This window comes from Ruegeria sp. AM1 (assembly GCF_056540745.1).
In genome coordinates this window covers 1-209,342 of the sequence record NZ_JBQFXH010000004.1, presented here as the reverse complement: position 1 = coordinate 209,342, position 209,342 = coordinate 1, and the positions used below count along the sequence as shown (strand labels likewise).

At 56.9% G+C, this 209,342-nt stretch carries 167 protein-coding genes, 1 tRNA gene and 1 pseudogene; 87 read left to right on the top strand and 82 right to left on the bottom strand.

The window, feature by feature from the left end; genetic code table 11:
• Positions 1-95: 95 nt before the first annotated feature.
• From ACR0I7_RS12540 to ACR0I7_RS12530, 3 genes are all read right to left on the bottom strand, one after another.
• Positions 96-671: a hypothetical protein gene (locus tag ACR0I7_RS12540; RefSeq protein ID WP_480511494.1), complete on the bottom strand. Its 576-nt coding sequence runs from the start codon at positions 669-671 to the stop codon at positions 96-98.
• Positions 668-1,339 carry a DNA methyltransferase gene (locus tag ACR0I7_RS12535; protein ID WP_480511492.1) on the bottom strand — a complete coding sequence of 224 codons (672 nt, stop codon included), beginning with the start codon at positions 1,337-1,339 and terminating at the stop codon, positions 668-670. The genes ACR0I7_RS12540 and ACR0I7_RS12535 overlap by 4 nt, the downstream gene beginning before the upstream one ends.
• Before the next feature lie 384 nt (positions 1,340-1,723).
• A complete protein-coding gene (locus tag ACR0I7_RS12530; protein WP_480511490.1) occupies positions 1,724-1,990 on the bottom strand; it encodes a hypothetical protein in 267 nt (88 codons plus the stop codon).
• A gap of 300 nt (positions 1,991-2,290) precedes the next feature.
• Between ACR0I7_RS12530 and ACR0I7_RS12525 the strand changes: the two genes are divergently transcribed.
• On the top strand, positions 2,291-2,719 hold the full coding sequence (locus tag ACR0I7_RS12525) for a hypothetical protein (RefSeq protein ID WP_480511488.1): 429 nt from the start codon (positions 2,291-2,293) through the stop codon (positions 2,717-2,719).
• 15 nt (positions 2,720-2,734) lie between these two features.
• On the opposite strand, the gene ACR0I7_RS12520 is transcribed toward ACR0I7_RS12525, so the two are convergent.
• The 3 genes from ACR0I7_RS12520 to ACR0I7_RS12510 form a co-directional block, all read right to left on the bottom strand.
• Positions 2,735-3,703 (bottom strand): DNA cytosine methyltransferase, encoded by a 969-nt coding sequence (locus tag ACR0I7_RS12520; RefSeq protein WP_480511486.1) that lies wholly within the window; start codon positions 3,701-3,703, stop codon positions 2,735-2,737.
• A gap of 1 nt (position 3,704) precedes the next feature.
• Positions 3,705-6,260: an RAD55 family ATPase gene (locus tag ACR0I7_RS12515; protein WP_480511484.1), complete on the bottom strand. Its 2,556-nt coding sequence runs from the start codon at positions 6,258-6,260 to the stop codon at positions 3,705-3,707.
• Positions 6,261-6,536: 276 nt separating this feature from the next.
• Positions 6,537-7,817, bottom strand: coding sequence for a hypothetical protein (locus ACR0I7_RS12510; RefSeq protein WP_480511483.1), 1,281 nt, complete (start codon positions 7,815-7,817; stop codon positions 6,537-6,539).
• A 228-nt stretch (positions 7,818-8,045) separates the two neighbouring features.
• Between ACR0I7_RS12510 and ACR0I7_RS12505 the strand changes: the two genes are divergently transcribed.
• The gene (locus tag ACR0I7_RS12505; protein WP_480511481.1) at positions 8,046-8,774 is read left to right on the top strand and encodes a hypothetical protein; all 729 of its coding nucleotides are present in this window, start codon (positions 8,046-8,048) and stop codon (positions 8,772-8,774) included.
• Between the two features lie 3 nt (positions 8,775-8,777).
• Here ACR0I7_RS12505 and ACR0I7_RS12500 read toward each other — a convergent pair whose 3' ends face one another.
• Positions 8,778-9,089: a hypothetical protein gene (locus tag ACR0I7_RS12500; protein WP_480511480.1), complete on the bottom strand. Its 312-nt coding sequence runs from the start codon at positions 9,087-9,089 to the stop codon at positions 8,778-8,780.
• Positions 9,090-9,124: 35 nt separating this feature from the next.
• Between ACR0I7_RS12500 and ACR0I7_RS12495 the strand changes: the two genes are divergently transcribed.
• Positions 9,125-9,874: a recombinase family protein gene (locus ACR0I7_RS12495; protein WP_480511478.1), complete on the top strand. Its 750-nt coding sequence runs from the start codon at positions 9,125-9,127 to the stop codon at positions 9,872-9,874.
• Between the two features lie 25 nt (positions 9,875-9,899).
• Positions 9,900-10,271 carry a thermonuclease family protein gene (locus ACR0I7_RS12490; protein WP_480511476.1) on the top strand — a complete coding sequence of 124 codons (372 nt, stop codon included), beginning with the start codon at positions 9,900-9,902 and terminating at the stop codon, positions 10,269-10,271.
• 314 nt (positions 10,272-10,585) lie between these two features.
• On the opposite strand, the gene ACR0I7_RS12485 is transcribed toward ACR0I7_RS12490, so the two are convergent.
• From ACR0I7_RS12485 to ACR0I7_RS12470, 4 genes are all read right to left on the bottom strand, one after another.
• Positions 10,586-19,714: an Ig-like domain-containing protein gene (locus ACR0I7_RS12485; RefSeq protein ID WP_480511474.1), complete on the bottom strand. Its 9,129-nt coding sequence runs from the start codon at positions 19,712-19,714 to the stop codon at positions 10,586-10,588.
• A gap of 28 nt (positions 19,715-19,742) precedes the next feature.
• Positions 19,743-20,996, bottom strand: a complete 1,254-nt coding sequence (locus tag ACR0I7_RS12480) for a hypothetical protein (protein WP_480511472.1) — start codon at positions 20,994-20,996, stop codon at positions 19,743-19,745.
• A 333-nt stretch (positions 20,997-21,329) separates the two neighbouring features.
• The gene (locus ACR0I7_RS12475) at positions 21,330-24,455 is read right to left on the bottom strand and encodes a tetratricopeptide repeat protein (RefSeq protein WP_480511471.1); all 3,126 of its coding nucleotides are present in this window, start codon (positions 24,453-24,455) and stop codon (positions 21,330-21,332) included.
• A 55-nt stretch (positions 24,456-24,510) separates the two neighbouring features.
• The gene (locus ACR0I7_RS12470) at positions 24,511-24,789 is read right to left on the bottom strand and encodes a hypothetical protein (RefSeq protein WP_480511470.1); all 279 of its coding nucleotides are present in this window, start codon (positions 24,787-24,789) and stop codon (positions 24,511-24,513) included.
• 77 nt (positions 24,790-24,866) lie between these two features.
• Between ACR0I7_RS12470 and ACR0I7_RS12465 the strand changes: the two genes are divergently transcribed.
• The 9 genes from ACR0I7_RS12465 to ACR0I7_RS12425 all read left to right on the top strand — a co-directional run bounded on the left by ACR0I7_RS12465 (position 24,867) and on the right by ACR0I7_RS12425 (position 32,581).
• A complete protein-coding gene (locus ACR0I7_RS12465) occupies positions 24,867-25,307 on the top strand; it encodes a hypothetical protein (protein WP_480511468.1) in 441 nt (146 codons plus the stop codon).
• 170 nt (positions 25,308-25,477) lie between these two features.
• Complete coding sequence (locus ACR0I7_RS12460; RefSeq protein WP_480511466.1) at positions 25,478-26,827, top strand: hypothetical protein; 1,350 nt, start codon at positions 25,478-25,480, stop codon at positions 26,825-26,827.
• Positions 26,820-27,929, top strand: a complete 1,110-nt coding sequence (locus ACR0I7_RS12455; protein WP_480511464.1) for a trypsin-like serine peptidase — start codon at positions 26,820-26,822, stop codon at positions 27,927-27,929. Before ACR0I7_RS12460 ends, ACR0I7_RS12455 begins: the two co-directional genes overlap by 8 nt.
• Entirely contained in the window at positions 27,926-28,249 is a 324-nt protein-coding gene (locus tag ACR0I7_RS12450; protein ID WP_480511462.1) for a hypothetical protein, read from the top strand. The genes ACR0I7_RS12455 and ACR0I7_RS12450 overlap by 4 nt, the downstream gene beginning before the upstream one ends.
• Positions 28,249-29,862 carry a type IV secretory system conjugative DNA transfer family protein gene (locus ACR0I7_RS12445; protein ID WP_480511460.1) on the top strand — a complete coding sequence of 538 codons (1,614 nt, stop codon included), beginning with the start codon at positions 28,249-28,251 and terminating at the stop codon, positions 29,860-29,862. The genes ACR0I7_RS12450 and ACR0I7_RS12445 overlap by 1 nt, the downstream gene beginning before the upstream one ends.
• A 3-nt stretch (positions 29,863-29,865) precedes the next feature.
• The gene (locus ACR0I7_RS12440; RefSeq protein ID WP_480511458.1) at positions 29,866-30,504 is read left to right on the top strand and encodes a hypothetical protein; all 639 of its coding nucleotides are present in this window, start codon (positions 29,866-29,868) and stop codon (positions 30,502-30,504) included.
• Positions 30,505-30,639: 135 nt separating this feature from the next.
• Positions 30,640-30,918 (top strand): hypothetical protein, encoded by a 279-nt coding sequence (locus ACR0I7_RS12435; protein WP_480511456.1) that lies wholly within the window; start codon positions 30,640-30,642, stop codon positions 30,916-30,918.
• Complete coding sequence (locus tag ACR0I7_RS12430) at positions 30,915-31,043, top strand: hypothetical protein (RefSeq protein WP_480511454.1); 129 nt, start codon at positions 30,915-30,917, stop codon at positions 31,041-31,043. The genes ACR0I7_RS12435 and ACR0I7_RS12430 overlap by 4 nt, the downstream gene beginning before the upstream one ends.
• On the top strand, positions 31,040-32,581 hold the full coding sequence (locus ACR0I7_RS12425) for a recombinase family protein (protein WP_480511452.1): 1,542 nt from the start codon (positions 31,040-31,042) through the stop codon (positions 32,579-32,581). The genes ACR0I7_RS12430 and ACR0I7_RS12425 overlap by 4 nt, the downstream gene beginning before the upstream one ends.
• Here the strand turns inward: ACR0I7_RS12425 and ACR0I7_RS12420 are convergent.
• Positions 32,560-32,644, bottom strand: a tRNA-Leu gene (locus ACR0I7_RS12420). The genes ACR0I7_RS12425 and ACR0I7_RS12420 overlap by 22 nt on opposite strands.
• Positions 32,645-33,283: 639 nt before the next feature.
• Between ACR0I7_RS12420 and ACR0I7_RS12415 the strand changes: the two genes are divergently transcribed.
• From ACR0I7_RS12415 to ACR0I7_RS12360, 12 genes are all read left to right on the top strand, one after another.
• Positions 33,284-33,712, top strand: a complete 429-nt coding sequence (locus tag ACR0I7_RS12415; protein ID WP_480511450.1) for a hypothetical protein — start codon at positions 33,284-33,286, stop codon at positions 33,710-33,712.
• A 3-nt stretch (positions 33,713-33,715) separates the two neighbouring features.
• On the top strand, positions 33,716-35,728 hold the full coding sequence (locus ACR0I7_RS12410) for a dynamin family protein (protein WP_480511448.1): 2,013 nt from the start codon (positions 33,716-33,718) through the stop codon (positions 35,726-35,728).
• Positions 35,729-35,826: 98 nt separating this feature from the next.
• Complete coding sequence (locus tag ACR0I7_RS12405) at positions 35,827-37,572, top strand: dynamin family protein (RefSeq protein WP_480511446.1); 1,746 nt, start codon at positions 35,827-35,829, stop codon at positions 37,570-37,572.
• A gap of 126 nt (positions 37,573-37,698) precedes the next feature.
• Positions 37,699-38,088, top strand: coding sequence for a hypothetical protein (locus ACR0I7_RS12400; RefSeq protein ID WP_480511444.1), 390 nt, complete (start codon positions 37,699-37,701; stop codon positions 38,086-38,088).
• A gap of 26 nt (positions 38,089-38,114) precedes the next feature.
• Positions 38,115-38,981, top strand: coding sequence for a hypothetical protein (locus tag ACR0I7_RS12395; protein ID WP_480511442.1), 867 nt, complete (start codon positions 38,115-38,117; stop codon positions 38,979-38,981).
• Between the two features lie 63 nt (positions 38,982-39,044).
• On the top strand, positions 39,045-41,087 hold the full coding sequence (locus tag ACR0I7_RS12390; RefSeq protein ID WP_480511440.1) for a dynamin family protein: 2,043 nt from the start codon (positions 39,045-39,047) through the stop codon (positions 41,085-41,087).
• Entirely contained in the window at positions 41,084-42,367 is a 1,284-nt protein-coding gene (locus tag ACR0I7_RS12385) for a dynamin family protein (protein ID WP_480511438.1), read from the top strand. The genes ACR0I7_RS12390 and ACR0I7_RS12385 overlap by 4 nt, the downstream gene beginning before the upstream one ends.
• A gap of 338 nt (positions 42,368-42,705) precedes the next feature.
• Positions 42,706-44,874 (top strand): serine/threonine-protein kinase, encoded by a 2,169-nt coding sequence (locus tag ACR0I7_RS12380; RefSeq protein ID WP_480511436.1) that lies wholly within the window; start codon positions 42,706-42,708, stop codon positions 44,872-44,874.
• Between the two features lie 92 nt (positions 44,875-44,966).
• Positions 44,967-46,082, top strand: a complete 1,116-nt coding sequence (locus ACR0I7_RS12375) for an FHA domain-containing protein (RefSeq protein ID WP_480511434.1) — start codon at positions 44,967-44,969, stop codon at positions 46,080-46,082.
• 3 nt (positions 46,083-46,085) lie between these two features.
• Positions 46,086-46,871 carry a PP2C family protein-serine/threonine phosphatase gene (locus tag ACR0I7_RS12370; protein ID WP_480511432.1) on the top strand — a complete coding sequence of 262 codons (786 nt, stop codon included), beginning with the start codon at positions 46,086-46,088 and terminating at the stop codon, positions 46,869-46,871.
• Positions 46,872-46,893: 22 nt separating this feature from the next.
• Positions 46,894-48,156 (top strand): substrate-binding periplasmic protein, encoded by a 1,263-nt coding sequence (locus ACR0I7_RS12365; protein WP_480511431.1) that lies wholly within the window; start codon positions 46,894-46,896, stop codon positions 48,154-48,156.
• A gap of 43 nt (positions 48,157-48,199) precedes the next feature.
• Entirely contained in the window at positions 48,200-49,306 is a 1,107-nt protein-coding gene (locus ACR0I7_RS12360) for a peptidoglycan-binding protein LysM (protein ID WP_480511429.1), read from the top strand.
• 61 nt (positions 49,307-49,367) lie between these two features.
• On the opposite strand, the gene ACR0I7_RS12355 is transcribed toward ACR0I7_RS12360, so the two are convergent.
• Positions 49,368-50,225: a polysaccharide deacetylase family protein gene (locus tag ACR0I7_RS12355; RefSeq protein ID WP_480511427.1), complete on the bottom strand. Its 858-nt coding sequence runs from the start codon at positions 50,223-50,225 to the stop codon at positions 49,368-49,370.
• Positions 50,222-52,000 (bottom strand): carbamoyltransferase family protein, encoded by a 1,779-nt coding sequence (locus ACR0I7_RS12350; protein WP_480511425.1) that lies wholly within the window; start codon positions 51,998-52,000, stop codon positions 50,222-50,224. The genes ACR0I7_RS12355 and ACR0I7_RS12350 overlap by 4 nt, the downstream gene beginning before the upstream one ends.
• 490 nt (positions 52,001-52,490) lie before the next feature.
• Between ACR0I7_RS12350 and ACR0I7_RS12345 the strand changes: the two genes are divergently transcribed.
• On the top strand, positions 52,491-54,062 hold the full coding sequence (locus ACR0I7_RS12345; RefSeq protein WP_480511424.1) for a carbamoyltransferase C-terminal domain-containing protein: 1,572 nt from the start codon (positions 52,491-52,493) through the stop codon (positions 54,060-54,062).
• A 35-nt stretch (positions 54,063-54,097) separates the two neighbouring features.
• On the opposite strand, the gene ACR0I7_RS12340 is transcribed toward ACR0I7_RS12345, so the two are convergent.
• The gene (locus ACR0I7_RS12340) at positions 54,098-55,258 is read right to left on the bottom strand and encodes a glycosyltransferase family 4 protein (RefSeq protein WP_480511422.1); all 1,161 of its coding nucleotides are present in this window, start codon (positions 55,256-55,258) and stop codon (positions 54,098-54,100) included.
• Positions 55,259-55,315: 57 nt separating this feature from the next.
• The gene (locus ACR0I7_RS12335; protein WP_480511420.1) at positions 55,316-56,584 is read right to left on the bottom strand and encodes a lipopolysaccharide biosynthesis protein; all 1,269 of its coding nucleotides are present in this window, start codon (positions 56,582-56,584) and stop codon (positions 55,316-55,318) included.
• Positions 56,585-56,976: 392 nt separating this feature from the next.
• Between ACR0I7_RS12335 and ACR0I7_RS12330 the strand changes: the two genes are divergently transcribed.
• The gene (locus ACR0I7_RS12330; RefSeq protein ID WP_480511418.1) at positions 56,977-57,918 is read left to right on the top strand and encodes a sulfotransferase; all 942 of its coding nucleotides are present in this window, start codon (positions 56,977-56,979) and stop codon (positions 57,916-57,918) included.
• 269 nt (positions 57,919-58,187) lie between these two features.
• Here ACR0I7_RS12330 and ACR0I7_RS12325 read toward each other — a convergent pair whose 3' ends face one another.
• The 12 genes from ACR0I7_RS12325 to ACR0I7_RS12270 form a co-directional block, all read right to left on the bottom strand.
• Positions 58,188-59,342 (bottom strand): glycosyltransferase family 4 protein, encoded by a 1,155-nt coding sequence (locus ACR0I7_RS12325; RefSeq protein WP_480511416.1) that lies wholly within the window; start codon positions 59,340-59,342, stop codon positions 58,188-58,190.
• A 90-nt stretch (positions 59,343-59,432) separates the two neighbouring features.
• Complete coding sequence (locus ACR0I7_RS12320; RefSeq protein ID WP_480511414.1) at positions 59,433-60,527, bottom strand: glycosyltransferase; 1,095 nt, start codon at positions 60,525-60,527, stop codon at positions 59,433-59,435.
• A gap of 5 nt (positions 60,528-60,532) precedes the next feature.
• On the bottom strand, positions 60,533-61,540 hold the full coding sequence (locus ACR0I7_RS12315; RefSeq protein ID WP_480511412.1) for a glycosyltransferase family 2 protein: 1,008 nt from the start codon (positions 61,538-61,540) through the stop codon (positions 60,533-60,535).
• Positions 61,537-62,499, bottom strand: coding sequence for an NAD-dependent epimerase/dehydratase family protein (locus ACR0I7_RS12310; protein WP_480511410.1), 963 nt, complete (start codon positions 62,497-62,499; stop codon positions 61,537-61,539). Before ACR0I7_RS12310 ends, ACR0I7_RS12315 begins: the two co-directional genes overlap by 4 nt.
• 216 nt (positions 62,500-62,715) lie before the next feature.
• On the bottom strand, positions 62,716-63,930 hold the full coding sequence (locus ACR0I7_RS12305; RefSeq protein WP_480511408.1) for a DegT/DnrJ/EryC1/StrS family aminotransferase: 1,215 nt from the start codon (positions 63,928-63,930) through the stop codon (positions 62,716-62,718).
• 24 nt (positions 63,931-63,954) lie between these two features.
• Positions 63,955-65,082: a CDP-glucose 4,6-dehydratase gene (rfbG, locus tag ACR0I7_RS12300; protein WP_480511406.1), complete on the bottom strand. Its 1,128-nt coding sequence runs from the start codon at positions 65,080-65,082 to the stop codon at positions 63,955-63,957.
• Positions 65,083-65,089: 7 nt separating this feature from the next.
• Positions 65,090-65,899: a glucose-1-phosphate cytidylyltransferase gene (gene rfbF / locus ACR0I7_RS12295; protein ID WP_480511405.1), complete on the bottom strand. Its 810-nt coding sequence runs from the start codon at positions 65,897-65,899 to the stop codon at positions 65,090-65,092.
• A gap of 106 nt (positions 65,900-66,005) precedes the next feature.
• The gene (locus tag ACR0I7_RS12290; RefSeq protein ID WP_480511403.1) at positions 66,006-67,637 is read right to left on the bottom strand and encodes a hypothetical protein; all 1,632 of its coding nucleotides are present in this window, start codon (positions 67,635-67,637) and stop codon (positions 66,006-66,008) included.
• The gene (locus ACR0I7_RS12285) at positions 67,637-68,056 is read right to left on the bottom strand and encodes a GtrA family protein (RefSeq protein WP_480511401.1); all 420 of its coding nucleotides are present in this window, start codon (positions 68,054-68,056) and stop codon (positions 67,637-67,639) included. Before ACR0I7_RS12285 ends, ACR0I7_RS12290 begins: the two co-directional genes overlap by 1 nt.
• 89 nt (positions 68,057-68,145) lie before the next feature.
• Positions 68,146-70,260 carry a polysaccharide biosynthesis protein gene (locus tag ACR0I7_RS12280; protein WP_480511399.1) on the bottom strand — a complete coding sequence of 705 codons (2,115 nt, stop codon included), beginning with the start codon at positions 70,258-70,260 and terminating at the stop codon, positions 68,146-68,148.
• A gap of 481 nt (positions 70,261-70,741) precedes the next feature.
• Positions 70,742-71,602, bottom strand: coding sequence for a sulfotransferase family protein (locus tag ACR0I7_RS12275; RefSeq protein WP_480511397.1), 861 nt, complete (start codon positions 71,600-71,602; stop codon positions 70,742-70,744).
• A gap of 68 nt (positions 71,603-71,670) precedes the next feature.
• Positions 71,671-72,879, bottom strand: a complete 1,209-nt coding sequence (locus tag ACR0I7_RS12270) for a polysaccharide biosynthesis/export family protein (protein WP_480511395.1) — start codon at positions 72,877-72,879, stop codon at positions 71,671-71,673.
• Positions 72,880-73,548: 669 nt separating this feature from the next.
• Here ACR0I7_RS12270 and ACR0I7_RS12265 point away from each other — a divergent pair.
• The 7 genes from ACR0I7_RS12265 (at position 73,549) to ACR0I7_RS12235 (ending at position 81,309) form a co-directional block, all read left to right on the top strand.
• Positions 73,549-74,175 (top strand): sugar transferase, encoded by a 627-nt coding sequence (locus ACR0I7_RS12265; RefSeq protein WP_480511393.1) that lies wholly within the window; start codon positions 73,549-73,551, stop codon positions 74,173-74,175.
• Positions 74,172-75,086 carry a methionyl-tRNA formyltransferase gene (locus tag ACR0I7_RS12260; RefSeq protein ID WP_480511391.1) on the top strand — a complete coding sequence of 305 codons (915 nt, stop codon included), beginning with the start codon at positions 74,172-74,174 and terminating at the stop codon, positions 75,084-75,086. The genes ACR0I7_RS12265 and ACR0I7_RS12260 overlap by 4 nt, the downstream gene beginning before the upstream one ends.
• Positions 75,083-75,778, top strand: coding sequence for a PIG-L deacetylase family protein (locus tag ACR0I7_RS12255; protein WP_480511389.1), 696 nt, complete (start codon positions 75,083-75,085; stop codon positions 75,776-75,778). The genes ACR0I7_RS12260 and ACR0I7_RS12255 overlap by 4 nt, the downstream gene beginning before the upstream one ends.
• A 13-nt stretch (positions 75,779-75,791) precedes the next feature.
• Complete coding sequence (locus ACR0I7_RS12250) at positions 75,792-76,973, top strand: DegT/DnrJ/EryC1/StrS family aminotransferase (RefSeq protein WP_480511387.1); 1,182 nt, start codon at positions 75,792-75,794, stop codon at positions 76,971-76,973.
• A 12-nt stretch (positions 76,974-76,985) separates the two neighbouring features.
• Positions 76,986-78,107: a glycosyltransferase gene (locus ACR0I7_RS12245; protein ID WP_480511385.1), complete on the top strand. Its 1,122-nt coding sequence runs from the start codon at positions 76,986-76,988 to the stop codon at positions 78,105-78,107.
• 12 nt (positions 78,108-78,119) lie between these two features.
• Complete coding sequence (gene asnB, locus ACR0I7_RS12240) at positions 78,120-80,069, top strand: asparagine synthase (glutamine-hydrolyzing) (protein ID WP_480511383.1); 1,950 nt, start codon at positions 78,120-78,122, stop codon at positions 80,067-80,069.
• Between the two features lie 178 nt (positions 80,070-80,247).
• Entirely contained in the window at positions 80,248-81,309 is a 1,062-nt protein-coding gene (locus tag ACR0I7_RS12235; RefSeq protein WP_480511381.1) for an SGNH/GDSL hydrolase family protein, read from the top strand.
• 11 nt (positions 81,310-81,320) lie between these two features.
• On the opposite strand, the gene ACR0I7_RS12230 is transcribed toward ACR0I7_RS12235, so the two are convergent.
• The 6 genes from ACR0I7_RS12230 to ACR0I7_RS12205 form a co-directional block, all read right to left on the bottom strand.
• Entirely contained in the window at positions 81,321-82,202 is an 882-nt protein-coding gene (locus tag ACR0I7_RS12230; RefSeq protein ID WP_480511379.1) for an NAD-dependent epimerase/dehydratase family protein, read from the bottom strand.
• Complete coding sequence (locus tag ACR0I7_RS12225; protein ID WP_480511377.1) at positions 82,199-83,233, bottom strand: ATP-grasp domain-containing protein; 1,035 nt, start codon at positions 83,231-83,233, stop codon at positions 82,199-82,201. Before ACR0I7_RS12225 ends, ACR0I7_RS12230 begins: the two co-directional genes overlap by 4 nt.
• Position 83,234: 1 nt before the next feature.
• The gene (locus tag ACR0I7_RS12220) at positions 83,235-84,020 is read right to left on the bottom strand and encodes a metallophosphoesterase family protein (RefSeq protein WP_480511375.1); all 786 of its coding nucleotides are present in this window, start codon (positions 84,018-84,020) and stop codon (positions 83,235-83,237) included.
• A 246-nt stretch (positions 84,021-84,266) separates the two neighbouring features.
• Positions 84,267-86,480, bottom strand: a complete 2,214-nt coding sequence (locus tag ACR0I7_RS12215) for an NADP-dependent isocitrate dehydrogenase (RefSeq protein ID WP_480511373.1) — start codon at positions 86,478-86,480, stop codon at positions 84,267-84,269.
• 208 nt (positions 86,481-86,688) lie between these two features.
• Complete coding sequence (locus tag ACR0I7_RS12210; protein ID WP_480511371.1) at positions 86,689-87,654, bottom strand: tetratricopeptide repeat protein; 966 nt, start codon at positions 87,652-87,654, stop codon at positions 86,689-86,691.
• 224 nt (positions 87,655-87,878) lie between these two features.
• Positions 87,879-89,195 carry a tetratricopeptide repeat protein gene (locus ACR0I7_RS12205; RefSeq protein ID WP_480511369.1) on the bottom strand — a complete coding sequence of 439 codons (1,317 nt, stop codon included), beginning with the start codon at positions 89,193-89,195 and terminating at the stop codon, positions 87,879-87,881.
• Between the two features lie 80 nt (positions 89,196-89,275).
• On the opposite strand from ACR0I7_RS12205, the gene ACR0I7_RS12200 reads away from it, so the two are divergent.
• The 9 genes from ACR0I7_RS12200 (at position 89,276) to ACR0I7_RS12160 (ending at position 99,567) form a co-directional block, all read left to right on the top strand.
• The gene (locus ACR0I7_RS12200; protein WP_480511367.1) at positions 89,276-89,983 is read left to right on the top strand and encodes a DUF4129 domain-containing protein; all 708 of its coding nucleotides are present in this window, start codon (positions 89,276-89,278) and stop codon (positions 89,981-89,983) included.
• Positions 89,980-91,299, top strand: coding sequence for a hypothetical protein (locus tag ACR0I7_RS12195; RefSeq protein ID WP_480511365.1), 1,320 nt, complete (start codon positions 89,980-89,982; stop codon positions 91,297-91,299). The genes ACR0I7_RS12200 and ACR0I7_RS12195 overlap by 4 nt, the downstream gene beginning before the upstream one ends.
• Positions 91,289-92,245: an AAA family ATPase gene (locus ACR0I7_RS12190; RefSeq protein ID WP_480511363.1), complete on the top strand. Its 957-nt coding sequence runs from the start codon at positions 91,289-91,291 to the stop codon at positions 92,243-92,245. Before ACR0I7_RS12195 ends, ACR0I7_RS12190 begins: the two co-directional genes overlap by 11 nt.
• Before the next feature lie 62 nt (positions 92,246-92,307).
• The gene (locus ACR0I7_RS12185; RefSeq protein WP_480511361.1) at positions 92,308-93,525 is read left to right on the top strand and encodes a DUF58 domain-containing protein; all 1,218 of its coding nucleotides are present in this window, start codon (positions 92,308-92,310) and stop codon (positions 93,523-93,525) included.
• Positions 93,525-94,520, top strand: coding sequence for a stage II sporulation protein M (locus ACR0I7_RS12180; RefSeq protein WP_480511360.1), 996 nt, complete (start codon positions 93,525-93,527; stop codon positions 94,518-94,520). The genes ACR0I7_RS12185 and ACR0I7_RS12180 overlap by 1 nt, the downstream gene beginning before the upstream one ends.
• Complete coding sequence (locus ACR0I7_RS12175) at positions 94,517-95,410, top strand: RDD family protein (RefSeq protein ID WP_480511358.1); 894 nt, start codon at positions 94,517-94,519, stop codon at positions 95,408-95,410. Before ACR0I7_RS12180 ends, ACR0I7_RS12175 begins: the two co-directional genes overlap by 4 nt.
• A 123-nt stretch (positions 95,411-95,533) precedes the next feature.
• Positions 95,534-96,322, top strand: a complete 789-nt coding sequence (locus ACR0I7_RS12170) for a hypothetical protein (protein ID WP_480511356.1) — start codon at positions 95,534-95,536, stop codon at positions 96,320-96,322.
• Positions 96,323-96,562: 240 nt separating this feature from the next.
• The gene (locus ACR0I7_RS12165; protein ID WP_480511501.1) at positions 96,563-98,263 is read left to right on the top strand and encodes a type I secretion system permease/ATPase; all 1,701 of its coding nucleotides are present in this window, start codon (positions 96,563-96,565) and stop codon (positions 98,261-98,263) included.
• Positions 98,260-99,567 carry an HlyD family type I secretion periplasmic adaptor subunit gene (locus ACR0I7_RS12160; protein ID WP_480511354.1) on the top strand — a complete coding sequence of 436 codons (1,308 nt, stop codon included), beginning with the start codon at positions 98,260-98,262 and terminating at the stop codon, positions 99,565-99,567. Before ACR0I7_RS12165 ends, ACR0I7_RS12160 begins: the two co-directional genes overlap by 4 nt.
• A gap of 9 nt (positions 99,568-99,576) precedes the next feature.
• Here ACR0I7_RS12160 and ACR0I7_RS12155 read toward each other — a convergent pair whose 3' ends face one another.
• Positions 99,577-101,625: a dockerin type I domain-containing protein gene (locus ACR0I7_RS12155; RefSeq protein ID WP_480511353.1), complete on the bottom strand. Its 2,049-nt coding sequence runs from the start codon at positions 101,623-101,625 to the stop codon at positions 99,577-99,579.
• Positions 101,626-101,850: 225 nt separating this feature from the next.
• On the opposite strand from ACR0I7_RS12155, the gene ACR0I7_RS12150 reads away from it, so the two are divergent.
• From ACR0I7_RS12150 to ACR0I7_RS12125, 6 genes are all read left to right on the top strand, one after another.
• Positions 101,851-105,690, top strand: a complete 3,840-nt coding sequence (locus ACR0I7_RS12150) for a beta strand repeat-containing protein (protein ID WP_480511351.1) — start codon at positions 101,851-101,853, stop codon at positions 105,688-105,690.
• Positions 105,691-105,758: 68 nt separating this feature from the next.
• A complete protein-coding gene (locus ACR0I7_RS12145) occupies positions 105,759-106,571 on the top strand; it encodes a SapC family protein (protein WP_480511349.1) in 813 nt (270 codons plus the stop codon).
• Positions 106,558-107,901: a TolC family protein gene (locus tag ACR0I7_RS12140; RefSeq protein ID WP_480511347.1), complete on the top strand. Its 1,344-nt coding sequence runs from the start codon at positions 106,558-106,560 to the stop codon at positions 107,899-107,901. The genes ACR0I7_RS12145 and ACR0I7_RS12140 overlap by 14 nt, the downstream gene beginning before the upstream one ends.
• Positions 107,898-110,018, top strand: a complete 2,121-nt coding sequence (locus tag ACR0I7_RS12135) for a type I secretion system permease/ATPase (protein WP_480511345.1) — start codon at positions 107,898-107,900, stop codon at positions 110,016-110,018. The genes ACR0I7_RS12140 and ACR0I7_RS12135 overlap by 4 nt, the downstream gene beginning before the upstream one ends.
• Positions 110,002-111,312, top strand: a complete 1,311-nt coding sequence (locus ACR0I7_RS12130; protein ID WP_480511343.1) for an HlyD family type I secretion periplasmic adaptor subunit — start codon at positions 110,002-110,004, stop codon at positions 111,310-111,312. Before ACR0I7_RS12135 ends, ACR0I7_RS12130 begins: the two co-directional genes overlap by 17 nt.
• A 225-nt stretch (positions 111,313-111,537) precedes the next feature.
• Positions 111,538-112,086: a DUF2087 domain-containing protein gene (locus ACR0I7_RS12125; RefSeq protein ID WP_480511341.1), complete on the top strand. Its 549-nt coding sequence runs from the start codon at positions 111,538-111,540 to the stop codon at positions 112,084-112,086.
• Positions 112,087-112,119: 33 nt separating this feature from the next.
• Here the strand turns inward: ACR0I7_RS12125 and ACR0I7_RS12120 are convergent, their stop codons facing one another.
• The 14 genes from ACR0I7_RS12120 to ACR0I7_RS12055 all read right to left on the bottom strand — a co-directional run bounded on the left by ACR0I7_RS12120 (position 112,120) and on the right by ACR0I7_RS12055 (position 128,280).
• The gene (locus ACR0I7_RS12120) at positions 112,120-113,889 is read right to left on the bottom strand and encodes an ABC transporter ATP-binding protein (RefSeq protein WP_480511339.1); all 1,770 of its coding nucleotides are present in this window, start codon (positions 113,887-113,889) and stop codon (positions 112,120-112,122) included.
• Between the two features lie 209 nt (positions 113,890-114,098).
• Entirely contained in the window at positions 114,099-114,800 is a 702-nt protein-coding gene (locus ACR0I7_RS12115) for a response regulator transcription factor (RefSeq protein WP_480511337.1), read from the bottom strand.
• Positions 114,800-116,665, bottom strand: coding sequence for a hybrid sensor histidine kinase/response regulator (locus ACR0I7_RS12110; RefSeq protein WP_480511335.1), 1,866 nt, complete (start codon positions 116,663-116,665; stop codon positions 114,800-114,802). Before ACR0I7_RS12110 ends, ACR0I7_RS12115 begins: the two co-directional genes overlap by 1 nt.
• Positions 116,666-116,770: 105 nt before the next feature.
• On the bottom strand, positions 116,771-117,529 hold the full coding sequence (locus ACR0I7_RS12105) for a methyltransferase domain-containing protein (protein WP_480511333.1): 759 nt from the start codon (positions 117,527-117,529) through the stop codon (positions 116,771-116,773).
• Positions 117,530-117,534: 5 nt separating this feature from the next.
• On the bottom strand, positions 117,535-118,155 hold the full coding sequence (locus ACR0I7_RS12100; protein WP_480511331.1) for a pimeloyl-ACP methyl esterase BioG family protein: 621 nt from the start codon (positions 118,153-118,155) through the stop codon (positions 117,535-117,537).
• The gene (gene bioA / locus ACR0I7_RS12095) at positions 118,152-119,438 is read right to left on the bottom strand and encodes an adenosylmethionine--8-amino-7-oxononanoate transaminase (protein ID WP_480511329.1); all 1,287 of its coding nucleotides are present in this window, start codon (positions 119,436-119,438) and stop codon (positions 118,152-118,154) included. Before bioA ends, ACR0I7_RS12100 begins: the two co-directional genes overlap by 4 nt.
• Complete coding sequence (bioD, locus tag ACR0I7_RS12090) at positions 119,435-120,055, bottom strand: dethiobiotin synthase (protein ID WP_480511327.1); 621 nt, start codon at positions 120,053-120,055, stop codon at positions 119,435-119,437. The genes bioA and bioD overlap by 4 nt, the downstream gene beginning before the upstream one ends.
• Positions 120,052-121,182: an 8-amino-7-oxononanoate synthase gene (locus ACR0I7_RS12085; RefSeq protein WP_480511325.1), complete on the bottom strand. Its 1,131-nt coding sequence runs from the start codon at positions 121,180-121,182 to the stop codon at positions 120,052-120,054. The genes bioD and ACR0I7_RS12085 overlap by 4 nt, the downstream gene beginning before the upstream one ends.
• A complete protein-coding gene (bioB, locus tag ACR0I7_RS12080; protein ID WP_480511323.1) occupies positions 121,179-122,159 on the bottom strand; it encodes a biotin synthase BioB in 981 nt (326 codons plus the stop codon). Before bioB ends, ACR0I7_RS12085 begins: the two co-directional genes overlap by 4 nt.
• A 113-nt stretch (positions 122,160-122,272) precedes the next feature.
• Positions 122,273-123,889, bottom strand: a complete 1,617-nt coding sequence (locus tag ACR0I7_RS12075; protein ID WP_480511322.1) for a bifunctional aspartate transaminase/aspartate 4-decarboxylase — start codon at positions 123,887-123,889, stop codon at positions 122,273-122,275.
• Positions 123,890-123,907: 18 nt separating this feature from the next.
• Positions 123,908-125,593, bottom strand: a complete 1,686-nt coding sequence (aspT, locus tag ACR0I7_RS12070; RefSeq protein ID WP_480511320.1) for an aspartate-alanine antiporter — start codon at positions 125,591-125,593, stop codon at positions 123,908-123,910.
• 274 nt (positions 125,594-125,867) lie between these two features.
• Positions 125,868-127,703, bottom strand: a complete 1,836-nt coding sequence (locus tag ACR0I7_RS12065) for a carbamoyltransferase family protein (protein ID WP_480511318.1) — start codon at positions 127,701-127,703, stop codon at positions 125,868-125,870.
• Between the two features lie 4 nt (positions 127,704-127,707).
• The gene (locus tag ACR0I7_RS12060) at positions 127,708-127,857 is read right to left on the bottom strand and encodes a DUF5989 family protein (protein ID WP_480511316.1); all 150 of its coding nucleotides are present in this window, start codon (positions 127,855-127,857) and stop codon (positions 127,708-127,710) included.
• Positions 127,858-127,875: 18 nt separating this feature from the next.
• Positions 127,876-128,280, bottom strand: coding sequence for an SxtJ family membrane protein (locus ACR0I7_RS12055; RefSeq protein ID WP_480511314.1), 405 nt, complete (start codon positions 128,278-128,280; stop codon positions 127,876-127,878).
• A gap of 216 nt (positions 128,281-128,496) precedes the next feature.
• On the opposite strand from ACR0I7_RS12055, the gene ACR0I7_RS12050 reads away from it, so the two are divergent.
• Genes ACR0I7_RS12050 through ACR0I7_RS12035 form a run of 4 tightly spaced genes read left to right on the top strand, consistent with a single transcriptional unit; the run spans position 128,497 to position 132,414 of the window.
• A complete protein-coding gene (locus ACR0I7_RS12050) occupies positions 128,497-129,621 on the top strand; it encodes an MlaE family lipid ABC transporter permease subunit (RefSeq protein ID WP_480511312.1) in 1,125 nt (374 codons plus the stop codon).
• Between the two features lies 1 nt (position 129,622).
• Positions 129,623-130,429 (top strand): ABC transporter ATP-binding protein, encoded by an 807-nt coding sequence (locus ACR0I7_RS12045; protein ID WP_480511310.1) that lies wholly within the window; start codon positions 129,623-129,625, stop codon positions 130,427-130,429.
• Between the two features lie 15 nt (positions 130,430-130,444).
• The gene (locus tag ACR0I7_RS12040; RefSeq protein ID WP_480511308.1) at positions 130,445-131,761 is read left to right on the top strand and encodes an MlaD family protein; all 1,317 of its coding nucleotides are present in this window, start codon (positions 130,445-130,447) and stop codon (positions 131,759-131,761) included.
• Positions 131,758-132,414 carry an ABC-type transport auxiliary lipoprotein family protein gene (locus ACR0I7_RS12035; protein ID WP_480511306.1) on the top strand — a complete coding sequence of 219 codons (657 nt, stop codon included), beginning with the start codon at positions 131,758-131,760 and terminating at the stop codon, positions 132,412-132,414. Before ACR0I7_RS12040 ends, ACR0I7_RS12035 begins: the two co-directional genes overlap by 4 nt.
• Positions 132,415-132,451: 37 nt before the next feature.
• On the opposite strand, the gene ACR0I7_RS12030 is transcribed toward ACR0I7_RS12035, so the two are convergent.
• From ACR0I7_RS12030 to ACR0I7_RS12020, 3 genes are all read right to left on the bottom strand, one after another.
• On the bottom strand, positions 132,452-134,359 hold the full coding sequence (locus ACR0I7_RS12030; protein WP_480511499.1) for a vWA domain-containing protein: 1,908 nt from the start codon (positions 134,357-134,359) through the stop codon (positions 132,452-132,454).
• A gap of 29 nt (positions 134,360-134,388) precedes the next feature.
• Positions 134,389-134,928, bottom strand: a complete 540-nt coding sequence (locus ACR0I7_RS12025; protein WP_480511497.1) for an RNA polymerase sigma factor — start codon at positions 134,926-134,928, stop codon at positions 134,389-134,391.
• A gap of 69 nt (positions 134,929-134,997) precedes the next feature.
• A complete protein-coding gene (locus ACR0I7_RS12020) occupies positions 134,998-136,578 on the bottom strand; it encodes an FMN-binding glutamate synthase family protein (protein ID WP_480511304.1) in 1,581 nt (526 codons plus the stop codon).
• Between the two features lie 282 nt (positions 136,579-136,860).
• Between ACR0I7_RS12020 and ACR0I7_RS12015 the strand changes: the two genes are divergently transcribed.
• Both ACR0I7_RS12015 and ACR0I7_RS12010 read left to right on the top strand, forming a co-directional pair.
• Positions 136,861-137,229: a fluoride efflux transporter FluC gene (locus ACR0I7_RS12015; protein WP_480511302.1), complete on the top strand. Its 369-nt coding sequence runs from the start codon at positions 136,861-136,863 to the stop codon at positions 137,227-137,229.
• Positions 137,226-137,594, top strand: coding sequence for a fluoride efflux transporter FluC (locus ACR0I7_RS12010; RefSeq protein WP_480511300.1), 369 nt, complete (start codon positions 137,226-137,228; stop codon positions 137,592-137,594). Before ACR0I7_RS12015 ends, ACR0I7_RS12010 begins: the two co-directional genes overlap by 4 nt.
• Before the next feature lie 31 nt (positions 137,595-137,625).
• On the opposite strand, the gene ACR0I7_RS12005 is transcribed toward ACR0I7_RS12010, so the two are convergent.
• Genes ACR0I7_RS12005 through ACR0I7_RS11990 form a run of 4 tightly spaced genes read right to left on the bottom strand, consistent with a single transcriptional unit; the run spans position 137,626 to position 141,623 of the window.
• Positions 137,626-137,952 (bottom strand): cytochrome o ubiquinol oxidase subunit IV, encoded by a 327-nt coding sequence (locus ACR0I7_RS12005; protein WP_480511298.1) that lies wholly within the window; start codon positions 137,950-137,952, stop codon positions 137,626-137,628.
• A complete protein-coding gene (locus ACR0I7_RS12000) occupies positions 137,945-138,577 on the bottom strand; it encodes a cytochrome c oxidase subunit 3 (RefSeq protein WP_480511296.1) in 633 nt (210 codons plus the stop codon). The genes ACR0I7_RS12005 and ACR0I7_RS12000 overlap by 8 nt, the downstream gene beginning before the upstream one ends.
• The gene (locus tag ACR0I7_RS11995) at positions 138,574-140,664 is read right to left on the bottom strand and encodes a cbb3-type cytochrome c oxidase subunit I (RefSeq protein ID WP_480511294.1); all 2,091 of its coding nucleotides are present in this window, start codon (positions 140,662-140,664) and stop codon (positions 138,574-138,576) included. Before ACR0I7_RS11995 ends, ACR0I7_RS12000 begins: the two co-directional genes overlap by 4 nt.
• Positions 140,661-141,623: a cytochrome ubiquinol oxidase subunit II gene (locus tag ACR0I7_RS11990; RefSeq protein WP_480511292.1), complete on the bottom strand. Its 963-nt coding sequence runs from the start codon at positions 141,621-141,623 to the stop codon at positions 140,661-140,663. The genes ACR0I7_RS11995 and ACR0I7_RS11990 overlap by 4 nt, the downstream gene beginning before the upstream one ends.
• Positions 141,624-141,806: 183 nt before the next feature.
• Here ACR0I7_RS11990 and ACR0I7_RS11985 point away from each other — a divergent pair, with 183 nt between their 5' ends.
• From ACR0I7_RS11985 to ACR0I7_RS11950, 8 genes are all read left to right on the top strand, one after another.
• Entirely contained in the window at positions 141,807-143,042 is a 1,236-nt protein-coding gene (locus ACR0I7_RS11985) for a lytic murein transglycosylase (protein ID WP_480511290.1), read from the top strand.
• Between the two features lie 370 nt (positions 143,043-143,412).
• Entirely contained in the window at positions 143,413-145,041 is a 1,629-nt protein-coding gene (locus tag ACR0I7_RS11980; protein WP_480511288.1) for a peptide ABC transporter substrate-binding protein, read from the top strand.
• Positions 145,042-145,107: 66 nt separating this feature from the next.
• A complete protein-coding gene (gene oppB, locus ACR0I7_RS11975) occupies positions 145,108-146,031 on the top strand; it encodes an oligopeptide ABC transporter permease OppB (protein WP_480511286.1) in 924 nt (307 codons plus the stop codon).
• Between the two features lie 10 nt (positions 146,032-146,041).
• Entirely contained in the window at positions 146,042-146,971 is a 930-nt protein-coding gene (locus tag ACR0I7_RS11970) for an ABC transporter permease subunit (RefSeq protein ID WP_480511284.1), read from the top strand.
• A 1-nt stretch (position 146,972) separates the two neighbouring features.
• Positions 146,973-148,778, top strand: coding sequence for an ABC transporter ATP-binding protein (locus ACR0I7_RS11965; protein WP_480511282.1), 1,806 nt, complete (start codon positions 146,973-146,975; stop codon positions 148,776-148,778).
• Between the two features lie 309 nt (positions 148,779-149,087).
• Entirely contained in the window at positions 149,088-149,981 is an 894-nt protein-coding gene (galU, locus tag ACR0I7_RS11960) for a UTP--glucose-1-phosphate uridylyltransferase GalU (protein WP_480511280.1), read from the top strand.
• Between the two features lie 71 nt (positions 149,982-150,052).
• On the top strand, positions 150,053-151,489 hold the full coding sequence (locus tag ACR0I7_RS11955) for a mannose-1-phosphate guanylyltransferase/mannose-6-phosphate isomerase (RefSeq protein WP_480511278.1): 1,437 nt from the start codon (positions 150,053-150,055) through the stop codon (positions 151,487-151,489).
• A 252-nt stretch (positions 151,490-151,741) separates the two neighbouring features.
• The gene (locus tag ACR0I7_RS11950) at positions 151,742-152,818 is read left to right on the top strand and encodes a DUF2793 domain-containing protein (protein WP_480511277.1); all 1,077 of its coding nucleotides are present in this window, start codon (positions 151,742-151,744) and stop codon (positions 152,816-152,818) included.
• A gap of 15 nt (positions 152,819-152,833) precedes the next feature.
• On the opposite strand, the gene fcl is transcribed toward ACR0I7_RS11950, so the two are convergent.
• Positions 152,834-153,811, bottom strand: a complete 978-nt coding sequence (gene fcl / locus ACR0I7_RS11945; protein ID WP_480511275.1) for a GDP-L-fucose synthase — start codon at positions 153,809-153,811, stop codon at positions 152,834-152,836.
• A gap of 10 nt (positions 153,812-153,821) precedes the next feature.
• Positions 153,822-154,946, bottom strand: coding sequence for a GDP-mannose 4,6-dehydratase (gene gmd / locus ACR0I7_RS11940; protein WP_480511273.1), 1,125 nt, complete (start codon positions 154,944-154,946; stop codon positions 153,822-153,824).
• Between the two features lie 161 nt (positions 154,947-155,107).
• On the opposite strand from gmd, the gene ACR0I7_RS11935 reads away from it, so the two are divergent.
• Entirely contained in the window at positions 155,108-156,412 is a 1,305-nt protein-coding gene (locus tag ACR0I7_RS11935) for a UDP-glucose dehydrogenase family protein (protein WP_480511271.1), read from the top strand.
• A gap of 15 nt (positions 156,413-156,427) precedes the next feature.
• Here ACR0I7_RS11935 and ACR0I7_RS11930 read toward each other — a convergent pair whose 3' ends face one another.
• The 3 genes from ACR0I7_RS11930 to ACR0I7_RS11920 are packed head-to-tail and all read right to left on the bottom strand — an operon-like array spanning position 156,428 to position 158,814.
• Positions 156,428-157,507 carry a helix-turn-helix domain-containing protein gene (locus ACR0I7_RS11930; RefSeq protein ID WP_480511269.1) on the bottom strand — a complete coding sequence of 360 codons (1,080 nt, stop codon included), beginning with the start codon at positions 157,505-157,507 and terminating at the stop codon, positions 156,428-156,430.
• Positions 157,508-157,567: 60 nt separating this feature from the next.
• Positions 157,568-158,311 carry a hypothetical protein gene (locus ACR0I7_RS11925; RefSeq protein WP_480511268.1) on the bottom strand — a complete coding sequence of 248 codons (744 nt, stop codon included), beginning with the start codon at positions 158,309-158,311 and terminating at the stop codon, positions 157,568-157,570.
• On the bottom strand, positions 158,308-158,814 hold the full coding sequence (locus ACR0I7_RS11920) for an RNA polymerase sigma factor (protein ID WP_480511266.1): 507 nt from the start codon (positions 158,812-158,814) through the stop codon (positions 158,308-158,310). The genes ACR0I7_RS11925 and ACR0I7_RS11920 overlap by 4 nt, the downstream gene beginning before the upstream one ends.
• Before the next feature lie 114 nt (positions 158,815-158,928).
• On the opposite strand from ACR0I7_RS11920, the gene ACR0I7_RS11915 reads away from it, so the two are divergent.
• The gene (locus ACR0I7_RS11915; RefSeq protein WP_480511265.1) at positions 158,929-159,870 is read left to right on the top strand and encodes a c-type cytochrome; all 942 of its coding nucleotides are present in this window, start codon (positions 158,929-158,931) and stop codon (positions 159,868-159,870) included.
• Positions 159,871-159,897: 27 nt separating this feature from the next.
• Here ACR0I7_RS11915 and ACR0I7_RS11910 read toward each other — a convergent pair whose 3' ends face one another.
• Positions 159,898-160,557, bottom strand: a complete 660-nt coding sequence (locus tag ACR0I7_RS11910) for a GntR family transcriptional regulator (RefSeq protein WP_480511263.1) — start codon at positions 160,555-160,557, stop codon at positions 159,898-159,900.
• Between the two features lie 135 nt (positions 160,558-160,692).
• Between ACR0I7_RS11910 and ACR0I7_RS11905 the strand changes: the two genes are divergently transcribed.
• Positions 160,693-161,709, top strand: a complete 1,017-nt coding sequence (locus tag ACR0I7_RS11905) for an Ldh family oxidoreductase (protein ID WP_480511261.1) — start codon at positions 160,693-160,695, stop codon at positions 161,707-161,709.
• 5 nt (positions 161,710-161,714) lie between these two features.
• Here ACR0I7_RS11905 and ACR0I7_RS11900 read toward each other — a convergent pair whose 3' ends face one another.
• From ACR0I7_RS11900 to ACR0I7_RS11890, 3 genes are read right to left on the bottom strand one after another with little or no spacing between them, the layout of a single operon-like run.
• On the bottom strand, positions 161,715-162,956 hold the full coding sequence (locus ACR0I7_RS11900) for an NAD(P)/FAD-dependent oxidoreductase (protein ID WP_480511259.1): 1,242 nt from the start codon (positions 162,954-162,956) through the stop codon (positions 161,715-161,717).
• Positions 162,953-163,885 carry a 4-hydroxyproline epimerase gene (locus ACR0I7_RS11895; RefSeq protein ID WP_480511257.1) on the bottom strand — a complete coding sequence of 311 codons (933 nt, stop codon included), beginning with the start codon at positions 163,883-163,885 and terminating at the stop codon, positions 162,953-162,955. Before ACR0I7_RS11895 ends, ACR0I7_RS11900 begins: the two co-directional genes overlap by 4 nt.
• Positions 163,876-164,835, bottom strand: a complete 960-nt coding sequence (locus tag ACR0I7_RS11890) for a dihydrodipicolinate synthase family protein (protein ID WP_480511255.1) — start codon at positions 164,833-164,835, stop codon at positions 163,876-163,878. Before ACR0I7_RS11890 ends, ACR0I7_RS11895 begins: the two co-directional genes overlap by 10 nt.
• 129 nt (positions 164,836-164,964) lie before the next feature.
• Between ACR0I7_RS11890 and ACR0I7_RS11885 the strand changes: the two genes are divergently transcribed.
• On the top strand, positions 164,965-165,486 hold the full coding sequence (locus tag ACR0I7_RS11885; RefSeq protein ID WP_480511253.1) for an N-acetyltransferase family protein: 522 nt from the start codon (positions 164,965-164,967) through the stop codon (positions 165,484-165,486).
• Here the strand turns inward: ACR0I7_RS11885 and ACR0I7_RS11880 are convergent.
• Together ACR0I7_RS11880 and ACR0I7_RS11875 are read right to left on the bottom strand one after the other, a co-directional pair.
• Positions 165,483-166,541, bottom strand: coding sequence for an ABC transporter ATP-binding protein (locus tag ACR0I7_RS11880; RefSeq protein WP_480511251.1), 1,059 nt, complete (start codon positions 166,539-166,541; stop codon positions 165,483-165,485). The two genes, ACR0I7_RS11885 and ACR0I7_RS11880, sit on opposite strands and share 4 nt — an antisense overlap.
• Positions 166,538-167,332 (bottom strand): IclR family transcriptional regulator, encoded by a 795-nt coding sequence (locus tag ACR0I7_RS11875; RefSeq protein WP_480511250.1) that lies wholly within the window; start codon positions 167,330-167,332, stop codon positions 166,538-166,540. Before ACR0I7_RS11875 ends, ACR0I7_RS11880 begins: the two co-directional genes overlap by 4 nt.
• Positions 167,333-167,478: 146 nt before the next feature.
• Here ACR0I7_RS11875 and ACR0I7_RS11870 point away from each other — a divergent pair, with 146 nt between their 5' ends.
• The 10 genes from ACR0I7_RS11870 (at position 167,479) to ACR0I7_RS11825 (ending at position 178,759) form a co-directional block, all read left to right on the top strand.
• The gene (locus tag ACR0I7_RS11870; RefSeq protein WP_480511248.1) at positions 167,479-168,738 is read left to right on the top strand and encodes an ABC transporter substrate-binding protein; all 1,260 of its coding nucleotides are present in this window, start codon (positions 167,479-167,481) and stop codon (positions 168,736-168,738) included.
• A gap of 95 nt (positions 168,739-168,833) precedes the next feature.
• Positions 168,834-169,760 carry a carbohydrate ABC transporter permease gene (locus ACR0I7_RS11865; protein ID WP_480511246.1) on the top strand — a complete coding sequence of 309 codons (927 nt, stop codon included), beginning with the start codon at positions 168,834-168,836 and terminating at the stop codon, positions 169,758-169,760.
• 1 nt (position 169,761) lies between these two features.
• Positions 169,762-170,610: a carbohydrate ABC transporter permease gene (locus tag ACR0I7_RS11860; protein WP_480511244.1), complete on the top strand. Its 849-nt coding sequence runs from the start codon at positions 169,762-169,764 to the stop codon at positions 170,608-170,610.
• A gap of 40 nt (positions 170,611-170,650) precedes the next feature.
• Positions 170,651-171,991 carry an alpha-galactosidase gene (gene melA / locus ACR0I7_RS11855; RefSeq protein WP_480511242.1) on the top strand — a complete coding sequence of 447 codons (1,341 nt, stop codon included), beginning with the start codon at positions 170,651-170,653 and terminating at the stop codon, positions 171,989-171,991.
• Between the two features lie 21 nt (positions 171,992-172,012).
• Positions 172,013-173,722: an IlvD/Edd family dehydratase gene (locus ACR0I7_RS11850; RefSeq protein WP_480511240.1), complete on the top strand. Its 1,710-nt coding sequence runs from the start codon at positions 172,013-172,015 to the stop codon at positions 173,720-173,722.
• The gene (locus ACR0I7_RS11845; RefSeq protein WP_480511238.1) at positions 173,722-174,489 is read left to right on the top strand and encodes an SDR family NAD(P)-dependent oxidoreductase; all 768 of its coding nucleotides are present in this window, start codon (positions 173,722-173,724) and stop codon (positions 174,487-174,489) included. Before ACR0I7_RS11850 ends, ACR0I7_RS11845 begins: the two co-directional genes overlap by 1 nt.
• Before the next feature lie 4 nt (positions 174,490-174,493).
• Complete coding sequence (locus tag ACR0I7_RS11840; RefSeq protein WP_480511236.1) at positions 174,494-175,387, top strand: 2-dehydro-3-deoxygalactonokinase; 894 nt, start codon at positions 174,494-174,496, stop codon at positions 175,385-175,387.
• Complete coding sequence (locus tag ACR0I7_RS11835; RefSeq protein ID WP_480511234.1) at positions 175,384-175,989, top strand: 2-dehydro-3-deoxy-6-phosphogalactonate aldolase; 606 nt, start codon at positions 175,384-175,386, stop codon at positions 175,987-175,989. Before ACR0I7_RS11840 ends, ACR0I7_RS11835 begins: the two co-directional genes overlap by 4 nt.
• On the top strand, positions 175,986-176,846 hold the full coding sequence (locus ACR0I7_RS11830; protein WP_480511232.1) for an SMP-30/gluconolactonase/LRE family protein: 861 nt from the start codon (positions 175,986-175,988) through the stop codon (positions 176,844-176,846). Before ACR0I7_RS11835 ends, ACR0I7_RS11830 begins: the two co-directional genes overlap by 4 nt.
• The gene (locus tag ACR0I7_RS11825) at positions 176,843-178,759 is read left to right on the top strand and encodes a beta-galactosidase (protein WP_480511230.1); all 1,917 of its coding nucleotides are present in this window, start codon (positions 176,843-176,845) and stop codon (positions 178,757-178,759) included. The genes ACR0I7_RS11830 and ACR0I7_RS11825 overlap by 4 nt, the downstream gene beginning before the upstream one ends.
• 12 nt (positions 178,760-178,771) lie before the next feature.
• On the opposite strand, the gene ACR0I7_RS11820 is transcribed toward ACR0I7_RS11825, so the two are convergent.
• The 5 genes from ACR0I7_RS11820 to ACR0I7_RS11800 are packed head-to-tail and all read right to left on the bottom strand — an operon-like array spanning position 178,772 to position 185,086.
• Positions 178,772-179,857 (bottom strand): ABC transporter ATP-binding protein, encoded by a 1,086-nt coding sequence (locus ACR0I7_RS11820; RefSeq protein ID WP_480511229.1) that lies wholly within the window; start codon positions 179,855-179,857, stop codon positions 178,772-178,774.
• A gap of 3 nt (positions 179,858-179,860) precedes the next feature.
• A complete protein-coding gene (locus ACR0I7_RS11815; RefSeq protein ID WP_480511227.1) occupies positions 179,861-181,507 on the bottom strand; it encodes an alpha-amylase family glycosyl hydrolase in 1,647 nt (548 codons plus the stop codon).
• Positions 181,508-181,516: 9 nt separating this feature from the next.
• Positions 181,517-182,665: a carbohydrate ABC transporter permease gene (locus ACR0I7_RS11810; RefSeq protein ID WP_480511225.1), complete on the bottom strand. Its 1,149-nt coding sequence runs from the start codon at positions 182,663-182,665 to the stop codon at positions 181,517-181,519.
• A 3-nt stretch (positions 182,666-182,668) separates the two neighbouring features.
• On the bottom strand, positions 182,669-183,676 hold the full coding sequence (locus tag ACR0I7_RS11805; protein ID WP_480511223.1) for a carbohydrate ABC transporter permease: 1,008 nt from the start codon (positions 183,674-183,676) through the stop codon (positions 182,669-182,671).
• Positions 183,677-183,727: 51 nt separating this feature from the next.
• Positions 183,728-185,086, bottom strand: coding sequence for an ABC transporter substrate-binding protein (locus ACR0I7_RS11800; RefSeq protein ID WP_480511221.1), 1,359 nt, complete (start codon positions 185,084-185,086; stop codon positions 183,728-183,730).
• Between the two features lie 215 nt (positions 185,087-185,301).
• Here ACR0I7_RS11800 and ACR0I7_RS11795 point away from each other — a divergent pair, with 215 nt between their 5' ends.
• The 4 genes and pseudogenes from ACR0I7_RS11795 (at position 185,302) to ACR0I7_RS11780 (ending at position 189,630) form a co-directional block, all read left to right on the top strand.
• Positions 185,302-186,333 carry a LacI family DNA-binding transcriptional regulator gene (locus ACR0I7_RS11795; protein WP_480511219.1) on the top strand — a complete coding sequence of 344 codons (1,032 nt, stop codon included), beginning with the start codon at positions 185,302-185,304 and terminating at the stop codon, positions 186,331-186,333.
• Between the two features lie 2 nt (positions 186,334-186,335).
• Positions 186,336-187,637: pseudogene (locus ACR0I7_RS11790) on the top strand (GH1 family beta-glucosidase); the annotation flags it as partial.
• Positions 187,638-187,682: 45 nt separating this feature from the next.
• Entirely contained in the window at positions 187,683-188,663 is a 981-nt protein-coding gene (locus ACR0I7_RS11785; RefSeq protein ID WP_480511496.1) for a glucokinase, read from the top strand.
• Positions 188,664-188,703: 40 nt separating this feature from the next.
• A complete protein-coding gene (locus ACR0I7_RS11780) occupies positions 188,704-189,630 on the top strand; it encodes a carbohydrate kinase family protein (RefSeq protein WP_480511217.1) in 927 nt (308 codons plus the stop codon).
• 163 nt (positions 189,631-189,793) lie between these two features.
• Here ACR0I7_RS11780 and ACR0I7_RS11775 read toward each other — a convergent pair whose 3' ends face one another.
• The gene (locus tag ACR0I7_RS11775) at positions 189,794-190,861 is read right to left on the bottom strand and encodes a ParB/RepB/Spo0J family partition protein (protein ID WP_480511215.1); all 1,068 of its coding nucleotides are present in this window, start codon (positions 190,859-190,861) and stop codon (positions 189,794-189,796) included.
• Positions 190,854-192,239 (bottom strand): AAA family ATPase, encoded by a 1,386-nt coding sequence (locus ACR0I7_RS11770; protein WP_480511213.1) that lies wholly within the window; start codon positions 192,237-192,239, stop codon positions 190,854-190,856. The genes ACR0I7_RS11775 and ACR0I7_RS11770 overlap by 8 nt, the downstream gene beginning before the upstream one ends.
• A gap of 580 nt (positions 192,240-192,819) precedes the next feature.
• On the opposite strand from ACR0I7_RS11770, the gene ACR0I7_RS11765 reads away from it, so the two are divergent.
• Complete coding sequence (locus ACR0I7_RS11765; RefSeq protein WP_480511211.1) at positions 192,820-194,094, top strand: replication initiation protein; 1,275 nt, start codon at positions 192,820-192,822, stop codon at positions 194,092-194,094.
• 34 nt (positions 194,095-194,128) lie between these two features.
• Here the strand turns inward: ACR0I7_RS11765 and ACR0I7_RS11760 are convergent, their stop codons facing one another.
• Entirely contained in the window at positions 194,129-196,435 is a 2,307-nt protein-coding gene (locus ACR0I7_RS11760) for a Tex family protein (protein WP_480511209.1), read from the bottom strand.
• A 175-nt stretch (positions 196,436-196,610) separates the two neighbouring features.
• Here ACR0I7_RS11760 and ACR0I7_RS11755 point away from each other — a divergent pair, with 175 nt between their 5' ends.
• The 3 genes from ACR0I7_RS11755 to ACR0I7_RS11745 are packed head-to-tail and all read left to right on the top strand — an operon-like array spanning position 196,611 to position 199,694.
• A complete protein-coding gene (locus ACR0I7_RS11755; protein WP_480511207.1) occupies positions 196,611-198,086 on the top strand; it encodes a DUF4153 domain-containing protein in 1,476 nt (491 codons plus the stop codon).
• Positions 198,064-198,741: a response regulator transcription factor gene (locus tag ACR0I7_RS11750; protein ID WP_480511205.1), complete on the top strand. Its 678-nt coding sequence runs from the start codon at positions 198,064-198,066 to the stop codon at positions 198,739-198,741. Before ACR0I7_RS11755 ends, ACR0I7_RS11750 begins: the two co-directional genes overlap by 23 nt.
• Positions 198,729-199,694 (top strand): sensor histidine kinase, encoded by a 966-nt coding sequence (locus ACR0I7_RS11745; RefSeq protein WP_480511203.1) that lies wholly within the window; start codon positions 198,729-198,731, stop codon positions 199,692-199,694. Before ACR0I7_RS11750 ends, ACR0I7_RS11745 begins: the two co-directional genes overlap by 13 nt.
• An 18-nt stretch (positions 199,695-199,712) precedes the next feature.
• On the opposite strand, the gene tolA is transcribed toward ACR0I7_RS11745, so the two are convergent.
• The 7 genes from tolA to ACR0I7_RS11710 form a co-directional block, all read right to left on the bottom strand.
• On the bottom strand, positions 199,713-200,813 hold the full coding sequence (tolA, locus tag ACR0I7_RS11740) for a cell envelope integrity protein TolA (protein ID WP_480511201.1): 1,101 nt from the start codon (positions 200,811-200,813) through the stop codon (positions 199,713-199,715).
• Positions 200,810-201,187, bottom strand: a complete 378-nt coding sequence (locus tag ACR0I7_RS11735) for an ExbD/TolR family protein (protein ID WP_480511199.1) — start codon at positions 201,185-201,187, stop codon at positions 200,810-200,812. The genes tolA and ACR0I7_RS11735 overlap by 4 nt, the downstream gene beginning before the upstream one ends.
• A gap of 3 nt (positions 201,188-201,190) precedes the next feature.
• Positions 201,191-201,517 (bottom strand): biopolymer transporter ExbD, encoded by a 327-nt coding sequence (locus tag ACR0I7_RS11730; RefSeq protein WP_480511196.1) that lies wholly within the window; start codon positions 201,515-201,517, stop codon positions 201,191-201,193.
• A gap of 31 nt (positions 201,518-201,548) precedes the next feature.
• Positions 201,549-202,205 (bottom strand): MotA/TolQ/ExbB proton channel family protein, encoded by a 657-nt coding sequence (locus tag ACR0I7_RS11725; protein WP_480511194.1) that lies wholly within the window; start codon positions 202,203-202,205, stop codon positions 201,549-201,551.
• The gene (locus ACR0I7_RS11720; protein ID WP_480511192.1) at positions 202,202-202,633 is read right to left on the bottom strand and encodes a hypothetical protein; all 432 of its coding nucleotides are present in this window, start codon (positions 202,631-202,633) and stop codon (positions 202,202-202,204) included. The genes ACR0I7_RS11725 and ACR0I7_RS11720 overlap by 4 nt, the downstream gene beginning before the upstream one ends.
• A gap of 156 nt (positions 202,634-202,789) precedes the next feature.
• Positions 202,790-204,481 (bottom strand): glycosyltransferase, encoded by a 1,692-nt coding sequence (locus ACR0I7_RS11715; RefSeq protein WP_480511190.1) that lies wholly within the window; start codon positions 204,479-204,481, stop codon positions 202,790-202,792.
• 164 nt (positions 204,482-204,645) lie between these two features.
• Entirely contained in the window at positions 204,646-205,458 is an 813-nt protein-coding gene (locus tag ACR0I7_RS11710) for a class I SAM-dependent methyltransferase (RefSeq protein ID WP_480511188.1), read from the bottom strand.
• Positions 205,459-205,749: 291 nt separating this feature from the next.
• Between ACR0I7_RS11710 and ACR0I7_RS11705 the strand changes: the two genes are divergently transcribed.
• Complete coding sequence (locus ACR0I7_RS11705; protein ID WP_480511186.1) at positions 205,750-206,904, top strand: hypothetical protein; 1,155 nt, start codon at positions 205,750-205,752, stop codon at positions 206,902-206,904.
• Positions 206,905-207,011: 107 nt separating this feature from the next.
• Positions 207,012-209,342 (top strand): matrixin family metalloprotease (locus ACR0I7_RS11700; protein ID WP_480511184.1); only part of this gene is annotated, 2,331 nt, incomplete at its 3' end.

Here is a 209,342-nt window from a genome sequence, read left to right as displayed (position 1 = left end):
TCCTTGATCATTCCAATGATCTGTTCGTCGCTAAATCTGCGTTTCATAGTCCATCCTTTGCTTGGACGGATTACTAACACCTCAATGGCCTGATTTCAGGGGGCTGGGTCAGCTTCAATGACACGTTGTACAAACCTGTCTGGTGTCATGCCAATCTCCGGCAGAACGGATACGCCCAGAAAGCTGCGGTAGCCGGTTGCGCTCAGAAACGGCTTTTGGGTGTCCACGGCACGTACCGAAAATCCGAGATACGGCATCGCGGTTGCGCCAATGCCGAACATGCCACCCATCTCGACCAGTGCGGTCAGACCAGCAGCAGTGACTTCGAAAGTACCGCTCTGCCCCCACAATGGTATACCTCCGTCTGCGGCACGCGCTTGGACATCCAATTTACATCCCGGCGCATCGTCACTGGCGAGAATACCCACTTTGCCGCCATTGAGTTTCCGGGCAAGCAAGTATGCATCTTTGCGGATTGCCATTGCCGCGTCAAAGTCATTGCTCAACAAGGCGGTGTGATGGTCGGCAATCTGCCGATGATGGCAAGCCAGCGCCGCGCCCCAGTCGCTTGGGAGATGCGCGGTTTCACGGTTAAAAACACGCGCTGCGTTGTCCCTGTCGGCGTCAAGCAAGAGCGCATCAAACCCGAGTTGGTAGGTATCGTTGGTCATGCCGCTGCCCTCCCATCTGCTTGGGCTTGGAACCGGGCGACACCTGCCAGCCGCGCTTTTGCGGTTGCGATGTGCTGCGCGTCAATGTCGATGCCGAGATAGGCGCGCCCGTTCAAAGCCGCCGCAACCGAGGTGCTGCCGGAACCACTGAACGGATCGCAGACCAAATCGCCGGGCTTTGAAAAACACCTGATCAATGGCGCGATGATTTCAACAGCTTTTTCCGTGGGGTGTCGCCGATTGCCGGAATAAACCCAATCCATAACACTCGGCAGCGGACGTGCTGGTTTGGCTGGGTTGCCCTTCGCCAGAACAAACGCGCTTTCGTGGCGGTATTCTGTGAAGCTTTTCCGGGACGCATAGCGCTTTTGCCAGATGATCTGGCTGACGATCCTTAGACCTGCCGCCTCCCAAGCCGCTGTAAATTGCGGTAAGGCTGACCAGCCCGCGAAACATACGGCATAACTGTTTTGCTTCATCGCCCGCGCCATCGGGGCAAAGACGGGTATAACGCCATCTGCGTTGTTGTCATTCCTGAGGCTCCGCCCGTCACGGTCGCGGTAGTTCACGAGATACGGGGGATCGGTCACGACAAGATCAAGCGAGCCTGCGGGAACATCTTTCAAAACTCGGGCTGAATCTCCTTCAATAATCTGGTTTCTAAACATCTTTCTTTCCTTCCTTGGATCAGGGGTTGCGCATGCAACCCTTGGCTTTCGCCGAGAAGCAGGTGTGCAAGTGGAAGGAAAAATCGACGAAAGGGTCTCTTCGTTGTTGGAGGGGCCACCTGAGCGCATTCCGAAAAGCCGGGAGCGGTTTTCGGAATGCGCGTCATGGAAGGAGGAGGAACCGACAACGAAAGAGCCTCTTCGGTCTGTTTTTTCTGCAACGCGCCGAGGGCGGCAGCCCTAAGCCGCGCCAGGGATCAAAGCCGAAGGGCCAAGACCGTTCGCGGGCTTGGTTCACGCGAGCCCGCCCGGCACAGCCGGGGCGCAAAAAGAAAAGGCGACCCAACCGGATCGCCCTTTCCCTACGCAGTAAACCTGTTTCATCTATTCTGGTGTCTTCTCGAACAACTCACCGGTCTGATCATCACCACTGTCCCGGATCGTCCGCAGAACAATTCGACCGTCTACCGGATGCGCATCCATGCGCACCTCGTAGCCCTGGCCATCCTTGTGCGCCCAGGCCGCGCCGATCTTGCTCCAAACGGAGTTCCTGCCATCATCAATCGGCTTGACCGTGTAGGCCAACATAAACGGGCGCTTCAGGCCCGGCACTGGCGTACTAATACTTGTCTTTCTTTTGTCGGCATTCATAAAATCTCCTTTGCCATTATGGGTTAATAAACAAGAACATAACATGAACATGCGGAGTAGCTGAAAGCAACCCACTCATACGAGCGTATGACCTAATCCCAACCCTTCGTAAGTTACCACTAGTGGTCGATCGAAACCCGAAACTCAAAAAGGTACTCCTGAAAACCAGTTGGCGGCGTGTGCGTATCAAGGGCTGATCCAGCCACCTTGACTGAACGCCACTTTCGAGAAAGAATCTAAAACTAGAACTAAATTTAAGGGGCCTACACTAAGAGGCGGCAGCGTTTTGGGGAAAAACCATTGAATTTAAATTCCTTACAGATAGGAAGGCCGCTGAAGAACACAGCCGAATTCTTAAGCTGGGCAACAGCCACACTTGCCCCCAATACAGTTTTTCAGAACCCGCACGCGACGATTGCTTATTCTCGTGCCAAGGTTGATTGGGAGCAGGATGTATTCCAGCCTCACAATGATGAACTGGTAGTGTCGGAAGGAGAAAGGGGGATAAAGGTTTTGGACGGCAATGTTCTTGTCTTGACGTTCCAAAGCTCGGTGCTGCAAGAGCGATGGGCCGAGCTGGTGCATAGCGGTGCATCATGGGATTTCTCAGGATATCTGCCTCATGTGACAATGGGAAAACTACCAGCGGGCTTTGACTTTGAGCGTACCGGTCTTTTTATGGGTGAACTGATTTTCGGACCTGAATATCGGAAAGTTGCAAAAGCCTAGCCTGTTCTTGCGTGTCTACAGAACTTGCTCCAAGATTTTTGCGACCATCCTACTTGGAAATGCGTTACCTATCATTTGGGCCTTTTTCCCCAGAGAAACACCTCCTCCAAGTGTTACGGAATCAGGAAGAGTTTGTAGCCGTGCCGCCTCTCTTAGTGTAATCGCCCTATCTTCCTGCGGGTGAAGAAATCGCCCTTTTGAAGGGTTGGTACATCCACTAGTTATTGTTGGCGAAGGTTTCTCCCAAGACATCCTCCCATAGATGTCTCGATATCCGCTCGTGTTTTTGTGACACTCAAGCACGAGGTGTGGAGGTAGTGAACTTCTCGAACCTCCATCCTTCGGAATACTTGCAATGCGCTCTTGAACCACCTTTGAGTGACGGCTGCGACTATAGTGAAGTTCATCAGAAGTGTTCAATCGAGGTAAACCTTCGAAAGCATCTCGCACACATGCAACACCAGAGACTGCAGCGATTTTATTGGACTTCTTGGACGCTAAAATTACAGATCGTTTGCGACGCTGAGGAACTCCAAAGCTAACAGCATCGTAAACGCCAGCACAAACATAAAGGCCCTTTCTTAATAGCGCGTCAATTATTGCTGTTCCTTGCCCGCTCTCCAGGAATGTGGGTACATTCTCGATCAAAATGGTGTCAAAGTCGGAATTCTCAATCGCTCGACAAATAACCGACGCGTATTTCTTATCGTCATCAGCGACAATAGCCGTCGAGTTTTTTGTTTTTAACCTTGAGTAACTCTGGCATGGCGGACTGCAAAGAAGGACCTGAGCTTCTTGCATCACTTGTAGAATGTCGTCACTTAGCTCTCTCAAGTCAGACCGAACGAAGTGTTCAGCAAGATCTCGGTGCAGGCTCGCGATAACATCTGGATCGTAGTCCACCAGCAATACAGGCTCAAGGCCTAGAGAAGTGGCACCATAGCTAGCCCCTCCAAGACCGCAAAACAAATCTATGAACTTCAACCTAGATGTCCTCAGTGGTCTTGAGTGTCTTCGCTTCTTTATCCCAAATTAAGAATTCTTCACCGGATACCTGTTGACCATGTGCGATAAAACACGACAGTTCAAATGATCCGGGTGTATATATGAAGGCACCCTGTTCACCCTTACGCTTCTTCCTTTCGCGTTCCGCCAGATATCGGGGAACCAAATTGTATCCGTAGTCTAGAGTTTGGGTCAGCGAGACCATCAAGGGTGTAGCTCGTTCACTGCTGAATGCACCAGAATCCAGCATAGCCGCCGGAGAAATATCAAAGTCAGAATACGTCACCACAAAATCAACAGAACACCTACGAAACATGCCAGTCAATGCCGTCCAAAGTTCCGGCTTTCCCATTAGTCGCGGAAATTGAACGTACACGTTGTGTACGCCGTCGAGCAGAATTCCATCAAAGGAGTTCAACGTGGTTTCACTATTGTCGATACGAGATGAAATAGCGAAATAAACCTCTTCAGCGGAAATCATTCCGGGTGAGAAGTACAAGCAATCTACTTGCAAATCCCAGCCTTCGAATCCATGGTCAGTTAAGTACTTCACGTGCCGCTTCGCACACGCATCATAGTATTTGCTAGACGAAAGAAAGCTTACAACCAACAGCTTTCGAGACTTAGGCTTTCCAACCACAGTCGGGTTTGCCAACATTCGCAATGCCAAGTCGGTCTTACTGGCGCTGCCGACGCCATAAAGCAAAGTAGAACAATTTTTGTAATGGCGCAGGTTCTGCAAGCTGTTTATAGAGGGCTTCTTAGTAAAATACCTATCAGCATTAACATCCCGGAAAGGATACGAGAAATCGCTATTGTCGGGCTCTGAAAGTGATCGCCGAGCCTGAGATTTCAGCAGTTCCGAAAAGTTTGGTTGGAAGCGCAGATCACCTTCATCACCAATTGTCATCCTATGCTTACCTACCATACTCCCTTGATGACGGGTTTTGACGACCTCGAATTTTCGTTCAGAAAATGGAACCGGTTCCTCTGAAATCTTGGATTCAACTAAGAAGTAGTTATCAACTAGATACTCAAAGCCTTCGTCTAGCATCCAGTCTTTAGACGAGGTCAACAAAACCTGCACGCCTGTTTCACGGCATTTTTCTACAAACCGCTTCAGAATATCGTAGTCATCCTTCGACTGATCGTCACGTAGGAAGTTGTGTACGCCATCAAATACAACAAAGAGCTTGGAAAACACCGATGCCGCGTTGGGCCAATCCTCAGTTTCAGAAATCCCATCTATTATTCCGTCCAAAACTTCAAAAAGCGGATTCTGATCTTTAGTTTGGTCTTCAAAATTATTTTCGGCTGGTTCTTGCAACTTCCCCGAAGGAGCACGCAACAACTTATGTATCTTGGGACCACTTAGGAATTGCGAGTGAGATTTCTGCGATAAACTTAGAACGCTTTCCCTACGTGCCTCAATCGCTGACAAAGTCTCCTCGCTTGTAACGAAGACTGAAGGTATGCCGAGCGCCTCGACGGCTCTTTGAACTGATATCGCCAGTGAAGTCTTTCCTGTACCAGCACCACCCCGAATAAGTGACACAGTACCTTCTCCTGCGCCCTGCTTTAGCCCACCTCGGAGCAAGTCAGTAAAACCAGATAGAGCTATTGGTATTCCAAAGACGCGATTGGAAAGTTCGGCTAGAGTCGGGAGAGCCTCGTAAGATTTACTTTTAGTGTACTCCACCTCATCTGAAAGTCGCTTACGAAAGGCAGGAAAATCATCAGTGATAAAAAACTCGTCCATACTATGAGCGTTTTCTCGCACCATTTCGACTTCAGTGGATTTCACTTTTAACGCTCCAATCGGCAATCGGAGAGTTAAAAAACCCAAAGATGCCGAATAACTTAGCAAGAACTTTGTTTTATTGTCCGTAACCTTGGAATATGGATCGCGCCCCGCTACGAAGCGTTGGAGTGTCTTGTAGAAATTGTCTAGGTCAGAAAATTTGATTTTTCGATCTTCGGCTTTGCTCTCACTCGATCGTCCCACAGCCTGTTGTAGGTCTACTTCTACACCATAGTCAGCGAGGAGCTTGAGTTTGCCAAAAAACCTTGAAATCTCTTCAGTTTCGATTGCAATCGGATCTGTCAAGATCCTTTGCGCGACAGCTAGTGGCGAGGCAAAATGAGCAACAGAACTAACCAAGCTGAAGTCTCCTCCAGCCTCATTCTCGCCTTTGTCGTTGTTTGCACCTGACGATGCTTGACGTTTAGACGAAATTAAAGGTGCTGACAATTTGAGATAAGAAGATATTATCTGAGAAATTCTTGTTTCGCGGTCAGTCACGTTAGGCCCACTACCAGCGATGAGACCGTGATATTTTCCGGTAGACGCTCTTGTTAAAAACCCATTTACGGAATCAGCCCGGTTTTTCGATAAGAATTTAAATGCGCTATTGATCTCATAGTGGTCGTCGGCAGCGAGATAGTCAGGAGAGTCAGGCTTTAACCATGAACGATACAGACATTCCTCGACCGCGCCTAAAATATCACCATGAAGCTTCGAAAAAGACTTGGTCATAGTTAGTCCCAATCGAGGGTCATAATGTAATTTTTGGTTTCGGTATAAAGGCGGTTAGGTTTCGAGACCCTGCCAGAGCTATGGTGCCTAGTTCCAATTTTTTTAATGCGAGGTTTCTTCAATGGGATCTTTGTGGTCTCGGAGATTTTTTGAGTTATCGCCTTTAGATCTAATTCAGATATTTCGGGCCTTCCATGTATGATGTTGTTGGCGCTTAGGTAATCTAGGCCATGCCTGTTTCTCAATTCACGGATAGCTTCTTGGCGTGTGAGTACTTTAGGCTTCTTCATCGAATACTCCTTCCAGATCAACGGAACTTGGAAAGCACATTAGATCCATTTCGGTCACGAGGCCGAGCAGAGATGCCGAAATTTCCCTGATGTCAAAAATATTGGGATCGTCCGAACTATCATCCAAGTCATTCAAAATTTTCGAAATAGCTTTTTTCGCGCTTTTTGCGTTGCTAGAAGTCGATGAGTTGCTGATCATACCAGTCAATGTAGTAAGCAACTGACTAGCCACATACCGTTTCCCAACATCAGAGTTTGCAACGACTGCAAAAGACTCAGAATCCAAACTCAATACTGAGCAGAGGTTTATAGCGCGTTTGGCAGCCTTTACGGCATCAAAGTTTAATCTATCGTCTACTGCTGCCTTAGTGTCTGGGTGCTGTTTCGCGTAGGCTAGCTGATTTCCGACACTCTCAATGAAGTCCCTCAAGAAGTAACAGTATTTGCCAAAATTCTTCAGCGAACCCGCATTTTCAAGAGGTTCGCGGTCTACAGTTATCTCCTGGAATGTGTGAGTCGGGAAGCCATCGTTGGCATTTCGACTGCTAGACTTATAAATGATGTTTGTGACCTCACCCCATAAGGGACCGAATTCACCCACCATATCAATTTTGCAGAAATTGAAGTTATCGAGGTATTTTGCTGCATACCTTCTCATTTTATTGTGATGTATTTTACTTGAGTTGGAAGTGACCGGAAAATCGTCAGGCCAACTCTCATTCGTTGTCGCTATTTTAGTCTTTAAGCACACCACATTCTCTTCGCGATACTTAGGCTCCTTCTGTTGTAAAGCAGATTCAACCGTTTCCGGCTCTACATATTCGAACAAATCCAGATCGCCAATTGTGCTTACAACTCCGCCTAAAGGTGCGCTACCAGACAAACAGATTAGACTGTTCTCGTACATTCGATAGCTTTGCGCAGCCTCTGCTAAGTCCTTCAAAACTTCCGCTGGTGGAGGATGCATGGCAAGAGTAAAGGGGTAGTAAAGGGAGCGTTCCCCAACAGTAATTCTAACCCAGCCATTATCTAAGTCGAACTCTGGATCGGAGTATCCTAGACGATGTAGCTGAATGTTTACATCGCCCTTCAACTCCTCCCAAACAGGAACGAGCAGGCGAGAAGAGTAAAGGTCTGCGCATTCCTCCTCTGAAAGTGCCGCACCTCTAAATTGCTTCTTGGAGCAGTGCACGTACTTTCTCAGAGCGTTCGAAATTAGATTTCTTAAATTATTCGGGTCGTCCGCAACAGGGGCTGCTTGTCCCATCAGCAGTCCCCACACCTAAAATTCATTCTGGTCCTCCAAACCTTTACTGTTGTCGTGCTCAAAGACTAACCGCATAAATTCTAGCGGAGTCGGACGCCAATGCAAGTAAAACGCATTTTGTTTGACGGAGGTTCATCGCCACAGCTTAGATCCTCGTTCGAAGCCGGTCCTACGGCACAGATGCGCTGAAATTTGCCCTCAGACCGGACTTTCTGGTACAATATTCATGTGGAAATAACACGTGATCAGAAAGAGTTACTAGGCGTTCAGCGTCGAGAGTTTGACGACCTTCAGAATGAGATTGCAGGCCGCGAAACAGGGCGCCGAGCGCGCTTTTTGAGGGATGGACCGGGCTCAGACGCCGCCAAGAAGAGAGAACGGGATGCAGAGCGGGCTTTGACCCGACTGGCGCAAGTGCTGAATGACCCGATTTACCGCGCCAAATACGATAGTGTGTTGCATGCGCTATCAGATGCGGAGCGTGCAACCGAGGCTGCTATCGATCAATTGAACAGTAAAATCATCGCCGCTCAGGCCGAATTGGACAACATAATGGACAGGGCGGCACGCCTTCCGGATGGAACTCGGGTGTTCCGCGATGCGAATGGTGTTGTCAGACGCGAGGATGGATCAGTCGTGGAAGATCACCTCGTCGCTACGATTATTTGGACAGGGAATGAACCCAGCTTTGAGGATGTTCAGGCTGCGAAGCAACGCCTAGAAGACCTGCGGACAACATTGGACGATGTAACCCGCTATCAGAACGATGTCCTCGGACCTTCGCGCGACCGGATCACCGATCCCGATGATCCGCCCTCGCTCGAAGGTTTGGACAGTATTGAAGACGATATTCAATCAAAGATGCCTCAGATCGTGCAGGATCAAATGCCTGAGATGACCGCCTCCGCACCAGATACCCCGTCACAGAGCATTGGCCTTCCGAAACTCGGTGGCTGATCTTCAGTTCAGCGTGCCGCATGCCTCCTGCAGTACTGCCAAAATGGTTCCGCTGGGATGGTAGCTGCCATATTGCGCGATAGTCTCCCGGATTTGCGCATTGCGGGCTGCCTTTTGTCCATCTCCCAGATACCAATCATCAATGCAGCCGGACTTCTCTGGTGCAATCTGTGTCAGAACCACGCCCGCCATGGTTACCGAGGTCTGGATATAGCTGTTCTGTGCGCTTTCATCCCATTGAGCGAAATCCGTTCCGGTGAACCCGTTCGCCCGGATTTCTTGTGGATGAAGTGCCGTAAGCGCTCCTACTGCCATTGCAGTACACCATGTTACTATGCTGTTCATAATCCATGGTTTTTGGACATGGGCGCGCTTTACTGAAAGACCCTACAGGCGTAAAGGTTAATCAAAGAAAATCGGTGTCTTGCAGGCCGGACTATCCACTCGCGACACCAGATCAACCGCTGCTCGGAAAGGATCCTTTTCGCGCAGACCCACGCCGGATCGGTTACATCCGCGTCTCGACGGCGTCCCAGTTGACCGACCGGCAGCAAATGCATCTCGATGACGAATGTGATGAGGTTCGGATCGAATACGTGTCGGCTGTTGCAGCGGAACGGCCTGTCTTTGATGCCCTCATGCGAGATCTGCGCCCACGAGACACATTGGTGGTGCTGGATCTGGATCGGGCGTTTCGCTCGTCTATCGATGCGATGCTGACGGCGGACGATCTTCGGGACCGACAGGTCTTCTTCCGCATTCTATCTCTGCCCATCGACACTACGACAGCCGAAGGTGAACTGTTCTATACGCTTGTGGCAGCTTTTGCGAATTTCGAACGACGGATCATATCCCGCCGAACCAAGGAAGGCATGCAGGCTGCCCGTCAGCGCGGTGTCCGATTGGGGCGACCTGCCCAGTTGGATGAAGATACTATCCGGGAAGCCTATTGTTGGATGGGTGAAACCGGATATCCATGCGCCTATGTCGCCGCCTTGTTGTGTGTCTCGCGGCAGACTTTGCAACGCGGTTTCCATCGCTTAGGTCTCTGTTATCCGATACGCGCCATCGAGACACAAAGAGGAAACGGGCGTGCTTAGACTGAGACCATCACTCCTATCGCTGATGACCATATTGCTTCTGGCTTGCACGCCACCAGAAGATGTCCAAGTGCGTGTCATTGACGGTGACACGGTTGACGCGGGGCTCGAAAGCAACGTCCGGCTCACCCTGGATGATGGCAGCGGGTTTGACACCCCGGAGACCTATCGCCCTGGCTGCGCCCGAGAGGCACAACTCGGAAAGGCGGCAAGCGAACGCCTCCGCGACATCCTAAGAATGGCCGACAACATCGACCTGCAGCTCAGTGGAAAATCGTGCGGGTACGGACGTTACTGTGGCGTTTTACAGGCGGATGGCGTCAATGTCGGCGATCAATTGATCAGAGAGGGATTGGCCAAACGGTCCAAGAATTTCGACTGGTGTGGTTCGGCCTGACCCTTAATGCGTTGATGTTGGCCTGATCCAACAACACCATTCTTCAGCGGGATGAAACGGGTTGCAGACCCTTTCCAAGTTGGTGCGCGTATTACGCAGCACACAGCTTGCCTCACGTGCCTTCAGCGCACAACTCACCTTACATGGCTATGTAGTTGACCTCAATAGATTTATGCCCCTAGTCTCTGACCGAATTCGAACGCTCGAACGCCATTCATCCGAAAGGTACACCGGGCTCATAGGGTTGTACTCGATCCCACCGAAGCGCGAGATCGAGAAAGGGCTTGAGACAGTAGAGCCTTACGTACCAATTGTCAGATCAAAAAGTCATCTGTGTTCAGCAGCGTACTATCAAAATCTTCCAGCGTGATCTTACCATGCCCGGCAATGTCGATCTCCGCATCCGTTCCACTCTGAGTGATGACAAGATCATCAAATCCAACGCCCGGGATGCCTACCCGGATCATATCGGCTCCATCGGAAAAATCCGTGATGATGTCGTTACCGAAGTTCGAATTGAACACGAACTCATCCGATCCTGACCCACCGGTCAGGGTATCATTCCCTGCACCACCGTTAAGTGTGTCATCTGATGAGAAGCCGATGATCGTGTCATCGCCAGTGCCGCCCGTCAAAGTTTTATCCCGGATCGCCTGTGCATCCAGAACAGTGCCATCGGCGAATTCGATCAGTTCGAGATCGTACTTGCTGCTGTAGAAATGATCCCTGATGGTCACTGCCTCGCCATTGCTAAGCGTGATGATCAGATCGTCACCGGAATTCTGCGAGAAGGTCACATCGCCTGCATTCACATCCGTGAACTTCAGCTTATCCAATGCACTACCACTGCTAACATCAGAGATCGTATAAGAACCATCTCCCAGCGCATGGCTGTAGTTTTCAGTATAGTACGACCCCTTTACTGTGCCGGACGCTTTCTGGTCAGCCACCGATTTATCCCGGATCGCCTGTGCATCCAGAACAGTGCCATCGGCGAATTCGATCAGTTCGAGGTCGTATTTGCTGCTGTAGAAATGATCCCTGATGGTCACCGTCTCGCCGTTGCTTAGCGTGATGATCAGATCGTCACCGGAATTCTGCGAGAAGGTCACATCGCCTGCATTCACATCCGTGAACTTCAGCTTATCCAATGCACTACCACTGCTAACATCAGAGATCGTATAAGAACCATCTCCCAGCGCATGGCTGTAGTTTTCGGTATAATAAGATCCCGTCACTGTGCCGGACGCTTTCTGATCGGCCACCGATTTATCCCGGATCGCCTGAGCGTCCAGAACGGTGCCATCCGCAAACTCAATCAGCTCCAGATCATATTTGCTGCTGTAGAAATGGTCTTTGATGGTCACCGTCTCACCATTGCTGAGCGTGATGATCAGATCATCGCTCGAGTTTTGCGAGAAGGTCACGTCGCCGGCATTCACATCCGTGAAGATCAGCTTGTCCAATGCGCTGCCACTGCTGACATCAGTTATAGTGTACGAGCCGTCTCCAAGGGCATGAGTGTAGATATCCGCACCTGTCGTACCCACCTGATCGACGCCAGGTGTTTGAGCCGGGCTGACCGTAATCGTCACGGTTGCTGTATCGGTTCCACCTTTTCCGTCATCAACGGTATAGGTCAAAGTTTCAGCACCTGAAAATCCGGCATTTGGCGTGTAGCGGATCTGTCCGTTTTCAATGATTGCCGTTCCGTTCGATGCACCGGATACCGCGCTGATTGTCAGCGTGTCCCCATTGGGATCACTATCATTGGCCAGAACGTCAACCAAAACGGTGTCATTTTCATTGACGGTGGCCGTGTCATCCGTGGGAGTCGGTGCGGCGTTTGCTGCGGTGACGGTAATACTCACGGTTGCCGTAGCGGTCCCGCCATTTCCGTCATCAATCGTGTAGGTCAAGGTCTCACTACCTGAAAAACCTGCATTTGGCGTGTAACGAATCTGCCCGTTTTCGATGGTCGCCGTACCGCTTGATGCACCGGTGACATTTACTATCGTTAATGCATCTCCGTCCGGATCACTGTCGTTGGCCAGAACGTCAATCAGAGCAGTGCCGTTTTCGACGAGGCTCACTGTATCATCTGTAGCGGTTGGCGTTACGTTCCCAGTCGCAACAAGCATTACGATCGCTTGCGCGTCCAGCACAGTCCCATCGGCAAACTCGAACAGTTCCATATCCCACTCGCTATTCAGGAAGTGGTTCTGGACCGTAATGCTCTCGCCGTTGCTGAGTGTGATCACCAGATCATTTCCGGCATTTTGCGAGAAGGTGACATCGCCAACGTTCACATCCGCGAACTGCAGCTTGTCATTGATGCTGCTATAGCCACTTTCATCCGAGATCACATAGGAGCCGTCGCCCAGTGTATGAACATAGTTCTCCTGCAGCGTGGATCCTACTACCAAACCGCTGGGCTTGGCATCTGCAACAGTCTTGTCCCGGATATCCTGAACTTCCAGAACGGTGCCATCAGCGAACTCGACCTGTTCCATATCCCACTGGCTATTCAGGAAGTGATCCTTGATGGTAATGGCTTCGCCATTACTGAGAGTAATCACCAGATCATTGTCGGCATTCTGCGAGAAGGTGACATCATCCGCATTCACATCCGCGAACGTCAGTTTGTCTTTCACACCGCTGTATCCACTCTCGTCCGAGATCGTGTAAGAGCCATCACCCAAAGCATGGACATAGTTCTCCTGAAGCACGGAACCTGTAACCAAGCTACTGGCTTTGGCGTCTGCAACGGTCTTATCCCGGATATCCTGAACTTCCAGAACGGTGCCATCAGCGAACTCGACCTGTTCCATATCCCACTGGCTATTCAGGAAGTGGTCTTTGATGGTGATCGTCTCGCCATTGTTGAGCGTTATCACCAAATCATCGCCGGTATTCTGCGAGAAGGTGACGTCTCCAACGTTTACATCCGTGAACTTCAGCTTGTCTTTTACATTCGCGAAACCGCTCTCGTCCGAGATCGTATAGGATCCATTCCCCATAGTATGGAAATAGACATCGGCACCCGATGTACCCACCTGATCGCCGATAGGCCCTGGAGTAGCGCTGACTGAAATCGTCACAGTTGCTGTATCTGTTCCACCATTCCCGTCATCAACGGTATAGGTGAGCGTCTCATCACCCGTGAAACCTGCATTGGGCGTGTAACGTATTTGGCCCGCTTCGATGGTGGCTGTCCCGTTTGTCGCTCCGGTGACATCTGTAATGGCCAACGTGTCTCCATCCGGATCACTGTCATTGGCTAGGACGTCAATCAGAACGGTGCCGTCTTCACTGACAGCGGCCGTGTCATCCGTGGAGTTGGGCGCAGTATTTGGGATCGTTGTCGCGCCTTGCCAAGCCACAAGGTCGACGCCGGTCAGTGTCAGCGTGTCACCACTGCCGTACGAGATCGACGTATCTGCGCCAGCCTGAACGATTGTGATATCTACCGGAACACTGTTTGGATTAATGAGAACTCCATTAATCTCGATTTGATCATTGTTAACGTCGAAGTCGGTTATAGTATCAATGCCATCACCGGCCTCGATCCGCACCGTGTCCTGACCTGCACCTGTCGTAATGCTGTCGTTACCCGCTCCACCATCAATAATATTAGCCTCGCCTGAGCCGGTGATCACGTTGTCGCCAGAACCGGCGACCACGTTCTCGATATTGATCATGGTTTCGACATCGCCATTCTCAAACGTCGCGATGCCTCCAGTAAGGTCGAGGGCTACGTCGTTAGACGTGTAGGTGAAATCAATTGTGTCAATCCCGGCGCCGCCATCAAATGTATCCGCACCAATGTTGGCAATCAGCAGATCATCTCCATCACCGCCATAATGATCATCATCTCCGTCACCGCCGTTCAGAACGTCGTTCCCCGCATCGCCATGCAGACGGTCGTTGCCCCCGCCTCCAGAGAGAGTGTCATCACCCTCCAGGCCATTCATCACTTCACTCAGGCCAGTGCCGACATAGCTGTCATTTCCAGAGGTGCCTGGATATTGCATGCTCGAATAGAGCTCACCCAGATCAATCTCGGTTCCATCAGCAAATTCAAGGATTTCTATCGCTTGATTGTAGGTGGAGTTGGCAAAGAAGACATCTTCAAGAGTAACCGTTTGAGTAGTCCCGGCAATGGACAAAACGATATTGTCGTAACCATCGCCATCTTCATCGGATACTGACAAGCTGATCATATTTGACGTGATGCCTGGTCCGAAAAGAATACGGTCACCAAAACTGTCGCCGAACCCCTCTTTTATCCAGTCATTTCCGTCGCCGAGGTTGATTACATAGGTATCGTCACCACCTTGACCTTCCAGCCGATCATCCCCGACTCCGCCGTTCAGGACTTGACTGAGCGCATTTCCGCGCAACTCGTCATCACCGGCCTCACCAAGGAGTTCAGAACCATTGCCACCGCTTCTTAGAACGTCGTTGCCGCTACCGCCCGAAACCAGCTGATTATCACCTGCGCCAGCGTCAAGATAGTTGTCCTGATCGTCTCCAATAATGGTATCGGACCCATCCGTACCAATGATATTTTCAACATTGGTCAGAGTTTCCAAACCGCCCTGGTTGTTCTTCCACTCGATGATACCGGCGTTCAGATCGACATAAGCGCCCTGTTCTCCGGCAGAGCTATCGTAGTCACTGTAGAGATTGACCATATCAATCCCGTCGCCGCCATCATAAGTGTCCTGGCCAAGACCCCCTTGTAGCTCATCGTCACCATCTCCGCCGTTAAGAATATCGTCTCCATCACCACCGCGAAGCGCGTCCTCACCGGTTCCTCCGAGAAGTTCATCGTTCCCATCGTTCCCGTAGAGGTAGTCATCTCCGGCGCCACCAAGCAGATAGTCATCCCCTTTGAGGCCACTCAGACTGTCGTTACCCGCGTCGCCAACGAGCACATCATCTTGATCGGTCGCATTGAGCGTCAGGTTCGCCGCAGCGAACTTCCAGGCATCAAACGATATGTCTTCAAGTACGATTGCATCGTCGCCTCCAAACAAGACATAGGTATCGCCACTGATTTCTTCGATGGTTACGCCTGCCGGTGGATTGTTTGGGTCCACATAGACTTCATCAATCACGATTACCGACGACGCGATGTTGAAGTTCGAGATATTGGTTTTCGAGGCCTTGTCCGGATCGGGGCTGGTCACAATCGCATTTCGCTCCAGATGAACCGCATCCGGATTGCTCTCTACCCCGTCGACAACCAGCGTAACCGAGCCCGTCTTCGGGACGCCCGAGGAGTCTGTAGCTGTATAGGTCACGGTCTCAGTCGCGGTCTGGCCGGGCTCCAACCAGGCGTAAGCGCCGCCCTGGTCGAACTCCAGCGTTCCATCTGACAGCATTGTCAGCGTAGCCCCGGAATCCAGCCGGATCATCGTTCCAACTGTCATTGTCGTGCCGAGCACGGACAGAACGGAAATCGGATCTCCATTCAACTCAAGATCATTGTCTGTCAGATCAACAACGGATGAGCCACCTTCATCAACACGGAAATAGTCGTCGATAACTTCAAACTCGGTTTGAAGAGGTCCAGCGATCTCCGAGTAAGTGAGGGTCGCGTCGTTGAACTCGATAAACTCCACGTCGTCGTAGACAACGAAAGTACCTGAATCCATTGGCCATACGTAATCCGGATGTGCGGTATCAATGGTGATACGTATTCCGCCATCCACAACATCATAAGTCGCAGTCGTGCTCGCCCCATTGATCTTGGCGGTATCTATACCTGTTCCACCAAACAGACGATCGTTGCCGCTGCCACCAAGAAGCGTGTCGTTCCCGTCTCCACCATAAACGACGTCGTCGCCTTCGCCCGCATTCAGGACGTTGTCGACATCATTGCCATAGATGATGTCATTTCCTCTGTACGCATTGACGTTTTCGATTGAAATGAGTTTGACGCTGTCACCGGACTCCGCCCAAATCGCTTGCCCAGCCTCCAGATCGATAACCGCATCCATGCTGGACTGCGTCTCAAACGTATCTATGCCCGCGCCACCGTCGTAAATACCGTTTCCAGATTCGTAAGTGCTGACGGTTCCCTGACCAGGTATGACCTGCAGCCAGACATAGCCCTTGTTGATCAGAAGATCGTCACCTTCTCCTCCAAGCAGGTGGTCATATCCCGTCCAGGCTTCGAGCGTGTCATCTCCAGTTCCCCCGTCCAGGAGGTTGTTACCGAAGCTGGTGCGCAGCTCGTCATTTCCTTCTTCGCCATAGAGTTCATTGCTGCTTTCACCCATAGCGCTAAGGGAATCGTTACCCAGACCACCGCGCAGGACATTGTCTTGATCATCGCCACCTAGGACATCGTCAAAATCAGAACCTGTCAGGTTCTCTACAGACGCGAATGTGTCCCCTGCAGCATCTCCGGTCTGAGTAGAGAAAGAGCCACTGGAAAGCCCAACTTGAACTCCTGATGTCGCATTTGCGTACGAGGCCGTATCAATTCCGGAACCTCCATCCATATGATCGGCACCGACGCCTCCAATCAGAATATCTGCGGCACCGCCTCCGAAGAGACTGTCATCCAGATTACCACCAACAATCTGTTCGGCCTCAATGGATCCATAGATCTCGTTGCTGACCATCTGATCGCCTTCGATGGTCTCGGTTGGAACGGAGCGTTCTTCATCCATCGCGCCACGCGCCGCAAAGGCGGTGTCGCTCAACTCGCTGTCTTTGAATGTCAGATTGCCGGTGCTGGCATCTGCAACAGCATTTGGCCAGTCCATAAAGCCATCTTCGAATTCCACCGCAAAAGGCACAATGATAGCAGGTGCAATAGTAATGCTCCCGCCATTGTCTCCCTTTGTGTGATAGCCCACCACGTGTTCGATGGTCAGGCTGGACGTCTCATTTACGATAATTTCGATCGTGCCGACGGTGACATAGTGATCAAGGGTTTGAGGGTTCGCACCAAAGGCCCACCAGTCCAGGAAATGCGGATCGAAATCAAAGATATCGCTGCCGATAAAGGTCTCTTCAAAGTCATAGTTGATGGTGACATCCGCAAGGTTCACACCCTGAAACTGAACTTTATCAATCCATTGGCCATCGCCAAGGATCAGGTCGTGGCCAAAATCAGTCCCTTCATCGCCAAGAACAATGGTCGCCTTGTCGTTTTCTGCAGTGCTGATGGCGGCACGTTCCGTCGCCATATAAGTGTCGTTGCCATTGCCACCGTAGTATGTGTCTGTACCGCCGGAATAAACCAGCACATCAGAGCCGTCGCCGGCACGGATTTCATCGTTACCCTCACCATCATAGGCGAGAAGACGGTTGACGTACTGGTCTAAAGACTCTCCTTCTCGGATGTCGTCATCGGCGCCGCGATCATAAATAAAGTCAGCGCCAGAACCCCCGGTGATGATGTCATCACCCAAGCCGCCATGGATTTCGTCGTGGCCAGACCCTGTTCTTAGTATGTCATCACCGTCCAGACCTTTGATCGTCATGGGCATATGCTCAGGCGTTTCGGCGTTTACATCTCCGTGTACGATGACCTCATCATTTCCGTTTGTCAGCGTGAACTGCTCGACGTCAAAAATCAAAGCGGACTTAGATGGGTTACTGGCTTCTCCTAAATAAGCTTTCCAGCCATTTAGATCGAAGTCTTGTGTGGACTGGGTAGGCTGATATTCCAGTGTAACTCCCGCGTCTCCACTGGATATATCGACACCACTAAAACTGGCATGGTCCCCGTTCGGGAATTCACCATCCCAATTGCCCCACACATAACTGTGACCAGCTAAAGTGAGGTTAAACGTATCGGAGCCTTCACCTCCGAAAAAGACAAAGTTATGCTCTCCGCCTGGAGCCTGATCTACAAGTTGGGTCTCTTCGAAAACAGTATCTTGCCCATCGTTGGCTTCCGCCATAACGCCGGAAACGATAACCCCATCGTCAATGTTCTCAGATGAGAAGTATTGCAGAGCTGCAAGGTCGTTCCCATCAAACGCCAAATACCCAAACAACTCTTTTACTTGGGTTGAGCCATAAACACTTCTGTTTTCCTTTTCGCTCTGTGGTGGGGTAAAAAGATCAAATCGAGTGGCGACTACACCTGTAGCAGCGACGTCGCCCCAAAAATGCTCGTCGGCGGAGAACTCTACTCCTCCCTCGTAATAGGTAGAGGAGCCCCTGGCAAATTCGCGTATGCCCTGCAAACCAATATTGTAGAAGAGTGCATCTACGGTTGTTCCCACTTCATGCGCAACATCGTAAATCTCATTTGAAGTGTCATAGACGTCTGATGTGCTCTGAAGCAGAAAATTCCAATCGGCGCCATTGTTTGAAACAAAACCGCCGGAGTCGGCGACTGTTGTCATAACTAGGATGAATTCATCAAAAAGATCAGGTTCTACTGAAAGAATAGAAAACAGGACATCATAACTGTAATCTGACTTTAAACCATCATCATTTATGTCAACGGCACCAAGAAGGCCTGTAATATCTCCATTTTCTAAGAGATTCAGAAGATTAGGGACTTTCTCCTCCAACATTAGGAGCTTGTCTCTTCGCTCATCACTTGCAACTAAAACATGTAAATGTTGAGAGTGCAGGAAAACATCTGTGGCCCCACCCGCATTAGTGAATTCAATACCTGAGGGTCTACCTGAAGGTGGGATTGTCAAATACCAAGGATTCGAGGTTACACTATCCTCTATGTAGTGATAGCTAATGAGATTTGAGTATATCAAAAAGTCTTCAGCTAGATCCGCTTGTTGTTGATAGAACTGGCGCTCTAGAACATCGGCATCCACTTCATTATTAAAATCTGGAACATTGGAAAGATCAAAGCCCATAGCAGATAAGGCCAAAAGGTACTCGCTGCCGAACGGCGCGGGATCAATCAACGTAGCGGATAGCGAAATACCCTGCGTAAGATAAAAATATGTTGATACGAATGCGGATAGCACCCCACCCAACGAGTGCCCTGTTAGCGTGATCTGAACACCAGGGTTTTCATCAATAATGGATTGTACGAGTTCAATTGCATCTAATGCTTGATCCGCAATCGAGACAGACAGGTCTTCATCGCCTACAGGAATCTGCGCGATGAATTTTGGGGCCGTGGACCAGTCGGAAAGCGTGCTCTTATCCTTTAGCCCGTCAGGGTTTCTAAAATCACTTGACGAATTCCCACGTGATGTCTCTGTCCCGCGGAATGCAACAACGATTTCGTTTCCACTTTCCCAAACATCAGCCTGCATGCCGCTGTTGCGGGTTCCCGAAAATGTTGCTCCGTTTGAGTCATCATCTAGGTTGCGATACTTGTTCCACCCCAAGTCATTAAGAACTTCTACATATGGCCCAACGTTGTCATCGTTTAGTGATCTGCGCTCATCGTACGCCGAAGCAGACATCATGGCATAAATTTCTTTAGTCAACATTGGTAATCTCCAATTACTTTAAAATTGACTAGCTTCTGACCCACAAATCTCGTGTTTCCAGGTCAAAAATCAGCCAACCCTTGAGGACTTCGTAAGGTCCGTTAATGAAGGGTTTTCCTAAGAATTCGAACGAACGGTCAGTATCGCGATACCAATCACCATACCCTCGGTAGTGATAGACAAGGCCGGGGGTATCGGTACGAAGGATCATTGCTCCGTCCCGGTACTCCAATGGAATCCGGTCATCATAAAACGGAATTCGCTCCCTCTGGACTTGCGCGCGCTCCCAGGAACGTTGGCTCAGATACATCCCCCACCGCGGCTCATCTCGCTGAGGGATGCCGTGGTAACCGATAGCATTTGCCCTGCCTGTTCTACCCGTTGTGAGATCATTGATCGAAAAGCTAATCGCTTCGTTGTTCTTGCCGTTGATCTCCTCTCCGAGGAACATCAGCCCTTGTCCATGCGGTAGTGCATCCAGTTTTTCCCTTAGACCGTCCGGGTCAGCGGGACGCTTTGGGTTTCGCAAATAGTTCGGTGGCTTCGCCCATTCTTCTCTTGGTATTCGAATATATGAGGGAAGAGGATTAATGCTTAGAGCACGATCTGTTGGATGTTTTTCTGCACCCAACCACAAATCGCGATCAATAGCCTGTTCTTCCGCTTCTCTGGCCAAAGCATCCGTTTGTTCCGGAACTGACACCCTGAATCCTTCAACGATTTTCAATCGCCCCCTGGGATTTTTAAGTGCAGTCTCACTCCAGTAGCGTTCGCCAGAGGTTGCTTTTTTCGGGTCGCGATCATCAAACCACCCGATGATAGGAGTCCATGCTTCTGGCACGATGAGACCCTTGTCGATCCCTGCCCAAACTTCTGAATAAGCGCTACACAGATTTGTCTGGATGTCGATTTTGATTACGCCGCCATCACTCGTTCCGTATGCCAGCTCCTGCCGGGATATGTTGAACGGTAGCTGGACAGCTCTTGATGCTGGACCCGTATAATCAGATCGGCAGTCAACTAGATCGTCTACCTCTATGCGCTCACCGTCAAACTCGAGCACGGCAGTTATGTGCATCACGTGTTCGTATGGTGAGCGATCGAGCCTTCTGGCGTTCACCTGTCCTTCAGCTAATACACTTCGCTCGGCAAGCCAGACACTGCATACCAGAACGCAAATAGTAGCCGCAGAAATTATCCTATTTATATACATTCCGTGAACCTCATGAGCATGACGCAACTCAGCGTCACGACCTTGTTTCAATCTAAAGAGGAGTGTCAATGCTGGATTTCATGCCTTTTCGAAAGGCTGCCGTCGGCAAGAGTACTGATCGAATTTTAGCTACTGACAATCAACACTCCTTTTTATCAGTGATAAAACTGGTCACGACGTGCATTGGTGTTTGAGCTGCCTAGCACGATCCTGGCTTTCTCTTGTGCTGAATGCTCCATCGTGACGACACGGCGCGCATTCACACTAGCCTTCTCGCCGTGGTTTCGAGTTGGTGCCGATGGCAGCAAACCAGTTTTTGGCTGTGATATTTGACTACGTCAAAGCTGAGCGGACTCAAAACCGATTCGAACCGTGCTCAACAATTGATGGGTTGTCTTTCGGTCAATCACTTAGATACGGATATAAAACGTCTAGCGGCGATGTACGGAACTCAGCGGGCTTTATTGGTGACAACGGTACAAATTCCAAACCTGAGCCTGCATCCAAATGGGCGAGTCTAATCTCCTTGCAGCGTGGGTCTATTCGGTAGTTTTCCAATGCCACCCAATTTGCAACATCCGATGCCCGAGCCCTGAGTTCTAGAGTGAAGGTTTGCAATTCACCAGAAAGGCCGCGTGAATTTATTTCAGCCTGGCCCAACAGGTGGAGCGCCTCATAGACTTTTTCGCGCGTTGCGTAGTCTTCGATAGAGGAAGCTAGAGCTATTGCGGTTTCGTAGTCGGGATCGCTATGACAACCTTCAACAAGCAAGCGGGACAAGCGAATTCGGGCATCGTCAATCGTTCTCGCAGCAAGGCTGTACCAATGTTCCGCTGACTTCAAGTCGCGCTTAACGCCATCAGCACCATGCTCAAAAATCAAGCCGATCAAAAACTGACGTTCGGCATTTTCATCTACCTTAGTTTTGTGGACCAATCGATCAAACCACCCGTACGCCGGTTCAACATCGAACTCATTCGGTTCTAGATGGCGCACCGCCTCGGAAGCCCCATTGCTTGCGGCCTCTCTCAACCAATGGATATTGTCATTGGCGGAAACCCGAAAGGCTTCGCTGGGGTCATCGTTGCCGGACTCCCAAGAGAAGGCATCCTTTCCAAGCTGTAGCATTGCTTCCACTGAACCACCTTGCGCAGCACGCACCAGTAGCTCGAAGTATTGTTTTCTTGTTAGAGCGGGATTGTTTGGCGGTGCTAGATCGGAAGACTGGAGCTCGGCAAAGTACCAAACTGCTTGCGCATTTCCTGCGTCAACATATCGTTCAAGAATCTTTTCCAGTTCATCGAAACTCTTACCCCATGTTTTTAGCCGATCAAAATCAGAAAAAAGAAGCAATACACAGTTCGAATTCAAGTCGTCGGTGCCAGCCTTAAGGAAACGGTTGTACGACCGCAGTTCTGAATCAGGGTTCAATCTCAGTTGACGTCGAACATAGTTGCAAGCTGCCCAATCGCTTCCACCCCGTTCAAACGCTTTCTTGTACCAAGCCGATGCCTCAAAGTCGTCCTGTTCGACGATTTGCCCGTTAGCAAAAGCAACTCCCACCATGTTGGTCACCCAACCATCACCACGCTCGCCTGCGTTGCGCAGCATCTCAATGCCGTCTGCGCGATTGGTTGGTTCGACTTCTTCATCCAGCAGAATTGTCGCCAGCTTCCACTGTGCATAAGGATCACCGCGACTTACTGAACGTTCTAGTAAATCAATCGCATCTTGACGTGGTCTTTCTGGTAAACGCCCATCTAGTATCATTCCAGAAAGTCGATAGGCTGCCCGACCATCCCCGAGATCGGAAGCGCGTTGGTATAAGTTCTCGGCAATCTTTGCCCGCGCTATAAGGTCTGGATCGTGTTCGGCCCTGTAACCAAGCAAGCGGAGTGTCACTGATCCACCGTGCGTCCCAGCATACTCGAGTAAACCGGGAATTCTCTCCCTTTCGCTATCTGGTCCAACATCCTCAATGAACTCTGCCAGTTGAAATGCCGCGAAAGGCCTCCCTCTTGCGGCTGCGTCTTCAAAGAGGGCGCGTGCTCGTTCTAAGTCGCGTGGAATGTGCTTCCCAGACCAAAGCTGCCTGGCAAAGTAGGTCATGGCCGAAGTGTTTTTGCTGCGGGATTCAACGTCAAGCAACTCAATCGCTTTGTTTATCTCACCATTTTGAATGTACAACCACGCTAGTGCGCTTGCCGCAGCTTCCACTCCTTTTTCGAGAGCTTCGGCAAACGCTCGCTTCGCGCCATCCGTATCCTGATCTATATGTCCCGGAACCCCATCACGAAGCAATTTACCTATGTTATATGTCGCAAATGGTTCTCCAAGTGCTTCCGCTTTTCTATACAATTCCAACGCCAACAGTGGATTGTAAGGTTTGATTATACCGTATTGGTAAAACTGTCCCAAAGAGTTGACTGATTGTGCCACATCTCTCCCTGAGAGCTCTTCATAAATTGCGAGAGCTTCTTGCGGATCGTAGGTCGCGCCTAATCCATTGTCCAAGGAATAGGCATAGCTGTGAGAGGCCCGATCATAGCCAGCATCGTGGCCCTTCTTGAATAATGAGACAGCGGTATCAACGTCCTTTTCCGTGTTGATGCCAAGCAACTTCGCCATGCCTAGCTGGTGGGTTGCTCGTGAGGATCCTCTACGGTCCTCGTGCATGAGAATGAGAAACCCCAAGGACGTTAGCAGGTCTCCAAAGAAGCCCTTTTGCTCGCGGTCAAATTGAGTGTGATGAGTTACATTCTGTGCTTGCACTGTGCCTGATAGGTGTTCCGCCAATACAACCCGAGCATCGGAAAATACTGGCAAGGCGCAAAAAAGCACGGCTGCAATGGCTGTCACGCAGCAAGCGATAAACGAGGCTATTTTGCGCCTTGGTTTCGCAGTTCCGCCTACTGAAACTGCGCCTCGAACACTATTATCAGTGTCGGGTTCCGGTGCGCGCGGCGTCTGCCTATCTTTAGTGTGTTCTTGCCCTTGGTGGTCAGCAAGGCCTGTTGGTGTTTTCGTTTCATCATTGGGTAATTGACCAACCGATCTGGTCTGGCTCTTGATGCCATCGCGGATCGCAGGTCGAGAAGAATTTTGGTCCGCATCGGATTTATCGATATCCTTGTTGCCTTTGCTCGGAATCGGCATCCCAGTTTCAGTGGTAAGCCCAAGAAGCAAGAGAAATTCTCTTGCCATGTCCGGCACAATTTCTTCTGCCGCGCAACCAACATCCTGGTATTTTTCAAGGTATCGAAAAGACTCTTTGAATTCCTCAATGATCTGGTTTTTTTCAACCAGCGGCTCAACATGACCAAAAATAAACTCTGCAACGGTATCAAGATTTGTGGGCGTCACACGATGCTTACCTGTAAGCCATCGATTGAACAACGACTTCGAAACGCCGAACTCCATGGCCAAAGCGAGCTGGTCTGACCTACCAGTCTTATTGAACACATGATAGAATAGAAACTTGCCGTGAAGTGACCAGTTTTCACTGAATTTTTCCAACAGATATTCCATACGGCAAACAAACAAATTGGAGATATCGGAACGGTCTCAACTTGGCGAACGTATGTCAACTTTCTCCGAAGTCGAGCCTTGGCTTTGTCTCCGGCTCCGCAACAGGTTCGTGACCTGCTAAGAGGTCTTGTTTGCTGCGTTGATAGCCGTGTTCAAAGTCTTCCTTGAAACCCGCCAAATCACCGACCGCAAAGTTGCGGTATGCCTCAGAAATCACCCGAATCTTTTCCATGACCAACATGTCGTCGGGATCTTCCGTCATATCATGTTCAAATAATGCAAGGTGCGTCCCAAGCACTTCTCCGATGCTGTCTCTTCGTTCAAATTGTGTCATATACCTCCATCTCATTCGTGCATCGTTATTCTCTCATAAATCACTGAAAACAGTCAAATTTCACCCGCTGAAACTGCGTGAAACGCCTTTTGAAATTTCATGAAATTTCAGAGGTGGGACGGGAAGACCATCACTGGGCAATGCTGACTTCATCACCAACGATGGAGGCCAAAATGAATCAACCCAAACGCCGCATCCTGCTGGATACCACAGCCCAGGTCTCGAAGCCTGCCTGCCACGCTCGTCTGCAGATCGCGGTTCGCAACTCAGGCATCAGCGACCGGGAGTGGCCAACTGAGATACAGAACTTTCTTCTACGTCTTTATCTCGACGGCACGGAAATCTGGACCCAGCCAGAGCATGTACCAACGCCGCTGATCGACGACATCTGGAAGTCGGAGCGCTATGTCAGGGAATTCCTGGCCGGTGAATCCTGCGAGCACCCAGAGCGTGACAAGTGGCTTTTGCTCTACTTCAAGGTCATGAAACCGCGCATCTATCGCCACCTGATCCGGTGATGTCTCTGCGCCGCCGCCTGAACTGGCGGCGGCGCAGCTATCCCACATCGCGGATCAAAGCGCGCTAGGCTGACCATCAGGCGCTGAGTGTCAACACACCCGAACCGCCTGACGCGCGCCTTACCCAATCATTCTTTTTCCCACCACGCGGCATTGCCGCGCCCAACAGCATGGGAGACCAAACTATGCAGTCCGACATCTCGAAACTTTGGAAGAGCCCCTGGCTCTACCAGATCGCATTGTGGTTCGACTCGATTGCCTTGCCCGGTCTGACCGGATTGGCGATCATCTCATCCGGCACAGCCGTCATTGGCTTCGCCAGCCAGTTCGATGCGCCGGACCTCGGCATATATCTGCGCTGCGGTGCAATTGGTCTGGCCTTGTTCATCATATCCAGGACGTTCTGGGCGGGTGCCTGGGTCTTACCTTCCCTAGAGACAAAACAACCTTTGCTGATCTATGCCGTCGTCGCAGTCGTCGGCTTTACCATGTTCGCCATCGTCTCCGTTCTGGGCAGCCTCAGCGCCACCGGCGGCGACATCAGCCGGGGCCTGACGCAGAAACAAGACATCGATCAGCTGGAAAACACCGGGCAGACCTTCGTTTTCTACGTCAGTGAGATGGGTGTTGTTCAGGCGAGCATTGAGGACCGGTCCAAACAGGCTTTCGATTTTGAGCGGGCGGAGATCACCGGACAAGGGCCAACAGGCGTTCCCGGCGTTGGATCAGTGTCGAACTCATTCGGTGCATCAGGGCGCGCTTACAGTCAGGCCGCTGACTTGCTCGGCACCACGTTGGTCAAGGCACAAGGCCATGTCGATACGCTGAACAGCATTATTGCGGAGCTGCGCGCGGCACAGATTGACGCGGCACTTTCGCCTTCGCAGCGAGACGTGCGTCTTAAAACTCTGTCCGGTCAGGCAATCTCGGAGATGCAGGCCTTGCTCAGCCTTGATCCAGCGCGGTCGATTCAGGCTGCGGCAGCCAAAATTGCCGGAGGTGTACCAACCCAAAGCCGGGCAAATGCGCAGTCGCGGGCGCGGATTGATGAGATCAGCACGTCGATGCGCGATTTTGCGGTCGGTCTGAGCGTAGAAGCGGATCGAATTGCCGCACTGGCCCCCGATCTTCCTCAGCAGGTATCTCTAAGCCCGGCGGAACGTCTGATCCAGACCATGTGGCGGATGCCGGGGCTGACCATGGCTGCCATGCTACTCGACGCATGTGGCTGGATCGCAATTGGCTTCAGGATTGCCGTCTACCGCGCCCTGAAGATCAAGATCGCTGAAGAAAACGACCGGCAGGTTCCGAGTCTTGTCACTTTGGAAGACTTCTGGCGCGTCGAAGAATTCGTGGCACGAGCGGAAGAAGCGAAGAGACGTATTGAGGCCGCCAAGGGCGCACCAAAGCGTGGCCGACCACGCGCCGCCAACTCCACCAGCAAGCCGAAACCCCGCGTGGCATTAGCCGTCAAAAAATCGCGCAATCCCAAAGCGTCTGGAGGTGCTGGCAATGCATAAGCTGATCTCCTTCCTCAACATCTGGCCAGTCCCCGTGGCGGCTCTTTTGAGTGGGGCCATGATCTTCGGCACGGCTGCCGATCAGATCGCCTATCCTGACTGGCTGAGGGACTGGCGGTCTCCCAGCCCCGAACTGCCGGAGCAACCGCCAAAGGCTCCTGAGGTGAAGCTGGCGGTCCCCTATGCGCCCGCACCCAGTCGGGATGATCGGACACCGGTTGCGTTTCTTCCGCATGTCTTTGGTCTCGACGATGGTGGGTTGCCCAAAAAGCTCACCGGGATCGGGCCGGTTTTCTGGGATCATGCCGGACACGGTACGGGTGCGTTGATTGCGCCCGATATAGTCCTGACGACTGCCCATCTCTTTACCGAGCGCGGTAAATGGGATGGACCCTACGGGCCGACAGACAAGCCCCCGGCACCGTCAGATGGGCGCATCTATCTGGAAGCCTGCGGACAGGCCTATGACCTGAAAGCTATCCATCTTGGCAGTTTGGCCCCTCGTGCAAGGTTGGGCGTAGACTACGCCATTGCTGAGCTCGCGACACCGGCCTGCGAAGCGGCGACCGTTCTTCCGGTCGCGTTTACGCCGGACGACCTTACCGACGTCGAAGACCAGATTCTTCTGAATATGGGGGCCTATCGCTTCGCCGATCTGGATCGCTACGCGCGTCATCCGCTCTTTGCGGATCGTGATGTGGGCACCAACAAGTTCGAGCGCTTTGCGGTGTTTGGTGTGCGCTGCCGGGCCACGGGCCGGGAGGACACCGGGGACGTTCCCGACGGCTCAACGGCGGTGATCATCACCGAGGGCTGCGATGGTGTACCTGGCGGGTCCGGTGGTCCGCTTCTGGTCTCGCGAGACGGTGGGGCGACCTACAGCATCACTGGTGTCGCCAACAGCTACCGCCCGGATACCGAATACAACAACTACACCCGGATCGAAGGCGCATTTGCGAAACACCTCGCGCAGTTTGTTGATCTCATTGAACTGCCTGCAGCTTCGGCGGTCGCTGCAACCCGCCCATCCCACATCACGACCGACGATCCGCTAGGGCCTTGGGATGAGATGAGACACCAAACCAAGGAGGATCAACAATGAACTGGCTTATGGGATTGGGCGGCGGTGGTGGCGGAAAAGCCCCAAACCCGCTGATTGCAGGCAGCGGTAAATGGCTGGCCACCTGTGTCGGGATCTATGCCGCGATCTTCTGGACAACGGACGCTTGGGTGGCGTGGGAGAATACCATCCTGCGCGCCATTCACGCGAGATACGACGGCGGAACCGCCGCCTTCGTTTACTGGCTACTGAAACTCGGAGCCTATCCGCTGGTGTTTTTTGCCGTGCGCATGGGGCTCGGCATCGCCTTCGTGACCCTTGTCATGTGGATCATCAACCGCTTTTTCGGAGGGCAACGCTGATGCGCGGGAATAACTCTGCCAACCGTTTCGGCTCAAGTGACTGGGCAAAGACCGAGGATCTGGAGGGCGCAGGCCTCTTCAATCAGACGCCGATGTCGATCTTTCTTGGCTTCTTTGACGGGCGTCCGGTCTATTTCCACGGTCCCGCAGGACTGACGATCACAGCAGGGGCGCGTGCCGGAAAGTTCCGGGATGTGCTGTGCCGCAACCTGCTGTCCGGCACATGCCTGCAATCGCTGATCATGCTCGATCTCAAAGGCGAAGGTGCTTACGTCAGTCAGGATCAGACGAAGGATGGAAAGTTCCTTGCTTATTGGAACCCGGCCAACCTCCACGATCTGCCGCAGGACAAGATCAATTTCCTCGGCCATATGCGCATGGACAGCCCGACGCTTGTCTCGGATGTCAAAGTCTTCTGCGAGAACATGATCGCCAGAGGCCGTTCGAATGATTCTGAATACTTCATCGGGCGCGGTCGGGAATATCTGGAAGCCATGTGTCTGGCGGTGATCGAACTGACCGGCGAACTGACTTTCCCGGCACTCTATGAGGCGATCAATCTGATCCCGACCAGGGGTGATCAATGGCTTGATCTCGCTTTCCACATGTCTCGGTCGCGCTTCCCGCTGGTCCGCAGCGTCGAGGCCGAAATCGCCAATTCCAGGGACGATTCCACAAACAGCTTTCGCGGCATCCTTGGTGAAGTGTTGCGCTCGGTTGCCTGCCTGTCTGATCCGATCCTCATGGACTCCGTCTCGCCGCCATTTACCATGAAGATGGAGGATTTGATCTCAGGAGAGCAGGCATGGCAGCTCTATCTGATGCCGCCTGCAGAGTTTGTTGGGGCCTGGGCGCCCGTGATCAAATCGGCCTTTGTCTCGGCGATGCTTCTGAAATCCCGTGCACCGTCTGCCCGGCGCATCACGTTCTTTCTCGATGAATGCGGGCAGCTGGGCGGTGAGACCGGCTTTCCGCTTGTTCCGCGCCTCTATACCTACGGCGCGGGCATAGGCTGCCAACCGGTCTCGGTATTCCAATCCAACGGCCAGATGAAAGGTCTCGGCCCCGGTGCCAAAGAGCTCATTCTTTCCAGCAGCGCCGCAACCTTGATGTTTGCCTTGCGGGGTGACTGGGAAAGCTGTCTCGATTGCTCGCGTCGGCTTGGTACCCAGACGCTGGCCTATGATGACACATTGGCGCAGCAGCGTGCGGTGCATGCGCGCAACCAGGCGCTCCACTCTCTGATTGGAGGTGGCGACCCTATGCAGGCCGCGTTTTCCGTTTCTCAGCACAACTTCGAACAGACCCACCAGACCAAGCAGCGGCGCGATCTTCAGACACCCGATGAGATCATGAATATGCGCAATGATCGCGCCTACCTGTTCCACGAAGATGTGTCGTATCCGATTGAGATTGAGCGCCGCCCGTATTGGCTTTCGCGCGAGCTAGCCGGTTTATACCATCCGAATCCATATTTTCCGCCGCTCGATTGTGTGACCGTACAAACCCGCTGGGGCCAGCGCACCCGCCGTGTCATCAAGGAACCGGTTCCGGAGCGATTTGCCCATCTGCCGCAATACCGTCACGGAATGTGGTCTCGGGTGGAGATGTGATCCATGAACAAGCGACAGCCCATCACATATGCGGATAGCGTCCCTGATCTACCCGTCAGCGATTTTTCCACGCGCCTGCAGGAGGTGCGGATCGCGCGCGAGTTCGCTCAGAAAAGTGAGGCAAACGACAATCTGGACCACGCCTTCACGCAGCTGGTCACCCACATGGTCGAAAAGACGATGGTAGAAAAAGCTCGGCCCCATCCCGCGCCGCGCCCTTCACCAGATATGGCCGCCGAAGTTGACGCCGCCGACTTCGATGCGCGCTGGGAGGCCGAACGTCAGCGGCACACACAGTCGTATTCCCCTCAATCTCAAACAGGAGACACCGCCATGTCAGACGACACCCAAGCACGCCGCCCGGAAGAAACCCTGCGCGAAGGCCCTCTGAAAGCCGCCATCTGGCGCAACGATGGAGAGAACGGCGCGTATCATTCCGTCACTGTCTCGCGCACCTACAAGGATCGGGATGGCAAATTGCAGGACACACAGAGCTTCCGCCCGAAGGACATGCTGGGGCTCTCAGAGCTCGCGCGCCGCGCGCATCACGACGCCCATGAACTGGATCGCGCGGCCTTCAAAGAACATCGTCAGAACCAGCAGGATCAGGCGCAATCGCGCGGAAAGGGGCATTCACGGTAGTCACTCTCTGAGCGCGCGAGAACTCAACCTGATGGAAAGATAGGAAAATATTCCTTGCTCTAAAGCAAATTCAGGCATAAGTTGTTCCGCTTTTGTTCTCAACATGGAGGAGCAACGCACAACGAAAGGACGCCTATGAAAGACACCACCGAACCGCCCACAAACAAACGTCCCAGCATTCGCCTGAACCTCGACGACTGGCTGCCGTATCTTGAAGACAGCGATGCCACGGAGGCAGAGAAAATCGAGTTGATCGAAACCCTGTGGAACATCGCCATGGCTTTTGTCGATCTGGGTTGGAACCTCGATTCTGGCGAAGAAACCAGTGGACAAAGTCTCGATCTCACCGCTGTCCTCCGCGCTGCTGTGTTAAACTCAAATGACAACACAGACCCGGAAAAGGAGGAACTATGACCCCAGAAATTGAGCGAGATCCAATCACAACAATCACCGAGGCAGATATACCCGAAGACCGCCTGATAAATCGCATTTTGAGTACTGTGGCAGCATGGGCGGCGGAGAAACAGGAGGACGCATGAGCAAACCTCAAGCACTGATTTATTGTCGCGTCTCTTCCAAAGGGCAGGAAACGGAAGGCCATGGCCTCGAGTCTCAGGAGACCCGCTGTCGCCAATATGCAGAAGCGAAGGGATACGAGGTTGCCGCAGTCTTCCCTGATACGATGACGGGCGGTGGCGACTTTATGAAGCGCCCCGGTCTCGTGGCGCTGTTGTCCTTCATGGATGCGCAGCCGGATGAAAACTTCATCGTAATTTTCGACGATTTAAAGCGTTTTGCCCGCGACAGAGATTTCCATTTCCGCCTGCGCGAGGCATTCCGTGCCCGCAATGCCACTCTGGAATGCCTGAACTATCGCTTCGACGATTCCCCTGAGGGTGAGTTCATGGAGACTATCTTCGCCGCCCAAGGTCAGCTTGAACGCAAACAGAACGCAAGGCAGGTCGCCCAGAAGATGCGTGCCCGCATGGAGGCAGGCTTCTGGATCCATAATCCTCCCATTGGCTATCGCTATGAAACCCAGAAAGGGCGTGGGAAAGTCCTTGTGCCGAATCCGCCCTTTGACGATCTCATTCGGGAAGCGTTCGAGGGCTTTGCATCAGGACGCTTCCAGACTCAGGCCGAAGTGAAGCGCTTCTTCCAAAGCATACCCGACTTCCCACGTAACAAACACGGCGAGGTCAAGCCGCAGCGCGTGACCGACATACTGACCCAGCCGGTCTATACCGGACACATCTGTTCTGAAAACTACGGAATCAATTGGCTCAAAGCCCAGCATGAACCGCTGATCTCGCTGGAAACCTTTGACAAGGTGCAGGAGCGCCGCGCTGGCAAGGCCAAAGCGCCGAAGCGTAAGAACATCGGCGACGCCTTTGCTCTGCGGGGAATCGCAGTCTGCGCTTGCTGTGAGGTGCCGCTGCGGTCATCCATCACAAAGGGCAATGGTGGGCATTATGCATATTACCTCTGCCAGACTAAAAAATGTGAAAATTACGGTAAATCTATCAAGCGCGATCAGCTTGAGGGCGATGTCGGCGACATCATCAAAACGCTGCAGCCTGATCCAACATCCGTTCGGCTGCTGACAGATATGTTCCGCCGCATCTGGGACGCGCGACGTAACCAAGCAGCAGGCATCCTTCGCGCAGGCAAACGCCAGATCGCCAGCGTGGATAAGGAGATTGAGAAGCTTCTTGACCTGATCATGGCCACCAACAACACGACCGTGATCAAGAAATACGAGGAAAAAATCGAACAGCACGAACACGATAAGGCGCGCTTGGCCGAAAAACTGGCGAAACAAGCCGAACCGAAAGGTACCTTTGAGGAAAAACTAGAACCTGCCATCACCTTCCTCACAAACCCTTGGAAACTTTGGGAAACACCGGGAAACATGCAGATCCATATGCGCAGATTGATCCTGAAACTGGCCTTCAAAACCCGCATCAAATACTACCGGAATCAGGGAGCTAGAACCCCGGAAATAGCGTTACCATTCAAAGCGTTAGGGGGGATTACAGATCCGAAAGTCTGTTTTGGTGCGGGTGGAGGGACTTGAACCCCCACGCCTTGCGGCGCCAGAACCTAAATCTGGTGCGTCTACCAATTTCGCCACACCCGCAACTCGCTACCCTGAGGCATCGAATGATGCGCTGCATAGCAAAGCTTGCTGGAGAGCGCGAGAGTTAAATTTGCACCCGGACGACTTTAATTGGATGTCCGGGAACTCCCCGAAATGATCCTTGGATGGGGTAGATTCGTGACGATCTCAGACTACGCAGAGGGTAGGGTGACGCAGCATTCGAGTGTTGCCGACTTTGTCGAACTGGTCGCGGATACGTTGAGCAGAACGTACTCCGTTGTATCCGCATGGGATCAAGCCGCATACGGCTCTGGCATCTGCATATCCGCGCCGCTCCGGCAGTTGCCTTAAGGTGTTGGAAAACAAACCGTTACGGGTGGAGAAGGAGCGACCGCCTCGACCATCGTCAACGGCGCCGGGCTGGCGGCTTGGTCTGTCGTCTTACAGTTCGGGATTTCGCTTGCCTGTGGGTGCTGAAATAGCCCACTCTCGCAAGGGTTGAGGCATTCTTATGGGGTTGCGACCATATTTACGCCACAATTCAAACGCCAAAAAATCTTATTCACGTCAAACTAAGACCGCCTTGAGGGTAATTCTTTCTGTCAACGAGTTAATGAGTCTTTTCTGCCCTCTGGCGCCATATGAGTTTTCGCTCAACACCAACAAAGGGATCTCATCGTGACCGAACAGATCAACGCCGCTGCCGCCGAGCAAGACGCTGCCTCATTTGCGCGCGAGAGCTTCATTGGCGAGCTGAAGACGCTGAACAAGCAGTTTCCGGGTACCGGCTTCGGTATCGCGCTCAAAACACATGATGGAGAAGAGTATTTGCTGGCCAACACTAGAATGCCCTTGCCATCCGTGAAATCCGAAGGCTTCCCGACCGGTCGTCGCGTCGCTTGCCTCGAGAATGGTGACCACTTCAGCTCAATCGAGGTGCTGGCCGATTCGCTTGCATATGAAATGATGTCGCCGAGAACCGAGGCCGAAATTCTTGGCAATGCTCTGGACCTTATCGCGCGTATCGACACGCTTAGCGGCGTACCGGTTGGGGCGTTGCCCGCCGCCGCCGAGGCGCACATTCCTGCAACTGGCACCGGAGGCTGACCTATGGCGCGTAACGATCATCTTCTGTCTGTGGGAAACGAAGCGCTTGCGCCGATGACATCGGCGATAACTTCGCTGACGACGCAGATTGATCAGTTGACAGAGGTGGCCGATGCGCGCTCCTCGGCCCGTCTTGCAACGCTCAAGACGCGCATGGAAAATTTTTCGGCCAGCGTGACCATGGTTGGTCAGGTCAAGGCTGGTAAATCCTCAATCGTGAACATTCTGGCAGGCCGCCCCGGCCTTTTGCCGTCGGATGTGAACCCGTGGACCTCGGTCGTAACTACGCTCAACATCAACACGCGCACACCAGCAGACACCAAGTCGAAGTTCACATTCTTTGAACAAGAAGAGTGGGACAATCTGATGGTTGGCGGCGGTCGTTTGGGCGAGTTGGCCAATCGTGCGGGCGCGGATGATGAGATGGACGACATCCGCCGTCAGATCGCCGAAATGAAAGCGAAATCCGAAGAGCGGCTTGGCAAGCACTTTGATCTGGTTCTGGGGCAAAGCCATCAGTATGACTATTTCGATGAAGAGTTGATCCAGCGCTACGTTTGCCTTGGGGATGAAGACGACCCCGATATCGATCCCAAAACGGGACGTTTTGCTGATGTGACCAAATCAGCCGAGCTGTATATGGATATCCCCCAATATCCGATTTCGCTCAAACTGTGCGACACACCAGGCGTCAACGATACCTTCATGGTGCGCGAACAGATCACCCTACGCAGCCTGCGCGGGTCCGAGGTTTGTATCGTGGTGCTTGCCGCCAGCCAGGCGCTGACCACCATGGATATGGCGCTGATGCGGATTATTGCGCAGTTCGAAAACCGTCAGATCATCCTGTTCGTGAACCGGATCGACGAGCTGTCCGATCCTGTGAATCAGGTGCCTGAGATTCGGGACCGGATTCAGGACACGCTGAAACAAAACAACATCGACACCAACACCAGCATCGTCTTTGGCAGCGCCTTATGGGCCGAAGCCGCGCTGACGGGCAACCCTGATATTCTCACCGAAGAATCCCGTGAGGCGCTGAACACGTTTTACCTAGCCGCAGGTTTTGGCAATCAGGCCGCATCATTGGACAAGATTTGGGCGCTGTCCGGCTTGCCTGATTTGCTTTTGGCGATGAACGAGAGAATCGCTGATGGCGCAGGGACCCGGTTGCTGGACCGTGTTCGCCACCGCGCGCGCAACATCGCTAGCCAGATTCGCGCAACCGCCGTTGCCAAGAACCTGTCGGAAGGTGACGGGGTAGTCCGTGATCTGGACGGCGTTTCGCCTGAGGATGCTATCTCGACCGTCTCAGGCGAGTACGAAAAGAAAGTTGCGGAGCTGACAACCGCGTTGCGGGGCAAGGTTCTTGAGCGGTTGGCCTCGGCCGAAGCGAATTTTGTCAAGCGTGCCACCGATTCGCTGATTGCGCATCTTGAACAGAATGGTGAGCAGGGCACATGGCAGTATGACCCTGCAGGTCTGCGGACACTTCAGAAAGCGGCCTATTTCAGCTTTGCCCGGTCCATGCGTAAGGATGCTGGCGCGTTGTATAGCGCCGCCGCGGCTGACGTGGAGGCCTTGTATCACAAACTGTTGGGCAACCATCTGGGCGAGTTCAACATCGAAGCACCCATTGTGCCACGCGTCCCGCCGCCACTGGGCATCGGACGCACAATCGCACTGGATTTGCAAAGCACCTGGTGGCGACGCTGGTGGCAAAAGCGCAAAGGATTTGAGGCTTACGCCGCAGATTACACACGCCTGATCGCATCCGAGGCGAATTCAATCACCAAAGACATTGAGGAAAACCAGATCGCAGCCGTGCTGGAAAATGTACGTGCAACGCTGGCCGACTTCATGCGCGAGCAGAAAGAAACTCTGCTGAACATCTCGCAGTCGGCCGACAAAGATCCGGCGCGCAATGCCGAACTGATGGCTGGTATGCAGCCCAAAAAATCTCGTGACGAGATCCTGGGTGACATCCTCAAAGATCTTAGCAACGAAGCAGCATAAGAAGAGTTATGGTAAATAAATCTAAAACCCGCTTCGTCTCTCCCCGGGCATGGGAACGCATCGAGCAGTGCTCCCGCCGCAAACCTGTTTTTGCGCTTATGGGAGAATTTAGCGCCGGCAAGTCCACGCTGATTAACTTTCTTCTGCGCACCCACACGCTGCCGACGCAGGTCACGGCGACCCAGTTGCCGCCGGTTTGGTTCAGTTGGGGCAATCGGTCCGCCTATGTTCATCGCCATGACGGCAGCAAACAGGATATCGAGCTGGATCAACTGGATGAGATCGGTGTCAACGACGCTCAGTTCATTCGCATCTATCTGGAAGCGGATATTCTGGAGGCTGTCGATCTGATCGATACGCCCGGCATTTCTGATCCGAAGATTTCCACCGATGTCTGGCGCCGTGCGGTGGGCCAAGCCAACGGCGTGCTGTGGTGTACACATTCGACGCAGGCCTGGCGCGAAACCGAGCGCGCGACCTGGGTTTCGCTGCCCGAACGTCTACAGCACAACTCGTTGCTGTTGGTCACACGGGCAGATGCGCTGGGGGCGAAAGACCGCCAGAAGGTACTGCGCCGGGTCAACCGCGAGGCTGGCCATCTGTTCAACAGGTCCATTTTGTTTTCGGCCCGCGACGCGGTTACAGCGCGCGACAAGACCGGCGATGCCGAGCTCTGGGCGCGCAGCGGCGGCGGCAAGATGATCGATAGTTTCCTGGAGATTACGGAACAGATTATGGACAACCGCGCCGACATGCTGGCCCGGTACCAAATTGACAAAACCCTGTCGACCGGTGCCAAGGTACACCCGTTGCGTCCCTCCAGACCTGCGCCTGATGCTTTGACCACCCCATCCCCTGCCGAACCGGGTGCGGTGCCATTGCAATTGCTGAACCCGGTTGCCGACCAGGCGCCGGCCGAGGGTGAAACGGTCGAAAACGACGTTGTTGCGGCCTTCCCCGTTCGTCCTGCGCGGGTCGAGCGGCGCACAGAAGAAACCGAGCGCCCGCGTATAGATGCCGATGAAGCCATACGTTTGCGCGCCGAGATGACGCCCGAGCCCGAGTTGGAAGAGGAACCCGCAGATGCGGAAACGGGCGATGAACTACGGGCGTTTTTCCGGGACGCGCCCAGTGATCCGCTGGATATCCCGACCCTGTCGCAGGCACCTACCGATGTGAACGATCTGGACCTTGAAGAGGTCGATGACTTTGAAGATGAGCCCGAGGATGACTCTGACGCGGTGATCATCTTTGCTGATGATGATCAGCTTGACACGCAGGACGAGGATGAGGCCATAGCAGAGCCAGACGCTGCTGACGAAATGCTGGCGTCTTTGTCCAGCAAGTTGGACGAGCAATCGGCAGAAGATACAGCCGCGGTAGATGTGCCGCCGGTGCAGGAGACTTCAGAAATCGAGGTCTCGGTATCCTCGATCACGGCGCTGCTGTCCAAGCAGGCCGAAGACGTCGACGATTACGAACCCGAACCTGAATCGAATGCACTTGTGGCAGCACAAGTTGTGTCGATGCCCGACACCCCCTCAGAGGCTGCAGTCAAGACCCCCGCTGCGCATGCCGAAACCACGGGTACGGACACAGCACTTGAGGACTTGCTGAACGTTCCGGCAGGATCCCCGCTGAGCGCCGCCGCCATGTGGCGCGAGATTGCAGCGAGCGAAGATCTACCCGACGACTCTCAGGGTCTGCAAGCGGTCTTCAGGGCGTTCCTGGAAGAATACGACCAGATCGCGTTGGAACACAGCGCCAAGCAAGCCAGGAAAGAGGAAATGAGCACCCTCCCGAGCGCCAATGAAAGCAGTGGAGCGGAATGGCATGTCCTCTGATCGGCCACCTCCACGGCTTGCGGCTGACGGAATGTCGTATGCCGCGATCAAAAACGATGTTAGCCAATGGCGCAGCGATTCCGGATCGCTGCGCCTGAAGGCTTTCTAGGGATAACAGGTTGTTAAATGACAATTGAAGCGGCAATGACCTCTGCGATGGAAACCATACCCGACTGTATTGCAGCCGGGTATATCGACATGGAAACCGGTATGTTGCTGGGATCCAGCGTCGCAGAGAGCCAAGACAGCGATGTTCTGGATACGCTGGCGCTGGCGGTGGCCAATTTGTTTCAGGGACAGGGTGTCAGAGCCTTTGAAAAACTGCTGGCAGCGGCGGGTGACGCTGCGGGCTTCGGGGAAATCGCTGTGTTTTCGGATGATCGGTTGCACATCTTTCTGCGAACCAAGGAGTATCCCGAACACGTGGTCTGCTATATCTGCCGCGACAGCGCGAATATCGGTTTGGCACTTACGAAATCACATCTCAGCCTGGGGCCGGTGGCGGCCGCAGTTTAGACGGGACCAGAGGGGGTCACGGCACTATGGACACAGGTATACTTGAGATGCTCGAAGACATCGGGCGATCTGCGACACCCCGGTTGTCGCCTAGCATTCCGTTGTCGGGCGAAACCGCAGAGGCGCGCCGCGCCGAGATTCTGCGCACAATTCGCGGCACCATCCTGCCGCGCAGATTGGAATACACGTCACCAGACGGCCACAGCCTTGCGATTGAGGTGAACAGTTCGCGTGTGACCGACGTATTTGGCTCTAGCACCGGGGAGGTGCCGGATTTTGAAACCGAAGCACGTGAAGTTCTGACCAAAAAGCTGGCTCAGCTGGTGTCTGACATGGCGTCGGCTCCCGGCCCGCTTCAGATGACTTCGCTGCGCCCCGACAGCGCGCTTGAGGCTGATGATGTTGGTATCACGTTCTCAGAAATCGATGCCGCCTGCGCCGACATCGCGCTGGTCGGTGAGTCGCAGGTGTCAGTTGTGCCCGAACGCGCTTCGGAACCGGAAGAAGCTGTGGCAGAGACCCGGCCAACCTCGTCGGACAAGGTGGCGGCGCAAGGCTTTTTTGACGCAGCGGAACGCTTTGCCACTGGGCGTATCCTGATGCAGAGCGCGGAGAAAACTGTTCAATGTGATGGCGTCTGTGCAGCCAGAGAAGCCATCCACCCGGATCAGGACCTGTTGAAGAATTTCGCGCAAGACTTGGCGGGATGGGATGCCGACAGCGCAACAACACTTTCGCACCCTCAATTGATCGTCATGCGGCCTTCAGGTGGTCAGGGCGCCGGTTTGGCTGTTTTCCGCGACGGTCAGAATACCGCTGCGGTGGTCCACGAAACGCGCCGATTGGGGGCTGTTGTGAATTTGTGGAAATCTGTCCGGGAGGCGGCGCAATGACCGTTTCCCGGGATCGGTTTCAGGTGTTGGGTTGGTGTCTGAAGTCAAGTTGGTAGGTGTGTTATGAGTGAAACTAATCGTCGTGAGTTGATCCGCATCGCGGGGGAAATGAATGAATCCAGCAATGACGAGACTCGTCAGTTCATTTCCCGAATCGTCGAAGATCTGACGCACCTGAAACCTTCGATCGCCTTTGTTGGGCAAATTAAGGCCGGAAAATCGCGCCTTATTAATGGGTTTACCGGGCAGGCCGAGTTCCTGCCTTCAGACGTCAACCCGTGGACTACGGTGATCACGGACATGCATTTCGGGCACCCCACAGGGCGCACTTCGGGGGCTGAATTTCATTTCTTTGACAATCAGCAATGGCAGGCGCTGATCGCCGAAGGCGAAGAACTGCGCAACATGTTCCCGGATGATGAGGACAGCTATAAGCGCGAGATGATCGAAGAGCAGGTCGAGGCGATGAAAACGCGCGCGCGCCTGCGGCTGGGTGACAGCTACGAACACCTGCTGGGCCAGCAGCACGATCTGGAAGAGCTGACCTCGGATGATCTGGCGCGCTATGTATGTGCTGGTGATGACCCAACGGATGAAGAAGAGCATGACCCGGGCTCGGATCGCGGGCTTTATAGCGATATCACACGCAAGGCTGAGGTTTATTTTGACATAGGTCACTTCCCGTATCCGTTGACCGTGACCGATACGCCGGGCGTCAACGACCCGCTGTTGATCCGCGAAGAAATCTCACGTCAGTATCTGAAGGAATCGGACTTTTTTGTCGTGGTGCTGTCTGCACATCAGGCGCTGTCGCGTGCCGATCTCAAATTGTTCCGACTAATGCAGGCGCTGGAGCTGGGGCAGATCGTTGTGTTCATCAACCGAGTGGACGAACTGGGCGGTGGGGCTGAAGACGCGACCAAAGTACGCGCGGATGTTCTGGATGGGCTCGAGAAAGCGCTGAGCAATCCCAATGTGGATGTGCTTATGGGCAGTGCCCAATGGGCACATTATGCGCTGACCGGGGATGAAACCGGTGTTGACCATGATGCGGTTCTGGCTTGGTTGCGTGCGCACCCGGAACAGATGCGTCAATATCTGGACGGCGTTGAAGACATCAAGCAGGGTCCCGGTCCGATCAGCCGCGAAGCCGTGCTGCGCTTTGCAGCAATGATTGCTTCGGGTCTGCCGGATCTGCGGCGGCATGTGACGACCGCGCTGACCGAAGGCCCGCGCAATGAGCATCTGCAGATGGCTTGGCAGCATCTCAACAGTTTCGCCAAAGGCGAACTTGAACGCAGCACCGCTCGCCTGCGCGTATTGGAGAGCGAAGACACCACCACCGCTCCGGACGCCGATGAGAAAAATAAAACGCTGGCCTCGTTGCGCAGTCTTGTCACAGAGAAGATCAGCGAAATCACCAATGATATGGATGACGTTCTGGCGAATCTGCGCGGTGTTATGGATGACACGGTGGCCGAGGCCGTCTCGACCGTTGTGCGCGGACCCGATGGCAACTCGCCGCTGCTGGCCAAGGGCGGTGCGACCGAGTTGAACTTTACGCCGCTGCGCGAACGTATGCGCGAGCTGGTTCAGGGCGCGACACAAGTTGTTCGGCAGCGGATGCTTAGCGAGCTTTACGCGATTGACATGCAAAGCAACGCAGCGTTGCGCGCCCTGCCCGGCTGGCAGGAGCCGGCCGACAACCGCATGAACACCAGCGCCGTCAGATGGTTCCGTCCGGACACAACGGCCCTGACCCGCGGCATCACCGTCGAGCTGCGCGTTAACTGGCTGTCGCGTCTGATTTCTCGCAACAGCGTTGTGACGCGAGCTGAGAGCATGATCATCCAGGAATTCGAGCTGATTGGCGACGATCTGGTTGATACGGCGCGCGGGGATTTGCTGGAACGGCTGAACACGGTTCTCGACCATTTCGTGGCCTTGCTCGCCGGTCATCTTGAAAATCGTGTGGGTTCGGGTGCAACATGCGAACGAACAGATGCACAAGCCGATTTCGACCGTGCGCGGCGCATCGTGGATGAGCTGGAAACAGCATTTGCATCGGAACACGCGGATACTATGCAAGCGGAGGCTGCCGAGTGATCGAATTTCCCGGAACCGAGCAGGAAGTGCGCCAGCTGGAGCGTTTTCTGACCGCTACCGAACAACTCCCCTCAACGCCCGATCTGGACGATATGCGCGCCCGCGCCCTTGGCCATGCCGAGCGTCTGTCCAATGCCGTATCGATCGGTTTCGCTGGCGAGTTTGGGGCGGGCAAGTCGAGCCTTGCCAACATGCTGGCCGGCGCAGATATCCTGCCGACCGGTCCGCAGCACCTCAAGCTGCCGCTCGTTATTGTGGCCTATGCCGATACGCCTGAAACCACCGTCGGGTGGTGGAACAAAGAGCCGAAAACCTATTCCGGAATCGCGCTGGAAAAGGCGGCTGCTGATGAGCCCGATTTTATCTCGGTGGGGATAAATACCCCTGCACTGCGCGAAATCTCATTGTTCGATCTTCCGGGATCGGGGGCGCTGGACGACACCTATAAACAGACGCTGGAGCTGCTGAAATTCGTCGATTGTGCAATTTGGTGTACAAACGGTACCAATGCCTGGCGCGAGACCGAGCGCCATCTTTGGGCGCAGGTCCCCAAGGAATTGCGCACCAACAGCCTGCTGGCGGTCACTCATACCGACCTTCCGCCCGTTCGCGATGCGCTGGATCGGGTTCTGTCGCGGCTTGAGAAAGAAAAATCCGGCATGTTCCGGTCGATTGTTCCAATTGGCACTCCGGTGGCCGTGCGTGCAATGGCGCAGGAGCCTGAACCTGACTTCACGCTTTGGGAAACCTGTGGGGGCCAGAATCTGGCCGAGCAGGTATTGGAAGCTGCATCTAATCGCCGCCAAAACGATCTTGAGGCGGCCCGCACCGACTTGTCGAAGGATTTCCTGCCGTATCTCAATGAGATTGTTGGTGCCGAGGAAGCGGTCGAGCCGGACACCCGGTCAATTCAAACAAGCCTCGAGGCAGCCCTGCCGCCGCTAAACAATCCGATTCTGGAGGATTGGCTTGCCGCTATTGCGAGCATCTATGAGGATCTGCGCGATTCTTCGGATATCGAACCGGCGGCCTTCCTGCAAAGCTGTCAGGAAATCGTCGAAGATTTTGCCGAGCGGCTGGAGGGTGGCGCGGAAATCGATCCCGAGGCGGACTGGATTCCGGGCGAATTCGAGAAGGCGACTGACCTGCTTTTGCTGCTGCAGTTTGAAAGCGGAGATGCCCCTTTGAAAGATGCAATTGGTATTCTCGCGCAGCTGAGCGACAACCTCGCCTGGGCGGGCAGCACGGTAGACACGGTGCAAACCAGGACCGGTACCTGAGCTTTTCCCGCTTAAATTGAGCCGCAGCGCAGCGATTCGAATCTGCGGGAATCGCGGCTCCATTGTTTCGATTTTGTAGACCAAATGAAGCAAATGGGGGCGACTGCCCCCATTTTTTTACCCCTGCATATCAACATATGGTATGCGAGCTCGTCGTAGATACCATATATTTCCTTCACGAAAAAACGATCCTTAGTGAAGCCATGAGGCGGCCCAAATAAAGTCAAATTTGAACCGTCTAACCGTCCCAAGTGTCCTGCGGTTGTATTGGTTAATGAGTTCGCGGGCTATGAGCCTCGTTACAACGAGCCGCAAAACGAGTAGAATGGGCGGGAATTATGAGCCAACATCAGGCGGTCGGTGCATCGCACGACGAACCACATATACAAGGTCTCCAACCGGGCGCAAAGCTTTTGCGCGGTCAGTATGAGATACTCAGCTTTCTGAGCAATGGTGGTTTTGGGATCACATATCTCGCACGCGACAGCCTTGAGCGCGATGTCGTTATCAAAGAATGCTATCCGGGGGCTTTGTGTCGTCGTGAGGGCGATCTGGTTGAGCCGGCTCAACCGGAATACAAAGAAGACCTGAACGCCATTGTTGACCTCTTCATTCAGGAAGCGCGCAACCATGCGCGTCTGGTGCATCCGAACATCGTGGATGTGCATCAGGTTTTTGAGGACAACAACACCGCATATATCGCAATGGATTTGATCCGTGGATCCGATCTGCTGGATTACATGGACGATGAGAAAAATGAAACCGGTCCGGATTTCATTGTCCGGGTGACCGAAAAGATGCTGTCGGCGGTGTCATTCATTCACCAAAGCGGCATGCTGCATCGTGATATCTCGCCTGATAACATCCTGATCGATGAAAACGGTGAGCCGATCCTGATTGATTTTGGTGCCGCGCGTGAACAGGCTGCGCATCAGACTGCCGCATTGCTGACGCTGCGCGTGATCAAAGACGGCTATTCCCCGCATGAGTTCTATGTGCGCGGTGCCGATCAGGGGCCCAGCAGCGACCTGTATGTTCTGGCTGCTACCCTTTACCACGCGATCAGCGGCGAACGTCCCGTTGACGGCCAAAGCCGCCTGACAGCGTTCAACAACGGATTGCAGGATCCGTATATGCCGCTGACCGGGCGGCTTGAGGGGTATCCCAAGGGGTTTCTGGAAGCGATCGACAAGGCGATGGAGGTTCACACGACTGATCGCCTGCAGACCGCGCTGGATTGGCTGCGCATGTTCCGCGGTCCCGGTGTGAAGTTTGAAACCTTCGCCTATCGCCCCGTATCCGCGATCGTCGGGATTGATCGCAAAGATGAAGAAGCTGAAAAAGCACGTGTCAAAGCCGAAAGCGAGAATGCCGAAGCGGTCGTGACAGCTCTGCTGGCCGGAAACTCTGATCTTGCCTTGGGCAATGAAGAGAAGAAAGACGACGAGCTTGCGAGCTTTACAGCAGCCGATGAGCCAGCCACCGCAGTTGATACCGTTGTGCAGAGCAGCGGGTCCGGTGGCAATGGCAAGATGATCGCTGCCGCCGCAGTGGGGGCCGTTTGTTTGGCCGCGGTTGGGTTCTTTGTTCTGTCTGGTGGCGAGGGCGAGCCTGAAAGCATAGCAAACAACACTCAGGTCGCGCAATCTGCCGAGACTGAAACAGCGCAGGTGGCCGAACCGGCCCCGGCCGCAGAGGCATCGGCGCAAGCCCCATCTGCCGCGAATGACCCAACCGATGCGGAAGTTGCCGCAGTGGCTCAGGAAGAACCGGTTGCACAGGAGGAGCCTGTCGAGCAGGCACAAAGCACCGTTGCTGAAACAAAGTCAGAAGAACTGACATCAGCCGAGCCTGCCGCAGAAGAAGCAATACCAGCGCTGGTTTCGGCAACCGCTGACAATCTGGCGGCGAACCAGGTTGCGTTTGGGCATTGGGACGTTGAAATCCCGTTCACTATATCCCGTCGTCGCGCCTCCACCGGCAACACGATAGCGATAACCGGTGTTGACGCAGGTCAGGATATGTCGGTCATCGGCGACTGGGTTCAGCGTGGTGCAGCAATCTATACCCTCAACGGCGAGCCTATTCGAGGTGATGTAACGTTTGCCGCTCAGATTCTGACGGATTTCAATGTCGATCCGGATGGCTATATTCGGACGGCAGCGCGGTATCGCACCCTGGGTGAGACACGGGCAAAGAACGGGCTGCTCGCCCTGCCTGCGTTCCGCATGTTCGGGCTTGAGAACGGATACTCCATGACAGCGCGGAACGCCGGCGGCGAAGGCTGGCAGACCGTTGTTGCAAGCGTTCCCTCTGACAATGTCGGTGGTCTCCAGCAAGGCGATATCCTGCTGAGCGAGATCCACACCGGCGTCACCATTAGCGGTCCGGAAGGCCTGGATGAAGCTCTGGCCAAACTTGTTTCCGAAAATCAGCCCGAGGCGCGTCTGACTGTGCTGCGCAGCGGTGCCGAGACCACCGCAACCATGCCGCTGGCACAGGAGTAAATCAGCGGCACCATGTGCCGCATACAACCGCGGGCTTGTCCGGGATGGAACCAAGATTCATCCCACACACGTAAGGCCGGCCCGCTCTACAGATGAAGAGTGTTCGGATTGATCCGACCGTAAGAACCGCCGCGCATTTCGATATGCAGCGGACAACAGAAGCCTCGCGGGACCACTGCCCCGTGATTAGAATTCAGAAGGGTGTCGACACCATGTTCAAATACAAAAGCCCACTCAGCCGGCTTCTTGAAGGTGCCGGGAAAGCCAAAGAAACCGAAGCGGAGGACGTCAAGGCGGAACCGGCGGAGCAGGCGGCGGAGCCCATCGCGGATTTTAACGCCCTGCGTGAGGCACTGGCTGGCGGCAACTTGCCATCTGACTCTTACGAGGAAACAGATGAGCTGATCCCTGAAGAAAAAATGCCCGACTTTGCCGAGCAGGACGAGGCCGAGGAAAACGAAACGCTGACCGCAATTGCCGAAGCGGCAGCTGAAACCGAGGCCGAAGAGCACGACGAGGAGCAAGTTGTGAACTTGCACGCCGCGCCCGCAGAGTTTCAGGACGAGGTCGAGCCAAGCGCCGAGCCGCTGGTGTTGGAGGACAGCATCGAACCTGCGCCCGCACCCGAAAGCCCTGTTGCAGAAGCAAGCCCCGTGCCTGTTGCCGCAGAACCGGTCGTCGAAGAGCCCGCGCAGCCGGTGGCCGAAACGCCGGCCCCTGTTGTAGCACCGCAGCCTGCGCCTGCGGAAGATCGCCGTTCGCGCGTCAAAACAACCTTTCTGGGCTTTGATCGTGCCGATACGCATGTTCAGGATCTGATGGAAACCAGCGAACCTGTTGCAAAAACAGAGACGGCCGAGAAAACGTTCCCGGTTGGCTGGCTGGTTGTCACCGGCGGTCCTGGACGGGGTGCCTGCATTACGCTCACTGAAGGATTGATGCAGATTGGTCGCAATGACGACCAGGCCATTCAGCTGGATTTCGGTGACACCGGCATCTCGCGCAGCAGCCATGCGGTGATCGCGTATGATCCTGAAGACCGTAAATGTTATCTGGGCCATGGTGGTAAAGCCAATCTGGTGCGGCTGAACGGCAAACCTGTGCTCAGCACGGTTGCCCTGTCCAACGGCGACCTGATCCGCATCAGCGAAACATCCGTCCGGTTCACAGCTTTCTGTGATGATGGCTTTGACTGGCGGGATGCGTGATTGATGCTTGCGCAACCTGCATATGATATTGCCCTGATCCTGGACAAGGGCCAGCGCGACTCGCAGGAAGATGCCGCTGCTGCGCGTGTCTTTGACGCGACCAGCTCTGGCTATGTTGTGGTCGCCGACGGAATGGGCGGTCACGAAGCCGGTGAGGTTGCGTCAGAGCTTGTGCTTTCCGCGTGGCGCGACGTCGTGGACGCGCAAATGGAAGATGTAGATGCTGCCGAGCGCGCGCTTGTCGATGCGCTGCCCATGGCCGCCATGCAGGCCAATGCAGCGATTGCCAGCCACAGCGAAGAGCAGGCAAACGGCTTCAGTATGGGTTCGACCCTGTTGGGCATGCTTATGCTGGATCGCCGGATGTTCTGGATTTCGATCGGCGACAGCCCGATGTATTTGTATCGCGCCGGCACGCTGCGTCAGATCAACGAAGATCATTCGATGGCGCCCGAGATCGACGCGCAAGTTACCCAGGGTCTTTTGTCTGCGGCCGAGGCCCGCTCACATCCCGACCGCAATCAGCTGACGTCGGTGATCATGGGCGCGTCCATTCCCAAGGTGGATTGCCCTGAAGATCCCTTGGTTCTGGAGGCCGATGACATCGTGCTGCTGGGCAGCGACGGCCTTCAATACCTCAGCAACCCGGAGATCGAGGCCATTCTGCAAAACAACGCGCAGTTTTTGTCTCAGGACATCGCCGATACCCTTCTGCAGGCTTTGCAGGCCAAGGGCGACCCGGATCAGGACAATATATCAATCGCCGTCGTCAAGCCGGCACGGCAGTAACTTAGGCAAAGCAACAGGACCCATGAGAAACCAACTGATCATATCCACCCTGGCACTTGCTGCCGCAACCGGGGCAGCATCTGCCCAAGAGGCTTGCTCCACCTATGAAATCCAAAGTGGAGACAGCCTGCGGGAGCTGGCGCTGGACGTGTATTCCACCGAAGACTACCGCGTTATCTTTGACGCAAACCGTGATGTCATCGGGGCGAACCCGCACCTTATCCGCGTTGGCGATGTTCTGACCCTGCCTTGCCTGGACGAGATTGGACGCACGGCACCTGGCGCTGACACCGAAGAAGGCCGTATCGCTGCGGCCATGGCCTCGGAACTGGTCAAAGCCGCCGAGGAGCGTGCTGAAAAAGCTATTGCCGAAGCTGAGGCTCGGGTTGCGGCTGCTGAGGCAGAAGCCAAGAAAGCCAGCGAAGATGCCGTGGTCGAGGCCAGAGCAGCAGCCAAAAAGGAAATCGAGGCAGCCCGCGTCGAAGGCGCTGCTCTGATCCGTAACGCAGGTGATGGCGAACGCCCCGAAATTCGTGATCGTCAGCTGCTGTTGATCACCGGCGGCAACTATGCCCCCTTTACCGATGAAGCGCTGCCGCACCGGGGGCTCTATACCAATCTGGTAGAAACCGCACTTTTGCGGGCAGCCCCTGAGCAGGCCTATAAGATTCAGTTCGTGAACGATTGGTCGTCGCATCTGGATCTGTTGATGCCAACGCTGGCCTTTGACGGAACCTTCCCGTGGTCTCGCCCCAATTGCGAGGCAGCCGAGGCACTGTCTGAAACCGACCGTAATCTTTGTGAGACCTACAATTTCTCGAACCCATTCTACGAAGTTGTGGACTCTTTTTTCTCGCGCGAAGGCACTGCGTACGTTGAGACGCTGACATATGCCGATTTCGCGGGCACGACGATCTGCCGCCCCGAGGGTTGGTCTCTGTCGCATATGGATGCGGTTGGTCTCTATGAGCCGGCGATCAAGCTGATGCGTCCGGTCGATCCAGATGACTGTTTTCACGCCGTTATGGACGGAACCGCAGACATCGTCGCGATCGAAGCCCATCTGGCCGTCGAGGCCATCCGGCGCCTTGGCTACGAGCACCAAATTCTCGAAAACCCCAACCTGGCGGCGATCAATTCGCTTAACGTCATGACCCACAAGGCTAATTCAGATGGGGAGGCGATCCTTGAGACGCTGAATCAGGGTCTGGCAATCATGCAGCAATCGGGCGAATGGCGAGACATCGTCGCAACCGCCCTGCGTTATCAAATGGAAAATGGCTGAGGCCCCAAGAGGCCTGACAAAACTAAGTCTGGAGGAAGTGGACATGTATACAATTAGCCTGAAGAAGACCGTAATGGTGGCAACCGCCATTACTGCTCTGAGCGCCGGTGCCGCCGCTGCTCAGGAAGCTTGCACCAACTATACCGTTGCGGATGGTGACACGATGGCGACTATCGCGATTGCCGCCTATGGTACATCGAACTATCAGCCGATCTTTAACGCGAACCGCAGCGTCATCACCAACCCCAACGCGCTGGCGCCGGGTCTGGTTCTGGCTCTGCCCTGTGAAGACGGTAGCCTGCCCAACGGTCAGTCCGCGCAGGAAATCATTGCGGCGGAAGAACAGCGTGCCGCAAGCGTCAAGCGTTCAAACGTGTATCAGCCGCCGATCAAGCTGGTGACTGGCAACGGCTGGGCACCTTTTGCCGATGAAACGCTGAATGGCGGCGGTTTCATTACGCGCCTTGGTACAACAGCGCTGCAGCGTGGCGGTAACGCGAGCGATTATTCTGTTAGCTTCGTTGATGATTGGAACGCGCACCTGCATACCCTGCTGCCGCTAGGTGCATTTGATATCAGCATGGCCTGGGTTGTGCCGGACTGCACCAACCGGACGTATGAATGGTCGGAAGAAACTGAAGTTCGCTGCACACAGTTCAACTCGTCCGTGCCCGTATACGATACTGTGTTTGGTGTATATGCACGGCCCGAGAGCCCCTATGCCACCGCAACCACCTATGAAGAACTGAAAGGTGCAACCATCTGCCGTATGATCGGTTGGGGTCTGGCGGATCTGGAAACCAATGGCCTGCAAGAGCCTGACATCACGCTGATGCAGCCTGTTACGGCGAACGAATGTCTCGACGCTGTTCTGACTGGTGCCGCCGATGTCGCCAGCTTCGAGGTTCAGTTGGTTGCAGACACCATGGGTGAGATGGGTCTGACTCAGAACGACCTGGTCGAAAACCCCTACGTTTCGGCTGTTCAATCGCTGCGCTTCCTGGCGCACCGTAGCAACCCGTTTGGCCGTCAGTACCTGTCGATGCTGAACAAAGGTCTGAACGAGATGCGTGAATCCGGTGAGTGGTACGCGATCGTTTCGGATACGCTGAATGAACACAACCAGCGTATCCTAGCTGCGTCGAACTGATCCCTCGGTTTCACCGTAGCATTTGGGCCGGTCTTAGGACCGGCCTTTTTTTGTCCAAAGGTTACAGCAGTTGATCCAACCGGCCCGCCAGCCCATGCGGCGGGATCAGCTTGCGTACTTTCCCAAGCAAGCGCGCGCCGCCGAAACGCAGCCATTGCTGCTGCCTGAGCGCCCAATAGCGCGACTTAGCAGCTCCCAGCGATGAAAGCTCGGCGCGTGGAACCATAAAGCTTAGCCCGTCGGCGAATTCATACGGGTGCAGATATATCTGCGCCGCGATCCCCTTCTGCTGAGTTTCGTCAACAAGCGTCCTGGCCAGAGATAGAGGCGCAAACTTGAGATAACTTCCACCCAGCCGGACATTCGGCCCGCGTCCGACAAGCGGCCTGCTGTAGAGAGGGATCAGCTTCAGATCCGTCAGCTGCATCTCAGCCACGAAACGGCTGCAATCCTCGGCGCTTGGGAAGAAAGATGAACTGTCATAGCCGAAATGGCGTTCGATCAGCTTGTACTGTGCCGGCGTTTTGCGATTCAGATGGAACCTGGGGGCGCGAAACCCCCGAACGGGCACATTCGCCGCAATTTGCAAGGCATCCTTTGCCCGTGCCAGCATCGTATCCACAATATCGGCAGACTGCGTGCCCATACTGTCGTGATAGTGATAATGGCAGGCAATCTCATGCCCCTCCGCCGCAATATGCGCGATCAGGTCGGGGACATGGTCGGCCAGTATCCCTGTGCAGAAGAAAGTTGCGGTTCTGCCATTCACACCGCCATGCGCTTTTAGGAACGCATCGATGGCCTCAAAGCTTGCCCACAAGGCATCGTCCCGCAACGGGCCGGTGTCCCAGACACCAAGCACCCGTTTCAGGTCGTGCGAAAAATCTTCGAAATCGACACTCAGATACACCGCGGTCACGCCACGGCTTGCGCCTTGCCCTGACTTTCCTCGCGCAAAGCTTCCCGCAGAACTATGAAGTTCCCGATCACAAGAGCATCCACTCCTGACGCGGCGAATGTCGCGCAGGCATGAGAGGGCGTGTAGACGATCGGCTCCTGAATATTGAACGAAGTGTTGAGCAGGACAGGCACGCCGGTCTTCTCACCGAATTTCGTCAGCAGGGCATGATAAAGCGGGTTGGCCGATTGCGATACAGTATGCACGCGCGCGGTCTGATCAGTATGAGTGATCGCTGGAATATCCGCCGCACGATCATCGCGAACACGGGCAACGATGTTCATATAGGGGCTGGTCTGGTCGATCTCAAAGAACTTCTGTGCGGCTTCCTCGGCCACACTTGGCGCAAAGGGGCGGAAATGCTCGCGTTTTTTGATCTTTGCGTTTAGATCATCGCGGATGCTGTCTTTGCGGGGGTCGGCTAGGAACGAACGTGTCCCCAAGGCACGCGGCCCAAATTCCGCCCTGCCCTGAAACCAGGCAATGATCCGGCCTTCGGCCAGCAGATCAGACACTTTGTCAATCAGCTCGTCCTGTTCCAGCGCCGTTTGGGGCTGGCTGCAATAGGCATTCAACGCACCGGCAATCTGGGTGTTGTCCCAACCGGCGCCCTGATAGGGGCTGCGGACTGACGCCAGATCAATCTGGTCCGAGGGGATGCAGGCAAGCGCCGCACCCACCGCACAGCCCGCATCATGCGGCGCGGGGGGAATGATCACCTCATCAAAGGTATCATCGGAAATCAGAGTTCCGTTTGCTGTCACGTTCAAGGCACAACCGCCTGAGATCACCAGCTTGCGCAGGTCTGGATTGGCTTCGCGCACGGGGCCGAGGATGTGATGCAGCGCATTTTCGAACGCGGCCTGCACCGAAGCCGCCAGATCGATATGCCGTTCAATCGGCGCGGTGCCGGGTTCGCGCGCTTCGCCAAACAGCTCTTCCATACGGGGGTGGAATTCACCGCGCAGGGCTGAGTGATAGTCACAGACTGCGGTATTCACACGATAGCCGCCGTTGCTTTCCAATGTGAGGATTTCACGCAGGATCGCATCGCGGTAGATAGGTTTGCCGTAGGGCGCCAGACCCATCATTTTGTATTCGCCTTCCAGCATCTTAAAGCCCAGGAAGCCGGTGAAGGTGGAATAGAAATGACCCAGCGAATTTGGCCAGCGATGATCGGCGATGCTCTCGCGTTTGCCATCGCGCACAACGGTCACGATGGTCGAGCTTTCCTCGCCCCCGCCATCATAAGACAGAGAGACGAAACTGTCCCAATCCCGCATCGCCTCGGCATAGAGCTGATGGGTCAGGTGATGATTGATAAAGCTGAGCTTGAAATCGGCCGCACCGTGTTCGGCGGTCAGTATCTTGCGGATGCGGAAGAGATCCATCCAGCCGCTTTCCGGTGAGGCATCCGGATCGTTATCCGGCACAAACAATGCGCCAATACGCGACGTCACGCTTTTGGCGGCAGACGGACGCTGCAAAATCTTGCGAACGGTTCCCATACCACGTCCGGCCATGCGCCACGGCAGCCAATAGACGGCAACCTCATCGATATCGGAAAACTCAAGCCCGCCAATACGCAGAACTTCGGTGATCGCGTGATGCGGAAATGCCCCGTCATTTTTGACCCGCGTAAGTCTTTCTTCTTCAACGGCGGCAACCAATTTGCCGTCTTTGAACAGCGCGGCTGCACTGTTGCTCATCGTTGCTAAACCCAGAACCACTGACATAACTCAAAACACCCTTGGCTAAAATAACTGCCCGTAACCCGCGCAGATTAACGGGCATATGCGGGGTCACGCAAGGCGATTGATCGTAGTTGTGACCGGGAATTCACGGGTATTTGGTAATTACATAAGCTATGTGCACTAAAATCATTGGGATTGCCCAGATATCACCGGGCCGTGCGTGTTGGGCTTGCCCTGATCGTGCTGCGATTCTGGTAAACAATATCCCGGAAATTGCCTCTCCGTTTACGAAATAGCCCCAAGGCTTCGGCGCCCGTCCGATGAAATCACGAACCGTCTGCACAGCACCGCAGTCGTCTAATCACATAGACAGGATCTGTCTGAGCAAATGGGGGCGAAAATCACTCTTGGTTTGTGTGTATATCTGCTATTCCTGAATTGATTAGTGTTCGAGCCCCGCGTCCTTTGAGGGCGGCTGGGTTCGAGCGTGGTTTTGGTATTGAGAAGTGACTTGTTTAATGAGGTTCGGGACATGAAGATTCTGTCGTTTAAATCAGGCCATGACGGCACGGTTGCAGGCGTCGACAGCACGGATGGAAGTCTGCTGTTTTCGTATGAGGCCGAAAAGAACAGCTTTCCAAGATATACCCCAGTTACCCCCGACACGTTCATCGACGCGGGTCTCTGGTTCAAGGATTTGCCGGATGTGTTGGCACTTAGCGGCTGGTCTAGCAGTGGGTTTGATCACGTCACGACCTCTGGTGCCGGGTACTTTGGTGTGGGTCCCGGGTCGGAAAACATCGGCAAGCGCATGTTTTTTGGCAAGACCGTCGACTATTACTCCTCAACGCATGAACGGGCGCATATCTGGTGCAGCTATGCCCTGTCTCCGTTCAAGCAGGGTGAGCCATGTTACGTGTTGCTGTGGGAAGGCGCCCTTGGCGATTTTTATGAGATCGACGCAAATCTTGAGATCCGCCATTTGGGGCAAGTGATGACCGCTCCGGGTACACGTTTTGCGTTTCTTTATGCGCTGGCCGACCCCGAGTTTCCAATTTCCGGTGGTGAGCTGCGCCCCGAAGATCCCGGCCGCCTGATGGCCGCGTGCGCATTTGGCGAAAACGGTCCTGCCGACGAGGATGAGCAGGAGCTGATCGACCAGCTTTTGTCGACCAACATGGCCACCGATCCCTTGCGCAAAAGTTCCTTTGTCAATTCGCCGTTTTTCAATATCGGGACCGACAGTCAGAAGCTGAAGAATATGGCGATCAAGCTTTCTGACGCGATTTTTGACCGGTTCCATCAATTTGCTGAACAGAATCTGAATCAGAGCTATCCGCTGCTGATCGCGGGTGGTTGTGGCCTGAACGGGCACTGGAACACCAGTTGGAAGCAAAGTGGCCTTTTCCGCGAGGTTTTTGTTCCCCCCACCACGGGTGATTCCGGTTGCGCGATTGGTACCGCCGTTGATGCGATGCGGCATTTTACAGGGCGGGCCAAACTGGATTGGTCGGTCTATTCCGGTCAGTCCTTTATCGACGACAAAATGGATGTCGACGGGCTGACCATCACCGAGCTGAACCTCAAAGAGGTTGCGCAGGCGTTGTCAGAGGGCAAAGTTATCGGCTGGACGCGTGGCAATTGTGAGATTGGCCCGCGTGCATTGGGCAATCGCTCTGTTCTGGCCGCCCCGTTTTCGGCCGAGACGCGTGAGCGGTTGAACCGGATCAAGGGTCGGGCCCTCAAAAGCCCGGTGGCCCCCTCGGTTCTGGAAGAGGATGCGCAAAACCACTTTGAGATGGCTGGGCCATCGCCCTACATGCTTGATTTCTACCGTGTCAAAGATGCCAGCCTTGCCGCGGTGACCCATGTGGATGGCTCGGCACGGGTGCAAACCGTTTCCCGCGACCAGAACCTGTACTTCTATGAACTGCTGAAAGAGTTCAAAGGGGTGACCGGAGTTGGCGTGCTATGCAACACGTCGCTGAATTTCAAGAACTCGGGCTTCATCAACAAGACCAGCGATCTAGCCCACTATGCGCGTCAGGTTGGTCTGGACGGGTTTGTTGCGGGCAACACGTTCTATAAAATCGACGCGCTGTGATGGCGGGGTCCAATGATGGACCCCGCATAACGGGCCTAAGACAGCAGTTGATCGTAGATCGCACAAACGCCTTTTACATGGATCGAGAGGCCGAAATTTTCGCTAGCGTGGCGCTGTGAGATTTCCGAAATACGCGCGCGCAGGTCTTTGTCTGAGTGCAATTGCCGGATCGGGTCGACAAAGGCGGCAGGATCGGACGCGTCGACCAGAAAACCGTTTTTGCCTTGGGTGATCGCTTCGATATTGCCACCATGATGCGTGGCAACAACCGGGGTGCCCATATACATGGCCTCGATCAGCGTGCGGCCGAAGGGTTCATCCAAAGCGGTGACCAGATTGGCGTCCATGGCGGCCATATACCCGTCAATAGGCTGCCGGAAACCCATCATATGAATCCGCTCGCTTATACCTGCCTCTGACGCGATCTTCAGGCAGGTTTGCTTTAGCGGTTCATCCCGTTCCGCGACGCTTCCGAACAGAAACCCATGTACCGGCACGTCAGGCATAGCGGCCTGAACGGCCGCAATGACTTTGACAAAGTGATCGGGGCGCTTTCGGGTGACGAAGTTGCCAAAATACCCCAGCAGCAGCGCATCGTCGGGCAGGTTCATTTCCGCGAGAACCGATTTTCTGCTGGCCGCTCGGTCGGGTGGTGTCTTGTCGAAATCAAACGGGCTGCGCACAACTGTGAACCTGCGGTCGACCGACCGCACAGGTTTGCTGGGCTTGGCAAATTCCGACACGCTGATGATGTGGTCCGAAAACAGCGGCGCCAGCTTGTTGATTCCAAAGGCCGTTGGGTCCTGCCGATGATGCCAGATGTGTTTCTTACCCGCCAGCTTGGCGGGCAGTACCCAGTTGGCATGCATCCGCCCCTCATTCGTATGTACGATATCGGGATTGATGCGACGCAGGGTCGAGATCAGGCCGCGCACACTGGACATCAAATAAGCCCCGGCACTGCAATCCCGCGGATAGTTGAGGCCGCCGGGGGACATCAGGCTGGGGGTCTCCAAAACCTCATACTCAAGGCCGAGCGAACGTGCATAATCTGCGGCGGGTCCAGCCTGGTAGTGAACAAGGATGTGTGGCTCATATTTTGACCGGTCCAGCGCTGCGGCCAGCTTCATTGCCGACACATGGCTGCCGCCGATTACGGTGTCACCTTCGAAGGGGAAAAGGATACGTTTGGGCATTTTGATCTCGGGTTATTGGGTAAATGAGTTACTCGGGAAACAGGTTACAAGGGTGGGTCAGGTTGATCGGCCTTTCGCCACATGGGTTCGGATTGCAGTGATGCATCCGAAAGTCCAGATCAGATTGAACAAGACATGCGTCAACGCAATCCCCTCGATCCCCAGCCAGTAGAGCAGCGGCAGGAAGGAGACGGCAAACACGACGGTCGAGACCATCGTTGTTCTGACCAGTGCCCTGTCCAGCCCCATGCTCAGCAAGGCGGGGTTCAGCACCAGTGCCCCAAGATAAAGCACCGCAGCAAACATCAGGATCGTCATGACCGGCGCGGCACCAAGGAATTCAGGCCCAAACAGCACCACGGCGATCACGGGCATTTCCCATGCCAAAGGAATCGCCAGCAAAAGCGAGAACCCGAACATTCCAAAAGAGGTCAGCCGTACCAGCCGCCAGAACTTGTCGTATTTTGCGCCGGCCCACAGCCGCGTCATCTCGGGGTATAGAACCTGCCGGATTGGGCCGCCGATGCGCACCACATTTGTCATGATACGTTTACCAATCTGATAGAATCCGACCGAGGTGACATCCAGCAGCGCGCCCACGACGACGACGTCCAACCTTTGGGTTGCTTGCCTAAGAACCACGTTGAAATTCGAGTTCCAGAGAAAACGTAGAAACCCCGGGTTTTGCGACAGCGCCTTGGTCAGTTTCAGGCCCATAAAGACCTGCAGGCCACGCCTGCGCAGTTCGTTCAGCGCAAGGAAAAAGGCAACAAGACCTGTCAGAATCTGATGCATAAGCATCAGGCCCAAAAACGCCCAGATGCCAAGATCAAGCGCATAGGCGATCAGCGTTCCGACCAGACGCAGACCCGCGATGGCCATGTCAGACATTGCGAGCACGTCGAAACGATCAAAAACACGAAGCACCGCAATCCCAGTTGGCCGTAACGAAAAGAACAAACCAACGGCAACAAGAGAGATGTAAGAGGCCCCGATCCCCTCGGGCAAACCGATCAGCGGGGCGAGCTTTGGTGCCAGCAGAATTGCAACAGCACCGGCAACAATACCCCCCACGAGATCGATGACGACAGACAGCTTTATAAGATGTCTGAACCGTGATGTATCATCCTGTGTCAGAGCTTCGGTTCCGTATTTAATAACCGCCTGCCAAGGCTCAAGCCTGCACAGCCGATCCAGGATCTGAACGTAGGCGTCGACGAGAGCCAGAATGCCAACCGCAGCCGGACCCAACGCCCGAGCAGTTACAATGAGGCTCGCCAACCCAAAAAAGGCGACAAGTATCTGCGACGAGAACAGCCATGACATGTTCTTGGCAAGACGTTTTAACAGAGAGTTGGATTTGGAACCGGACATACTTTTTAACTGAAACCTGCCTGAACGCCTGACATGACATCCTAAGCCCTGACGCTAATGCCGCCAAAGCACTTAGTGCAGTTTGAACCTTTCTTTTTTAATCGTAGTTTTAATGTTTGTGGTTGTGTCTAATTCTAGCATTCTGTTTTCTACAGCAGTGCCGCTGACGAAAGCGCAGAACGGGGACGGAATCCAGTGTTGTTTGAAGGAATAACTTAACTTGCTTGCAGGCTTCTCACTCGTTTATGCACTGCATGAGTTGCGCGGTGTAAAGCCGTATCAATTTCGGCCCCTTCGCCCGCGTCCCGCGCAGTCCAGATGATTTGATCGAAGTTTAACACATTATGAACCGCGCACCCGTACTTTTACACATTGGTTACCATAAAACGGCTACGTCCACGTTGCAGCAGCAGTTATTCGCAGTGCCGGATGCCCCGTTCTGTGTTCCCGACAACGAGCCGAAATACATCTTTTCAAACAAGGTTGTCCTGCCACAGCCTATGACATTTGATGCCGCTGCTACACGGGCTGAATACGAAGATTTCGTAAGAAAAACTCAGGATTTAGGCAAAGTCCCCGTCTTCTCGCATGAGCGGTTTTCGGGTTATCCAGCGTCCGGCGGGTTCGACAGCACGCTGATCGCAGATCGTTTGCATCAGATGTTCCCCGAAGCCTATGTTTTTGTTGTTTTTCGCGAACAGCTCTCGAGCATTTTGTCGATGTACAGTCAGTACATCACCGATGGCGGCCACAAGTCGCTGAAACGGTATCTGACCCAGGTCGAGCCGAGCCTGCGCCGTGTGCCGTCGTTTTCACCAGAGTTCTATCGCTATCATCGGTTGTTCCGATATTATCAGAATCTTTTTGGCAAAGAACGTGTGCTGGGTCTGACTTTTGAACAGCTGTTGGAAGACCCAAAACCTTTCCTGAACCAGCTTTGCAGTTTTGCTGGTGTGACCGATCAAGAGCGTAGAATCAGCCGTGCGAACGCAAAAAGATCAGAGAGTTTTCAGATTCTGCAACGAATCGTCAATCGTACACTATGCAACAATCAGCTTAGTGGTGGTGCATTGTTGCCCATTCCGAATGCGACTCGGAAGTTTGGCAAGCTGAGCGGCCCGGTGAGTTGCCTGGTGCCGCGCGCCTTGGATCAGGCCCTAAAACGGCGATTGGTCAACACCATCAAGGAGCGTTTTGACGGCGCCTTTGCAGAGTCGAATGCGATCCTTCAGGAACTCAGCGGGCTCGATCTGAAACACCACGGATACCAGTTACCGGAAACATAGTGCCCCTCAACGCACCTGCCCGACGGTCGGAAACGAAAATGGCCAGCACCCCATATGCTGGCCATTCTCTGAGTGAGTAGTCAGGCGAAGCGCCTCTACCGGTCGTTAATATGCTTATTCTTTGTGTAATCAATTCAGCAGTATCAGTGTATTAGGGGTTTCCCGTAGATGCTATGATTTTGTAGAGTTTTTTTCACCATGATGTCATCTGGACCGGGAAAGTGTCAGTATCCGCATGTGGTTCCGGACCGAATTCAGCTCAGGAATGCTCAGGCTGTTTCGCCATCTGCCAGCAACCCCATCTTCCGCAACAGAATGGTATTGATGAGGCTGACGTCGAACTCGGCTTCAGCCCGTTGCCGTGCCGCGTGTCCCATGCGCGCGATCAGTTCGGGTTTTTCGACGAACTGAGCCATCGCCTGGCTCAGCGCCTGCGGGTTTCGAATGGGTACAACATAACCGGTCTCTTGGTCGAGAACGGGATCAGCACATCCCGGTGCGTCTGATGTGATCACTGCGCGTCCAGTCGACATCGCCTCAAGTATGGTTCTTGGTATCCCCTCACGATAGGCCGATGGCAGAACAAAGACCGAGCAGTTGGTCAGGTACGGTCTGACATCTTCGGTTTTTCCCAAATATTCGATCACGCCTTCCCGAGACCAGTCGTCGATATCCTGCTGGGTAACGGAATCCGGGTTTGCATCCATCGGCCCCAAAAGCTGGCACCGGATCTCGGGATGCCGCTGCTTCAGCTGACGCGCGGCTTCCACGTAATCAAACACGCCCTTTTCTTTCAGCAGACGTGAAATCATCAGAAAAACCGGCGGACCGTCTGGGGGCTTCGAAAACGCATAGGAGTCGAGGTTTACACCCGATCCGGGGACAATACTCAGCGGTGTATCCGATGTAATCAGCCTTCGGTCCCGGAACTCCTGTTCGTCCGCTTTGTTGTACACCAGAACCTCGTCGACGCCGCGCAGGGCCAGCTTATACAGACTGGATGAGATCGTCCTTACGATATGCCGTTTCAAATTCAGGTTGTGGCTGGAATAGACGTATCCCAGCCCGGTATTCATGGCATATTTGCGTTCAACCCCGGCAAATCTAGCCGCAAGGCAACCATAGATTATGGGCTTCATTGTGTAGGGGAAAACGATATCCGGTTTGAACTCTTTGAATATGCGCGTCAATGTGCGCAGCGTCCGCAGATCATCCATTGGATTCATGCCCGCCCGCGCCAAAGGGAACTGGACGAACCGGACGCCAATTTGCTGCAAGGCGCGTTCGGTGGCTTCGTGCCGCTCTGGCCCGCAGGCGATCACCTCGGCCCGTTTGGACATATCTCTGAGCAGATCGTATCGGAAATTGAGCAGTGACGACGTCAGATTGGCGACCACGGCAATTTTTGGCCTGCGGATCTGCACGGCAGTCTGTGATTCTAGCGCTTGCAGCAAGACCCACCCCTCATATGTTGTCTGGCGGCCCCCGGTGCGCGCAGGTCTTCGTGGTGTCGATCAAAAGGCATGGCTGAGCCGCCCCGTGCAGGTATCATCGATCATGCCATCCCATTGCGTCAGAATGCTGTCAGGTGTCAGCCAGCTTTGGTTCTGCGCATAGGCCCTCCGCATCTTGGTCAGCAATTCTGGCTGCGCACAAAGGCGCGCAACAGCATCGCCAAGCTGCCCCGTATCTTCGGGAGGCACCAGCAGACCATTCTCTTCATGCTGGATCAATTCCTTTGGCCCATAGGGACAATCGAACGAGACAACCGGCAAGCCGGTCACGGTTGCTTCGGCCACCACATTGGGAAACCCTTCGAACCGGGATGGAAAGATCAGCATATCGGCGCCAGACATCCACCCACCCGGAGATGTGCTGGCCCCCGGTAGCGACACGGCATCACCCAGATTGAGCTGCTCTCGCTGCGCTTCAAGCGCGGCCCTTTCCGGGCCCTCGCCATAGATCGTGAGTTTTGCGGCCGGGTTACTCTGCACTATCTGAGGCATGGCATCAAGCAGCAGATCGAAGCCCTTCTGGCGGTCCAGCCTGCCAACCGCAACCAGTTGATCCGTCCCTCTTCCCAATTGCGCGCGAACACCATCCAGCGGGGCACATGGGTTTGGGATAACGCAGGCCTTTCGATGCAGGGAACGCGGTAAGTCCTGACTGGCCCGTTCGGTCTGCATCACGATAGCTTTGGCACGATGCGCCAGCAGGTTCTGCGCATGGCGCCAGATAGGATGTGCGTTCTGCGCTCTGGGGTTGTTGCGCTCGGAAATAATGACCGGCACCCGGCTGTCCAGAGCCGCAGCAAGGGTCAGAACGTTGATTTTGGTCAGGAACGCAATAACCAGATCAGGTTTCACCCTCTTCATGACCTGACGGATGTGTTTCAGACGCGCCCATTGTCCGCTGCCCCCTGCCCCGTCGCGATCTGCGACCAGCAGTTCAACATCGTCAGGGAATGCAAAATAGGACCCGCCTTCCGGCATTGTCATGCCGGCAACCGATACCTTGTCACCCAGCTTTGCCCGGTGCGCGGCCAGGACCGACACGATCTTTTCGGCACCGCCCGCCCCGAAGCCGCCTTGCACGATCAGGATCTTCACTTTGCCTACCTCGAAATCTTCTCGGTCTGCCGCACAGGCGCAGCCGCTGCAGTCTGCAAGGCAGGGGCGTCACTGGGCCGGGCCGGTTGGTTCAACTCGGACTCAACGACGGGGCGGTTCAAATCCTTGGACTGCAGGAATATTCGGCCCACATATTCACCCAGAATGCCAAGGAACATTGCGTTCAGGGTCATCGACAGCAGCAACAGAATGGTTGTGGTTGCGAAACCAGCTGGCCATTCCTGTCCAAAAACCAGCTTGCCGATCAAATAGCCGACCATCAGCAGGAACATACTGAATCCTACCGTGAGGCTGATCATCGACGCTAGGCGCAGGGGCAGCAGCGAATGGTTGATTAATCCGTCGACTGCAAGCGACAGCATCGCCCGCACAGGAAACTTGGATTCCCCGGCCGTGCGCGCCGCGCGGTCATATTCAAAGCCGACTTGCGAAAACCCCATCCCACTGATCAGACCCCGGACATAGGGCGAGCGGTCATCGACACGCCGGAGTTCGTCCAGAATTCGACGGTCGGTCAGGCGGAACTCACCCGCGTTTCGCGGCAGGTGGTCGTTGCTGATCATGTCAATCAATGCGTAAAACGACCGCCGCGCAGCCGCAATCACTGGCCCGTCCGGCAGACTGCGCCGGATACCGTAGACAACGTGATGCCCCTGCCGCCACAAATCAAGCATTTGCGGGATCAGCTCGGGCGGATCCTGCATGTCGCAATCCATCTGAACCGCGCAGGCCCCCGTTGCCTCACGATATGCGGTCAGAACCGAGGCCTGATACCCCATGTTTCTGGCAAACCGGATGACCCTGACGCGCGGATCCGAAGCCGCGATTTCAGACAGGATTTCAAAGGTTTGATCCTCTGAATGATTGTCGGTGAAAATGATCTCGGGCTCATAGCCATCCAACCCGTCGAATACCGCCAGCACCCGGTCATAAGCGGTTCTGACATTGGCCTCTTCGTTGTAGGCGGGGATAAGGATCGATACGACGGTCATGCGTTCTGTCCTGTCAAAGTTTGTGCCGTTATGGCATTGCAAGCCCATTCTACAGTGTCCTTTAGTCCCTCGGACAAAGCGATTTCCGGCACCCAGGGGTAATGGGACTTTATCAAAGTTGGGTCGTTCACCAGATCCATCGCGGGGCCGGTTGGCGCCCCCATCTGCGCCAGATCGGGTGAAGCCCGCGTCAGCTCGATCAGCGCTGCCACAACATCTCTGACTTTGGTTGCGATTCCGGTGCTGATGTTGATCACCGGCCCGGCGGGCTGCGGGTTTTCGGCCAGCAGAAAAAGCGCCCGCACGACATCGCAGACATGAATGAAATCGCGCGCGTCATCCGGTCTGCCGATCTGCACCGGCTGACCCGTCAGCAAACCCTCGACAAGATACGGCACCAGCTGCGCACCACCCTGCCCCGGACCATACGTGAGTGATAGACGCGCCGTCACAGCAGCGAAAGGCAAACGTGGCCGCAACATTTCGAGGTATTTGGTGCCCGCCAGCATCGACGTGCCATAGCTGTCGCGCGGACGTTCGCGCTGCGTCTCCACATAGGGTACAGAGTTGTCCCCATATTCAGCGATCGTCCCCAGACGGATCAGCGTCTTGGGCGGCGCTGCGCTGGTCGCTGCGGCCTTTAACAACCCCAAAAGAGAATGCAGGTTTTCATCGATGCTGAGGGATGGGTCGTCGAATTCATCTGTCGCCGCAATCCGGGTGCGGGCAGCAGCATGAAACACCAGTTCCGGCTGACAACGGTCAAACACCGACCGCAGCCGAGCCACATCCGTCAGCTGGGCACGGATCACCTCGGCATTTGAACCGATACCGGGCAACATATCTGTTGATGAAGAGGGTCGAACCACGGCGGTTACCTGATCACCGCGGCTCAGGCAGGCGCGCACAAGATGCGAGCCAATGAAGCCGGATGCCCCCGTGATCAACACCCGGGTCATGATTCCCTCCCTACGGCGCAACAGAACGGGCCCTGCGCTCCGAGTGTTGCGTTCGGCATGATGCAATTGTCTGAACGTGACGCCATCTCTATCAATTCCAGCCTTAGCCGTTCCAGCTTATCACTTTGTTATGCAAACCGAATGCAAAATGCGGCTTGGGGGGCTGGGCGTAGAACGCCCGCCAGCCCACCCAAAAAAGGAATTACCCCAGTAATATCAGGAGGCCGCGCGCGATAGTCCCGACACATGCGGGCGCAGGAACTCGGTCACTTTCTCGTGCATATAGTCGATTTGCGCCTGATCCAGCCCGTGATGGCACGCCAACAGAATACCACCCCGCATCACGGCATCGGACACCGGATACCCTGCCGGATCGGTGCGGCATTCAACATCTCTCATCGCCGGCTGGCGCAGGATGTTGCCGGTAAAAACCGGACGGGTCTGAATATCGGCTTTCTCAAGGAAAATCTGCATCTCGCGCCGGGTGAAAGGCGCGCCTTCACGCAAGGTCAGCGGAAAGGCTAGCCAGCCCGTGCGCGAATTGGGCAATTGTTCGGGAAGAACAAACCACTCTTCGTATTGAGCAAAGAAAGTGCGATGCGCTGCAAAGGCGTCCTCGCGGACTTTGATGTTGTTGTCGAGCTTGCCCAGCTGCACCAGACCAAAGGCGGCGCTGATTTCGGACGGCTCCAGGTTATAGCCCAATGCCTCGAACAGGAATTTGGCATCATATTCGATGCCGTCCAGCTGGACATTAAAACGGTTTTCGATGGCCTCCGACTCGACAAACAGCGATGAGCTGCGGCCCCAGGATCTCATAAGTAATGCCTTGCGCGCCAATTCGTCGTCGTTGACGCAGAGCATGCCGCCATTGCCAGCGCCGTTGATGACATGGCTGCCATAAAAGCTGGTGGTCGACACGTCCGAGTACTTGCCAGTGCTGACGCCGTCCATGGTCGCCCCCAGCGTGTCGGCGCTGTCTTCGATGACTTTAAGACCGTAGCGGTCTGCCAGCTCTCTGATTTTGCGCCAGTCCGGAAGGTTGCCAATCAGAGACGGGATCATCAGCGCCGATGTATTGGTGGTGATCATCCGTTCGATCAGATCAACATCAATGTTGTACGTGCCTTCGGCCGCGTCCACAAACGCAGGGATCAGGCCCTGTCGGACCAGCGGCGCAACGGTGGTCGCAAAGGTCAGAGCCGGGGTGATCACTTCGCTGCCTTTGGGCAGATCCAGAATTTCAACCGCTAGATAGTTTGCAGATGACCCGGAATTGGTCATGATCCCGTGCGATTTCGCAAACAGGGTCGAAACCTTTTCCTGCATCTCGCGCACTTTTGGACCCATCTGCGTCGAGGTTTTAAGGACTTCGACGACGGCGTCGATCTCTTCCTGACCGTGTACCGTTTGACCGTAATTCACCCGCATAAAATCATCTCCTAAAATACTGTTCTATTGAGCCGCAACCGAGCGGTTGCTGAACCCGTTTGACGACATCAGATTTTCATAGCCGCCGATCTGCGTAATCGTCGTACGCAGCATATCTGCGGAGGCGGCATAGGCCTTGTGCCAGTCCGCCGTAAGATCAATGGCCGACTGCAAATCCAGGCGCGGGCGCCAGCCCAATTGCGTCTGTGCCTTGGTGCTGTCCAGCCGAAGCACGCCGGCCTCGTGCGGGGCGTCTGCCTGACTTTCTGGAAAGCTGAAAACCGGGGCAGCGGCCCCCCAGGCACGCTGGATCATATCCGCCAGCTGGCGCACATCGACCGTACTCGAGATATCAGGACCAAAATTCCAGGCCCCGGCAAATTCAGGCCCCTGGTTCAACATCTTTTCCGCCACTTGCAGATATCCGGAAATCGGCTCCAGGACGTGCTGCCAGGGCCGAATGCTGGCCGGATTGCGAATAACAACCGGTTCGTTCTGTTCCCAAGCTCGAATAATGTCGGGTACAAGGCGATCCTCGCTCCAGTCACCGCCCCCAAAGACGTTGCCTGCGCGCACCGTTGCCAGCTGCGGGCCGTTTGGATCTGCAAAGAATGAATGCGCATAGGATTGCGCCACCAGCTCAGTCGCGCCTTTCGAGGCGCTATAGGGGTCCTTGCCCCCCATCGGATCGTTTTCGCGATATCCCCACAACCATTCGCGATTGTCGTAGCATTTGTCGCTGGTGATCACGACCACAGCCTTGAGCGACGGCATATGCCGGGCCGCCTCCAGAACGTGAACGGTGCCCTGAACATTGGTTGCAAAAGTCTCTGCCGGTTTGCGATAGGATTTTCGCACCAGAGGCTGCGCGGCCATGTGGAAAATGACCTCGGCATCCACGCCCTGCAAGGTTTCCATCAGCGCCGCCTGATCCCTGATGTCGGCAAAACGGCTGTCGGTCACCTGATCCAGGCGACAGGCCGCATAGAGCGATGCACCCGGCTCCGGTGGCAGCGACAGGCCGGTAACCTGCGCACCAAGCTGGTGCAGCCAAACCGACATCCAGCCGCCCTTAAAGCCGCTATGCCCCGTCACAAGGACGCGGCGGCCATGGAAACAGCCGCCGAACATCTGATCCGAATGATCAGTCATATGCGCCTCAGATCGCTATGGCCGGATACTCGGCAGACGGTTTGTCGCCGAACTGCAGCCAGGGTGGCGTACCCTCCTCGCACAGCGCGTTCAGAGCGTTGCGATCCCGGATCGTATCCATTGGATGCCAGAACCCATCGTGGCGAAACGCCATAAGCTCTCCGTCCCGCGCCATCTGGCTCAGCGGAGATTGTTCCAAAGGCTCCATATCGTCGACCATATAGTCCATGACGCCCGGCTCAAAAACAAAGAAACCGCCATTGATCCAGGTTTCACGCCGGCGCACCTTTTCGGTGAACGCGTCAACACGGTCGCCTTTGAGCTCGATATTGCCGAATCGCGCCGGTGGCTGAACCGCCGTAACGGTCGCAAGCTTGCCGTGAGACTTGTGAAAATCGATCAGGGCGTTGATGTCGATATTGCCGACCCCGTCCGAGTAGGTACACATAAATGTCTCACCCGGATTCAGCCATTCCTTCAACCGACGGATACGGCCGCTGGTCATTGTATGAGCCCCCGTATCGACAACCGACACGTTCCAGCCGCCGGGCGCAGACGGCACCAGTTTCAGCTCACCCGTATCCAGCGAAACAGAAATATTGTTCGCAATCAGGTGGTAGTTTGCAAAAAATTGCTTCAACAACAGTGCTTTATATCCCGCGGCAACAACAAAATCGCGATGGCCAAAGTGGCTATAGATATCCATGACCCGCGCGATAATCGGTCGACCGCCTACCTCGACCATGGGTTTCGGGATCGAGACCGTTTCTTCGGCCAACCGTGATCCCAGGCCTCCAGCCAATAGTACCGTTTTCATTCGTGCCACTCCCTCAAAAAAACCTAATAATCAAATCTGCACGTGTGCGCTGGTGAAACTCATGTCCGTTCTATGTGAGCGAACAAGTGAAGGCGACCGGACATGATCAATCTGCCTCACCTGCTGTCTTCAAGTATATCACACCCTTGCCGTAACGGTTATCTAACCCTGTTTTTGTGACTGGAAGGTATCCGTTTGTTTCCGCATAGCGTAACAATGGCTCTTCCAGCGTCGGATCATATCCCAAAAGGAAAGCCGCAGGCGGGTTGGAATCAAACAGAGCGGTTAAACCGGCCGTGTCCGTCATTGTATAGCTCTTGGCTAACTCAGGGTTTGTGTGATCAGCGATGCGGAAGGCAAACGGGCCGGTCGCAAGCTCGGCATAGACCGGCAAATGTGCTTCCAGCGGGTAGATCGGCATCAATGTGGCGACGGGGCCGTCGGGATTGGTGCTGTCCGCGACAGTCTCACGCAAGACCTGCCCGCCTTGTGCGATGCGGGCCGTGGTAAAGCCCGACGGGTTCGACAAAGACGCCAGCCCCGGCGCAAGCCGTGGCGCGCCCAAGACGAAGAAAATCACTAACCCTGCCGCAAGCAGAGGCGCCACCTGCCCGTGAACCTGCGCGGGCAGCGCCCGATAGATCAGCGCGGCAAGCAGCGGCAGCACGATCAGAGGCTGGATGAAGTATTGCGGAAAGCCCGGCGTCGGAACAAAGCTGAAGGCCGCAGCAACACCCATCACCACGATAGCGAGCAAAATCTGAGAAACCGCGAGATCAGCGCGGCGCACTTTTCCAAGAGTCAGCATGGCCAGATAAGCAAGCACCATGACTCCAATCAGCGCGGCACCTGAGAACCACGCGCTGTAGGCCAGAAGGATTTTCCCGCCAAGCCCCAGCGCCAGACCCGGTTCACTGGCCGCATTGGCTTGCCAATAGGCGACATGTGGCCCCGTGTGAAAGCTCACGACATGCGCCCAGAACCCGCCGGGATCGGCCAAAAGATACATAAATAAGGGCAAAGCCCCCAGCAAACCGCCCAATAGGGTCGGCAGCGTTACGACTTTGAGACGCTTGGGCAAGCGCAAATGCACGGGCATCAGCACCGCTGCAATCGCAACGGGTGGAATGAACATGGCAGCGCTGACCTTCATGCCTGCAGCAACCGACAGCAACACCCCAACGATCACAAAGATCACCGGCCGCGGTGCGTCACGCTGTGTTTCCACCATGAACAGACCGATTGCCCAGACAAGAAACGACAGTGGTAGCAGGTTGTTGCTGGCGGCCATGCCAGCCTGCGACAGCAACGTCTCGTTGACGGCCAGTCCGACAACAAAGAAGACCGCCAGCAAAGATGAACGAGACAGCCGGTAGGTGGCCCAACCCACACCCGACGCCATCAGCAACCAAGCGAAGAATACCCCGATCCGGGCAGAGGCCAGCAGACCTTCGGAACCCAGGGCAAGATAGAAGGCGCGGAAATACCAGGCCGAATCCGGCACGTGATTATAGAAGAAGTCGCCATAGAGGCCCCAATAGCCCAGCAACTCTGCGGGCGGCACAAACATCAACTCGTCACGCCGCAGACCAAAGCTCATGATGCGCCCGAACACTGCTGCGAACACCACAATCAATGCTACGACAGCGACAAGTCGCAACAACAGCGTTCCGCTTTTGGAATGAACATCGGGCATCAGCGCACCTACCCCTTCGATCTGATCGGCTTGGGCAGTCATCAGGATACCGTATCAAGCTCGGCGCGCAACGCGCTTGAAATCAGCAGATAGGACAGCGCGACAGTGGGCATCAGGGCTATTGCCTGCGCGACATAGGCGCCCAGACCCAAGCCCAGCAGCACCCAAAGCAACGCGGCATTGAACAGATAGATCACCACGTAAGATGCGGCATATTGGGGAAGTCTGTCGTAGCCCTGAACAGAAAACACATAACGCGCATGCACGTTGTAGTTCCACAAAACGCCGAGGATGAACTGGAGGATCAGCGCAATCTGAGGGTGGGTTCCAAACATAACCAGCACCGCAAAGACCGAATAACCGAACAAGGTATTCACAACACCGGCGCCGAGAAACCGAACGATCCGGTCTCCGTGTTGTCGGAGCAGATTCATTGCACCAAGCTGACGTGAGTCTAACATATCAAACACGCTCCTGAGAGCCGAAAACACTCGTAACATTTACACAGCCCGGGGATAATCCCCGAGCTTAATCAATTCAAACTATTAACCTAGCGACCAGCGCTGATGGTTTCCAAACCGTTTGCTTTGCTGAAGCCTCCAACAAGGCTTTCGGTAGGAACCGGCTTGATATGCGGAACGCTCGGGCGAGCGGTCAGTTCCTTGGCGTCGATCGGACGCAGACCATTCGCTCCATATCCTGGCACCAGATCTTTCAGCAGTTTCTTCACGCCCAGATCGTTTCCGTCATGCGCAGATTGTTCCAGCTTGAGGATCATCGCGCGCAACCGCGCAGCGGATACACCTTCCGGGATGGCGGAGGCGACCCCGGGAATACCGCTCTCGCGATGATCTTCGGTGACATCGAACAGCTCTTCAAAGAGTTTCTCACCCTGACGAATACCGATGAATTTAATGTCCACATCTTCATAGGGCACCAGACCAGCCAGACGGATCATCCGCTCGGCCAGATCAACGATTTTGACCGGGCGGCCCATGTCGAGAACAAAAATCTCACCATGGCTGTTTTCCAGGTTAAGACCCTTGGCCGCCGCAACCAGCGTCAGTTGAACGGCTTCACGAATGGTCATGAAGTAGCGTTCCATCTTCGGGTCGGTCACTGTCAGCGGTCCGCCCTCAGAGATCTGACGCTGGAACAGCGGGATCAGAGAGCCCGACGACCCCAGAACATTGCCGAACCGTACCGAGAAGAAACGGGTCTCTTCATCGGTTTCATTGGTCACACGGTCCTGCGCCTGAACATAGAATTCGGCAACGCGTTTGGTCGCGCCCATGACGCTGGTGCTGTTGACGGCCTTGTCGGTCGAAACCTGCACCATCGCGATCGCGCCCACATTGCGGGCCGCATCCGCGACGTTGCGCGTGCCGATGACATTGGTCAGGACGCCCTCGCATGGGTTCAGCTCGACCATCGGCACATGTTTAAGCGCCGCGGCATTAAAGACCAGCTCGGGACGATGGCGTTCGAAAATCGAGTTCACTCGGCCCGCATTGCGGATGTCGGCGACATAGATACGGCGCGCGACGTCCGGGAAGTTCTGGCTGAGATCCATATCAATCGAATAAGCGTTGAACTCGGTGTTTTCGATCATCACGATCTCAGCCGGTTCGAAGGATGCGATCTGACGCGTCAGTTCGCTGCCGATCGAGCCACCGGCACCGGTGATCAGGATACGACGGCCCTTGAACATTTCGCGCAGCATCGAGCGTTCAACCGCTTTCTGCGGGCGATCCAGAATATCCTCGGGGTTAACCGTGCGGATACCGTTGTTTTCGGTTCCCAGCTCTTCCAGACCGGTCAGACGGGACACGGTGATGCTGTTCGCCTCTGCCCAGCGGGTCAGCTTGCGGATGCCATCACTTTCGAAATGGGTCACCGGCTCGGTCAGCAGCACGCGCTGGGGCAGCTCGTCGTAATATTTCAGACGTTCGATCACAACATCCGCATCCAGAAGCGACCCGATGATCTTAACGTCATGGAAATACAGACCCTGCGTATTGCGTGCATCGTCAATGATGCCGACGGGCTGATACTTGGATTCGGTATTGCGAAGCGACCGGACAAACAGGTCACAGCTTGCGCCCGTACCCACCAGAATGACAGGAATCTTGCCGTCAGCTTCGGCTGCTTTGGGCTGCACCTTGCGGGTCAATTCGGTGCTGCGCGCCAGCACGCGCAGAGTTCCGAATGCGGGCACAACCAACAGGAACTGGATGAAATAGACAGCCAGTGGAATCTGCGCCGTAACCTGGAAAGCTGATCCCACCAGGGCCAGAACACCAACTGAAAGAGCCGATGCGCGCACAATAAGCGTCACGTCACGTAGCGAAGTCGAGCGCGTATGGCGCTTGTAGATCCCCGACAGCGGCAGAACAGCCAGCGCCACAAAGCAGGACATGAACACAAGCGGCAGAAGCGCAGAACCGAACTGCGCGGGCAAAGCACCGCCATTGGCTAAAACCACCGCCATGAGAACCGCGATCGCGGAAGCAGCAATGTCGCCGATCACAAGTCGACGGTTCGCACTCAGCTCAGCCAGTTTTTGTGAAAGCTTTGATCTGACGTCTCCGAACAAACGCTCGGCCTCAATCAGATTCTCTTTTTCAAGTCCACTTTTGAGCTTAACCAACTCTTGCTCGTACATACTCACAACTCCGGCGTAAATTGCCCCAAACACTCGACTAAATCAGCTGGCGGAAACGCATCCGACCAAGCTTACAAAAGCCAAAACACCACATCGACACAGGCTGTGCCGACCATTGACTGATTTCGTTTTAAAGACCCCCTGCGGCTCAGGTGCTTTACAAAACAGGCACCAAAAACCAAGACCCCTTTCTCACTCGTACACACACCAAATCAAAATCATGGACACGGCCCACTCTGCGGCCAACATCCGTTAATATCTGTTAACTTTATCACACGACCTGAGGGATAAGAAACTATTTTTCACCCTCCGGACACCGTTCCGACAAAGAAATGCCTCTTTTTATGACCGCATACACGCGGAAGGTGCAGAATTGAATCGCGAGACACCAAGACTCTTTATCCACAAGGTAAACCCAGTCGCCGAAACACTGTTTTTGTTTCCCCGGCGGAAACAGGAGCTACTGAACGGCATCTGGAACTCAACCGATTCGTTCCGCGCGCCTTTCATTTGCCTCAACAGTCCACAGCTTGCTAATCGCCGGATCGATGCGTTGTAGCTGCTCGACGTCGGGCGCGTAGAATGCCATCATCTTACGCACCAGATCACCTGGCAAAGCAGGATATTCGACCTTTTTGGCCACGGCATTGCGCAAAGATCGCACGGGCCATGTGTGGCGCACTGGATCCAGCACCGACCGCATCGGTGTCAGAACACGGCGCAGCGGCAATGGCACCATTGGCGTGTTCTTATCCTTCACCCTGCTGCGAACCGGTGGCTGCAGCTGGTGGTCGAGCCCAAGGTGCCTCCGGATTTTTTCCAGATTGGACTTAGGATCACTGCGAACGTCTTCGTAAGCCAACAGCTGAATCTGCTCAGCCGGGAAGAGATCATAAAATCTGTTGAGATGATGTGCATAGCGCCCGTCGGACAAAAATCGTTGATCGGCTGCGCGCGCGGGATCGAGATATTCTTGGATATCTGCCGTGACCTCTCCGCGACGGAAAAGCATACAGTAATCCGAATAGGCCCGTTTGACCGGGTCGCGCATCTGAAGAATAAGCCGCGCGTCAGGATAGTGGTCCCGGATACGCTGCGCCGCCTCTGGAACCGTCAGGTAGGAGTTCGACTTTTCACCAATGAGCGACGCATCTGCATCGACGTGAAACTGTTCGTGGTACCAGCCAATCCCTCTTTCATATTCGCGGGAGAAGAAATGCAGTTCTGGATCCGGCATATAAATGCCCCGGGTGCGCATAAGAGATTGCTGCAACCAGGTGGTCGCGCATTTCGCAGCACCAATAATCAGAAAATCAACCGCGCGGTTGGAAGGTAAGGGCATAACAAAACTCGTAACTAAGAAACGTCTGCAGTCGTCAATCTTAAACCGGGGCCACCATGCCCCACATGTCAGTTAGATGTTAAAACAATCGATCTGACAACCTCGACCGTGTCACCGGGCATCAATTTGTCGGAGCCTTTGAACCGCTGTGTCCGGCCATCCTCGCCGCGTGTCACGACAAACTCGATCACCGTTTCGCTACCGATATCTTCATCGCTCAGCAACCCTGCAGCAGCCAGTTCGGCGTGCAACCCCTGAGCGGTCGTCAGGCGCGTTTTCAGCACGGCCAGTTCGCTCTCGACCTGATTCAGCTGAATCAGCGAGGCTGATCGGGCATTGTCATCGAGTTCCAGCTCATCCCGCTCTGCACGGTTCAGCTCCTGCCGAGCGGTCATCAGCGCGATTTCCTGATCGAGTCGCTTGGTTTCCAGATCGTTGAGCATATTGGTCATGGTCGTGACCCGATTTGAAACCGTCAGACCTTTTTCTTTGAGAGCTGTCAGGTTCTGCAGCTCGCGGCTTACGTTCTCGATCTGGGCGTTGCGCAGTTCAAGTTGAATCGTCAGGCTGGAAATCTGTTCTTTCAGCATGTTCTGCAGGTCGCGAATGCGATCCCCCAGCCCCTGGCGCGCGTTCAGCGTCGCCGAGAGGATTTCACCTTCCAACCCCTCAGGCGCGGCAGAGGTTTCGCTACTGCTTTCGGATTGCTCCAGACTGGCTAGATCGGCCAGCAGGCGCCGCTTTTCGTGTTCCAGCTCTTCGATCTGCGTAGTCAGCAGACGAATCTCGCCGCCCATTCTGAGAATTTGAAAGTCATTGCTGGAGGCGATCTGAACCGGCGGTCTGAGCGGGCCGCCTGCCAGTGCCAGTAACTGCTGTGCAGTCATACCGGCGTGATAACTATAGGCACCCGGTGACGCCACATCGCCCAGAGCATAGACCGAAAGATGGCCTATAACTTCAAGCGCGATCTTGGGAGGTTCCACCATACCGATCTGACGACGCAGCTTGAGCTCAAGCGTTTCCGCGAGCTCGGCACTTGTTTTGCCTTCGGCCACCACTTCTCCGACCAGCGGGATCATCAGTGTGCCGTCACGCGCCACGGTATATTCGCCAGACAGCCCGTCCCAGCGAAGATAGGATGACGAGTTCAAATCCCAGCGCATGGCGCGCAGCGAGATCTTGTCCTGATGATGCAAACGATAACTCTCGGCTGACACGACGGTTGCCGCCAGCATAAGGCACAAGGCCACATAGATTGTTCTGAAACAGTTCATCAGAACTCACTCTCCCAATTCACTCATCAACATACAGGCCATGACATTAGTGCATCACAGCCAACGAACTCAAATCACATTTAGCACAGGGCCGGATCACAACTAGGGGTCCAGCCCAATCAATTTAGCGCGAACAGCCCGCGTTAAGACCGGCAGGCTACAGAAAGAATAGCTGTTGCTGCGTGCCAAGACAAGCGAGTCGCCGGGCGCAGACACGCCTCATACTTGCAATCCCGTTGCGCGACTGTTGGAGTCAGGGGCCGTTCCACCCGCCTGCTATACAGGCAATGGGCGCATCTTGTGGCCAGAGCTGTGGCATTTAAAGGACGCCGCGCATCCGACGCCTTGATATGCAGACCAAGCAAGCCCTCACCCGCGTTGTATCTGCCAGCGCAACAATCAGAAAAGGATGGCGGAATCGTCGCCGTAGACCTCTCATATTCTCGATCTCCCCATCCGATAACAAACGTAATTCACACGAATCGAGATTTGCGGTCGGGAATTCTTGCAAATCCAGACGAGTTCGAACAAATTGATCCCGATATTCTCTGCCAGCCGGGGCATGCGCCTGCAGGTTGGGCAAAGTTTTTTCGATGCGCATTAGCGCCGGTTGTAGTTGTTGTGTTTATATTGTGTCGCGGGAAACCGTGAATTGGGTTGGATCACACCGTGAACAGGTTTCTTGAAATCCTGATATGTCTGGTACTGGGCTTGCTGACGCTGCCCCTGTTCCTGATTGGCTGCGTTATCATTTTCACCTCGGTTGGTCGGCCTTTGATGTTCTCGCAAACCCGCGCTGGTCGACATAAACAGGATTTCCGCCTGTTCAAATTGCGCAGCATGAAAGACACGCGTGACGAACAAGGCAATTTGCTGCCCGATTCTGCACGCCAAACCCGCGCCACTGCGCTGATCCGGCGGTTGCGCATCGATGAATTGCCGCAGCTTATTCTGGTGTTGCAGTATAAAATGGCGTTGGTCGGACCTCGCCCCTTGCTGCCAGCGACGATCGAGGGTTTTGGACCTGCCGGACAATATAGATGTTCCGTGCGGCCGGGATTGACCGGCTGGGCACAGGTCAGCGGCAACACCAATCTCAGCGATACTGAGAAGCTGCATCTTGATCTGTGGTACGTTGCGCATCGCTCGCTCAAGTTGGATTTCCAGATTTTGAGCGAAACCCTTGGCGTCGCCATACGCGGCGAGCGCAGGCATACCGACCGCATTGAAGCCGCGACCAAATGGCTTGAGGAAAGCGGGTCTCACACTTTCAACCTTCAGGAGATGCCCGCGTGAAGATCGTTTTTGTTGGCGCTGTCGAATCCTCTTTGGGTGCTTTGGTCTCCATTTGCGCGGCGGGTCATCCGCCCGATCTGGTTGTCACCGTGCCGCCGCATCTGGGCTCGCGCCATTCCGACTATGTTGATCTGTCGCCGGTTGCGCAGAAATATGGCGTGCCGGTGATCTTTACCGAAAAAACCAATTCACCCGAAACGATCGAGCAAATCGCGCGCTATGAACCCGATGTGATTCTGGTCATCGGATGGTCGCAGATCTGCGGCCCGGAATTCCGCGCCATCGCGCGGATCGGCTGCATCGGGTTTCACCCCTCTGCCCTGCCCAAGTTGCGTGGACGCGGTGTGATCCCGTGGTCTATTCTGATGCAGGAAAGTAGCGTGGGATCCTCGCTGTTCTGGCTGGGCGAAGGGGCTGATGACGGGCCGATTGCCGCGCAGGCGCGATACGCCGTCGACCCGGAAACCGTCACTGCCCGCGAGCTGTATGACAGAGCGCTGCGCGCGGTCTCTGGTCTGTTGCCACCGCTGTTGAAGCAGATCGCAGAGGGCGACATCCCGGCAGAGCCGCAGGTCACAACGGGCGTAAGCCTGTGCGCAAGGCGCCGTCCTGAGGATGGTTTGATCGACTGGTCCCGTCCTGCAGCTGAAATCCACCGCCTGATCCGCGCCTCTGGACCACCCTATCCCGGCGCCTATTCCTTTGATCCCAAAGGGCAGCATATTGCGATGACAGCCGTCAGATATACCGAGCCCGAAGGATATTACATCGGCTTGCCCGGTCAGATTCAGGCCATTACCGATCAGGGTTTCACCGTTGCCTGCGGCGACGGGCGCTGCATCGATATTCTTGAATGGTCAGGGGCCGATGCGCCCCCGGCCCTGCATTCGAAACTAAGGAATACTCCATGATCGCTTCCGATCTTCTGAACGCAGGACAGGGTTCTGTCCTTGTTGTTGCTCCCCACCCCGATGATGAGGTTCTGGGCGTCGGCGGCACGATCGCCCGTCTGGCCGATGCCGGGCGAGAGGTGCATGTGGTTGTCGTTACACGCGGTGCGCCGCCTAAATTTCCGCTGGAACAGGTGCAGCGCATTGCGGCCGAGGCCCAAAAGGCCCACGATCTGCTGGGCGTGAAAGAAACCCATTGGCTGGAGTTCCCGGCAGCTGAATTGCCTGAACTTCCACATTCGGCCCTGAACGCAGGTCTTGGCAAACTGGTGACCGAGCTGGCGCCCGAGCTGATCTTTGCGCCCCATCCCGGTGACATTCATCTGGACCATCAGTTGAGCTTTCTGTCGACGCTGGTGGCCAGCAGGCCGCATCAGCACGATTATCCGGCGACAATTGCGGCCTATGAGACGTTGTCCGAAACCAATTGGAACGCGCCTTATCTGACGCCACCTTTTGTGCCCAATGTCTTTGTCGACATCTCGGACACGCTTGACCGCAAGCTGGCCGCTTTCGCCGAGTTTGCAAGTCAGGTGAAACCCGCCCCGCATGAACGCTCCGTCGAAAGCCTGCGGGCGTTGGCGACACTGCGCGGGGCAACCGTACACCGTCCGGCCGCCGAAGGCTTTGTGCTGGTCAGATCGGTCATCTAGCAGGAGAAACACGATGCAGATGTGGCCCGTTTACGATCAGGAACAGATTGATGCCGTCGCGCAGGTACTGGCCTCGGGCAAAGTAAACGCCTGGACCGGACCGGATGTGTGCGCGTTCGAAGATGAATACCGCGCCTATGCCGGTGCCGCGCATGCCATTGCCATTGCCAACGGCACGCTGACATTGGATGCCACGCTGCACGGGCTTGATTTGCAGCCGGGCGACGAGGTCATCGTTACGCCGCGCAGCTTTGTCGCCTCGGCCAGTTCGGTTATGCTGTTTGGCGCTGTCCCCGTCTTTGCCGATGTGGACCGCGACACGCAGAACATCACGCCGGAAACTGTTGCGCCGCTGATCACCGAGCGGACCAAGGGCATCATTCCCGTACATCTGGGCGGCTGGCCCTGCGACATGGCCGGAATCATGGATCTGGCGCAGGCGCACGATCTGTGGGTGATCGAAGATTGCGCTCAGGCTCACGGGGCCATGATCGGCGATGCCCATGTCGGTACGTTGGGCACCATCGGGTCGTTTTCCTTCTGTCAGGACAAGATCATGACAACCGGCGGTGAAGGCGGCATGCTGTTGACCAATGATCACGATCTCTGGTCGCGCATCTGGAGCTATAAGGACCATGGCAAGGGTTATGACACGGTTTTTAACACCCCTGCCCCACCCGGATTTCGCTGGCTGCATGATTCAGGCCCGGGCACCAATCTGCGGCTGAACGGAATGGCGGCGGCCCTGGGGCGCGTCCAATTGCGCCGGCTGGACGCATGGCGCGATCATCGCACAACCAATGCCCGCCTGCTGCATGAGGCATTATCGACCTGCCGCGCCTATCGCGTGCCGATGCCCGGTGATGACATCACCCATGCCTATTACCGCTTCTATGCATTTGTTCGCCCCGAAGCGCTGGCCTCCGATTGGACCCGGGATCGGATTGTCGCCGAAATCACGGCGGCAGGTTTTCCGGCCTTTTCCGGCAGCTGCTCGGAAATCTATCGCGAGCAGACCTTTCAGAAACGCGGGCTTGGGCCGGAAAAACCGCTGCCCGTCGCGCAAGAGCTGGGGGACACAAGCCTCGCCTTTCTGGTTGATCCCGCGCGATCCCATGAAGAGGTAGCACAGCTTTGCCAGGTCATCGTTGATATTGGCAATCGGGCTTTGGTTCCCCAGATGGCTGGCCAGTAGCGAGGTGCGCCGATGATCCTGCACGTAACAACTGATTTTTCGGGACAGGGCGGCGCTCAGGCGATGCTTGCGCGTTTGCTGTCCAACGCGCAGGAAAAAGCCGTTGTTGTCGCCCTGACCGAGGTATCCGACCGCTGCCGCGACATGGCGAATAATGACCGGGTTGAATACATCTCGCTGCACGCGCAATCGCCGCTGGCGCTGCCGCGGGCGATCTGGACGATCCGGCGACTGATCCAGAAACATAAGCCCGATGTTGTGCTGTGCTGGATGTACCACGCCATGGTTGTGGGGCTGATTGCGGACAAGCTGACATCGCTACGCCCCCCCGTTGTCTGGACGGTACGGCAGGCGCTGGATGACCCATCGTCTTTCACGCGCAGCGCACGGGCTGCAGTCAGCCTGTCAAAATCACTGTCCCGGCTCAGCGACGGTATCATTTACAACTCGACCCGCGCGCAGGTGCAGCACCAGAAATACGGTTACGCGGACGCGCAGTCCGCTGTGATCCCCAACGGTTTCATCATTCCCGACACTGCGCAGCCACGTACCGGGCCCGCCCGCATTTTCGGCGTTGCGGCGCGATTTCACGCGCAGAAGGATTTTCCGACCTTCTTTCAGGCCTTTGCCCAGGCGCGCCGCGCGGTCCCTGATCTGCGGGCGGTGCTGGCCGGGGATGGCGTGACTTCGGACAACCCTGAGATCCGAAACCTGCTGGCGGCCAATGACTTGCCTTCCGACTGTGTCGAGCTGTGCGGCGATCTGAGCGATATGTCGGCCTTTTATAACCGTATCGACGCGCTGGCTCTGTCCTCCAGAACCGAAGGGTTCCCCAATGTCATCGCCGAAGCGATGAGCTATGGCAGGCCCGTTGTCACGACGGATGTCGGCGATTCAGCACTGATCGTCGGCGACAATGGCTATGTCGTGCCCATGCGCGACCCCGCCGCGCTGGCGCAGGCCATGATCAAGGCGGCCAGCTGGCCGGTCGAGACATTTCAAGCCAAAAGCGCTGAGGCACGGGACCGAATTGCGCAGCATTATTCTCTGTCTGCGATTGCCGAGGCCTATGACGCTGTGCTGGCCCAGGCGATTTCGCGCCATGGGCATCCTGTTGCCCTGAACGCCAGATAAAGGAAGCCCGGTATGTGTGGCATCGCAGGATTTCTTACGTTTCAGGCTGCGGCAGCAGACCAGACCCGGCACACGCTAAAGGCCATGTGCGACAGCATTCAGCATCGCGGACCCGATGCCGATGGTCTGTTTGTCGATACCGATGCGGGCGTCGCGCTGGGACACCGTCGACTGGCCATTGTCGATCTGTCCGAGACGGGCGCGCAGCCGATGACCTCACCCAGCGGCCGCTTTACCATCGTCTATAACGGCGAGATTTACGGCTTTCTCGAGTTGCGCCAACAGCTGATCGACCGCGGGGTGGCATTGCGCGGCACGTCGGACACCGAAGTCCTGCTGGCGGCAATGGATCTATGGGGCGTGCGTAAAGCGGTAGAACTGTGCCATGGCATGTTTGCATTTGCCGTCTTTGATCGGCAGAAAAACCGGGTGGTCTTTGCGCGTGATCGGCTGGGGAAAAAGCCGCTTTATATCGGTCTGAAATCGGGCAAGCTGCTGTTTGGGTCTGAACTGAAAGCCCTGCGTGCGCACCCCGATTTTGGCGCTGCCGAGGCCGACAGGCGCGCGCAGGCGCAATATATGCGCTATGGTTTTGTTCCGGCCCCGCTTTCGATCTATAAAGACGTGATCAAGCTGCCCGGCGGCACATTGCTTGAGGTTTCGCTGGACGCGCCACCAAAATCCGCCCGCGCGTTGGCAGAAGCAATCGAGAGTTTCTGGGATATTCGCCAATGCGCCGCCGACGGGCTGGAGGCACCATATGGCTCCGCGCAAGAGGCGCTCTCCGCAATCGAGGCCGAGCTTACCCGCGCGGTTCAGGACCGGATGGTTGCAGATGTCACCGTGGGCACATTCCTCTCGGGCGGCATCGACTCAACCCTGATTACCGCCCTCATGCAAGAGCTGTCGCCGACAAATGTCACCAGCTTCACGGTGCGTTTCGAGGACAAGGACCTGAACGAAGCCGATCATGCCGCCGCGATCGCCCGCTATCTGGGCACGGACCATCACGAGGTGACAGCAACTCCGCAGATGGCATTTGATCTGCTTCAGAGCCTGCCCAAAGTCTATGACGAGCCTTTTGCGGATCCATCGGCAATTCCGACCCTGCTGGTGTCGCAACTGGCGCAAAAGCAGCTCAAGGTCGTCATGTCTGGCGATGGCGGCGACGAATCCTTTGGCGGGTACGAACGCTATGCCCGGATGCTGGCCATGCAACGGCTTGCGCATAAATTACCCGGTCCGGCTGCTGCTGCGCTGGCGGCGGCTCCGGATGGTGTCAGCAAAGCGCTGTTGTCAGTTTTGCGCCCGTTCCTGCCCGGAAACTTGCGCAATCAAATCACTCCGGATCGGCTATCCAAAGTTGCTGATATCGTACGTCACCCAAATCTGCGCAGCAGATACAATTCCATGTTTAGCCTTTGGGAGCCTGCCGCAGAACTGCGAAATGAGGTGAAGGAGGATGGCGTTTATATCAGCCGCTCTCTCCCCACAGGTCTGAGCGATACGCACACCATGATGATGCTGGATTCCGGCATCTACCTGCCCGAAGGGATTCTGGTCAAAGTCGACCGCGCATCGATGTCGGTGGGGCTTGAGGTACGCGCACCGTTGCTGGATGACCGTGTCGTTGCTGCCGCATGGCGCGCCCCGGATCAGTTGCGATACGACGGTACTGTCGGCAAAGTTGCGCTGCGGCAACTTGTGGATAAACGCCTGCCCAAAGACCTCTATGACCGGCCCAAACAAGGGTTCGGAGTGCCGATGAACGATTGGCTGCGCGGTCCGCTCAAAGATGTGGCGCAAGGGGTTTTCGAAGGCAATAGTGGCCTGGGCGAGATATTCGACCAAAGCGTGTTACGCAGACGCTGGCGCGAACATCTGAACGGCAGCCGGAACTGGGGGCCGCATCTGTGGTTCGTTTTGGCGTACAGCTTTTGGCATGATGAGTGGATGACCTAACGACGATACGTTCATCTGTTGTCACACACATGCTGTGCAACTGGGATTTTGCTGCCCAAACCGGCACTGGGGTACGAGGCAGCGCATATCAGAAAGTGAGTTTCAAGTGCTCAAGAATTTCTTACTGTTCGCTCTTAGCTGCCTGATTACCCTGGCATGTGTTGAAGTGTTGCTCAGGGTGTTTGACCCTTTGAACCTGCAGCCCCACTCAAGCCAGAAAATCGCAAATGTCCCCCTGCAGCATCAAGGGGTATATTTCTGCGAGGGCGGGCCCGAACGGTTGCAGCGGCACGATACGGTCTATTCCCGTGAAAACCCCTCGCAATCTTATTTCGAGTTCCGCAACGGCATCGTCTCGTATCACAAATATAATGAACACGGCTTCCGAGGCACGACCGAACCTGCTGAGGACAAAGGGCGCGTACTTGTGTTAGGGGATTCCTTCATCCGCGGAACACTGTCGGACGAGACCGAGACCATTCCGGCGCTTTTGTCCCGCTGGTCGCAAGACGCGCATTATGTGAACCTGGGAACCGGCGGCCACGGAACGTTGCAACACGGCCTGACATATCAGGAGTTTCAGGATGTGATGCCACATGACACGGTGCTGCTGTTTGTTTTCAACAGCAACGATCTAATCGACAACATCAAGTTCCAGAAATGGCAGGATAATCCTCCACCAGCAGACCAGAAGCGGACGCTGCTGCAGCGCACCATGTCAGAGATTGCCAAGTTCCAGGTCGGCAAACTTCTGATCCGTTTCAAATCTATGATGACCAATCGCGACCTGTATCCATCTGAGCCCACCGATGTTGAAACGGCCTTGTTTATGGAATCGCTCGACACCCTCAATCAGGCCGTCGCGGACAAGGGCGCAAAGCTGGTCGTGTTCTCGCTGCCCAGCGTATCAGAGTTTGTCGGCGAAGACTTCGTGACGTTCCGCAGTGACCCAAACGGATACAGCGATGCCGTACGTGGCCTGATTGACCAATCCGCCGAAGGGCATGGGTTTGTCTGGCTTGATCTGAAGCCCGAGCTGGAGGCATTGGCGGCACAACAGAACGTGCCCGTCACAGACCTGTTCGGCCACCCGGATCACCATCTGCAGGAGATTGGCAACTATGCCGTGGCGTCCGCCGCAGCACGGTTTCTTGAGCAAAACGGTCTCGACACGTTTGAAATCGAAGACAGCTTTGTCAATCGCATGTCCTACGCACCTGATGAGGTTGCCTGTCCCTGAACAGCACCTTGCTATAACGCCGGGGGCACCAAGTCCTGATGTAAGGTCATGCCTAGCCCGGTTTGCAGCGACACAGCGGGCCGGTAACCAAAGGCCTGCGTTGCGGCGCTGTGATCCAGTGCGAACCGGGTGAAGGCTGCGCCGTCTCCGGGCTGCGTGGTCACGTCCACAGGCCCCGACGGGCCAAACTGTGCGATGGCCTCAACCAGCTCGGCCAGCCTGACAAGGCCGGGGCCCGATATGTTGTAGGTGCCTACGCTTTGGTTTTGTGCCGCCAACAGCACTGCCCTGCTTAGATCATGGGCGTGAACAAAGTCTATGCGATTGTCCGGGCCGGTAACCGTAAGCCCCTGCCCTGCATGCGCGGCAGTCAGCATCTTGATCAGGAATTTATCCTGCGGCAGGCCAACCCCATAGAGCGACGAAGGACGCAGGATCGCTGCCCTCAGCCCTTGCAGGGCTGCATGCTCTGTCAGCGCGTGTTCAGCCAACCGTTTGGACGCAGCATAAGCCCCACCCAAAGGGCCCGGCGCGGTCGGGGCATCCTCGGCAATACGTGGGGCGTGGGGGTCCTGATAGACCGATCCGCTGGAGATAAAGATCAGATGCACGTCGCGCCGCGCCGCCCACTGAGCAACGTTCAATGTCGCGCGCAGGTTGGTGTCATAGAGATCGCGCAGCGACCCGGCATCATCGGCATCTGCAATCCGGGCCGCGCAATGCACAAAAACATCTGCGCCGTCGGTGATTTCATCGAAACGGGCGTCGTCACACCAATTCCGCAAATCCCACAACTGCCGACCCACGGGCACAAATGGCACTTCGGCATCCGTCAGCAGGGCGCATAGATGCCGGCCTAGCAGACCGGTCGCGCCTGTCAGAGCGACTTTCATTTGGTGTTGCCATAAAGGCTGAACTGAGCGCCCGGGTTCGGCGTCAGTTCGCGGTCAGTATCCAGCTGTTCCAACGCGGCTTTCGGCAGCACCAGCTCGCTCCAATATCGCAGCACGGCACTGTCCCACGCGATTTCCGGGTTATGAGAGATACCCTGATCTTGCTTGATGTAGAATTCAACGGGGTTGAACCCAAGCTGCGCACAAAACGGCGTTGTTCCGGAAAAGCGCGCATTGATCTCAAAGACCTTTGGCACGTCGTCCCGATCCAACCGCAGCTGGAAATTACAGGCCCCGTCAACGCCCAGCTTTTCGGCGATGGCGGTGACATAAGCCTCAACCTCGGCATTCCGCTCAGGGAACGCACGATAGGTATCGCCAGACCGCAACGTCCGCCGCAACGCCAGAACGGGCGACAGCTTTCCGTTCACGCCAACGATGGTGCAGGTGAACTCTCGGGTATCGTCACCGATCAGCTCTTGCACGATGATCTGGCTGTGATCACCTGGATAGGCGGCCAGTTCTTCGCGGCTGTTCGCGCGCTCAACCCCAATCGATCGGAAGCCGACGGCAGGTTTGGCGATGACCGGAAAGGACAGATCTTTGGTTTCCAGTGCTTCGGCCATCGACCAGGTCCTGGGATAGGGCAGCCCGTTTTCGGCCAGAAAGGCCGCCGTTTGCGCCTTGTCATCGGCGATTTTGACCGCGTCCAGTGGATTGACGACTACGCGCACCCCAAAATCCCGTGCAATCTCATCGCGCTTTTCTGCGCACAGCGCCAGCTCGATATCCGTGCCGGGGATATAGTAGTCGACATTCTCAGCCTCAAAAATCCGGGCAAGCGATGCCAGATAGCTGGGCGACCGGCAGCCTTCGACCAGATACACCTTGTCACACGCGTATAGCCCCGCAGATAGCGCCGCCATATCAGCGCCAATGATACGCAGGGGTAAATCTGAGATCAGCCGCAGAGATTTAATGATCCCCTGACCGACACCGCCACCAGCACCTGTAACCAAAACCGTGATCAATTCACTTCTCCATAAACGAGATAAGTCTGTCTTTTGTATCCGCACTCAGATCAGTTGCCATAATGGCATGGCAGAATTTTGCCCGATCAAACTCAATTTTGGGAATGTCGACCTTGATCCGGTCCTGATCGCGCTCGATCGTCATATAGGTAAAGCCTGTCCCGCGCGGCTGACCGATTGTGCCGGGGTTCAGCAGCAATACCTCATCCGGAGCCAAGGTCAGCCATGTACCAGTTTCGGCCTGAGTTGCCTCGCCCGACTGATCCACCAGCACCGCAAACGACCTGTGCGAATGCCCAAACACGCCCACCGAAAACCCCGTATCGCGCAATGTCTGCGCCGCAGTTGCCCATTGATCGGGTTTCGACACATAGGACCAGTCACCATACTCATAGGGGTTGGCATGAGAAAACAGAACAGGCCCGGCCTCATACCGCGTCGCCCACGGATAACGGTCGGCGAGTTTCGGCGCGTCAGCCATCAGGTCATGGGTCCAGCGCACGGACTCGGTCACGAAGTCTGAGATATTGTCGTAAAATGCAGGCGCGCCCCGATCCAGATCGAAATAGAACTGGTCGTGATTGCCGCTGAGGAAAACGCAGTTCTCGTCCTGATGCAGTTGATCGACTGCCTGCAATACCTCACGCGGCTGCACCCCGTAGGTCAGCAGATCACCCAGCATCACCACGAGGTCCGGACCAAAAAGCTTTGTCTGCGCGATGGCAACAGCCAGCGCACCTGCATTGCCATGAATGTCGGACAGAACGGCGATCTTATCGGTGCTCATCGAAGCCACAGCACCGCACGCCTCAGTTCAGGTGCCGCCTGCAAACCAGCAGAGACCGATATCCGTTGGATGGAAGAATCAAAAACCGTCAAACTCATTGCACAAACATAAAACCACAAACATCGGTTGTGGTATCATACAGGCCGGGATTTGCAATGAAACTAAAGGCCCATCTGGTCAGTGCGTGGGCGTTTGGCGGGTTTTACAGCCAATGGGGCCGGCCAAGGCTGACCGGCCCCAAAGTCTTTAGTCGATAATCGCGTTCAGGGTCGCGCTGGGGCGCATAACAACCGCCGCCTTTACCGGGTCGGTATGGTAGTAACCGCCCAGATCAGCGGCTTCGCCCTGTGCGGCAGCCAGTTCAGCCAGAATGTCAGCCTCTTTCGCGGCCAGTTCCTTTGCCACAGGTGCGAACTCAGCGGCCAGATCAGCGTCATCAGACTGCGCGGCCAGAGCTTCGGCCCAATACCGCGCGAACCAATAATGGCTGTCGCGGTTGTCGGGCTGCCCCACTTTGCGGCTGGGCGATTTGTTGTTGTCCAAGATGCCCTGTGTTGCAGCCTCGGCCGCGGCACCCAGAACGCCAGCTTTGGCGTTGCCTTTGGTATCCGCCAGGAAGTTCAGCGATTCACCCAGCGCACAGAACTCACCCATTGAATCCCACCGCAGGTGGTTTTCTTCGACCAGCTGTTGCACGTGTTTCGGGGCTGAGCCGCCCGCACCGGTTTCAAACAGACCACCGCCATTCATCAGCTTGACGATCGACAGCATCTTGGCCGATGTGCCCAGCTCGAGGATCGGGAACAGGTCGGTCAGATAGTCCCGCAGCACGTTGCCGGTGATCGCAATCGAGTCGTTGCCTGCCGTGATCGTTTCCAGCGACTGGCGCGTCGCCTCGCGCGGGGCCATGATCTGGAACTTGTCTGCTACGCCAGCGGCCTCAAGCGCCGGTTTAACGTATTTGATCAGCTCCGCGTCATGCGCACGGTTGGCATCCAGCCAGAAGATGGCTTCGGACCCGGTCAGGCGCTGACGATCCATAGCCAATTGAATCCAGTTCTCAATCGGGGCTTTCTTGACTGTGCAAGACCGCCAGATGTCACCTTTTTCAACCGCATGTTCATGCAGCACATCGCCATTGGCCAGAACGATGCGGATCGTGCCGTCTGCCGGTGCCTGGAAAGTCGTCGGGTGCGAGCCGTATTCTTCGGCCTTCTGCGCCATCAGACCGACATTTGCGACGGCACCAGCGGTTGCCGGGTTCAGCGCGCCATTGGCTTTGAAGAAATTGACGGCCTCGTCATAAACCGGCGCATAGCAGCGGTCAGGGATGACACAGTTGGTATCCCCCTTGGCACCGGTCTCGTCCCAACCTTTGCCGCCCGCACGGATCACCGCCGGCATCGAGGCGTCGATGATCACGTCCGACGGCACGTGCAGGTTAGTTATGCCTTTGTCGCTGTCGACCATATACATGGAGGGACGGTCGCCTTTGATCGCGTCGATGGCCGCCATGATATCGGCGTTGTCTTTCACGCGCTCCAGCAGATCGCCCAGACCCGAGTTCGGGTTCACACCCAGCGCCTCAAGCTCGGCACCGAATTTCTCGAACACAGGCGCCAGCCAGGCCCGTACGGCATAGCCAAAGATGATCGGGTCCGAGACCTTCATCATCGTGGCCTTCATGTGCAGCGAGAACATGGTACCGTCTTTTTTGGTGTCTTCGATGGCACCCGCCAGGAACGAGGACAGAGCTTTGACCGACATGAACGTCGCGTCTGCCACGGTACCCTCGGCCAGCGGCCAGCCATCTTTCAGAACGGTCACGGCACCGTCTTTGCCGACAAATTCGATCTTGGCGTCACCGGCCTGCGCAGCGGTGATGGTGGCCGATTTCTCGTTGGCATAGAAATCGTTGCCCGGCATCGACGACACTTTGGTTTTGCTGTTCGACGACCATTCGCCCATCGAATGCGGGTTCTTCTGGGCATAGTTCTTCACCGCCCGCGCCGCGCGGCGATCTGAGTTGCCTTCGCGCAGTACCGGGTTCACAGCCGAGCCCTTGATGGCGTCATAGCGCGCGCGAACAGCCTTTTCATCATCGGTCGAGGGCTCTTCGGGATAGCTCGGGATGTCATAGCCCTGCGACTGCAGCTCTTCGATTGCGGCCACCAGCTGCGGGACCGAGGCCGAGATGTTCGGCAGTTTGATCACATTGGCATCGGGCGTCTTCACCAGTTCACCCAAAGCGGCCAGATCATCGGTGATGCGTTGTGCCTCGGTGAGGTTCTCAGGGAAGGTCGCGAGGATACGCCCGGCCAGTGAAATATCCTTGGTGCCGACGCTGACGCCCGCCGCAGATGCGAACTTGCGAATGATGGGCAGGAACGATGCGCTCGCCAGCTCCGGCGCTTCGTCTACAATGGTATACAATATATCGAAGTTCGATTTTTCTGCCATATTCCCTTACCTTTTTTAAGCCTTTCAGGGGCGTGCGATCCAAAGAGTTGTGCCACCAAACATGTGACGTGTGAGGGTCGGGATAATCTGACCGCCCCACGATGACTCTGATTTCTCCGCGCCTCCCTTAAATCAGGATTGGTCCGGGATCAATCTCAGGATTGCGCGCAAATTGACACGGGCCGGTGAATTGGCCTGACAATGCCCGTCATTTGCGGCCCGTGTTCCAACTTGGCGCATCTTTTGCAAGATGCGCGACATAGGCACTCACAATCAACTCCGCATTTTGCTTTTCGCGTTCCGAGAGCTGAAGCCCCTCCTTTTCGGCGGCAGCGATCAACCTCTCTTTGCTCACGGGCCCCGAAATCTCTAAAAATCGAAGAAGCTCGGGTCGCGCCAAGTCCTCTCGGGCGAGTAGCGCATACGTCACTGCGCGTAGCCAATAACGCTCAGCTTTGTCTTCATTTGGATAGTCATTGAGTTGAGATTTCAACCAATCCCAACTTGGCCATTTGGAACGGGATCGCTCGATGAGCGACGTCACATATCCGTCGATGAACTCTACCCCTTTTTGCTCGTCCCCGATCGAGAGATGAATCACCGCTTGGTAGAAATATTCAGACAAAGGCTGATCTTTAAGATCGATGCCCCTTTGCGCCGCATCCAAAGCCGCATCTACATCTTTTGTATGCGCGACGTGAAGCTGGATCAGCATGGCATAGAACCGGTAGTCATCAGGCCAAGTTTCAGCAGCCGCACTGGCCATCTGCAAGGCGCGCTCATACTCGCCAACATCTGCCAGATAGATCATTGATCGCTTTGCCGCATTGCTGGCGTTCGGGTTCGCGCGCAGCACCTGTTGATAACCCTCAAAGGCGGCCCCGCGATCCCCGTGCTTGTCCAGAAATTTAGCCCTGCGCCAATTGACATAAGAACTCTGCGGCGACAGCTTTAACGCCCGCTCATAGTCGGCGCGCGCGGTTTCGTGATCGCCATTGGCATCATTGATCTGGGCACGCAACACCCAGGTTTTGTAGTTTTTCGGCTGCAGCGCCAAGGCCCGGTCCACATCCGCAATCGCATTGTCAGAATGCCGGTTGCAGCTGTGCGCCCAGGCGCGTTCGGTCAGGAACAGATGTCTATAGTCCGGTGCGGTCCTCCCATCCTCGATCAACGCGGTGCAGGCTGAAATCACATCCGCGCGCGACGCTGTGTTGCTGACACAAGTCGCAGCCGCGTCCTGAGGTTTGAGCGGCTCAGCGACCCAAAGAAACGCAAGAGCAAAAGTGGTGATCAGGATGAGTAGCCGTGGGTGCATTGAGGCTCCGGTCATTGATCAAAGCTGTGGCTGCTAAAGAAATGTTGGCAATCGTGAACAAAACGGATTTTGTTGGCAGATCAGCGATCAGCGTTTTTTTTCAGCATGGGAATGCCACCAAAACCAAGTTCTGCGTTGATGTGGTTGACGTAGTCATTGACTGCTATCTCCAGATGCTTCGATGAGCCAGCGTAGGCCTGCCGCGGCACTGCAACGCCCACCTGCCTAATGTTGCGAAGCAAGGCATTGCGACCATAGGTTCCGGTTTCCTGCAAAAACTCTTTGATCTCAGATGTCGCCAGATCAGTTCTGCCAAAATACGCGAACCAAAAACCGCGCGACAGCCCCTCACGGCTTTGCCCTACCATGATTTTGTCAGCAGTCTTGTTGTACCACCTTTTTACAAAGCTCTGCTTCGAATAGCTGCGTTCAAGGTTCAATGCTGCAATCGTCTCGACGAGGGCTACTCCTTTAGCCTCATCGCCGATCTTCAGATGTATCAAAGCAGACATAACACGTTCGCCACCCTGATTTCGCTTCAACCTTCCAAAACCAGAGGCGGCCTGCAATGCGCTTTCGTGGTCACCCGAATGTTGGAGGGCATATAGGATCTGGTCGAAGTAAACCCATTCTTGATCTGGCCAGCGCATCTCAGCCTGCTTGAAAAATTCGACCATGCCGTCATGCCCATCGATACTGTAGCGCGCATTCACCAGTGCGATCGCCGCCGTGGCGTAACTGGGGTCAAGCGCCAGCGCCCTCTCAAAACCCTGCATTGCCTCGGGCATGCGGTCCTGCGCGCGGTCAAACTTGGCCTTTTCAAAAACGGCCAGAACACTGTCAGGCTCAATTTCCAGCGCCCTGTCAAAATCCGCCCCGGCCAGTTCGGCATCACCCGCCGCCGCATGCGTTTTTGCGCGTTGTACCAAGGCTGGCACATCATTTGGCCGCAAGGTCAGAACACTGTCGTAGCCCGCCACTGCAGCTTCATATTGCTTTGCCCCACGATAGGCCAGCGCGCGTTGGCTTAGAAGGTGGGCCTGACGGTCGGTCGAAACATCCTGAGCCCTGAGAAGTCTGGTGCAGGCTTCGATCACCCGCTCGCGATTGGCGCTGCCTTGAGTGCAGATCGTATGTGCTGCCGCGTGTTCGGACTTTGGCTGGGCAGGCGTTCGAAATGAGAGATAGGCTGCGGAACAGGCAAAGATCAGGGCGGCGAGGCGTATGCGCATTAAGGCTCCAACTTGGTGATCGCTCACCCTTAGATAGTAACGCAAGAGACCGATAACAAGTTCACGATTTCGCTCAACATGTTGGGAAATATCTTTAAAATCTAACTTTCCTACGTCAGTTTCGCCGCGAAAAAGGCAGAATTTTCCGCCACGCGCACAACCCATAGTCTTTGCCGGACATCACTTGGGCTCCGGATATCTGTGACGTATTGCAAGCACATCGCGGGTGATCTATCGATACGCTAATGCGTTGTGTTTTTGTGTTGATTTTTGCCTTTTTTGCCTGCGTGACGTCCGGTGCGATCGCGCAGGAGGCCGCCGTTGAACCGCATGAGCTGACGGATTCGGGGCGGGACTATCTGAAGGCAGTCAGATATCACGGCGTCGATACGGATGTCGTCTATTTTGACCCGACTAGACCAGTGCCTCCACTAGAAACCACTGCAGCACCCAAGCCCGAACCTGTCGACCGTGAGCGCAGCTGGACTTCGGATTCGCAATGGCCAACGGCGATCATCTCGTTGATCGTACTGATTGTTCTGCTGAGCTTTGTGTATTTTTCGGTCGGCGGCACATCGGTTTCCTTTGGCGGCAAGGTTGAGAACACGCGGCGCAAGAAGGGTGCGACAGTGGCGGCAGATAATCTGGATGATCCCGAACTGTCTGATCTCAATAGCATCTTACGCATATCTGATCGGCAACTGGCGCTGATCGGGCTGGCGCAGCTGGCATTGACGCGATGCCTGAACGCCAACGGAGTTTTGTTCAAACGCAGCTGGACGCAACGCGAAGCGCTGCGAAAGCTGCCGCAGAACCAATCTTATCTGCAGGATCTGCGGGTACTAGTCCGTGATTGCGAGCTGGTCCATTTCGGCGGCCGGACAATCACAGAAAGTGACTTTGCGGATCACGTCGCCCGCGTGCGCCCGATCCTGCGCGAGGTAACCGCATGAGCGATATCTCGGACACCAACCCGGCACCGCAGATCCGGCTGGACTGGATCGTGATTGGCGTTGTGATTCTGCTGTCGCTGGGCGTGTTTCTGTATCTGGTCAATCAACGGCAATACACACTGCGGGACTCGCCCAGCGGGTTTGACGGGTTGCAGGTCTGGCTAAGCAGCGAGCGCCACCCGGCACAGAGCTTTACCGGAGGCTGGCCGCTGGATCGCAGCTCGATCGGATTGCTGGTGCAGCCAATATTTGACACGCATCTCGGCACGGAAAGAAAAACAGCGAGCACCAAGGACGATCTGTTGCTTCAGACCGATGAGTTCGATCAGAGCAGCGTGGTCATACGCCAAAAGGCGGAGCAAGTGCAAAGCCTGATCATCCTGCCGAAATGGCGCAGTGGTATGCGGTTGACCGGGCTTGGCCATCCCTATCTGCTGATCCCGCCCGGGGAAGCGCAGGACCTACTGCACGAGGTAACCGAAACCAGCGTTGGGAAGGTTTCATATATTCCAAAACCGTTCTCGGATTTTAGGTATGTTTCGGAGACGGGCGACCTTACCGCCCGCATATATGTTGCTCAGGTTTTTGAAGGGCATGAATGCGAGCCTGTCATTGGCCGGCCGGGTGCGATGTTGCTGGGGCTCTGCCTTTTTGAAGGCGGCGAAGATCAGGAAGTTCAACAGGTATATGTCCTGTCGGACCCCGATTTGCTGAACAATCACGGCCTGCGCCTTGGCGACAACGCTCTGATCGCGGCCGATCTGCTGCCCAAGATCGCAGAGGGTGCGCGGATCGTGATTGACTATAGCGAGCGCAACTGGCTGACGCGCCCCGAAAACGCGGTTGAACGCAAACGGACATGGGCGGATTTGCTGCGCCTTCTGGATTATCCTTTCCGCATTCTCTGGATTGCAGGCGCATTGCTGCTGGCGCTGGCCATCTGGCGGGGCGGCATTCGCAATGGCCCTGTCACCGAGACTGCGCCATCTTTGGATACCGGCAAACGTTCGGCCAACAGGGCTCGGGCGCGGCTGATGCGTCTGACGGGGCAGGATGGTGCGCTGCTGTCCGATTTTGTGGATACCCGCATTCGCGTTCAGGCCGGCGATGTTTTTGGCCCGGCCCATGTTGTGACTGACAGCGTCGAGGCCGCGTATCTGCGATATGTTCGCGCGCGGCAGCCTGTGCTCGCCGATCGGCTGGAAAAGCTGTTGGTGCAGATCAGGGCCCTGCCAACACATCTGAGCGCCCGTGACGCCATCACCTATGTAGACCAATTTGAATCGATACTGGAGCGAATAGCCCATGACGCTTGATGAATTGTTTAACCATGCCGAGGCTTTGCGCGCCGAAATTGGCAAAGTTGTTCAGGGTCAGGAAGAGGCCGTCGACCTTTTGCTGACCGCCCTTTTTGCCCGCGGTCACGTGTTGCTTGAAGGGCCGCCGGGAACCGCAAAGACCCTGCTGGCGCGCAGCTTTGCCGGGGTTCTGAACCTGGGCTTTGGGCGTATTCAATTCACACCTGACCTGATGCCCGGCGATGTACTGGGCACATCGATCTACAATTTTCAGACCAGCGAGTTTGTTCTGACCAAAGGCCCCGTGTTCAGTCAGATCCTGCTGGCGGATGAAATCAACCGCGCGCCGCCCAAAACCCAGGCCGCCTTGTTGCAGGCGATGAACGAACGCATGGTGACCATCGATGGCAAAGACCATGAGCTGGGTTCCGAGTTCATGGTGGTTGCCACGCAAAACCCCATCGAGCAACAAGGCACCTATCCCCTGCCCGAGGCGCAGCTTGACCGGTTCCTGTTCAAAGTGAACCTCACCTTCCCGCCTGAGGATGTCGAACTGGCCATCCTGCGCCATCACGCAGCGGAACCTCTGGATTTCCTGACTGCAACGCAAGGGGTGGCACCCCTGCTGGACAGCGCCGCAACCGCAGCCGCGCGGGGGCTGATTGATAGCATCGTGCTGGATGATGACATTCTGGCCTATATCCTCAGAATTGTCCGCGCGACCCGCGAAAGCGCCGACATCGCGTATGGCGCGTCGACGCGTGCGGCCGATGCCATCGCCGGCGCTGCACGGGCCACCGCAGCCCTGAACGGGCGCGATTTTGCCATTCCGGACGATGTGAAAGCCCTGATCATTCACGCATTGCAACACAGGATCGTTCTCAGCCCCTCTGCCGAGATCGAAGGGCGCAGCCCCCGGCAGGTTCTTGAAAACATCCTCAATCAGATCGAGGCCCCCCGCTGATCCGTCCGTCACCAAAACTTCTGATCGCGGCTTGTATCGCCCTTGGCCTGTCCCTTGCGGCGGTGGTCCTGGGCGAGGCAACGCGCAGCGTCGCTGTTGTGCCTTGGGTGCTGCTGGGGGCAATCGCAGCCTGCGATCTGCTGTTGTCCTGGCCACGGCGTCGGTCGATCACGGTCGAACCGGTCGGAGAGGTGTTCGTGGGTGAAACCTTTGATATCACTCTGGATATCGTGCCCGGCGCCGCGAAAATGCGGGGACAGCTGAGCTGGCCCGAAGGTCTGGAAGGCCCTTCGGATTTCGACCTGCACGGTGGCAAAGCCGTCATTCAAGGCCGCGCGGTCAGGCGGGGGCATTGGGTGATGTCCCATTTGTGGCTGTTCTGGCCGTCACGCCTGACACTGTTTGAATATGTGCCGCGCATCGCCTTTGGATTGGAGGTGTCGGTCGTCCCCAACATTCGGCGGGTCCAGTCGGGCGAAATATCGACCACTGTTCAGTCCCGATTGTTCGGGGTCAAAGAAAACCGGGCCATCGGCGAAGGCACCGAATTTCACCAACTGCGCGACTTTGTCCCCGGCATGGATGCCAATTCGATCGACTGGAAGCGGTCCGCCCGGCACCGGTCGCTCGTCGCCAAAGAAGTCAGGGCCGAACGCAATCACCACGTCATCATCGCGCTGGATAACGGGTACCAGATGCGTGAAAAGATCGCCGGTCTGCCCAAGATCGACCATGCCATCACCGCCGCATTGGCCACCGCCTGGGCCGCCGCAATCGGCGGTGATCTGGTTGGCCTTTATGCCTATGACGCCGAACCGCGAATGTTTCTGCCGCCGGAACCCGGACGCGCGGCTTTTGCGCGTCTGCGCAGTCGGACGGCTGAACTGAGCTATGAAAGCCGCGAGACAAACCATACGCTGGCCATGACCGAGTTGAACCAGCGCACGCCGAAACGCAGCCTGATCATCGTATTCTCGGATTTTGTGGATACGACATCCGCCGAACTGATGGTAGAAAATGTAGGCGTTCTGGCCAAGCGGCATCTGATCGTATTCGTCGCACTGCGCGATCCGATGCTGGAAGAACGGGTTAAGGTCACGCCATCAGATATGGATGGCGTCGCAGAAACCGTCTCGACGGGTCAGCTCCTGCATGAACGCCGCCTTGTGCTGGAGCGCTTGCATCAGCTGGGCGTTACTATCATTGATGCGGAACCCGGGCATATCTCGGCCCAGTTGATTTCGACCTATCTGGAAATCAAAGCGCGGGAGATGATCTGATGTCAGACGCAAATCTGATCCGATCAGCCCGGTTCAGGCAGGAACGCGAAAACGACTGGAAGAGGCTGTCAAAACTGGTCGACAAAGCCGAAAACCAGGGCATGCATCGCATGAGCTTTCAGGAAGCGCGGGATCTGGCCGACCTCTATCGACAGGCGACAACATCGCTTTCGATTGCGCGTGAAATCTCGCTGGATCGCGGCCTGCTTGATTACCTTGAGGCGCTGACAAGCCGCGCCTATCTCAGCGTCTATGCTCCACAGCAGCGCCTGGGTGGTATTCTGCGCAGGTTCCTGACCCGCGGCGGGCCCGAGGCGATTAGATCCTCGTGGAAGGTCATCGTTCTTGGATATCTGTGCATGGTGGCGGGTGCCGTGGCAGGATACTTCTTCTACTTTGAAAACCCCGAATGGTATTATGTCTTCATGTCGCCAGAGCTGGCCGGCGGGCGCGGTCCGGATGCCAGCACGGATTACCTGCACGCGCAGATATATGGCGAAGAGGATGGCGCCGGTCTGGGCGCATTTGCGACCTTCCTGTTTTCCCACAACACCCGCGTTGCGATTTTTGTCTTCGGGCTGGGTGCCTTTTTGTGTGCGCCATCCATCATGTTGGTCTTTTATAACGGTCTGATATTGGGCGTCTTTTATGCGCTGCACGTGGACCGGGGCCTTGGCTGGGACATATTCGGCTGGCTTTCGATCCATGGCGTGACCGAGCTTTCTGCGATTTGCATTGCCTGTGCGGGCGGGTTGAAACTGGGCCTTGCTGTGTTGTTCCCGGGCAACCAAACGCGCGCCGATGCGCTGAGGGCGGCGGGGCATGATGCCGTTAAGCTGGCGCTGGTGGCAGCATTGATGCTGGTCGCAGCGGCGCTGCTTGAAGGGTTCGGACGTCAATTGGTTCAGGATCAAAGCACACGCATCGCCGTCGGCTGGATCATTGGCGGCTTGTGGCTGCTTTGGTTCGCAATGGGCGGGAGGGCACGGTCATGAGCGTACGCGCGCTGGACCAATTGCTGCCACCCGAAGGGGTGCCTTTGCACTTTCGCATCGCGGGCGTTGGCGTTCGCATATCGGCGCAGCTCAGCGATATCCTGATCACCGGGATCGCGGCGATTGCCTTTTTTCTGCTGGTGCTTGCCCTGAATCTGACAACACCCGAAACCACCATTGCCATTGCGATGATGTTGTTTTTCTTTATCCGAATTCCCTACTATGCGATGTCAGAACTGATCTGGAACGGTCAGACCCTCGGCAAGCGCCTGATGAAGATCAAAGTGGTATCCGCCGACGGGCGAGCGTTGACCACCCAATCGCTCGTGGTGCGCAATCTGATGAAAGAGGCCGAGGTCTTTTTGCCCGGCACCCTGCTGTTGACGCTGAATGCCGACAGGCTTGTGCCATCGATCCTTTCATCTTTGTGGATTATCGGCGTTCTGGCGGTCCCGTTGCTGAACAAGCGGCGCAGGCGCTTGGGCGACATCATCGCGGGAACCTACGTTATCCACCAGCCCAAGCCTGTCCTTCTTAAGGATATGTCCCGCACAATCCGCCCGGGTGCCGCGCAACAAGAGCAGTTCCGCTTCCTGACACACCATCTGGAGCACTACGGCGCGTTCGAATTGCAGACGCTCGAGGGGTTCTTGCGCGCAAGCGGCCGCGCAAAGGGAGCAACAGACGCGATACGTCATAATGCAACGCTTGAGGCTGTCGTCGAACAGATTAGACGTAAAATCGAATACGCAGACGCCGTTCCGCCCGAAGAGCGTCAGGCGTTTCTTGAGGCGTTTTATACAGCACAGCGCCGGTATCTTGAGCAACGCCAGCTTTTTGGAGACAAAAGACAGGACAAATATCACGGCACCAAGCAGGAGTCCGAGTGATTTTTTTTGTTGTAAATTTGCACGTGCGCGAATGCGTTCAGGTCGATTCCTCTTGCAGATGAGTGCCCTCAAAGGTTTTTAATCGCGGTCAGATACTCTAGTAAATTGATAAGGAACACCGCAATGACGGATGCAGTACATACAGGAACGCATATACCCTTTGGGGTTGGATCGGTGATCGGGGACTCGTTTTCGATCCTGTTCAAAAAACTTCCCGCAGTCGCCCTCCTGGGATTTATCCCCGCGCTTGTCGATGTGTTCTTGAACAACGCTATGGTGGATCAGACCTCCGCAAGTTTTGAGCCGGGCGGAAATGTCGACTTTGGCAGCATGGCCTTTGGATTTGGGATTACCTTCGTGGTGAGCCTGATCATGATGGCAGTCATCACGGCAACACTGGTTCAGCTGTCATATGACGCCAAACTGGGTCGCCCGATGCAGATCGGCAAATACTTCTCTGCCGCGATCAAAAACCTGCCGGCAATTGCGGTTCTGTCTTTTGTGACCTCTCTGCTGTATGTCATCGGCGCAATGCTGCTGGTGATCCCCGGCCTGTGGGTCTATGCGGTTTACTCGGTCATCGTACCCGCCATCGTCATCGAGGGCGCCGGGTTCGGCGCGATGCGCCGCAGTGCTGAGCTGACCAAGGGCTATCGCTGGCCGATTGTCGGGACAATTATCCTCATCACCCTTTGCATCATGCTCTTTGCAGCAGCGGCAGCCTTTATCACCGGCATCTTCTCGGGTGACTTCCTCGCAGTTGGCGTTTCTCTGCCCTGGCTGGTCTTCGAAGCCGTGGTCAACGCAATCTCTTATGGTCTGCTCAGTATTGCCGTCGCGATCATTTTCGCCCGACTCAAAGAGATCAAAGAAGGCGTCAGCGTTTCTGATCTGGTCGACGTGTTCAAGTAAAGCACGGAAACCAAAGCTCCATATTGGCTGGCAACTGCCTGAGCGGTTGCCAGCTCTATCATGAGCAGATCAGTGCCCACTTATGCACCATAAATCGCCTTGGTTTGGCAATTTTGGGTGGCTATGCCATAGGGTCAGACGGGCTTGAATGACATTGCCTGACAAGGGACCTTCTATGAAGAATAAGGGCAGCACATCGTGAACTTGACCAACCGCATCTCGTCCCTCCCGCGCAACGAGTTGCGAAAAGTGCGCAATCAAGGCACTAACTACCTCGCCTTGGCTTTCTTGTTCAGCATTTTCGTAAATCTACTGATGCTGACAGGCCCCTTGTTCATGCTCCAGGTCTATGACCGGGTCTTAAGCTCACGCGCTGTTGAAACGCTGACCGCGCTGTTTTTGCTCGTGACACTGCTCTATGGGCTGATGGCGATGCTGGATTTTGCACGAGGTCGGATCGTCGCTCGGTTCGGTGCACGCTTTCAGTCCGCACTGGATGAAAGGGTCTTTGCAGCAACGCTGATTCGGGCGCTTTCGCCAAAGGAACGCTCGGCTCCCGCAACTGCCCTGCGTGACCTGGAATCGATTCAGGTTCTATGTTCGTCACCCATTCTTCTGGCGGTGATGGATATCCCGTGGACGCCGCTCTTTCTGGCTGCGATTTTCCTGTTTCACCCATTGCTGGGATGGCTCGCCGTTGGCGGGGGAACACTTCTGGTCGTGATTGCCATCCTCAATCAGACGCTGACCCGCCGAAAAGTGTCGGATGCTAAGGCGGCTTCGGCTCGCGCCAAGTCATTTTCGGAACATGCCCGTCAGGCCGCTGAAGTGGTGCGTTCGCAAGGCATGCAGGACGACGTCACCCGGCGCTGGCTCAGCCAACGAAACAAGGCTTTGGCTCAGACCATTGCTGCAAGTGACTGGACCGGTAGCTTTACTTCGCTGACGAAATCACTGCGCCTGTTTCTGCAGTCCGCAATGCTTGCTCTGGGGGCCTGGCTTGTACTGCAAAACGAGATGACAGCCGGCGCGATGATCGCCGGATCGATCCTGTTGGGTCGGGCTCTGGCCCCGATCGAAATGGCCGTCGGACAATGGTCAACCATCGAAAGGGCACGCGCCGCGTGGGTCTCGCTGAACCATTTCCTCGACAATTCACCACCCGAGATGACGCGGACAAAGCTGCCAACCCCCGAGGCTCGATTGGTCGCCAAAGGTCTCACCATTCTCCCACCGGGTGCTACTGCGCCAACGTTGCGCAACGCCTCTCTGAAACTGGACCCGGGCAAAGCCCTGGGCGTGATCGGAAAAAGCGGATCAGGCAAGACGACGCTAGCAAAAGCTCTACTAGGGTTGTGGCAGCCTGTCGGAGGTGAAATCCGACTTGGAGGGGCGACGCTTGATCAATACGATCCGAATGATCTGGGCCGCCACATCGGATACCTGCCGCAACAGGTGACCTTATTCAACGGGACAGTCGCGGAAAACATCGCCCGCTTATCGCAAAACCCCAACGCTGAAGCCGTTGTTGCAGCCGCGAAAAAGGCAAAAGCGCATGAGCTTATTCTGAGCCTTGAAAAGGGTTATGATACCTTTCTGGAAGGGAACGACAGTCAGCTATCCGGCGGGCAGAAACAAAGAATCGGTCTGGCACGCGCCCTGTATGGCGATCCGATCCTGCTGATTCTGGACGAACCCAACTCGGCCCTTGATGCCGAAGGGACCGAAGCGTTGAACACAGCCATTCGCGATCTGAAAGCCAACGGGAAATCTGCGATCATCATGACCCATAGACCGCAGGCGATTTCTGAATGTGATAATCTTGCAGTCGTCGAAAACGGGCAGATTGTCAAATCCGGCAGCCGGGATGAAGTACTAAGCGCCATGGTGCAGAATGCGGGCCCGATTAAGCGACAGCTCAAAAAGGTCAGTGAACAATGAACGATCAGGAGAAGCGCCCGATCTGGCATATTACCGTTCCCGCCATTGTTGGCTTTATGGCGCTTATCATCCTGGTGGGCGGCATCGGCATCTGGAGCATCAAAACACGTCTGGCGGGCGCGATCGTTTCACAGGGCGTGATCGAGGTTCAGAGCAACCGTCAGGTGGTTCAACACCCCGACGGCGGTGTTGTCGGTGAAATTTTCGTCCGCGATGGTGATGCTGTCACCAGCGGAGAATTGCTGTTGCGGCTGGACGACACGTTTCTGGCCTCTGAGAAAACAATCGTTGAGGCGCAGCTTTTTGAACTGCTGGCGCGTAAAACCCGGCTTGAAGCCGAGCGGGATGGTGTGACCGCTGAAGTTCTGGCTCAGCGGATGCAGGATTTACACGCGCAAGAGGCGATTGATACCGAACTGCTCTCGGGACAAGAGCGTCTGTTCGCGGCGCGCCTGAATACGCAGGAACAACAGACCGAACAGCTTGGCAAACAACGCGTCCAGATCGAAAGCGAAATCGAAGGCACGCAGGCGCAGCTTGTCTCATTGCGCCGGCAACTCGAGCTGATTGCGGACGAGCTGGAAGATCAGCAAAGCCTGCTGGAACGTGGTCTGACACAAGCCAGCCGGGTGTCTGCGCTGCAGCGCGAAGAAGCAGGCCTGACGGGCCAGATTGGTCAGCTCACTGCGACGGTTGCCCGGCTGCGAGGGCAAATCGCGGCAAACGAGATTCAGGCTGTCGAGCTTGCCGCGACACGACGTGAAGAAGCGATAACCGAGCTCCGCGATGTGCTGGCACAAGTCGTGGAGCTGGCGGAACGCAGGCTGTCGCTGACCGAACGCTTGTCGCGCCTTGACATCCGCGCGCCCGTTGCCGGAACCGTTTATGGCAGTCAGGTCTTTGCGGTGCAGTCCGTGATACAACCAGCCGAACCAATGATGTATGTCGTTCCGCAGGATACACCTTTGTTGGTCGCCACACGTGTTGATGCGATACATGTCGATCAACTGCATTTGGGACAGCCTGTTGCGCTGCGGTTCCCTGCGTTCAACCAGCGTGAGACGCCTGAAATTGATGGCCGGGTCATCAACGTATCAGCAGATACTTTCACCGATGAAAATTCAGGTTTCAGCTTTTACCGGGCCGAGGTGATACCGGATGAGGGACAGATTGAGCGGCTGAATGGTCAGATTTTGCTGCCGGGCATGCCGGTTGAGGCGATGATAAAAACGGATGAACGCACCCCCCTGTCCTATCTGGTGAAACCGATGGCGGACTATTTCAACAGGGCTTTCAGGGAATAACTCAGCGCGTCAGACCGCCTCGAGGTTGCCCAGAAGAATGGATGTCATTTCGGTGGTTATCACGCCATCAACCGCGGTGACGGCGATGCCCGTCTCGTAGTTCACGTTGGTATTGGTGATGCCGGACAGATCGGCATCGGGGTCAAGAAAAACCCATTCCGGGGTGTGTGGTGTGGGCAGGCCAACCGCAACCTGAAGGATCGCAAGCGCATCAAGCGCATTGACCCTTCCGTCCTGGTTCAAATCCGCAGCGATCAGGTTCTCCGGTGCGGCAGGCCCCCATGTCGGGTCCAGGCCAACTGACAGGCGTAGCACCTGCAAAGCATCCAGCGCCGTGATTTCACCACTGGCGGTTGAGTATGTTTTGATGATGTCCAGTTCACCTGCGAATGTGCCATCCGGCAAATCCAAATCGAACGCGCCATCAGAATCCGCATCTACCGCAACCGTTCCGCCACCGGTTGGTGTGAAGCGGATTTCTGCATCAGCCAGCCCGGCATTCTCGGTTTCCGAGTTAATCTGAACAGGACCTAAGATACCGGGTGAACCAGTTGGAGGCAGCGCACCAAAGTCACCAAAATCAACCGGGATATGATCGGGGCCAACAAATCCTGCCCCAAACACGTCTGCACTGGTCAGCGGACCGCCAGCGGCAGAGTGAATGATCACCGTCTCACTGTTGAACCCAACAATGGCGCCTTCTGCGGTTGACGTGAAACTCAGCTGTCCCGGATTGCGTAAAAGCGGGTAATCGAACATATCGAGCCGGTCTATACCGACCTGAAAATCCGTAATCGTCGTCGGCTCGCTGCCAAACCGCACGACAAAGATATCCGCGCCCGCTCCGCCGGTCATCGTCGTGGCCCCGATCCCCGCGATCAAGATGTCATCACCTGCGCCTGCCGTCAGATCCGACGCCAGAATGCCACCGCTGAGCATGTCGTCGCCTGCGGTCCCCGCGACTGTTCCAAAGCCCTGATGCACTACGCCCAGATCGTCCAACGAGACCGAGATCTGGGTCAGGCCCGCGTCCTCTTGCGCGGCTGCGAAAATCTGCAGATCATTGCCGATATGTGCCACTTCCAGCGTCTGCACGTTCTGCAAACCGGTGCTCAATGTATCGGCAAAACTATCGAGATAGATAAGTTGACCGTCGGGCGTCATCGTGAACAGCGTGATCCCATCATCACCGCCACCGGCAACCACAAACACCCGCCCATCGACGGTGACAACCTGCAAATCCTGCACTGACTCGAACCGTGTGCCGAGCGTATCCAACACATGATCTTTGGGCGTCAGGCTGCCATCAACCCCCATCTGCATCACGCTGATCGAGTTGCTGCCCGCGCCGGCAACCACCACCCATGGCTGACCATAAGCCTGCACAACCTCAACCGCGGTGGGCGCATTGATCCCCAGCGTCGCGAGAGAATCACCGTTGTCGACCGCCGTCAGCTCTCCCGAACTCTGATCGATTGAATAGGTGACGATCATTTTGGTCACCGCGTCAGTGGCAACGCAATAGTGTTGCGCCCCCACCTGCAATATCTGCAGAGAATCAGCTGTCCCTGCAATGGTACCTGCGACGGTCAGGGACCCGTAAGCGGCGATATGATAGGTTGCGATCTGACCGGTATCTTCATGGGCGACTGTCAGCAAATCCGCAGCGCCCGTTGACACCTGAACCAGCGCCGAGATGTCTCCGCCACCCACAAGTGTGCCGGTTTCCTGCAAGGCCCCAACGGTCCCGTCCCCGTTCAGGACATAGCCAACCAGGCCAACGGCGGTATCGACATCCAGCGCCAGCAGATCGGTGTCGCCCAGTGTCAGCGGCACCCCGATATCACCAACCTCAAAACTGATGGACCCGCTAAAATACTGCTCATCCTGCCACACAGGCGCACCGCCATCGATGAGCTGCCAAACCGCAATCCCGCCACCCGGGCCGGTCGTGCTGTAGAGATACGTTTCCCCGTTAAACGTTTTTAAAGCCGTATCGCCGATACCTGAATCAAGCGCCGGTTTCCCCGTTGCCACCACATTTTCGAACTGAAGCATCACAACAACTCACCCCGTGCCACCCCTGGCAGTGACCACAGGATGATTAGATGCCCAGCCCGAAACCAGAGCAGGAATGTGGTGAGAACGAGGATTTCGGTTCGAGTTTAAATCAATTTTTCTGGGCCGGTCGCATGAGACACCAATTGGCAAGACTGATGAACAGGTACCGGCACGCACCGAACCCTGGCCTGGGTATGCGGCAATAAATGTGAGGGCATGACTATGAAAGACCCCGTTTCGAATGACGTTTCGACCACGGAGACTCTGCATCAGGGCGGGCGTAAACGTCACATGCGCAAGTGGTTCGACCGCAAACTCAGACAATGGACTGGGCGGGGCCTGGTCGGTGGGCTGGGGTCCTCATTGCTTGCGCTCCCCGCTCTGGCGCAGGCCACCATCGAGGAGCTTTATGCCTTTCAGTTCGTTGAAACCATCCCTGGCGTGCGGTCGGCCAAGCTTCTGCAAAACGGGGATGTCCTGCTGAAAATGGTCGATGGTCGGTCGCTTGTTGTTCCGGCTGAAAACGTTCAGGTGCTTGAGGGTGGTGCCATCATGATCGCCGAAGGGGTCGTGGCAGAGATTGCCCAGTTCAGCGTCGCTGCCGAGGCAGGCGGAGCTGCTGCCGGCGGGTTGGGTGGAGCCGGTGCTGTTCTTGGGGGTATCGGCCTTGCCGGTGCAGCCGCCGCAGGTGCTGGCGGCGGCGGTGACGACGCCCCGGAAGACAGCGGTTCGAACGTCGTTCTCCCCCCTCCTGCCCCTGCGCTGCCCAGCCTCAATCTGGCTGAACTCCAGGGGACTGGTCTCAGCAGCGACAGCACTGATCTGATCGCACCAGACGGGACAGCTTCGGTCGAGGTAATGATCGGCTCCGAGCCTCTGACGGCAACACCTGCAAGCGATGGCAGCTGGAGTGTGTCCCTAAGCCCGTCTGAAATCGCAGGCCTGCCGCAAGGTGCCTCGGAGATTACAATCACGCATCTGGATGCTGACGGAAATCCGCTCTCTACGGACTCCGTGACTTTTGTCATCGACACAGTTCCGCCGACGCTGGCCATCACCGGTTTCTCGGATGGGGCAGTCATGAACGCTCAGGAACAGGGCACCGACCTCGTCGTCACTGGCACGACAGACGCCGAAAACGGCCAGACGGTCACCTTAGAGATCAACGGCCAGAGTTATACGGCACCTGTCGCCAACGGAGCGTGGAGCGTGTCCATCCCAGCGGCCGATCTGAGCGCGCTGTCAGATGACGCAACAGTTGTGGTAACGGCGGATGTGGCCGATGCGGCAGGCAATCCGGCGGCGCAGGCAAGCAGCAGCTTCGACACTGATTTTACGGCCCCGCTGGTGACACTAAACCCGGTTGCCGGAGGGTCCATTGAACTGGTCGACGCCAGCAGCGACCTTACGCTTACCGGGACCACCACTGCCGAGGACGGACAGACGGTCACCGTAGCGTTTGACGGGCAGATCTACAGCGGCACGGCCTCGGCCGGAGGCTGGAGTGTGACAATACCCGTCGCCGATCTCGCCGGGCTTGCCACAGGGATCCCTGCCTCGGTCAGTGTGACGGTGAATGACGCGGCAGGAAATCCTGCCACGCCCGTCGCCGTCTCAGTCCCGGTTGACCTAACCGGTCCGTCGATCGCTATTTCGCCGTTGGTGGTCGGAACCTCTCTTAACCTTGCCGAATCCGGATCGGATCTGGTGTTCGGAGGCAGCACCGCGAATGTTCCTGACGGTCAGACGGTCACCGTCTCGCTTGATGGCCAAACCTATAGCGGTACCGTTTCCGGCGGCAGCTGGAGTGTAACGGTACCCTCGGGCGATCTGGGAGCTTTGGCAGATGGCGGCTCGTTCACCGTGACTGCGGATGTTTCCGACGCCGACGGGCTGCCTGCCCCGCAAGCCAGTACCGGACTGACCACCGACTTTTCTGCGCCTTCTTTGAGCATCGATAGCTATTCGGATGGCGCTGTCATGAACAGCCTGGAACAGGGCTCTGATCTCATCATCTCCGGGTCGACATCTGCAGAAGATGGGCAAACCATAACGGTCTCGCTGAATGGCGACAGCTACACAGGGACTGCATCAGGCGGCGCCTGGAGCGTGACCGTCCCCGCAGCTGATCTCAGCGCTTTGGCCGATGGCTCAACGATTGCAGTCACAGCAGATGTCTCGGACGCTGCAGGCAACCCGGCACCGCAGGCATCGGGTAGTTTCGATACCGACTTCACAGCACCGACACTGACCATTTCCACGCTGTCCGACGGGGCAGTCATGAACGCAGCTGAACAAGGGACAAATCTGACCGTATCAGGAACTTCTGACGCGGCCAACGGTACGGTCGTATCGGTCGAAATTGTCCGGGGGGACGGCACGGTCGATATCAGCGGAACTGCAACGGTCACCAATGGGGCCTGGACATTCACCGCAACGCCGTCTCAATTGTCAGGCCTGCAAGACGCGACAAGCTATGACGTGAATGCCGCGGTCTCAGACGCGGCCGGAAACGCAGCAAGCGCGACAACCTCATTCGACACCGACTTTTCAGCGCCGACAATTTCGGTCGACCCGCTGTCGGTTGGGTCGGTTCTGGACGTCGTCGAGCGGGACGTCGATCTCAGTATCTCCGGCACGACAACAGCCGAAGACGGCCAAACCATCACGCTCAGCCTGGGGGGAGAAACATACACGGCCACTGCAAGCGGTGGGGTTTGGGGGCTCACGGTGCCCGCGTCGGATTTGAACGCGCTTGGGGATGGCGGGACCTTTACGGTTACGGCTTCAACCACAGACGCCGCAGGCAATCCCGTCTCTGACGTGACAACATCCTTCACCACCGATTTTCGCCCGCTCCTTGAAATCAACAGCGTCGGCTCGAACAACTCGGTTTCCTTGGCCGATGCTCAGAGCACGGGGGTTGCTGTTTCGGGCACGTCAGCAGGGCTCAGTAACGGACAGGTTGTAAACGTGACCCTCAACAGTGTATCGGTAGGGACAGCAACCGTCGGCGCTGACGGCACCTGGAGCCTGACCGTTCCGGCCTCTGATTTCTCTGGCATCGAAGCCGGCGACGACCTGAACTTTGCCGCAAGCGCAACCGTATCAGGGGGCCCTGATCCTCTTCCCGGCAGTGATCAGGCAGTCGCGCATGTTCCGGCTGTGTACGTCATCACCGAAGCGGGGAGCAGCGGCTCTACCGTTACGTTCGAGATCCATGTCGACTCGGATGTCGATGTCTCAAGCGGCTTCGCGATCACCGCAGATCTGGGCTTTGATCCAACGGTCGCCGTTTTCGACAGCGGCTCAGCAACCGAAAATGACGACTTTGACCTGTTTCTCGTCAACCCGAACGGCAGTGCTGCCGTCAGCATTGCAGGCGCTGCCACCAGTTACAGCGATGTCTCGGCACCGGTGATGACCTTTACCATGACCGTCGTGGATCCAACAAAACCTATCGAGCTGACGATCACCACGCCGGATGGCGGGCCTGTAAGCTTTCAATTGGGCACCGAAAACGCCGACACTCTCACCGCCAGCGGCATCGACGACATTATCCGCGGCGGGGATGGAAACGACACGATTGATCTGACAGGGGCGGGCCGCGATATCGTTATCTTCGAAACCGACGTCACTTCGAACGGCACCGATACCATCACCGGGTTTACGATCGGACCAGCGAGCAATGTGACGGATGCATTGATGTTCAGCGGCCTGGACGTTGCAACGCTACGTGGCAACGGGACTGACGTGGAAATTCTGACCACTGGCAGCGTGATTGGGGCCGAAACCGGCTTTGTTGGACTGACAAGCACGTTGTCAGACCTCGGCGCGGCGACAATTACAGCCGCTGTTGAGAGCCTGTCCGGCACGCAGGCAGGAGACGAAATATACGTGCTTGCCACAGACGGCGCGGACAGCGTTCTGGTTAAGGTCGACTATTCAGCCCCCGGCACCGCAAGCGTTGAAACACTCGCGCATTTCGATGGGTTGGCAGATCTAAGCGGCCTAAGCAACGACAACATTCTGCTCAGCGACCCCACCGGGGCAACAGCCTGACAAACAAGAACTTTCACCAAGGGCGACACCTTTACAGCGGGTGCCGCACACTCAACCTCGGGGGTTATATGGCACAGAACGGCCTGTTTCCAGTCAGCTTCGACCGACATCACAACCGGTATTGGCGGCGTTTCACATCTTATGAATTCGCACGAGGCAGTCATCAATGCCCCATTGTGATTACAGAAGCTCAACAGATTGCGGCCGCATTTCCAATCTTGTTTCGCCGATCCGAAAGCAGGATTGAACCGGTCGCCCTCTTGTCTTTGAGCGGCGCACCGACACCCTTTGTTTCGGAACAAGGTCACTGGCGCGCCAGCTATGTCCCCTCGGCCTTGCGCTGTTTTCCGTTTCAGGCGCAGGCGTTGCCGGACGCATCCTCGAACACAGCCGAAAGGTTTCATCTGCTTGTAGACGAGGCGTCGGGCCTCGTCACGGACAACACAGAGGACGAGATGTTTTTTACAGATAAGGGAAGGCTGACACCCGATCTGTGCGCCGTTCGCACATTCTTTCAGAACCGCCTGAATGCGGCGACAGCGACCCAAGGCATCTGTGGCATCATAGAGAAGATGGGTCTGTTCAAAACAATAAATCAGTATGAGGGCGTCAGTCTGCCGCCAGACCTTCTGGCGCTTGACCAGGAACGGGTTGAGGCCCTCTCGCAATCGCATGGGGTGCTGTTGATGAACAGCCAGGCACTGCGCCTGATCCATGCCCATCAGGTCTCACTGTCGCACTGCGCCTGGTTGGCCAACGCTCAGCAGCGGCGGTACGGCCAATCATCACAACGTGAATCCGCCACAAATACCAGGGTGACCGGCTTCCTGAACGCCATGGCGAACGCCCATCAGTCGGAGAGCACATATGCGCTCCGCTAGCACGCCTCTCGGTCTTGTCGGCGCGCTGTGCCTCGCAGTGCTGTGTGCGGCTTGCGAACCGGCGCCTGATCTCGCGCCGCTTGAAATGTCCTTTGCGCAGGGATCCACTGGTGCCGGGGCTGCAAAACCATCTGCTCGACTGATCAACAGCACGTTCGGGCAGCGGGTGCGTCAGGCCGTGCAGACCAGTCCAAATCTGGCGCAAAGCAACACGCGGATGTCCGGCGCACAAGCCAACCGCGATGCGGCAAAGGGTGCCTTCCTGCCAAAGGTTTCGTTGGGCGTGAATGCCCGGTCCGAGCGGATAGATTCTGATATCGCGGATGTGACGCCCTATCTTCGCGTGTCGCAGTTAGTCTATGATGGTGGGGCCGCAGCTGGTGATCTTGCGGCAGCACGGGCGCGGGTTCTGGAAGGCCGCGGAGATCAGCTGCAGACAGCCTCAGCAACAGCACTGGCCGCGATCGAGACCTATGTTTTGGTGCTTGACCGTCGCGAGGTTCTGGAGATTTCCCGGCGAAATGTAGCAACGCATGAGGCACTGGAACAGCAGATCGCAGACCGAACAACCAGCGGCGCCGGCTCAAACGCTGACCTCCTGACGGCGCGCTCGCGCGTGGCCGATGCGCGGACCCGCTTTGCAGATGCCAAGGCGCGCGCGGATCGGGCCGCCGCCCGGTTTCGCGAAGTCTTCGGCACCGCGCCGGGTCAGCTCTCACCACCGGTGCCAGCGCCCGCATTAGAACGCAGTGACCTCCAGATTGTCATGGACAGCCCACAGGTTCGCCGCGCTGACGCGGCACTGGCGGCGGCGAGGGCCGAACATGCCGCGGCGCTTGCACGGCGGCAGCCTGACATTCGTGTCTCCGCTTTTGCGGATCAGGACGAAAATCGAGATGCCAATTTCGGTGTCGATCTGTCATTCAACTATGAGATCGACAGCACCGGACAACGCCGCGCGTCGATTGCTGCTGCCGCGGCTCAGCTGGAGGGCGCAGAATATGCCCGCGAAGCTCTGATCCGGGAAATTCAACGTGAACTGGATTTTATCCGCTCAGACCAAAAGGCGGGGGCTGAACGTTTGCGCGCAGCCCGAATTGCCGCCCGCGCCAACGCCGAAACGGTGACCGCCACACGCGAGCAATTCACCATCGGGCGCAGCAGTCTGATCGAAATACTTGATGCGCAACGCGACTATGTAAACGCGCAGGAACGTCTAATTCTGGCCGAGCAGAGCTTTTTCCTGACCAACTATGCCGCGCTTAGCCTGACGGGCGACATCGTGAATCTGTTGGGCGTCTCGTTGCCGGCCTGGGACGGGTCATTATGACCGCGTCATCCCCACTGGAAACCTGCCTAATACATGTCGGCAGCTCGCTGGAGCGACCTTTGACAACGGCGATGCTGCAGGCCGCTCATACCGGGCCGCTGGGCGCTCTCACAGTGCGGGATGCGATCAATGTTGCACATCAGGCCGGTATGCAGGCAGGTTTTGGCCAACGCAGCCTGAAGGCCTTTGACCCAAGCCTGGCCCCGGCGATCCTGCTGTTGGAAGATGACAGAGCCGTCGTTTATCGCGGTCGCACCGACACCGGCGACCTGCTGATATTTGATCCCGATCTGGATGAAAATATAGGCGAGATATCAGAGCGCAATCTCGACCCGGTTTACACCGGCTATGCCATATTGTTCCGCCGGGAGCACAGCAAGGAAATCACACCGGGCGGCTCCCAACCTACAGGGCATTGGTTCTGGTCGGCCCTGGCTGCCAATCGCTGGTCCTACATGCAGGTTGGGCTGGCGGCTGCACTTGCCAATCTTCTTGGGCTGTCCACCTCGGTCTTCATCATGATCGTTTATGACCGGGTTTTGCCAAACGAGGCAACAGAATCGCTGATCGCACTGACCACCGGAGTGGGCCTGGCGCTAGTTTTCGACTTTATTCTTAAGATATTGCGCGCGGGATTTATCGATCGCGCGGGGCAACACGCCGACAAACTGATGGGCCGCCGAATATTCGATCAGTTGCTGAATATCCAGATGAGATCACGGACAGGTTCAACCGGCGCGATGGCAAGCACGGTCAGGGAGTTCGAAACCCTCAGAGAGTTCTTCACATCCGCCACTCTGGTCGCGATCGTCGACTTGCCTTTTATCGGCCTGTTTATTTTCACCATCTACATGGTCGGCGGTCCGCTTGCGTTTATCCCCGCGCTGGCGGTTCCGATTGTGCTGATTACCGGACTGGCCGTTCAGCCGTTTCTCTCGCGCCTTGCAGAGCAGAGCTTTGCGGACGGCCAATCCAAACAATCGGTTCTGGTCGAAGCAGTCAGCGGCCTGGAGACCATCAAAACAACATCTGCCGGGCGCCAAATGCGCAACCGTTGGGAAGCGGCCATGGCTCTCCAGTCAGAGCATGGTCTGCGCAGTCGCGCGATCACGCAACTTGCGCTCAATCTGACAGGATTTGCGCAGCAGGCCGCCCAGGTGCTGATCGTTTTCTATGGTGTATTCCTGATCACCGAAGGGGCGGCCAGCATGGGGGCGTTGGTCGCGTCCGTGATGCTGACCGGACGGGCGCTTGCCCCTCTTGGTCAACTTGCGCAGACCCTGACCCGTGTCAATCAGGCGCGCAGCGCCTATCGCAGCCTAAGCGCACTGATGCAGGCGGACAGCGAACGCCCCGATGGCCGAAACTGGATCAGTCGTCCGGATTTCGACGGTCGTATATCGTTCAACAATGTCCATTTCGCCTATCCCGACCAACAGGAAGACGCGTTGAAAGGCGTAAGTTTCACAATCAACCCCGGGGAAAAGGTGGCAATTCTCGGACAGATCGGATCGGGTAAAAGCACGGTTGCACGGCTGCTTTTGGGGCTGTATCAGCCTCGGGTCGGGTCGGTGATGGTGGATGGGCTGGATATCCGCCAGATTGATCCCGGCGATCTGCGACGAAACATCGGATCCGTCCTGCAGGATATCTGGCTGTTTTCAGGAACAGTACGCGAAAACATCGTCAGCGGCACCGTTCAGGCACGCGATGAAGATTTGCTGCGCGCGGGTCGTATCGCCGGGGTCGAAGACTTCATTGCACAACACCCGCACGGCTACGATCTGAGGCTGGCGGAGCGTGGCGAAGGGCTTTCCGGCGGGCAACGTCAGGCCATCGCTTTGGCGCGCGCATTGATCGGAGAACCACCGGTTCTGCTGTTTGATGAGCCCACCAGCGCGATGGATGTCAAATGCGAAGCCGATGTTATCGCCCGCCTGCAGGACGCTACCCGGTCCTCGACCATGATCCTTGTCACCCATCGCACCAGCCTGCTGGAGCTGGTGGATCGGGTCATCGTGATCGAGGACGGCAAGGTTGGCGCGGACGGACCAAAGAGCCTTTTGACGCAGCATGTCCGCAAGACCGGGAGGCATCTCAATGTCGCGGCATCCTGATCTGGACACGCTCGCCAAAGAGATGCGCGGCGGCTCACCGTTGCGGGGATCACTGCTGCTCATAGTTATTCTCTTGTGTCTGATCACTGCCGCACTCTGGGCCTACTTCACCGAAATCGATGACGTTGTCCGAGCAGATGGGCGCATCGTGCCTTCTGGCGATGTTCAGGTCATCGAAGCAACCGAGTCCGGCATATTGCTGGCTCTGCACGTCCGCGAGGGTCAGATCGTGGACAAGGGCACATTGTTGATGGAGCTCGACGCAACCGAGCTGGACAGCGCGCTCAGTCAGGAACAGCAACGCGCCTATGGCCTTATGGCCCGTGCACAGCGGCTGCAGGCTGAAATCGATGGGGCCGAGCTGTATTTCGAGCGCGTCTTGATGGACGAGGCGACCGAGGTCGTGCGTTCTGAAACGGCTTTGTATCAGGGTCGGCAGGCCGAACTGAGGGCCGAGATCGCGATACTGGAACGCCAGCGGCAACAACGTCAGCGCGAATATGAGGAGGGTCTGGTTGATCAGATCACCGCCGAAGAAACGCTTAAGGTTCTGGCAGAAGAACGTGACATGATGGCGCCGCTGGTCGAGCGTCGCATGGAACCGGCAACAACACTGCTGGCGCTGCGCCGAAGCGAGGCAGAATGGAAAGGGCGCAAGGTCAGGGCCGAGGCGGTCACCAGCCGGCTAAAAACCGGTCTGGCCGAAATGGATGACAAGATCGCCGCCGCCCGCAGCCGGTTTCGAAGCGCTGCCCTGACCGATCTTGCCCTGGTGACAGCCGAGCTTGCCGCGCTCAAACCCGCCCTGCCCGCGTTGCAGGATCGTGCAGCGCGCGCGCAGGTTCGGGCACCCGTCAAAGGGATCGTCAACCGCCTGCATCGCACGACGCTGGGCGGTTTGGCGCGCAGCGGCGAGGAACTGGTCGAGATCGTGCCGTTGGACGACACCTTGCTGGTCGACGCCTATGTGCGCCCCGAGGACATCGCTTTCCTGCATGCCGGACAGCGGGTTAAGGTCAAGATAACCGCCTATGACTTTGCCAGGTATGGCGGGTTGAGTGGCGAAATAATTCGCATCGGCGCAGATACGATTACCCGCTCTGAGCGAAACGATGAGGACGTGTTCGTTGTCGAAATTCGAACAGATGGCAGGATGCTGGATTCAGCTGGCCTGGCGGTCGAAATTATTCCGGGCATGGTTGCCGAAGTTGACATTCTCTCCGGGCGGAAAACGGTACTGGATTATCTGATCCAACCGGTTTTGAAGATCAAGAACCAGGCCCTTCGCGAGTAAGAACACTGCATAGGCACGCAACTTTGTTTTAACACCGGTTTTCTTCTTGGCAGTGATGCCTGACGTGACATAGAAAGGGCCCAGGTCGGCAGTCCCCTAGGCGTCGCTGTTCCTGCTTTGGGAAAGCTAAAACTGCCTGTATCAAACGGTGTACCATCAACGATGGCGCGACGTTGTTAAGTCAGCGACCGACAACACCAACCAGCGCCCCATGTGGATGCGTTCATGACACAAAACCCTGTTGAACTATACGCGCGTGACCTGTCCGGGTTCACGCGCAGTCTGGCCCGACAACTCGGCCATAGCAGCCCGTCACACCTGAAATTGATGAACATGCTTGCCCGCGCGGCTGGCTTTCAGAATGTCCAGCATATGCGGGCCGCGGATGCAGCCAAACGGCGGTTGGCTGATCAAATCAGCGAGCCTCCCGCAGACCATCGCCTGCTTGAACGTGCGCTGCGTCAGTTTGATGACGCAGGGCGGTTGCGGCAATGGCCGTCCAAACGCGCGGTGCAGACGCTTGCGCTCTGGGCAATCTGGGCGGCCCTTCCTGCCAATCGCATGATGTCGGAAGTTGAAATCAATGCATTTCTGGGGCCAGCCCACCGGTTTGGTGATGTCGCAACACTGCGACGCAGCTTGATTTCATGTGGCCTGCTTTGCCGCGACCGGGATGGTACCAACTATCATCGCATCGAGAGCAGGCCCCCACCCGAGGCCCGGATGCTTATTCACAAACTGAGCCAAAGGCGCAGCGCGATCAGCGGCGTGTGATCACACGCGCGGATGTGGCAGGCGCCCAGCCTGTCACTTGGCCGCCGGAGTTTTGAACTGTTGATCAAACAGGCGGCGGAAGCTGCCGTTTTGTTCCATCAACTCGTCCAGATTGCCCTGCTCGACAACTTCGCCGTCCTGCACGACCATGATCCTGTCCGCCTCAAGGATTGTCGACAGACGGTGCGCGATGACGATTGTCGTCACATTTTCAGTCAGTTGATCCAACGCCTGCTTCACAAGGGCTTCAGATTCGGCGTCCAGCGCACTGGTCGCCTCGTCCAAAAGCAAGATCTCAGCGTCGCGCAAAATTGCGCGCGCAATCGCCAGCCGTTGTTTTTGCCCTCCAGATAGGAATGCGCCGTTCTCACCCACTTGGGTGCCATATCCCTCAGGGAGCTCACTAATGAAATCATGCGCATGCGCAGCGCGCGCAGCGGCCATAACTTCTTCATCAGTGGCGTCTGGTCGCGCAAAACGCAGGTTTTCCATCACATTGGTCGAGAACAAAAACGTGTCCTGACCAACATAAGAAATTTTGCGACGCAATGACGCAAAGCTCACATCAAGCAAATCTTGGCCGTCGATTTCGACACTCCCCTCATCGGGGTCGTAAAACCGCATGATCAAACCAAAAATCGTCGATTTTCCGCCACCGGACTGCCCCACCAACGCTGTGGTTTTCCCTGCCTCAAACGTCAGATCTAGTCCCTTGATGACCGGCAGCGAACCCTGATAACCAAAGGTTACGTTGCGCATCCGGATTTCACCCGATCCCGAGCGGAGCTCTTTTGGTTCGGCACTTTCGCGCATGGCATCATCTTCATCAAGAAGCTCGAACATCATGCCGATCGGCACCAGCGAGGTTTCGATAACAACACGCATACGCGACAAACGTTTTGCAGGCTCATATGCCATCAAAAGCGCAGTGATAAAGGACATCAGTTGCCCTGCTGTCGGCGGTTCTGAACCTGCAATCCCCATGGTGCTGATAACCAGTACACCTGCCACTGCAAGACCGGCCAGAAACTCCATCAGCGGGCTGGCGATCGATTGCAGTTTCGCAATGTCGTTCGAGCGCTTTTCAACCGCCCGAATGGCGTCATCCATGCGGTCGATCATATGCCCTTCCAGAGCAAAGACTTTGATCACCTTGATGCCGCCGGACGTTTCCTGCAGCACACGAATGATTTCGGCCAGCGACTTGAGATTGGATTGCATGATCTTTCGGACGCTTTTTAACAAGTAGCGCACACCCAACAACGCAACCGGGCCAACAACAAAAAACAGCACTGACAATACAGGCTGCTGGTAGACCATGACAAAAACCAGGCCAACCAGCGTCAACGCATCGCGCACAAAACTGGTGACGATCACATCAACCAGCGTACGCGCTGCCTGCGCTCCATAAGTGACGCGCATCAAAAGTTCCGAGGACTCGACCTTGGAGTAAAAATCGACGCCGCGCCGCAGCAGCTTACGGTACACGTTCTCTTGCTGAACCGCGATGATGCGGTTCCCTGCGCGTGCCAGAAAGACAGATTGAATGTATGACGCCAACGCCTTGGTCAGAAACAGCCCGACCACAGCCAATGCGATCAAATGAACCTGAGAACGCATCTCGGGCGTCGTCATGGCATCGACAATGTTTTCCATCATCCATGCGGTACCGGCCGTGGTCGCGGCAACGACGGTCATCGCAATCATTGCAACACCGTATAGCCACCCCTGGCCGCGAATGCTGTCACCTACCAAACGGCCGACATAGCCGGATCGCCACTTACGCCAGGCTTTCCTGATCATTCCGTTCTCCAAAATCGCATCATTCTCGTCCGCTATGGCCTTGGGCCCCTATACAAGAGAAATCGCTGCTGAAAGGCGTCGAAACGCGCGAAAGGTTGCGCCTAGTTATGCGGGACTGGCGGAAGTTTCCAGAGGGCCTGCAAAGAATAGGAGGGAACATGATCATTATCACGCGCCCGATGGATCGATCTCAACCCACTCGGTTGTCATCAACACCAAGCCACATCGCCGAGAAAAATATAGCCTGCCCCATATATCGTCTTGATTAACCTAGGGTTTTTGGGATCTTCACCAAGTTTGGTGCGCAACCGCGATATTCGAACGTCCATGGCCCGGTCAAAACTTTCGCCCGCAGCGCCGCCCAGCATCTCCTGCATTTGTCCGCGGCTGATCAATCGCTTGGGGCTTTCCAGAAACAGCCGCAACACTTCTCCTTCGGCATGGCTGAACGGTGTCTCGGTGCCTGATTCATCCTCCAGCACATACCGGTCAAAATGCGCGGTCCAGCCATTGAACGCCGCCACTTCCGAACTTTGCGCCTGTGCCTTGGACGACCGGAGCCTTGCGCGAATTCGGGCGACTACCTCAGCCGGATCAAATGGTTTGGTGATATAGTCATCTGCGCCAAGCTCGAGCCCGGTCACCCGATCCTGCACCTGAGCCCGGCCGGATATGATAATCACCGCTGCCCCCTGTTCCAATGCAAGACGGTGTACCAGCGTCAAACCGTCCGTATCTGGCAGAGATAAATCGACCAGGCAGACATCGGGTGTAACACGTTTCAGCGAGGCTTCAAACTCGCGCGCGCGTGAAAAGCTCTGGGTTCTGAACCCGGCCTCTTCCAGCGCATCGGTCAAAATGCGTCGAATTTCCGGTTCATCATCAAGGATGGTCACCAGCGGTTGTATCATCAGACAGCCTCGGTTCGGATCAGTGCATAAAGCTGCGCACGGGTGAAAGGTTTGCGTAAGACCGGCGCAAGGGTAAGCGCCTGCTGACAAAGCGGGTCCGCTTGTGGCAACGACGTCATCAGTATGGCTGGTAAGGTGCCGTTGAGCCTGTTGACCAGATCAATGCCGGTCTCTGCCCCTTCGAGGCGGATGTCCGAGAGGACAAGAACAATATCATCAATCTCCTGGACAAGGCTTACCGCCTCATCAACCGAGGTCGCCTCGATCACCGCAAAGTTCAATTCAACAAGCATATCGCGGAACTGGCTGCGCAACTCATCACTGTCCTCGACCAGCAACACCAGCCCGGTCTGCACCGGCAGGGCGGGACGATACGGCAGCCTTAACACAACAGAGGCGCCCGAGACCGTATTGCGCAGGTTCAGATCGCCACCCGCCAGTTTAACAGTGTCATAAACCATCGGCAGCCCCAGACCTGATCCATCACTGCCTTTGGTGGTAAAAAACGGGTTGAGCGCTTTCTTCAATGCTTCAGAAGAGAAACCAGTGCCGGTGTCGGACACCGCAATCTCCACCCAGATCTCTCCGATGGCGTGCGCGCTGATCGTTATCTGACCGGATGAGCCGCAAGCGTCCCGCGCGTTCAGGACCAGATTGAGCAGCGCGTCCTGCAACATACCCGGGTCCAGCATATGCGGGACATCCGGCAATGTGTTGACCACCGACAACCCGACCCCGCGGGGCAAAGACGGCGTGGCCAGAATGCGCAGATCTTCCAGCAAAGCACCCATATCCGTCGCGCGAGGCTGCGGTGTTCTGTTGCCGGTCATGTCGGTGAGCCGGTGCAGCAACTGGCTGCCCCGCCGCGCGGTCTGTTGCGTTGCCAACACAAGCTCTGCCGCTTCTTCCGGCAGGTCCATCCGGTCCAGTTTGGCCTGCATGCCCAGAATGATCGTCAAAAGGTTCGAAAAATCATGCGCCAGCCCACTTGTCATCTGTGCCGCCATCGCGCGGCGGCGGGTCTGTTGCAGGGCAACACGGGCCTGTGTCTCTTCGGTGATGTCCACCGACATGACATAAACGCCCCCCGTCTCATCGGGGGTGAACGAGACCCGGATGCGGCGCGAATCCTGATCTTCGGTAAACTCGAAAACCGACGGCTGCCCGGAATAGGCCCGCGCCAGATGGGGCTCTACCCGCTCAAAAGCGGCAGACCCAAGCGCCTGCGATATATGCAGGCCGTGAATTTCTGACGGGCGGCCGGGCATGACAGAACTCAGGCGGCGATTGGAATAGTCGTATCGCCCGTTTGCGTCGAGATGAGCGATATGGGCCGGCATCATCTCGGTTGTCATACGCGTACGCGCCTCGATCTCGGTAAGCTGCCGTTTTGCCTCTTCCAGCGCCGAGATGGTGGCCGCAAGCTTGCGGTTGGTGGCGGACAGCTCTTCGGCATGGCTGAGCAATTGGCCAGACAGTTCCTCGGACCGTGCGCGCAACAGTTCCTCAACGCGTTTGGTGCTGGTTATGTCTGTGTAAACCGCAACCCAACCGCCAGTTGGCAAAGGTGCCCCCTCGATCGAGATCACCTGACCATTGGGGCGTAAACGTTCCATATAATGCGGCTCGAAGGTCAGCGCCTGTTCGACCCGCACCGACACCATCTCTTCGACATCCTGTTCATCGCCATATTCGCCACGGCTGGCGAGGAAATGGATCGTGTCATAAAACGAGGCACCGGGCTGGACCAGCCGGTCAGGCAGGTCGAACATCTCCTGAAAGCGAAGGTTGCTGACAACCAGACGCAATTGACTGTCATAGATCGACAGCGCCTGACCGATCAGGTTCAGCCCAGCGGTTGTCATCGCCTTGATGCGCTGTTCGGTTGTGTGCAAATCGATCCTCCCCGACACAGGCGTAACATCAGATCTGACGCAGGTGTAGAGGGGACGGATGCGACCCGTTGGCCCCTATGGTCTTTTGCGGGCGATGATCCAAATCGGATGATAGGTCAGAGGAACCCCGGATGGCGATGCAAAGGCGCGGCGATAGTCATTGCAGAACGTCGCCAATGTTGCGCGCGTCCATACCTTGGCCGCGCGTCCGTTCACGCCAGTCTGCCGCAGATGGCGCAACACATGCTGAGGGCTGTCGAACCACAGTTTGCGCGTTTCCTGACCCAAATCGACGATTTCCAACGTATCCACGGCTTGTTGCACGGCGCGGGCCAGCACGTCAGGGCCACACAGGCCCGGAGCCTGCGAAGTCGAGCCGAGCTGTGCCAGTTCGGCATATTGATCAGGCCCAAACCCGGAAAACGCCAGCCAGCCCCCCGGAGCCAGAGATCGCGCCGCGCGTTGCAGGATATCACCTGGCCTATCCAACCACTGGATTGTCGAGGTCGATGCGATCAGGTCCTGCTGCTCTGGCCAGTCCACGCGACGGATATCGCCCGGCCGGAACTCGGCCCCCCACAAACGGGCAGTCTGTTCAGCCTCGGGCATAAGATCATTCAATACGGCGCTCTCAAGGTCGAAATGCTGATGCAAGGCCTCGGTCAGATGACCGGTGCCGCATCCAATTTCGAAGACCGTGCCAAACTGTTTTGGCGCATCAAAATCCCGCAAGCGCTGCGCAAGCTGCCGCGCGATACGTGCCTGTTGCCCGGCCGAGCTGTGATAGGTTTGAAAATTGCGGCTAAAGCTGCGCTGTATGCGTGCGGCGGTCATGACGTTCAAGCAAACCACTCCTGCCAGCTTTGTGCAGCGTGAAAGGGCTGATGCGGCCCATCAATCCGCCGTACATTGCCCTCCTGAAAGGCCCAGGCCAGTTCCTGGGCCGCCTTGGGGATGATCCTGTCCCGGCTGGATATCCAGATGCGGTCGAATGGCGTCTGAGGGGCCGTGCCCCGCCGGGCGATCTCGCGCAGCTCTTGTTGCGCCGCCGCGATATCGGGCATCGGCGGCACGGCCGTTAGGCCAGCGCGCCGGCAAAACCGCGCAAAACTGGCCTCTGTCAGGCCATCGGCGGTTGCAGTAACAGTTTCAGGTGCGATCCCGCGTTCCGCATCCGCCGGAAACAAAGTGCCGTTCACAGCCACCAGTCTGGACGGGTGCAGCGCCGCGGATGCCAGCCAGTGCGCCGCGGATGCGACACCAAAGGAATAGGCCAAAATGCGCACACGGTCATAGGCCGCGACCTCGGGTAATGGGTCAGAGAGATCCCGATAGTCATCGACCACCATCACATCCGCAGCCCCGCCGAGCCCGGCGAACGGCGCGGCGCCAAGCGCCCAACCGCCAAAGACAAGGGTCAGTTCCGAGCCCCCATCCCGTGTCAGCCAATGCCGCCTCATGTGTCACCCCGCGCAAGGGCGACCATGGCTGCGGTCACGCGGGTCAAATCATCCGCAGAAATTACATAAGGCGGCATGCAATAGATATTGCGCGCAAAAGGCCGCAACCAAACGCCGGTGCCCGGCGCGCGCTGATGCGCGATGCGCGGGTCCACAGCCTCTTTCATTTCGATCACACCGATGGCACCAAGCACCCGAACATCCGCAACCCCGGGTAAGGCGCGGGCGGGTTCCAGCTCAGTCGCCATCTGGTCGGCGATCTGCGCGGCCTGTTGTTGCCAATTCCCCTGTTCAAGCAACCCAAGGCTGGCAATGCCCGCTGCGCAGGCAAGCGGGTTTGCCATATATGTCGGGCCATGCATGAACACGCCCGCGTCGCTGTCGCCAATGCCAAAGGCAACTTTCTTGCTGGTGACGGTCGCTGCAAAAGAGATATGCCCCCCCGTTAACGCCTTGCCCAGACAGATGATATCCGGCGTGACACCAGCCTGGTCGATCGCAAACAGGCGCCCTGTGCGACCAAAACCCGTTGCGATCTCATCAAAGATGATCAGCACATCATGCGCGTCACACATGGCCCGCGCCGCACGCAGCCATTCGGTGTGGTAGAAATACATCCCGCCCGTGCCCTGTACGACCGGCTCAAGGATTAGCGCGGCAATCCGGTGGCCGTTCTCATCAAGCAACTGCGCAAGCACGTCCAAGCCGTTCCGGCTTGCATCCGTAGGCCAGTCCTCGCCCAAACGCACGGGCGGACGGGGCAGAAAATGCTGGATCGACAGGGCGCCGCGAAACAGGCCATGCATCCCGTTGACCGGGTCACAAACGCTCATCGCTTTCCAGGTGTCGCCGTGATAACCGCCCCGGATGGTCGCAAACTGAACCTTATCGGTCCGGCCTTGGGCCATCTGGTACTGAACGGCCATCTTCATCGAAACCTCGACCGAGACCGAGCCGCTGTCGCAATAGAATATCCGGTCCAACCCATCGGGCAGCATGGCGACCATCTTCCGCCCCAGCTCGATCGCGGGTGTGTGGGTCAGGCCGCCGAACATGACATGTGGCATCTGCTCCAGCTGCTGCTGCATCGCGGATACGATGGCCGGGTGACGATGCCCATGGATGGCGCACCACCACGACGACATGGCATCGATCATTTTGGTTCCGTCTTCGCGGAACAGATGCACGCCGTCGGCGCGGTCGATCAGATGCATGGGGCCGGGATCAGCCACATTGGTGTAGGGGTGCCACAAATGGGCTGCGTCGAACTCCAAAGGTGTCATAGGGCGGCCCGGATCGTATCAAGGTCGATGGCCTTAAAGGCCCGGCTAAGTGACTGCGGGGTCAGCTCCTCCAGTACATCGAGCCGCCCTAGATGCGGCACTTTGGACATCTGGGTGATTGTCTCTTCAACCTCTGGCTCGACATCCCCGACAAAGGCTACCCCGACAACCGGGCAGCCAGCGTTGCGCAAGGCCATCAGCGATAGTGTAGTATGGTTGATAGTGCCCAATGCGGTACGCGCGACAAGGATCACCGGCGCGCGCCATTTTGCAATGACGTCAAGATAATAGGCCTGCCGGTTCAGCGGCACCATAAGACCCCCCGCCCCTTCGACGACCAGCGGGCCGTCAACCTGCGGCAGAGCCAACCGGTCCGGATCAATCTCGATCCCCATATCCTCGGCCGACAAATGGGGCGAGGCGGGCCTGTTCAGCAAATAGGTTTCCGGCAAGACGGGCTGACCAGACAATGCGGCAACGACTTGACTGTCGGTCGCCTCCTCAAGCCCCGATTGCACAGGTTTCCAATACTGCGCGCCAAGCGCGGCGGTCAGTCCGGCCGAGAATATTGTCTTGCCTATTCCGGTATCGGTGCCGGCCACGATCAGCGCGGTCATGGGATATCCGTTTGCTGGCTGGCGATAGCCTGAAACAGCGCGGTGACATCGGCGGGCGTTACATTCCCGGTAATGGACACGCGCAGGCGCGATGTCCCGCGCGGTACGGTTGGCGGACGGATGCCCCGCACATCGAACCCAAGCTGCTGCAACTGTTCCGCACGGCTCATCGTGTCTGCATCGCTGCCGATAATCACGGGCATGATCTGGCTGTGAAAGCCGCTAAGCCCGCAGAGACGCTGCGCCTCGGAATGGGCGTGGGCCATCTGATCGCGGGCCTGCAGGGTCAGGTCTGTGTCTTCCTGCAGCGCCTGTAACGCTGCCCGCACAAGAGCGGCGTTAAACGGAGATGGCGCCGTGGCAAACATGAAAGGCCGGGCGCGGTTGACCAAAGTATCGATCATCGGCGCCGAACCGCAGATCAGGCCGCCGCTGGCCCCCAACCCTTTGCCGCAGGTGTGCAAGGTCAGAACTTCGGCCTGCAGACCATGGGCCAACCCGCGGCCCTGAGGTCCGAAAACGCCGGTGGCGTGCGCCTCGTCCACAACCAACACCGCATTCTCGGCACTGGCAAGGGTGGCAAACTCAGCCAGGGGCGCAAGATCACCTTCCATGGAATAGACACTTTCCACGGCAATCCAGACCTGACCATCATGACCAGCCGCGCGCCACTCGGCCAGTGTTTGGCGGGCAGAGTGCAGGTCATTGTGCCGGAAAGACCGTGCTTCGGCGCGACCCAGACGCATTCCTTCATGCGCGCTGGCGTGGATCAGCTCGTCATGCAGGATCAGATCACCCGCCGCCGGAAGGGTCGAAAAGATCGCCTGATTGGCCTGAAACCCACCCCCCATAAACAGCGCGGCGTCCGCGCCAAAAAAGGCGGCGGCTTCTGCCTCAAGCACCTCATGTTCGGGATGGTTTCCCCGCAACAGACGCGACCCTCCAGACCCAAGCGGCACGGCACGGTCCAGCGCATCCTGCGCCGCGCGATGCATCACTTTTGATCCGGCAAGCCCCAGATAGTCGTTGGACGCAAAGTCCAGCCCCCGACGCGGCGCAAGGCGGCGCAGGCGGTGGCGCGATTTCAGCACCTCCAACGCCCGGTCCAGCCTTGCGGCGGCTGTCATTCGGCGGCCTTTACGCAAGCCTCGGCTTCGGGCTCCATTGGCTGGATGCCGAGCTTGGCGAACAGGATCGCATCGCTGCTTTCCTCGGGGTTTTCGGCGGTCAACAGCGTATCGCCCGCAAAGATCGAGTTTGCACCGGCAAAGAAACACATCGCCTGCATTTCATCGCTCATATCGCTGCGCCCAGCGGACAAGCGCACATGGGATTGCGGCATCATGATCCGCGCCAATGCGATGATGCGAACAAAATCGATGGGGTCAATTGGCTTGGCATCAGCCAACGGTGTGTCCGCCTGCGGCATTAGCATGTTGATCGGAACTGAGTCTGGCGCCTCGGGCAGATTGGCAAGTGTCACCAGCATATCAATCCGGTCTTCGCCGTTTTCGCCCATGCCCAGAATGCCGCCCGAGCAGACCTTCATCCCGGCCTCGCGCACGCGGTTCAGCGTATCGATCCGATCCGCAAACGTGCGGGTGGTGATCACCTCGGGGTAATACCGCTCGGACGTGTCGATGTTGTGGTTGTAGTAGTCGAGGCCTGCATCGCGCAGCTGCACCACCTGCGTGTCATCCAGCATGCCCAGGGTCATGCAGGTCTCCATGCCCATTGCCTTGACGCCTTCGATCATGGCCACCAGCGCGTCCATATCGCGGGCTTTGGGCTCGCGCCAGGCGGCGCCCATGCAGAACCGGGTTGAGCCGGCATCAGCGGCTTTGCGCGCCTCGCTCAGCACACGCTCTACCTCGATCAGCTTGGATGCGCTGAGTTTTGAACCGTTGCGGGCCGATTGCGAACAATAGGCGCAGTCTTCGGCACAGCCACCGGTCTTGATCGACAACAACCGCGACATCTGCACCTTGTTGGGATCAAAATTTTCGCGATGAACCGTCTGCGCCCGATAGAGAAGATCCATCAGCGGCAGATCGTAGATTTCCTGCGCCGTCTCGCGCGTCCAAACATTCGATGTAGCCGACATTTTATAGATAATTTTCCCTGATGATTCAGATTTACTCGGGTTTATCAATAAAGAGGGAAAACGCAACTCCAACGATGTCACAGGCGATGATCCGTCAGCGACGGCTTCAGACCTTATCCGTGCAAAGGCTGCCCCTGCGCCGCACGGTACGCCTCGACATAGCCGCGCGCGACCGACCGAACGGCCCGGCCGATCTGCGAATAGGCGTCGTCAGGCAAATTGGCAAAAGACACCCGCGCCGACCAGCCCGGCGCATCAAAGCCGCTGCCGTTCAACAGGACGATGCCATAATCCTCTGCCAGCTTGAACGTGATATCCAGCGGGTGGACGTTCTTCTTGATCCAATCCACCACATCCTCGCCGACATACTTCCTGAGCCAGAACTCGAAATCGATGATCCCATAATAGGCGTCATAGTGATCACCGGCCTTCACCTCGACCCCCATCGCCTGGGTCAGCAGTTCGAATCTGCGATGCACCAGCTCAATACACGCGGTCTGATAGGCCTTCTTGGTGTCCACCAATTCACAGAGCGAAAACAAGGTCATCATCACCTGCTGCGGCAGCGACAGGCCTGCCGTGTGGTTCAGCGCCACATCGCGGCTGTCGGCAACAAGCCGGTCGATGAACCGAATGTCACGCGGTGTAAGGCTGAGCGTACCATAGCGTTTATCCAGCGCTTGCTTGATGTCTTCGGGGTGGTTTGAAAGCTTGAGGTCAAAGATATTGTCCTTGGCCACTGCGATGACACCAAGCCGCCAGCCGGTGCATCCGAAATATTTCGAGAATGAGTAGACCCCGATCGTATTGCGCGGCACATACCCCATGACGGATGTGAAATCATGCACAAACGTCCCATAGACATCATCCGTCAGCACGATCAGATCGGGGCGATGGTTTTCCACCAGATCGGCCAGCTTTTTCAACGATGCTGCATTCAGCGCAACCGAGGATGGGTTGCCGGGATTGACCAGAAAGAACGCTTTGACCCTTGGGTCTTTCAGCTTTTCCACCGCAGCATCCGTCAGTTGAAAGCCATCTTCTTCATCCGTCTCAACATGCACCGAATCAAGGCTGTAATCCTCAAGCTCGGGCATTTCGAGATATGGGGTGAAGATCGGTGTACACAGCGCAATGGTATCGCCGGGTTTCAGCAAACGGTTGGCTTTGAGCGTCTTGAAGATATAGCACATCGCGGCGGTGCCACCCTCGACCGCAAACAGGTCAAACTCGGCTGCGGGTCTGCGACCCGCACACATCGCCCACATCAGGTATTCATGCGCAATTACCGCGTTATGTTTCAGAATTCGGTCCGGAACCGGATAGTTATCGCCAATGATTGAATCAGTCAGCTCATGCACGAACTCATCCGGGTCAAACTCGAACGCGGAAATCGCATGTCCCACCACCTCAAGCAGCGTGTCCGTCCCCGGCATATCAGCATGCGTCTTTGCCCAATCCTGCAACCGATCGTGGCACCCGGCCATGGCGGGCATACCACCCAGACCCGCCGGATGGTTCATCACTCGTTTGGATTCTGTCACCGCAAATTGCCCCAGTGCAAAGAACGCCTCGCGCGGGCGGGTCGCCACCCAGTTCGGATTTCCGCGCCCGGCGTTCAGAAAGGCGCTGTTAGATTTGCGCGCCTCGGCGGACGCCAACTGAATAAGCTCATCTTTGATCTGAAACGGGCTGAGCGCCTCGTAATCGTGCAGCTTGAGTCTGTCCATGTGCCAAACCTTTCCAAATCAACTGAGTATTAAGACAACCACCATCCCAAAGATGGTCAGCAGCGTGTTGCCGATGGCATAGGGCATTCCATATCCAAGTGCGGGAATGCGGCTTTGCGCGGCTTCCTGGATCATACCCAGCGCAGCCGTGGTGGTCCGCGCGCCTGCGCAGGCGCCAAACAGGATCGCGGGGTGAAATTTGAACACGTAATGCCCGACATAAACCGAAAAAATCATCGGCAGTGAGGTCGCAACAATCCCCCATAACAGCAGCGCAATGCCTGCCTGCTGCAGCCCCGCCACAAATCCCGGCCCGGCAGAAATTCCGATCACTGCAATAAACACGTTCAGACCCAGCGTATTCATCAGCCACAACGACGGGGCCGGAATGCGCCCGAATGTCGGATGCACGGTCCGCAGCCAGCCCAAAACCAGACCGGCCAGCAACGCGCCACCGGTGGTGGACAGGCTGATGGGGAACCCGCCCATGGTGATCGCCAGCGTCCCGATCAGGCCGCCGATGAATATCCCCCAACCGACAAAGGCCAGGTCTGTAGTATCGACGGGGCGGTCTGCATATCCGATCTGATCAATCGCGGCCTCAACATGCCGCTTGCTGCCAAGTATCGTCAGAATGTCACCGCGATGAATTTCCGTGCCGGGCAGCAATGGCAGGTCCAGCATGTTGCGCGTGAGTTTCGAGACATAGACACCGCGCGCCAGCGGCAGTTTGCTCAGCTCTTCCAGTGTTTTGCCATGCAGGTCTTTGCTGGTGATCAGAACATCCAGCTTTTCCGAGGGCATACTGAGCAGCTCGGGCGCATCCGCCTCTTTCAGGCTGGTCTCCAGCAGGCCGACCAGATCGGCGCGACGCCCTGAAAACATCGCAATGTCGCCAGCTTGCAACACCGTGTCTGCGTCGGCTTCGATGATCTGTCCGTCGCGGCTGATCCGTTCGACATAAACGCGGACATTGGGCAACAACTCCTTGACCGGCTTTTCCAGCAGATCGCTGCCCTGCGGTATCTCAAACGCGCGCGCCTCGATGGCGCGATAGGCGGATACAATCACGTCACCGGTTTCTGCCGCTGCGCCGCCGCCCAGCTTGGCTTCGTATTCTTTGCAGGCGGCCACCAGATCGACACCTATCAGCCGTGGACCGATTTTTGCCAGAATGATGGCCGAACCGATCGTGCCATAGATATATGTGACCGCATAGGCGACGGGGATCTGATTGGCATATTTCTGTGCCTGATCCGCCGCCAGACCCAACTGATTGATCTGATCGGTGGCCACCCCAATCGCGGCCGATATGGTCTGAGACCCGGCATAAAGACCGGCGGCATAGCCCAGCTCCAGCCCCGCCACCTTGGCCGCGACAAGCGGTACAATCAGGCATAGCGCCAGAACACTGAGGGCAAAGAACACCTCTCGCGCGCCGTCGACTTTGAGGCCGCGCATGAATTGCGGGCCAACGCCATAGCCAACTGCAAAGATGAACATGATGAAAAAGGTCGATTTGACCGCTGAATCGATCTGGATATGCACCTGACCGATGACGACGGCGGCAAGCAGGGTGGCTGTCACGGTGCCAAGGCTGAATCCCAACATCTTCCACGGGCCGACCAAAAAGCCGATGCCAATGGCCAAAAACACCGCAAGTTCAGGATAGGTTCGCAGAACGGTCACAAACCAGTCGATCACAATTCACCTCCCAAATCCGGATCTGAACGGTCCGAAGGTAAAGGCGGGCGGCAAAACAGTGGTCTTAATCCGCTTGCAATCCGCCACTATGGCGCAAGTCAATCAGAACAGGAAATTCGTGACTTCACGATACCCTAAGCACGTGGTTTGTCTATACTTATTAGAATATGTAGAGGATCAGGGGAAACACCCAGCAGGGTCTGACGCCAATCATCGGACGTAAATAAGAGTCGACGAAAACGCCCCGCCCTTTCGGGCGGAGCGGAGATCGGAACTAGTCGAGTTCGTATTTGGTTTCGTAGTTTTCCTTAAGCGCGGGGTCTTGATCTTCCTTGCGCAGCAGGCAATTGCCGACGGCCAGCACCTCAATATCGGTGCCCATAAAGCACCGGAACGCATCGGTTGGCGTGCAGACGATCGGCTCGCCCCGGACGTTGAACGACGTGTTCACAACCAGCGAACAGCCCGTCAGCTCTTTGAACCGCGAGATCAGCGCGTGGTACTGCGGATTGGTATCCTGATGCACGGTCTGAATACGCGCCGAATAGTCGACATGCGTCACAGCCGGGATCTCGGATCGCTTGACGTTCAGCTTGTCGATACCAAACAGCGCGTTTTCCTCGTCGGTCATCTGGCGACGGATCTTTTCCTGAACATCCGCGACGATCAGCATATAAGGGCTGTCGCCGTCCAGCTCGAACCAATCCGCAACGTCTTCGCGCAAAACCGAAGGCGCAAAGGGCCGGAAGCTTTCACGGTATTTGACTTTCAGGTTCAGCGTTTTCTGCATCGATGCAGATCGCGGATCGCCCAGAATTGATCGGGCGCCCAAAGCACGCGGACCAAACTCCATCCGGCCTTGGAACCAACCGACGGCCTTGCCGTCTGCCAATGCCTGCGCGGTCTGGCCGATCATCTCGCCATTCTCATAAACCGTGAACTTTGCCCCGGCTGCCGACAATTCGCGCGCGATATCGTCATCTTCGTACTTCGGGCCCAGATAAGCGCCGTGCATCTGATCGCCCTGGGTAACAGTCCGAGGCTGCCCCAATTCCTGATGCCATGCCGCATAGGCCGCACCAAGCGCACCGCCTGCGTCACCAGCGGCGGGTTGGACCCAGACATTGTCAAAGGCCCCGTCCCGCAAGATTTTGCCGTTGGCCACACAGTTCAACGCCACACCGCCCGCCATACACAGATTGCGGATACCATGCTCGCGCGCCAGATCGCGGGTGATGCGCAACATGATCTCTTCGGTGACCGCCTGAACAGAGGCCGCAATATCCATATGGAACTGTGTTAGTTGGTCAGTTTCGGGCTTGCGCACCGGCTGGCCAAACAGCTCTTCCATTGCTTTGCTGGTCATAGTCAGACCGGCGGTATAGTTGAAATACTTCTGGTTCAGACGGAATGAGCCGTCCTCTTTAAGGTCGACCAGATGTTCGAGGATCAGGTCCTTGTATTTCGGGTCGCCATAGGGCGCGAGGCCCATGACCTTGTATTCGCCCGAATTGACCTTGAACCCGGTATAGTAGGTAAATGCGGAATAGAGCAGGCCCAGCGAATGCGGGAAATGCAGCTCTTTCAGCATGGTCAGTTCGTTGCCGCGCCCGATCCCTACGGTCGTGGTCGCCCATTCACCCACCCCGTCGACGGTCAGCACGATCGCTTCGTCAAAGGGTGACGGGTAAAAGGCGCTGGCCGCATGGCTGATGTGGTGTTCGGCAAACAACAGCTTATCGACCGAGAAATCGGGATCAAACTTGCGGAACTGTTTGGCCAGCAGATCCTTGAGGAAAAGCTTTTCGCGCAACCACACCGGCATGGCCATCCGGAAGGAATTGAACCCCTTCGGCGCAACCGCGATATAAGTTTCGATCAATCGTTCGAATTTCAGAAACGGTTTGTCGTAGAAGACGACATTATCCACCTCGCTCAGTGAAATGCCTGATTCTTCCAGCACATACTGAACCGCATGATCGGGAAAACCCGGGTCATGTTTGCGGCGTGAAAACCTCTCCTCCTGCGCGGCGGCGACGATCTTGCCATCCCGCAAGAGAGCTGCTGCGCTGTCATGGTACAGCGCAGAAATCCCTAATACATACGTCATGATATCAGAATAGCGTGTAGATGAATGGTGCGATAGCCGAACCCTGGCTCACGACGATCAGACCGCCAAAAACACCAAGAACAATGAGAATGGGCAACAGCCAGAACTTCTTTCTGACCTTCATAAATGACCAAATTTCCGCAACAAACGACACGCTTGGTACTCCCCTAGATTAAAACTGTTGCTTCATGCTGCCGGGCTGGTCTTGCCGCTCAATCCAGTAGCTTTTCTTGGAACTATCTAACTTTATTGACAAAAGATCTTTGCCCAGCAGGCGCACGGCAAGGCCAAAGGGCACAAAGGTTGTCAAAAAAACCAAAAACATGACGATCGGCGCGACAATCGCGCCCAAAAGCATGCCGAATTTGAACCACAAACGGTTTGGAACCCTTAAAATATGCGGTGCAAACAGTGTGATCGCCAGGATTGCAGCGGCAATCGCCATGGGAATCCAGCGCACCTGACCGCCGCCCCAAACGGGCCACAGCGCTATGATCAGGAATACTGCGGTAAAGACATAGCCAAAGCCTCGCTCTGACCCGATTTCTACATCAACATTTGCGTGATGATCTGCCATTGAACACAACCAAATAAACTCAACAAGTAAACACGGCACAAGATAGCATTAAAAACCGGCGGCGCAAATGCTTCGCGCAGAATTCCTGCAATCCGGGCACAGTTTGTCGGACAATATGACCCGGACTGTCACACCTGGGCAATTCATGCGGCTGAAATCACAGCGGAATTGCACAAATTCATTGCAGCCGCTGATTGTTTCACCTCTGATACGCATATGACACGGCCCTCGATTGCATCAGAACGTGAGAAAGACGCCACGCGCATCACGATTTCAGGTGAGATGCTGACGCAATCCCTGAGTGATGTGGAAACTGCATTCGAGACCATTCAACCAGACGGCAACAATATCATCGTCGATCTGACAGGGCTGGAGGCGCTGGACACCAGCGGTGCCTGGCTGATCGCGGATTTGTCGAGACGCCATACAGCGGCCGGCGCGCAATTGTCCTTTCAGGGCCTCAAACCGACCTATTCCGCCCTGATCGACACGGTTTCCCAGAACATCCCTGAGAAGACGCAAACCCAGGACCCTCCCCGGGGGTTCGTCAACTGGGTGGGGCATGTTGGGAAAAAGACCGTTGGGGCTTGGCGGGATACGCTGTCGATTCTGGGGTTTCTAGGCCTTACTTTGCATAGGTTGTTCAGAACGGCTGTGATGCCCTGGCGCCTGCGCCGCGCCGCGCTGGTATCGCAGATGGAAGAGGTTGGCTTTAAGGCGCTGCCCATTGTCAGCCTGATGGGGTTTCTGATCGGCGTTGTGCTGGCCTTTCAGGGGGCGACGCAGCTTAAGCAGTTTGGTGCAGAAATTTTTGTGGTCGAGCTGATCTCGATCTCAGTGCTGCGCGAGTTGGGGATTTTGCTGACCGCCATTATCGTCGCAGGCCGGTCAGGTTCCGCCTTTACTGCCTCGATAGGGTCGATGAAAGTGCAGGAAGAGATCGATGCGATGCGCACGCTTGGTCTGGACCCGATAGAGGTTCTGGTTATTCCGCGTGTGCTGGCGTTGTTGATCATGTTGCCGATCCTGGGCTTTGTGGCGGATATGGCGGGCCTGATCGGCGGCGCATTGATGAGCTGGATTGATCTGGGCGTCAGCCCCGGCATGTTCATCACCCGTCTGAAAGAAAACACCGGCGTCTGGCAGCTGGCCGTTGGCATGATCAAGGCGCCGTTTTTTGCGTTGGTCATCGGCGTCATCGCATGCTGGCAGGCGATGCAGGTTAAGGGCTCATCCGAAAGCGTTGGCCAGCGCACCACAGCGTCCGTCGTCCAATCCATCTTCATGGTGATCGCCATCGACGCACTGTTCTCGATCTTTTTCTCAGAGATTGGGGTCTGACATGGACGGCGCAACTCAACACAAACCCATCGAGGCCGAGACACAGCGCGAGGCGGTGATCCGTGTGCGCAATTTGACCAATCAATTCGGCCCTCAGGTAGTGCATGATAATCTGAACCTCGATGTCTGGCGCGGCGAGGTTCTGGGAATTGTCGGCGGATCGGGCACCGGCAAATCAGTCCTGCTGCGCACCATCGTGGGGCTGAATACACCTGCTGCGGGCGATATCGAGGTTTTGGGCGTTGATGTTCTGAACGGTCCGGAGGCAGATCGGCGGCGTATTGAAAGACATTGGGGCGTGGCCTTTCAGGATGGCGCATTGTTTTCATCATTAACCGTCCTGCAGAATGTCATGGCCCCGCTGCGCGAGCATACTAAGCTCAGCGAAAGCCTGATGCGGTCTTTGGGGGCCCTCAAGATCAGCCTTGTGGGTCTGCCACAGCTCAGCTGCGGCAAGTATCCGTCTGAGCTGTCGGGCGGTATGCGCAAACGTGCAGCGCTGGCCCGTGCGCTGGCTTTGGACCCTGAAATCGTCTTTCTGGACGAACCCACCGCCGGTTTGGACCCCATCGGCGCGGCGGCCTATGATGATCTGATCGGAGAGCTGCAACAAGCGCTTGGCCTGACCGTTTTCATGGTCACCCATGATCTGGATAGCCTTTATGCCATATGCGACAGAGTCGCAGTCCTTGCAGAAAAACGCGTCCTGGTTGAAGGACCGATTGAAGAAATGACCAAGGTAGATCATCCTTGGGTACAAGAATATTTCACCGGCCCCCGTGCCCGCGCGGCACAGCAGAAGGGGTAGGGACAGGTAGAGGCGATGGAAACCCGAGCGAACTATACCCTCATCGGCGCATTCACCCTAGCGGGCATCCTCTGCGCATTTGGCTTTTTCCTTTGGTTGGCCAAATTTGAGGTGACGCGCCAGTACGCCTATTACGATGTTCTGTTTGACAATGTCTCGGGCCTGTCGGCGGCGGGTGGCGTCAGCTACAACGGCCTGCCGGTCGGTCAGGTTCTTTCTTTGAATCTGGATGATGATGACCCCTCCAAGGTCCGCGTTCGGATCGAAGTCGACGCCAGTATCCCGGTGACCGAAGAAACCATTGCACAGCTTCAGTCGCTGGGCGTCACCGGTGTCAGCTATGTTGAGCTGTCAGGCGGCTCACCGAATGCAAAGCGCCTGGAACAGGACAGTGTCATCAAAAGCAAACGCAGCGCCATTCAGTCTTTGTTCGAAGGCGCGCCAAAGGTTCTGGATGAGGCGGTCACGCTGTTGCAGGAGTTAAACTCCGTTGTGGATGAAGAAAACCGCAAAGCCGTCACCGACATTCTGCAGAATCTGTCCTCTGCCTCCGGCCGGTTGGACAAAACGCTGTCGGACTTTGAATCGCTGTCCAGCGATCTGGGCGGGGCCGCCAAGGAAATCGGGGCCTTCACCAAGCGTCTGGATCAACTGGCCGACACGGCAGAGAGCACGCTGACCACCGGGACGGACACGCTCAAAAGCATCAAAACGGCATCAGACTCTGCCAAAGTAGCTCTGGATGAGGCCAAAGATACGCTCAGCACCGCCGATCGTGTGATCCAGCAGGATCTGCAGCCGTTCATTCAGCGCGCCTCAAATCTGGCCGAACATCTGACACGTTTGTCCGAACAGGGTGGCGTGACACTGGCTACGGTGACCGAGACATTTGTGAATGCGAACAAAACACTGGGGTCGATCAGCGCGACGATGGAGACGGCAAAGGGAACGCTGGCCTCTGCTGAACGTGCCTTTGACTCGGCCAACCGTGTCATGGACGAAGATGTCGCGGCAGTCGCGGCAGATATCCGCAAAGCGGCAAATCAGATTGCCTCGACGGTCGCCAACGTTACTGACAAGCTCGACAAGATTTCAGCGGATGTCCTGAGCGCTTCGAACTCTGCTTCGAAACTGCTGGGGACCATCGACGGTATCGTTGAGGAGAACCAGCGTCAGGTCTCGGATTTCCTACGAGTCGGACTGCCGCAGTTTGTTCGCTTCATCGAGGAATCTCAGCGACTGGTGATCAGCCTTGACCGGCTGGTGGATAAGGTCGAGCGTGATCCCGCGCGCTTCCTGTTGGGCACGCAAGCATCGGAGTTTCGCCAATGATTAGGCCCCTGTTTCTGGTCCTGACGATTACATCGCTCGGCGGCTGCGCCGGTTTAGGAACACTCAAGCAAGCGGCACAGCCCAATGATCTGTATCTGCTGACACCCAAAAGCACGTTTTCCTCTTCGCTTCCCCGCATCCAGAAGCAGATCGTTGTCGAAGAACCAACAGCAACCGCAGCCGTCAATACCGATCAGATCGCCGTGCAGCCGACGGCATTGCAGGTCCAATACCTGCCGCGCGCCCGTTGGGTAGATCGTGCGCCGCTGATCGTGCAGTCGCTGCTGGTTGAAAGCTATGAGAACAGCAACAAGGTGTCTGCTGTTGGGAAATCAACCGTCGGCCTGCGCGCGGACTATACGATCGTTCCTGACCTGCGCGAGTTCCAGGGCATCGTAATTGCCGAGACCGAAAACGCAAAAACGGTCCGGATCGAGGTGCGGCTGAACATCAAGATCATTGACGAGTTCGAAGACAAGATCATTGCGTCCAGTTCGTTCAGCGAAAGCGTGGTTTCGGCCAGCGATCAGACGTCTGACCTTGTTGAAGCCTTCGATCTGGCATTGGGCCGCACAATGCGGGATTCAGTGGAATGGAGCGTGCGCAAAATCAATACGCACGCTGCAAACAATCCAAGAAACACGGTCAACTAAATCGGCACGACTGCCGCAAAGGCGGCAGCCGCTTGGGTCACTGGGACAATGTCTCGGCCAGACGCATCAATGTCACAGCCTCGGCCCGATAGCCGAAAGGATCGGTCCCTTTGGCGGCATTGGCCAAGGCAATGGCGTCGTCATAGGACCAGCTTCCCAGATACTCTCCGCCCCTTAGCAATTGGCCGAACCCGGCAATTGCGTAGGAAAACCGCACATCATCTGAAACAGCGCCCTGCCCCGGCAGAATGGGCTGTTCCAGCAATTGGCTCTGTGCGGCACCGGGCGTTTTGTAGCGAAGCTTGAGATACCCCAGCTCTGCGGACCCTTCGGTGGCCTCCTGCGCGGCATAGCGCAGCGGACCGTTGCGGATCGCGTCAGAGCCAACCGGCGTGACCTCGTAAATCGCGGTGACACTGTGACCAGCCCCGATATCGCCGGCGTCGATCTTGTCATTCGAGAAATCCTCGCGCCGCAGGGCACGGGTCTCATATCCGATCAGCCGGTATTCGGCGATCTGAGACGGGTTGAACTCAACCTGAATCTTCACATCATTGGCGATGGGAAACAAAGCCCCTGTGAGCTGATCGACCAGAACCTTGCGCGCCTCGCCCAGCGTGTCGATATAGGCTGCCTGCCCGTTGCCATGCTGCGCCAGCGCCTGCATCGTCGCGTCATCCAGATTGCCACGGCCAAAGCCCAGAACGCTGAGGAACGTGCCGCTGTCGCGCTTATCTGCAATGAAGTCTTCCAAAGCGTCAGGATCGGATAGACCGACGTTGAAATCCCCGTCAGTTGCCAGAATCACGCGGGTCACCTCGCCGTCCTCTGACATCTCTTCCGCCACCTGATAAGCCTGCTGCAAACCGGCCTGTCCGGCGGTGCCTCCACCTGCCTCCAACTGTTCCAGAGAGGCAAGGATCTTGCTGCGTTCCGAGGCCGACGTCGGCTCCAGCACCTGTCCGGCGCTGCCTGCATAGGTGACGATGGACACTTGATCCTCATCCCTCAATTCGGACAGCAGCAGGCGGAACGACTGTTTGAGCAACGGCAGCTTGTTCGGGTCCTGCATCGAACCGGACGTGTCGATCAGGAACACCAGATTCAGCGGCGGGCGATCTTCGATCTCAGGCAGAGCGCCCTGAATGCCGATATGCACCAGTTGCGTGCCGTCGTTCCAGGGTGTGGGCGTAACGGTGATTGTGGGCTTGAACGGCACGTCCCCTTCGGGCGCGGGGTACTTATAGGGGAAATAGTTCACCATCTCTTCGACCCGCACCGCCTCTTTCGGTGGCAAATAACCATTCATCAAAGATGAGCGCACAATGGAATAGGCGGCTGTGTCGACATCAATCGAGAAGGTCGAAACCGGGTCTTCCGCAGTGATCTTCAGCGGATTGGTGTCGGCATTGGCAAAGCTCTCGGTATTCTGTTCCTGCGGTGCGACATAATCCGGCACGGGGACCGCGTGAGACAACTCGGCCGACGCACCCAGCCCCGCGACCGCGCCCTGCCGACGTTTGGCGGTGGGGGCGACGGCCTCTTCAATGATCAAAGGTGCCTCCATAACCGGCGCGGCCAGATCGGCTTCGGCCCGCGCGCCAGCGTCGTCAACCAACGGAACCTCGGGCGCAGCCGTTCTGATTTCCACATCCAACAGGGCCTCGGCCCCCGTGGAGGTCGGAGACAGCACAATGTCGCGCGTCTGCGGGATAACCATCACCATTGCGACGGCAGCAATCGCCGTTGTGGCAGCCAACGCACCGCGATGGGAAAGGGCATTCAACATAGATTTCACTCCTTCTGTCATGCGGACCATCCGGCCTCGCTTGACAGTAGGACGCGCGCCGGCAAGTGATCCTTGGGCCTGCGCAAAATTTTTCTGCGCCCGCGCCAGATTTTCTGCACGGCGCTGCGCGTCAGGCGCGGGTGTTGCCGCATCCATCAGGGTTTTTAGATCGTCGAGCTCATCACTCATTGCGCAAGCTCCTTTTGTTTCATGGCGCGCAGGCGTTTGCGGATTTCTGACATCCGCCACGAGATGGTGCCCTCGGACACACCCAGAACGGCGGCGGCTTGAGCATGGGTCATTTCATCTTCCAGCGTCAGCGCCAGGGTCGCGCGGAGCTCCTCTGGCAGATCATTCATTGCGCGTTGCAACCAATCCAGTGCTTCGGCAGTTTCTGCCGCCTCAGCCCGGCGCATCTTTTCAACGTCACCCCATCCGGTGGCGGCGCGGGCATGGCTGGCCTGTCTGCGCCGGGTGTCTTCAGCTGCATTGACCACAACACGATACAACCAGGTCGTGAACTTTGACTGCGCCCGGAAGCCCGCAATCTTGGCGGGCAAGGCGGCGCAGATATCCTGCGTCAGATCCTCGGCCGCATCTGCACGCCCCGTCAGCCGGAAGGCCAGGCGAAACATGCGATCATAGTGACGCGCCAATAGCGTGGCAAACGCATCTGCGTCACCACTGGCAGCGGCCTGCGCCAGGTCCTCATCCGATGTCATCATACGCATCTCAGATCATAAGACGCATGCCAAACCGTGATCCTTGGCAGCGCCCGAAATTTTTCTGCGTTTTCAAAAATGGCTTGCTGTGGCGGCCTTCCACTCGTGAGCATAAATCTCGGGGGCGGCGTCATCCAGCAACGCCCCGTCTTCGAGCAAAGTGTACAGCTCGGCATAAGAATACTCCCGCTCATCCGATGTGCGGCGACGGATATCTGACGGGTGCAGGTCTGAGACCTTTTCTTTGCCCATTGCGCCCAAAAGTTCGCGAAAGCTTTCAAGCGTTGCATCATGGAATCGATGCACCCGCTTGCGTTTCTGAGGCACATTCACGGCGCGCCCGCGGATCGGATCCTGCGTGGCGACACCGGAGGGGCAACGGTTGGTGTTGCAGTGCAGCGCCTGAATGCAGCCGACGGCAAACATCATGGCCCTTGCGGCGTTGCACATATCGGCACCCAAGGCGCATTTCTCGATCATGTCATAACCAGTGGCAACCTTGCCCGAACAAATGATCCTGATCTGGTCGCGCAAGCCGACACCGCGCAGGCAGTTGTTCACGAATATCAAAGCCTCATTCAAAGGCATGCCTAGACGATTTGTGAACTCAACCGGCGCCGCGCCTGTGCCGCCTTCGGCCCCGTCCACCGTTATGAAATCTGGCAGAATGCCGGTTTCCAACATTGCCTTGCAGATCGCCATGAACTCAGATGGCCGCCCGATGCACAGTTTGAACCCAACAGGTTTGCCGCCCGACATCTCACGCAGATGCTGCACAAAATTCATCAGACCGGTGGGTCCATCAAAGGCGGAATGGGTAGGTGGTGAGATCACATCCTGATGCACGGGTACACCGCGTATCTCAGCGATTTCCTCATCTACCTTGGCGGCAGGCAACACGCCGCCATGCGAGGGTTTCGCCCCCTGAGACAGTTTGATTTCGATGGCTTTAACTATGTCTTTATGCGCCTTTTCGGCGAACTTGTCCTTGTCAAAGCCACCCTCGGCGGTCCGGCAGCCAAAATAGCCCGTACCGATCTGCCAGATGATGTCGCCGCCCTCGGCCAGATGGTGCGGGGACAGCCCGCCCTCGCCGGTGTTATGCGCAAAACCGCCGTCGCGGGCCCCACCATTTAACGCTTTGATCGCGTTTGCGCTGAGCGCGCCAAAGCTCATGGCTGAGACATTCAGACGGGACGCGTTGTAGGGTTTTTCGCATTGCGGGCCGCCCAGCATGATCCGCTCTTCGCTTTCGGCGACATGTTTTGGGGCCAGCGAGTGATTGGTGCGGTGATATCCAGCACTCATGATATCGTACTGCGTCCCAAAGGCCTGAGTGTCGACCTGGCCCTTTGCCCGCGAGTAGACCAAACTGCGTATAATTCGATTATATGGCCTGCCGCTTTCATTGGTTTCTACAAAATACTGACGGATTTCCGGGCTGACAAACTCAAGCATGTATCGAAAGTGTCCCAGAACCGGGTAGTTGTTCAGCACGTTATGCTTGGTCGTCAGCATGTCGTAGAGCCCGACAACTGCGTAGGGAACCAGAATGATCAGAAACAGATGCGCGGGCGGCCAATACAGCCCCAAAACCACCGTCAGTGGCAGCACCACATAGCTTAGCACATAATAGAGTCTGCGTACGATCATCTTACTCTCCCTGGAGGGCACCGTTGTCGGGGCGCCTCTGAGTCACCGGCGATTCAGCCGCTGTTCTGGCCAACCGTTGATACGCATCTTGGCCCAGAATGGCATAGGTTTGAACCGGTTAGCGCACTACCGCGTGATTTTGTGAACCATCGTCAAACGGCGTGACGCAAGCGGTACCGGTTGATCCGCGTATTGGCAGACGATATCCCAAAGCAACAACATGGTTCGGCAGGGCAGATAAGAGTGACGCAATCAGCTTCTTCGCGAGGTGACCGAGCCCTGATGTATGCGGCGGTTTTTGTCGGCGGGGCGGCTGGCTCGCTTCTGCGCGAGACGTTTGCCCACAACATCCCCGGCGCGCCCTTTCTGACAGCCACCTTTGGCGTCAATATAGTGGCCTGTTTCATACTGGGCTGGCTCTATGCAATCAGGCACAAGGTGCATGCCCATGTGTTGCATCTGGGCGCGGTTGGGTTTTGCGGCGGGTTGTCTACGTTTTCGTCTTTTGTCGCCGAACTTGAGCGTCTTGCCGAAAACAGTGGCTGGTCGGTCCTCATAGCCATCGCCGCGGAAATCTTCCTTGGCCTTGGCGCCGCTATCGCAGGCGAGGCGGTGGGGCGCCGGTTTCAATCCGAAAGGCACCGCCAATGAGCGATCTATATTTGCATGCCATGTTTGGCCTTGGCGGTGGTCTGGGTGCGGTTCTGCGGCACTGGCTGGCGCGCCTGCTGGCCCACGAGTTGCCGTTTTCGACCTTGGTCGTGAACGTGCTGGGCAGCCTGCTACTGGGCCTATGGATCGGCTATCTGGGAGGGTCGGTCCATATGGGCGAACAGGAAAAGCGGCTGGTCTTTGGCTTTTGCGGCGGCTTCACAACCTTCTCCAGCTTTGCCTATCAATCGCTGCAATTGCATCGCGAACGGACGCTTGCACTTGCCGCCGGGAACATCCTGCTGAGCCTGTCGCTGTGCTGGATCGCCCTCTGGCTGGGACTGGGCGTGATGAGCGCCTTTTAAAACCCGCACTGAGGCCGCATTATTCCAACAGCTACATCACGTGCATATGCATGCGCAGCGCAAGGTTGCCCAGAATCCAGACCGTGCCCCCAATGATGATCAGCAGAACAAGGGTTGAAAACAGGATCAGGTCCAGATCCTCACGGCTGCTGCGCCGGCGGTCGATATGCAGGAAATAGACCAGTTGCACGATCAACTGGGCAAGACCCAGCAAGCCAATCGCCAGATAGACCCCTGTGGTTTCGATCCCAAAATGATAGGCGACGGCAAAGACCAGCAGCGTCAGCAGCAGTGACCCGCCATAACCGATAACATAGCGGCGGCGTTCGCGCCGGTGCATCTCGGTGCGCTTATCCATAAGTCAGCCCTCCGAAATAGACGATGGTGATGATGCCGATCCAGATCAGGTCGAGGAAGTGCCAGAACAGCGCCAGCCGCACCACGCGCGAGATCACGAGGTCCGTCATCCCCATCACCCGCAGCTGAATGCCCAGCACGATCAGCCATATGCAGCCTGCCGCCACATGCAGACCGTGCAACGGGACCAGACCATAGAAGGCCGACAGGAAACCGCTGCGCTGCGGGATGCCGCCTTTTTCCGCCATCGAGATAAAGTCGCGGATTTCCAGCGCCAGAAAGCTGATCCCCAGCACAAGCGTCACGCCGAACCACAGCACGATCCGTGCGCGCGGCAGGTTATACTTCAGCGCCAGCATCGCCAGCCCAACGGTCAGGCTGCTGGTCAACAAGATCAGGGTCTGGGCAAAGATGCTTTTGAGGTCAAACAGCTCATGCGGCCCCGGCCCGCCCGCCTGTGCGTCGATCATCGTAATATAGATCGCGAACATGAGGCCAAAATAGACCAGATCGCTCATTAAGAAGACCCAAAAGCCGAAGGTGACAACTTCACTGGCTCTATGAGCACTGGCGTGATCCTCGCCCAGATTCAGACCGGGATAGCTATGAGAGGGCGCGCGTCTCATGTGACAGCCTCCATATCGGGTCGGGCGAGCCCTTTGTTCTCGGGCATCGTTTCATGATCGCGGTCAACAGCCACAGCGCTGTGCGCCAGCGCCAGCCATGCCTCGTGATCCTTCCGCACCTGTTCGGCGGGAATGACCTCTTCGGTATCGGTGTCAAAACTCCAGATGATAAGCGACAGGATCAGCAAAACGGTCATCAATGCGGCCAGCCACCAAATCCACCACACCAGCGCAAACATCCAGACGCCGCTGAAGACACACAAAACAAAGCCAATCGGTGTGTTGCGCGGCATCACGATGTCTTCGTAGGCATCCGGGGTTGGATAGGCATCACCACGCTCTTTGGCTGCGGCAAAGTTATCGCGGTCCGTCACGTTTGGGATGATCGCAAAGTTATAGGGCGGCGGCGGGGCCGGGATGGACCACTCCAGCGTCCGTGCATCCCATGGATCGCCCACCGGGACGCGGGTTTTCTCTCGGTCGCGGATACTGACCCACAGCTGCACCAGCACAGACAGCAGCGCCGCGAGGATAACCAGCGCGCCGAGCACGGCAACGATCATATAGGGATGAAAGCTTGGGTCTTCCCAACTGAACGACCGCCGCGGCATACCCATCAGGCCCACAAAATAAAGCGGCAGGAAAGTCAACATGAAGCCGACAGTCCATAGCACCACGGTCACCCGACCCCAGTATTCGTTCAGGCGGAAGCCAAAGGCCTTTGGGAACCAATAGTTATAGCCCGCCAACAGGCCAAACAGCACGCCCGGCAACAGCACATTGTGGAAATGCGCCACCAAGAACAGCGTGTTGTGGACCTGATAGTCGATGGTTGGGTTGGCCAGGATCACTCCGCTGAGCCCGCCGATGACAAACAGCATCAAAAAGGCCAGACCATAGAGCATCGGCACCGAAAACCGGATGCGCCCGCGCCACATTGTAGCCATCCAATCATAGACTTTTACGCCTGTTGGAATGGCGATCAGCATTGTGGCGATACCGAACACCGCGTTGATCAGCGCGCTTTGCCCCATGGTAAAGAAATGGTGCAGCCAGACAGTAAACGACATCACCGCAATCGACATGGTCGCAATCACCAACGAGTTGTATCCATAAAGCCGCTTGGCTGAGAAGGTCGCAAAGACCTCCGAGTAGATGCCATAAGCAGGCAGCACCAGAAGATAGACCTCGGGGTGGCCGAACAACCAGAACAGGTTGGCGTAGTTCATCATGTTGCCGCCAAGGTCGTTGGTGAAGAAGTGGAAATCCAGATAGCGATCAGCGGCCAGCAACAGTGCGGCCACGCCCAGAGGGGGCATGGCAAAAACAATCAGGATCGAGCTGCAGATGATCGTCCAGCAATACATCGGCAGACGCATGAAATGCATCCCCGGCGCGCGCAGCTTATAGATGGTGACGGCAAAGTTGATCCCCGTAAGCGTGGTGCCGATACCCGAGACCACGATGGCCCAAATCCAGTAGTCCGGCCCAACGCCCGGATTGAACGCAGCGCCTGTATAGGGCGGGTAGGCGGTCCAGCCGCCGGTCGAGAACTCGCCCACAACCAGCGAGACCATCAGCATCATGCCAGAGGACACCGTCAGCCCCAGACTGATCTGGTTCATCACGGGAAAGGCAACATCCCGCGCCCCGATCATCAGCGGAACCAGAAAGTTCGCCACACCAAAGACAAAGGGAACCGCAACGAAAAAGATCATGATCGTGCCATGTGTGCTAAACAGCTCGGCGAAGTGTTCCGCTTCGAGGAAGCCATCCCCCGGCCCTGCGGCCTGCTGCGCGCGCATCACGACGCCTTCCAACACCCCGCGCGCCAGCATGACAATCGCAAAGACGATATACATGATGCCGATCTTTTTGTGGTCTGCACTGGTCAGCCAATCGCGCCAGAGCGGCCCCCACAGACGAAACCATGTCAGCAACCCGACAACAGCAACAACGCCGATGATTACAATTCCAGCGGCAGTATTGGCGACGATTTCATTTGCATTCGGGTCGCGCAAAAGACCGGCAATCGGAAACGCATCCCAGTTCAGACGACCAAAGAAACCGGTATCTGTGGATGTCATTGCTGCGCCTCCTGACCATACGCGGTCGTTCCCGGTTGCTGATACAAGGGCAGCGGCTGGCCGCTATGATACCGGTGCAGGATCGTGTGAAACAGATCGCCGTCATCCAGTTTGAAATACAAGGCATCCGCGGGCATCTGCGCGGTGCCGAGCGCCGCCTGAACTTCGTCCCGGTCAGTGCGCATCGCCAGCGTCTGATAAATCTCGGGCGTCAGCAGAGTTCCGTTTGAATTCACCCCATCGACCCAGGCGTTGAAATCGCCGGGCTGCATCGCAATTGTCTGGAACTTCTGCTTGGTGAAGCCGCGCCCGTTATATTGCGTGTTCTCGCCCTGCATTGTCTCGGCGTGATCCGCAACCAGATGCAGCTGCGTTGTCATCCCCGGCATCGCGTAGATCTGACCGGCAAGCGCCGGGATCATAAAAGACTGCATGACCGTGTCGGTGGTCAGCGTCATCGCAATCTGCTGTTTGACGGGAATGCCCATCTCACCCACGGTTGCGATGCCCAGATCGGGATAGATGAACAGCCATTTCCAGTCCAAACCAACCACCTGCACACGCAGGGCGGGTTCTTCTCCGAAAGGGGCAGTATAGGGGTCCAGACGGTGAGTCGCTTTCCAGAGGTAAAAGGACAAGATGGCAACAATCACCACCGGAACGCCCCACATCAGAAACTCCAGCTTTGCCGAAAAATCCCAATCGGGCCGATACGCGGCCTGCCCCCCCCTGCGCCGGCGATAACGGAAGGCGATCAACGGAACCAGAATCAGCACCGGGACAACCGCGATCAGGATCAGGCCGGTGGCGCGCAACAGATGCGTTTTCTGAACGGCAGCGATTGGCCCTTGCGGATCCATAAAGCTGTCGCTGGCGCCAGCCATCTGGGCTGACGCGACCACAATTGCCAATGCCGCCAGTACCGGCACCGTTGCAGGGGACATCCTGAAAATGCTCACGCCCGCCCGTCCTTTTTTCATGCCGTCGTATTCGCCCAACTATCGGCAGAGTCACACAATTTCTCAAGGTTTTTTCTAAATTGGTGATTGCCGGGCGCCGCAATTGCTCAACCGGGGATTTATTCAGGGCCTCGGTCAGACAGCCGTTGACTTGCAACCCAAGCCACGCGAGATCTTTGAGCGATGCGTATTGTCTTATTTCTTCTCAGCCTGATGATGAGTGCGACCAGCGCCATCGCGCAAGATCGCGTTGCAATTGAACGGCAGTTCCAGACATGGCTGCAGCAGGAAATATGGCCACAGGCCCGTGCCAAGGGCGTGTCGCGCCAAACCATGGACAGAGCCTTCGCCAATGTTACCCTGAATTGGGACCTGCCTGATCTGGTGCCGCCCGGCAGCCCTGCGGGCACACCAAAACGCCAGCGCCAAGCAGAATTTGGCGCGCCCAGTCGATACTTCAATGCCGGGTCCGTGCAAGGCGCGACCTCGGTTGGTTGGAAAATGGCCCGCCGGCATGCCCGGACCCTCAGCCGTATTGAGGCACAAACCGGCGTGCCCGCCCGCATCATTCTGGCCATTTGGGGCCGTGAGAGCGGATATGGACAGGTCCCGATCCGCCACGATGCCTTTCAGGTCCTTGGCACCAAGGGTTTCATGAGCACGCGGGCCGAGTACTTCACGCAAGAACTGATTGCCGCCCTTCAGATCGCCGAAGCCGGGCACCTGTCCGGGCAGGCGATGAAAAGCAGCTGGGCGGGCGCGCTGGGGCAGCCGCAATTCATGCCGTCAAGCTTTCTGAACTATGCAGCGGACGGCAATGGAGACGGGCGCGCCGATATCTGGGGGTCCGCGGATGACACGCTTGCCTCTATCGCGAACTATCTTGCCAGACACGGATGGGTGCGCGGGCGCGATTGGGGGTTTGAGGTCTCGGTCCCCGCCTCGGTCTCTTGCACTTTGGAAGGCCCCGATCAGGGACGGCCCATCCGGGATTGGGTTGCAATGGGGATCACGCGCAGCTCTGGCAAAGCGTTTCCGGCCCATGAACTGACCGCCGAAGGGTATTTGATGATGCCAGCCGGGCGAAGCGGCCCTGCCTTTATCGTCACACCCAATTTCTATGTCCTGAAGGACTATAACACCAGTGACCTCTATGCCCTTTTTGTCGGCCATGTCGGGGATCGCATTCAGTACGGCATGGGAGACTTCAACGGGCGCTGGGGCAAGGTTGACACCATGTATCGCTCGGACATCGCCGCCATGCAGCGCGCCCTGGAGCAGATGGGGCATGATGTCGGTGGTGCAGACGGGCTGCCCGGTTTCAAAACCCGCCGCTCTATCGGGCGCTGGCAGGAAGGTTCTGGACAGCCCGCGACGTGCTTTCCCGAGGCCCGAATGAAAGCTCAATTGAGCCGCTGATTCGTGCGGCGTTTCGTCGTTTCGACACGTGATCAGCACACGCAGCTTCACGAAAATGTCACCATGACAGCATATCTCAAAACATTCTTTCAAAGTTGCAGGGCGTAGCCTTTAGGATCGAACCTACGGCTCCGATTTTGCCAACGCACCTTTCCTAATCAGACAAAAAGTGACAGGTTTTCACGCAGTGAAGACCCTGTTTCTCTCACTGATCTCGTCCGAGTGCCGGGCCGTTGGCCCGGAAATTTTGTACCTCAAACCGATCCAGATCAAAGCCGAGACCCGGCGGAAACGGGACACACAACCAATGTGGGCCGACAAAGCGCAGTTTTTTGCAACGGCACCACCACCAAAAAACGGGAGTAAGACCATGAACAAAATCATTCGCACATCGCTGGCGGGGTTGCTGACCTCGACCTTTATCACCAACGCAGCACTGGCCGCAGGCACACACCCCGACACCGGTGAGGCGCTGGCCGATGATCAGACCTTTACCTACCGCGTTCTGGACGAGCACAGCTCGGTCGACCCGCAGGTGGTCGAAGACGTAACCGGCGCTGAAATCGTCCGCGACCTGTTCGAAGGTCTTATGAACCAGGATGAAGACGGCAATCTGGTTCCCGGCGTCGCCTCGAGCTTTGACGTCAATGACACCAAGGATGTATATACCTTCACCCTGCGCGATGAAGCCAAATGGTCAAACGGTGATCCGGTCACAGCGGACGATTTTGTCTACGCCTGGAAACGTGCCGTTGATCCCGAACTGTCCTCTCCCTACGCTTGGTTCATGGAACTGATGTCGATCGAAAACGCAGCCGCCATTATTGCCGGCGAAAAACCGGTGGACGAGCTGGGCGTCAAAGCCATTGATGACAAAACACTGGAAGTCCGTCTGAGTGCACCCCTGCCCTATTTCCCACAGATGACCACGCATTCGACAACTTTCCCGGCACCGCAGAAAGTGATCGAAGAGTTTGGCGACGCCTGGACGAAGCCCGCAAACATTGTCTCAAACGGTGCCTATGTCCTGACCGAGCATCTGCCGCAGGAACGCTCGGTACGTGAGCGTAACGAGATGTATTGGGACAACGACAACACCATCATCGAAAAAGTTGTGGCCCTGGTTATTAATGATGAGAACGTCGCCCTGACCCGCTATCTGGCGGGTGAACTGGACCGCACTGAAATTCCGGCCGGACAGTTTCCACGTCTGCAACAAGAGCATCCGGAAGAAGCCATCAGCTTTCCGCGTCTGTGCAACTACTACTACACCTTCAACGTCTCAGACAGCGGCCCCGAAGCGTTCAAGGACCCGAAGGTACGCCAAGCTCTCTCGCTGGCAGTAGATCGCGCCATCATCACGGAAAAAGTTAAGGCGGGTGGTGAACCTCAGGCCTTTACATTTGTGCCGGAAGCGACCGCTGGTTTTACAGTTCCCGCCGTAGAGATGGCGTCCATGAGCCAAGGCGAACGCGACGAGCTGGCCAAGGAGCTGCTGGCCGAAGCAGGTTACGACGCGGGCAATCCGCTGAGTTTTGAGATGGTGTACAACACAGACGAAGCGCACAAAAAGATCGCTGTTGCCGTCAGCCAGATGTGGAAGCAAAAACTGGGTGTTCAGGTTGAACTGGCCAATATGGAGTGGAAGGTTTTCCTGGAAGAACGCGGCAACCAGAATTTCGATCTCGCCCGTGGTGCATGGTGTGGTGATTATAACGAAGCCTCCACCTTCCTTGATCTACTGCAGTCGGATTCGGGCTACAACGACGGCAAATATGCCAACGCCCGCATCGACGAGTTGTTGGCCGAGGCCAAAACCTCGGACGATCCGGCCCCTCTGTACACAGAGGTTGAGCGTATCATCGCGCAGGAAACCCCGGTGATCCCAATCTATCACTACGCAGGCGTCTATATGATGGACAGCGATGTTGGGAACTGGCCGGTGAACAACGTCGAGCAGAACTGGTACTCGAAGAACCTCTACAAGATCGCCGAGTAATCGTCTTTGGACCGCGCCCTGCCCCGGAACTGTCTGGGGCAGGGCCAATAACAATGGGGGCATCAAATGCTTGCCTATAGTTTGCGGCGACTGCTGGTCGCCATTCCGACGATCCTATTGCTGATCGTCGCCTGTTTTTTCCTAATGCACTTCGCGCCCGGAGGGCCTTTCACCTCAGAACGGCCTTTGCCACCGCAGGTCCTGGCCAATATCGAGGCGCGCTATGGGCTGGATCAGCCGTTGTGGAAACAGCTTTGGGATTACCTCTATAACATCGTGGTGCATTTCGATTTTGGCCCGTCCTTCAAGTTCAAGGACCGCGACGTCAATGACATCATCGCCCAAGGCTTTCCAATCTCGCTGACCTATGGATCGCTGTCGTTTCTGGTGGCCACCCTCATCGGCGTCAGCCTGGGTATTGCGGCTGCGATCAAGCACAACAGCTGGATCGACTATTTCGCTGTGGGTCTGGGCATTGCTGCGCAAGCGCTGCCGAACTTCATCATGGGTCCGATCCTAATCCTGACCTTTACCCTGTGGCTGGGATGGCTGCCCGGCGGTGGCTGGAACGGAGGTCAGTGGCAATATCTGATCATGCCCGTGATCGCGCTGGCGACGTCATATATGGGCTCAATCGCGCGGATAACACGGTCGTCGATGCTGGAGGTTCTGAACTCAAACTTCATCCGCACCGCTCGTGCAAAAGGACTACCCACCAGAACCGTCATCTGGCGCCATGCTTTGAAACCTACGCTGTTGCCCGTCGTCTCCTATCTAGGTCCAGTCTTCGTCTATGTGCTGACGGGTTCCGTCTTCGTCGACATCTATTTCTCGACCGGCGGGCTGGGGCAGGCCTATGTTGGCTCGGCCCTGTCGCGGGACTATGCGGTGCTGTTGGGGGTTACGATCCTGTACGGAGCGCTGACCGTCATCGTGAATCTGCTGACAGACCTGGCCTATGCCTGGTTCGATCCGAAAATCCGGTACTGAGGGGCTGGCTATGCTTGGAAAATCACAAAAAGCCGCCCATCTGGCCGAGGAAATCACAGATTACACGGTCATTCAGGGGCGTTCACTCTGGCAGGACGCGCGGATGCGGTTCGTGCGCAACAAGGCCGCAATGGCCAGCGTCTTTATCTTGGGTCTGATCGTGCTGTTCACGATCCTTGGGCCCTATTTCGCCGTCTGGAACAACGAAGAGATCGACTGGAACGTCATGGGCGACGTGCGCGGCATGGGCATGCCCTCAGTCGAGAGCGGGCATTATTTCGGCGTCGATGATCTGGGGCGCGACCTGTACAGCCGAGTCATTCAGGCGACGACAACCTCGCTGTTGGTGGGCCTGATCGGGGCCGCGACGGCGCTGATCGTTGGCACCTGCTATGGCATCGCCGCGGGCTATATCGGGGGTCGTACTGACAGTGTCATGATGCGCTTTGTTGACATCCTGCTCGCGATCCCGGCAACGCTGGTGATCATCTTACTTCTGGTTGTGGCGGGGCGCTCGTTTTTCATGCTATTCATTGCGCTTGGCGCGGTGGGCTGGCTGACCATGGCGCGGATCGTCCGGGGACAGACCCTGACCTTGAAAAACCGTGAATTCATCGAGGCCGCCCGTGCCGCTGGTGTCAGCGAGTTCACCATCATGTATCGCCACATCCTGCCCAACCTTCTGGGCGTGGTGATCGTCTATGCATCGCTGCTGGTGCCCGAAATGATCCTGACCGAAAGCTTTATCTCGTTCCTGGGTCTTGGGATTTCGGAACCCTACACCTCGCTGGGGCGTCTGATCGCCGAAGGGGCTGGCACGATGAGTTATGGCACCTTGTGGCAGCTGATGTTCCCCCTGACATTCTATGTAGCCATCATCATCACCATGTTCTTCATCGGCGATGGTTTGCGTGACGCTCTGGACCCGAAGGATCGCTGATATGAGCCTGTTTTCCGTAAAAGACCTGAGCGTCCGGTTCGACACCCCCGATGGCGTGGTCGAGGCCGTCAAAGGCATCAGTTTCGACATCAACCCGGGAGAGTGTTTGGGCATCGTGGGCGAAAGCGGGTCGGGCAAAAGCCAGACCTTCATGGCTGCGATGGGTTTGCTACCCTCAGCCGGGCACGCGTCAGGATCGGCGCTGCTGAATGGCAACGAAATCCTGAACCTGCCAGTGAACAAGCTGAACAAGATCCGCGGCGCGGATGTCGGCATGATCTTTCAGGATCCGCTGACCGCCCTCACCCCGCATCTGCGGGTAGGCCAGCAAATGCGCGAGGTGCTGCAGATTCACGAAGGTCTGCAGGGCTCGGCCGCGCGCCAGCGCTGTCTTGAGTGGCTGAACCGTGTCCGCATCCCCGAGGCCGCGCGGCGCTTGGACCAATATCCGCATGAGCTCTCGGGCGGGATGCGCCAGCGCGTGATGATCGCCATGTCGATGCTGTGTAATCCCAAGCTATTGATCGCGGATGAACCCACAACCGCGCTGGATGTCACAGTGCAGGCCGACATTCTGGACCTCATGGTCCGCCTGCAAAAGGACGAAGGCACCGCGATTGCTCTGATCACCCACGACATGGGCGTCGTGGCCCGCATGTGCGATCGCATCCAGGTTATGCGCATGGGAGAATTTGTAGAGGCGGGCAATACGCATGACATTTTCCGATCCCCGCAGCACGCGTATACCCGCACGCTGCTTGAGGCGATGCCCCGGATCGATGCAGGTGACGCGCCAAAGGCACTGGGCAAGGATCAAGAGCCGCTCCTGAAGGTCGATGACGTCAAGGTGCATTTCCCGATCCATATTTCAGGCGGGCTTTTTGGTCATAAAGTGCCGCTGAAGGCAGTTGACGGCGTCAGCTTTGATATACGCAAGGGCGAAACGCTGGGTGTTGTGGGCGAGTCCGGTTGCGGCAAGTCCACATTGGCCCGTGCGGTTCTGCAGCTGATCGAACCTAGCGCCGGCAGTGTCAGTTGGCTGGGCCATCCTATCGTGGGCCTCAAACGAGCCGAGCTGAACAAATACCGCAAGGATCTGCAGATCGTGTTCCAGGATCCGCTGGCCAGCCTTGATCCGCGTATGACGATCTCGGCTTCGATTGCGGAACCTCTGAAAACCTACCGGCCCGATCTGACAGAGCGTGAGCGCAAAGAGATGGTCGCCGCTATGATGGAGCGGGTGGGCCTGAAGGCAAACATGATCAACCGCTATCCGCATGAACTGTCTGGCGGGCAGAACCAGCGGGTCGGCATTGCACGCGCGATGATCAACAAGCCCAAGCTCATTATCTGCGATGAGGCCGTCTCGGCGTTGGATGTTTCGATTCAGGCGCAAATCATCGAGTTGCTGCGCGAATTGCAGCAGGAGTTCGGGCTGTCGATGATCTTCATCAGCCATGATCTTTCGGTTGTGCGCGCCATATCGAACAGAATCATGGTCCTCTATCTGGGTCGGATTGTCGAACTGGGTGATGGTGAGGTGATCTGCTCAGAACCGGTTCACCCCTACACTCGCTCGTTGATCTCGGCAGTACCGATCCCGGACCCGGACGTCGAACGCAGCCGCCAAAGGCTGAAACTGCCAGGCGAGCTTCCGTCGCCACTGGACCCGAAAGCCGCGTTACGCTTCCTGCCCAGCCGATTGTCAGCCGGTCAGATCGATTATGTTCCGCGTCTAAGTCAGGTCGCGCCCGACCACTTTGTCGCTGAACATGACCCGCTGGAGACGATCATGGCCAATAGCTGATGCCGAACCTCAGAGCTGCTGATCAAAGCTCTGGGGCAAAACCACGCCCTCAGAGCTCGATCTGCAAACTGCGGGCATAAATCCGCGCAGATCAATTTGAGTGCAGATTAGGTCCGAAACCCCAACGAAACGGCTTTATTCTACCGAACCCCACCTGCCTAACTTTGACTCTGCAGCCGCAAAATGGCACTTTTTGGTTGGTTTTTGCCCATGCTGGCAAGCGATGTTGATTGATTTGGTTTCAAGGCCTAAGAGGAAACCCCGGACATAGGACTATTACCGGGCCAGTAATTGAGTTTGAGAGGTAACATGACACGCAAGGTCACCAAGGCGATTTTTCCCGTTGCCGGGCTTGGCACACGGTTTCTGCCAGCGACAAAATCGGTTCCAAAAGAGATCATGACCCTGGTTGACCGCCCGCTGGTGCAATACGCCATCGACGAAGCGCGCGCAGCAGGGATCAAAGAATTCATCTTTGTTACATCACGCGGGAAGTCCGCACTGGAAGATTACTTTGACCACAATCTGGTGCTTGAGAAAACGCTGCAGGAAAAGGGTAAGAAAGACCTTCTGCAAGAGCTCAACGCGACCAATATGGAAAGTGGTGCGATAGCCTACATTCGCCAGCACAAGGCTCTAGGACTTGGCCATGCCGTCTGGTGTGCCCGTCGCTTGATTGGCGATGAGCCCTTTGCCGTAATGTTGCCCGACGATGTCATCGCGGGCGATACAGCCTGCCTGCAGCAAATGGTTGAGGCCTATCAGGAAACCGGCGGGAACATGGTCGCGACTATGGAAGTAACACCCGAGCAAACCAGTTCTTACGGGGTTCTCGATGTCGCGGAGGATATGGGCGCTGTAGTGCGGGCCAAGGGTATGGTGGAGAAACCCGCCCCCCAAGACGCGCCATCGAATCTTGCAGTTATCGGCCGCTATATTCTCGAACCGTCTGTCCTGAACAATCTCAACCAGCTCAAAGAAGGAAGCGGCGGTGAAATTCAACTCACCGATGCGATCGCTGAAGATGTCGGAAATGGCGTGCCAGTCTACGGGTATCGCTTCAAAGGAGAAAGGTTCGATTGCGGATCGAAATCGGGCTTCCTTCAGGCAACGGTTGCCTTTGCGCTGGCTCGCCCTGACCTTCGCGATGACCTGAACCAGTTCTTGCATGATATTGTTGCAACGACTCGGGCAGCTCAGTAGCCCAAGCCACTTCACCTTTGTGATGATCCTTGCGATAGGTTGCCCTAGATCAGTCAATGGGTACGTGCGCCATGAACAATGTCTATCCTGTCATTCTCTGCGGTGGCTCGGGTACACGATTGTGGCCGTTGTCTCGGAAAAGCTATCCCAAGCAGTTTGTCCCGCTCACCGGTGAAACAAGCCTGCTGCAGGACTGCGCGGAAAGGATGCGTGGCCCTGCAGACGCGCCTTATGCCCGCCCCGTGATTCTGACGAACGAAGCCTTCCGCTTTATCGTCACCGAGCAACTGACCGGGATCGGTGTGGATCCCGGCCCGATTCTGATCGAACCCGAGGGGCGCAACACGGCCCCGGCCATTCTGGCCGCCGCGCTGTATCTGGCCAAATCCGATCCGGATGGTTTGATGTTGGTAGCGCCCTCGGACCACGTTGTTCCAGACAGCGATGCCTTTCACGCCGCCGTTGCCCAAGGTGCAAAAACAATTCTCGAACGGGGCGATCTTGTGACCTTTGGCATCACACCGGACCGGCCGGAAACCGGATATGGCTATCTGAAACTGAACACCATGCCGGATGCATCAGGTGCGACCGTGCCGCTGGACCGCTTCGTCGAAAAGCCTGATCTGGATCAGGCCAAGTCGATGGTTGCCGAGAGCAACTATCTATGGAACTCCGGCATCTTTCTGTTTGCGGTGCGCGACATCATCACCGCGTTCGAAAAACACGCCCCTGCCCTGCTGGACCCGGTGCAACAGGCCGTCAGCGAGGCCGAGGCTGATCTGGGTTTTCTACGGCTGGATCCGCCGTCCTGGGGCAAGGTCGAAGATATCTCGATCGACTACGCCGTGATGGAGAAGGCAAGCAACCTCAGCGTTGTTCCTTATGCTGCAGGTTGGTCGGACGTCGGCAGCTGGTCAGCCGTGCAGGAGCTGAGCGCCCCTAACGCCGATGGTGTCGCAACCACCGGCGAAGTGACGACGATCAACTGCCGCAACGTGTTGGTGCGTTCTGAATCCCCGGCGCAAGAGGTGGTCGCGATGGGGCTCGAGAACCTGATCGCGGTTGCGATGCCTGACGCCGTTCTGGTGGCCAGCATGGACAAAGCGCAGGACGTGAAACAGGCGGTGGCCGCGCTTAAGGAAAAAGGCGCAAGTCAGGCTGAGTCACTGCCGGTTGATCACCGTCCTTGGGGTTGGTTCGAAAGCCTTGTTGTTGGTCAGCGGTTCCAGGTGAAACGCATTCACGTACACCCCGGCGCATCGCTGAGCCTGCAGTCGCATCATCACCGCTCGGAACATTGGATAGTGGTCGAGGGGACCGCAAAGGTCACCATCGACGATCAGGTCCGCCTCGTGAGCGAAAATCAATCGGTCTATATTCCGTTGGGTGCAGTGCATCGGATGGAGAACCCCGGCAAAGTTCCCATGGTTCTGATCGAGGTGCAAACCGGGTCTTATTTGGGCGAGGATGACATCATCCGCTACGAGGACGTCTACGCACGCAACTGATGAGCCTCTGCGCTCGGCAGATCAAAGCGGCCTCAAGAGCCGCTTTTTTTTGATTCTTGAGAATCACGACAAACAACGCCGGGACCAATTCGATCACAAACCGAACGAAAGCGCGGCTTTGTTTCCAGTTAGGAGATTTGCGCTTAACAAAATCTTTCCAGCCAGTTCGAGCGGGTCAGGCAGGCTTCATAGCTTCCACCGCAGGGTGGCGCGCGACGACAGTGTCGGACCGACAGCCACAGGAGGATGCCCATGTCACAAAACTCGCCCCGTCTGAATTTGCCCTTTCTGCAACCGTCTCAGGCGCAAAAACATGTCACTCATAACGAGGCGCTGCGGCAGCTGGATCTGGTGGTCCAGCTGAGCGTCGCGTCCATCGATGCAACCACCCCTCCCGCAGTGCCCGAGCAGGGCGAGACCCACGCACTGGGTGCATCGCCAACCGGCGAATGGGCTGGTCATGGCAGGGAATTGGCCGCGTGGCTGGACAACGCATGGCATTTTGTTGTGCCGGGTGCGGGCTGGCGCGCCTGGGACCTGCAGTCTGGCCAACCCAAAATCTGGGACGGTGCGGGTTGGATTGATCCGCCGGTTTCGACACAGAACCTGCCCGGTGTTGGCGTAGCAACCGGCTATGACAACACCAACCGCCTGTCCGTTCGGGGCCCGGCAACTTTGCTGAGCCATGAGGGCAACGGGCACCAGCTTAAAATCAACAAGGCCAGCGATGGCGATACGGCATCCCTGCTGTTTCAGTCGAACTGGACCGGCCACGCGGAAATGGGCCTTGCCGGGAACACCGGATTTTCGATCAAGGTTTCAGCCGATGGCGGCAGCTGGACCGACGCGCTGAGCTTTGATCCGACAAGCGGCGTGGCCAGTGGTGCCGCGATTCAAACCAGCGCCGATGACACCACAACCGGGCGTCTGATGCGCGCAGATTTTGGATACGGGCCAGGCAATCTGCTGGGGGCCGTTTCGGAAACCAGCGGCGCGCCCACGGGGGCCGTCATCGAACGCGGCAGCAATGCCAACGGCGATTATGTGCGCTTTGCAGACGGCACCCAAATCTGCACCGCGCAGCTGGCCGCTGTGGCCTGTGCCACAGGCGCAGGGGCCGTTTTTGCAAGCACATCAATGGTTTGGGACTTTCCGACCGCTTTCGCGGCAGGCAGCGCACCCGCGCTCAGCGGCAATGGCGGCGCTGTTGGACGCTTTGTGGGATTTGACGAACCGACCCCCACGCAAGCAACCCTGCAGGTAATGTCAGTGACAAATGATGCAACAGCTCTGGTGCCAGCGGTCACCGCCATCGGGCGCTGGTTCTAGGCGACACCTCCAAACTCAGCTGGCGCGCAAATCCTCATCGGCCTGCTCCAGAAACCACGCATAGGTTTCGCGGAGCCCATCCTCAAGACCGATGCGTGCGCGCCATCCCATCTCGGCCAGACGTGAGACATCCATCAGCTTGCGCATTGTGCCGTCAGGTTTGCTGACATCCTGCGTGATACGCCCGGTAAACCCAGTGATTTGAGCGATCATGCCAGCCAGCTCGGCTATCGAGACATCCTGACCGCAGCCTACATTGATATGACTGAGCATAGGCTGGGTGTTCGCCGCATAGACATCGCGCGGCAAATCAAGCACAAACAGCGAAGCCTCGGCCATATCGTCCACGTGCAAAAACTCACGCCGTGGCTTTCCTGTGCCCCAGATGACCACCTCGTCCAGCCCGTCGCGCTGAGCCTCGTGGAAGCGGCGGATCAGGGCCGGCAACACATGGCTGTTTTCAGGGTGAAAATTGTCGCCGGGGCCATAGAGGTTGGTCGGCATGACCGAGCGGTAATCAACATCATGCTGGCGATTGTAGCTTTCGCACAACTTGATCCCGGCGATCTTGGCGACCGCATACGGTTCGTTCGTAGGCTCCAACACGCCGGTCAGCAACGCGTTCTCGGGCATCGGCTGCGCCACCGCGCGCGGATAGATACAAGAGCTGCCCAGCTGCAGCAGATGCCTCACCCCGGCCTCAAAAGCCTGATGGATCACGTTGCATTCGATCATCAGGTTTTTGTAAATGAAATCTGCGGGATAGGTGTTGTTGGCGTGGATACCACCAACCTTGGCTGCAGCCAGAATCACCACATCGGGCTGCTGGTCCTGCATGAAACCACGCACCGCAGACTGATCGGTCAGATCAAGTTCAGCATGGGTGCGGGTGATCAGCTCCAGCGCCTCACCCTTGGCCTGCCGGTCCTGCAGGCGACGCAGAATAGCGCCACCGACCATTCCGCGATGCCCGGCCACATAGATTTTGCGCATCGTCGCCTCCTCAGCCGTTTTCCAGGCTGACCGGCAGCTCGAACCCGTGCTCTTTCAGCAGGGCATGGCGCTTGGCGGTTTTCAGATCTTCATCCACCATTTCCGCACACATTTCCTGTACCGTCAGTTCCGGCTCCCAGCCCAGCTTGGTCTTGGCATTGCTCGGATCACCCAGCAGCGTATCAACCTCGGCGGGGCGGAAGTACTGCGGATCAATCCGCAGCACAACGTCACCCACATTCAGGGCAGGCGAGTCCTGCCCCTCGATCGCGGCAACGCGCGCAATCTCATCCACGCCCTCGCCCGAAAACTCAAGCGTCACCCCAAGTTCTGCGGCGGACCATTCGATGAATTGGCGGACCGAATACTGCTTGCCCGTCGCAATTACAAAGTCCTCAGGCTTATCTTTCTGCAGCATAAGCCATTGCATTCGCACATAATCTTTGGCGTGACCCCAATCGCGCAGACTATCGATGTTGCCCATATACAGGCAGTTTTCCAAACCTTGCGCGATATTGGCCAACCCGCGGGTGATCTTACGCGTCACGAAGGTTTCGCCACGGCGCGGGCTTTCGTGGTTAAACAGGATACCATTGCAGGCATACATCCCATACGCCTCGCGATAGTTCACCGTAATCCAATAGGAATAAAGCTTGGCCACCGCATAGGGCGAACGCGGGTAAAATGGCGTGGTCTCGCGCTGGGGTGTTTCCTGGACGAGGCCATACAGCTCGGAGGTTGAGGCCTGATAGAAACGGGTCTTGTTCTCAAGCCCCAGAAAGCGGATCGCCTCAAGCAGCCGTAAGGTGCCGATCGCATCGACATCTGCCGTGTATTCGGGCGATTCAAAACTTACCGCCACATGCGACTGCGCGCCGAGGTTATAGACCTCGTCCGGCTGAACTTGCTGGATGATCCGCGTCAGGTTCGACGTGTCGCTCAGGTCGCCATAATGCAGATGCAGTTTTGGATTCGGCTCATGCGGGTCCTGATAGATGTGATCGATCCGCTGCGTGTTGAACGACGAAGCGCGGCGTTTGATGCCATGAACCTCATAGCCCTTTGCCAGCAGCAGCTCTGCCAGATAAGAACCATCCTGACCGGTGATGCCGGTAATCAATGCTGTTTTGGCCATGACGATGTTCCACCAACTTCAAGTTGCCCATTTGTCGTTCCAAAAACAGCAAGAATGTGCGGAATGCAACCCAAGGGTACAGTCAGGCATTGAAACCGGCGGAGGTTTCTTCGAATGTATGCGCGCCATCGATGGTAATTGGTAACAAAGGATTTTGAAGTATGCGTATTGCGATGATCGGCACCGGATATGTCGGCCTTGTGTCGGGGGTATGTTTCTCGGACTTTGGGCACGATGTGGTTTGTGTCGACAAGGCCGCCCAGAAGATTGAGATGCTGAAGGCAGGCGAGGTTCCGATTTACGAACCCGGCCTCGACACGCTCATGGCCAAGAACGTCGCCGCCGGACGGCTGAGCTTTACCACTGATCTGTCTGCCGCCGTTGACGGCGCTGATGCGGTGTTTATCGCCGTGGGCACGCCCACGCGGCGCGGTGATGGGCATGCAGACCTGACCTATGTGATGGCCGCAGCGGAAGAGATCGCAAACGCAATCACCGACTATACGGTCGTTGTCACCAAATCGACCGTTCCGGTCGGCACAAACCGCAAGGTGCATGAAGTTGTAACCGCCGCGAATCCCAAAGCTGCCTTTGACGTAGCCTCAAACCCCGAGTTCCTGCGCGAAGGCGCCGCCATTGACGATTTTATGCGCCCGGACCGTGTGGTCGTCGGGGTCGAAAGCGACCGTGCCGCCGAGGTGATGGCCGAGATTTACCGCCCGCTCTATCTGCGCGATTTCCCGATCCTGACCACCGATCTGGAAAGCGCCGAGATGATTAAATATGCGGCCAACGCCTTTCTGGCGACCAAGATCACCTTTATCAACGAGATCGCGGGCCTGTGCGAACGCGTTGGCGGCGACGTCAAAGAGGTGGCGCGCGGCATCGGTCTGGATGGCCGGATCGGCAACAAGTTCCTGCATGCCGGACCGGGCTATGGCGGGTCGTGTTTTCCCAAAGACACCGCGGCCCTTGCCCGTATCGGGCAGGAACACGCACATCCCATGCAGATCACGGAAACCGTCATCCGTGTGAATGACGAGGTCAAAAAACGCATGACCGAGAAAATCCGTGAAGCCTGTGAAGACAGCTTCAACGGCAAAACGGTTGCCATCCTCGGCGTGACTTTCAAACCCAATACCGATGACATGCGCGATGCGCCGTCCCTGACGATTGTACCCGCGTTGATTGGTGGCGGTGCCAAGGTCCGCGTGGTTGATCCGCAAGGCCGGTCAGAGGGCGAAGCGCTGCTGCCCGGTGTCGAATGGTCAGACGATCCCTATGCTGCGGCCAAAGATGCGGACGCCGTGGTATTGTTGACCGAATGGAACGAATTCCGCGCGCTTAATCTGACCGAGCTGGCTGAGACGATGAAGAGCCCGCGCATGGTCGATCTGCGCAACATCTATTCGGAAAGCAAAGTGCTGAAATCAGGCTTTGAAAGCTATGTGGGTGTCGGGCGCTAAGCGCCCGATCCGTCGCTACAGCGCTGCGGTCCACACGCGATACCGCCCTTGCCCCGTGACCTCACGGATCAGGCCCCGGTCCGTCAGAATATCCAGATTGCGCTGCGCCGCCGCGCGTGAGGCCTGGGTCAGGTCCTCTGCCAATGGCGCCGAGACCATGGGCCACGCGGTCAGAACCTCAATCAGAACGGGCGGCGTACGCCCGCTCAGGTCTTGGGTCAACTCTTGCGCGCGCGCCGCCCATGCGCTGACCCGATCCAGATGCAGCAGCGCGGCCAAAGCCGCCTGCCCCACCCCCTGAATCCAAGCGGCCAGCTTCTCGGACGGTTCCCCAACCCCGCGCAGGGCGCCCGGCCCTGATAACGCCAGCGGCATAAACAGCGCTCCGCCACGTCCCATTGATGCGGCATGGCGGGCCGCGATGATTGCGGCCTCGGTATCCGGGCCAACGCCCTGTGACAGGGCGCGCCAGGCGTGGAACGCCATCGCGGCCTGGGTGACCGGGTGCAGCCCTTCGGCGTTCTGCATTACTTCGGCCAGGTCACCGACCGCTTCGGGAACATCCTCGATGCCTTGCGCCTGCCGGTCCAGAAAGGCGGTCAGACCGACCTCCCACCCGCCGGCAGACGGGGCAGCGCCCGCGGTCAGGCGACGAACGGCCCAGCCTGCGCGGTACAGGGCCTGAACGTCGTCGCTGGTGGCACCGATCCGCAAACCGGTCCACAGCGCCAGACGATCCACACTGATCCTATCGCCGGTCCACCAGCCCAGATCGGAGACATCCATCAGGGCAAGGCGGTGCCTCCAGCCATCCGGACCAGCCCGCAGGCGTTCGTCTAACGCTCCAAAGGTCGCGGCCAGATCGGCAAGCTCAAACGACAGCTCCGCCTGCGCCGCGTGCCAGTCGCGTGGATCAAACAAAAGACGGCGATCAGCCCGCGGCCCCGGTGGCAGGTAGTCCGCAGCGGCATCATCATCTTCGGGCGGCAGAAACCACAGATCATCTTCGTCGTAATCATCCGTGTCATAGATGCTGCGCGGCCCGACGTCGGCGGCCTCGTCATCCGGATCTGGCAGGACAGGTTTCGGCTTCATACCCGCTATTCTTTGGACATTCGTCGCGGTTCACAAGGGGTATTATCTTTGTGCGATGGATCAACCTGAGAAGGTTCGGGTCAACATCTCCAGCCGCTCGTCCAGATCGGACAGCGCATTACCGCCAAGCAGCATGTACCCATAGCCATCCTGCGCCCATGCGGCTGTCGCCAAACCGCTGAGCGTGGCCTGTTGCACCGCCTTGTTCGGCGCCGAGGGGCCCTGTCGAATGACGCAGAACGCAAACGGGCGACCCTGTTCATCGGCGAACACCACCTGAACAAGTGGTTTCCCTTTGAAAGAAAGAACCTGCGCGCGTTTCAGCTCGAGCCCCGGCAGCGCCTCTAGCGCATCGCGCTGCAACGAGCGCCCCAGCTGCGCCTCTGCCATCTGGAACTGCTTGTCCAAAACCTCGGGTGAGCTGTCCAGCGTCGCAATCGTGTCGGGCACATAAAGCGACTGGTAGATCGCGGCTTGTTGGGTCCAGCCCAAAGGTGCGGGGCGTGTGGCCCAAAAGGTCAGTGCTACCGCGGCAATTGCTGCTGTTGCAGCCACAGAAATCAAACGCAGGTAGCCCACGCGCGCGGGTTTGGGTGCCGCAATGATATCGGGCAAATCCACCTGTGGTGTCTCTGCGGGCAGGGCCTGAAAGACTTCCCCGACAACCGGCGCAAACGGATCCAGCGCGATCAGGCGCTGTTCAAGCGCCGAATCATCTTCGACGGCGGCCTCAATGGCGCGGCAGTCGGCCTCATCCAGCCTGCCTTCCAGATACGCCAGCAGCGTCTCGTCGGAAAACTTCATTTGCCACTCCGTCGCGCCGTGTCCGCAGCATCCATCTGCATAACAGCTTTCAGTTTTTGCCGGGCATTCGAAAGCCGGCTCATAATCGTGCCGATCGGCACCTCCAGCAATGCGGCCGCCTCGCGGTAGCTGTAGCCTTCTACAAAGACCAACATGACCGTTTCCCGCTGCGCTTCTGGCAGCTGCATCACTTCTGTAAACACTTCAGTCGCGAAAATATTCGTTTCTGAATCGGGCCCAGTTGCAATTAATTCAGCATCGGGTGTTACCGACAGCGCTTGCGCCTTGCGCACAGACCGCGCACGCACCTCATTCAGCCAAATCGAGCGGCAGATGGTCATCAGCCACGAATCCAGCCGCGCATGTGATGTGACCTGATGATGCCGCTCAAGCGCGCGCAAACAGGTAGACTGGAGCAGATCATCAGCGACATCCGCAGCCCCCGACAGCGCAAGCGCAAAGCGCCAGACACGTTTTGAATGTGTCTGAACAGCGGCGCGCACGGCCTGTTCTGAACTGATTTCGCCAGTCATCGAATAAATCGGGACCTATGTCTGTTTGTCTTTCACGGGCCACACCCGTGCGACCAGCACTGACATATATTCTGGAGGAAGAAAATGAAACTTATGCTGAAAGCCCTCACAATCGCGTCGTCGATTGTGGCAACACAGGCCATCGCAGAAAGCTGGACGCTTGTTCCGGAAGGATCGCATCTGGCCTATGGCTCAATTAAAAAGAACACTGTCGGCGAGGTAAACAGCTTTACCGGGCTCAGCGGTCAGGTCAGTCCGGACGGTCAGGCCAGGATCGAAATTGACCTGTCATCGGTTGAAACCAACATCGATATCCGCAACGAACGGATGATCGAATATGTCTTTCGCCAAGCCCCTACCGCGACGCTGACGGCACAGTTCGACATGGCCGAAATCTCGAACCTGCAAACAGGCGCGACCACCCTTATCGATGCCGAGGCAGTCTTGTCGCTGGCTGGCACCGACGTTGAATTTGATGTCGAGATGTTTGTGGCCCGGCTGAGCGATACATCCGTTCTGGTTTCAACCAATGACATGGTGTTCCTCAGCACCGAAGATGCAGGCATCAATGCAGGAATCGACAAGCTGATGGAACTGGCAGAGCTGCCCGGCATCACCAGAACCGTTCCGGTTACCGCGCGGCTGATGTTCACAATGGATGACCAAAAAGCCGAAGCCGCCCCCGAGGCGACACCTGTCGAGGCTGTCAGCCTGGCGGGTGATCCTGCAGCAGGAAAAAAGGTCTTTCGCAAATGTAAGGCCTGCCACGAGGTAAAGCCGGGCAAGAACAAAGTCGGCCCGTCACTGCACGGCATCATCGACGCGCAAGCCGGACAGGTCGAGGGGTTCAAATACTCCGCTGCATTGCAGGGCTCGGAGCTTGTCTGGACTGAGGCTGAACTCATCGCGTTTCTGGCTGATCCGCGAAAGAGCATTCCAGGCAACAAGATGGCCTTTCCCGGCCTGAAGAAAGACACCGATATCGCCGATGTCATCGCCTATATTCAGGAGGAAACCAACGGCTGAGGTTTACCGCAAAAGGCAAACCTCAGCTCAATCCAGGATCAAGGTCAAAAGCTGATCCCGGGTACGCCTGATATGCCGGACAAGAAGATCGCAGGCCGCGTCCACATGACCGGCCTGCGCCAGGTTCAACAATTCGCGATGCTCGGCGCGGGCGGGTTCTCGTTGTTTCATCACGCTCAGATGCATCCGCACATAGCGGTCAGACTGCAAATTTATCCGGCGCAGCAGATCGTTGGTCAGGCCCCGATCTGCCGCGGCATAGAGCGCGGCATGGTAGTCCTGGTTGAAGGTACCCCAACGGCCAACATCATTTGCATCATACGAGGCCTCCATCTTGTGCAAGATCTGTTCGCAACGTGTCAGATCGGTCGATGTCATCGCCGGGATTGCGCGGCGGAAAAGGTCAACTTCCAACAATATACGCAGGTCGAAAATCTCGGCAATCTCGGCAGGTGAGTGCTTTGTCACGGTCGCGCCGCGATTGTTGGTCAGGGTCACCAGCCCCTCGGCATCCAGCTGCTTGAGGGCTTCGCGCACGGGCATGCGCGAGACGCCGTAGTCTTCGGCCAGCGCCTCTTGTCGGATCACCTCGCCACCGACCTGCTCACCGCTCAGGATACGGTCGCGCAGATCATTGGCGATGACATCAGGCAGGCTTTGACGGGTTATCGTACGCTTTGGTCCCAAAGGGCTGTCCGTTTTTGCATTTTGGATACAAATATCTGGCCCGCCTGATCCTGCCAACTACAAACCATCCGTCGTCGGTTGAACTCCTGCACCTTTCGCCGCTATCCCTGTCATATCTGAAAGAAGAGATGGATCATGAGTGACACCGTCAAACTGACCGCTGATGAGATAACGGACCTGTCTTTCAAGGTCCTGACCCGTGCGGGGTTTGGCGACAACCACGCGCAGGCGATTGCTGCCTTTCTGACCACCTGCCAGTGGGATGACTGCCAGTCGCACGGGCTGTTTCGGTTGCTGATGTGCGTGCAGACTATGCAGACCGGCAAACTGGACGGCCACGCCGAACCGGTTGTCTCACCCTCTGACACTGCCATCGTGCGGGTGGATTCGCAGGGCGGGATGTCCTTGCTGGCGTTTCAACAGGCCCTGCCGCATCTGATCGAAAAGACGCGCCGCCATGGGATCGCCGCGATGGCCATCAATCGCTGCTTTCACTTCTCGGCCCTCTGGCCCGAGGTCGAGCGCCTGTCTGCCGCCGGTCTGGCCGCGATGACCATGGTGCCCAGCCATGCCTGGGTGGCCCCGGCAGGGGGAACCCGTGGCAGCCTTGGCACTAACCCGCTTGCCTTCAGCTGGCCCCGACACGGCAAAGATCCGTTCACCTTTGATTTTGCCACCAGCGCCTTCGCGCGGGGAGAGATTGAGCTGTATATGCGCGCGGGCAAACCTCTGCCCGATGGGGTTGCAATAGACAAGTACGGCAACCCAACCGCCGATCCTCAGGCAGCGCTGGACGGGGCGATGCTGACCTTTGGCAGCTATAAGGGATCGGCTCTGTCGATCATGATCGAACTGATGGCCGGACCGCTGATTGATGATCTGACCAGTATCGAGAGCATGGAGTTCGCCCAAGGCGCTGGCGGCGCGCCCTACCATGGCCAGATCGTGCTGGCCTTTGATCCCAAACAGTTCAGCAATGGCAAAACCGAGGCCAATGACAGCCGGGCCGAACGCCTGTTTGCCGATATTACTGACCAGGGTGCGCGACTCCCCTCGCAACGCCGCTTTGCGGCGCGGGCGCGTAATACTGCACGCGGCTTTGCCGAGGTTTCAAAACCATTGCATGACGAGTTGTCGGCGCTGCTGGATTGAGGCCCTTAGAATCGTGTTGCCAAGAAGGGCTCAAGCGATATCGCGGATGCTCGTCCCTCAATCACATCCGCGACCAGTTCAGCGGTACCGGCAGATTGCGTCAGCCCCAGATGACCGTGACCAAACGCATAGATCACATCACGTGATGCCGGTGAGGGCCCAATCACCGGCAGGCTGTCGGGCAGCGATGGTCGAAACCCCATCCATTGCGCAGCCCGTTGCGTATCGAGACCCGGCAGGAAGTCACGCGCTTTGTCCAGCAGGGTGTCAGCCCGTTTGAAATTTGGCGGCAGTTTAAGCCCGCCCAGTTCAACGGCCCCGCCAACCCGCACACCCCCGTTGATCCGGCTCGCGACAAAGCCGTGGCGCGAAAAGGTCAGGTGCAGACGCAGATCGAATGCGCCCGGCGGCAAGGTGGTGTTATATCCTCTCTCGGTCTCCAGCGGGACAAGATCCCCCATCCCACGCGCCAGATGATGCGACCATGCCCCGGCCGCGATCACGACCTTGCTGGCCTCGACCTCACCAGAGCTAAGCGTCAGCCGCACGCCGGGCTGTGCAGGCACGATGGCCCGCACCTCTTGTCGGTCAATCTGCCCACCACGATCCCGAAACACCTGCGCCAGATGGTCTACCCATGCCTTGGGGTCGACAACGTTAATCCAGTTCGGCGTGAACCCGGCATGGGTAAACCGTTTGCTGAGACCCGGTTGGATTTCAGCAATCGCCTCAGGGCTTTGCAGCAAGTCAAACGCGATCCCGTGATGCCGCCGCAGTTCCCACGCGGACAGGCTGGCACGGTACTCAGCTTCGCTTTCGTAGAGCTGCAACTGGCCATCACGTTGCAGCAGATCTTCTGCGTCGACCGAAGTGGCAAGCCGATCAAAACCCGCCTTGGACACCCGCATCAGGTCAACCTGCGCAGCAAGCAGGTGTGCATATTGGCTTCGCTGGCTGGCCCGCAAAAATTTCCACAACCACGGCATGATCTGCACCGCATAGGCTGGCGGAACGGCCAAAGGCCCCATTGGATCAAGAAACCATTTCGGCGCTTTGCGCATGATGCCGGGGGTTGCCAGCGGTTCGATTTCCGAAAACGCAAAGGCCCCGGCATTTCCCGCTGAAGCCTGCGCCGCGACCCCGTCGCGATCCAAAACTCTGACACTATACCCGCGTCTCTGCAATTCCAGCGCGATACTGATGCCCACCACACCAGCACCGATCACAATGACAGATGCCTGCGTCACACCCCGATACCAGTCCGAAAGGGATCGTTTTCGTCAAAGAACAACTGCGCTTCGGCCATGACAAAGGCCTGACCCGTGATCGACGGGATCACGCCCCCCTGCGATCCTGGCTGATAGGACAGGCGATAGGTGCTCCCTATCACACTTTCTTGCACAATCTCGTCCCCAACCGCCAAACGACCGTCGGCCGCGAGGCAGGCCAACCGGGCCGAGCTGCCCGTACCACAGGGCGAGCGATCATAGGCATCGTCCGGGCACAGCACGAAATTGCGGCTGTGGACCCCTTGGGTGGGCGAGGCATCCTGAAAGATCACATGATCCACCGGCTCGCCCTGTTCGCCGCCCAGACCCTGCGCAATGGACGCTTCGCGGATCGCAACAGCCAGTTCGGTCATCTCTTTGATGTTATCTCTACGCACCGGAACCGGGCTGGGATCGACAATAAAGAACCAATTGCCACCATAGGCCACATCACCGGTCACGCGCCCCAGCTGGGGCAGGTCGAGTGTAGCGTCTTTATGCACCCGGCGGCTTTCGACATTGATCACCGTCACCGTATTGGCATCATGCAGCTGAAGCGTCACAACACCCGCCGGGGTTTCGATGCGGTGACGGCCGGTACCAATACGACCCAGATGCGCCAGCGTGACGCCCAGCCCGATTGTGCCATGACCACACATGCCCAACACCGCATCCAGATCAAAGTAGATCACGCCGGTTACGCAGGTGGGATCAACGGGCTCGACCAACAAGGCAGCGACCATGGCAGGCTGCCCGCGCGGTTCCGCCATCACCGCATTACAGAAGCCCTGATGCCGGGTTGCCAACCGTTGCGCACGATCTGCCAGCGGCCCGTCACCCAGATCGAGTGCGCCATCAAGGATCACCCGTGTCGGTTCACCTCCGGTATGGCTGTCGATCACATGCATTTGGAAATCACACCGCCCTGCGTTGACCAATCGGCGAACCAGGTGCGGAACAAGGCATATTGTTGTTCGCAATAGCGCCGCTGCGCGTCCGTCAGCTCATCTGTTTCATTGAAGTGCAACCGGTATTCCTGTTCCCCGTTCAGCACCAGAAGATGTTTGTAATAGAGCACCAGATCGGGGCCCTCGTCAAAGCTGGACAAGACATGAATCGCTTCGGTCAGCTCCTGCGCACGCTGGCGGGCCTCGGCATGACCCTCTGCCGCTTTCTTCGACAACGCGGCCAGCAGTAATGCCTCATGCGGCAGTGCGGTTCCGATCCCGGTGATCGATCCGGTTGCACCGCAATTGACAATGCCATGATACACCTCAGTATCCACCCCTACCATCAGCGTGACCTGATCATCGCGGCTGGTGATGTTCTCGGCCGCATAGCGCAAATCGTCCCGGCCGCCGAATTCCTTGAACCCGACCAGATTCGGATGCGCAGCCCGCAGGGCAAAGAACAGATCCGCCCGCGTCGCAAAGCCGTAATAGGGGCTGTTATAGATGATCGCGGGCACGTCCGGGGCTGCAGACAGGATCGCGTCGAAATGGTTCTTCTGCGCCGTTGGCGAGCTGCCCCGCGACAACACGCGCGGGATGACCATCAGACCCGCCGCACCCATCCGCTGCGCATGGGCGGCATGGGCCACCGCGGATTTCGTGTTGATCGCACCCGTACCGACAACAACGGGCAGGCCGGCATCAATCAACCGCTCGACCCCCTCCATCCGCTGGGCATCGGTCAGCAGCGGCCAGTCCCCCATCGAACCGCAATAGACCACTGCCGACATGCCCGCGCCGATCATCTGCTGGCCCTTGCGGACCAGTGCGTCAAAGTCTGGTTCTCTGTTGAGTGTGCAAGGGGTCATAAGGGCAGGCATCGTGCCTGTAAAAACATCGGATTGCATAGGCGGTGATCCTTTGGCGCGTGACTATCAGCAGATGTAAGGGATTTTGGATACAAAATCCACTTTTGAATGCATGGCACTGCCGAGGTTTGATGTTGATCCGTGCGGAAATTCTGGCACCTATGGGCCATGACATTGCGAATAGTGGATAAATCAGACGCGCCCAGCATCGCGGCTATCTCGATCGAGGTCTGGGTCGGAACCTATCTGAAACGCGGCGTCAGCGCTTTCTTTGCGGACTACGCTTTGGCCGAATTCACCGCTGACAAGATCGAAGAGCTCATATCTGATCCGAATGAATTCATTCTGGTCTCGGACAACGCCGAAGGCATCGATGGGTTTATTCGGGTTTCCTCAGGCAGCAAAGCACCGGTTGCGGGCTGCTCAGAGATGGAAATCGCAACCTTCTATGTCCAGCCGCGCCATCAGGGCAAAGGAATCGGGACCCGTCTGCTGAACGCCGCCCTTGCCCATTGCCGCCAGAACGCCGCCGACTCCGTCTGGCTGGCCACCAACGCCGAAAACGACCCCGCAATTGCATATTATCTTGCGCACGGATTCGAACATGTGGGCGAAACCCATTTCCGCATTCAGGATCAGGGGTATCTGAACAACGTCTATCGCCGTCGCCTGAGCACCGAGGGGCTCTAGCGCAATCGCAAGCCGCTTTCGGCGTCAAACAGCATCGCCCGTTCGGGTCGTACCGAGATTGCGATCTTGTCGCCCTGTGCGCTGCGCTGATCATCACGTTCTTCGACAATCAGTTTGTCACCGTTTGAGGACAGAAGGTACGAATAGGACACGCCACCCAGCGCCTCGATCAGATCCACGGTGCAGGTGTCACCGTTGCGATCTACTTCGATATGTTCCGGCCGAATGCCGAGCGTCACCTTGGTGGCCCCAGAAGGCACCGAGGCCAAAACCGGGATCGCTGTCGTCAATGCAGGGTGCTGCACCATCCCGTCAACGATGTCACATTCCAGGAAATTCATCGAAGGTGAACCGATGAAGCCCGCAACAAACCGATTGTCCGGATCACGGTAAAGGTCCATCGGCGCACCGACCTGTTCGATCCGGCCATCGCGCAGCACCACGATCTTGTCGGCCATGGTCATCGCCTCGACCTGATCGTGGGTCACATAGATCATGGTTGCGCCGATTTCCTGGTGCAGGCGTGCAATCTCGACCCGCATTTCGACCCGTAACTCGGCATCGAGGTTCGAGAGCGGTTCGTCAAACAGGAACACTTCGGGACCGCGCACAATGGCACGACCAATGGCAACGCGCTGCCGCTGCCCCCCCGACAGAGCCTTGGGCTTGCGCTTGAGATAGGGGCCAAGTTTGAGGATCTCTGATGCTTCCTGCACCTTCTTGTTGATCTCTGCCTTGGGCACACCGTTCATACGCAGGCCAAAGCCCATATTCTCGGCCACAGTCATGTGTGGGTACAACGCATAGGTCTGGAACACCATCGCCACGCCACGCTTGGCTGGGTCCATATGGGTCACGTCACGCTGACCGATACGAATCTCGCCTTCCGAAGTTTCCTCCAGCCCAGCAATCATGCGCAACAACGTGGACTTGCCGCAGCCCGAAGGGCCAACGAACACGCAGAATTCGCCGTCTTCGACCTGCAGATCCACGCCATGGATAACCTGTGTCTGGCCGTAGCGCTTGATTGCGCCATTCAGGGTTACGCCGGTCATGATGCCTTCTTTCTGTTCCCGCGGTTTTCAGGAAACCGCCATGCTTGCGCCTCGGTCCCGATCTGTTCAGCAGCCTGCTGAACGCGCGGAACCCACTTTTCCAGCTGGGCAAAGCCCATCCGTTCGGTCGAGCCGGTCACGGATATCGCCCCCAGCATCCTGCCGCCTGATGTCAGGATCGGGCAGGCAATACAGATGATACCGGGCTCATGCTCTTCGTTGTCGATGGCATAACCACGGCGGCGGATCAGGTCGAGATCAGCGCGCAGCGCCTCTTTCGAGGCAAGCGTATGATCTGTAAAACGGTGAAAACTCTGCAGCGAAACGGCCTGTTCCAGCCTGTCTTCGTCAAGAAACGCCAGCATCGCCTTGCCGACGCCCGTGCAATAGGCAGGCCCAACCTTGCCTGCCTCAGAATACATCTCGACCGGGTTTTTGGCGTTGCGCTTGTCGACATACAGCACCTGGCTTGAATCCAGTTGCGCCAGATGGACGGTTTCGCCCGTATCAAGGCTGAGCATATCCATAATCGGCCGCGCGATGGGGGCCAGCGAGCTTTGCGTCCACGCCGAATGGGCCAGCCGGACCAGCCGCAAGCCGGGCGCATAGGTCTGTCTGTCGGGGTCATAGCACAGCATCCCCTGATTGGTCAGAGATTGCAGAAAGCGATACAGGGACGCTTTGGGAAAATCGCTTCTGTCCAGCAGCTCACCAAACCGGACCGGGCGCTGAAAGCCCGCAACCTGCTCAAGCACATCACATGCTTTGCCTATAGTGCCGTCACCTGCCACGGGTGCCCGTTCTCCTCCGCATATACTCTCATGTCCTCCACACGAGAGTATTGACAAGCCTAGCCGATTCGATGTGTAGTTTTCAATATATAAAACTTGGTTTCATTATATGGAACCATTAAAGATGGAAGCTAAGGGAGGAAACCATGCATTCCATGTTCAAGCGCACTGCCGCGGCGTTGGCGGCCAGTGTAGCAATTGCTGCTCCGGCATCTGCCGAACTCACCGGTGAGCTGCGGATCTTTCTCGACACGTCGAACCCCGCGCCGCGCGCGACGATGGAGGCGATGATCGAGCGGTTCCAGGCGCAGCATCCCGATCTGGAGATTGAAACAACGGTGATTGACCGTGAGGCGTACAAGACCCAGATCCGCAACTTCCTGACCGCGGACACGCCGGACGTTGCCACCTGGTACGCAGCCAACCGGATGAAGCCGTATGTTGAGGCAGGTCTCTTCGAAGACGTGTCCGATCTGTGGGCCGAGCCTGAAATTGCCGACAATCTCGCCTCGACCAAAGGCGCGATGACCATCGACGGCAAGCAATGGGGTGTGCCCTATACCTACTACCAGTGGGGCGTTTATTACCGCAAAGACATCTTTGAAGAGCTGGGCCTGACCGAGCCGACCACCTGGGAAGAAGAACTGGCCAACTGCCAGAAGATCGTCGATTCAGGCCGCGCTTGCTATACCATTGGGACCAAGTTCCTGTGGACCGCGGGTGGCTGGTTTGACTATCTGAACATGCGCACCAACGGGTTCGACTTCCACAATCAGCTCGCCAATGGCGAAATCAGCTGGGAAGACGACCGGGTCAAACAGACCTTCGCCAACTGGAAACAGCTGATCGACATGGGCGCGTTCATCGACAACCACCAGACCTATAGCTGGCAGGAAGCGCTGCCCTTCATGGTCAATGGCGAAGCTGCGGCCTATCTGATGGGTAACTTTGCCGTTGCGCCGCTGCGCGAGGCAGGTCTGACCGATGACCAGCTGGATTTCTACCAGTTCGTCGCCATCAACCCCGATGTTGAACTGTCCGAGGACGCACCGACCGACACGTTCCACATCCCGGCCAACGCATCGAACAAAGAAGCCGCACGTGAATTCCTGCGCTTTGCTGTTTCGGCGGATGAGCAGACCGAGATCAACAACGGTGCCAACCTTGGCCAGTTGCCGGTCAACGCAAAATCGGCTGTGGATGACGACAAGTTCCTGCAACAGGGCTTTGTCATGCTATCTTCCAACAGCCCCGGCGGCGTAGCCCAGTTCTGGGATCGTGACGCACCGGCGGAAATGGCCAAGGTCTCGATGGAGGGTTTCCAGGAATTCATGGTCAAACCGGATAATGCCGACCGTATTCTGGCCAAGCTGGAACGCGCCCGCGAGCGTATCTACGACAACTGATCCGGCATGGGCTGGGCTGAGGCCCGGCCTGCGTCGCCAGACACAGCAGGGCGGGTTTCGGCCTGCCCTGCCCCCAACAAAACCCGAGATATCCCATGACCGCTGTTGCAGACGCTCCCGAACAGGAAAGCTGGTTCCACAGAAATCAGCAACGCATCGCCCCGTGGCTTTTCCTTGCGCCGGGCCTGTTGTTCTTTTTGGTCTATGTGATCATCCCGGTCTTTCAGTCCTTTAACCTGTCGCTCTATGAATGGGACGGGCTGGGCGCTGCCGAATATGTCGGGATGCGCAACTACGAAGACCTGTATTGGGAATGGGTCGACCGCGACGCCTTTTACACCTCGCTGAAAAACAACCTGATCTGGCTGGTGCTCTATCTTCTGGCCATCCCGGCAGGCCTGTTTATCGCGCTGTTCCTCAACCAGACTGTCTGGGGTATCCGACTCTATAAATCACTGTTTTTCTTTCCATTCGTGATTTCTCAAGTCGTCGTCGGCCTTGTGTTCACATGGTTCTATGATCCGACCTTTGGCCTGCTGAACGAATTCCTCGGCCTCTTTGGTCTGGGGCCCCTGAACGTGCTGGGGGATGAGCGTTTCGTGACCTATGGCATCATCTTTGCGGGCCTCTGGCCGCAGACGGCCTATTGCATGATCCTGTATCTGACCGGCCTGAACGCCGTCGACCCGGAACAGATCGAGGCGGGGCGACTGGACGGTGCCAAGGGTTGGAGCATGCTGTGGAATATCATCCTGCCACAACTGCGCCCCGCAACCTTCATCGCCTTTGTCGTCACCATCATCGGCGCGCTGCGCAGCTTTGACCTGATCTCGATCATGACCCAGGGCGGCCCGTTTGGCTCTTCCCGTGTGCTGGCCTACTACATGTTCGAAGTCGCACTGTCCGAATATGGTTTCCGAATGGGATACGGGGCGGCGATTGCCGTGGTCCTATTCCTGATCATGCTGTGTTTCATCGCCTATTTCCTCTGGTCGATGTATCGCGAAGAAAAGGGGCACTGAGATGTTTCCCAAACCTATCGAAAAACAACCCCGCGCGGCGCAGATCACCTATCAGGCCCTGTTGCCAGTAGCCTTGCTGCTGTGGCTAGGGCCATTGCTGGCCGTTGCCCTGTTCTCGGTCAAACCGGCGGCGGATTTCACCAATGCGAACTATTGGGGCCTGCCATCCAGCTTTGAAGGTGCGTTCAATTATGGGCAGGTCTTCTTTAACTCGGACATGCCGCGATATCTGCTGAACTCATTCATGATCACCATCCCGACGGTGGTTGGCTGCATTGCACTCAGCACCATGACCGGGTTCGCGCTGGGGATATACAAGTTCAAGTCGAACATCTGGATCTTCTTCATGTTCGTTGCGGGCAACTTTGTGCCGTTCCAGATTCTGATGGTTCCGGTCCGGGACCTGACGCTGGAGCTGGGGCTGTACAACACCAAGACCGGGCTGGTTTTGTTCCACATCGCGTTCCAGACCGGGTTCTGCACGCTGTTTATGCGTAACTTTATCCGCGCCCTGCCCTTTGAACTGATCGAGGCCGCGCGCGTCGAGGGCATCAGCGAATGGCGCATTTTCTGGTACGTGGTTCTGCCCCTGATGAAGCCTGCGATTGCCGCGCTGAGCGTATTGATCTTTACCTTCATCTGGAATGACTTTTTCTGGGCTGTTGTCCTGACTCAAGGGCCGGAAAGCCAACCCGTTACGGCAGGGATCACCAGCTTTAACGCGCAGTTCCGCGCCGCCTATCAATTGATGAGTGCCGGTTCCATCATCGCGGCCCTGCCGCCGGTGGCCATGTTCTTCCTGATGCAGAAACACTTCATCGCGGGCCTGACCCTCGGTGCCGTAAAATAACGCCAAACCAAAAACTAACGTCAAACCAAAGGTTTGTCTCATGACAAAGATCACGTTTATCGGGGCTGGTTCCACGATTTTCATGCAGAATATCGTGGGCGACGCCCTGCTGACCCCATCGTTGGCCAACAGCCATTTTGCGCTGATGGATATCGACCCCGAGCGACTGGCCGAGAGCGAAACCGTCGCCAAAGCCATGATCCGTTCGGTCGGAAGTGGTGCTCGCGTCACAACGCACACGGATCGCCGCGCCGCACTGGACGGCGCAGACTTCGTCATCACCGCCTTTCAGATCGGCGGGTATGAACCCTGCACGGTGACAGATTTCGCAATCCCCAAGCAATATGGGCTGCGTCAGACCATTGCCGACACGCTGGGTGTTGGTGGGATTATGCGCGGTCTGCGCACGGTTCCGGTTCTGTGGGATGTGGCTCAGGACATGATGCAGCTTTGCCCCAATGCAACGCTGCTGCAATATGTGAATCCCATGGCGATCAACACCTGGGCACTGGCCGAACGATTCCCCACCCTGAAACATGTGGGCCTCTGCCATTCGGTTCAGAACACGGTCGAAGAACTGGCCCACGATCTGGACCTGCCCAAGGACGAATTCCAGTACAAGGTTGCAGGCGTCAACCACGTCGCGTTTTTCCTGAAGCTGGAACATCAGGGCCGCGACCTCTATCCGGCGCTGCGGCAGGGTTATGCAAGCGGTCGCTTCCCCAAAGCGCCGCTGCTGATGCCGCGTTGCCCCAACAAGGTGCGCTATGAGGTGATGGATCATCTGGGCTACTTCTGCACCGAAAGCTCAGAACATCTGGCGGAATATGTGCCGTGGTTTATCAAGGACGGGCGGCAGGACCTGATCGAGCAGTTTTCGATCCCTCTGGACGAATACCCGACACGTTGCGTCGAGCAGGTGGCCAACTGGAAAGAACAGGCCAAGACCCTAACAGATGGCCGCGATATCGAGGTAAAGCGCAGCCACGAATTCGCTGCCGATCTGATGAACGCGGTTGTCACCGACACGCCCTATACGGCTTATGGCAATCTTCCGAACACCGGCCAGATACCGCAATTGCCCTTGGGTGCCGTTGTCGAAACGCCATGTTTGGTGGACAACAACGGGGTACAACCCTCGGTGGTTACCGATATTCCGCCTCAGCTGATCGCTTTGATGCGCACCCAGATCAATGTGCAGGAGCTGACAGTCCGTGCATTGGTTGAAGAAAACCCCGAATACATCTACCACGCCGCGATGATGGACCCCCACACCGCAGCCGAGTTGGACCTGCGCCAAATCAGCAATCTGGTAAGCGACCTGCTGGTCGCGCATGCCGATTGGCTGCCGGAATGGTGCAGACCCGCGAAAGCCGCCTGACCTTTATTCGAGAAGAAGAAAATGACAAAAAAGCGCCGCTCACAGCACTGGTATGGCAAGCTGGACAAAGACGGGTTCATCCACAGGTCGTGGATGAAGAACCAAGGCTTTCCAGATCACGCCTTTGACGGTCGCCCGATTATCGGCATCTGCAACACCTGGTCCGAGCTGACCCCCTGCAACTCGGGTCTGCGCGATCTGGCCGAAGGTGTGAAACGCGGCGTGTGGGAAGCCGGAGGTTTCCCGGTCGAGTTCCCCGTTATGTCGCTGGGCGAAACCCAGATGAAGCCCACCGCAATGCTGTTCCGCAACCTGCTGGCGATGGATGTCGAGGAATCGATCCGCGCCTATGGCATTGACGGCGTTGTCCTGCTGGGTGGCTGCGACAAGACCACTCCGGGGCAGTTGATGGGGGCGGCCTCGGTTGATCTGCCTTCGATCGTGGTCAGTTCCGGCCCCATGCTGAACGGCAAGTATCGTGGTCAGGATATCGGTTCAGGGACGGATGTTTGGAAATTCTCCGAGGCTGTGCGCGCCGGGGAGATGACCCTGCAGGATTTCATGAACGCCGAATCCGGCATGTCCCGCAGCGCCGGGGTCTGCATGACCATGGGGACGGCCTCAACCATGGCCTCGCTGGTCGAGGCGATGGGCATGAGCCTGCCCACCAACGCTGCCCTACCCGCTGTTGACGCCCGCCGCATGGCGCTGGCGCATCTGACCGGCAAGCGGATTGTCGAGATGGTGGATGAAGACCTCAAGCCCTCGGACATCCTGACTAAAGAAGCGTTCGAGAACGCCATCCTTGCCAATGCGGCTGTCGGCGGCTCGACCAATGCAGTGGTGCATCTGCTGGCGCTTGCAGGCCGTGTGGGCGTGGACCTGTCGCTGAAGGACTTCGAAATTGGTTCGGAAATTCCTCTGCTGGTGAACTGCATGCCCTCGGGCAAATACTTGATGGAGGATTTCTGCTACGCAGGCGGCGTACCGGTGGTTCTAAACGAACTCAAACCTTTCCTGCGCCCCGCCAAGACCGTACTCAACAAGGATATCTCGGCCCATTACGAAGGGGCAGAGTGTTTCAATAGCGATGTGATCCGGCCCTTTGACGATCCGGTCAAACCCACCGCGGGCCTGCGTGTTCTGCGCGGAAATCTTGCACCAAACGGGGCGATTGTGAAGCCCTCGGCCGCCACCGACGCCTTGCTGGAAATCGAAAGCGAGGCTTATGTTTTCGAAAGCATCGAAGATCTGAAGGCCAATATCGACCGGGATGATCTGCCGGTAACGCCAGACACCATCCTGGTGCTCAAAGGCTGCGGCCCCAAAGGATATCCGGGTATGCCCGAGGTCGGCAACATGCCGATCCCGGCCAAGTTGGTCAAAGAGGGCGTGCGCGACATGATCCGAATCTCGGACGCGCGTATGTCGGGCACGGCGTTTGGAACAGTAATCTTGCACGTCAGCCCCGAGGCGCAGGCCGGCGGCACGCTGGCATTGGTGAAAACCGGCGACCGCATTCGCGTCTCAGCCAGCAAAGGCGAGCTTGAACTGCTGGTCGATGAACAGGAACTGGAGGCGCGCCGCGCCCAATGGCAACCGGATCAGCCGCATTACACCCGCGGCTATGCCAAACTTTATATCGACCATGTTCTGCAGGCCGATCAGGGGGCTGATCTGGATTTCCTGGTCGGTAAAGACACCCGCCTTGTAACCAGAGAGAGTCACTGATGGACAAGACAGCAACATTCCCCGACCTCGGTGGCGCATCGGTTTTCATCACCGGCGGCGGTTCGGGGATCGGCGCCGCGCTGACCGACGGGTTTCTGACGCAAGGTGCAAATGTCGCCTTTATCGGCCGATCAGACGCCAGCGCGTTTGTCGAAGAAATGCGTGACAAACACGGTCGCGCGCCGCTGTTCCTGCAGGGCGACATCACCGATACCGAATTGCTGCAGGCCACAATGGGCAAAGCAGCCGAGGCTTTCGGCCCGATTCAGGTCCTGGTCAACAACGCGGCAAATGACGAACGCCACGCGCTGGCCGACACCACCGCCGAGTTTTGGGACTGGATGATCGACATCAACCTCAAGGCCTATTACTTCGCCTGTCAGGAAGCCGCTCGCCAGATGCAGGCGACCGGTGGCTCGATCATCAATTTCAGCTCGATAAGCTACATGATGGGCAATGACGGCTATCCGATCTACACCACCTCGAACGCGGGTATCACCGGAATGACGCGTTCGCTGGCGCGCGAGCTGGGTCCGCAAAAAATCCGCATCAACGCGCTGGCCCCCGGCTGGGTTCTGACGCAAAAGCAACTGGATCAATGGGCGACACCCGACGATCTGGCTGCGCATCTGGATCGTCAGTGCCTTAAGGAACATCTGGCCCCCGAAGACATGATCGCACCCACGCTGTTTCTGGCCTCTCAGGCCAGCCGCGCGATGACCGGCCAGTGCATGGTCGTCGACGGCGGCGTTGTGGTCACAGGATAAGCGCATGAAAACCGAGTGGATAGCAGTAGACTGGGGGACATCCCGCCTGCGTGCCTGGGCCATGCAGGGGGACACCATTCTGGATCACGCCCAATCCGACGAAGGCATGTCGCGCATCACGGGCGGAGATTTTCAGGCCGCCCTACTGCGACTGATCGGCGGATGGCTGGGCGACGCACCCTTGGATGTCATCGCCTGCGGCATGGTCGGCGCTCGGCAGGGCTGGGTTGAGGCCCCCTATGCGGCGGTTCCGTCGCACCCTCTGCCCCATGCGCCCTTCCGGGTCAGCGGCACCGACCCGCGCATTCGCGCCTTTGTGGTTCCCGGCCTCAAACAGCTTGACCCGGCTGATGTGATGCGGGGCGAGGAAACCCAGATCGCGGGTTTTCTGGCCATGCACCCCAACTGGGACGGTGTGATCTGCCTACCCGGCACCCATACCAAATGGGTTCAGATCAGCGCCAATGAGGTCGTCAGCTTCCGCACCTTCATGACCGGTGAGATGTTTGATCTGCTGCAAGGGCAATCTGTGCTGAAACACTCGGTCACCGAGGGATGGGATGACGCCGCCTTTGCGGATGCGGTGGCCGATACGCTGTCCAAGCCCGAACAACTGGCCGTGCGCCTCTTTGGTCTGCGCGCTGCGGATTTGCTGCATGGTCAGGGCTGCGGCGTGAATCGCGCCCGGCTGTCCGGTTATCTGGTTGGTGCCGAACTGGCCGCCACGCGTCCCTATTGGCTGGGCCAGCAGATGGCCATCATTGGTGCCTCGGGGCTGGCCGATATCTATGCCAGCGCCTTGCGGCAACAGGGGGCATTTGTCGAAATCTCTGACGCCACCCAAACAACATTGGCCGGTCTTCGACAGGCCCGCAATCTCACGAGGCAACACGCATGAGCCGTTCCATCATCGCCATCCTGCGTGGGCTGCGCCCGCACGAGGCCCTCTCTGTCGGCGAGGCCCTGCTGGCGGCAGGGATCGACAAGATCGAGGTACCGCTGAATTCGCCCGATCCGCTGGACAGCATCAAGGCTATGGCCGATGCATACGGGGATCAGGCCTTGATCGGAGCGGGCACGGTGCTGACCCCTGATGAGGTCGCGGCTGTTGCGGCTGTTGGTGGCAAACTCATCGTCTCACCCAATTGCGATCCTGAGGTCATCCAACGCACAGTTGCGTTGAACATGCAAAGCTGGCCGGGTGTCTATACCCCGACCGAGGCCTTCGCGGCGCTCAAGGCCGGTGCAACGGGGCTGAAGCTGTTTCCCGGCGTGATGGCTGGCCCCGCCGGGCTGGCCGCGATGCGCCCGATCCTGCCCAAGGGAGCCCAAGTTTACGCCGTCGGCGGTGCCGGACCCGAAAACTTTCACGATTGGATCGCGGCGGGCGCGGATGGCTTCGGGATCGGGTCTGCTCTTTACAAGCCGGGGATGGGCGTGGCTGAAATCGCAGACCGGGCCCGCAACATCGTCGAGGCCTATGACAAGGCCTGCGGATGACAGCGGTCTTTGACAACCGCCCCTGCGAACTGGGCGAGGGCCCGCTATGGCACCCTGAACGGCAGCAGCTTTTCTGGTTCGACATCGTGAACAAACGCCTGATGACACGCGACGGGGACGGACCGCAAAGCTGGGACTTCGCCGAACATGTCTCGGCTGCGGGATGGGTCGACAGGGATACGCTGATGATTGCGTCCGAAACGGCGCTCTGGCGGTTTGATCTGACAAACGGGGCCAAAGACCTGCTTGCGCCGCTTGAGGCAGACAACCCGGTCACCCGGTCAAATGACGGGCGGGCCGATCCCTGGGGCGGTTTCTGGATCGGCACCATGGGCAAACAGGCTGAACCCGGCGCAGGCGCGATCTATCGCTACTGGCAGGGCGAGCTGCGTCAACTGGTACCGGATGTCACCATTTCGAACGCGATCTGTTTTGCACCTGACAAATCCTGCGCCTATTTCACAGATACCGTTACGGGTCAGGTCATGCGCACCTCTCTGAGCCCAGAAACGGGCTGGCCTGAGGGGGAAAGCCAGGTGTTTCTGGACCTGCGGGACGACGGCCTGAACCCTGACGGGGCCGTTGTCGACGCGGCGGGCAACATCTGGATCGCCCAATGGGGCGCGCACCGTGTTGCGGCCTATGACGGCAGCGCGCGTTTCCTTAAGGCCATCACCTTCGAGGCCGCCCATACCTCTTGCCCGGCCTTTGGCGGCTCGGATCTGACAACGCTGTATTGCACAACTGCGCGTCAGGGACTGGAGCGCGAGGCGATCGCAGCACAGCCCACCAATGGCATGACCTTTGCCGCCGAAAGTGCGGGTCAGGGTCAGGCCGAGCATCGAGTGATCTTATGAAGCCGGAACTTGGCGTTTGTTATTATCCTGAACACTGGCCCGAGGCCCAGTGGGCAGAAGACGCTGCGCGGATGGTCGAAACCGGCCTGAAATGGGTGCGGATCGGTGAATTCGCATGGAGTCGGCTGGAACCCACCCCGGGCGACCTGCACTTCGACTGGCTGGACCGTGCCATCGAAACATTGGGATCAGCCGGGCTCAAGGTGGTTCTGGGCACGCCGACAGCAACCCCGCCGCGCTGGATACTGGACAAACATCCCGACATGCTGGCGGTTGATGCGCAAGGCAATCCGCGCAAATTCGGATCGCGTCGCCACTACTGCTTTAGCCATGCAGGATATATCGACGAATGCGTGCGCTTTGTGCGGCTTTTGGGCGAACGATATGGGCAACACCCGCATATCGCGGCATGGCAGATTGATAACGAATATGGCTGTCACGACACCACCGTCAGCTACAGCCGTCCTGCCCTGTCGGCCTTTCAAAACTGGCTTGCGCAGCAATACGGGACAATCGAGGCCCTGAATGAGGCCTGGGGCAATGTCTTCTGGTCGATGGAGTACAACAACTTTGATCAGATCGACTTGCCCAACCTGACCGTAACCGAACCCAACCCCGCGCATGTGCTGGCCTTTCGCCGGTTCAGCTCGGATCAGGTGGTGGTCTTTAACAAGGCGCAGGTCGATGCGCTGCGCCCGCTGACTGATGCGCCGCTCTTGCACAACTACATGGGCCGCATCCTCGGTTTCGATCATTTCGAGGTCGGCGCCGATCTGGATATCGCCACGTGGGACAGCTATCCGATTGGCTTCCTGTCGGACCGGCTTGAGGCGGATGATGCGCACAAATCGGCGTTCCTGCAACAGGGCGACCCGGACATGCAGGCCTTTCACCATGACCTCTACCGCGCGGTCGGGCGCGGCCGGTGGTGGGTGATGGAGCAGCAGCCGGGCCCGGTGAACTGGGCGCCTTACAACCCCGCACCACTGCCGGGCATGGTCCGGCTCTGGTCGCATGAGGCGGTCGCGCACGGGGCCGAGGTGGTCAGCTATTTCCGCTGGCGACAAGCACCGTTTGCGCAAGAGCAGATGCATGCAGGTTTGCTGACACCGCATGGCCGCGATGCCCCGGCCCAAGCCGAGGTACAGCAGGTGGCCAAGGAACTGGCCGCGTTGGGCGATATCCGGCAAGAACAGGCCGAGGTTGCCATCGCCTTTGACTATGCCTCTCACTGGGCATGGGACACGCAACCGCAAGGGGCGGGGTTCAACTATTTCCGCCTTGTCTTTGCAGCCTACAAGGCGCTGCGGCGGGCCGGGCTTTCGGTGGATATTGTGGATGCGAAAACCATCGCGTCTGATGCGGGCTATAAGCTTGTGTTGACCCCCGGTCTGGCGGTGCTGACGCCTGATCTTGCGCACCGGCTGGCTGCTGCTGGGTCACTGGTCATTCTGGGCCCGCGGACCGGCGCGATTTCACACGACTTCCAGATCCCGCAACAGGGCCGCCCCGGTGTGGCGGGTCTGGAGTGTGAGGTTGATCTTGTCGAGTCGCTGCCGCCCAGCTCGCCCCGTCCGGTCGATGGCGGCGGAGCGGCGGTGCATTGGGTCGAACACCTGTCGGGCGATGCCCCGGACCTGATGTCATTTGCAAATGGAACCGCCGCGCTGAAAGGCGTGGATGGCCTGTGGTATCTGGCGGGGTTCCCCGATGACGCGCTGTGGGACAGGATCATCGGTAACGCGGCACAAGAGGTTGGTCTGACTGTCCTTCCCATGCCCGAAGGGCTGCGGCGGCGGGAAACGGCGCAGTATACGTTTTTGATCAACTACAATGCCCACGCCATCGACTGGCAGGGCCAGACGATCGACGCCTGCGGTGTCACCATCCTGCCACGCGACACCGCTGTCTAGGGCGGCCCGGTCTCAGGGTCGCCGCATCGACAGCCCGTCGTGAAACAAATGCACCTTCTCAGGCGCCGCCGTGACCGCAACCTGCTGCCCGCGCAGGTTGCGCTGCACACCGGGCAGTTTGGCAATGACGGACTCGGCCCCCTCGGTCTTATCGAAATAGAGCAGCGTGACCTCGCCCAGAGCCTCGGTAAAATCTACCATGCCGGTCAGAATGGCCTGACCCTCGGTCATGACCAGATCTTCGGGCCGAACACCGATATTGACCTGTTTGCCCTGATCGTCCGAGCTTGTCGGGATCGCCGACACCGCAACACCGCCAGAGGCCAGCGCAACGGTGGTGGTCGTCCCGGTTTCCGTGATCGTGCCGGGCAGCAGGTTCATCGCGGGTGAGCCAATGAATTGCGCGACAAATTCGTTGTCGGGCGTCTCATACAGCTCAAGCGGCGTGCCGACCTGCGCGATGCCTTTATCGGCCAGAACCACGATGCGACTGGCCAGGGTCATCGCCTCAACCTGGTCGTGGGTGACGTAGATCATCGTGCTGTCGGGCATCGCCTCTTTCAGCCGCGCAATCTCGATCCGGGTTGCGACGCGCAGCGCTGCGTCCAGATTGGAAAGCGGCTCGTCGAACAGGTACACTTTGGGGTCACGCACGATGGCGCGTCCAATGGCAACGCGCTGACGCTGCCCGCCCGACAAAGCCTTGGGCAAACGATCCAGAAACGGCTCAAGCTGCAGAATGCGCGCGGCGCGATCAACGGCTGCGTCGATGTCGGCAGACGGCATCCGGGCGATCTTCAGAGCAAAGGCCATGTTTTCGCGCACGGTCATATGGGGATAGAGCGCATAGCTCTGGAAAACCATCGCAATGCCGCGCTGCGCCGGGGGCACATCGTTCATCACCTGACCTTCGATCTCAAGCGTTCCGCCCGAGATTTTCTCGAGCCCCGCGATCATCCGCAGCAATGTGGATTTGCCGCAACCCGACGGGCCGACAAAGACGATCAACTCGCCCTGCTGAATATCCAGATCGATATGTTTCAGTACATCGACCGGCCCATAGGACTTGGCAACATCCGTGAGTTTAAGTTCTGACATGCCCTACCCCTTGTCCGCCGCCATCAGGCAGAATTGCGCAGGCGATAAAACCGGACCTTCGACCGCACCCAGCTCTTGCCCGATCAGACGCCAGTTGCCTGCTGGCCGCGCCACCTCAGCCGGTTCCGAACCCAGATTGAAAGCGCAGAAAATCTGTTCTGCGGCGCCCGCGCGATAGAAGCTGAGGATTGGCCCGTTCTGCTCCATCTCAACCTGCGCCCCTGAGGCCAGTGCCGGATACGCATGGCGCAATGCAATGGCGCGGCGATAATGGTTGAGTATGGACTGCGGATCATCCTCAAGCCGGTCAACGGCCTGCCCCGCCTGTTCCAGGCTGACCGGTAGCCACGGATCAGCCGCGCTGAACCCGGAATGTTCATCCTGCGCCGCCCAGACCATCGGGGTACGACAGCCATCGCGCCCTTTGAATTCGGGCCAGAACTCAATGCCATAGGGGTCTTGCAGCCGCTCAAAAGGGACATCCGCCTCGGGCAGGCCCAGTTCTTCACCCTGATAGAGGCAAGCTGATCCGCGCAGGCACATCAACAGGATCGCATGCTGGCGCAACGCAGCGTCATCCAAACCCCAACGCGAGGCATGGCGTTGCACGTCGTGGTTTGAAAACGCCCAGCACGGCCAGGCGTCCCCGGCCTTTTCCTCCAACTGATCAAAGACCTGCTTGGCATAAGGCGCGGTCAGAGGCTGTTTCTCAAGAAACTCAAAGGCGTAACACATATGCATACGCTTCTCGCCGCTGGTGTATTCGCCCATGATCTCAAGCCCACGCTGCGCGTCGCCGACCTCGCCCAGACAGGCCCGGCCTTCATATTGATCAGTCAGCGCCCGCAGCCGCTCCAGAAACGCGATATTCTCGGGCTGGCTTTTGGAATAGAGGTGGTTTTGATGATTATATGGGTTCACCTGCGGCGCGATTGAGGCGTTGCGCATCTCCGCCGGCAGAGCCGGGTTGTCGCGCAGTTGCGCATCGTGGAAATAGAAGTTGATAGTATCCAGCCGAAACCCATCCACCCCCATGTCCAGCCAGAACCGGGCGACATCCAGCAAAGCCTCCTGCACGGCGGCACTGTGAAAATTCAGGTCAGGCTGCGAGCTCAGGAAATTGTGCAGGTAATACTGCTGACGCCGGGAATCCCACTGCCACGCCGATCCACCGAAGATCGACAACCAGTTGTTGGGCGGTGTGCCGTCTGATTTGGGGTCGGCCCAGACATACCAGTCCGATTTGGCATTCTCGCGGCTGGCGCGGCTTTCGGTGAACCACGGGTGCTGATCGGATGTATGCGACAACACCAGATCGATCATCACTTTCAGACCTTGGGCATGCGCCTGATCCAGAAGATCGCGGAAATCGTTCAGCGAACCGAACATCGGATCGACATCACGATAATCGCTGACATCATAGCCAAAATCCTTCATCGGAGATTTGAAGAATGGCGAAATCCAGATCGCATCCACACCCAGCGACGCGATATAGCTCAGCCGCTGCGTGATCCCCTTCAGGTCGCCAATCCCGTCGCCATTGCTGTCCTGAAAGCTGCGCGGATAGATTTGATAGATCACACCGCCGCGCCACCAATCCGATGACACTTTGGTGGAAGAGTTAAGTGTTGCGTTGTTCTGCACGTTCATCAGACGCCTCTATTTAACAGATCCGGCCAGCAAGCCGCGGACCAGATATTTTTGCATTGCAAAGAAAACGACCAGCGGCACCGCGATCGAGACAAAAGCAGCGGTCGCCAGAATCTCCCAATTGCCGCCGCGCGTGCCCAACAGCTCGACAATGCGGTTGGTCATCACCGTTGTCTGGCCTGTCGCGTCGATCAGGAACACCTTGGCCACCAGCAGATCATTCCATGTCCACAGGAACTGGAAGATCGCAAACGAGGCCAGCGCCGGGAAGCTGAGCGGCAGGATCAGTTTGGTGAAGATTTGAAACTCGGTCGCTCCATCCACCCGCGCGTTTTCGATCAGATCGCGCGGCAGACCCGCCATGTAGTTGCGCAACAGGTAAATCGCCAACGGCATCCCGAAGCCGGTATGGGCCAGCCAAACGCCCAGATACCCTTTGCCAATCCCGATACTCAGGTGGAATTTCAGCAGCGGGATCAGCGCCAATTGCAATGGCACCACCAGCAACCCGACCACAGCCGCAATCAGCAAGGCCCGCCCCGGAAACTCCATCCACGCCAGCGCATAGGCCGCAAAGGCCGCCACAAGAATCGGGATGATCGTCGCCGGGATCGTCACGGTCAGCGTGCTGAAAAACGCCCGCCCCATACTATCGGTACTGCCCTGATCCAGAAGAACCGTGTGGTAGTTGTCCAGCGTAAACTCCGGCGGCAATTCCGCCGTCACAAAAATCCGCTGACCGCGATTGCCCGAGAACTCCTCAGTGTTCTGCATCCGGTAATTACCGTCCGCATCCACCGTGATCGTCCCGCCCCGGCGCAGCTCTGTCGTCTCGCCGGGCGCATAGGCATCGACATCGCGCGAGGTGATACCCCAGCGAGAGATTTTGGCCTGTTCTTCACTGTCAAACAGCTTACCCTCGATCACATAGAGCCCGTTTTCCAGAACCTGCGTTTCGGGGGCGGCGCTGCGCAGGGTCAGGTTCTGCTCGGACGGGAACAACGACCGCCACCAGCCGCTGCCGGAAATCTGGTCTGCCGTCCGAAAAGACGAGACCAACAATCCCACCGTTGGAATAACCCAAAGCACCACCAGAAAGATGACCGACAGGTGAACAACCCATCTGAGCGCCGGCTTGGTTCCTGCAATATCGCTCATGGCCTACTCCATTTCCTTGCGGGCGTTGCGCACGTTCCAGATCAGGATCGGAGTGACCAGCAGCATGATCACCATGGCCGACGCCGAGCCCACCCCCCAGTCGTTGGCGCGGAACAGCTTGTCATACATGTAGTTGGCCAGAACCTGCGTCTCCCATTGCCCGTTGGTCATCGCAAAGACGATGTCAAAGACCTTGAGAACGGTGATCGTGATCGTGGTCCAGACCACCAGAATGGTTGTCTTGATCTGCGGCACCTTGATGCGAAAGAAAATCTGAAACGGGTTCGCGCCATCCAGAATGGCAGCCTCGATGGTTTCTTCGGGGATACCCCGTAAGGCCGCCGACAGGATCACCATAGCAAAGCCGGTTTGAATCCAGACCAGCACGATCATCAGGAAAAAGCTGTTCCAGAACGGCACTGTCAGCCATGTCTGCGGATCACTTCCACCAAAGAAGATGTACAACGCATTCAGAATCCCGATCTGATCCTGCTCGGCCGGGCGCGCGTCATAGACCAGTTTCCAGATCACCGAGGCGCCCACGAATGAGATCGCCATTGGCATAAAGATCAGCGATTTGGCGAAATTGCCCCAACGAATGCGGTCGGTCAGCTGCGCCACCAGCAGACCAAAACCGGTGGACATGGCAGGCACCACAATCAGCCAGAACATGTTGTTGCGCATGGCCTCCCAGAATTTGGGTTCCGCCGCCATCTGAGCGTAGTTTTCAAAACCGACCCATCTGTACCCGCCGCCGGGCACGCGCTCCGTGAGTGAGAGGCGCAAGGTTTCAACCACCGGATAAGCCAGGTACAGCCCCAGCGCAGCCAGCGCAGGGAACAGGAACAGCCACGGCCTGATCATATTAGCACGGTTGATATTGCGGCCTGCATTCGGCCCGCGCGGCGGGAACAGAATTTTGTCCAGAAACTGGTTCGAGAGGTAGAAGTAGCCCACGCAGCCCGACACGCCGATGGCGATGGTCAGCAGGCCCTGAAGTGCCGGAGTCATGACGCCCTCATCGGTTAAGAAAGCGGGACGGCTTGAGAGCCGTCCCAAACCTTACTTGGTTGCGTCCCACGACGACTGGATTTCACCAGAAACTGTCGCGGCATCTTTCGCACCCGAGGAATAGTCGACCATGCCGGTCCAGAACGTACCAGCTCCGACTGCGCCCGGCATCAGGTCCGACCCGTCAAACCGGAAAGTGGTGGCATTGGTCAGAATCTCGCCCTGCCCGCGCTGCGTGTCGTTGGCATAGTTCTCAGGATTTGCACCCAGATGCGGGGTCAGGAACCCGTCCTGTGACATCATGATTTCATGCGCGAAGGGCGTCTTGAGGAATTCCATGAATGCCTCAGCAGCCGGGTTCGGATTGGTAATTGTGAACAGCGTGCCTGCACCCAGAACCGGTGTTCCCAAATCCTTTTCGGCATAAGCCGGGAAGTAGAAGAAATCGGCATCCACACCCAGCTCAGTCCCTTCGGGGAAATAGGCCGGAATGAACGACGCTTGGCGATGCATCATGCAAGCTGGCGGACTGTCGAACAGACCTTTGGGGCTGTCGCGGAAGTCGATCGCCGCGGTATCGTCAGCGTCTCCGAAGACATAGTCGTCATTGCGAACAAAGCTGCCATATTCCTCAATCGCGGCAATCACACGCGGGTCATCAAACTTCATCTCATTCGAGACCCACTGGTCATACACCTCGGGCGGCTGAGTGCGCAGCATCAGGTCCTCGACCCAATCGGTCGCAGGCCATCCCGTGGCCCCACCCGACGCTAGACCCACACACAAAGGTGTCTCGCCATCGGCAACCATCTGATCCATCAACGCCCGGAATTCCTCCATCGTCTGAGGAACGTCATAACCGAAGTCTTCGAAATTTTCGGGGATGTACCAGACCAGAGACTTAACGTTCACGTTGAAGAAAAAGCCGTAGAAATCCTCGGCCCCTTCCGCGTTTTCGAACGTCCCCAGATCAACCCAGGACTGCCCGGCTGCAAAATTGTCTTTGATCCAGTCGGCTGATCCCTCGGGCAACGGCGCCAGATAGCCGTTCTTAGCCATGTTGGCAGCCAGACCAGGCTGGGGGAATACGGTCAGGTTCGGCGCAGACCCGGCGGCGGCGTCGATCAGAATCTGCTGCTCAAGCGAATCCGATCCTACATAGCTGGATTCGGCCCCGGTCGCCTGATCGAAATAGGCAACCAGATTCTCAAACGACTTCCCCTCACCCGCAAGCCACGGTCCGAAAATGGTCAGGCTTTGACCGGACAGATCATGTGCATCGGCAAAGGCCTTGAGCCCCGCCCAGTCAAAGCTGCCATCGCCTTCGGCGTGCAGCAAATCGCCCTCGGCCTGTGCGGCCCCGGCGATCAGGGCAAATGCAGCCACGCCCGCATACAGCGCGTGTTTCATGAATTCTCCTCCCAATTCGATCTGACGCTATTTGATATTTTCTCAAAGCGCTTTGGATGGCGGTTTTTATCCGCTAACATTCAAGTTCTGTCAACAACAAGCAGCCCACAATCGCAATAAAACTATGGCATGGCAGGTGCAAAACCAGTTGACCTGCACGGGAATTGCCAACAAAACAGAGGGCACACAGAACTTGAAGGCGCTTTGAAAGTCATATGAACCTCAAACAGCTCTCGGAAATCCTTGGACTTTCGCAGACAACCGTCAGCCGCGCGTTGAACGGTTACCCAGAGGTCAGCGAGGATACGCGGGTGCGGGTTCAGGCCGCAGCAAACAAACATGGATACCGTCCCAACAGCCGCGCCAAGGGACTGGCGACCGGAAAATCCATGGTAATCGGACACGTGATTCCCACTTCGGCCCAGCATGAGATGGTGAATCCTATCTTTGGCGATTTTGTAGCTGGAGCGGCGCGCAAATATGCGGAACATGGCTATGACATGATGTTCACAAATGCCGATGACACCTCGATCGAACAAGCTTATCGCAACCTGTTTCAACGCGGGGCCGTCGATGGCGTGGTCCTGCAAGGGCCCAAAGTAAGCGAGCCACGCATCGAGGTTCTGAACCGGATGAGTGTGCCGTTTATCGTGCATGGCCGATCCACCGGGATCGAAGGGCCCTATGATTGGGTGGACGTAAACAACAAGCGGTCTTTCATGCGCGCCACCCGGTTTCTGATCGATCTGGGGCATCGGCGAATTGCCCTGATCAACGGACTGGAAGATATGGATTTTGCACAACGCCGCCGCGACGGATATCTTGAGGCCCTTCGACAGGCGGGCCTGACGCCCGATCCCCAACTGATGCGCAGCGCGGAAATGACCGAAGTCTATGGCCACCACGAAACCCGCGACATGCTGCAGCTGCCCGAACCGCCTACGGCGATCCTGACGGCCTCGATGATCTCGGCCATCGGTGTGCGACGTGCACTGGTCGAATCCGGCCTCGAGATGGGCCGGGATGTGTCAGTCATCGCCCATGATGATGATCTGTCCTATCTCAAGAACGGTCAGGATGTGCCAATCTTCACTGCCACGCGTTCCTCGGTCCGTCAGGCCGGAGAACTGGCTGCTGATATGCTGATCGCGCGGATCAAGTCACCCAGCGATCCCGTGAAAACGAAACTGCTCGAAGCCGAGCTGGTCGTCGGCCGGTCAACCGGCCCCGCCCCCAACAGGTCCTGAATATGAAATATACCCGCGACGATTTTCCCAAAGATTTCCTCTTTGGTGTAGCAACCTCTGCCTACCAGATCGAAGGCCACGCACAGGGCGGCGCCGGTCAGACCCATTGGGACACGTTTGCGGCCTCACCGGGTAATGTCGTGCGGCAGGAAAACGGAGATCTTGCCTGCGATCATCTGAACCGCTTCGAACAGGATTTTGATCTGGTCCGCGCGGCAGGCTTTGATTGCTATCGCTTCTCGACCAGCTGGGCACGCGTTCTGCCCGAGGGGCGCGGTCAGATCAATCATGAGGGCCTGGATTACTACGACAGGCTGGCCGATGCGCTGCTTGAGCGCAACATCCGCCCTTGCGCCACGCTATACCATTGGGAGCTGCCATCTGCCCTCGCGGATATGGGAGGCTGGCGCAATCGCGATATCGCTGGGTGGTTCGCTGATTTTACCGAGGTCATCATGGGCCGCATCGGCGACCGCATGTACAGCGTTGCCCCAATCAACGAACCATGGTGTGTCAGCTGGCTCAGCCATTTCGAAGGACACCACGCCCCCGGTCTGCGCGACATCCGCGCGGCGGCCCGATCGATGCATCACGTTCTGCTGGCCCATGGACGGGCAATCAAAGCGATGCGCGGGCTGGGTATGTCCAATCTGGGTGCCGTCTTTAACTTGGAGTGGGCCGAACCAGCCGATGACAGCCCCGAAGCCGAACGGGCCGCCGCCCTCTACGATGGTATCTATAATCGCTTCTTCCTAGGCGGCGTTTTCAACAAAGCATACCCTGAGAATGTGCTGGAGGGGCTGGCCCCACACCTGCCTGCCGGTTGGCAGGATGACTTCGACACCATAGGCGCGCCGGTCGACTGGTGCGGCCTGAACTACTACACCCGCAAACTCATTGCACCCGCAGACACCGCTTGGCCCGGCCTTCAGGAGGTTGCTGGCCCGCTGCCCAAAACCCAGATGGAATGGGAGATCGAGCCAACCGCCCTCACCCGGTTTCTGACGCGCACGATGCAGGACTATACCGGCGATCTGCCGATCTATGTCACCGAAAACGGCATGGCGAGCCCTGAGCGGCAGCAGGATAACGACCGTATCAACTATCTGAACCAGCACATGGGTGCCGTACAGGACGCGTTGCTGCAGGGTGTTCCGGTCAAGGGCTATTTCATCTGGTCATTACTGGACAATTACGAATGGGCCTTTGGCTATGAAAAGCGCTTTGGGTTGGTCGATGTTGATTTTGATACGCTTGAGCGGCGACCCAAAGCCTCGTTCAATGCAGTCAAAGCCGCGCTGTCCGACGGGCAGCCCGTTTCGCTGCCACTTGCGCAGCCAGCGGGCGCAATGCACGAGCACTGGAATCTGGTTGCGGATATCGGGGGGACCAATACCCGGCTGGGCGTTGTCTCGAATGGTCAGCTGACCGATCTGCGCCGGTCGCCCACGGGGCGCCTTCCTGACCTGCTGGACGCGTTGCACTCGCTGCGGGATGAAATCGGAACCGACCCGCGCGCGGTGGTCGCCGCCGGGGCTGGGCCGGTCAAGGACGGGACCATCCGTCTGACCAATGCGCATCTTGATCTGTCCGAGGCTGCCCTGTCTCAGGCAACGGGCGCGCAGCATACCTATGTCATCAATGATTTCACGGCTGCCGCATGGTCGGTTGCCGAGATCACTGCGGATGATGTCGAGGTGCTGCAAGGCGATGCCACACCTCCAATCGGAACACGGCTGGTGGTTGGCCCCGGCACCGGGCTGGGCGTTGGTGCGCTGCTCTATTCCGAGGGGCATTATCACACGCTTGCAGGCGAAGGCGGCCATATGGGTCTGGCACCGCGCCACCGGGACGAGGTCGATATTTTTGAGGCCGCACGACAGATTGCGCCGGAATGCTTTTTTGACGACAGTCTGGCCCTTGAGGCTGAGATGTTCCTCAGTGGAACCGGATTACCTATCCTCTATCAGGCCGTCGGCCTTGCCGCCGGGCAATCCAAAACGCCGCTCCGCACGGCGCGAGATATCCTGCAAGACGCCCGCGCTGGGACGGATGAATATGCGGTCAGGGTGGCACAAATCTTCACAACCCATCTGGGCGCTGTCATGGGCGATCTGGCCGTAGCGGTGGTTCCTGCCGGGGGCGTTTTTCTGGTGGGCGGCGTTGCCGAAAAGAACCGCTGGTTGTTTCAGGATGCATTCCTTGAGGCGTTTAACGCCGGTGGCCGGTTTGACGCACTGCGCCGATCCATGAACCTTTATGTATCCAAACAGGATGAATTTGGCATTGTTGGCGCTAACAACTTCTGCAAAAATGCGCTCGCACGGTGATCTCAACACCTGATCTTTGCCAAAGCCAAAGGAGCGCTGCATGATTTTATGCTGCGGTGAAGCCCTGATTGACATGATCGCAACACCAACGGTGTCGGGCGAACACGGCTTTGTCCCCCATTCCGGCGGGGCCGTCTTCAACACGGCCATTGCGCTTGGGCGATTAGGTGTCCCCTCGGCGATGCTGACCGGGCTATCGACGGATATGTTCGGGACCCAGCTGACTGACGGGCTGACCGCCAGCCATGTTGATACGGCCCATGTCATCTATTCGGACCGCCCCACAACGCTGGCATTTGTGCAGCTTAAGAACGGGCATGCGCGTTACAACTTTGTCGACGAAAACACCGCCGGGCGCATGCTGCTGCCCGAAAACATGCCGGATCAGCTGTCGGCTGTCTCGGCGCTCTATTTCGGCGGAATCAGCCTGGCTTGCGAGCCCTGCGGCAATGCCTATGCCGCCACCCTGGAGCGTCACGGGGCAACGCGCGCCGTGATGCTGGACCCAAACATCCGCCCGGATTTCATCGCCGACCACACGCGGTATCGGGCGCGATTGAACAACATGATCGCGCAGGCAGACATCGTAAAAGTGTCCGACGAAGATCTGGATTGGATCATTCCCGGTCCCGAAGGGTTGGAGGAAAAGGTCCCCTTGCTGCTGCAATCCGGCCCTGCCCTTGTCATCGTGACGCGGGGCAGCGAAGGGGCCTCCGGGTATCTGGCGCGTGGAGCAAAGGTTTCAGTACCAGTGAAACCCGTAGAGGTGATCGACACCGTCGGGGCAGGAGATACTTTCAACGCAGGCGTGCTGGCCGCGCTTGAGCGCTCTGGTCAACTGAGTAAGGACGGCTTGCGGTCCCTGACGCCCGAAGGCCTAAGCGCCGCGCTGAGCTTTGGCGCAAATGTCGCTGCCGTAACGGTTTCGCGTGCGGGTGCCAATCCGCCGTGGGCGCATGAACTCTGACAAACGCTGCGAGCTGGCCTACTATTTCTCCGATCTTTTCAACAACAGCCGCGCCTTTATAATGCGCATTATTTCGCCGTAATGCGCATTGGTTAAATACCTGCCGTTAGGCGCCCGTTTACGGGATTGATACCAGCGACCCTGCACCCGTTTCGCGGCGAAACTATTTCAGCTGCCGGGCGAGTTGATCCAGCAACTCCCCGGCATCCTCAACGCTGAGACCCCGCCCCCGTATGCGAATACGCAGCTCTCCGCCCGAAACCTCTCCCGCGATATCGCCGCCTCCGGGCAAGGCGCGGGCAGGGATACGCTGTACCTGCTGGGGACGGCCGCCTCGGGACTTGTCCTTGGAGGGTTCGGGACTGCCCTGAAGCGCCCGCTCCAACAGCGCCCACTCTGACTTGGCGTCCTCAGCCGCGGCCCCGGCCAGCGCCTCGCGCAGCCTGGATTGCGCTCCGTCACGTAGGGCAGACGCCAACCTGAGACCCGCCTTTTCCGACAATGCGATCGGGTGCTGCAGCAAATCACCCAATGCTTCATGCACCATGGCAAAGCTGCGCACTTTGGACCGCTTGGCCTTGGACGCTGCTGCAAACAAGACATCCACCGCCGCCTCGGTCGACGCAAACACGCCCTGCCCTGCGGCCAGAACGGCAATGCGCCCACGCTCATAAGGGCTGAGATTTGCCCGCAGCTCGTTCTCTTCGACCATCGAGACATAGGCCCCCTGCCCTGTCCCCGAATCGCGGACAAAGGCAGGTATCAGAGCAAATCGCGGATCAGACCCGGCCAGCCTGCGGAACGCGTCCAAACGGCGAAAGCCCGAGATCAGGCCATAACCCGCGTCGGTTTTGGCCACTTCGATCGGCGTTCGCAGTCCATGCACACGCAGCGATTCCAGCAATTCGGCCATAGCTTCTTCGTCGTCAACCATCCGGTCACGACGAATGAAGTCAACGTCGATCTGATCCAGCGGAAGTTGCTCCGCAACAAGCCCGGCGTCCTGCGCATCCCGCCAACGGGCCGCATCCCCCTGGTCCTGAACCAAAGCAACCCGGTCGGTCACCGCCGCCATCCCGCCCAGCGACGCCGCTTCGCCCGCAACCTGTGCGATGGGCGGTGTCGACGATTTGGTTTCAAACGGGCTGAGCGATGGTTTCGTCGCGAAACCCGCCTCAAGCTGTTCCAGCTCGGCGGAGTCCGGAGCGGTCAGTCTTCTACGTTTAGCCATCTGCCTGTCCTCCTATCTGAGCATCCCGCCACCAGCACCCAATCAGAACCTCTTTGAATTCCGCATAGGTTCGATCAAACGTTTCCCGCCCGCGCACATATGTGTCGCGGTTGAAGTCGCGATAGTCAGCCTCATAGATACCATTCACCTGCTCACCCGCCTGCCCGACCAACGCGGTATAATCTTGCCGGTAGGCATTCATGAAATCCCCGAAATAAGCCTGAATTACGTTGGCCATATCGGTTTGTTGGCTCGCATCGAAGCGCGTGATAATCGCGCGTACTACATCCCATTCGAACTTAAGTTCAGGCAAACCCGCCGCCCGTTGCGCGGCATTCTCGCCATCCTCGATACTTGCGAAGGTGGTATAGAGCATGTCGAAAAAACGCCCCGTCGAGTCAAACTCAAGAAATGACGCCCCCAAAGGCACCAACAAAATATCCGCCGCCGCCAGCGCATTGATCGTTAGGTACCCAAGAGCAGGAGGCGTATCGAGAAAGACGATGTCATAATCGTTAAGGACACCTTCATCCTCCAGGAAATTCGTAAGACCATCCCATAGCGGCCAGCTGCGCAGCCCCATGCGCCAAACCGGGATCTGAAACTCGGCCCAATACAGATTCAGCTGGGCACCGATCAGATCGATATTGGGCCAATGCGTTTTCTGGATGACATCGCGGGGCAGGGTGGTCAGCGCCTCTTGTAGTGTCTCGTCCAGCGGAATTTCCGGTTGCCCGGCCGCTGAACGCACCCTGTTTTCTTCCTGCACGGCGCGGGCATAATCCTTGGCGATCAGGGGAAAAACCGTCTGCCATTCATCCGCAACACGCCCGCCCAGGATCGACGTCATGGAACCCTGGCTGTCCAGATCGATCACCAGCACCTTATACCCGTCCAGCGCGGCGGACATGGCCAGATGCGCTGCGGTCGATGTCTTGCCGACGCCGCCTTTGAAATTGGCAACCGCCACAACCTTGGCCGGCAGGCCCTGGGGGCGATAGGGCAGGTATTCCTTGGTGCTTACCCCCTCGGCAGCGAAGTGATGGCGCAGGGCCAAAACCTCGTCCAATGTGAACCATTTCGAGCCACCCTCGCCCTCGCCCTGCGGTAGCTCCGGGTTCGCTTTGAGGACCCGTCGCAGATGGGCAGGCGCGACGGGGATCAAGTACTTGGTGATCTCCCAGATCGAGAATCTGCGAAGGCGCTTTTCACCATCGGGCGCATACCCGCGCCGAGCCAGATCTTCCCGGCCTTTTGCGCAGAAAGCAGCCGCTTTTGCGAATCGAGATGTCCCGATAGGATCGGGTAACTTTGCCGCCGCGCTCTCAGGATCAAGATTGAGATATGGCGGCAGAGGAGGTTGGTTTGTTTTGTTCACTGTCGATGCCTCAGATAATGTTCGCCTTACCAGCGTATATTGGGGAATGTAGCGAACATTATGTTCCAGCGCTATCCTTTATCTCGAAGTTTTCCACAAGAACGCGAGGAGCGAGGCAGTTTCGCTGCGAAACCAATCAAATCGAAGATAATAGGGCACTACAAATTGTTTATTATCTTTAGATAGTTTAGAGTCTTTGCGAGTGATTATCTGTTATATTACAGTGTATTAACTACAGTTTGGCACCTAACTACAGGATCAAAGGCACCTGAATTCAGGACATAAGGTACCCAAATGCAGGTTCAGAAGTGTCCGAATCCAGTAAGACGGGTGCCGATTCGCAGGGGACTGAAAAATCAGCAATTTCGGTGTCTAATATTGTACGACTAGAGCCTCTGGGTAGAAAGGTTTCGCAGTTGTCAGGTGCTTGAGGTCACCGATCTGGGGATAACTCAGCGCCTGTCACAGTTAGGTACCCGTCTGCGGGATTCGGTGCATCCTGTATTTGGGTACCCAATTGTGATTGATAAAAAGGTACCTTTTATGGCAAGACTCTCAAAACGAGCAGTCAGGCAGAATCATGCCAGATACACAACTGGATATGGATCACCTCTCTGGCGCATTGCGGCGAGAGACGGTGAAAAAGAACGTTGCCGCGATTCACATCAGCGGCAAGCTTTCGCTGTTGCAGCGCAAGCTGTCCAATGTGCTGCTGTTGAACGCCTATGACGCGCTGACGTCTGCAACTACCCATACAATTGATGCGCGTACGCTGGCGATGATGGTTGGCTATAACTCGAATGATTTCGATACATTGCGGGCCAGCCTCCGCGCGTTGGCCGAGACTGTGGCAGAATGGGATATGCTGGACGAGCAGGGGCGTCAGGAATGGGGCGTTTCTTCGCTGCTGAGCTTTGCCAAGCTTAAAAACGGGGTTTGTGAATATGCGTATTCACCGGCCCTCGCGCAGAAGCTCTATGACCCGAAAATCTATGCGCTGATCAACGTCCATATCCAGCGTAATTTCAGTTCGGGCCATGGGCTGGCGCTTTATGAAAACTGCTATCGGTTTGTCCGCACCGGTTCGACCGGGTGGCTGGCGCTGGATGTCTTTCGCAAATTGATGGGCGTTGATGGCAGCGACTATTATGCGAGCTTCAAACATCTGAACGCCAAGATAATCAAGCCAGCGGTGGCGGAGGTCAACAAAAGCTCGGATATCCTGATCGAACCGGAGTTCCGCAAAAAGGGGCGCAGCGTCACGGACATTCGCTTTCGGATTAAAGGTAATCCGCAAAAAGCGATGTTTGAGATCGATGACATCGACGGCGTGCGCAATCTTGAGGTCTATAAGACATTGCGCAAACAGGGCGTGTCTGACCGGCTGGCCCGCCAGTGGATTGCTGAACATGGTGAAGACTATGTTCAGCAAAAGCTCGATTATGTCGCGGGGCAGGGGGATGTGAAGTCGACGGTTGGGTATCTGTCAGCCGCGCTGCGTGATGATTACCAGCCAACTGACAAAGAGGCACCTTCCGAGCCCAGCCCCGAGGCAGTCGCCGCGGCCCGGGCGCGCGCCGAAGAAAAGGCGAAAGAAGATCAGGCCTATGATGCGCGGGCGGCTGAGCGTACGGCACGCGCGCGCAAGCTGTCGATTGTCGAACAGCTGGTTTCGCGACGAAACCCCACGCAGCGCGACGCTGACAAACGCCTGTTTATGGCCGGGCTGAATGATGAGCTGGATCGGGAACATTTCCGTGCGCACGGATGGCGATCCGGGTTGAACGCCACCGCGATTTTCGACTTTTGGGAAGAGTTGGAGCCCGATGCATTCCATGAGTTGGACACCCTCTGACCTGCAAAAGCCAGAGGGTGTCCAACGATCCGCTCTATTTGTTTTTGAATGCATCCCTCAGCGCGTCACCAAATGCGCTGTGCTGCGCATTATCGCGTGATTTTGCGTATTGAGAGGATTTCCCTTTTGAGGCATTGTAAGGCTTTCCTGACCCGCGAGACGCGCGATCCTCCCGCGCTGAAGCCCCTCCATCCTTGCGCATGGTCAGACCGATACGTTTGCGCGGCACGTCAACTTCGACCACGCGCACTTTGACGACCTGCCCGGTTTTGACCACCTCATGGGGGTCGTTGACGAAACGGTCGGCCAACTGGCTGACATGCACCAACCCGTCCTGATGAACGCCGATATCAACAAACGCCCCAAAGGCGGCGACGTTGGTGACGGTCCCTTCCAGAACCATCCCCGGTTTCAGGTCGGTGATGTCTTCGACCCCGTCAGTGAAAGAAGCAGTGACAAAGCTGGGTCGTGGATCGCGACCGGGCTTTTCGAGCTCGGAAAAAATATCGCGGACGGTCGGCAGGCCAAAGGTGTCATCTGCAAACTGCTCGGCGCGCAGTCCTTTGAGCGCCCCGTCATGCCCCATGATCTGGCGAATATCGCGCCCGCAGGCTGCGACCACCCGGCGCGCCACATCATAAGCTTCGGGGTGAACGGACGAGGCATCCAGTGGCTCGGACCCATCGCGAATGCGCAGAAACCCGGCGCATTGCTCAAATGCGCGGGGGCCAAGACGGGCCACGTTCAGCAAATCCTTGCGCGACCCAAATGCCCCATTTAAATCGCGATGCGTGACAATGGCCTCGGCCAGCCCCGGACCAAGGCCCGAGACATGAGACAGCAACGGAGCTGACGCTGTATTCAGATCAACACCAACGGCGTTAACCACGTCCTCGATCACGGATTCAAGCGATTGCGAAAGCCGGTGTTGATCGACGTCATGCTGATACTGCCCGACACCGATCGATTTCGGTTCGATTTTGACCAGCTCGGCCAGCGGATCCTGCAAACGGCGCGCGATCGAGACCGCCCCCCGCAAGGACACGTCCAGATCGGGGAACTCGCGCGCGGCCAGTTCCGAGGCCGAATAGACCGACGCGCCCGCTTCTGAAACGACAACCTTGGTCGGCGCTTTCACGGTCTTGGGTAGCAATGACAGTGTATCCGTCACCAGGCGTTCGGTTTCGCGGCTGGCGGTGCCGTTGCCGATGGCGATCAATTCGATCCCATGCGCGCTGATCAGGTTCAAAAGCGTCCCCTGTGCGCCGCGCAGATCGTTTTTGGGTTGAAAGGGATAGAGCGTATCTGTTGCCAGTACCTTGCCGGTTGCATCAACGACAGCGGCCTTCACGCCGGTGCGAATGCCGGGGTCCAGACCCAGCGTGGCCCGCGCACCAGCAGGTGCAGCGAAAAGTAAGTCTTTGAGATTGCGTGAGAATACCTGAATTGCTTCATCCTGCGCACGGGTGCGCAAATCCGCCATCAGCTCGACCATCATCGACAGCGACAGTTTCACCCGCCAGGTCCAGCCCGCCGCCTTGCGTAGCCAGACATCGCCGGGCGCGTCGCTGCGCGTTTGCAGATGCGCGGCAACGATGGCTTCGGCGCGGGCGGCCCCGGCCTCTGGTTCGGGGGCGATGTCCAGCGTTACGATCCCCTCCTTTGAGGCGCGCAGCATCGCCAGCGCGCGATGAGAGGGCACTTTGGACCAAAGCTCGGAATGATCGAAGTAATCGCTGAATTTCGCGCCTTCTTTGTCTTTGCCTTCGATCAGTTTTGAGGTCAGCAGGGCCTCGCGCTGCATAAAGTTGCGCAATTCGCCCAGCAGCGTGGCGTTTTCGGTCAGACGCTCGGTGATGATATCGCGGGCGCCGTTCAGGGCATCGCGGGTGCTGGGCACAGCCTCAGTGACGTAGGCATCTGCCAACGCTTCGGGATTGGCGGACCGGTCGGCAAGGATCGCGTCGGCCAGCGGTTCCAACCCGTTCTCGCGCGCGATCATGGCCTTGGTGCGGCGCTTGGGTTTGTAGGGCAGATATATGTCTTCCAGCTGCGCCTTGGTCTCGGCCTGTGCGATGGATTTGATCAGATCATCGCTCAGCTTGCCCTGATCCTTGATCGAATTCAGGATTGTCTCGCGGCGGGCTTCAAGCTCGCGCAGATAGGTCAGGCGATCCGCCAGCGTCCGCAGCTGGCTATCGTCCAGCCCACCCGTCACCTCTTTGCGGTAACGCGCAACAAACGGGACGGTTGCCCCGTCATCCAGCAGTTTGACCGCGGCCCCCACCTGTTCGGCTTTGGCATTGATTTCCGTGGCGATGGTGCGGGCGATACGATCCAATGGGGCCTCCTGACGTCGCTTGAAAGAATGTCTTAGCCAGCAGGGCGGGGGAGGGGAAGGGCCTCCAGAAGGCGACAGAGAAATTTCGCCATCTGCACAGTTTCTGCACATCCAATGCGCGTCGTTCTGCACCTGCATCCGCCAGACAGGGCCGGACAAAAGCAAGGAGCAGACCATGGGACAGTACATCATAGAAGGGGTGCCGGCCTCGGTACTACAGGACAGCTGGTGGCTGGATGATCCGGATGATACCCTAAATCGCCGGGATGGGCGCGGCAGGCCGGGTAAAAACGTGACCGGAGGCGCGCTGGCCCTGTTGGTGGCCTTGGCGGATGTTTTGTTTTTGGATACTGCGCCGGGTCTTTCGCTGGCGGTTTTTGCCCTGGCCATCGCGGCGGTGGTCTGGGTTCTGATGGGGCGCCCGTCGGGGCGGCTTGGCCCCGCGTTGTTGCTGATCCTCAGCGTATTGCCGGTGGTTGAATATGTGCAGGCCTTGTCTGTTGCGTTTCTGATTGGCGGGTCCACAGTTGCGCTGTGCTGGGCTGTCTTGGGCAGCCGCCATGATCTGGGCGCGGCGGTGCGACGGTTTCTGACCTTGATGCCTATTCTTGCCATTTGGCAGGGGATCAGCGCCCTTCGGCAAAGGCAGCCCATGCAAGATAAGCGCAGTATTGGCCCGCAATTCCTGAGGGCCTGGGCCTTTCCCATCGGCGGCGGGCTGGTTCTGGCCAGCCTTATGGTGTCCGCCAACCCGGTTCTGTCCGACTGGGCGGATCAGCTTTGGCGCTTTGATATCAGTTTTGAACGAGTGTTGTTTTGGCTGGGAATGGCAATCATGTTGTGGCCGGTTCTGGCGGTTGCCACGCAGCCCGGCCTGCTGGCCCCGAAATCTGGCCCGCCGACCCAGCGTCGCCTGCCGACCGTTGGCCTGAATGCGCAATCCGTGGCAAACGCGTTGATCCTGTTCAACCTGATGCTGGCGCTACAGACCGTGATGGACGCCTTCTTTTTGTGGGGCAATGCGGAACTGCCCGATGGGATGAGCCATGCCGAATACGCGCATCGTGGGGCCTATCCCCTGCTGGTCACCGCACTGCTTGCAGGCGCATTTGCGCTGCTTGCGCGCCCCTATCTGGCCGAGCGGAAGGGCTTGACCGGTTGGATGATGCTGTGGCTGGCGCAGAACGTTCTGCTGGTGATTTCATCGATTTTGCGCCTGTCGCTTTATGTTCAGGAATATGGGTTGACCTATCTGCGTTTGCATGCGGCCATCTGGATGGGGCTGGTTGCGGTTGGGCTGTGCCTGACGGCCTGGCAGATCCTGAATGGCAAATCCAACCGGTGGCTGTTGGTGTGGTCGTCCGGGCTGGGGCTGGGTGTGCTCTATGCCTGCTGCTTTGTGAATTTCACTGCTGTGATCGCCAAGGAAAACCTAAGGCATACGGAGCGATACGATGCCTATTACATCTGTCAGCTGGGGCCGATGGCTGCGGCCGAGATTGCGGCATCCCCGCGTTCGACCGTTTGTGGCATCCATGCGCCGCGTATAACCAATTGGCGGGATTGGGGGTTTCGCGCGGATCGGGTGATCCGTAGTCTGCACGCCGAACAGGGACCGGAGGTCGGATATGAAAATCCTCGTCGTGGATGACGACCCGCGGCTGCGTGAGCTTCTGTCGATCACGCTGGATCGCGCGGGCTATCAGGTTGTCACGGCGCGGGATGGTCAGATGGCGCTGACCCATGCGATGCGAGAGGTGCCGGATCTGGTGGTGCTGGATGTGGGCCTGCCCGAACTGGACGGGCTGGAGGTTTGTCGCCGGCTGCGGGCCCGTTCAGACTTGCCGATCCTGTTTCTGACTGCGCGCGACGATGAAATTGACCGTGTGCTGGGGCTTGAGCTGGGGGCAGACGACTATGTTACCAAACCCTTCAGCCCGCGCGAGCTGGTGGCGCGGATCAAAGCGATCCTGAAACGCAGTACGGCGCGAGGCGGCGATACGGTCCTGCGGTTTGGTCCGCTGGAGCTGGACCCGGCTGGTCACAGCGCCCGGGTGGACGGAGCGACTCTGACTCTGACGGCGACCGAATTGTCTATTCTACGACGGCTGATGCAGACCCCTGAAGCAATCGTGTCGCGCCCGCAACTGATCGATGCCATCTATGGCGCGGGCAGTCCGGTCTCTGATCGGACGCTAGACAGCCATCTGCGGAACCTGCGGCGCAAGCTGGGGGATCAGGGTTGGGCCAGTGCTATTGAGACGGTGCATGGCATCGGTCTGCGGATGGGCCCTTGGCAGGGTTGAGGCGTAAATGGCGCCCCTCGTTGGGGCTGGTGCTGGGCGGCGGTCTGGCGGGGACATTGGTTTTGTCGCTGTTGGGGCTGATCGCCCTGCGCTATCTTGGATCAGAGATCGGGTTTCGGAACGCCGCGGTTCTGCTCGCGGTTCTAATTGGTCTGGCCACTGCCTTTCTGGGGTATCTGATGGTGCGCCTGTTGGTGCGGCCCATTTCGGCGCTGGCGAGCTATTCTGCGCGGGTACGGCGCGGAGACGTCGCTGAACCGCCTGCCCATTATGGTACGCAGGAGCTGTCGCAACTGGCGGGCTCCGTTCTTGACATGGCGGCGACGTTGCAACGCCGCGAGGCGTCGATCCGTACCTTTGCCGATCATGTGACGCATGAACTAAAAACCCCGGTAACAGCAGTGCGTGCTGCGGCTGAGCTGTTGCAGGATGCTGACGGCCTTAGTGATCAGGATCGTGTCGTTTTAGAGCAGATCATCAGCGCCAATGATCAGATGCAATCGCAACTGCGCGCCTTGAATCAGGTCGCCGCATCCCGCGCGCCGGACCATCACGGTGAGGTCACATTGGCCGCGCTTGAACCCGATTTGCGGGCTGAGTTTGCGGGGCTTGAGCTGGCCGTTGAGGGGGCGATACAAACGCTGCCGCTGGCCGGTTCAGGGCTAAAGGTGGTGTTGCAGCAGTTGTTGGACAATTCCCTTCGTCACGGGGCGGGGCGGGTCAACCTGACCGCGACGCCGGGCAAGCTGAGTGTTCAAGATGACGGCCCGGGCGTATCCGAGGGGAACAGGGATCAGATTTTTGCGCCCTTCTTTACCACGGCGCGTGAACAGGGGGGCACGGGTATGGGGCTGAATATAGCGGCCAATCTGTTGGCGGCGCACGGCGCGCAGATCGCTCTCGCACCCTCGCAGGGCGGCGCTCGGTTCGAGATCACGTTTGCGCCGGACTGAGTCCTGCGCCTGAGGCGATCAGTTGATCTGGTAAAAGAAGGACAGTTTGCGGCTGCGACCATCCGGCGGTCTTGGAAAAGGCGAGCCGCGGCGCACCTGTTCTTTGGCGGCGCGGTCGACCTCTGGCGATCCAGAGCTGTCCACAACATCCACCCAGGCAAGCGTACCGTCGGGGTTGATTTCAAAAAACACTTTGGCAAAGCCCCGCGATGCCACATAGACGACCGGGGTGCGGTTGAGGTGAACCAGAACCTGACCGGCATAGTTGGTCGTGTCCGAATTCCCCGGTCCGCGCCCACCGGAGCGTGCGCCCGCATTGCCCTGAGTAAAGGCATCCACGCCGCTGCGCCGATAGGTGGTCAGAGGCGAGTCGATCTCTTGCCGCGGGAAACGCAGGTTGTCGAACGCTTCGAGACCTTCGGGGGTGCCCGGCCTGCTCTGCGTGGCCGGTCGATCTGGCAGACGGGGCCGGATTGATGCCGTCACAGCCTGTTGGGAATCGCCGTCCGGGGTGGCCTCGCCGGGCGCTTCGGCAGGTTGGTTAGCAATCTCGGGGTCGGTTGCCTGATCCAGAGGTGGGACAATCGCAGCCGTGGCGTCGGGCAAGGCGGCCAGCTGTTCTGGGTCTTCGGGTGAGGGGGCCTCTTCGACCGGGGTGCCGGCATCGGGATCGCCCTTTGGTACCTCAGCGGCAATCTCGGGTTGAACCGGAGGGGTTTCGTCAACCGCATCGCTGGCCGTTCCGTCGCCGGATGGCTCGACCGGTTCTGTCAGGGGTGGCGCAGGTTGTACGATGGTTTCCGAGCCGGTATCAGGTGCAAAGGTTTCTTGTGGATTGGACGACGCCACCAGCGCCTCGCTGATCGGAATTTCGGCCTGCTCGGGCTCAATCGGCGGTTCCTCTGGCGGCTCCGGGGCTTCGGTCGGCTCAGGCTCGATCGGGTCAGACGTGTCGCCGGCCAGCTCTTCGAAGCTGTTTCCCAACGTAACGGATTCGGGGCTTGCGCTGGCGGGCGGGCCCGCGGTGCGGTCCGATGACGTAATGCTGAGCCCGAGCATGTGCAGAAGCAGCGACAGAGCGATGGCCGCGACCGCAACAAAGATCGAGCCCCGGATCATTCGAGTGCCTGCCGGGTTACAACATAAACCGACGGTGCGCCCGCGCGGCGCAGGGTCGAGGTGACCTCGACAAGACGGCGCGCAGCGGCATTACGGTCTGGCACGATCCGCACCGGTTCCTCAGCATGATTGACCACGAAGGTTTCAGCATCTGTCGGCTGACCCCGAAAACTGAGCGTTCCGTCCTGATGCAGCACAAGCGCATCCGGCGGCTCGCGACCGGCCAGATCCGAGGTGTCTATCAGCTCCAGATCCGGGTCCAGTGGCGGCGCAAGTGTTCCGGCGATCAGGAAAAAGATCAGCATTAGAAAAACGACATTGATCAGCGGGATCGTCGAGTCGCGTCTTTGGCGTGTGCGTGTCGCGCGGATCATCGGCTACTCCAGCACCGTGACCGTGAGGCCCTCGCGCCCCCGCAGCCGCGCTAGAAAATCCACCAGGCGCTGGGATGAGGTGTCGTCGGCGAGGCTGACCAGTATCTGACCTGCCAGCGGTTCATCATCCAGGTCCTGCAGGGTGAGCGGCGTGCCGTTCACAGAGAGATCCTCTGCCCCCAGCTGAACAAAGATGCGGTCCGTCGGCTCATCGGTTGCAGAGGCCCCGGTGGTTGCGCTGCTCAGCTCGATCTCGCCAAAGGTCGAGAAGGTCGACGACAGCATGAAAAACAGCAGCAGCAGGAAGATGACGTCGATAAGCGGCGTCATCGACAAAGGCCTGCGGATAAAGGGTGCGCGGTTACGCATGTTCGGGCGCTGCATCGAGCCCGGCGGTGTTCTGGATAGTCTGGCCCGGGACCAGAATGGTCCTGAGCGCCTTGTCTGCAAAAACCCGTTCGCGCGCCGTGCGACTTTCGAACCATGACAGAACCATCGACGTGGGCATCGCCACCGCCAGACCCACCGCTGTGGTGATAAGGGCGACCCAGATCCCACCTGCCAGCAATGAGGGATCGACCGAGGACCCTGACGCCTGCAGGCTTTGAAACGCGTCGATCATGCCCAAAACCGTGCCAAACAGGCCCAGCAGGGGGGCAAGCTGCGCCACCGTATCCAAAAGGCGGAAGCCACGTTCAAGCTGTGCCAGAGCAAGCCCCGCTTCGGCGTCCAGACGATCGTCAAGGCCGGGCATGTCGGGCGCATCCATGGCCGCGCTGACCAGCGGTGCAAGATAGCTGTTGCTTTTGGTCAGCCGCGCGCGGGCCTCGGCCCTGTCGCCGGTATCCCAAGCAGTCAGGGCCTGCGACAGAACCCGATGCCGTCCAACACCACAGGCAGCGAACTGCCACAGTTTGTAAAGCGTGACAGCCAGCGTCAGAACCGACATGACAATCAGAATTGCAACCACTGGCCCGCCGAGGGACAGGATTGCGCGCAATGCGTCTAAAGGGTTCATCCCAGAAGCTCCACATCTATCCGGCTGCGCAGTGACAGCGCTTTGTCGCAAATCTCGGCTTCCGACCCTTCAACGATGCAAGAATTTGCACCGTTGATTAGCGCCTTGCCTATTGTATTGCAGTTTGTATTCGAAAGCTCGAACTGCCGTACGCGGGGCCGCTCGGCCGGGAGATCGCGGAAATTGAAGAGCGACAGGCCGACAACGCTGCCGGAACGGTCGAAAACAACCGCCTCAAACACGGCCTTGTCGATCGCCGTCCCGGTTTTGTTTTCCACCAGAAAAGTCAGCCGGCAATTGCCGCTGACGTCCTGAACCGTGTTGAGTTCCAGTTGCAATCCGGCCTGGGCGTTTTCAGCGCTTTGTGCCAGAGCTGTAAGCGGAAGCACCAAAACGGCAAATGCATGAATGATAAGGCGAAACAACAATAGCCAGCTCCTGTCTGTCGGTGCTGAATGCAAGGGTTCGTCACACTCAGCCTGCAGTTCTCTAATAAGCGAGCCCGCGGATGCGGTAAACGCTTGCTGAGGGCATTGTGATCTCATGTATCGCGATGCGACCATTCAGACAGGGGCGATCCCCATTCAATCGCGGATCAGCAGAGGGTCCCAATAGCTGCGGGTTCGAAAGTTCGGACCTTCGGACCGGTACAGATCAGCCAATGCCGGCAATTCGCGCTGCAGCTTCTTGTGGAGTTCCATCAACCGCTGGCGATTGCGCAGATAGCGTGCGTTGTCGCGTTCGAACATCATAGTCTCACACCCTTCGCCAACGGCGATCTTCTGGGCCACTGTGGTGTCGATTTTGCTCACCTCCCAGCCAGCCCGCACATGAAACACCCGTGAAGAATAAGACCGGTTGCGCCCTTTGTGCCCATCCTGCGTGATTTTGCGCAGCAGCTTGGGCCAGCGTTTCAGTTTCCGTTTGGTCGGTTCAAGGAGGTCAAACTCCTCATTGGCTATCGGTCGGCCAGATTTGGAGGCGCCCAGTTCCTTAAGTCGTTCTATCGGAGAGGGCATGTCAGCAAAAAATGCAGGTCCTTTGGCAACATCTTCCAATGCTGCGATGGACGCTTCCATCCGGCCATAGTCGAAATACCGCCCACACTCTAACGCCTGACGGACTGCTTTGCGCAGATGTCTGCGCAATCCGTCCTTATGTGAATGCATCAGGCACAATGCAAACCAACTGCGCTCGGTTAGATAGTGCACTGCCGGAGACAGCTTTTTACCTAGGTCATCGCATTCGGAGGCGATTCCATTCAGTGTTACGATATCGAACGGGTTCGACAGTGAAAAATCTGTGTCATCTCCGCGCACAAAGAACGGAAACGGTAGGCGCTCCACGTGCTCAATTGGAAAGCAAAAAAACCACCATCCCCCATAGTTGCCCCTGTCCTCGCCGTCATTGTCAACGACACATAGTGGATCGGCCAGGTCCATATGGTAGCCAATCGCCTCAAACCTGCTTTTAAACTTGCGTCCCAGCGGCATTGCGGCTGATTTTTCATATTGAAGGGTTGGTTTGTCGCGAAAATTCATTGCTCCTGAGACCGCTGTCTTACTACTTTTGGCATGTCTCAGAAGAGCTGCGGTGCGAAAAACTGACTCGGGTTCGCAAGACGCATCGTCATCCATGAACAACACATGGGTGAACTGGTCCTGATCCATTGCGTGCAGAAGGCCACGGGTAAACCCGCCGGCGCCCCCCAGATTGGAATTGGGGATCACACGCACAGTATCTGTTTGCTGCGGGTCCAATGACTGACCGTTATCAATTACGATCAGGGCATCTACGCCGCCTGAGGGCACCGGCAGGATATCGTCTTGAAACTTTTTGATCGCCTGTCTCGCTTCGCGTTCGCGTTGAAATGTCGTGATGACAGCAGCGATGCGAACCTCTCGGCGCGGTGCCTGATCTGTTATCCATGCACATGCGCTCAAGGTTGTTTCTTCAAGCGCTGTTACGATAATGGACAAGTTTTTAGCCCAGTTCATGTCCTGAGCATCAAGCCAGATCAACTGTTGCGCATCCAGGTTAAGTGTTTCTTGGTGAACTGTCCGGGCCGCCAGGGTTTTGTTGTGTGCAATCACGCGTATTGTAACGCGGCCGGTGCCTTCGAGGCGCAGGCCGACACGCGTTAACCCGGCAATAGTTCGCCACTTTGACAGACTAAGCGCATTATAGAATGTGCACAGGTCAAGCCGTTGTTGGGCGCGTATATGCAGTATTCCATTGTTGTCCGCCAACTGCCCAGGCTCATCCGGCCAACGCATGTACAAAGCGGTTTTGTCGGAGTTAAATTGGTCTGCAAAAACGAAATTTTGAAGAATTTCAGTCATATCTACGCCCAATGTTATTAAGTGTTCGACCGGTGAAAGTCGTTTGGATCGCAGCGCCTCCGGCTTTAGCCATGTGATGTTAGCTAGGTGACATTAGCCTAGGTTGTGAACATACGAACGGCGACCTGCTGATGAACCGGCACGCAGCTGATGTATTCATAACGATAGCCGGTGCGTTCGATGTATTCTTGAAACGCCTTGTATTCGTGCTGTTCCCATCCCGAATAGTTAAAGTACTCGTCGAAAACGAGAACTACTTCTTCTTTGAAGTGTGGGTGCAAGCAGTCGAAAATAGTCTTGGTAGAACTGTAGAGATCGCAATCAACGTGTACGAAGCCAACTTTCTGATTCAATGAAGATACAAAATCGGGCAGCGTGTCATCGAACCAGCCTTTGATCAGTTCCACGTTATCGCGAACTTCGGGCAGGTTATCGACTGCGAATGTTCCTTTGTCGAAGCTGTCACGCCATTTCTCGGGCAGTCCTTCGAAACTGTCAAAGCCACAAACCCGCGCCCCGGATGTCGCGCTGTCTGCGATCAGGTTAATGGAGCGACCGGAAAACACTCCGAATTCCAGGTAGATACCTTGCTCACCGGCTTCTGTGACGCAATCGTGCAAAAAAGCATCGAGCGTGTCGAACATCTTTACCTTACTCAGATGTGTGTTGAGATACTTTGCAGATGACAGGGCTGCTTCTAGTTCTGCAAGGCTGCGCAGGTCATATGCGTCAGTGGGATTGTGAATCAGCGGCATACGCAGATTAAAAGATGCATCTGACGACCTCGCGGTCAGAGATTTGAGCTCCTCTAAAGATGCCTCGATGGATTTGACCCGGTGAGCTGTGGAGCGGAACTTACGCTGTGTCGTGGACGCCAGTCGCGAATACCATGGCTTGTCGGTTCTTGTCATTTCATCGGGCCCTTTAAGTTCTGATCGACTTGTTGTCCGCTCTCCTTATAGGCTTCTAACGTCATGTCAATCAGCACTACGCAGCGGCGGCAACTATATGCGGGTCTGCGGTGATGTGGCGGCAATACGCTACAAAAGCTCTTTGTATGGACGCTATGGTTTATCTGGGGTTGTGACCTCTGGCCTATCCGCATCAATGTGATAACAGGACGTCTGACTCGCGACGGGCTACCGCGCAATCAAGCAAAAGTTGCAATCTATTCTGTCGGAACTCAGAGAAGGAACCAACCAATGGTCGATATTACCAAGAGCAAGACCGCGATCATTATGCTGGCCTGTCGCGATTATGAATCGATGGAGGTTGCTCTTGCTTGCCATATGCGCTTTGGCGACCCAGAGGTGCCCTTCTTTGTACTGCAGAACTGTTTCGGCGGTTATGATGCGGAAAGAACATTGCAGGTCGCCCGTCGTTACGAAGGCCTCTACTGGGGACGCGTCCGCGTGATCGATGATCTGGGTGAGGCATCGCCCTATCACAATATCAAACGGCTATTGGAGCGCCCAGAGCTTGAACCCTATAGTCACATCCTGAAAGTTGACGATGATGCCTTTCCAATTGCTGAAGGTTGGCTGGACAGTTTGATTGACTGCTGGCGTGCCTCTGAAAAAGAGCACGGTGATCAACTGGCCTATGTGACGCCGCTGATCAACAACAACACTTGGGGTTTCAAACGGACGATTGAAATTCTTGGCCTTGAAGACGAGTATTTCGGTTCTGTTGCTCGTCCTCATCGAGTGGGGTCCGGCGATAGTCAGAATCCTTTCCGTATACTGCCGGCCGACGAAATCTCGACGGGCGCAAATGGAACAATATGGGCAAGCCCGCACGTGGCCCGCTGGTTGCATGAACGCACGACACTGGATCCCGACCGGATGATTGCCGGCTGCAAAGGGCAGGGCCGCGCCCTCATACCTTCAGAAGATCGCTACTCGATTGGGGCCATCCTGTTCAGAAAAGAGCTCTGGGCGAAGATCGATGACAATGGCCGCGATGACGAACACATGTTTCACCAGTATTGTAAACGTAACAACTCGGTCATTGTTTGCGAGCAAACCATTCCATTCGTGCATTTTGCCTATTTTTCTCAGCGCGCTGAAAATCGCGATATTGTTCCCAAGGCCCGGGAGGTCTATCAGCGGCATACAGGTCTGCCTTTTCCGATTGCGGCCTGTCAGGATCGCCTGCTCGAGATCGAGGCGCGTCTGCGATGGCTGGAAAACCAACAAATTCAGAGCCAGGCGCCAAATGCGATGTCTCGCACCGGAGCGGCAGAGGGTGCCAGTCAATCGAAACACCATCTGGGTAAAGCCGCAGAGATTGCACTTCAGACAGGTCTGTACAAAGTGGGTCTACGGAAAAAGCCGCCGCGTCAATACCGCGCCTAGTTTGCACTTACCGATTCATCGAATTGCCTTAATGTGCCACCCATCGCCATAAAAAAGACAACATAGGCATTAACTTTGCCAAAAAATTTGAATCCCAAGGTCGAGCTATGACAGTATTTATTCCTAGTCCTTCTTCTTCTTCTCCGCTTAGCGCGATTCAAGGGAACCTCGCCTACGGCGATGGCAATCCCAACACGACCACGGTCATCAGCTACAATTTTGATCAGTACAACGGGTCTCAGTTCTGGACCGACGCCTACAAAGACGATTTCCGAGCGGCACTCGCTGTCATTGAATCCGTGGCCAACATCCAGTTTGTTGAGGTTGGGCATTGGAGTCAGGCCGACATCTATGAAGTGATTGCGCCGAATTCCAGCTCGTTCTTTAGTTCGCCCAGCACGTTGGGATATCATTTCACGCCATCGAACAACCCGTCTGAAGGCGCATTTAGCACAGACTATTGGATCGCAGGTCCAGGTGGGAACGGAGATCCGGGCGGTTTTTTCTTTACGACCCTTCTACATGAGCTCGGGCATGCGCTTGGCCTCGGGCACCCGCATGACACTGGGCTGAATACAACCGTATTGAATGGCGTTACATCTCCTTTTGGCTCCTATGGGGTCGGTAATCTGAATCAGGGTGTTTTCACCGTCATGTCTTATAATGACGGCTGGACAGCTCGCGATGGTTTCTTGCCAGTAAGCGCAACCTGGGGCGGGTCGACTGGGCTGGGCGCGCTGGATATCGCTGCTTTGCAGGCCATGTATGGGGCGAATACGTCACATAACTCCGGTACAAACAGCTATGAGCTTGCGTCCTACAATACTTCAGGCGTCGGATATCAAGCCATCTGGGATACAGGCGGTGTGGATGCCATTCGCCACTTCGGCAGCGCGAACGCCCATATCGACCTGCGCCCTGCGGCGATCGACTATAGTGTAATTGGCGGTGGTGGCGTATCTTTTGTCGAAGGCGTCAAAGGCGGCTTTACTATTGCGCAAGGCGTAGTCATCGAGATCGCCTCGGGTGGTTCAGGCCACGATACCATTTTCGGAAATGCGGCGGAAAACACACTTAACGGGAATGGTGGGAACGATACGATCCACTCACGTTCCAATGGTGCCAACAACAATACGATCAATGCGGGTCACGGTAACGATACGATCTATGCGGCAATTGGAGTTGGCGCAGACACAATAAATGGGAATGAGGGCAACGACACGGCAATCGTTGCAAATAACTCTGGTTCCTTTGCTGGGGGGACAGGGACGGATACCTTGCGTTTTGTGAGCGCCATAAGCAGCTATTTGTTCCTGAACAATGGCACCAGCTATGAGTTCGTCAACGCGATCACGGGTGTCGTCTTTACCGCTTTCACAGATGTAGAGGTTTTCCAGTTCGCAAACGGTGCCCAAAGCTATGATTTGTCTAGTCTGATTGCCGCGACGCAAATATCTGATGTTGAGACCACCGGTACTATCCTGCAGCACGCAGCACAGGGGATCTATTTGCTGGGAGGTGGTGCGTCGAACATCGTCGTAAGTCGCGATGGCGGAACCATCGGGGACAGCAGCATCGCTGGATGGGAAGCAATACAGGTTCAGTCCGTCGCGGGTGGATACAAGCTGCTTTGGCGAAACCTGAACGGCACATACAATGAATGGACCCTCGATAGCGAAGGAAGATATGTATCCGATATAGGGATCGGTAATGTTGTCGATTTGGAAGTATTCTACGGTGCCGATATCAACAATGACGGCACGATCGGGCATGTCACTACCACGATTGAGAATTCCGGTTCGACGACGTTGGCGTCTTCGACACGCGGTATGTATCTGATCGACGGCAGCGTTGAGATCACGCAGAACGGCGTTGTGATGGGTCCGACCAGCATCGCGGGCTGGAGTGCGATCCAGGCCGAGGCAGACGGCGGCGGCTATCGCGTCTTGTGGCAGCACACGGACGGGACGTATTTCGAGTGGACGCTGGACAGCCAGGGCGAACAGACTGCGGGTGCGCTTGTGGGCAATGTGATTGATGTCGAGGCGTTCTACGGCGTCGATATCAACAACGACGGTCAGACGGGCCATTTCAACACGACGATTGAGAATTCCGGTTCGACGACATTGGCGTCTTCGACACGCGGCATGTACCTGATCGACGGCAGCGTCGAGATCACGCAGAACGGCGTTGCGATGGGTCCGACCAGCATCGCGGGCTGGAGTGCGATCCAGGCCGAGGCAGACGGCGGCGGCTATCGCGTCTTGTGGCAACACACGGACGGGACGTATTTCGAGTGGACGCTGGACAGCCAGGGCGAACAGACCGCGGGTGCGCTTGTGGGCAATGTGATTGATGTCGAAGCGTTCTACGGCGTCGATATCAACAATGACGGTCAGACGGGCCATTTCAACACGACGATTGAGAATTCCGGTTCG

Coding starts and splice junctions, on each gene's coding strand:
- ACR0I7_RS12540 (WP_480511494.1), bottom strand. CDS start 671: ATGACCAACGATACCTACCAACTCGGGTTTGATGCGCTCTTGCTTGAC.
- ACR0I7_RS12535 (WP_480511492.1), bottom strand. CDS start 1,339: ATGTTTAGAAACCAGATTATTGAAGGAGATTCAGCCCGAGTTTTGAAA.
- ACR0I7_RS12530 (WP_480511490.1), bottom strand. CDS start 1,990: ATGAATGCCGACAAAAGAAAGACAAGTATTAGTACGCCAGTGCCGGGC.
- ACR0I7_RS12515 (WP_480511484.1), bottom strand. CDS start 6,260: ATGACCAAGTCTTTTTCGAAGCTTCATGGTGATATTTTAGGCGCGGTC.
- ACR0I7_RS12510 (WP_480511483.1), bottom strand. CDS start 7,817: ATGGGACAAGCAGCCCCTGTTGCGGACGACCCGAATAATTTAAGAAAT.
- ACR0I7_RS12500 (WP_480511480.1), bottom strand. CDS start 9,089: ATGGCAGTAGGAGCGCTTACGGCACTTCATCCACAAGAAATCCGGGCG.
- ACR0I7_RS12495 (WP_480511478.1), top strand. CDS start 9,125: ATGGTTTTTGGACATGGGCGCGCTTTACTGAAAGACCCTACAGGCGTA.
- ACR0I7_RS12490 (WP_480511476.1), top strand. CDS start 9,900: ATGACCATATTGCTTCTGGCTTGCACGCCACCAGAAGATGTCCAAGTG.
- ACR0I7_RS12485 (WP_480511474.1), bottom strand. CDS start 19,714: ATGTTGACTAAAGAAATTTATGCCATGATGTCTGCTTCGGCGTACGAT.
- ACR0I7_RS12475 (WP_480511471.1), bottom strand. CDS start 24,455: ATGGAATATCTGTTGGAAAAATTCAGTGAAAACTGGTCACTTCACGGC.
- ACR0I7_RS12470 (WP_480511470.1), bottom strand. CDS start 24,789: ATGACACAATTTGAACGAAGAGACAGCATCGGAGAAGTGCTTGGGACG.
- ACR0I7_RS12460 (WP_480511466.1), top strand. CDS start 25,478: ATGGGAGACCAAACTATGCAGTCCGACATCTCGAAACTTTGGAAGAGC.
- ACR0I7_RS12455 (WP_480511464.1), top strand. CDS start 26,820: ATGCATAAGCTGATCTCCTTCCTCAACATCTGGCCAGTCCCCGTGGCG.
- ACR0I7_RS12450 (WP_480511462.1), top strand. CDS start 27,926: ATGAACTGGCTTATGGGATTGGGCGGCGGTGGTGGCGGAAAAGCCCCA.
- ACR0I7_RS12445 (WP_480511460.1), top strand. CDS start 28,249: ATGCGCGGGAATAACTCTGCCAACCGTTTCGGCTCAAGTGACTGGGCA.
- ACR0I7_RS12440 (WP_480511458.1), top strand. CDS start 29,866: ATGAACAAGCGACAGCCCATCACATATGCGGATAGCGTCCCTGATCTA.
- ACR0I7_RS12435 (WP_480511456.1), top strand. CDS start 30,640: ATGAAAGACACCACCGAACCGCCCACAAACAAACGTCCCAGCATTCGC.
- ACR0I7_RS12430 (WP_480511454.1), top strand. CDS start 30,915: ATGACCCCAGAAATTGAGCGAGATCCAATCACAACAATCACCGAGGCA.
- ACR0I7_RS12425 (WP_480511452.1), top strand. CDS start 31,040: ATGAGCAAACCTCAAGCACTGATTTATTGTCGCGTCTCTTCCAAAGGG.
- ACR0I7_RS12410 (WP_480511448.1), top strand. CDS start 33,716: ATGGCGCGTAACGATCATCTTCTGTCTGTGGGAAACGAAGCGCTTGCG.
- ACR0I7_RS12405 (WP_480511446.1), top strand. CDS start 35,827: ATGGGAGAATTTAGCGCCGGCAAGTCCACGCTGATTAACTTTCTTCTG.
- ACR0I7_RS12400 (WP_480511444.1), top strand. CDS start 37,699: ATGACAATTGAAGCGGCAATGACCTCTGCGATGGAAACCATACCCGAC.
- ACR0I7_RS12395 (WP_480511442.1), top strand. CDS start 38,115: ATGGACACAGGTATACTTGAGATGCTCGAAGACATCGGGCGATCTGCG.
- ACR0I7_RS12390 (WP_480511440.1), top strand. CDS start 39,045: ATGAGTGAAACTAATCGTCGTGAGTTGATCCGCATCGCGGGGGAAATG.
- ACR0I7_RS12380 (WP_480511436.1), top strand. CDS start 42,706: ATGAGCCAACATCAGGCGGTCGGTGCATCGCACGACGAACCACATATA.
- ACR0I7_RS12375 (WP_480511434.1), top strand. CDS start 44,967: ATGAAGAGTGTTCGGATTGATCCGACCGTAAGAACCGCCGCGCATTTC.
- ACR0I7_RS12370 (WP_480511432.1), top strand. CDS start 46,086: ATGCTTGCGCAACCTGCATATGATATTGCCCTGATCCTGGACAAGGGC.
- ACR0I7_RS12365 (WP_480511431.1), top strand. CDS start 46,894: ATGAGAAACCAACTGATCATATCCACCCTGGCACTTGCTGCCGCAACC.
- ACR0I7_RS12360 (WP_480511429.1), top strand. CDS start 48,200: ATGTATACAATTAGCCTGAAGAAGACCGTAATGGTGGCAACCGCCATT.
- ACR0I7_RS12350 (WP_480511425.1), bottom strand. CDS start 52,000: ATGTCAGTGGTTCTGGGTTTAGCAACGATGAGCAACAGTGCAGCCGCG.
- ACR0I7_RS12345 (WP_480511424.1), top strand. CDS start 52,491: ATGAAGATTCTGTCGTTTAAATCAGGCCATGACGGCACGGTTGCAGGC.
- ACR0I7_RS12340 (WP_480511422.1), bottom strand. CDS start 55,258: ATGCCCAAACGTATCCTTTTCCCCTTCGAAGGTGACACCGTAATCGGC.
- ACR0I7_RS12335 (WP_480511420.1), bottom strand. CDS start 56,584: ATGTCATGGCTGTTCTCGTCGCAGATACTTGTCGCCTTTTTTGGGTTG.
- ACR0I7_RS12330 (WP_480511418.1), top strand. CDS start 56,977: ATGAACCGCGCACCCGTACTTTTACACATTGGTTACCATAAAACGGCT.
- ACR0I7_RS12315 (WP_480511412.1), bottom strand. CDS start 61,540: ATGACCGTCGTATCGATCCTTATCCCCGCCTACAACGAAGAGGCCAAT.
- ACR0I7_RS12310 (WP_480511410.1), bottom strand. CDS start 62,499: ATGACCCGGGTGTTGATCACGGGGGCATCCGGCTTCATTGGCTCGCAT.
- ACR0I7_RS12305 (WP_480511408.1), bottom strand. CDS start 63,930: ATGCGGGTGAATTACGGTCAAACGGTACACGGTCAGGAAGAGATCGAC.
- rfbG (WP_480511406.1), bottom strand. CDS start 65,082: ATGACTGATCATTCGGATCAGATGTTCGGCGGCTGTTTCCATGGCCGC.
- rfbF (WP_480511405.1), bottom strand. CDS start 65,899: ATGAAAACGGTACTATTGGCTGGAGGCCTGGGATCACGGTTGGCCGAA.
- ACR0I7_RS12290 (WP_480511403.1), bottom strand. CDS start 67,637: ATGACTGCCCAAGCCGATCAGATCGAAGGGGTAGGTGCGCTGATGCCC.
- ACR0I7_RS12285 (WP_480511401.1), bottom strand. CDS start 68,056: ATGTTAGACTCACGTCAGCTTGGTGCAATGAATCTGCTCCGACAACAC.
- ACR0I7_RS12280 (WP_480511399.1), bottom strand. CDS start 70,260: ATGTACGAGCAAGAGTTGGTTAAGCTCAAAAGTGGACTTGAAAAAGAG.
- ACR0I7_RS12275 (WP_480511397.1), bottom strand. CDS start 71,602: ATGCCCTTACCTTCCAACCGCGCGGTTGATTTTCTGATTATTGGTGCT.
- ACR0I7_RS12270 (WP_480511395.1), bottom strand. CDS start 72,879: ATGAACTGTTTCAGAACAATCTATGTGGCCTTGTGCCTTATGCTGGCG.
- ACR0I7_RS12255 (WP_480511389.1), top strand. CDS start 75,083: ATGATCGCTTCCGATCTTCTGAACGCAGGACAGGGTTCTGTCCTTGTT.
- ACR0I7_RS12250 (WP_480511387.1), top strand. CDS start 75,792: ATGCAGATGTGGCCCGTTTACGATCAGGAACAGATTGATGCCGTCGCG.
- ACR0I7_RS12245 (WP_480511385.1), top strand. CDS start 76,986: ATGATCCTGCACGTAACAACTGATTTTTCGGGACAGGGCGGCGCTCAG.
- asnB (WP_480511383.1), top strand. CDS start 78,120: ATGTGTGGCATCGCAGGATTTCTTACGTTTCAGGCTGCGGCAGCAGAC.
- ACR0I7_RS12230 (WP_480511379.1), bottom strand. CDS start 82,202: ATGAAAGTCGCTCTGACAGGCGCGACCGGTCTGCTAGGCCGGCATCTA.
- ACR0I7_RS12220 (WP_480511375.1), bottom strand. CDS start 84,020: ATGAGCACCGATAAGATCGCCGTTCTGTCCGACATTCATGGCAATGCA.
- ACR0I7_RS12215 (WP_480511373.1), bottom strand. CDS start 86,480: ATGGCAGAAAAATCGAACTTCGATATATTGTATACCATTGTAGACGAA.
- ACR0I7_RS12205 (WP_480511369.1), bottom strand. CDS start 89,195: ATGGGTTGTGCGCGTGGCGGAAAATTCTGCCTTTTTCGCGGCGAAACT.
- ACR0I7_RS12200 (WP_480511367.1), top strand. CDS start 89,276: ATGCGTTGTGTTTTTGTGTTGATTTTTGCCTTTTTTGCCTGCGTGACG.
- ACR0I7_RS12195 (WP_480511365.1), top strand. CDS start 89,980: ATGAGCGATATCTCGGACACCAACCCGGCACCGCAGATCCGGCTGGAC.
- ACR0I7_RS12190 (WP_480511363.1), top strand. CDS start 91,289: ATGACGCTTGATGAATTGTTTAACCATGCCGAGGCTTTGCGCGCCGAA.
- ACR0I7_RS12180 (WP_480511360.1), top strand. CDS start 93,525: ATGTCAGACGCAAATCTGATCCGATCAGCCCGGTTCAGGCAGGAACGC.
- ACR0I7_RS12175 (WP_480511358.1), top strand. CDS start 94,517: ATGAGCGTACGCGCGCTGGACCAATTGCTGCCACCCGAAGGGGTGCCT.
- ACR0I7_RS12170 (WP_480511356.1), top strand. CDS start 95,534: ATGACGGATGCAGTACATACAGGAACGCATATACCCTTTGGGGTTGGA.
- ACR0I7_RS12160 (WP_480511354.1), top strand. CDS start 98,260: ATGAACGATCAGGAGAAGCGCCCGATCTGGCATATTACCGTTCCCGCC.
- ACR0I7_RS12155 (WP_480511353.1), bottom strand. CDS start 101,625: ATGCTTCAGTTCGAAAATGTGGTGGCAACGGGGAAACCGGCGCTTGAT.
- ACR0I7_RS12150 (WP_480511351.1), top strand. CDS start 101,851: ATGAAAGACCCCGTTTCGAATGACGTTTCGACCACGGAGACTCTGCAT.
- ACR0I7_RS12145 (WP_480511349.1), top strand. CDS start 105,759: ATGGCACAGAACGGCCTGTTTCCAGTCAGCTTCGACCGACATCACAAC.
- ACR0I7_RS12140 (WP_480511347.1), top strand. CDS start 106,558: ATGCGCTCCGCTAGCACGCCTCTCGGTCTTGTCGGCGCGCTGTGCCTC.
- ACR0I7_RS12135 (WP_480511345.1), top strand. CDS start 107,898: ATGACCGCGTCATCCCCACTGGAAACCTGCCTAATACATGTCGGCAGC.
- ACR0I7_RS12130 (WP_480511343.1), top strand. CDS start 110,002: ATGTCGCGGCATCCTGATCTGGACACGCTCGCCAAAGAGATGCGCGGC.
- ACR0I7_RS12125 (WP_480511341.1), top strand. CDS start 111,538: ATGACACAAAACCCTGTTGAACTATACGCGCGTGACCTGTCCGGGTTC.
- ACR0I7_RS12120 (WP_480511339.1), bottom strand. CDS start 113,889: ATGATCAGGAAAGCCTGGCGTAAGTGGCGATCCGGCTATGTCGGCCGT.
- ACR0I7_RS12115 (WP_480511337.1), bottom strand. CDS start 114,800: ATGATACAACCGCTGGTGACCATCCTTGATGATGAACCGGAAATTCGA.
- ACR0I7_RS12110 (WP_480511335.1), bottom strand. CDS start 116,665: ATGACAACCGCTGGGCTGAACCTGATCGGTCAGGCGCTGTCGATCTAT.
- ACR0I7_RS12105 (WP_480511333.1), bottom strand. CDS start 117,529: ATGACCGCCGCACGCATACAGCGCAGCTTTAGCCGCAATTTTCAAACC.
- ACR0I7_RS12100 (WP_480511331.1), bottom strand. CDS start 118,155: ATGAGGCGGCATTGGCTGACACGGGATGGGGGCTCGGAACTGACCCTT.
- bioA (WP_480511329.1), bottom strand. CDS start 119,438: ATGACACCTTTGGAGTTCGACGCAGCCCATTTGTGGCACCCCTACACC.
- bioD (WP_480511327.1), bottom strand. CDS start 120,055: ATGACCGCGCTGATCGTGGCCGGCACCGATACCGGAATAGGCAAGACA.
- ACR0I7_RS12085 (WP_480511325.1), bottom strand. CDS start 121,182: ATGACAGCCGCCGCAAGGCTGGACCGGGCGTTGGAGGTGCTGAAATCG.
- bioB (WP_480511323.1), bottom strand. CDS start 122,159: ATGTCGGCTACATCGAATGTTTGGACGCGCGAGACGGCGCAGGAAATC.
- ACR0I7_RS12075 (WP_480511322.1), bottom strand. CDS start 123,889: ATGGACAGACTCAAGCTGCACGATTACGAGGCGCTCAGCCCGTTTCAG.
- ACR0I7_RS12065 (WP_480511318.1), bottom strand. CDS start 127,703: ATGACGTATGTATTAGGGATTTCTGCGCTGTACCATGACAGCGCAGCA.
- ACR0I7_RS12055 (WP_480511314.1), bottom strand. CDS start 128,280: ATGGCAGATCATCACGCAAATGTTGATGTAGAAATCGGGTCAGAGCGA.
- ACR0I7_RS12050 (WP_480511312.1), top strand. CDS start 128,497: ATGACACGGCCCTCGATTGCATCAGAACGTGAGAAAGACGCCACGCGC.
- ACR0I7_RS12045 (WP_480511310.1), top strand. CDS start 129,623: ATGGACGGCGCAACTCAACACAAACCCATCGAGGCCGAGACACAGCGC.
- ACR0I7_RS12040 (WP_480511308.1), top strand. CDS start 130,445: ATGGAAACCCGAGCGAACTATACCCTCATCGGCGCATTCACCCTAGCG.
- ACR0I7_RS12035 (WP_480511306.1), top strand. CDS start 131,758: ATGATTAGGCCCCTGTTTCTGGTCCTGACGATTACATCGCTCGGCGGC.
- ACR0I7_RS12030 (WP_480511499.1), bottom strand. CDS start 134,359: ATGGATGCGGCAACACCCGCGCCTGACGCGCAGCGCCGTGCAGAAAAT.
- ACR0I7_RS12025 (WP_480511497.1), bottom strand. CDS start 134,928: ATGATGACATCGGATGAGGACCTGGCGCAGGCCGCTGCCAGTGGTGAC.
- ACR0I7_RS12020 (WP_480511304.1), bottom strand. CDS start 136,578: ATGATCGTACGCAGACTCTATTATGTGCTAAGCTATGTGGTGCTGCCA.
- ACR0I7_RS12015 (WP_480511302.1), top strand. CDS start 136,861: ATGTATGCGGCGGTTTTTGTCGGCGGGGCGGCTGGCTCGCTTCTGCGC.
- ACR0I7_RS12010 (WP_480511300.1), top strand. CDS start 137,226: ATGAGCGATCTATATTTGCATGCCATGTTTGGCCTTGGCGGTGGTCTG.
- ACR0I7_RS12005 (WP_480511298.1), bottom strand. CDS start 137,952: ATGGATAAGCGCACCGAGATGCACCGGCGCGAACGCCGCCGCTATGTT.
- ACR0I7_RS12000 (WP_480511296.1), bottom strand. CDS start 138,577: ATGAGACGCGCGCCCTCTCATAGCTATCCCGGTCTGAATCTGGGCGAG.
- ACR0I7_RS11995 (WP_480511294.1), bottom strand. CDS start 140,664: ATGACATCCACAGATACCGGTTTCTTTGGTCGTCTGAACTGGGATGCG.
- ACR0I7_RS11985 (WP_480511290.1), top strand. CDS start 141,807: ATGCGTATTGTCTTATTTCTTCTCAGCCTGATGATGAGTGCGACCAGC.
- ACR0I7_RS11980 (WP_480511288.1), top strand. CDS start 143,413: ATGAACAAAATCATTCGCACATCGCTGGCGGGGTTGCTGACCTCGACC.
- oppB (WP_480511286.1), top strand. CDS start 145,108: ATGCTTGCCTATAGTTTGCGGCGACTGCTGGTCGCCATTCCGACGATC.
- ACR0I7_RS11970 (WP_480511284.1), top strand. CDS start 146,042: ATGCTTGGAAAATCACAAAAAGCCGCCCATCTGGCCGAGGAAATCACA.
- ACR0I7_RS11965 (WP_480511282.1), top strand. CDS start 146,973: ATGAGCCTGTTTTCCGTAAAAGACCTGAGCGTCCGGTTCGACACCCCC.
- galU (WP_480511280.1), top strand. CDS start 149,088: ATGACACGCAAGGTCACCAAGGCGATTTTTCCCGTTGCCGGGCTTGGC.
- ACR0I7_RS11955 (WP_480511278.1), top strand. CDS start 150,053: ATGAACAATGTCTATCCTGTCATTCTCTGCGGTGGCTCGGGTACACGA.
- ACR0I7_RS11950 (WP_480511277.1), top strand. CDS start 151,742: ATGTCACAAAACTCGCCCCGTCTGAATTTGCCCTTTCTGCAACCGTCT.
- fcl (WP_480511275.1), bottom strand. CDS start 153,811: ATGCGCAAAATCTATGTGGCCGGGCATCGCGGAATGGTCGGTGGCGCT.
- gmd (WP_480511273.1), bottom strand. CDS start 154,946: ATGGCCAAAACAGCATTGATTACCGGCATCACCGGTCAGGATGGTTCT.
- ACR0I7_RS11935 (WP_480511271.1), top strand. CDS start 155,108: ATGCGTATTGCGATGATCGGCACCGGATATGTCGGCCTTGTGTCGGGG.
- ACR0I7_RS11930 (WP_480511269.1), bottom strand. CDS start 157,507: ATGAAGCCGAAACCTGTCCTGCCAGATCCGGATGACGAGGCCGCCGAC.
- ACR0I7_RS11925 (WP_480511268.1), bottom strand. CDS start 158,311: ATGAAGTTTTCCGACGAGACGCTGCTGGCGTATCTGGAAGGCAGGCTG.
- ACR0I7_RS11915 (WP_480511265.1), top strand. CDS start 158,929: ATGAAACTTATGCTGAAAGCCCTCACAATCGCGTCGTCGATTGTGGCA.
- ACR0I7_RS11905 (WP_480511261.1), top strand. CDS start 160,693: ATGAGTGACACCGTCAAACTGACCGCTGATGAGATAACGGACCTGTCT.
- ACR0I7_RS11895 (WP_480511257.1), bottom strand. CDS start 163,885: ATGCATGTGATCGACAGCCATACCGGAGGTGAACCGACACGGGTGATC.
- ACR0I7_RS11890 (WP_480511255.1), bottom strand. CDS start 164,835: ATGCAATCCGATGTTTTTACAGGCACGATGCCTGCCCTTATGACCCCT.
- ACR0I7_RS11885 (WP_480511253.1), top strand. CDS start 164,965: ATGACATTGCGAATAGTGGATAAATCAGACGCGCCCAGCATCGCGGCT.
- ACR0I7_RS11880 (WP_480511251.1), bottom strand. CDS start 166,541: ATGACCGGCGTAACCCTGAATGGCGCAATCAAGCGCTACGGCCAGACA.
- ACR0I7_RS11870 (WP_480511248.1), top strand. CDS start 167,479: ATGCATTCCATGTTCAAGCGCACTGCCGCGGCGTTGGCGGCCAGTGTA.
- ACR0I7_RS11865 (WP_480511246.1), top strand. CDS start 168,834: ATGACCGCTGTTGCAGACGCTCCCGAACAGGAAAGCTGGTTCCACAGA.
- ACR0I7_RS11860 (WP_480511244.1), top strand. CDS start 169,762: ATGTTTCCCAAACCTATCGAAAAACAACCCCGCGCGGCGCAGATCACC.
- melA (WP_480511242.1), top strand. CDS start 170,651: ATGACAAAGATCACGTTTATCGGGGCTGGTTCCACGATTTTCATGCAG.
- ACR0I7_RS11850 (WP_480511240.1), top strand. CDS start 172,013: ATGACAAAAAAGCGCCGCTCACAGCACTGGTATGGCAAGCTGGACAAA.
- ACR0I7_RS11845 (WP_480511238.1), top strand. CDS start 173,722: ATGGACAAGACAGCAACATTCCCCGACCTCGGTGGCGCATCGGTTTTC.
- ACR0I7_RS11840 (WP_480511236.1), top strand. CDS start 174,494: ATGAAAACCGAGTGGATAGCAGTAGACTGGGGGACATCCCGCCTGCGT.
- ACR0I7_RS11835 (WP_480511234.1), top strand. CDS start 175,384: ATGAGCCGTTCCATCATCGCCATCCTGCGTGGGCTGCGCCCGCACGAG.
- ACR0I7_RS11830 (WP_480511232.1), top strand. CDS start 175,986: ATGACAGCGGTCTTTGACAACCGCCCCTGCGAACTGGGCGAGGGCCCG.
- ACR0I7_RS11825 (WP_480511230.1), top strand. CDS start 176,843: ATGAAGCCGGAACTTGGCGTTTGTTATTATCCTGAACACTGGCCCGAG.
- ACR0I7_RS11820 (WP_480511229.1), bottom strand. CDS start 179,857: ATGTCAGAACTTAAACTCACGGATGTTGCCAAGTCCTATGGGCCGGTC.
- ACR0I7_RS11815 (WP_480511227.1), bottom strand. CDS start 181,507: ATGAACGTGCAGAACAACGCAACACTTAACTCTTCCACCAAAGTGTCA.
- ACR0I7_RS11810 (WP_480511225.1), bottom strand. CDS start 182,665: ATGAGCGATATTGCAGGAACCAAGCCGGCGCTCAGATGGGTTGTTCAC.
- ACR0I7_RS11805 (WP_480511223.1), bottom strand. CDS start 183,676: ATGACTCCGGCACTTCAGGGCCTGCTGACCATCGCCATCGGCGTGTCG.
- ACR0I7_RS11800 (WP_480511221.1), bottom strand. CDS start 185,086: ATGAAACACGCGCTGTATGCGGGCGTGGCTGCATTTGCCCTGATCGCC.
- ACR0I7_RS11795 (WP_480511219.1), top strand. CDS start 185,302: ATGAACCTCAAACAGCTCTCGGAAATCCTTGGACTTTCGCAGACAACC.
- ACR0I7_RS11785 (WP_480511496.1), top strand. CDS start 187,683: ATGCACGAGCACTGGAATCTGGTTGCGGATATCGGGGGGACCAATACC.
- ACR0I7_RS11780 (WP_480511217.1), top strand. CDS start 188,704: ATGATTTTATGCTGCGGTGAAGCCCTGATTGACATGATCGCAACACCA.
- ACR0I7_RS11775 (WP_480511215.1), bottom strand. CDS start 190,861: ATGGCTAAACGTAGAAGACTGACCGCTCCGGACTCCGCCGAGCTGGAA.
- ACR0I7_RS11765 (WP_480511211.1), top strand. CDS start 192,820: ATGCCAGATACACAACTGGATATGGATCACCTCTCTGGCGCATTGCGG.
- ACR0I7_RS11755 (WP_480511207.1), top strand. CDS start 196,611: ATGGGACAGTACATCATAGAAGGGGTGCCGGCCTCGGTACTACAGGAC.
- ACR0I7_RS11750 (WP_480511205.1), top strand. CDS start 198,064: ATGAAAATCCTCGTCGTGGATGACGACCCGCGGCTGCGTGAGCTTCTG.
- tolA (WP_480511201.1), bottom strand. CDS start 200,813: ATGATCCGGGGCTCGATCTTTGTTGCGGTCGCGGCCATCGCTCTGTCG.
- ACR0I7_RS11735 (WP_480511199.1), bottom strand. CDS start 201,187: ATGATCCGCGCGACACGCACACGCCAAAGACGCGACTCGACGATCCCG.
- ACR0I7_RS11730 (WP_480511196.1), bottom strand. CDS start 201,517: ATGACGCCGCTTATCGACGTCATCTTCCTGCTGCTGCTGTTTTTCATG.
- ACR0I7_RS11725 (WP_480511194.1), bottom strand. CDS start 202,205: ATGAACCCTTTAGACGCATTGCGCGCAATCCTGTCCCTCGGCGGGCCA.
- ACR0I7_RS11715 (WP_480511190.1), bottom strand. CDS start 204,481: ATGCGTTGGCCGGATGAGCCTGGGCAGTTGGCGGACAACAATGGAATA.
- ACR0I7_RS11710 (WP_480511188.1), bottom strand. CDS start 205,458: ATGACAAGAACCGACAAGCCATGGTATTCGCGACTGGCGTCCACGACA.
- ACR0I7_RS11705 (WP_480511186.1), top strand. CDS start 205,750: ATGGTCGATATTACCAAGAGCAAGACCGCGATCATTATGCTGGCCTGT.